Source organism: Isoptericola sp. b408 (assembly GCF_030588085.1).
GTDB classification, from domain to species: domain Bacteria; phylum Actinomycetota; class Actinomycetes; order Actinomycetales; family Cellulomonadaceae; genus Isoptericola; species Isoptericola sediminis.
This window is the reverse complement of sequence record NZ_JAUQYQ010000001.1, coordinates 735,738-900,202: the sequence shown is the minus strand read 5'-3', so window position 1 is coordinate 900,202 and position 164,465 is coordinate 735,738. Positions and strand designations below refer to the sequence as shown.

Sequence of the window (164,465 nt, the reverse complement as noted above, 5' to 3'; positions counted from 1 at the left end):
CCCGCGCGGGGTGTGCGCGGGTGTGGCCGTGGGCCGGGCCGCCCCCCCTGGGGGGCGGCCCCCCCGATTCCATGCCCACAGCGAAAGGGGCGGGGTGCGGGGGTGCGGTCAGACCCCCAGGCCGCCCACCTGCAGCGGGTTCACGCCCTCCGCCGCCATGACGTACCAGGAGGTCGCGCCGGTGTGCTGGATCTGGAAGTAGCCGAACCCGAAGCCGGTGTCGATGAGGCTCGAGGCCGCCACGACGCCACCGCGGTCGGGCAGCGGGTCGCCGCCGACGGTCTGGCCGGCGCCGACCAGGTTCTGCGCGACCCGGATCTCGTCCAGCAGGTCGTCCGCCCGCCCCGAGTCCCGGGTCCCGCGGCCACGGTCGGCCATGGCGCAGGCGAGCTGGCCCGTGCCCTCGAGCCACACACCCTGCTGGTGCACGGGGAGCCCGTTGTACGACGCCGTGGACACCAGGCTCGCGCTGGAGAACGTCACACCGGAGATCGTGACGTCGCCCGGCAGCTGGGAGTTGCCCTCGCCCGCGACGTCGCGGGTGGCGAGGTCGTCGGCGGCCCAGTCCACGGAGCGGGCGTACCGCTCGGCCTGCAGCGCCAGCCATCCCCAGGTCGCCGGGTCGAGCGGCAGCGGGTCGCGGTTGATCTCCACGCCGTCGTTCGTGCCCGTGTAGAAGAAGCCGCCCTGGCGGTCCCACATGATGTCGACGAACGCGCGGGCGTGCTCCTGCGCACGGCGCCAGCGGTCGCCGCCCTCGAGGGCCTCGAGCTGGCGGAAGAACGCGACGCAGTCGATGTTGTGCTCCGTCGACCCGTTGGGGATCGGGTTGTTGCCGCCGTCGACGCCGAAGGAGAAGCCGCCGAGCGGACGCTCGGACCACGTGTTGTCGAGGATCCACTCACCGATGCGGACCGCACCGTCGAGGTACCGGCCGTCACCGGTGGCGCTGTAGGTGTGCAGCAGGGCGATGCCCGGCCAGGCCATGTCGCCCACGGCGGTGCCGAGGAAACCGAACTGCCAGCCGATGTTGGCGGTGCCGTCGGGGAGCTCGAGCCCGTAGGGCTGCGGCGTGCCGTCGTAGAAGGTGTACGGGCCGGTGTTGTAGCCCTGGCGCAGGCGGCCGTCGTCGTAGGTGGGGTCGTTCTGCTGGGCGAAGAGCAGGCCGTCGGCCAGGGTGGTGGCACGGCCCACGTGGCCGCCGGCCAGCGAGGCGCAGATCGTCAGCGCGACGTCGTACACGAACGCCGTGGAGAACAGACCGAGCTGGTCGGCGTAGGACTGGGCCATGCGCGGCCCGCTGTTGACCTCGGGGTAGGCGTCGGTCATCGCGCCGAGGAACGCGTGCGCCCGCTCGAGGGAGTCGGCGCTCGACGTCGAGCCCGCGACCCCGCCGCGAGTCGCGGGGGACGCCCAGGCCTGCATCCCGGCGGCCAGGGTTGCCGCACCGGCCGCACCGGCGATGAGGACGCCGCGGCGGGACACCGCCGCGGTGAGGGGTGACGTGCTGGGACCAGGCATGAGCATCTCCTTCGACGAAAGCCCCCGACGTTGGGAGCGCTACCAAGCGTAGATTACTCGTGTCACTTTCGACTGGGAAGGGTTGTGATCACGCCGTGATCTGCCGACCGGGGTCGGCTCAGGAGAGGCGGACGACGACCTGCGTGCGACCGAGGACCTTGACGCCCTCGTGCGTGACCGTCAGGTCGATCCGGGCGGTGCCGGCGTCCGCGTCGGTCGCGCCGACCGTGGCGACGACCTCCACGGCGGCTGCCCCGCGGGCCGGCACCGGAACGGGTTTGGTGAAGCGGGTGCCGTAGCGCACGATCGCGCCGGGGTCGCCGGCCCAGTCGGTCACCACGTCGACCACGGTGCCCATGGTGCACATGCCGTGCGCGATGACGCCGGGCAGCCCCACCTCGGTGGCGAACTGCTCGTCCCAGTGGATCGGGTTGAAGTCCCCGCTGGCACCGGCGTACCGGACCAGGGTGGCGCGGTCGATCTCGACCGTGCGGGTGGCGACGACGTCGCCGACCGTGAGGTCCGCGAGCTGCGGGCGGGCCATCAGGAGTCCTCCCCGCGCACGACGAGGCTGGAGGTGACGGTCGCGACGTGCTCGCCGGGTGCGCCCTCGTCGGCGGCGGCGAACAGCTCGCACCGCGTGGTCACCATGGAGATGCCGGCGCGCTGCGTGACGGAGTCGACGTGCAGGACGGCCGCGATCTCGTCCCCCGCCACGATCGGGCGGTCGTAGGTGAAGGTCTCGTCCGCGTGCACGACGCGGGAGAAGTCGATGCCGGCCTCGGGGTCGGCGACGTACTGCTGCTCGGCCCGCTGGGCGACCACGACGGCGAACGTCGGGGGCGCGACCAGGTCCGGATAGCCGAGACCCCGCGCCGCCACGAGGTCGTGGTGCGCGGGGTGGGAGGCTCCGACGGCGACGGCGAACTCGCGGATCTTCTCGCGGCCGACCGAGTACGGCTCGGTGGCCGGGTACTCACGGCCTGCGAAGTCCGGGTTCGCCACGTCGGGACGTCTCTCTCGAGACGGGTTCAGCGGGTCTCGCGGTGCGCGGTGTGCTTGCCGCAGCGCGGGCAGAACTTCGCCATCTCGAGGCGGTCCGGGTTGTTCCGGCGGTTCTTCTTCGTGATGTAGTTCCGCTCCTTGCAGTCCACGCAGGCCAGCGTGATCTTCGGGCGGACGTCAGCGCTCTTGGCAGCCATGGGTCTTCACCTCTCGCGCCCCCGGAAGGCGCTACGTGCGTCAAGGATGTGGTCCGACGCCGGCCGTCGGACCGCGTGTTGTGTGTTGGTAGCGAGGGCGGGGCTCGAACCCGCGACCTCACGATTATGAGTCGTGCGCTCTGACCAGCTGAGCTACCCCGCCGCGCGTGACCACGCGGGACCGTCGGACCGATGGTTCGGACGACGATCCCGCGCTCGTCACACAGAGCCCCGAAAGGGAATCGAACCCTTGACCTTCTCCTTACCATGGAGATGCTCTACCGACTGAGCTATCGGGGCGCGAGGAAGACTCTACACGGCTCCGTGGGCCCGGACGAAATCCGGTCCGCGGTACCGCACGGGCGTCTCCCCCGAGCGATGGAAGAACCTCACCAGGGGTGAGGTCGATCCTCGCGGTGGCAGGTGAGGGATTCGAACCCCCGAAGTCGATGACGGCTGATTTACAGTCAGCTCCCTTTGGCCGCTCGGGCAACCTGCCGGGCGAGTTCGCGGACGAACTCGCGGAGACAACCATAGCGGTCCGACGGCCCGGGTGGAAATCCGCTCGACGTGGCCCTGGTCACCCTGCGGGCCAGGCCCGTCACGGCGGTCTACTCTCGGGTGGTGACACCTCCTGCCGCGCAGGATCGCTGGGGGCTCCCGCTCGGGTTCTCCGCCTTCCTGATCTGGGGCGCGATGCCCCTGTTCTTCCCCCTGCTCGAGCCGGCCGGCCCACTCGAGATCATCGCGCACCGGATCGTCTGGTCGCTCGTCTTCTGCATCGTGCTGCTCGCCGCGACCCGGTCCCTGCACTCGTTCGTCGACGTCCTGCACCGGCCTCGCACGATGGCCCTCCTCGCCGTCGCGTCGGTGCTGATCATCGTCAACTGGACCACCTACGTCTACGCGGTCCTGACCCAGCACGTCCTGGACGCGGCGCTCGGCTACTTCATCAACCCCCTGCTCACGGTCGCGCTCGGCGTCGTCGTCCTGCGCGAGCGGCTGCGCGTCGCGCAGTGGGTCGCGCTCGGGCTCGGCGCGGTCGCGGTGGTCGTGCTGTCGACCGGCGTCGGCGGCATCCCCTGGATCTCGCTGGTCCTGGCCGGCGCCTTCGGCCTGTACTCGCTGGTGAAGAACCGTGTGGGCCGCGGGGTCGGAGCCCTGCCGGGACTGGCCGCGGAGACCGCCGTCGCCACGCCGTTCGCCCTCGCGTACCTGTTCTGGCTGGCGGCGATCGGCGCCGGGACCTTCAGCACCCAGGGCGTCGGCCACGCGCTGCTGCTCGCCTCGTGCGGCGTGGTGACGGGCCTGCCCCTGCTGCTCTTCTCCGCGGCCGCCCGGCGGCTGCCCCTGTCCGTGGTCGGGATGCTGCAGTACCTGACGCCGTTCCTGCAGTTCCTGCTGGGCCTGCTGCTCTTCGGCGAGCAGATGCCGCCCACCCGCTGGGCGGGCTTCGTGCTCGTCTGGGTGGCCCTGGTGGTGCTCACCGTGGACGGTCTGCGGCAGTCCCGTGCGACCCGCCTGGCCGCCGCCGCACCGGCTACCGTGGACACCGAACCCTGACCCACGCACGCAAGGAGCACACCCGTGGCCGACTCGTCCTTCGACATCGTCTCCAAGGTGGACCGCCAGGAGGTCGACAACGCCCTCAACCAGGCGGCCAAGGAGATCAACCAGCGCTACGACTTCCGCGGGGTCGGTGCCTCCATCGCCTGGAGCGGTGAGTCGATCGTCATCACGGCCAACAGCGCCGAACGGGTCAACGCGGCACTGGACGTGTTCCAGACCAAGCTCATCAAGCGCGGCGTCTCGCTGAAGGCGATCGACACCGGCGAGGGCGAGCCGCAGGCCTCGGGCAAGGAGTACCGCCTCGTCGCCTCCCTCAAGGAGGGGCTGAGCAGCGAGAACGCGAAGAAGATCACGAAGCTGATCCGGGACGAGGGCCCCAAGGGCGTCAAGACGCAGATCACCGGCGACGAGGTGCGCGTGACCTCCAAGAAGCGCGACGACCTGCAGGACGTCATCGCGATGCTCAAGTCCGCCGACCTCGACGTCGCGCTGCAGTTCACGAACTACCGGTGACCACCACGGCGCCGCTCCCCCGCCTGGTCGCCACCGACCTGGACGGCACCCTCCTGCGCCCGGACGGCACCGTCTCGGAGCGCACGCGGGCGGCCCTGCGGGCCGTCGAGGACGCCGGTGTCGAGGTGCTCTTCGTCACCGCACGTCCGCCGCGCTGGCTGGACGGGCTCGCCGACTGCGTGGGCGGGCACGGCCGGGTCGTGTGCCTGGGCGGGGCCGCCGTGTGGGACCTGGCCACGGGGACGGCGGAGGAGGTCCACGGGTTCGAGGACGACACGCTGCGCACGATCGTCGGCGACCTGCGCGACGCCGTCCAGGACGTCGCGCTCGCCCTCGAACGCCACGACGGACCGACGTTCGACCCCTGGTTCCCCCGCGGCGAGCCCGGGCTGCCCGACGCCGTGCGCGCCGTCCCCGTCGAGCGAACGCTGGACCCCGCCGCGGTGCGGACCGGTCGTCCGGCACCGGTGGGCAAGCTGCTCGCCGTCCGGCCCGGTCCGGGGCGTTCCACCCGACCTGGCGACGTGCAGCGTGGTGACGTGGGCGACGCGGACCAGGAGGAGTTCTTCGCCACGGTCCGGTCCGTCGTCGGGCAGCGCGCGCACCTCGCCTTCTCCGGCGCGGCCGGGCTCGCCGAGCTGCTGGCCCCGGAGGTGACCAAGGACGGCGCGCTGGCGCGCTGGTGCGCCCGGCTCGGCATCGACGCCGAGGACGTGTGGGCCTTCGGCGACATGCCGAACGACCTGGCGATGCTGCGCTGGGCGGGGCGCGGGCACGCCGTCGCCGACGCGCACCCGGACCTGCTGGCGGGCGCGGACGTCGTCGTGGGCAGCGCCGAGGACGACGGCGTCGCCGCCACGCTCGAGGCGGCCCTCCGCTCCGTGTGACGTCAGCCCGATCGCGTCCCCACCCCGGCGCCGTCGGCCCGGAGCCGGGAGACCTCCTCGCGCAGTGCCCGGACCTCGGTGACCAGGCTCTCGACGTCCCCGCGGCGCGCCCAGAGGTCGTCGGTGGCGTCCCGGGGCTCGGTCCGGCTCTCCTCGGTGTCCGCCTCGACGTTCTGCACGAGCCACGAGGAGAGGGTCGCCGTGACCACGCCGAGCACCGCGATCCCGCCGAGCATCATGCCCACCGCCACGAAACGGCCCGTGACCGTGACCGGGTAGGTGTCGCCGTACCCCACGGTGGCCATCGTCACCAGGGCCCACCAGAACCCGTCCCCGACGTTCTGGATCGTGCTGCCCTCGGCGCCGCGCTCGGCCTCCGTCACAGCCAGGGACCCGGCCAGGACCAGCAGCGCGGATCCGGCGGCCGCGTAGAGCACCACGCGACCGCGCATCGCGCTGGCGCCGGCCCGGTTCAGCCGTTTGATCGCCTTGACGAGCAGCAGCAGCCGTAGGGGGCGCAGCACGGGGACGGCGACGATCGCCAGGTCGAGCAGGTTACGCCGGACGAACCGCCACCGCCGACGCGCGAGCAGCAGGCGACCGACGTAGTCGACGACGAACACGAACCAGGCCCCGAAGACCACGACGGAGCAGAGCTCGTGGACCGCGGCCGGCACGCCGGGCCAGACGATCGGGATGGCGTAGGCGACGAGGAACAGGCCGGCAGCCGCGATCAGCGGCCACTCCGTGCGCTGCTCCCAGGCAACGACACGGGGGTCCTCGTCGTGCTCGGGGGCCAGGGGGCGGGGCGGTGGGACGTCGGCGCTCATCGTCCGCCAGCGTAGCGAAGGCACCCAGGAGTCTCCTGGAGGCCAGGACCGCCCGGGTCAGTACCGCGTGATGCCGCCCGGGCCGAAGCCGTCGCCGGCCATCTTCTCCAGCCGGGCGATGCGCTCGTCCATCGGGGGGTGGGTGGCGAAGAGCTTCGCCATGCCGCCGCCGCGGAACGGGTTCGCGAGCATCAGGTGCGAGACGTTCTCCAGGGACTGCGTCTGCGGCAGCGGGGCTGCCTTGGTGCCCTGCTCGAGCTTGCGCAGCGCCGAGGCGAGCGCGAGCGGGTCACCGGTGAGCTTGGCACCGTCCTCGTCGGCGTCGTACTCGCGGGTGCGCGAGATCGCCATCTGGATCAGCATCGCGGCGAACGGGGCGAGGATGGCCAGCGCCAGCGCGGCCAGCGGGTTGCCGCCCTCGCGCCGGTCTCCCCCGCCGAAGATCAGCAGGAACTGCGCCAGGGAGGTGATGACACCGGCCAGCGCCGAGGCGACCGAGGAGGTGAGGATGTCGCGGTTGTAGACGTGCATGAGCTCGTGGCCGAGCACGCCGCGCAGCTCGCGCTCGTCGAGGATGCGCAGGATCCCCTCGGTGCAGCACACGGCGGCGTTCTTCGGGTTGCGCCCGGTGGCGAACGCGTTGGGCGCCTGGGTGGGCGAGATGTACAGCCGGGGCATCGGCTGGCGGGCCACCGTGGACAGCTCGCGCACGATCCGGTACATCTCGGGGGCCTCGAGCTCGGTGACCGGGTAGGCGTGCATCGCCTTGATGGCGATCTTGTCCGAGTTCCAGTACCCGATGAACGTGCCGATGAGGCCGAACGCCATGAACAGGAACAGCATCCCCTGGCTGCCACGGAAGAACACCGCCCACAGGCCGAGCAGCACCGCCCACAGCACACCGAAGAGCAGCACGGTCTTCAGACCGTTGAAGTGGCGATGGCCCACCAGGTGACTCCTTCCTCCGACCGGCCGCACGGGTGCTGCGGCAGGATCCCACCGGGGCCTCGCGCGTCGATCAGGTGCCGCTCAGGAGTGGCGGCCCTTCGCGATGTCGATCATCTCCTCGCGGGGCACGACCTTGACGCGCTCCCGGCCGGCCGTCTCCCCGAGGGACAGCTCGTGGGCGTCCAGCAGGGAGAACTCGTCCCAGGTGATGACGTCCACGCCGCGCTCGGCCAGGAAGTCGACGATCTGCTGCGGCTCGCCGTGCGGTGCGGTGCGACCACCCTCCGGCGATCCCTCGGTCACGTCGCCGCCGTCGCCGACGCCGGTGACGTCCTCGACCAGGTGGCGGATCGTCTCCGAGGCGTCGGACTTGGTGTGGCCGATGAGGCCGACCGGTCCGCGCTTGATCCAACCGGTGGTGTACACGCCGGGCAGGTGCTCGCCGTCGAGGTCGACGACGCGCCCCTCGCGGTTGGAGATGACGCCCTTGAGGTCGTCGAAGGGGATCTCCGGCAGCGGGGACCCGAAGTAGCCGACGGCCCGGTAGACGGCCTGCACGGGCCAGTCGTGGAACTCGCCGGTCCCCTTGACCGTGCCGTCGCCCTGCAGCGCGGTGCGCTCGGTGCGCAGCCCGGTGACCTTGCCGTCCTCGCCGAGGACCTCGGCCGGGGAGTGCAGGAAGTGCAGGTGGATGCGCCGCGAGGCGGTCTGCTGGGACGGCTCGACCAGGGTCCAGTCGGTGAGCGTCTTGACGACCTGCTTGGTCTGGTTCGTCGCCTCGATGGCCTGCATCGAGCCCTCGTCGAAGTCGAAGTCCTCCGGGTAGACGACGATGTCGACGTCCGGCACGTGGCCGAGCTCGCGCAGCTCCAGCGGCGAGAACTTCACCTGGGCGGGTCCACGCCGGGCGAAGACGTGCACGTCCGTGACCGGCGAGGCCTCCAGACCGGCCTGCACGTTCGCCGGGATCTCCGTGGACATCAGGTCCTTCGGGTGCTTGGCCAGGATCCGCGAGACGTCAAGGGCCACGTTGCCGGCGCCGAGGACCGCCACGTGCTGGGCCTCCAGCGGCCAGGTGCGCGGCACGTCGGGGTGGCCGTCGAACCAGGAGACGAAGTCGGCGGCGCCGTAGGAGCCGTCGAGGTCGATCCCGGGGATCGGCAGGGCGGCGTCCTTGATGGCGCCGGTGGAGAACACGACGGCGTCGTAGTACTGACGCAGGTCCTCCAGCTTGAGGTCGACGCCGTAGTTCACGTTGGCGAGCAGGCGCACGTCACCCTTGCTCAGCACCTTGTGCAGGGCGTTGATGATGCCCTTGATCCGCGGGTGGTCGGGGGCGACGCCGTAGCGCACGAGTCCGAACGGGGCGGGCAGCCGCTCGAAGAGGTCGATGCTGACGTCGAGGTCGGTCTTGGACAGGATGTCCGCGGCGTAGATGCCGGCGGGGCCTGCACCGACGATCGCGACGCGCAGAGGTCGGGTGCTGCTCACTGCGAGGTACGCCTTCCGGATCGGGGCTTGCGTGGAGTTCGATTCTAGGAGGTTCTGCCTCGGCAGAGATGAGGTCTACCTCACTGCCAGGGTCTCAACGGGATCCCAGGATGCCACACCCGTCTCGGGGGATGAACAGGCCGTCTTGCCTGGCGGACAAACCGTCTCGCGACGCCGTGGCCTAGCATCCGGCCATGCCGACGATGATGCAGCGCACGCGCAGCGAGGTCGCCCCCGTGCGGCGGACCGTCGTGTCGGGCGCCCTGCCCGTGATCGCCTGGGCCGTGTGGGTCAGCGGGCCGGGCTGGGCGACCCCGGCCGTCGCGGTCGCCGCCGTCGCCGGCCTCGCCCTGTTCGCCGTCGACGTCCGCACCCACCGGCTCCCTGACGCCCTCACCTACCCCACGACGGCCCTCGTGACCGGCCTGCTGGCCGTCGCCGGTGCCGTCACGGGGGCCTGGGCCGTGGTGGCGAGGGGCCTGCTCGGCGCGGCCGTCCTCGGTGGCGGGTACCTGGTGCTGCACCTGCTGCACCGGAGCGGCCTGGGGCTGGGGGACGTGAAGCTCGCCGTGCCGCTCGGGCTCGTCACCGCCTGGTTCGGCTGGCCGGTCCTCGCGGCCACCGCCGTGCTGCCGTTCCTGCTCGGCGGCACGGCCGCCCTGGTGCTGCTCGCGACCCGGCGGGCCACGCGGTCCACCGCCATCGCCTTCGGGCCGTTCATGCTCGGCGGAGCCGCGGTCGCCCTGACGGCGCACCGCCTGCTCGCGGGCTGACGGCGACCGGCGTCGGCTCCGGCGCACGTCCGGAACGGGCAGCGGATCTCAGACGGTGCGGTCCGCCAGCGCGGTGGCGAGGTCGGTCAGGGCCGCCTTGACCGGCCCCTCCGGCAGCGGCTCGAGCTCGGCGGCCGCCTCGCGGGCCCGGCCCACGGCCCGCCGCCGCGTCTCGGCGAGCACGTCGTGCTCCCGCAGGTCCGCGACGACGGCCGCCAGCACGGCGTCGTCCGACAGGTCCCCGTCCAGGCGCGCCAGCAGCTCGGCGTCCGCCGCGGTGCCCTCCCCGCGCGCGACGCGCTGGCGCAGCAGCAGGACCGGCATCGTCGGCACGTGCTCACGCAGGTCCGTCCCGGGGGTCTTGCCGGACTCCGCGCCGGAGGAGGCGACGTCCAGCACGTCGTCGGCGAGCTGGAAGGCCAGGCCGACCTTCTCGCCGTAGGCCGCCACGGCCTCGACGACATCGTCCGGGCAGCCGCCGAACATCGCGCCCAGCCGGGCCGCGGTGGACAGCAGGGAGGCCGTCTTGTCGCTGAGCACCTGCAGGTAGTGCTCGACCGGGTCGTCCCCCTCGCCGGGACCGGTGGTCTCGTGGAGCTGGCCCAGGCACATCCGCTCGAACGTGTTCGCCTGCAGCACCACGGCCTCGGGCCCGAGACCCGCCACGAGGGCGGACGCGCGGGCGAACAGCAGATCGCCGACGAGGATCGCCACCGTGTTGCCCCACACGGTGTGCGCGGCCGGGGCCCCGCGGCGCACGGGCGCGGAGTCCATGACGTCGTCGTGGTAGAGCGAGGCGACCTGCGTCAGCTCGACGACGACCGCGGCCTCGACGAGCTCCGGCGCGGACCCGTCGCCGAGCTCGCCGGCGAGCAGGGTCAGCAGCGGCCGGAACCGCTTGCCGCCGGCCGCCACCAGGTGGCGACCGGCGTCGTCGGCGAGTGCGTCGGTCGAGGCCACCGCGTCGTCGAGCATCGTGTCGACCTGCGCCAGCCGCTGCGCGATCCGGTCGGCCAACGCGGAGTCCGTCAGCGGGATGCCGGTCGGCAGGGTCGAAGCAGCGCCCGCAGGCGCGTCAGAAGCACGGGTCACGATCCGAACCTATCTTCCCGACGCGCCCGGAGCCGAACGGAGCTCACGGGCCGAAGGGTCGGAACGCCGCCGCCTGCGTCGTCCAGTCCAGCACCGCTGCCGGGACGATGCCGAGCAGCACCACGCCGACGGCGCAGACCGTGATCGCCACGGCGGTCGGCCCCTGGGAGGCGACCACGACCACGGCGGCGCGCCCGGCGAGGGCCCGCGCCGCCGTGAGCGTCCCGGTGCGGGCCGGCTCCGGCCCGTCCTCGACGCCCTCGCCGTCCCGGAGCCCGTCGTCCGGGGTCCCGTCGGCCGCGACGGCACCGGCGGGGGTGACGCCGTCGTCGGCGGTCTCCTCCACCGGCGGCGTGAGCACCATCAGGACGATGAGCCGGACGTAGAAGAACACCGCGACGATCGAGGCGAGCACACCGATGACGGCCAGCGGCCAGGCGCCGGCCTCGACCGCGGCCGAGAACGCACCGAACTTCGCGAGGAACCCGGCCGTCAGCGGGATCCCCGCCATCGACAGCAGGAACAGCGAGAACGCCGTCGCCAGCAGCGGCGAACGCCGCCCGAGGCCCGCCCACTGGGACAGGTGCGTCGCCTCGCCGAGCACGACGCCGTCGGCGTCCTGCTCGCGCACGAGCGTCACGACGGCGAAGGCGCCGAGCGTGGCCAGCCCGTAGGCCAGGACGTAGAACAGCACGGCCTGCGCGCCGACCTCGTCGAGTCCCACCATCGCCACCAGCAGGAACCCGGCGTGGGCGATGGAGGAGTAGGCCAGCATCCGCTTGACGTCGGTCTGCACGGCTCCGGCGGCCGTGCCGACGAGCATCGTCAGGATCGCGACGACCCACAGGCCCGTCTCCAGGTCCCGACGCAGGGGCTCGTCCAGACCTGCGGCCAGCGTGAACAGCACCCGCACCATCGCGCCGATGGCGGCCGCCTTGACGCAGGCGGCCATGAACGCGGTGATCGGGGTCGGCGCACCCTGGTACACGTCCGGGGTCCAGGTGTGGAACGGCGCCGCTCCGATCTTGAACAGCAGGCCGACGGAGATCAGCAGCACGGCGGCGATCACGAGGTCCGGCATCATCGTCAGGACCGGGCTGTCCGGGTTCGCCAACCTGGACACGGCCAGCTCGAGGCTGACCGTCGCGGTGGCGCCGTACACCAGGGCGATGCCGAACAGCATCAGCGCGCTGGCGAACGACCCCAGCAGGAAGTACTTGAACGCGGCCTCCTGGCTGAGCAGCCGGCGGCGGCGGGCCGTCGCGCAGAGCACGTACAGCGGCAGGGACAGCACCTCGAGGGCGATGAACAGCACGATGAGGTTGTCCGTGGCCGGGAACAGCAGCATGCCGCCCGTGGCGAACAGCATGAGCGGGTAGATCTCCGTCTGCTGCAGCCCGGCCTGGCGAGCGGCGTCCTCGTAGGCGGTGCCCGGCACCGCCGCGGCCGTCGGGGCGAAGGCGTCCTGCCCGGTGCTGGTGCGGTCGGCGACGACCAGCACCCCGAGCAGGGCCAGCAGCGCCACCACGGCCTGGATGCCCAGCGTGAACGGGGTGAGGAGCACCGTGCCGTCCACGACGAAGGCGAGACCGTCGGTGAGCACCCGGTCCCAGAGCAGCGCCACGGCCACCAGGGACCCCGCCAGGGCGCCGAGCGTCAGCACGAGCTGGACCACGCGGCGGGCCCGCGCGGGGACGAAGGCCTCGACCAGCACGCCCACCACCCCGGCGGCCAGGACCACCAGGACCGGCGACAGGACCGCCCAGTCGATCTCCGGTGCGACGAACTCGTTCACTGCTCGCTCCCCTCTGCAGCACCGAGCACGGGCTGCGGATCGGTGGCGCCGACGAGCTCGACGGAGACCTCCGCCGGCTCACGGACGTAGTCGAGCGCCGGCCCGGGCACCAGGCCCAGCACGACCAGCGCGGCCACCAGCACCCCGGCGACGGTCTTCTCCCGGCCGCCCAGGTCCTTGGCCCCGGCGACCTCCGCGCCGACCGGGCCGGTGAACATGCGCTGGTAGGTCAGCAGCACGTAGGTCGCGGCCAGCACGACGGCGGGGACGGCGACCAGCACCGCTGCGGGCCACCGGCCGTAGGCACCCAGGAAGACCATGATCTCCGAGACGAACGTCGCCAGCCCCGGCAGCGCGAGGGCCGACAGCCCCGCGACGAGGAAGGTGCCGCCCAGGACCGGGGCGACCGTGCGCATCCCGCCGTAGTCCGACACCAGCTGGCTGTGCCGCGGGTGCCGGGCGATCGCGAAGCCCGCGAGGAGGAACAGCGCCCCGGTGGAGATGCCGTGGTTGAGCATCATGAAGCTCGACCCGGAGACCCCCACCGAGGTGAAGGTGAAGATGCCCAGGATGATGAACCCGAAGTGCGACACCGAGGTGTAGCCGATCAGGCGCAGCACGTCCGACTGGCCGATCGCCAGGATCGCGCCGTACAGGATCGAGATCACGGCCAGCACCACCACGAAGGGCGCGGCCCACCGGCTCGCCTCCGGGAACAGCGGCAGGCAGAGGGTCAGCATCCCGAAGGTGCCGACCTTGTCCAGCACGCAGATGAGCAGCGTCGAGGTGCCCGGCGTGGCGTTCTGGGTGACGTCCGGCAGCCAGGTGTGCACCGGGAACATCGGTGCCTTGATCGCGAAGGCCAGGAAGAACGCGGCGAACATCAGCCGCTCGGCCATCGGGTCGAGGGCGAGCCCGGTGAGGTTGTCGGTGAGGAACGCGTCCTGCGGCCGCAGCCCGGTGGCGGCGTCGACCGGCACCTGCAGGTACAGGGCGACGACGGCGGCCAGCATGATGAGCCCGCCGCCGAGGGAGAACATCAGGAACTTCACCGCGGCGTACCGGCGCTGCGCACCCTGCCCGAACCCGCCGATGAGGAAGTACGCGGGGATCAGCATGGCCTCGAAGACCACGTAGAACAGGAACACGTCCCGCGCGGTGAAGACCAGGACCATGAAGCTCAGCAGCACCAGCACCGTGGCCAGGTAGCGGCGCAGCCGGACGGCGTCACCGCCCTGCTCGTGCCACGCGGCGAGGATCACCAGCGGCACCAGACCTGCGGACAGGGCGACCAGCAGCAGCGCCACCCCGTCGACGCCGACCGCGTAGCTGGCGCCGAACGCCGGGATCCACGGGTAGGTCTCGGTGAGCTGGTGGGTACCAGCCGCACCCGTGTCGAAGGCGAGGAACGCCCCCACCACCAGGGCGACCTCCACCAGCGCACCGACGAGGGCCACCGTCCGGGCGGTGCCTGCGCTGAACGCGCCGCCGCCCGAGGCCGCGCCGGCAGCAGGCCGCCCGCGGCCCACACCGGTCAGTGCGGTGGCCAGCGCAGCCACCAGCGGCCAGGCGACGAGCACCGTCAGCCAGGGAAATGTCGACATCGTCATCCCTTCCACGCCTCAGCCCGCCGTCGTCGCCACGAGCCAGATCACGAGCACGATCACACCGAGGCCGCCCAGGGTGATCGCGGCGTACTGCCGCGCGTACCCCGACTGCCAGCCCCGCAACCAGGTCCCGAGCCGGCCGACACCTCCGGCCAGCCCCAGCCAGCCGGCGTCCACCGCGGTCCGGTCGGCGAAGACCATCGACCGCGTCAGGTACTGCCCCGGACGCATCACGAGGGTCTCGTTCACGTCGTCCTGGTGGAGGTCCACCCGGGCCGCCCGGACCAGGGCCGGCGCGGGCGGCGCCGTCGTCGGCACCGCGCGGGTGGCGTACTGCACCCAGGCCAGGGCCGCACCCACCACGACCAGGGTGAGCGTCAGCCCGATGATGACCGGCACCGCGAGCACGGGTTCGTCGTGCTCGGCGTGCCCCGTGACCGGTTCGAGCCAGTGGACGAACCCGTCACCGGCGGCGAGCACCCAGCCGAGCCCCACCGAACCGAGCGCCAGGACGACCATGGGCACCGTCATCAGCAGCGGCGACTCGTGCGGGTGCCGCTCGACCGTGCCGTCCGCACCGTCCGCGCTCCAGCGCCGACGTCCCGCGAACGTCATGAAGAACAGCCGCGACATGTAGTAGGCCGTGATGCCGGCGCCGACGAGCGCCACCGTGCCGAACACCCAGGGACGCCAGCCCTCGCCGACGAACGCGGCCTCGATGATCTTGTCCTTGGACCAGAACCCCGAGAACGGCGGGACGCCGAGGATCGCCAGCCAGCCGAAGCCCATCGTGATCCACGTGACCGGCAGCAGGCGCCAGAGCCCGCCGAAGCGGCGCATGTCGACGTCGTCGTCCATGCCGTGCATCACCGAGCCCGCGCCCAGGAACAGCCCGGCCTTGAAGAAGCCGTGGGTGACCAGGTGGAAGATCGCGAACGCGTACCCGATCGGGCCGAGCCCGGCCGCCAGCATCATGTAGCCGATCTGGGACATCGTCGACGCGGCGAGCGCCTTCTTGATGTCGTCCTTGGCGCAACCGACGACCGCACCGAACAGCAGCGTCAGCGCACCGACGATCGCGATGACGAGCTGGGCGTCGGGCGCCGCCTCGAGCAGCGGGCCGGAGCGCACCAGCAGGTAGACGCCGGCGGTGACCATCGTGGCCGCGTGGATGAGTGCCGAGACCGGGGTCGGACCGGCCATCGCGTCCCCGAGCCAGGCCTGCAGCGGCAGCTGTGCCGACTTGCCGCAGGCCGCCAGCAGCAGCATCAGCCCGATCGCGGTGTTCAGCCCCTGGTCGGCGGCGTCGGCCGAGCCCAGCACCGTGCCGAAGTCGAGGGCACCGAACGTGGCCAGCATGAGCATCATCGCCACGATGAGGCCCATGTCGCCGACCCGGTTCATGAGGAACGCCTTCTTGCCGGCCACCGCGTTGGGCAGGTGGTGGTCCCAGAACCCGATGAGCAGGTACGAGGCCAGGCCCACGCCCTCCCAGCCGACGAACAGCAGCAGGTAGTTGTCCGCGAGCACCAGCAGCAGCATCGCCGCGACGAACAGGTTGAGGTAGGCGAAGAACCGCCGCCGGTCGTGGTCGTGCGACATGTAGGCCACGGAGTAGACGTGGATCAGCGTGCCCACGAACGTCACCAGCATCACGAACGTCATGGACAGCGGGTCGAGCTGGAACCCGAGGTCGACCGTCAGGGGCCCGGCGTCGATCCAGGTACCGACCGAGGAGGTCGCCACCCGCTGCTCGGCGTCGACGCCGAGCATGTCGAGCAGGATGACCAGGCCGATCACGAACGTCGCCGTCGAGGCCAGCACACCGAGCCAGTGACCCCACCGGTCGCCGCGGCGCCCGATCAGGAGCAGCAGCGCCGCGCCGATCAAGGGGGTCGCGACCAGCCACGGGGCGAGGGAGAGCGTCTGCGTCGTCATCGAAGTCGTGGCCTTCCTAGCTCTTGAGCAGGTTGACGTCGTCGACCGAGGCCGACCGGCGGGCACGGAAGATCGTCACGATGATCGCCAGCCCGACCACGACCTCGGCGGCGGCGACGACCATGACGAAGAAGGCCAGGACCTGGCCGGTGACGTCGCCGTGCATCCGCGCGAAGGTGACCAGCGCGAGGTTCGTGGCGTTGAGCATGAGCTCGATCCCCATGAACACCACGATCGTGTTGCGGCGCAGCAGCACCGTCGTCGCGCCGAGCGCGAAGAGCACGACCGACAGGTAGAGGTAGTTCGTCAGCTCCATCAGCGGGTCTCCCCCTCGCTGCTGTCCGGTCCGACGCTCGGCACCGGGTCGTCGGGGACGTCCAGCTCGCGGTGCACCAGCGTCTCCTCGGCGGTGAGGAGCTCGGCGGCCTCGCGCTGCTGACCGCGGATGCGCAGCACCCGCGGCACCGAGTGCTCCAGCGGCCGGCCGGTGTGGTCGAGAGCCGGGGTGTCCATCGCGTTGTTCTGCGCGTACACGCCGGGCGCCGGCAGCGGGCTCAGGTGGCGGCCGGTGGGCAGCGCCGCGATCTTGGCCTCGGCCAGCGCGCGCTGCGTCGGCTTCGCTCCCAGGCGGCGGCGGTGGGTCAGCACCAGTCCGGCGACGGCCGCGGTGACGAGCAGGATGCCGACGACCTCCATGGCCACGACGTAGTGCTCCATCACGACGCGGGCGAGCGCGACCGGGTTGGTCACCCCGCCGGTCTCCGCCAGGCCCCGCGGCGGCGGGAACGTCGACCGGGCGATGACGCCGCCGAGCACGGACGCCAGCCCCAGTCCGAGCAGCAGGCCGACCCAGCGCTGACCCCGGATGGTCTCGGTCAGCGAGTCGGCCGCGTCCACCCCGACGAGCATCAGCACGAAGAGGAACAGCATCATCACCGCGCCGGTGTACACCACGACCTGGACGACGCCGAGGAACGGCGCCTCCTGGGCCACGTAGAGCACGGCCAGGGAGATCATGACGAACACGACGCACACGGCCGCGTGCACGGCCCGCCGCACGACCAGCAGCCCGGAGGCCGCGAGCACCATGAGCGGGGCCAGCACCCAGAACAGGACGGTCTCGCCGCCGGACACGGTCATGGCCGGGCCTCCTCGGTCTGCACGGGGCGGTGGTCCAGGCTGGACTGCGTCGCCGCGGCACGGGTCGCCTCGGCACGGTCCTGGTCGGGCCGCAGGTGGTGGGTGTCCGGGACCGGGGGCGGGGCGTCGCCGGCCACGACGGCGGACGCGGCGTCCAGCGTCGGGTCGTCCGGGCGGTGCTCGCGCACCCAGTCCACCTGCTCCGCGGTCGGTGCGGTGACCTCGCCGCGGTAGTACTCGGTGTCCGTGGTGCCCTCCGCCATCGGGTGCGGGGCGGCGAGCATCCCCTCGGCCAGCGGTGCCAGCAGGTCCTGCTTCTCGTAGATCAGGCCCTCCCGCGTCGGCCCGGCGAGCTCGTAGTCGGGGCCCATCGTCAGCGCCCGCGTCGGGCACGCCTCGATGCACAACCCGCAGAAGATGCAGCGCAGGTAGTTGATCTGGTAGACGCGGCCGTACCGCTCACCCGGGCTCATGTGCGCCTCGGGGGCACCGTCCACCGCGTCGGCGTTGTCCGCGCCCTCGACGTAGATCGCGTCGGCGGGGCACGCCCAGGCGCACAGCTCGCAGCCGATGCACTTCTCGAGCCCGTCCGCGTACCGGTTGAGCTGGTGGCGCCCGTGGTACCGCGTCTGCGGCGGCGTCTTCTTGCGGGGGTACTGCTCGGTGACGGTCGGCTTGAACATCGACGAGAACGTCACGCCGAAGCCGGCCACGGGAGCGAACAGCTCACCGAGGGGTCCCTTCTTCGGGCGCAACGGCTCGTAGGGCTGGTCGCTCATCGCGTCTCCTCGTCGTCGACAGCGGTCGCGGTGCGGGTCTCGGCGTCCTCGGCGGGCGGCACCGTGCGCCGCGCCCGCGGTGAGGGCGGCAGGGTCTGGCCGGGGACGGGCGGGACGGGGTAGCCGCCGGCGAAGGCGTCGAACCCGCCCTCGCCGTCGGTCGTCGCCTCGGCGCCGGTCGGCTTCTTCTCGGGCCACAGCCACAGCACCGCCATCACGACGGCGAGGGCCACGAGGATCCCGACGATCATCTGGGTCTGCGTCACACCGGCCAGGCCCGCCCACTGGAAGACCCCGAGGATCACGACCCAGGCCAGCGCGAACGGGATGAGGACCTTCCAGCCGAAGACCATGAACTGGTCGTAGCGCAGCCGCAGCAGCGTGCCGCGCACCCAGACGAAGAGGAACATCAGCAGCCACACCTTGGCCAGGAACCACAACAGGGGCCACCAGCCGGTGTTGAGCACCCCGTCACCCACCAGCGATAGCGGCCACGGGGCGCGCCACCCGCCGAGGAACAGCGTCGTGGCGACCGCGGAGACGTTGAGCATCGCGATGTACTCCGCGAGGAAGAACCACGCGAACTTCATCGAGGAGTACTCGGTCATGTACCCGCCGACGAGCTCGCCCTCGGCCTCCGGCAGGTCGAACGGCAGCCGGTTGGTCTCGCCCACCATCGAGATGAGGAAGATGACGAACGCGGGGGCCAGCGGGATGAACCACCACAGGCTCGTCTGGGACTCCACGATGGACGACGTCGACATCGAGCCGGCCATGATGAACACGCTGACCAGGCTCAGCCCCATCGCCAGCTCGTAGCTGATCACCTGGGCGGTGGAGCGCACCGACCCCAGCAGCGGGTACGTCGAGCCCGACGACCAGCCGCCCAGCACGATGCCGTACACGCCGATCGAGGCACAGGCCAGGATGTACAGCACGGCCACCGGGAAGTCGGTGAGCTGGGCGGGGGTGGTGAAGTCCGTGAACGGGATGGTCACCGACGGGCCGAACGGGATCACGGCGAAGACGAGCAGCGAGCAGAACACCGAGATCATCGGGGCCAGCAGGTAGACGCGGCGGTCGGCGTTGGTGACCGTCACGTCCTCCTTGAGCAGCAGCTTCATCGCGTCCGCGAGCGACTGCAGCAGACCGAACGGACCGTGCCAGTTCGGGCCCGGCCGCAGCTGCATCCGGGCCACGAGCTTGCGCTCGAACCAGATCGCGAACAGCACGCTGGTCAGCAGGAAGACGACGATGAGCACGGCCTTGACGACCGAGACCCAGATCGTGTCGGCACTGAAGTCGGCGGCGACGCCGGGGATCATGCCTGGACTCCCTTCTCGGCCGGGGCGACCCGGACCTGGCGGCCCGGGGAGACCCCGAGGGTGTCGTGCACACGGCAGCCGCGGGACGCCAGGGGCAGCCACACCACGTGGTCGACCATGTCGGTGATCGCCACCGGCACGGTGATCGCCCCGCGTTCCGTGGAGACCGTGACCTGGTCGCCGTCGAAGACGTCGACCCCGGCCGCGGTCGCGGCGCTCATCCGGGCCACCGGCGTCTTGGCGGTGCCGGCCAGGAACTCCTCGCCGTCCTGCATCGAGCCGTCGTCCAGGAGCAGCCGCCAGCTCGCGAGCACCGCGGACCCCGGCGGGACGCCGGGCGGGTCGTCGGTGGCGTGCTGCGGCGGGTGCGCCCGCGGTCCGTCCCAGGAGCGCAGCGCGGCGATCGAACGGTGGGCCCGCACCGGCTCGGCCGACTGCAGGTCGTGGTCGAGCAGCGTCGCGAGCTCGTGCAGCACCCGGTGGTCCGGCATCGCCGTGGACTCCAGGGCCTGGCCGAAGGACCGGACGCGGCCCTCCCAGTTCCAGTAGGACCCGCCGCGTTCGACCGGCGGGGCCACCGGCAGCACGACGTCGGCCAGCTCGGTGGCCTCGCTGCGGCGCACCTCGAGGGAGACCACGAACCCGGCCGTGGCCAGGGCACGGCGGGCGTGCTCCGGGTCGGGCAGGTCGGCGATCTCGACACCGCCGACCAGGGCCCCGGCGAGCTGCCCCACGCTCAGGGCGTCGAGGATCCCGGCGGTGTCCAGACCGCGGGTGGCGGGCAGGTCGTCCACGGAGACGCCCCAGGTGGCGGCGACCTCGGCGCGGGCCGTGCGGTCCTCCAGCGGCCGTCCGCCGGGCAGCAGGCCCGGCAGCAGACCGGCCTCCACGCCACCGCGCTCCCCGGCGCGGCGCGGGATCCAGGCCAGCCGTGCACCCGTGGTCTCCGCCAGCTCCAGGGCGGCGGCGTAGGCACCGGGCGACCCGGCCAGGCGCTCGCCGACCAGGAGCACCGCGCCCGGTCGGGCCAGCGCCTCGGCGGCCTCCAGGACGCGCGGGTCGTCGGAGTCGGCCCGGCTGGTGCTCCCGGAGGCCTGCCGGGCGACGGCGCCGAGCCACTCGGCCTCCGTGCCCGGGGCGGCCGGCAGCAGCGTGCCGTCGAGCCGGGACAGGCCCCGGCTCGTGAAGGGCGCGACCGAGAACACGCGGGTCCCCTTCCTGACGCCCTTGCGCAGCCGCAGGAACGTGACGCCGGCCTCCTCCTCGGCCTCCAGCCCGGCGAGCAGCACCGCCGGTGCCGCCTCCAGATCACCGAAGGTCACGCCGACGCCGGTGCCGGCCACGGCGTGGGCGAGGAAGTCCGCCTCCTCCACCGAGTGCACGCGGACGCGCTGGTCGACGTCGTCCGTGCGCAGCACCGTGCGCGCGAAACGGGACCAGGCGAAGGCGTCCTCCACGGTGAGACGGCCGCCCGGCAGCACGCCGACCCCGCCGTCGTCGCGGGCCGCGGCCAGTCCCCGGGCGGCGACCTCGAGGGCCTCCACCCACGAGGCGGGGCGCAGCGCGCCGTCCTCGCGGACCAGCGGGGTGGTCAGACGGTCCGGCGCGTCCTGCCAGGTGAACGCGAACCGGTCCTTGTCCGTGATCCACTCCTCGTTGACCGCCGGGTCGTCGCCGGCCAGCCGGCGCATCACCGAGCCGCGGCGGTGGTCGACGCGGATCGCCGAGCCGCAGGCGTCGTGCTCGGCGATGCCGGGGGTGGACACGAGGTCGAAGGGACGCGACCGGAACCGGTACCGCGCCCCCGTGAGGGCACCCACCGGGCAGATCTGCACCGTGTTGCCGGAGAAGTAGGAGGCGAACGGCTGCCCCGAGGCGTCGGGCAGGGCGACACCCTGCGGGACGTCCACGGCGGTCTCGGCCCGGTGCTGGCCGCACGGCGGGGCGAAGTCGAGCACGTCCTCGTCGAAGCGCCCGATCTGCTGATGGGCGCCGCGCTCCTGCAGGTCGATGAAGACGTCGCCGGCGATCTCCTCGCTGAACCGCGTGCACCGCTGGCAGAGCACGCAGCGCTCCCGGTCGAGCAGGATCTGCGTGGACACCTGGATCGGCTTGGGGAAGGTCCGCTTGACGTCGGTGAAGCGCGAGTCCGACCGGCCGTGGCTCATCGCCTGGTTCTGCAGCGGGCACTCACCGCCCTTGTCGCACACGGGGCAGTCCAGCGGGTGGTTCATGAGCAGCAGCTCCATGACCCCCTGCTGGGCCTTGTCCGCGACCGCGGACGTGCGCTGGGTGCGCACCACCATGCCCGGCACGACCGTCATCGTGCACGAGGCCTGCGGCTTGGGCATCGGCCGCAGGTTGCCCTCGCGGTCGGGCATCTCCACCTCGACCAGGCACTGCCGGCAGGCCCCCGCGGGCTCCAGCAGCGGATGGTCGCAGAACCGGGGGATCTCGATGCCGACCTGCTCGGCGGCGCGGATCACCAGCGTGCCCTTGGGCACGGTGACCTCGACCTCGTCGATCGTGCAGGTCACCGTCTCCACCGGCTGGTCGGTGTGCCGGTCCGTGGTCGCGGTCATCAGTGGCCTCCTGCACCCGCGAGCGCCGGCGGCGCCTGGGGCGTGTCGTCGAACAGCGTGGAGCGGGCGGGGTCGAACGGGCACCCGCGCCCGTCGAGGTGCGCCTCGTACTCGTCGCGGAAGTACTCGATGGACGAGGTGATCGGCGAGGTCGCTCCGTCGCCCAGGGCGCAGAACGCCCGGCCGAGGATGTTGTCGCACAGGTCCAGCAGCACCTCGATGTCCCCGGCCTCCCCCGCGCCGGCCTCGATGCGGTGCAGGATCTGCTTGAGCCAGTACGTGCCCTCGCGGCACGGGGTGCACTTGCCGCAGGACTCGTGGGCGTAGAAGTCGGTCCAGCGGCTCACCGCCCGCACCACGCAGGTCGTCTCGTCGAAGATCTGCAGCGCGCGGGTGCCGAGCATCGACCCGGCGGCCCCCACGGACTCGTAGTCCAGCGGGACGTCCAGGTGCTCGGCGGTGAACAGCGGCGTCGAGGACCCGCCCGGCGTCCAGAACTTCAGCTCGTGGCCCTCGCGGACCCCGCCGGCCAGGTCGAGCAGCTCGCGCAGGGTGATGCCCAGCGGTGCCTCGAACTGCCCGGGCCGGGTCACGTGGCCCGACAGGGAGAACAGCCCGTGCCCGGTCGACTTCTCGGTGCCCATCGACGAGAACCAGTCGGCTCCGTGGGCGACGATGCCCGGGACGGAGGCGATGGACTCGACGTTGTTCACCACGGTGGGCCGGGCGTACAGCCCCGCGACGGCGGGGAACGGCGGCTTGAGCCGCGGCTGACCGCGACGGCCCTCGAGCGAGTCCAGCAGCGCCGTCTCCTCGCCGCAGATGTAGGCGCCGGCCCCGGCGTGCACGGTCACCTCGAGGTCGAAGCCGGACCCGTGGATGTTCTTCCCCAGGTGGCCGGCGTCGTAGGCCTCGCGCACGGCAGCGAGCAGCCGGCGGTACACGTGCAGCACCTCGCCACGCACGTAGATGAAGGCGTGGTGGCAGCCGATCGCGTAGCTGGTGATCGCCACCCCCTCGACCAGGTGCTGCGGGCTGGCCAGCATGAGCGGGATGTCCTTGCAGGTGCCCGGCTCCGACTCGTCGGCGTTGACCACCAGGTAGCGGGGGCCGCCGTCGGGCGGGGGCAGGAACCCCCACTTCATCCCGGCGGGGAACCCGGCGCCGCCACGACCGCGCAGCCCGGAGTCCTTGACGAGCTGGACGAGGTCCGCGGGGTCCCGGGTCAGCGCCGTGCGCAGCCCCGTGTAGCCGCCCGCCGCCTCGTAGGTGGCGAGCTTCCACGAGCCCTCCGCGTCCCAGGTGTCGGTCAGGACCGGCGTCAACGTGTCAGTCATCGTCACCCTCCTTCGCGTCGGCCGGCCCGGCGGGACCCGTGTCGTCCGACGGCGTCGTCGGCTTGCGCTCGGCGCTGGACTGTCCGGTGCCGGTCTCCGGCGGCACCTCGGCACGCGGCGTGCCGGAGATCTCGCGCTGGTCGGTGCCCGGTGCGGTCCAGCCGCGCTCGCGGGCGATCCGCAGGCCCTCGAGGGTCGGGCCGCCGGCGCCGACGCCCTCGTCGGCGCGGCCGTCGTCGAAGCCGGCCAGGACCCGGCTCATCTTCTTGAAGGAGCAGACCGAGTCCGCCCCGCGCGTCGGGGTGACCTGCTCGCCGGCGCGCAGCCGGTCGGTCAGCTCGGCGGCCGACTCCGGGGTCTGGTTGTCGAAGAACTCCCAGTTGACCATCACGACGGGGGCGTAGTCGCAGGCGGCGTTGCACTCGACGCGCTCCAGCGTGACGGAGCCGTCCGGCGTCGTCTCGTCGTGCCCGACGTCCAGGTGCTGGCTGAGCCGGTCGAAGATCGCGTCCCCGCCCATCACGGCGCACAGCGTGTTCGTGCACACCCCGACGGTGTACTCGCCGTTGGGGCGGCGCTTGTACTGGGTGTAGAAGGTCGCCACCGCCGAGACCTCGGCCGCGGTCATGCCGAGCTGCTCGGCGCAGAAGACGATGCCGTCGCGGCTGACGTAGCCGTCGACGGACTGCACCAGGTGCAGCAGCGGCAACAGTCCGGACCGCGGGTCCGGGTAGCGGGCCTTGATCGTCTCCGCGTCGGCCTCGAGCGCGGCCAGCGTCTCGGCGTCGTACCCCGTGCGCGAGCGTGCGCCCACCGGTTCGGCCGTCATCGGTCCACCCCTCCCAGCACCGGGTCCAGGGACGCGACGGCGACGACGACGTCGGCCACCTGGCCGCCCTCGCACATCACCGACACGGCCTGGAGATTGTTGAACGACGGGTCGCGGAAGTGCGCCCGGTAGGGGCGCGTGCCGCCGTCGGACACCACGTGGACGCCGAGCTCGCCGCGCGGGTGCTCGACCGTCTGCCACGCCTGCCCGGCCGGCACCCCGAAGCCCTCGGTCACCAGCTTGAAGTGGTGGATGAGGGCCTCCATGGAGGTGCCCATGATCTTGCGGATGTGGTCCAGGGAGTTGCCCTGGCCGTCGGAGCCGACGGCCAGCTGGGCGGGCCAGGCGATCTTCTTGTCCGCCACCATCACCGGTGCCCCGGCGGTGTCGTCGAGCCGTGCCAGGCACTGCTCGACGATCTTCAGCGACTGGTAGCACTCCTCGATCCGCAGCACGACGCGGGCGTAGCAGTCGGCGGCCGTGTCCGTGGGGACGTCGAAGTCGTAGTCCTCGTACCCGCTGTACGGGAACGCCTTGCGCACGTCGTACGGGTGCCCGGCCGACCGCAGGACCGGGCCGGTGACGCCGAGGGCGAAGGCACCGGACAGGTTCAGCACGCCCACGCCCTGCAGCCGGGACTTGAAGATCGGGTTCGCGAGCATCAGGTCGCCCAGCATCCCGATGTACTTGCGCAGGCTCGGCAGCAGGGAGCGGACGTTCTCGGTGAAGTCCTCGGGCACGTCCTGGGCGACGCCGCCGGGCCGGATGTACGCGTGGTTCATCCGCAGGCCGGTGACCGCCTCGAACAGGCGCAGGATCTCCTCCCGGGCGGTGAACCCGAGGGTCATGATCGTCGTGGCGCCCATCTCGTTGCCGCCCGTGCCCAGGCAGACCAGGTGGGAGGCGACCCGGTTGAGCTCCATCATCAGCACGCGGATCACGCTGGCCCGCTCGGGCACGTCGTCGGTGATGCCGAGCAGCCGTTCGGTCCCCAGGCAGTAGGCCGCCTCCTGGAAGAGCGGCGCCAGGTAGTCCATCCGGGTGCAGAACGTGGTGCCCTGCGTCCAGGTGCGGTACTCCATGTTCTTCTCGATGCCGGTGTGCAGGTAGCCGATCCCGCACCGGGCCTCGGTCACCGTCTCGCCGTCGATCTCCAGCATCAGGCGCAGCACGCCGTGCGTGGAGGGGTGCTGGGGACCCATGTTGACGACGATGCGTTCCTCGCCGATCGCCTCGCGGGCGATCTCGTCCCAGTCGCCGCCCGAGGCCTCGAAACCGGCGACACCGGGTCCGTAGTCCTCGGCCGCGGGTCCGGTCGAGTGCACCGAGTGCGGCACGTCGTGCGCCGGGGCCGTCATGAGTACTCCCTCCGGACGTTCGGCGGTGGCACCGTGGCGCCCTTGTACTCCACGGGGATGCCGCCGAGCGGGTAGTCCTTGCGCTGCGGGTGACCCGGCCAGTCGTCGGGCATCTCGATCCGGGCCAGCGCGGGGTGGCCCTCGAAGACGATCCCGAAGAAGTCCCACGTCTCGCGCTCGTGCCAGTCGTTGGCCGGGTAGACCGTCGTCGTCGACGGCAGGTGCGGGTCGTCGTCGGGGCAGGTGACCTCCAGCCGCAGGCGCCGGCCGTGCGTCACGGAGGTGAGGTGGTAGACGGCGTGCAGCTCGCGGCCGACGTCGTCCGGGTAGTGGACGCCCGAGACGCCCAGGGACAGCTCGAAGCGCAGGTCCTGGTCGTCGCGCAGCGCCCGGCAGACCGCCATCAGGTGCTCGCGGGCGACGTACAGCGTCATCTCGGCGTCCCGGCTCGGGCCCTCTCCCTCGGCGGTCCGCCGCGGGTCGGTGATCACCACCCGTTCGACCGCGTCGGCGAAGGGCACGTCCGCCTCGCCGAGCACCTCGGCCAGCACGTCCACGACCTCGTCGAACCACCCGCCGTACGGGCGCGACGCCGCGGCCGGCATCGTCACCGTGCGGGTCAGCCCGCCGTAGCCGGACGTGTCCCCAGTGCCCTGCACCCCGAACATGCCGGTGGTCTCGCGGACGACCTCGGCCGTCGGTCCCTGCTGCCGGCGCTCGACCTCGCCGGAGTGCTCGCTCATCGCAGCAGTCCCGGCATCTGGGAGGTCGGCGTCGCCTCGAGGGCCGCGGCCTCGGCGGCCTTCGCCGCCTCGACGCGGTTGACGCCCATCGGGGAGTCCTGGATCTGCTGGTGCAGCGCGAGGATCGCGTTGATGAGCATCTCCGGGCGGGGCGGGCAGCCGGGCAGGTAGATGTCCACGGGGAGCACGTGGTCGACGCCCTGCACGATCGCGTAGTTGTTGAACATGCCGCCGCTGGAGGCGCACACGCCCATGGAGAGCACCCACTTGGGCTCGCTCATCTGGTCGTAGACCTGCCGCACGACGGGCGCCATCTTCTGGCTGACACGGCCCGCCACGATCATCAGGTCCGCCTGGCGCGGCGAGGCCCGGAAGACCTCCATGCCGAACCGCGACAGGTCGAACCGCGAGGCGCCGGCCGCCATCATCTCGATGGCGCAGCACGCCAGGCCGAACGTCACCGGCCACACCGACGCCTTGCGCAGGTAGCCGGCGAGATCCTCGATCGTCGTCAGCAGGAACCCCGAGGGGGACTCCTCCAGACCCATGACTCCTCCTTCGCGGAGATCTCGGTGCCGGCGACCGCCGGCACCCTTGCCGAACTGCCCGTCAGACCCAGTCGAACCCCCCGCGCCGCCACTCGTAGACGAACGGCACGGTGATCAGGGCCAGGAACACGAGCATCGCCGCCAGCCCGAAGCCGGCCAGCACCGTGAAGTCGACCGCCCACGGGTAGAGGAAGACGACCTCGATGTCGAAGACGATGAACGTCATCGCCACCAGGTAGTACTTGATCGGGAGCCGACCGCCCCCGGTGGCGTGCGGGGTGGGCTCGATCCCGCACTCGTAGGCGTCGAGCTTGGCCCGGTTGTACTTGCGGGGTCCGATCACCGCGCTCGCACCGACCCCGCCGAGGGCCAGCACGGCGGCGATCCCCATGAGGACCAGCACCGGGACGTACGGGTTGCTCATCGGTTCTCCTCACCCATGCCTGTGTCACTTCCTCGTGCCACGACGCGCCTCATGCCAGGTCGCTCCCGCACGAACGGTGCGGTGCCCCGCTCCGGCACGTCTCGTTCCTCGCCGTCCCTGCGCGAGGGCTCCTCGCGCTCATGACGCCGGGACCACCCTGGTCAGTCCGGCGATGACCCGGTCGATCCAGTCGCCGCCGCGGGGCTCGTAGCAGTCCGAGAGCAGCTTGAGCACGAACTGCATGACCACCGGTCGCGGCAGCCCGTACTTCACGCACGCCCGCATCACCGCGGGGTGCTCGATGAGCTGCACGAACCAGCGGCCCAGCGTGTAGTAGCCGCCCAGGTCGTCGCGCATGCGGTCGGTGTAGGTGGCCAGGGTGCGCTCGCGGGCGTCGTCGGTCAGCCGCGTGCGGGCCTGCGCGATCGCGTCGGCGGCGACGCGGCCGGCCTGCAGGGCGTAGGCGATGCCCTCGCCGTTGAACGGGCTGACCATCCCGGCGGCGTCGCCGACCAGGACGGTGCCGTCGCGGTACATCGGGCTGCGGTTGAACCCCATCGGCAGCGCGGCGCCCCGGACGGGCCCGATCTGGTTCTCGGGGGTGAACCCCCACTCCGGCGGGGTGTTGGCGGTCCAGGCCGTCATCATGGCCCGGTAGTCGTGCCCCTGGGCGGACTGGCGCGCCGGGGTGGAGCTCACGGAACCCAGCCCGACGTTCGCGGTGCCGTCGCCGAGGGCGAAGATCCAGCCGTAGCCGGGCAGCAGGTTCGACGCGCCCGGGGTGCCGTCCCACAGCTCGAGGTGCGACTCCATGAAGCGGTCCGCGTGCCGGGGCGTGCCCTCGGTGCGGTAGTAGGTCCGCACCGCCGTCCCCATCGGCCGGTCGTCCCGCCGGGTCAGCCCGAGCGCGGTCGCGAACCGGGAGGAGACGCCGTCGGCCGCCACCACGACCGGCGCCCGGTAGGTGCGGGGGGCGCCGTCGGCGCGTCCGCGGGCGTCCAGCGGCTGGGCCTGCACCCCGACCACGCGGCCCGTGCGCTCGTCGGTCTCCGGGCCGGTGACCTTGGTGCGCTCGAGGAGCTTGGCGCCCGAGGCCTGCGCGTGCTGGACGAGGCCGTGGTCGAGCGTCATGCGGGAGCGGGCGAGCCCGTACCCCGGGTAGGTGGTCAGCTCCGGCCAGGCCAGCTCCCAGGAGCGGCCGCCCGCGACGACGCGCAGCCCCTCGTTGCGGATCCAGCCGTCCTCGGCGCGGGTGTCGACGCCCATGCGGGCGAGCTCGGCCACGGCGCGCGGCGTCAGGCCGTCACCGCAGATCTTGTCGCGCGGGAAGGCGGACTTCTCCAGGAGCAGCACGTCCAGGCCGGCGACGGCGCACCAGTGCGCGGCCGCGGCCCCGGCGGGACCTGCACCGACGACGATCACGTCCGCGTCGTCACGATCTACCGCTCGCACTGCTCACCTCCCGCCGCAGGAGACCTCGGCACCCTCGCCGAGGCCACTTGTGAACCCGCTCACAACGTTCTGCGTGCACTCTAACCACGTTCAGCGACCGATGTGTAGGAAGGCAACCCTTCGTTGACGCCGGGGCGGTCACGGGGTGGCCCGGGAGGGCGCCACGACGAGCAGGAACGGTGGCGGCACGACGGGTCACGGCATACGGTCGTGAGCGCATCGCCCCGATCGTCCAGCCACAGGAGGCACCTGAAGATGAAGGCCGTGACCGCACTCGCCGTCGGCGTCGCCGTGGGGTACTACCTCGGCACCGAGCAGGGCAGGGAGAAGCTCGAGCAGGCCAGGAAGCTGGCCGTCGACACCTGGAACGACCCCCGGGTGCAGGAGAAGGTCGCCGGAGCCCAGACGCGGGCCTCCGGCAACTGAGCGACCCCGGCCCGACCTCCCGGCGATCGTCAGTCGGCGGGTCGGGTCGCCCGGTGCAGGGCCACGATGCCGCCGGTGAGGTTCCGGTAGGCCACGCGGCTCCACCCGGCCCCCAGCATCAGCCGGCCGAGCCCGTCCTGGTCCGGCCAGGCGCGGATCGACTCGGCCAGGTACTCGTACGACCCCTTGTCCCGCGTGACCGCCCCGGCCACCGCCGGCAGCGCACGCATCAGGTACTCCAGGTAGACCTGACGGAACGGCGCCCACACGGGGTGCGAGAACTCGCAGATCACCACCCGCCCGCCCGGGCGCGTCACCCGCAGCATCTCGCGCAGCGCGGCCGAGGTGTCCACGACGTTGCGCAGACCGAAGCTGATCGTCACGGCGTCGAAGGTCGCGTCCGCGAACGGCAGCCGCGTCGCGTCGCCGGCCACGAAGGGCAGGTCCGCCCGACGCTGCTTGCCGACCTGGAGCATCCCCATCGAGAAGTCGGACGGGACGACGACGGCACCGGCGTCCGCGAACGGCTCGCTCGAGGTCCCCGTCCCGGCGGCGAGATCGAGCACCCGCTCCCCCGGGCCGGCCCCGACCGCGGCCACCGTCGCCCGCCGCCAGGAGCGGTCCTGGCCCAGGGAGACGATGTCGTTGGTGAGGTCGTAGCGCTCGGCGATCCCGTCGAACATCGAGGCGACCTCGACGGGCTTCTTCTCCAGGCTGGCGCGCGACATGGCCACATCGTCCCACGGCCGACGGTCGACGGTCCCCACGCGGCGTACCCTGGACCCTGATGTCCGCCACGCCCCACCCGGCGCCGGTCCCGCCGTCGGGCGCGTCCGCCGGCACCCCCGTCCCCGCACCCGAGCCGCCGCGGCTCGTGGTCCGCACCACACGGCTGGACCCCCTGCCGGGCGAGCTCACCGCGCTGGTCGACCTGCTCCCGGACGAACGCCCGCTGACCTGGGTCCGCCGCGGTGACGGCATCGTCGGCTGGGGCGAGGCCCTGCGCCTGGACACCTACGGCCCGGGGCGATTCGCCGACGCCGACGCCGCCTGGCGCGCCGCCCTCGCCCGCGCCGTCGTGCGCGACGAGGTCCGTCTGCCCGGCAGCGGCCCGGTGGCCTTCGGCACGTTCGCGTTCGACGACGGCGGGACCGGCGAGGCCTTCGACGGGTCCTCGCCGCAGGGGTCGCTCGTCGTGCCGCGGGTCGTCGTCGGGCGCCGGGGCGACGTGACGTGGATGACCACGATCGCCGTCGACGGGACGCTCGAGGCCCCCGGGGACGCCGGCCTGGCCGCCACGGCACGCACCCCGGTCCACGACCCCGGCCGGGTGACGCTCACCGACGGGGCGGTCGGCGCCCGCGACTGGCCTGCGGTCGTGGCCGAGGGGGTCGCCCGCATCCAGGCCGGCGAGCTGGAGAAGGTCGTGCTGGCCCGCGACGTCGTCGCCACCACCGAACGTCCCGTGGACCCGCGCTGGCTGCTGCGCCGGCTGGCGGCGCGCTACGAGTCCTGCTGGACGTTCTCCGTGGCCGGGATGATCGGCGCCACCCCCGAGCTGCTGCTGCGCAGCGAGAAGGGTCTGGTCACCTCCCGCGTCCTGGCGGGCACCATCCGCCGTGAACCCGGGATGAGCGACGACGACGCGCTGCTGCACGCCGCGCACCTGGCGCGCTCGTCGAAGGACCTGGAGGAGCACGAGTTCGCCGTGGCCTCGGTCGCGCGCTCCCTGGCGCCGTTCTGCTCGTCGATGAACGTCCCGGACACGCCGTTCGTGCTGCACCTGCCGAACGTCATGCACCTGGCCTCCGACGTCACCGCGGTGCTGGACCCCGCCACCCGGTCGAGCTCCCTGTCGCTCGCCGCGGCGCTGCACCCCTCGGCGGCCGTGTGCGGCACACCGACGGTGGCCGCGCGCGACCTCATCCGCGAGATCGAGGGGATGGACCGGTCGCGGTACGCCGGGCCGGTGGGCTGGGTCGGCGCCGACGGCGACGGCGAGTGGGGCATCGCGCTGCGGTCCGCGGAGCTCGCCGACGACCCGCACCACCTCCGCCTGTTCGCCGGCTGCGGGATCGTCGCGGCCTCCGACCCGGAGGCGGAGCTCGCCGAGTCGGAGGCGAAGCTCGTGCCCATGCGCTGGGCCCTCGGCGTCTGAGCGACGTCCCGTCCGCACGGAGGGAGCGGGTCCGGTCGACAGCTCGACCGGACCCGCTCCGCGCGACCGCACCGGTGTGACCGGGAGGGGACCGGTCAGTCGCCGAACAGCTCGCGCAGCCAGTTCGGGACGTTGTCCGGCGCCGTCGGGTCGGACGACCCGTCCTGACCCTCCTGCTGCTGGTCCTGGTCCCGCTGCTGGTCCTGGTCCTGCTGCTGGTCGCGCTGCTGGTCCTGTCCGCCCTGGCCGGACCCGACGGTCTCCTCGCGGACCGCGAAGGAGACGTCGACCGAGGCCGCCCGGCCGTCACGCACGTAGGTGACGGACGCCGACTCGCCCGCGGTGCGCTCGCGCACGTAGGCGGTCAGCGACTCGGCACCGCTGACCGAGTCGTCGTCGATGGCGACGACGACGTCACCGGCCTGCAGGCCGGCCTCCGCGGCGGGTGAACCGCCGACGACCTCGACGACCTCGGCACCCCGGCGCGTGACGCCGTCGGCGGTCGCCGTCGCGTCCCGCAGGGACACGCCCAGGAACGCGTGCTCGGCGGTGCCGTCCTCGACGAGCTGGTCGGAGACGTTCGTGGCCAGGTTCACCGGGATCGCGAACCCGAGACCGATCGACCCGGAGGCGCCGCCCGCCCCGCCGGACATCGTCGCGATGGACGAGGTGATCCCGACGACCCGGCCCTGCGCGTCGAACAGCGGTCCCCCGGAGTTGCCCGGGTTGACGGCCGCGTCGATCTGGATCGCGTTGGTCACCACGACGTCGCCACCGTCCCTGCCGGACGCCGCCACGGGGCGGTCCAGCGCCGAGACGATGCCGGTGGTCGCCGTGTTGGCCAGGCCGAGCGGGTTGCCGACGGCCAGGACGGAGTCACCGACCTGGACGGCGTCCGAGTCGCCGAACGTCGCGGGCTGCAGGTCGTCCGGGGGGTCGACCAGCTGGACCACGGCGAGGTCGGTCGTGGGGTCGGTGCCCACGATCGTGGCCTCGTACAGGCGCCCGTCCGACAGGGTGACCTGGACGGTGCCGTCCGCGGCGCCGGCGACCACGTGGTTGTTGGTCAGGACGTGCCCGGCCTCGTCGACGACGACACCCGACCCCTCGGACCCGCCGGACTGGCTGCTCACCTGGATCGCCACGACGGACGGCGCGACGGCCGAGGTGACGGCCTGCCAGTCCGGGTTCTCGCTGGTCGAGCTGGCCACGGGGGCCGCCTGCGAGGTCGTGGACGCGCCCACCTCGGCGAGCGAGGACTCGCTCGTGCCGTCGTCGAGCAGGGACACCGCGCCGACCGTCGCCACGCTCGCGAGCACGGCGGCGCCGGCGGCCGCGGCGACGACCGGCACCCACGGGGTGCGACGCCGCTCGGCGCCCGCCGCCGGCGGGTACGTCGGCGCGCCCCCGGACCATCCGGTCTGGTAGGACGGGCCGTAGGCCGGGCCGGGCTGGTACGACGGCGCCGCGCCGACGGGCTGCGGCGCGGCCTGCCGGTCGGGTGCCGGAGCCTGCGTCGCGGCGCCCTCGTGGCGTGCGGCCGGCAGCGGGTGCGTCGGCTGCTCGACGGGGTGCTCCTGGCCCGACGGCTGCTGCGGTGCGGGGGTGTGCTCGGTGCTCATGTGCCCTCCTCGATGTCTGCCCCTACACCACACCATCAGCCTTGGCCGAGCCTTGGGCGGACCTGAGAGTTTCCTGTCAACCGCCGTCCCCTCGTGCCGAGGACACCCGTCGTCCCCTGGTCAGCGCGTGGCGGACCGGACGGCCGTGGCGATCCGGGCGGCGAGGTCCCGGGACTCCGCGAGCCGGTCGGCCCGCGGCACGCGCACCTCCACCACGCTCACCCCGGCCGGTGGCCGCGCGAGCGCGCCGGTCAGGGAGGTCAGGTCGTCGACCCGCCGGTGGGCCACGCCGTACCCGGCGCACAGCGCGGCCAGGTCCGCACCGTGCGACGTGCCGAAGACCCGCTCGAAGGTCGCGGCAGCCTCCGGACCCTCCTGGGCCAGGGTCCCGTGCTCGAGCGTGGCGAAGATCGACCCGCCGTCGTCGTTCACGACGACGACCTGCAGGTCGGCACGGTCCTCCGCGGGGCCGCGCAGCAGGCCGTTGAGGTCGTGCAGGAAGGTCAGGTCGCCCACGAGGGCCCGGGTGCGCACCCCCTGGCGGCCGGCGGCCAGGGCCACTCCCGAGGCCGTCGCGACGGTCCCGTCGATACCGGCCAGCCCGCGGTTCGCCAGGATCCGGGCCGGCGGGGCGTCCGGCGCCGCGTCGAGACCGAGGACGAGGTCGACGTCCCGCACCGGGTTGGAGGCGCCCACGACCAGCACGTCACCGGCCCCGGTCGCGGCGACCACGGCCCGCGCCACGACCAGGGCCGCGTGCGGGGCCGTCACGAGGTCGGCGTCGACGGCGTCGGTCCGGGTGACGGCGTCGACCTCGGCGGCGGCCGCGCGGCTCGCCGCCTGCCACCGCGCGGCGAACGCCCCGCCGTCGGCGGGCTCGCCGGGTGCGAACCAGCGGTCGGCGAGGCGGTCGACGACCCGTGCGGCGTGCCGGGCCGGGTCCGGCCACGGCCCGCCCCCCGGCGCGACCACGGTGACGTGCACGTCGGGGCGGGCGAGCAGGCGCTGCACGGGGCGCGACAGCGTGGGCCGGCCCAGGACGACGACGTGCTCCACGTCGTCGGCGAGCCCGTCGGCGCCGAGCACCGAACGGTACGCGGCCACGGCCCGCGGGCCGCCGCCGGCGCCGGAGGTCGGCTCGGCGAGCAGGGGCCAGCCGCGGGCCTCGGCGAGCCGGCGCGCGTCCGGACCGGCACCGTCCCCCGCCACGACGAGGGTGCGGGTCGGGTCCCCCGGCAGCGCCGGGTCGGCCCCCGGCCCCGCCGCCGGCGGCACGACCTCGACACCCCGGCCGGGCTGCGCGGGCGCGGTGGCCGCGTCGTCGTCCGCGCCACCGACGGGGTGCAGCGGGTCCCGGAAGGCGAGGTTGAGCTGGACCGGGCCGGGATGCCGGTCGCGCAGACCCCGGGCGGCGGCCACCGCCCGCCGGGCGGCGGACAGCAGGTCGCGCACCTCGCCGTCCCGTCCGTCGGGCGCGGGCACGTCGAGGGTGTAGCGGACGGCGGCGCCGAAGAGCCCGACCTGGTCGGTGGTCTGGGAGGCGCCGGTGCCACGCAGCTCGTGCGGCCGGTCGGCCGTCAGGACGACGAGCGGCACACGACTGTGCGAGGCCTCCAGGACGGCGGGGTGCAGGTTCGCCACCGCGGTGCCCGAGGTGGTCACCACGGCGACCGGGGCCGGTACCGCTGCCTCCGCGGCACCGGCCGCCGACCCCCGGGAGAGTCCGAGCGCGAGGAAGCCCGCCGAGCGTTCGTCGATGCGCACGTGCAGCCTGACCAGGCCGACGGCGTCCGCCTCGGCCAGCGCGTAGGCCAGCGGGGCGGACCGCGACCCGGGTGCCAGCACGACGTCGTGCACGCCCTGCGCGGCCAGGTCCGCGACCAGCGCGCGGGCTGCCGTGACCGCGGGGGCGGCCGTGCCGCCGTCGGGCGCGGGGCTCACGCGTCGGCCCCGTCGAGGAGCGCGGCGAGCCGGTCGTGCCGGTCGAGCCAGCGCTGCTCCAGCTCCGGCGGGGCGGCGACGGCGGCGAGCGCCCCCGCGTCCGGGCCGACCCGGCGCACCGGCAGCGTCCCGTCCACCGGGCGCAGCGGTTCGTCGGTGACGTCCCGCGTGAGCAGCTGGGAGGTGGCCAGCCCGCACGCGTGCGGCAGCTCGGGCAGGGCGGCCGCGAGCGCCACCCCGGCCGCCAGCCCGACCGACGACTCCAGGGCCGAGGAGACCACGACCGGCAGGCCGACCTGCTCGGCCAGGTCGAGACAGGCCCGCACCCCGCCGAGCGGCTGGACCTTGAGCACGACGACGTCGGCCGCCTCGGCGCGCACCACCCGCAGGGGGTCCTCGGCACGGCGGATCGACTCGTCGGCCGCGACCGGCACGTCGACGGCACGGCGGACGGCCGCCAGCTCCTCCACCGTCGCGCAGGGCTGCTCGACGTACTCCAGCCCCCCGGCGGCGCGGTCCAGCAACGGGATGCGGCGGCGGGCCGCGTCGACGTCCCAGGTGCCGTTGACGTCGACGCGGATCCGGCCGACGGCCGGTCCGTGCAGCGTGTCGAGCACGGCCCGGACCGCCTCGACCCGGCGGAGCTCGGCCTCGACGGGCTCGACCGAGCCGTCGGGGAGCCGCTGGCCCACCTTGACCTTCGCCGTCCGGCACCCGCCGGAGGCCAGCACGATCTCGCGGGCGCGTTCCGGGTCGACGGCGGGCACCGTCACGTTGACCGGGACGGCGTCACGCACGGGTGGCGGGAAGTCGAGGTCCGCCGCCTCGCGCGCGGCCCGCAGCCAGGTGGCGGACTCGGCGTCGTCGTACTCGCAGAAGGGGCTCAGCTCGCCCCACCCGGCCTCGCCGGCCAGGAGCAGACCGTCCCGGCTGGTCAGTCCCCGGAACGGGGTGCGCAGCGGAGCGGACCAGACGTAGCGGCGCCGGGGCGTCGCGGGCAGGGAGACGGGCACGTCCTCAGGGTAGGAGGTCGTCCGCGGCTCGGCAGCACGCGGGGGGACCGGGCACCGTCAGTCGGTGAACTCCTCCGGCGGCATGTGCCGCAGGATGCCGGGAGTGCCGACCGTGGCGACGGGCACGCTCTGGGTGGTGACGGTGGCGCGCCGGACCTCGGCGGCGTCGTAGGCGATCAGCTCGTCCACGACCTCGTCCGGGTCGGCGACCTCGGCGCTGTGGGATCGCGTCTTGTCCATGCCCCCATGGTGCAACTGCAGTTGTGCAGATTCCACGGATGACGCGCACATCTCGCGTGATCGGCGTGTCGAGCCGCGACTACCCTGAGGCCGTGAGCCACTCCGACAGCACTCCTCCGGTCCCCCCGCAGGTCTCGCAGACGTTCGACCCGACCCGATGGCGCCCCGTCACGGGCTTCGACGGGCTGACCGACCTCACCTACCACCGGGGGGTGGAGCGGTCCACGGCGGCCGACGGCACCGAGCAGGTCCGCGACCTGCCGGTGGTCCGGGTCGCGTTCGACCGCCCCGAGGTCCGCAACGCCTTCCGACCGCACACCGTCGACGAGCTGTACCGGGTGCTGGACCACGCCCGCATGACCTCCGACGTCGGCACCGTGCTGCTCACCGGCAACGGCCCGAGCCCCAAGGACGGCGGCTGGGCGTTCTGCTCGGGCGGGGACCAGCGCATCCGCGGACGGTCCGGCTACCAGTACACGACGGCGCCCGACGGCGGCGGCGAGGTCCACACGGCCGACGCCGTCGACCCCGCCCGCGCCGGGCGCCTGCACATCCTCGAGGTGCAGCGGCTGATCCGCACCATGCCGAAGGTCGTCGTCGCCGTCGTGGACGGCTGGGCCGCCGGCGGCGGGCACTCCCTGCACGTGGTCGCCGACCTGTCGATCGCGTGCCGGCAGCACGGGCGGTTCAAGCAGACCGACGCCGACGTCGGCTCGTTCGACGGCGGCTACGGCTCGGCCTACCTGGCGCGCCAGGTCGGGCAGAAGCGCGCACGGGAGATCTTCTTCCTGGCCCGCGAGTACTCCGCCGACGACGCCGAGCGCTGGGGCGGCGTCAACGAGGTCGCCGAGCACGAGGACCTGGAGGCCCTCGGCCTGGAGTACGCCCTGACGATCGCGGGCAAGTCGCCGCAGGCGATCCGCATGCTGAAGTACGCATTCAACCTGGCCGACGACGGCCTGATGGGCCAGCAGGTGTTCGCCGGGGAGGCGACGCGGCTCGCCTACCTCACCGACGAGGCGGTCGAGGGCCGCGACGCGTTCCTCGGCAAGCGGGAGCCCGACTGGAGCCGGTTCCCCTACGCGTACTGACCGGCCGCGCCGGGCCTGCGGTCAGGAGACCGACCAGGACCCGTCGCGGCGCGGCACCAGCTCGACCCACGTCCGGCCCGGGGCCAGCAGCACCTCGTCGCCGTTCGGCCGGGTCAGCCGCAGCGGCTTGCCGCGCCCCTTCTTGGTCCACTCCACGTCGACCGCCCGGCCGCCGCTGAGCACCGTCCCGGTGCCGGAGCCGACCAGCTCCGTCTTGGGCACCTTGGCGCCCGAGGCGTCGCGGTGGGAGGTGTTGGTGACCTTCATCCGCAGCAGCACCACGTTGCGCGCCGTGACGCGCCGGCCCGAGGAGATCGAGGGGACGCCGTTGTCGCTGCGCCGGTAGGCGCGGTCGCCCGCGTTCCAGGTCCAGGTGCTGCGCTGCGCCCGGGACAGGCGGACGTCGGCGACGCGGCCCCGCCGCCCGTCCGACCGCGCCGTCGACCCCTTCCAGCCGCGGGCGTAGGTGAACTGGGCGGGCGGCGGTTCCGCCCGTCGCCGGTCCGCCTGGCGGGCGAAGGTCCCGACGTCGCCGTACACGTTGTGCGGCATGTACCGGCGCGACGACCGCCAGAACCCCGGGTCGCCGTCGTCGTTGATCACGAGCTGGGTGCCGGACCGTTCCACGGCGCGCAGGAAGGCCGGGATCCCGCCGGAGGCGGCGAGGATCCCGTCCATCGGGGCGACGGTGGCCGGGTCCATGGGCCGCACCGACCGGATCGGGCCGACGGCGTCCGGGTAGCTCGAGTGGTACACGGCCACGAACCGCGTGATGCCGCCCTCGACGACCTGCTCCCACACGATGTCGGCCCGGTGCAGCCCGGAGTGCGGCCTGGCCGCCGGGGAGTTCTCGATCTTCACGGCCACCGCGGGCCGCTCGGGCACCTTGTCCGTGCGCTTGCCCGTCAACGGCCAGCGCGGCGGCTCGGGCGTCGGGGACGGCTCGGGCTCGGCGGGGGCCGGCGGGCCGATCTTCGCGCGCGACACGTCCGGGGCCACCGTGACCGGGGCCGGGGCCTCGGGCGGCTCGGCGGAGCATCCCGCGAGCATGAGCATCGCCAGGACGAGCGCGAGCGCCGTCGGACGTCGTGCCACCACTTCCTCCTCGTGCAGGGTGGCAACAGGCTACGGCCCGCCACGCCCGAGCGGCGCACTATCGTGACCTGCGTGCTGCCCCCCGACGTGTCCGCCCTCGTCGACCGGACGCGCCGCGCGCTCGACGGCGGCCCGCCGGTCGTCCCGCTCCCCCGCCTCGGCGACGCCGCCCCGCCGCCCGGGACCGCCGCCGTCGTGCGCACCTCCGGGTCCACCGGGACACCCCGCGAGGTGGCCCTCAGCGGCGCCGCGCTGCGCGCCTCGGCCGCCGCCACGGCGGACCGGCTGGGTGCGCCCGGCCGCTGGGTGCTGGCCCTGCCCGCGACGCACGTCGCGGGGCTGCAGGTGGTGGCCCGGTCGGTCCTGGCCGGCACGCCGCTGGTCGCGGCCGCACCGGACGAACCGTTCACGCCGTCCCGTCTCGCGGACCTGCTGGCCGAGGCGCTCGCGGGCGACGATCCCGTCCACGTCTCGCTCGTGCCCACCCAGCTGCACCGTGTCGTGCAGGCGGCCGACGACGGGGCGCCCCGGGCGCTGGACGCGCTGGCACGCTGCGGGGCGGTGCTGCTCGGCGGCGCCGCCGCCCCGCCGGTGCTGGTCCGTCGCGCCCGGGAGGCCGGGGTGCGGGTCGTGCGGACCTACGGCATGTCCGAGACGTCGGGCGGGTGCGTGTACGACGGCGTGCCGCTGGCGGGCGTCCGGGTGCGGATCGACGCGGACCCGGGCGCGCCGGGGGTCGTGGAGCTCTCCGGCCCGGTGCTCGCCTCCGGCTACGTCGGGGACGAGACGGCCACCGCGGCCGCCTTCCACGACGGTCCTGACGGCCGCTGGTTCCGCACCAGCGACCTCGGGACCCTCCGGGACGGGGTGCTGCGCGTCCTCGGCCGGGCGGACGACGTCGTCGTCACCGGTGGGGAGAACGTGGCGCCGGTGGCGGTCGAGGCGGTCCTCGGCGAGCTGTTCGACGGGGAGGTGTGCGTGGTCGGCGTGCCGGACCCCGAGTGGGGGCAGGCCGTCGTCGCCGTCGTCACCGGACCGCCCGGGACGCCGGCCGGCTGGCTGCCCGACGCCGCGCTGGCGCCCGTGCGGTCGGCGGTCGCCGCTAGGCTGGGGCGGCCCGCGGCGCCGCGGCGGATCCTCCAGGTCGCCGGGCTCCCGCGGCGTGGTCCGGGCAAGGTCGACCGCGCCGCCGTCGTGGATCTCGTGCGTCACCACGACGCACACCGCTGAGAGGAGAACCCATGGCCACCGCCGCTGAGTGGCTCGCCGGCGCGCGCCCCCGCACGCTGCCGGCCGCCGCGGCCCCTGTCGCGATCGGCACCGGCGCGGCGGCGCAGCTCGACGCCGTCGCCTGGCTGCCCGCCGTGCTCGCGCTCGGCGTGGCCCTGGCGCTGCAGGTCGGCGTCAACTACGCCAACGACTACTCCGACGGCGTGCGCGGCACCGACGTGGACCGGGTCGGGCCGCTGCGGCTCACCGCGTCCGCCGCCGCGCGGCCCGGTCAGGTCAAGGGGGCGGCGTTCACGGCGTTCGGCGTCGCCGCGATCCTGGGGCTCGCCCTGTGCGCCGTCTCCGGGCACTGGTGGCTGATCGCCGTCGGCGCCCTGAGCATGCTGGCCGCCTGGTACTACACCGGTGGCGAGCGCCCCTACGGCTACGCCGGGCTCGGCGAGGTCGGCGTCTTCGTCTTCTTCGGGCTGGTGGCCACGCTCGGCACCACGTACACCCAGGCCGACCGGATCTCGTGGCCCGCGGTGCTGGGCGCCGTCGGCGTCGGGCTGATCGCCTGCGCGCTGCTGATGATCAACAACCTGCGCGACATCCCCACCGACGTGCTGGCGGGCAAGCGCACGCTCGCGGTCCGGGTGGGCGACCACCGTGCTCGCCGGCTGTACGCGCTGTGGCTCGTCGTGCCCGTGCTGCTCGGGCTCGTCTGCGCGATCTGGAACCCGTGGGCCTTCCTGGTGGCGCTGCTCCTGCTGCCCACGGTCCTGCTCGTGCTGCCGGTGCTGGCCGGGGCGCAGGGACGCGCCCTGGTGCCCGTCCTGGCCGGGACCGGCCTCTTCGAGCTCGCCTACGGGATCCTGCTGGGGCTCGGCCTGGCCCTGTGACCGGCCGCCGCGTCGGGTCTCAGGAACGCTGCTGCGGGCCGTCGGCCGCGGTGCCGTCGGCGTGCTCCGACCGGTCGGCGTCGAGGACCGCGTCCTCGGCGGCGGCGTCCTCGTCGATCCGCGTGTCGCCGCGCGTGCGCTCCTTGCGGCGCCGGTCGCGCTCCGCGAGCCAGGCCGCGGCGTCGTCCCGCTGCCGACGCAGCGCGAGGTAGGAGACGGCGAACGCGACGACGAGCGCCACGAGCGGCAGCAGCCACCCGCCGAGACCGACGAGGTATCCGAGCACGAGCGCGGCCACGAAGACGAGGAGGCGCAGCGCGGAGTAGATGAGCAGTGGCACGTCACCAGGGTAAGGCCGTGCCGACAGCCCCGGATGCGGTGCACCCTCGCGGTCGTTCTAGGCTGGAGGCATGTTGCGCGTCGTGGTGATCCTCCTCGTGATCGGCCTGATGGTCTACACCCTCGCCGACCTGGCCGGGTCGGAGGAGGAGGATCGCGGCGGCCTGCCCACCTGGCTCTGGCTGATCATCATCGTGTTCCTGCCGGTCTTCGGGCCGATCTCGTGGCTCGTGACCAAGCGGACCCGGCGCCGTGGGTCCGGCGGCGGGCGTACCGGCCGCCCCGGGCGCGGACCGCGACGCCCCTCCGGACCGGTCGCGCCCGACGACGACCCGGACTTCCTGTGGCGGATCGAGCAGGAGAAGCGGCGTGAGGAACGTCGCAGGAAGCGTGACGAGGAGGGGCCCGACGCGCCGTCGGCCTGATCGCCGCGGCCGGACCCTTCCCGGCCGCACGGGCGGCCCCGCGAGTCAGGGCGATCCCCCGCGAGTCAGGGCGATCCCCCGCGAGTCAGGGCGATCCCCCGCGAGTCAGGGCGATCCCCCGCGAGTCAGGGCAGTGCTCCGCGAGTCAGGGTCATCCACCGCGAGTCAGGGCAGCGCTCCGCGAGTCAGGAGAACGCCCGGGTGCCTGGGTCGGCACAGGTTCGTCCCCGAGCGAGCATCCCGGCACCGCCGGCACGACGCCCTGACTCGGGGGCGAAGAGCCCTGACCCGCGCAGGATCGTCCTGACTCAGGGCAGGATCGTCCTGACCCGCGGCGTCGAGCCCTGACCCGCGCAGGATCGTCCTGACCCGCGGCGTCGAGTCCTGACTCGCACAGGAGTGCCCTGACTCGGGGCGAGGAGCCCTGACCCGCGCAGGATCGTCCTGACCCGCGCGGGTCGAGGTGGCCCGCGCGGGTCAGGGTCAGCTGATGCCCGAGTACGAGTGCTTGCCATTGAAGATCAGGTTCACGCCCGTGAAGTTGAACAGCACGCAGGCGTAGCCGACGACGACGAACCAGGCGGCTCGCCGGCCGGACCAGCCCCGTGTCGTGCGGGCGTGCAGGTAGGCCGCGTAGACGACCCAGATGATGAAGCTCCAGACCTCCTTGGGGTCCCAGCCCCAGTACCGGCCCCAGGCGTCCTCGGCCCAGATGGCTCCGCCGATGATCGTGAACGTCCACATCACGAAGCCGACGGCGTTCAGGCGGAAGGACATCGACTCCAGCGCGGCCGGGGCCGGCATGCGGTCGAGCCAGCGGAATCCCGGGCGCGTGAGGAACGGGGACCCGGTCTCCCGCGCGTCGCGCAGCAGCTGCAGGACGGACAGCACGAACGCGACCGTGAAGATCCCGGTCGCCGTGATCGCGACGCCCACGTGGATGACCAGCCAGTAGTTCTGCAGCGCCGGCTGCACGCCGGTCGCCGCGACGTGGAACGAGTTGAGTCCCACGACGACGAACAGCGTGACCAGCCCGGTGACGAAGGCGCCGAGGAACCGCACGTCGCGGCGCAGGTTCCACACGAGGAACACCACCATCGCCACGAAGGACCCCACGAGCGTGAACTCGTACATGTTGGCCCACGGCGTGCGCCCGGCGGCGAGGCCCCGCAGCAGGATCGCCACGCCGAGCATCGCGGTGCCGAGCCAGGACGTGGACAGGCCGATCCCGGCGGCACGCCGTCGGGCCGGACCGCCGTGGCCGACGTCCGCAGCCGGTCCTGCGCCGTCCGGCGCCGCGACCGCGCCTGGCGCACCGGCACCGACCGTCGCCCGCGCCTCGGTCCGCGCCTCGAGGCGTTCGTCGGTCCGACGTCCCAGGTCGATCGCGAAGGCGATCATCGCCACGGCGAACGTCGTCGCCGCCGCCCACACGAGCAGATCGCTCAGCTCGGCGATCTCCATCTCAGTCCTCCTCGCTCCCGGTCGCTCGACCGTCCGTCGTCCCGGCACCGGACCCACAGGTCCGTCCGGCGCCGTCCGGTCCGTCGCGCTCGACGTCCGGCAGCGCTCCGAAGGCCTTGTCGACCTCGGTCTCCAGCCCGGCGTCGTCCCCACGGGCCAGCCCGGCGACCTCGACTCGCGTGACGCGGCCGGACGTCCATGATCGCACCCACACGCGGCGTCGCGGCAGGAAGAGCGATCCCGTCAGCCCCAGCAGCGCCAGGAGCGCGAACGTCAGCACCCACGCCAACGAGGGGTCGTGCCGCAGGTCCAGGGCGACGAACCGGGGGACGTCCTCGCCGAGCGCGACCGTGCCCAGCCCGTCGGGCAGCTCGACCGAGTCGCCCGGCTCGAGCAGCAGGGTGACCCGTCCGCCGTCGTCGTCGAGGGACGGCGTGAGGTTCGCGGTGTCCAGGCGGTAGACGTTCTGCGGGACGCCGGCGTCGAGCCCGAGATCGCCGCGGTACACCTCCAGGACGAGCAGCGGGTCCTCCGGCAGCGGGAACACCGACTCGGCGGTGCCGTCCTCGTTGATGACGGCCGTCGGCAGGAAGTACCCGATCAGCCCGATCTGGTCGAGCCCCGGCGACACGTCCGGCACCTTGACGACGCCTCGTGAGGTGTACACCTGGTCCTCCGGCAGGAACGGCACCCGCCCGCTGAACGCGGTGGCACCCTCCGCGTCGGTCACCGTGATCTCGGGGGCGTACCCGTTGCCCTGCAGGTAGATCTTGGAACCGTCGACCTCGAGAGGGTGGTTGACCCGGATGGTCTCGGCCCGCGAGGAGCCGTCCGGCTCGGTGACCGTGACGTCGGCGGTGAAGTCGCGGGACTGGGCGAACGCGACGGTGTCCGTGGCGAACTCGGACTCGAAGGAGTCCAGCGTCATCGAGAACGGCACGAGCGACTCCGGGGCGAACCACGCGCCGGACTCGAACGTGTCGTAGTCGACCACCGCGTTCGCGAAACCGCGCCCCTCGGTGATGATCGCCTGCCCGCGGTAGTGCATGAGCTGGCCCACGGCGACGGCGATCACGAGGCCCACCAGGGCCAGGTGGAACAGCAGGTTGCCGCTCTCGCGCAGATACCCTCGCTCGGCGGCGACGGTCCGCGCAGCAGGCCGCCCGGGCAGCGCGCCGCGGGCGGCCCGGGCGTCCTCGGCCCCGGTCTCGACCCGGAAGGTCGGCAGGCGTCGCCACCGGCCGCGCAGGTGGGTCGACGCCGCGTCGGCCACCTCGTCCGGCGTCGCGGACGTCGTCCCCGTCACGTGCACCGGGAAGCGCTCGAACCGGGCGGGGGTCCGCGGCGGGCGGGCCCGCAGCGCCCGGGCGTGCGCGATCGTGCGCGGCACGATGCAGCCGACCAGCGACACCAGCAGCAGCAGGTAGATGGCCGAGAACCAGACGGACGTGTAGACGTCGAAGAACCCGAACCGGTCCAGCCACTCGCCGGCGGTCGGGTGGTCACCCAGGTACTCGACGACCGCCGCGGGGTCCTGGTCGCGCTGCGGCAGGATCGAGCCGGGCAGCGCCGCGACGGCGAGCAGCATGAGGAGCATGAGCGCCACGCGCATGCTGGTCAGCTGCCGCCACGTCCAGCGCAGCATGCCCCGCCAGCCGAGCTGGGGGGCCTGCGGTCCCCGCGGGGACGACGGCGCCCCGGACGGCTCCGGTCGGGCGTCCGCCGCGGACGTCGGCTCACCGGTGGTGAAGTCGTCCGCGATGCCCTCGGGACGGTAGGTCCGCTCGCTCATCACACCACCGTCGTGTATCCGCTGATCCAGCTCTGCAGCAGGCTGGTGGTCACGCCCCACAGACCGGTCACCATCGCCAGGCCGATGACGATGAGCAGCCCACCACCGACCCGCATGATCGTCAGCCGGTGCCGTCGCAGGAAGCTCAGCATCCGCTCGGAGGACTGCAGGCCCAGGGCCACCAGCAGGAAGGGCACGCCGAGGCCGACGCAGTAGGCGATCCCGAGCAGGACGCCCCGGGTGGCCGACGCCTCGTCCAGCGCGAGGGACTGGACGGCGGCCAGGGTCGGGCCCATGCAGGGGGTCCACCCGATGCCGAACACGACGCCGAGCAGCGGTGCGCTCCACAGGCCGGCCCGCGGTGTCACGTGCAGTCGGCGCTCCCGCTGCAGGAAGCCGATCCCGCCGAGGAAGGCGACGCCCATGAGGACGACGACGACGCCGAGCACGCGCGTGAGGACGTCCTCGTAGCGCACCAGATAGGCACCGGCGGCCCCGGCCGCCGCCATGAGGGCGACGAACACGGCGGTGAAGCCGAGGACGAAGAGCCCGACCCCGGCCACGACCCGGCCACGGGCCGGCGCGGCCGCCGGGGCCGCCGTCGTCGTCCCGCCCCGGGACGTCTCGACCGGGCCGGCGTTCGCGGCGGCCATGCCACCCACGTACCCCACGTAGCCGGGGACCAGGGGCAGCACGCACGGCGAGGCGAAGGAGACCAGACCGGCCAGCAGCGCGACGGGGACGGCGAGCAGCATCGATCCGCTCACCGCCGTCGTCGCGAACAGCTCTCCCATCTCAGGCACCCGCCATCGCGTCGTCGATCAGGCTGTTGAGGGTGCTCTCGGACACCTCGCCGACGACGCGGGCGGCCACGCGACCCTCGGCGTCGAGCACGACGGTGGACGGGACCGCCTGCAGCGGCACGACGCCCGACAGCCCGGCCACGACCTGGCCGCTGCGGTCCTCGATCGACGGGTAGGGCACCTCGAAGGTGCGCTGGAAGGCGAGCGCGGCACCGGCCTCGTCCTCGGTGTTGATGCCCAGCAGGTGCACCCCCTCGTCGGCGCGGTCCGTCGCGATCGAGACCAGGGCCGGAGCCTCGGCGCGGCAGGGCGCGCAGCCTGCGTACCAGGTGTTGAGCACGACGACGTCCCCGCGCCAGTCGGCGGTGGAGACCTCGTCCCCCTCGAAGCTGGTGCCCTCGACGACCACCGGCTCGGTCCGGTCGGCCGGCTCCCACTGCTGCACGGTGCCGTCGCCGGAGACGAACCCCTGGCCGACGACGTCGCCCGCGCCGGAGTCGGCGGCGCCGCACCCGGCCAGCGCGAGGGCCGTCCCGAGGGCGAGCGCGACGCCCGCCGCGTGGCGGCGCGCCATCAGGCGCCCGCCTGCGGCTCGGCGCCGACGAGCAGGTCCCCGGCGGGTTCGGCGTAGTGCAGTCCGGCGAAGTGGTCGTCGGTGAACGTCAGCGACGTCAGCGAGGCCAGCGCGCACTGGCGACGCCGCGGGTCGTGGGCCAGGCGCCTGCCCTCGAAGGCCAGCCGGGTCAGCCAGACGGGGAGCTGGTGGCTCACCAGGACGACCTCGCGCCCCGCGTGGGCACGTCGGGCGTCGTCGACGGCGGCCCGCATGCGCACGACCTGGTCGGCGTAGGCCTCGCCCCAGGACGGCCGCAGCGGGTTCCACAGCAGCTTCCAGTACCGGGGGTGGGCGAGCTGGGCGGGGTTCGTGCCGATCGTCGAGCCCTCGAGCAGGTTGCCGGCCTCGATCAGCCGGTCGTCGGTGGCCAGCTCCAGGCCGAACGCGGCGGCGACGGGCGCGGCGGTCTCCTGGGCGCGCTGCAGCGGGCTCGCGACGACGGCGGCGACGTCCCGGCCGGTGTCGGTGAGGTGGTCCGCGACGCGTCGCGCCATCTGCTGACCGCGGTCGGACAACCGGTAGCCCGGGATGCGTCCGTACAGGACGCCGTCCGGGTTGTGGACCTCGCCGTGCCGCATCAGGTGGACGGTGGTGGTGGCCATGCGCCTTAGTGTCCCAGATCCCGGGGGTGGACCGGTCGGCGCGACAGGCGTCGTGAGCCGCGTCACGATCGGGCCGCGGACCGGTCTCCGAACTCGTCCGGACGGCGCGGGAATACTGCGCCGGGGTGCCCTGTTCATGCATTTCGATGGAACGATCCGGACGCGATCGCATCACGTCCTGCAACCGATCTGACAAGGAGCCACCCCATGGCCACCCCCCTGCCCCCGGCCCTGACCACCGGCACCTACGCCGTCGACGCCGGCCACTCCACGGCGTCGTTCTCCGTCCGCCACGCCGGCATCTCCAAGGTCCGCGGGACCGTCGGCATCTCCGCCGGGACGATCACCGTGGGCGAGGACCTCGAGTCCTCCTGCGTCGCGGTGACGCTCGACGCGAGCGCCGTGAGCACCGGTGACGAGAACCGCGACCAGCACCTCAAGAGCGCGGACTTCTGGCACGCCGAGGAGCGCCCCACCTGGACCTTCACCTCGACCTCGGTCACCGCCGACGACGACGCCTACATCGTCACCGGCGACCTGACCATCAACGGCGTGACCCGGTCGGTGGACCTGCCGGTCGCCTTCGAGGGTGCCGCGACCGACCCGTTCGGCAACAAGCGCGCCGGGTTCGAGTCCGAGATCGTCATCAACCGCAAGGACTTCGACCTGACCTGGAACGCCGCGCTCGAGACCGGCGGCATCCTGGTCGGCGAGAAGGTCAAGATCGCTCTCGACGTCTCGGCGATCGAGCAGAACTGATCCCACCACGCCGGTGAACCGGCGCCTGTCGGCGTCGTGCCCGCCGCACCTCGCCGTCGCCGGTCAGCGCACGGGAACCGCGTCCGCGCGGATCCCGTGCGCTGACTCGTGCAGCGGGGGCCTGACTCGTCACGGGCCGTCCTGACTCGTCACGGGCCGTCCTGACTCGTCACGGGCCGTCCTGACCCGCGGCGAGACGGCCCGGCCCGCAGGATGGTGCGCGGGCTCAGGCGGAGGGCTGGACCCCGGCCACCGCGGGGTCACCGTCGACACCCACGGCGTCCCCGGACTGCGCGTGCCGCGCCGCGGCGTGGAACGCGAGGATCTGCAGCTCACCCGCGACGTCGACGCTGCGCACCACGACGTCGTCGGGCAGCTGCAGCGCCACCGGCGAGAACGACAGGATCTCGCGCACCCCGCAGGCCACGATCCGCTCGGCCACCGCCTGCGCCGCCGCACCCGGCGTCGCCAGGATCACCATCGACACCCCCCGGGCGGCGAGGATCTCCTCGAGACGGTCGGAGTGCTCGACCTCGAGGCCGGCGGCGCTGCGACCCACCACGTCCGGGTCGGCGTCGATCAGGGCCACCAGCCGGAACCCGCGGGCCGCGTAGCCCGAGTAGTTCGCCAAGGCGTTGCCGAGGTTGCCCACGCCGACGATGGCGAGCCGGTGCTCCGACCCGAGCCCGAGCGCGGCGCTGATCGAGGACGCCAGCGTCTCCACGTCGTACCCGACCCCGCGGGTCCCGAAGGACCCCAGGTAGGACAGGTCCTTGCGCAGCTGGGCCGAGCCCACGCCGGACCGCTCCGCCAGCCCGGAGGACGACGTCGTGGTGACGCCGTCGCTCAACAGGTCGCGCAGGGCACGCAGGTAGAACGGAAGCCGCGCCACCGTCGCCGCGGGCACCGTCACCTCACCGATCTCGATCACGTCCGCTTCCCTCCCGGGGGGACCGCCAGACGGCGCGCCAACCTCACCGCGTCCACCCGCCAGAACCCCTGCTGCACGCCGTCCACCTCGACGACGGGCACGTAGTCGCCGTACCGCTCGGTCAGCGCGGCATCGGCCTCGATGTCGATCTCCCGCCACGCAGCGCCCGCCTGGTCGCACACCGAGGAGACCACCTGCCTGGCGTCGTCGCACAGATGGCAGCCGGGTCGGGTGTACATCACCACCCGTGCCGTCTCCTCAGGGGTCGTCGGGGTGCCGCTCACGAGGACAGCGTATCCGCGCGGCTACAGTGGACCGCATGCCGTCTCACGCCGACCCCCCGGTCAGCCCGCCGGCGGCAGCGTTCTTCGACGTGGACAACACGATCATCCGCGGCGCCAGCTCGTTCCACCTGGCCCGGGCGCTGTACCGGCGCGAGTTCTTCGGGACCGCCGACCTGCTGCGGTTCGGGCTGATCCAGGCCAAGTACCTGCTCTTCGGCGAGTCGCGCACCCAGATCGAGACCGTGCGCAGCCGGGCGCTGTCCCTCATCGCCGGCCGCTCGGTCGCCGAGATCACCGCCGTGGGCGACGAGGTCTACGACACCGTCCTGGAGCTGCGGATCTTCCCCGGCACGAAGCGACTCCTGGACGAGCACCTGGCGGCCGGGGACCAGGTCTGGCTGGTCACCGCGACGCCGGTCGAGATCGGCGGCCTCATCGCACGCCGGCTCGGCGCGACCGGCTGCCTCGGCACCATCGCGGAGCACGAGCGGGGGTACTACACCGGCGCGCTGGTGGGCGACCTCATGCACGGCGAGGCCAAGGCTGCGGCCGTGCGGGAGCTCGCGGAGCGCGAGGGGCTCGACCTGGACCACTCGTACGCCTACGGGGACTCGCTGAACGACCTGCCGATGATGCGGTCCGTCGGCCACCCCTGCCCGATCAACCCCGACGTGCGTCTGCGTCGGCACGCCAAGGAGGTCGGCTGGCCGATCCGCGAGTTCCGCGGTCGCGGTCAGCGGGTGGCGCACCGCGGCGTGCGGACCGCGTCGTGGGCAGGCGCGGCCTGGGTCGCGGGCCTCGTGCTCCGGGCCGCGCAGCGTGCCATGCGCCGACGCGTCCGGGGCCGCTGACCGGGGACGCCCCTCCCCACGGACGCAGCGAGCCCGGCACCCCTAGGGTTACCGGGCTCGCTCAGCACGACCCGCCGGACGGCGGGCGGTGCCTCACTTCTTGTTGCGACGCTGGTGGCGCGTCCTGCGCAGCAGCTTGCGGTGCTTCTTCTTCGCCATGCGCTTGCGGCGCTTCTTGATGACGGAGCCCATGAGGTCCTCACAATGCTGATCGGTGGTCGGACGGCGTTGGCACCGGCGCCCGTGAGCCCGGGCGCAGCCGACCAACGCGAGAAAAGTCCGTCTATCAGAATACCCGATCACGGCCGGTGCCTCGGGCCACGGCGGCGTGCGCCGGGTCACCCCGGCCGCGGGACCGGCCCGGTCAGTCCAGGAAGGGGTCGAGGCCGAACTCGGGGAAGACGTGGCGGCGCGTGGCGAGCACGGCCCGGTCCGTCGGGTCCGACGGGTCGTAGCCGGCCGACCACGGTTGCCAGGTGACCGGTCCGCGGCCCAGCGTCCTGGCCGCGGGCAGCCCGGACATCTCCTCCGCCGCCTCCCGCCACGCTGCCGGCAGCGGCATCCCCGTCTCCAGCGGGACGTGCGCCGCCTCGGCCACCAGCGCCGCCCACACCAGCGGCACCACGTCGACGACGGCGTACCCTCCGCCGCCGAGGGCCACCCAGCGACCCTCGCAGAGCTCGTGCGCCAGCTCGTGCAGCCAGCGGGCCGCGGTCTTCTGCGCGTGCACACCGACGGAGAGGTCGGCGAGCGGGTCGTTGCCGTGGGCATCGGCTCCGTGCTGGGACACGATGGCGTCGGGGGCGAACTCCCGCAGCACGGTCGGCAGCACCGCGTCGACGGCGCGCAGCCATCCGGCGGAGTCCGTCCGCGGCGGGAGCGCGACGTTGACCGCGGTGCAGTGGTTCAGCCCGGCACCGGTGTCCGCCGGGTCGCCCGTGCCGGGGAACAGCGTCCGGCCGTCCTGGTGGACGGAGAAGGTCAGCACCCGCGGCTCGTCCCAGAAGATCGCCTCGACGCCGTCGCCGTGGTGGGCGTCGAGGTCGACGTACGCGACCCGCTCCGCCCCGCTGTCCAGCAGCCGCTGCACGGCGGCGGCGGCGTCGTTGTAGACGCAGAAGCCCGACGCCGCGTCCCGGCGGGCGTGGTGCATGCCGCCGGCGATGTTGATCCCGTGCTGCGCCCGTCCCGACCAGACGGCGTCCGCGGCGGCGACCGAGGCCCCCACGAGCCGGGCCGCGGCCTCGTGCATGGCGGGGAACACGGGGTCGTCCTCCGTCCCGAGCCCCCGGGCGACGTCGGGCTCCCCCGTGGTCGCCGCGCGGCGCACCGCGGCGACGTAGTCGGCGTCGTGCACGGTCTCGAGGAGCTCGTCCGGTGCGCAGACCGGGTCGACCACCTCCAGCCCGGGTTCGCCGAGCAGTCCGAGCTCGGTGATCAGGCGCATCGTCAGGGCGAGCCGCGCCGGCGCCATGGGATGCCCGAGCCCGAAGTCGTAGCGCAGCAGCTCGGGACTCCACAGCAGCTGGGCGACCGACATCCCGCCACGGTAGCCCAAGCCGTGGCAGGCTGGGCGGCGACCAGTGCGGACGACGAGGGAGGGCGCGGCCGGTGGCCCGATCGGTGCAGGACCGCGCCTCGATGCTGCGCGAGTGGGTGGACCGCACGGCCCGGGAGTACCCGGCCCGGCTGGCGATGACGGTGTTCGCCGCCGTCATCACGCTGTTCACGCTCCTGCTGCTGCCGCCCTGGGCGACGGCCACGGACACGGGCGCCCGGTTCGTCGACGCCCTGTTCACCGCGACGTCCGCCGTGTGCATCACCGGCCTGGTCGTCGTCGACACGGCCGAGTACTGGTCGGAGTACGGCCGCGCGGTCATCCTGCTCGGCATCAAGGTCGGCGGGCTGGGCGTCATGACGATCGCGTCCCTCCTGGGGATCGCCGTCTCCCGGCGCATCGGACTGACCCAGAAGCTGCTCACCGCCTCGGAGACGAAGACCGGGACGACGCGGCTGGGCGAGGTCGGCTCCCTGATCCGGCTGATCATCGTGGTCTCCACCTCGATCGAGCTGACGATCGCCCTCATCCTCCTCCCCCGGTTCCTCGCGCTCGACGAGAGTCTCGGGCTGGCGCTGTGGCACTCGACCTTCTACGGCATCTCGGCGTTCAACAACGCCGGGTTCGTGCCCACCGTGGACGGGCTGCTGCCGTACGCCTCGGACTGGCTGGTCATCATCCCCGTCGTCCTGGGCGTGTTCATCGGCGCCCTGGGCTTCCCCGTGATGCTGAACCTGCTGCAGGCGCGCCGGCACGGGCGCCGGTTCCTGCGGCACCTCTCGCTGCACACCAAGCTGACGATCACGACCAGCGTCGCGCTGCTCGTGGCGGGTCTGGTGATCATCGGCGCGATGGAGTGGGCGAACCCGGAGACGCTCGGCGGCCAGGACCTGAGCACGAAGTTCCTCTCGGCCCTCATGGCCTCCGTCATGCCACGGTCCGGCGGGTTCAACACGTTCGACGTCGGCGCCATGCGGGCGGAGTCCTGGCTCGTCACCGACGCCCTGATGTTCGTCGGCGGCGGGTCGGCCTCCACCGCCGGCGGCATCAAGGTCACCACGTTGGCCGTCATGCTGCTCGCGATCGTCGCGGAGGCACGCGGTGACCGGGACGTCGACGTGTTCGGCCGGCGCATCCCCCGGGACACGCTGCGGCTGTCGATCGCCGTGGTCTTCATCGGCGCCACGATGGTGCTGGTCTCCTGCATCGCCCTGGTCCGGATCACCGACTTCTCCCTGTCGCAGATCCTGTTCGAGGTCATCTCCGCGTTCGCGACGGTGGGGCTCTCGACGGGGATCACCGGCGACCTGCCCGACGGCGGGAAGTACTGGTTGAGCGCCCTGATGTACCTGGGGCGCGTCGGCACCATCTCCGTGCTCGGCGCCCTGGCCCTGCGGGACCGGCGCCGCGTCATACGCTTCCCCGAGGAGCGCCCCATCATCGGCTGACGACCCGCGCGCCAGACGGCAGCGGCGCGTCGCCGACACCACCGACCGACCGGAGGAGAACCGTGGCAGAGAAGAAGGACGACCGGGACGCCGGCGTGCTCGTCATCGGCCTGGGCCGGTTCGGGTCGTCCCTGGCGGAGACGCTGGACCGGCTCGGCCAGGACGTGCTCGCGGTCGAGACCGACGACCGCCTCGTCAACCAGTGGTCCGGCCGCCTGCCGCTGGTCCAGGCGGACGCGTCCAACCCGGAGGCCCTGGAGCAGCTCGGCGCCCAGGAGTTCGGCGTGGCGGTGGTGGGGGTGGGGACCGAGCTCGAGGCCTCGGTGCTCATCACGGGCAACCTCGTCGACCTCGGCACCCCCCAGATCTGGGCCAAGGCGATCTCGGCCGAGCACGGGCGCATCCTGACGCGGATCGGCGCCCACCACGTCGTGTACCCCGAGTCCGACGCCGGCTCGCGGGTCGCCCACCTCGTCAGCGGCAAGATGCTGGACTACATCGAGGTCGAGGACGGCTTCACGATCGTCAAGATGCGCCCCCCGCGCGAGATGCAGGGGTTCACGCTCGCCCAGTCGGACATCCGCAAGAAGTACGGCATCACCGTGATCGGCGTGAAGTCGCCCGGCATCGAGTTCACCTACGCCACTCCCGAGACCCGCGTCAGCGCGAACGACCTGCTGGTCTGCTCCGGACACGCGGACCTGCTGGAGCGCTTCTCGGCGAGGCCGTGAGCACGGACCGGGGGCGCACCGCGGCACCGTCGTCGCCGTCGGTGGTCCTCGTCTGCGGTCCGGCCGGTGCAGGCAAGTCGACGCATGCCCGGCGCCTGGCGGACGACGGCTACGCGGTGCTCTCGTTCGACGCCGAGGCCTGGCGGCGCGGGCTGCGCGATCACCCGGTGGACGCCGAGGACGCGGCCGCCGTCCACGCCCACCTGCAGCGCGAGCTGCTGCGGCACGTCGCCGCCGGGGACCGCGTCGTCGTGGACACGTCGTTCTGGTCCCGGTCGTCCCGGGACGCGTACCGCGACCTGCTGCGCCCGCACGGCGTCGAGCCGGTGGTGCACCTGCTGGACACCCCGCGGGACGTCGTGCTGGAGCGGCTGGCCGCACGCCGGCACCGCGGACCCGACGACGTCGCCGTCCCCCGGGCGCGCGCGGAGGCCTACCTCGACGGTTTCCAGGTCCCCACCCCGGACGAGGGCCCCCTCGTCGTGCTCGACGGACGTGACCGCGGAGGCGTCGTGGAGTAGGCTCCCGGATAATTCCTCATCCGAGGAATTATGATCACGGACCGAGGGAGCCGCCGTGCGCGCCATGATCGTCAAGGAGTTCCGCGAGCTGCGGCGCGACCACCGCACCGTCGCGATGCTCGTCGCCCTGCCCCTGCTGATGCTGGTCATCTTCGGGTACGCCGCGAACTTCACCGTCGACGAGCTGAAGGTCGCCGTCGTCGGCGACCAGGCGGACCAGGTGCAGCAGCTCGTCGCGCAGGCGCCGCAGGACGCACCGACCACCCTCGACCTCACCGACGTCAACGCGGAGGCGGGGTCCGGCCAGGCACGCGACATGCTCCGCGACGACGAGGTCGACGTCGCGATCCTCAGCGGGGACGCCTCGGACGCCGACGGCGGCCGCCCGACCGTCATCGTCGACGGCTCCAACCTCTTCGCCGCCCAGAGCGCCTCGGTCCTCGTGGCCCAGCTCGGCGACCGCGTCGACTCGGAGATCCTCTACAACCCGGACCTCGAGACCTCCTGGGTGATGGTCCCGGCGATCATCGGCCTGATCCTGACCTTCATCGGCACGATCATCACCAGCATCGGGCTGGTCCGTGAACGCGAGGCCGGCACGCTCGAGCAGCTCGCCGTCATGCCGCTGTCCCCCACGTCGGTCGTGCTGGGGAAGATCTCCCCGTACTTCCTCCTCGCGTGCTTCGACATGGTGCTCGTGACCCTGCTCGGTGTGTGGCTGTTCGGCGTCCCGTTCCGGGGGTCCGCGCTGCTCTTCGGCATCGGCGCGGCGATCTTCCTGTTCGCCGTCCTCGGGATCGGGGTGCTCATCTCGACCGTCTCCCAGACCACCGGGCAGGCCGTGCAGGTCGCGCTGATGACGATGCTGCCGCAGATCCTGCTGTCCGGGATGATATTCCCGCTGGACGCCATGGCCGCCGGCGTCCGCTGGATCGGCTACCTGCTGCCGCTGACGTGGTTCGTCAAGCTCTCCCAGGGCGTCATGCTGCGCGGGGCCGGATGGGAGTCGATGTGGCTGCCGGTCGTCGTCCTGACCGGGATGGCGGTCCTCGTCTTCGGCGTCGCCGTGGTCCGGCTGCGCCGGGACATCGCACCGGCCCGCGGGGCCCGCTGATGTACGGCGCACGCGACCTCACCGTGGAGCTCGGCGGCGCGACCGCGCTGTCCGAGGTGAGCGTCGCCGTCCCGTCCGGCGAGGTGACCGCCGTCGTCGGCGGGGACGGGGCCGGCAAGACGACCCTGCTGCGGGCCCTGCTCGGACGCGTCGCCGCCGTGCGCGGCACCGTGGACGTCCCGCCCGCCCCGCGCATCGGCCACGAACCCTCCACGTCCGGGGTGTGGCCGACCCTGACCGTCCGCGAGAACGTCGAGTTCGTCGGCTCGGCGTACGGGATGTCCGCCGCCGGGATCCGGACCCGCGCCGCCGACCTGCTGGCGACCGCGGGCCTCGACGACGTCCGGGACCGGCTCGGACGCGACCTGTCCGGGGGCATGCGGCAGAAGCTCGGGTTCTGCCTGGCGATGCTGCACACCCCCGACCTGCTGCTGCTCGACGAGCCCTCGACCGGTGTCGACCCCGTCAGCCGGGTCGAGCTGTGGCGGCTCATCACCCAGGCGGCCCGGAGCGGCGCTGCCGTGCTGATGACGACGACCTACCTCGACGAGGCCGAGCGGGCCGCGACGGTCGTCGCCCTGCAGGACGGGCAGGTGCTCGCCACCGGCAGCCCGGCGGACGTGGTCGGCACCGTGCCGGGGACGGTGTCCGTCGGCGACGACCCACCCGGCGGCCACGACCGGACGTGGCGCCGCGGTCGGTCGTTCCACACCTGGACGCCCGACGGCGCGACGGCCCCGGGCCGCCCGGTCCCGCCCGACCTCGAGGACACCCTGATCGCCCTCACGCTCGCCCGCCAGGAGGAGACCCGATGACCACCCTGGTCCACGCCGACGGCGTCACCAAGCGGTTCGGCGCATTCGCCGCCGTCGAGGACATGTCCCTCGACGTGCACGCCGGGGAGATCGTGGGCCTGCTCGGCTCCAACGGGGCCGGCAAGACGACGCTGCTGCGCGTGCTGCTCGGGCTCGAGGCGGCGGACGCCGGCCACGTCGAGGTGTTCGGCGACCCGCCCGCCGACGCCGACCGCCAGGCGCTCGGGTACGTGCCCCAGGGGCTTGGCCTGTCCCAGGCGCTCAGCGTCCGGCAGAACGTCGACTTCGTCGCCGCGGCCTTCTCCGTGCGTCACGCCCCGGCGCTGCCGACCACGCTGGCCGCCGTCGCCGACCAGCCCGTGGGGCGCATCGGGCTGGGCCGCCAGCGCCAGCTCGCCTTCTACTGCGCCCTGCTGCACTCCCCCCGCCTGCTCGTCCTCGACGAACCGACGTCCGGCGTCGACCCTCTCGCCCGGGCACGGCTGTGGGACACGATCCACGCGCAGGCCGAGGCCGGTGCCGGTGTGCTCGTCACGACGCACTACATGCAGGAGGCCGAGCAGTGCGACCGCCTGGTGATCATGTCGCGGGGCCGCGGCGTGGCCCGTGGGGCGGTCGGGGACATCACCGCGACCTCGCGCACCGCCGTCGTGCGCACCGAGGAGTGGTCCGCGGCCTTCGCCGCCCTGGACGAGGCGGGTCTGCCGGTGGCCCTCGCCGGCCGCACCAGCCGCGTCGCCGGGACGGCGCCCGAGCGCGTGCGCGCGGCCCTCGACGCCGCCGGCGTGCCGGCCGACGTCGCGGAAGAGGCCGCCACGCTGGAGGAGACGATGGTGCTCATCGAGCAGTCGTCACGTCACCCAGGTCCCCGGTGAGGTAGCGCTGCAGGGTCGGGCCCACCAGCGTGGCGAGATCGTCCGCCGAGGCCGAGGCCAGCGGTTCGACCCCGACCACGTAGCGGATCATCATCAGGCCGGCCACCTGGGAACCGGCCAGGGACGCGCGCAGCTCCGCGTCGGCGACACCCAGCCGCTGCACGAGGGGGCCGAGGACCTCCACCCCCAGGAAGCGCTGCAGGAGGTTCCGCAGACCCGGGTCGGCCATGATGGCCGGGACGACGACACGGACCGTCGCGCCGCCGTCCGCGTCCCACGTCCGCACGACCGCCCGCACGAGCCGCTCCCCCATGTCCTCGACCGGGCCGTCGGCGGCGGACCGGGTGACGGCCGACGGGTCGATGTCGGTCAGGCCCAGCGTGGCGGCGAGCAGCTCGGTCTTGCCGGCGAACCAGTGCCGCACGGTGCCCGGGTCGACACCGGCCCGTCGGGCCACGCCCCGCAGGGACACGGCCTCGTAGCCCCGCTCGTCGAACTCCGCCCGGGCGGCCTCCAGCACCGCCCCGCGCGTGCTCTGGCCCGCTGGGCGGCGTCCTCGACGCGACGGGTCGGACATCTGCGATCAGCCGAGCTCGCGGCCGAGCTCCGCCGACCGGTCGCGCGCCGCCTCCATCGCGGCGACGAAGGACGCCCGCACACCGGCGTCGTCGAGCCGCCGCAGGGCCTGGATCGTGGTGCCACCGGGTGAGGAGACCTTCTCGCGCAGGACCACGGGGTGCTCCCCCGTCCGCGCGAGCAGCGTCCCCGCGCCGAGCACCGTCTGCACGGCCAGCCGGCGGGCGACGGCCCGCGTCAGGCCCATCAGCACCCCGGCCTCGGCCATGGCGTCGACGACGTAGAACACGTAGGCGGGGCCGGAGCCGGCGAGCGCCCCGAACGCGTCGATCTCCTTCTCGGTGATGCGCAGGGTCTCCCCGGTGCCGGCCAGCAGCGCCTCGACGAGGGCGACGTCGTCCTCGTCCGTCGTCGGTCCGGGGACGACGGCGGTCACCCCGGCGCCGACCTGGGCGGGGGTGTTCGGCATGGCCCGCACGACGGGCTGGTCCGCGGGCAGGTGGCGGGCGTAGAACGACAGCGGCAGGCCGACGGCGACGCTGACGACGACGGCGTCGGCGGGCAGCGCGGGACCGATCTCGTCGAGCACGGCGGCGACGTCCTTCGGCTTGACGCCGACGACGACGAGGCGGGCGTCGGACACAGCGGCGGCGTTGTCCGTCGTCGTGGCGACCCCGTAGGTCTCGGCCAGCTCGGCGCCCCGGTCCTCGCGACGCACGGTGGCGACGACGTCGGCCGGGTCGAGCCCGGACGACAGGGCACCGGCCAGGACGGCCTCGGCCATCGTGCCGGTCCCGACGAAGGCCACCCGGGTCCCGGCGATCTGCGTGCTCACGTGGTCTCTCCTCACATCGGGAACGTCTCGTAGAAGTCCTGGACGAGCTGCTCCGGCCCGGTGGCCTGGAAGACGGCCGTGTCGTTGCGCCAGGTGACCACCGACTCCCCGGCGGTCGCACCGGGGGTGACGGCGTAGTCGCCGACGGTCTCGCCGCCGACGGTGACGTCCCCCTCGGCCTCGGGGTCGCCGGCGGCCTGCAGCAGCGTCGCGTACACCTCGGCCGCGGCGTCACCGTCCGACCACTGACCGGCGACGAGGTCGACCCGCGCTCCGTCCGCCGACCCGTCGGCGTAGACGACGTCCCACGCCTCGACGGCGTCGGCCTCGTCGATCCACGCGCCCTCCGTGACGTCGAGGCGGACGAGCTGCAGGGCGGAGTCCGGCATCGCCGACTGGAAGTCGGTGGCGTCCTCGGGCAGCGGACTCGGCTCGGCGGTCGGCGTCGGCGGCGCCGCGGTGACCGTGACCTCGGGCAGCGGGTCGGGCTCCTCCTGGGCGAACCCGGGCCAGAAGAACGCGGTGACGACCGCGATCCCTGCCACGACGACGAGCACCACCGCCAGGACGATGCGGCGGCGACGGACCTGTGCCGCCCGCGAGCTCTTCTGGTGCACCTTCTCCCCCGGGGTCCGGAATCCCGGGGTCAGGTACCCCGGCTTGCGGTCGGCCATCGACGTCCTCCTGGTCTGGTGCCGGTGCGCCGACGACGGCGTCGCCGTGCAGCCTACGACGTCCGGCGGCCCTGGTGTCGGTGCCGACGCCTACCGTGTCGAGCGTGAGCACCACGACCACCTCGCGCGCAGGCCGCGCCAAGAGCTCCCGCCCCGGTTTCCGCTGCACCGAGTGCGGCTGGACGACGGTGAAGTGGGTGGGCCGCTGCGGCGAGTGCCAGGCGTGGGGCACGGTCGCCGAGGACGGCCCGGCGGCGGGACCGCGCACCACGGCGGTGCAGCCGGTGCGCTCGGCCGCCCGTCCCATCGCCGAGATCGACGTCGACTCCGCGCGCGCCACCCCGACGGGCGTCGACGAGCTGGACCGCGTGCTGGGCGGCGGCCTCGTCCCCGGAGCCGTCGTGCTCCTGGCGGGCGAACCGGGGGTCGGCAAGTCAACGCTGCTGCTGTCCGTGGCGTCCAACGCGGCCCGCGGCACCGACGGCCAGGACGCGCGCACGGTGCTGTACGTGACCGGCGAGGAGTCCGCGGGACAGGTCCGGCTGCGGGCCGAGCGGATCGGCGCCCTCGCACCGACCCTGCTGCTCGCGGCGGAGACGGACCTGGCCACGGTGCTCGGCCATCTCGACGCGGCGGACCCGGCGCTGCTGGTGGTGGACTCGGTCCAGACGATCGCCTCCGCGGAGGTCGACGGCGTCCCCGGCGGGGTGAGCCAGGTCCGTGAGGTCGCGGGCGCCCTCATCGCCGCGGCGAAGGAGCGTCAGGTCCCGGTGCTGCTGGTCGGCCACGTGACCAAGGACGGCGCGGTCGCCGGACCACGGACCCTCGAGCACCTGGTGGACGTCGTCTGCCAGTTCGAGGGCGACCGGCACTCGAGGCTCCGCATGGTGCGCGCGGTGAAGAACCGGTTCGGCCCCACGGACGAGGTGGGGTGCTTCGACCTGTCCGAGTCCGGCATCGAGGGCCTGAGCGACCCCAGCGGGCTGTTCCTGTCCCACCTCGGAGCGGGGGTGCCGGGCACCTGCGTGACCGTCACGCTCGAGGGACGCCGGCCGCTCGCCCTGGAGATCCAGTCCCTCGTGGCCCCGTCACCCCTGGCCAACCCTCGCCGGGCCACCAGCGGGGTCGAGTCGCAACGGCTGGCGATGATCCTCGCGGTGCTGCACCGGCACGCCGGCCTGCGGCTCGCCGACGCGGACGTGTACGCCTCGACGATCGGTGGTGCGCGGGTCACCGAGCCGGCCGCGGACCTCGCCACCGCGCTGGCGATCGTCTCGGCCCGGAGCGGCGAGGCCCTGCCGTCGGGCACGATCGCCGTCGGGGAGGTCGGCCTCGCCGGGGACATCCGGCCCGTGACGGGTCTGGAGCGGCGTCTGAGCGAGGCCGCCCGTCTCGGGTTCACCCGCGCCGTCGTGCCGGCGGGGGCCGCGGTCCGGGCGCCGGCCGGGTTGCAGGTGGCCGAGGCGCACCATCTCGCGGAGGCCGTGGAGCTGGCCTCGGCCCCGACCGGCGACGCGTCCCGCAGCCGCTGAACGAAACGCCTCCAGGACGTAGAATGCCCAGGTGGCCCCCAACATCGCGCAACCCGACGCCCTGCTGCGGGACACCCTTGCCGCCGTCGCCCCCGGCACCGAGCTCCGCGACGGCCTGGAGCGCATCCTGCGAGGGCGGACCGGTGCCCTGATCGTCCTCGGTCTCGACAAGACGGTCGAGGAGATCTGCTCGGGCGGCTTCGAGCTCGACGTCGAGTTCTCGGCCACGCGGCTGCGCGAGCTGTCCAAGATGGACGGCGCCGTCGTCCTCGACCGGGACGCCACCCGGATCCGCCGCGCCGCCGTCCAGCTCCTGCCGGACCCCTCGATCGAGACGAGCGAGTCGGGCACCCGGCACCGGACGGCCGAGCGCGTCGCGAAGCAGACCGGCTTCCCGATCGTCTCCGTGAGCCAGTCGATGCGGATCGTCGCGATCTACACGGGCTCGGTGCGGCACGTGCTGGAGGACTCCGACACGATCCTGGGCCGCGCCAACCAGGCGCTGGCGACCCTGGAGCGCTACCGCTCGCGACTGGACGAGGTCTCCGGCACCCTGTCGGCCCTCGAGATCGAGGACCTGGTCACCGTGCGGGACGTCTGCGCGGTGGTCCAGCGCCTGGAGATGGTGCGGCGCATCTCCGACGAGATCGACGGGTACGTGGTCGAGCTCGGCACCGACGGCCGGCTGCTCGCCCTCCAGCTCGACGAGCTCCTCGGCGGGATCGGCTCGGACCGCGACCTCGTCGTGCGCGACTACGTCGACGTCGAGCGCTCGGGCCGCAGCCTCGCGGCCGTCCACGCCGACCTGGCCCGGCTCGACTCGTCCCAGCTGCTCGACCTGTCGGAGATCGGGCGCGTCCTGCGACTGCCGGGTGCCGGGGTGGCACTCGACGCGGCCGTGGCGCCGCACGGCTACCGGCTGCTGTCGAAGGTCCCCCGCCTGCCGAGCACGATCGTCGAGCGACTGGTCCAGCAGTTCGGGGGCCTGCAGAAGCTGCTCGCCGCGAGCGTCGACGACCTCATGAGCGTCGAGGGCGTGGGCGACCACCGGGCACGCGCCGTGCGCGAGGGGCTGTCCCGCCTGGCGGAGTCCAGCATCCTCGAGCGGTACGTGTAGGGGGTTCAGCCCTCGGTCCCGGCGTCACCGCCGGGCTTCTTGCCGTTCCCGGAGTCCGACCGGCCGCCCGACCTCTCGGAGGCCTTGTCGCCGGACCGGCCCTCCTCGGAGGGGTCGGCATCCTCCTCGGCGGTGGTGCCGTCGTCCGTGGACGCGTCCTGCGCGGAACCCTCGGCGTCCTCGGCGTCCGCCGAGGGTTCCGGCGCGGGCGCCGCCTCGACGGTGACGTCCCAGGGCTCACCCTCGGCACCGGGGACGTCGTCCAGCAGGACCGTCGCGGTGTACTCGCCGGGAGGCACGTCACCCTGGGCGTCGCAGCCGGGCGTCGACCCGCTCCCGGACCAGCGGGCGGTGAGCTCCCAGCGCTCGTCGGTCCCGAGCAGGACGAGCTCCTCGCCCGCGCCGATGCAGTCCGCGGACGACCAGACGCGTTCGCCGCCGTCGGCCCCGGAGACGACCACCTGCATGCTCGACCGGTGCGCGTCGAGCAGGCACGGCATCCGCCCCTCGTTGGTCACGCGCACCGTCATCGACACCGCCTCGCCGAGCACCAGGGTGTCGCGGTCGCCGGAGAGCTCGGCGCGGACCGCCGAGGGGGTGCACGTCTCCGCCACCCCGGCGGGGTCGATCGCCTCCGGCGGGGCCTGCTTCTCGGCGACGAGCTCGAGCCGCGGCTCGGGCCAGGCGTCCCGCGCCCAGTCGACGGCGCGACCGATCCCGTACCCGGTCGCCGTGCCGGCGCCGACGAGCAGGCCGAGCACCAGGAGCACGATCGCGGGACCGCGGTGGGCGGTGCGGCTCCTCGCCGGGGCCGGTCGGCGCGACCGGGGCCGCGGCGTGCTGCCAGGAGCCACCAGGCCGTTCGTCGCCACCGACCGGCGACCTCCGCGGGCGGACCCCCGACCCCCGGTGGACCGGGACGCGGAACCCGCCGACCGGCTCCTCGACGAGGTCGCCCGGCCGGCGGTGGCCCCCGTCCTGCGACGCGTCGACCCCGCGGCACCCGTGGCGGCGCCTCGAGAGGTCGTGCGTCGGGTGCTCTGGGCCCGAGAGCTCGTCGCGCTGGACTTCTTCGGGGCGGACGTCCTGGTGGTGGACTTCTGCGGGGCCGCCTTCTTCGGCGCGGCCTTCTGCGGGGCCGCCTTCTTCGCCGCACCGCCCGACGTGGTCGACCGGCCCCCCGACGATCCCCTCGCTGCGGAGCCGGAACGGGAGGAGCCCCGGGACGACGTGGCGCGCGAGGACGGCGTGCGTCCCCCGGACGCCTGGCGCCCCCGCGCGGCACCTCCTCGCCCACGGTCCTTCGCTGCCGCCACCGTTCCCCCGCATCTCGACGAACACCTCTGCGCAGACCACGCTACGTGGTGCGGACCGACCGACGGAGGCGCCGCGCCGCCGTCCCGGGAAGCCGCTCCGGCCAGGCACAATGGGCGACCGTGGATGCACTGGTCGAACGGGTCACGGCGTGGTTCGCCCACGCCGCACGCGATCTCCCCTGGCGCGCCGCGGACCGGACCCCGTGGGGCGTCCTGGTCAGCGAGGTCATGCTCCAGCAGACCCCGGTCGTCCGGGTCGAGCCCGTGTGGCGCGAGTGGATGGAGCGGTGGCCCACCCCGGCGGCGCTGGCCGACGCCCCGACGTCCGAGGTGCTCCGCGCCTGGGGCCGGCTCGGCTATCCGCGCCGGGCGCTGCGGCTCGCGGACTGCGCGCGGGTGATCGTGGCCCGGCACGACGGGGAGGTCCCGTCCGGGGAGGAGGCCCTGCGTGCGCTGCCCGGCATCGGGGAGTACACCGCGGGGGCCGTCCGCGCCTTCGCCTTCGGCCGCCGCGCCGTCGTCGTGGACACGAACGTGAGGCGGGTCCAGGCCCGCGCCGTCACCGGCGTCGCGCTGCCGGCGCCGTCGTACACGGCGGCGGAGCGGCGGCTGGCCGTCTCCCTGGTGCCCGACGGCGACGAGGACGCCGCGACGTGGGCGGCCGCGTCCATGGAGCTGGGGGCGCTGGTCTGCACCGCTCGGACCCCGCGGTGCGACCGGTGCCCGGTCCAGGACCTGTGCGCCTGGCGCCTGGCCGGGTTCCCGCCGGACGAGCACGCGCACCGGCGGCGGACCCAGTCCTGGGACGGCACCGACCGGCAGGTGCGGGGCCGGGTCATGGCCGCGCTGCGCACCGCCGAAGGCCCCGTGCACCGTGCTCTGCTGGCCCACGCCGGTCCGGAGTCCCAGCTCGACCGGTGCCTGGCCGGGCTGGTGGAGGACGGGCTGGCCGAGACCGACGAGGCCGGCCGGTTCATGCTCCCGGCGTGACTCTCCGGCCGCCGTCGCTGCTCAGAGGTCCAGCAGCATGCGCGAGTTGCCGAGGGTGTTCGGCTTGACCCGCGCGAGGTCGAGGAACTCGGCCACCCCGTCGTCGTGCGACCGCAGCAGCTCGGCGTAGACCTCGCCGGTCACCGGGGTCCCGTCGATCTCGCGGAAACCGTGGGCGGCGAAGAAGTCGACCTCGAACGTGAGGCAGAACAGGCGCTTGAGTCCCATCTCCCGCGCCCGCAGGATCAGCTCCTCGACGAGAGCGTGCCCCAGCCCGCGCCCCCTCCAGGCCGGGTCGACGGCGAGCGTGCGGATCTCGGCGAGGTCGGCCCACATCACGTGCAGCGCGCCGCACCCGACCAGGCCCGCCTCCGGCCCGGCGTCGGCCACGAGGAACTCCTGCACCGACTCGTAGTAGCCGACGAGCTCCTTGGCCAGCAGGATGCGGTCCGTCGCGTACGGGGCGACGAGGTCGCGCACGCCGCGGACGTCCGCGGGCAGGGCGGGCCGGATGCGGAACGGTGCGTTCGACAGGTCGGGCACGTCAGCACCCTACGCGCGACGCCGGCACGCGGCCCGCACAGCGGCCGCGGACGGATCAGTCGGCCTCGACGAGCCCCGCGGCCGTGATCTCGTCGACGACGAGGTCCGTGACCACCCCGGCGGCCAGCGCGGCGCGCAACGGGGCGATCTTGTTGTCGCCCGCGGCGGCGCACAGCCGTCGCGGGAACCGCCGGAGCTGGTCCGGGGTGGGCCCCGTGGCCCGAGCGTTGATGGCGATGTCGCGGAACGACCCGTCAGGACGCAGGAAGACCGTGCAGACGTCGCCGACCACACCCGCGCCCTCGAGCGCCGCCACGTCCTCGGGTTCCAGGTACCCGGCCGAGTAGACGTGCGACGGGACACCGCCGGTGAGCGCACCCACGGAGAACACCGCGAGATCCGTCCTGGCCTGCACGTCGAGGACGCGGCGCACCGACCGCTCCCGCCACATGGCGTCCCGGGTCTCGGCGAAGTCGAAGAAGGCCGGCACGGGAAACGGGTGGGCGTGGGCCTCGAAGGTGGCCGCGATACGGTCCAGGAGGTCCCCGGCGTAGGCGACGCCGGAGGTCCGGTTGTTCGCCGCGCCGTTGAGCTGCACGACGGCGGAGCCCCGGGTGGGCTTGTCCATGAGGTGGCCCGCCACGGCGGCCAGCGTGGTCCCCCAGGCGATGCCGAGCACCATGTCGGAGTCGAACCAGCGCGTCACCAGACGGGCGGTGGTGCGGGCCACCTGACCGAGCCGTTGCGCGTCGTCGGCGGCGTCCGGCACCGGCACGACGTAGGTGTCGATGTCGTACTGCGCCGCGAGCCGCTGGCCGAGACCGGGTGCACGAGTGTGCGTGGGCCGCAGCGTGATCTCCACGACACCGGTCTCCCGCGCCCTCTTGAGCAGGCGCGACACGGTCGACCGCGACGTGCGCAGGTGCCGCGCGATCGTCTCCATCTTCATGTCCTGCAGGTAGTACATGGTCGCGGCCATGACCACGTCGCGTTCCCGGGGAGTCGTCACGGAACCAGGGTGCCGCAGCATGCCGCCAGATGCACGTTCGTGCATCTGGCTTGCGAGAATGTTCGACCGATGGTGCTCTGAGTTCCAGTCCGACCGAGAGGAGCACCCCCGATGGCCTCCCGACTCACTGCCGAGTCACGAACCCGCGCCCTGGCTGCGCTCGAGAGCTCGCAGGACTCCGCCTCCGAGCTCGACGTCCTCGTCATCGGCGGCGGGGTCACCGGCGCCGGCATCGCTCTCGACTCCGTCACGCGCGGGCTGTCCACCGCGATCGTCGAGTCCCAGGACTGGTCCGCAGGCACCTCCAGCTGGTCCAGCAAGCTGGTCCACGGCGGCCTGCGCTACCTGCAGATGCTCGACTTCTCCCTCGTGCACGAGGCGCTCACCGAACGCGACCTGCTCCTCAAGGAGCTCGCCCCGCACCTCGTCAAGCCCGTCCCCTTCCTGTACCCCCTCGAGCACCGGGTGTGGGAACGGGCCTACGTCGGGGCCGGCATCGCGCTGTACGACACCCTGGCCTCGGTCGCCCCGGGGAAGCGCGCGATGCCGCTGCACCGGCACCTGACCCGTCGGCAGATCAGCCGGAAGTTCCCGGACCTCGCGCACGAGGCCGCGATCGGCGCCGTGCAGTACTGGGACGCCTCCGTCGACGACTCACGCCTCGTCGCCACGCTGGTCCGCACCGCGGTCGACTACGGCGCGCACGCCGCCACCCGCACCCAGGTCGTCGAGCTCACCAAGAGCAGCACCGGCACGGTCAACGGGGCCGTCGTCGTCGACCTGGAGACCGGTCGCGAGATCACGGTCCGCGCCCGGCACGTCATCAACGCCACCGGCGTGTGGACCGAGGACACCGAGGCCCTGGCCGGGGACGAGGGCGGCCTGCACGTGCTGGCCTCCAAGGGCATCCACGTCGTCGTCCCCCGGGAGCGCATCAAGGGGCAGGTCGGCCTGATCCTGCAGACCGAGAAGTCGGTGCTGTTCATCATCCCCTGGTCCCGGTACTGGATCATCGGCACCACGGACACCCCGTGGGAGCTGGACCCGGTCCACCCGGTGGCCACCGCGGCCGACATCGACTACGTGCTCGACCACGCCAACGCGGTGCTGGCCCACCCGCTCACGCGCGAGGACGTCATCGGCACCTACGCCGGCCTGCGTCCGCTGCTGCAGCCGGGCACCAAGGAGGGCACGAGCTCGGCGAAGGTCTCGCGCGAGCACACCGTCGCCTCCCCCGCCCCGGGCCTGACCGTCATCGCCGGCGGGAAGCTGACCACCTATCGCGTGATGGCCAAGGACGCCGTCGACTTCGCGATCGGCCAGCGGGCGCACGCGCTGCCGTCGGTGACCCACCAGATCCCGCTCATCGGCGCGGTCGGCCTGTCCGCCGCCCGTCGCCAGGCCCGCACCTGGGCGCAGCGGTACGGCTGGAGCCCGGCGATGGTCGACCACCTCCTGCACCGCTACGGCTCGGCGCTGCGCGAGCTCGTGACCCTGTGCGAGGAGGACCCGGGGCTCGCCGAACCGCTGGAGCACGCCCCCGCCTACCTGCGGGCCGAGATCCACTACGCGGTCAGCCACGAGGGCGCGCTGCACCTGGAGGACCTGCTGGTGCGACGTACCCGGCTCGTCTACGAGGTGGCCGACAAGGGGCGTGCCGCCCTCGAGGAGATCGCCGGGATCGCCGCACCCCTGCTCGGCTGGGACGACGAGACCAGGAAGCGGGAGATCGAGAGCTACCGGGCCCGGGCGGACGCCGAGGACGCGGCGGCCCAGGCCCCCGACGACGAGGCGGCCGCCGAGGCCCGGGGCAACGCCGGCGACCTGACGACGCTGCGGCCTCTGCGCACCTGACAGGACCCCCGGTCGCGCCGTCGCAGCATCGGCGGCGCGGCCGGTTCGCCGCGGCGACGAGGTCGTGGCACGACGCTCCGGGCACGGGCCCGGACCGAGAAGAGAAAGCGAGACGACGATGTCAACAGGCGAACTCTTCGTCAGCGAGATGCTGGGAACCGGGATGCTGCTGCTCCTCGGTGCCGGTGTCGTGGCGAACGTCATCCTGCCGAAGAACAAGGGGTTCAACGGCGGATGGCTTCTCATCAACTTCGGATGGGGCCTGGGTGTGTTCTCCGGTGTGTACGTCGCGTTCGCCAGCGGCGCCCACATCAACCCGGCCGTGACGTTCGGCATCTGGGCCAGCGGCGCCGAGGAGTTCGGTCCGGGCATCCCCGTCACCCTGGCGAACGGTGCGATCTACATCTCCGCCCAGATCGTCGGTGCCGCGCTCGGTTCCGCGATCGCCTTCCTCGCCTACAAGAAGCACTTCGACGAGGAGGCGCCGGCGCCGATCAAGCTCGCGGTGTTCTCCACCGGACCCGAGATCCGCTCCTACGGGTGGAACTTCGTCACCGAGGTCATCGGCACCTTCGTGCTGGTGTTCGTGGTGCTGAACTTCGGCAACTGGCCGGGTGACATCGGCCCGCTCGCCGTCGCCCTCCTGGTGGTCGGGATCGGTGCGAGCCTCGGTGGCCCCACCGGCTACGCCATCAACCCGGCCCGTGACCTCGGCCCCCGCATCGCGCACGCGCTGCTGCCGATCAAGGGCAAGGGTTCCAGCGACTGGGGCTACTCCTGGGTGCCGGTCCTCGGCCCCATCGTCGGCGGCGTCCTCGCCGGCCTGTTCGCTCCTCTGGTCGCCTTCGGCTGAGCCCGGCCCGGCGACCACCCATCCGTACCGCAATGACGCAACGACACGAAGGACATACCCATGGCTGACTACGTCCTCGCCATCGACCAGGGCACCACGAGCTCGCGTGCCATCGTCTTCGACCACTCCGGCCGCATCGTCTCGACCGGCCAGCTCGAGCACGACCAGATCTTCCCGAAGGCGGGCTGGGTCGAGCACAACCCCGAGCAGATCTGGAACAACACCCGCGAGGTCGTCGGCCTCGCCCTCACCCGCGGCAACCTCTCGCACGAGGACGTCGCCGCCGTCGGCATCACGAACCAGCGTGAGACCACGGTCGTGTGGGACAAGAACACCGGCAAGCCCGTCTACAACGCCATCGTCTGGCAGGACACCCGCACCCAGGCGATCGTGGACGAGCTGGGCGGCTCCGAGGGCCCCGAGAAGTACAAGTCGATCGTCGGGCTGCCGCTCGCGACCTACTTCTCCGGCCCGAAGATCAAGTGGATCCTCGACAACGTCGAGGGCGCCCGGGAGGCCGCGGACCGCGGCGACCTGCTGTTCGGCAACACCGACAGCTGGGTCCTGTGGAACATGACCGGCGGGACGGACGGCGGCGTGCACGTCACCGACGTCACCAACGCCTCGCGCACCATGCTCATGGACCTCGACACCCTCTCCTGGCGGGAGGACATCGCCGCGGACATGGGCATCCCGCTGTCGATGCTCCCCGAGATCCGGTCCTCGTCCGAGATCTACGGTCACGGACGCCCCCGCGGCATGGTCCCCGGTGTCCCGATCGCGGGAATCCTCGGCGACCAGCAGGCCGCCACCTTCGGCCAGGCGTGCTTCGAGGTCGGGACCGCGAAGAACACCTACGGCACCGGTAACTTCATGCTGCTCAACACCGGTACCGAGAAGGTGGCCAGCGAGAACGGTCTGCTCACCACGGTCTGCTACAAGATCGGGGACGCCGACGCCGTCTACGCCCTCGAGGGTGCCATCGCCGTCACCGGCTCGCTGGTCCAGTGGCTGCGGGACAACCTGGGGCTGTTCGACGACGCCCCGGACATCGAGTACCTGGCCGGCAAGGTCGACGACAACGGCGGCGCCTACTTCGTGCCGGCGTTCTCCGGCCTGTTCGCCCCGTACTGGCGGTCGGACGCCCGCGGTGCGCTCGTGGGCCTGACGCGGTACGTCAACCGCAACCACATCGCCCGCGCGGCCCTGGAGGCGGTCGCCTTCCAGACGCGCGAGGTCATGGACGCCATGCGGGCCGACTCCGGTGTGGACCTGACCGAGCTGAAGGTCGACGGCGGCATGGTCGCCAACAACCTGCTCATGCAGTTCCAGGCGGACCAGCTCGGCGTCGACGTCGTGCGGCCCGAGGTCGCCGAGACCACGGCCCTCGGTGCGGCGTACGCCGCCGGCATCGCCGTCGGCTTCTGGTCGGGCGAGCAGGACGTCCGCGACAACTGGATCGAGGGCCAGCGGTGGACGCCGTCGCTGCCCGAGGACGAGCGCGAGCGGCTGTACCGCCAGTGGAAGAAGGCGGTGACCAAGACCTTCGACTGGGTCGACGAAGACACCAAGTAGTTGTGCCGCCGAGGGGACGGCACGACCCGCACGACCGCGTTCACGCGCCCTGGGGGGCGCTCCACTTCGGGAACATCGACGGTCGCACGGGTCGTGCCGTCCCCTCGGCTCGTCCGCGCCCGTGCGGTGCGGGGCGAGGCTCGTAGGCTGGCGTCGTGAAGAGCACCGTCACGAGCGAGTCCGCGTACACGATCCCCGGCGTCCACGTCACCGACCGCACCCTGACGGTGCCGCTGGACTGGTCCGCCCCCGCCGACGACCGCACGCTCAGCGTGTTCGTGCGTGAGCTGGTGGATCCGACGAAACGGTCCGAGGACCTGCCGCTGCTGGTGTTCCTGCAGGGTGGCCCCGGGGGCAAGGGTCCCCGCCCCACGGGTCCCGACGGCTGGGTCGGCGAGGCGCTGAAGCGGTTCCGGGTCGTGCTGCTCGACCAGCGGGGCACCGGGCGTTCGACGGCGGTGCGGGCCCGTGCGCTCGCCGCCCTCGGCTCCCCCGAGGTCCAGGCCGAGTACCTGTCGCACCTGCGTGCCGACTCCATCGTCCGCGACGCCGAGCACGTGCGGAAGTCCATCTACGGCGGCCGTCGCTGGTCGACGCTCGGACAGTCCTACGGCGGGTTCGTCACCCTGACCTACCTGTCGCTCGCCCCCGAGGGCCTGGCGGCGTCCTACGTGACCGGGGGCCTGGCCGGCCTCGACGCCGGGCCCGAGGAGGTCTACCGGCGCACGCAGGCGCGGGTCGCGACGAAGAACGCGCAGTACCGCGGCCGGTACCCCGACGACGTGCCCCGGATCGCCCGGATCGCGGACCGGATCGCCGACGGCGACGTGCGGCTGCCCGGTGGAGACCTGCTGAGCATCGAGCGCTTCCAGTCGCTGGGGATGGCCTTCGGCATGGGCCCCGGGTTCGAGCGTGTGCACTGGATCGTCGACGAGGCCTTCGACGCCGGGGCACCGGACGAGCTCACCGACACCTTCCTCGCGGACGTCGAGGCCGCCACGGGGTTCGCCACCAACCCGATGTACGCCGTGCTGCACGAGTCGATCTACGCCCAGGCGGGCACCGGGCCGACGGCGTGGGCCGCGCAGCAGGTGCGCGAGAGCGACCCGAAGTTCGCCGCGGGCGCGCGCCCGCTGCTGTTCACCGGCGAGATGATCTACCCCTGGATGTTCGACCAGGTCGCCGCGCTGCGCCCGTTCCGCGACGCGGCGCAGGCCCTGGCCGCCCGCCGTGACTGGGGCGACCTGTACGACACCGCGGTGCTGGCCGCCAACGAGGTGCCGATGGAGGCGGCGGTCTACTTCGACGACATGTTCGTCGACGCCGCGCTCTCCCTGGACACCGCCTCCCGGGTCGGGAACGCCCGGGCATGGGTCACCAACCAGTTCGAGCACGACGGGCTGCGCGCCGGCGACGTGTTCACGACGCTGCTCGACCGCCTCGACGGGCGGGGCGGTCCGGTGCGCGACTGAACCGTCCGGCGCGCCCCAGGGCGCTGACGCGCGAACAGCGCCGACCTGCGGAAGTCTCGTGACCAGCGGTAGCGCCGCCCCGGCGGCCCGAACCCGGAGGGAGCCGTGGACGCGGAGACCTGGCGGAACATCGCCCTGGTGCTGGGGTTCGTGCTGCTCGGCGGGGTGTTCGCCGGGACCGAGTTCGCCCTCGTCTCGCTGCGCGAGGGGCAGATCGCCGAGCTGGAGCGCCACGGGTCGCGCGGGCGCCGGGTCGCCGCCGTCGCCCGCGACCCCAACAGGTTCCTCGCCGCCGTGCAGATCGGCGTCACGGTGGCCGGGTTCTTCTCCGCCGCCTACGGCGCGTCGACGCTCGCCCCCGACCTCGCGCCGGTGCTGGAGTCGCTCGGCCTCTCGCCGGGTGCGGCGTCGACCGCCGCCCTGGTCACGCTGACGCTGCTCGTCGCCTACGCCTCCCTGGTGCTGGGCGAGCTCGTCCCGAAGCGGCTGGCCCTGCAACGCTCGGTCCAGGTGTCCCTCGTCGTCGGACCGCCCCTGGACCGGTTCTCGCGGATCATCCGACCCGTCATCTGGCTGCTGTCCCGCTCCACCGACGCGGTGGTCCGGCTGCTGGGCGGCAACCCGGACGTCCGGGCACCGCAGATGACCGGGGAGGAGCTGCGCCGGGCGGTCAGCGAGCACCCCGGTTTCTCCCCCGAGGAGCGCGAGATCGTGACCGACGTCTTCACGGCCTCCGAGCGGACGCTGGCCGAGGTCATGCGCCCGCGCCCCGACGTCACCTTCCTGCCGGCGGACCTCGCCGTCGACGAGGCGGTCGACGCCGTGGGGGACGAGCCCTCCACTCGGTTCCCCGTCGTGGACGACGGCGTGGACGACGTCGTCGGGTTCGTGCACCTGCGCGACCTGGTCCGCGAGCTGCGCACCCCGGCCCGACGACGGCGGACCCTGCGGGAGATCGTCCGCCCGGCCCTGGAGATGCCCGGCACCAACCGGCTGCTGCCCGCCCTGACCACGATGCGCCAGGAGGGCATCCACCTGGCCGTCGTGCGCGACGAGTACGGCGGCACCGACGGCATCGCCACCCTCGAGGACCTCGTCGAGGAGCTCGTGCGGGACATCCGCGCCGAACCGGACCCGCGCAGCCCGGAGCTCGGCACCGACGAGGTCGACGCCGGTCTCACGCTCGAGGACTTCGCCCGGGAGACCGGGATCGAGCTGCCCGAGGGGCCGTACGAGACCGCGGCGGGATTCGTGCTGGCCGCCCTGGGGCGGATCGCCGTCCCCGGCGACGTCGTCCGCGTCGCCGGGACGACGCTGACGGTGACCGCCGTGGACCGGCAGCGGATCCGGGCGCTGCACGTGGGTCCGGGACGCGGCCCGCACGACCCGGGAGGACCGGGCCCGCACTGAGGTGCGGGCCCGGTGCCGACCCGGCTCAGGGGGACGGGTCGGCGTCCTGGTCGGGGTCGGGGGCGTGCCGTTCGAGGAACCGGTACACGTCGGTGTCGTCCACGCCCGGGAACACCCCACGGGGCAGTGCGGCGAGGACCTGCTGGTGCATGCGCGCGCTCGGCCACGACGCGCGCTCCCACCGCTGCGCCAGGTCCTCGGGGGGCCGCCGGCAGCACGCCGGGTCCGGGCAGGTCGACGTGCGCCGCACCCGCGTGTCCCGGCCGCGGAACCACTTGGCGTGGGCGTACGGCACCCCGACGGTGATGGAGAACTGGCTTCCGTCGGCCGCCGTCCCGGTCTGCACCGAGTCCCAGAAGGTCCCCGCCGGGGTGTCCGTGTACTGGTAGGACTCGGTCGCCCGGTCGCGCCGCGTGAACGCCTCCCGCGCGGGCCAGCGCCGGCAGACGAGCTGCCCCTCGATCGCGCCGGTCACGTCCTGCGGCAGCGGCAGCCCGTCGTTCTGGTAGCCACGGAACAGGGCGCCGTCGTCCCCGACGCGCAGGAAGTGCAGGGGGATGCCGAGATGCACCGTGGCGAGGTTGGTCAGCCGCATCGCGGCAGCCTCGTGGGTGACGCCGAACGAGTCCCGGAAGTCCTCCACCGCCAGGTCCTTGGCCCGCTTGTGCTGCTCCAGGAAACTGACGGCCGTCGTCTCCGGCATGAGGCACGCCGCGGCGAAGTAGGTGATCTCGACGCGCTGGCGCAGGAAGTCCGCGTACGAGCGCGGCCGTTCGTGGCCCAGCACACGGTGAGCGATGGCCTGCAGGGCCAGGGAGCGCAGCCCGTGCCCACCGGGGATCGACGCCGGCGGCAGGTAGATGCGTCCGTTCTTCCAGTCGGTCACCGACCGGGCCGAGCGGGGCAGGTCGTCCACGTGCAGGATGGTCAGCCCCAGCTCGCCCGCCATCTGGGCGACGGTGCGGTGCGTCAGCGCACCGCCGCCGTAGCCGGCCCGGCGGGTCATGTCCTCGGCCAGGGCCTCGATCTCGGGCAGGTGGTTGTCGCGGTCCTGACGCTCCCGACGCAGGACGGTGTTGGCCCGCCGCGCCTCCTCCGGCGTCGCGATCGCCTCCTCCTCGCGGCGCGCCAGCTCGTCGTGCAGCCCCACGAGGTGCTCGAGCACCGGCACGGGCAGCCGCTGGCTCGGTTTCACGGCCGGGAGCCCGAGCGCGCCGAACAGCGGCCCGCGCTGCGCACGCTCGAGCGCGATCTCCAGCGCGGCGCGACGCGACGGCGGCTCGTCGGCGAGCAGGTCCGTCAACGGCACCTCGAGGGTCTCGGCGATCGCCCGCAGCAGGGACAGCCGGGGTTCGCGTCGCCCGTTCTCGACGAGCGAGAGCAGGCTCGGGGCGGACTCCACCTGACGCCCCAGGGCCTCGAGCGTGAGCCCGCGGGACGTCCGGGCGTGGCGGATGCGGCGCCCCAGGGTGATCAGGTCCGGGGCCTCCGACGTCGGTTCGACGGTCATCTCTTCACGCTACGTGAAGATCAGCCGATCTTCATAGCGTCCACGGCACCAAAGACCGCCTGACCAGGAGGAGACTGTGAAGCAGGAGCTCGTCGTCCCGGCGGGCACACCCGACGGACGGAGCAGCCATGACCTTCACCGCGAACCCCCGCCGGACACGGCTGGCCCTCGCCGAGCTCACCCCGGACGTCCTCGACCGCACCGACGGCTTCGGCCTCACCGCGACCGACACGGGATCGGCAGGCCGGACGTCGCCGCGGGACGTGCGCGCGTGGGTCGACGAGATCGCCGCGCTCACGCAGCCCGACGAGATCGTGTGGTGCGACGGCTCCGCCGCGGAGAAGCAGCGTCTGATCGACGAGATGGTCGAGACGGGCACCCTCGTGAAGCTCGCCGAGGACAAGCGCCCGAACTCCTACCTCGCCCGGTCGAACCCGTCCGACGTGGCCCGGGTCGAGTCCCGGACCTTCATCTGCTCCGAGCGCGAGGAGGACGCCGGCCCCACCAACAACTGGTGCGACCCGGCCACGATGCGCGACGAGCTCGACGGGGTCTTCGAGGGCTCGATGCGGGGCCGCACGATGTACGTCGTGCCGTTCTCCATGGGCCCCGTGGGCGGCCCGATCTCCCAGGTCGGCGTCGAGATCACCGACTCGCCCTACGTCGTCGTCTCCATGCACGTGATGACGCGCGTCTCCCCCCGGGTCGTCGACCTGATCGACGCCGGTCAGCAGTGGGTGCCGGCCGTGCACTCGGTGGGCGCACCCCTGGCCGAGGGCGAGGAGGACGTCGCCTGGCCGTGCAACGACACCAAGTACATCGTCCACTACCCCGAGAGCCGGGAGATCTGGTCCTACGGCTCCGGCTACGGCGGCAACGCGCTGCTCGGCAAGAAGTGCTTCGCGCTGCGCATCGCCTCCGCGATGGCGCGCGACGAGGGCTGGCTGGCCGAGCACATGCTGCTCATCCGGGTCACCTCCCCCGAGCAGCGGCAGTACCACCTCGCCGCCGCGTTCCCCAGCGCCTGCGGCAAGACCAACCTCGCGATGCTGCAGCCGACGATCCCCGGCTGGACGGTCGAGACCCTCGGCGACGACATCGTGTGGATGCGTCCCGGGCCGGACGGCACGCTGCGCGCGATCAACCCCGAGGCGGGCTTCTTCGGGGTCGCGCCCGGCACCGGTGTGGACACGAACCCGACCGCGATCGAGACGCTGACGCACGACGTCATCTTCACGAACGTGGCCCTGACCGACGACGGCGACGTCTGGTGGGAAGGCCTGACCGCCGAACCCCCGGCGCACCTGATCGACTGGCAGGGCAACGACTGGACGCCGGACTCCGACCACCCGGCGGCCCACCCGAACTCCCGGTTCACCGTCGCGGCCGCGCAGTGCCCGACGATCGCCGACGGCTGGGAGGACCCGGCCGGGGTCCCCGTCGACGCCATCATCTTCGGCGGCCGTCGTGCGTCGAACGTGCCGCTGGTCACCCAGGCCACGAGCTGGGACCACGGCGTGTTCATGGGTGCCACCATCAGCTCGGAGCGGACCGCCGCGGCCGAGGGGGCCGTCGGCGAGCTGCGCCGCGACCCGTTCGCCATGCTGCCGTTCTGCGGCTACAACATGGCCGACCACTGGGGGCACTGGCTCGAGGTCGGCGCCGGACTGGCTGCGGAGCACCGTCCGAAGATCTTCCAGGTCAACTGGTTCCGCAAGGACGCCGACGGCCGGTTCATCTGGCCCGGGTTCGGCGAGAACTCCCGCGTCATCAAGTGGATCGCCGGCCAGATCGACCGGTCCCGCCGCGTGCGGACCGACAGCGGGGCGGTCACGTCGCCGCTGGGGCTGCTCCCGGCGCCCGGTGCGCTCGACACGAACGGCCTGGACCTGAGCGACGAGGAGATGGCGGCCCTGTTCGACGTCCCCACCGAGGCGTGGCTCGCCGAGACCGACCTCACCGAGGAGTTCTTCGCCCGCTTCGGGGACCACCTGCCGGAGGAGATGACGACGCAGCTCGAGCGCCTGCGCGGCCGCCTGCGCTGACCCCGGAGAGACCAACGAGCGTGCTCACTTCGTACGCCATCCGTCACGATGGCGTAGGAGGTGAGCACGATCGTTGCCGTACGTCGGACGGCGGACCGGCGGCGCTCCTGCCACGATCGATCCCATGGGAATCGAGGTACTCGCCCCCTTCGCCGTCCTGGTGCTCGCCTGGGCGCTCGTCTCGGGCGCCCTGCAGCGCCGGGAGGTGACCGGGCCGCTCGTCTTCGTCGCCGCCGGGGCCCTGCTGGCCAACGACGCCTGGGGGCCGTTCCCGGTGAACATCGAGACGGCGTCGGTCCACACCCTCGCCGAGATCACGCTGGCCCTCGTGCTGTTCGCCGACGCCGCCCGCATCAACCTGCGCAACCTGCGGCGCAACGCGACGTTGCCGCTGCGGCTGCTCCTCGTCGGGTTCCCGCTCACGCTGCTGCTCGGGTTCGGGGCCGCGGTACTGATCCTGGCCGACCTGCCGTGGGAGCTGGCGCTGCTCGTCGCGGCGGCGCTGGCTCCGACCGACGCCGCGCTCAGCGCCCAGGTGATCGGCGACCGGCGGGTGCCCGGTCGCCTGCGCGTCGCCGTCAACGTCGAGTCCGGACTCAACGACGGCGTGGTCACCCCCGTGGTGACGCTCGCGATCGCCCTGGCAGGCATCACGCTGGGCGTGGGATCGCTGGAACGCACGGGAGTGGCCGGTGCACTGCTGGAGCTCGGCCTGGGAGTCTCCGTCGGCGGGGGCATCGGTCTGCTCGGCGCCTGGGGCGTCACCCTGTCCGCCCGGCGCGGGTGGGCCGAACCCGGTGCGCTGCCGATCGGGACCCTGGCCACCGGGGTCGGGGCCTTCGCCGTGTCGCTCTCCGTCTCCGGCAACGGGTTCGTGGCCGCGTTCGTCGGGGGCCTGGTCTTCGGTCTGGTCGTCGACCGCGAGCAGGGCGACGAGCACGAGCTCACCGAGCTGACCGAGCTGGGCGGGGAGCTCATGACCTTCGTGGTGTGGTTCCTGTTCGGCGCAGCGCTGGTGCCGATCGCGATCGAGCAGCTGAGCGTCGCCACGGTCGGCTACGCGCTGCTGAGCCTCACCGTCGTGCGGATGCTCCCGGTGGTGCTGGCGATGACGGGCACCGGCCTGGCCTCCCGGGACGTGCTGTTCCTCGGCTGGTTCGGCCCACGGGGGCTCGCCTCGGTGGTGTTCGCCCTCCTGGCGGTCGAGAGTCTCGGCGAGTCCGAACCCGTGCTGTCGGCCGTCGCGACCATCACCACGACCGTGATGCTCTCCGTCCTGCTCCACGGCGCCTCGGCCGGCCCCGTCGCCGCCCGGTACGGGATGCTGGACGAGATGCACGTGCGCGGGCGGTCGAGCAAGCTCGGACCCCCGCGCGGTCGGGTCGGCCATGGACGCTGACGTTGCAGCGGCGTCCCGTCAGTAGGCCTCCGGCGGCACGGGTGCCTGGGCGACCAGCACGTGCTCCAGGTCGGACGCGTCCACCAGCGGGTCGTCGAGGTCGACGGTGATCTGCGAGTGCGCCAGCAGCTTGGCCCCGCCGGTGATCGTCGAGTGCAGAGCCCCGAACTCACCGACCTGGGTGTCCTCCAGCACGGTACCGACGAACCGGTTCCCGCGCGGCGAGATCGTCTCGAGCGACTCGCCCTCCGCGATCTGCCCGCGACGGGCCATCAGTGCCAGGCGCGCCGAGGTGCCGGTCCCCGTCGGGCTGCGGCACAGCACGCCGGGGTGCACGTAGGTGGCCGACGGCGACTCGTACCGCCCCTCGCCGATCTGCCGGACGGGCCCCATGAAGTGGGCGAAGGGCAGCGGCCCGACGTGGCCCAGCTCCGGGTGCTCCTCACGCAGGCCCGGGCGTGCCGCGCGCACGAAGGCGTCCCCGAACGCCGTCAGCGCGATCTGGCTCTCGCGGTCGATGGTGAACCCGTACCGAGCGGCGTCGATGAGGGCGTAGTACGCCCCGGACCACACGAGGTCGAACTCGACGCGGCCGTAGCGCGGGACGTCGACCGACAGGCCCTCGTCGGCCACGTACGCGGGTTCGCCCTGCGTGGTGATCGACCGGACCCGCCCGCCCTCGTTGTGTGCCGTCACCCGGGCCAGCCCCGCCGGCGACTCCAGCACGACGCTCTGGGTGCCCTCGACCATCGGGATCATGCCGCTGCTGAGCAGCGCCGTCGCCGTGCAGATCGTGTTGGACCCCGAGTAGAGGGGGTACCCCATCGCCTCCATGATGATGTAGCCGGCCTGCGCCTCGGGGTGGCTCGGCTCGACGATGAGGTCCACCGACATCGCCGGGTCCCCGTACGGCTCGGACAGCAGCAGCCGCCGCAGCCCGTCCCCCTCACGCTGCAGGTAGCGGGCCTTCTCCAGCACGGTCGTGCCCTGCAGGGGTTCGACGCCGGCGGTCACGATCCGGCTGACGTCGCCGCCGGACTGGGTGTCGATCAGGTGCAGCGTGCGTTCACGGTGCATGGGGAGCTCCCACGTCCTCCCAGTGCCGGTCCGGGACCACGACCAGCTTGCCGATGTAGGTCTTGTTCATGAAAGTGCGCTGCGCCTCGTGGAAGTCGGACAGCCGGAACGTCCGGTCCAGCAGCGGCCTGATGTCGCCGTCCTCGATGTAGCGCCGCAGGCGGCGGAAGGCCGTGCGCGTGCCCTGCGAGGAGCCGTGCAGCTCGAGCTGCTTGAGGTACATGGTGCGCAGGTCCAGGTTCACCACCGGCCCGCCGATCGCCCCGGCCGTCGTGTACCGGCCCTCCGGCCGCAGGATGCGCAGCAGGTCGTTGAACATCGCCCCGCCCACCAGGTCCGCGACGACGTCGACCGGCCCGTCCACGACGCGGGCGACCTCGCTGACCAGGTCGTCGCCGTCCCGCAGGACGACGTCCTCGGCACCGATCCCGCGCAGGGCCTCCTCCTTGCCGCTGCTCGTCACCGCGTAGGGGACGGCGCCGCGGACCCGGGCGAGCTGCACGATCGCGGACCCGACCCCGCCGGAGGCCCCGGTGACCAGGATGCGCTCGCCCTCGGCGAGCCGGGCCCGGTCCAGCATCTGCTCGGCGGTGAGGTAGGCGCAGCAGAAGGTGGCGAGCCCGGCGTCGCTGATGTCGCGGGCGATCTCGTACGCGTTCTCGGCCGGCACCGTCTGGTACTCGGCGTACCCGCCGTCGCGGCCGTGCCCGATGTAGTCGATGTCGGCCAGGGAGTCGTCGCCCTCGGGGCGGTTGTAGATCGAGAAGTCGACCATGACGCGTTCGCCCACACGGTCCGCGGGGACCCCGTCGCCGACCGCGACGATCCTGCCCACGGTGTCCGTGCCCTGGATGCGGGGGAACCGGAGCGTGGAGCGTCCTCGCCGCCAGGTGGAGACCTCGGCGGGGTCGGTCTCGCTGCCGTAGGCGCCCTCGCGCACCCACACGTCGGTGTTGTTCATCCCGCAGGCGTGGACGTCGAGGAGGACCTCGCCGGGCCCCGGGCTCGGCGTGGGCACGTCGTCCCGGTAGACGAGCTGGTCGAGCCCGCCGTGCCCCACGAGCTGAACGGCCTTCATCCGGTCCGGGATCGGCTCCATCCATCGACACTAGGTCATCCGGTCCCGACCGTCCTGGTGGGCCGGGGTCAGGCCGCGAACGGCTCCACGCCGGTCGCCTCGACCGACAACGCCCAGAGCCGGTCGGCGGCTGCGGGGTCGACCGCCCAGTGCTTGACGCCACCGGCCCGGACGTCCGTGGTGTCGTCGGCGACGAGGGCGGCCACGTCGCAGTCCTCGCAGTACACGCCGCCCCGTGACTCCAGCTCGGGGGCGGTCGCCGCCCACAACGCGGTCGCCGCGCCCTGCGCCGGTGTCTTGAACAGCGGGTTCGGGTTGCCGTCGGCGTCGATCCAGCCGCGTGCCGTCTTCTCCTCCGTGGACATGTGCCGCTGCAGCTCGGTCATGATGCCGCCCGGGTGGACCGAGTACGCGTGCACCCCCGCGTCGGCCCGCGCGTCGAGCCCGACGGCGAAGAGGGCGTTGGCCGACTTGGACTGCCCGTAGGCGACCCACGGGTCGTACTCCTCCTCGTCGAAACCGAGGTCGTCGAACCGCACCGGCGACCGGAAGTGACCGATCGAGGAGTACGACACGACGCGGGCGCCCGGCGTCAGCAGCGGGGCGACGCCCCCGACGAGGGCGAAGTGGCCGAGATGGTTCGTGCCGAACTGCGTCTCCCAGCCCTGGGCGGTGCGGCCCTCGGGCGTGGCCATGACGGCGGCCGCGTTGATCAGGAGGTCGACCGGTCTGCCGTCCTCGCGCAGCGCTCGGGCGAATGCTGCCACGGAGTCGAGGTCGGACAGGTCCAGGGGGTGCACCTCGACGCCGTCGACGTCCGCGAGCGCCTCGGCCGCGGCCGCGGGACGGCGGGCGGGGACGACGGCGGTGGCACCACGGGCGGTGAGCGCACGGACGGTCTCGAGGCCGAGTCCGGAGTACCCGCCGGTGACGACGGCTCGCCGCCCGGTGAGGTCGTGCTCCGCCAGCACGTCGTCGGCGGAGGATCGGTAGCCGAAGGGCGTGCCCAGCGGCTCCTGGCGTGCGGTGTGCGGGGTGGAGTCGGTCATACGAACGAACATAGACTTTAGAGTTCGCTCGAAGTCAAGGAGGTCTGGTGAAGATGTCGACGGCCCCGTCGCCCGAGGGCTACAGCATCGGCGAGCTCGCGCGCGCCGTGGGCATGTCCACGCACACGCTGCGCTGGTACGAGTCCCGCGGGCTGTTCCCTCGGGAGATCCCCCGGACCGAGTCGGGACGACGCCGCTACGAACCCGAGACGGTGGAGTGGCTGCGGCTGCTCGCCCGCCTGCGCGCGTCGGGGATGCCCGTGGCCCGGATGGCCGAGTACGCACGGCTGGTCCGGGGTGGGGAGGGCAACGAGGACGAGCGCATCGCGCTCATGGAGGCGCACTCCCGCGCCCTGACCGAGCAGATCGACACCCTCGTCGAGTGCCGCGAGGTGATCGACGGCAAGGTCGCCGGCTACCGCCGCCGTCTGGCCGCGCGTCCGCCCGGGACGCCGTAGCGCTCCCCGCGGGGGTGGGAGGACCGGCGGCGGGCGGTGGGAGAATCGTCGTCGTGCCCGCACCGGACCAGCCCCCGTTCGCCCACGTCGTCTACTTCGAGCCACGCATCCCCGGGAACACCGGGTCCGCGATCCGGCTCGCCGCGGTGACCGGCGCCCGTCTGCACCTCGTCGAGCCGCTCGGGTTCGACCTGTCCGAGGCGAAGCTGAAGCGGGCCGGTCTCGACTACCACGACCTGGCCGTGATGGACGTGCACCCGAGCCTGGACGCCGTCCTGGACGCCCTGCCGGACGCGCGCGTCTTCGCGTTCTCCACGCGCGGGACGACGTCGTACACGGACGTGGCGTACGAGACCGGCGACGTGCTGCTCTTCGGCCCCGAGCCGACGGGCCTGCCCGAGGAGGTGCTGGCGCACCCGCGGATCACCGACCAGCTCAAGATCCCGATGCTGCCGGGCCGACGCTCGCTCAACCTGACGAACTCGGCCTCGATCGCCGTCTACGAGGCGTGGCGCCAGCGGGGGTTCGACGGAGCCTGACCGGCACGTCTGGCGCGCACCGCGCGCCCACCCCGCGAACGGCGGCACGAGCCGCCACGATGGGGCCATGCGCTCCCACCTGTTCCAGCACACCGAACCCGAGGGCGAGCCCGGCTCGTTCCAGCTCGCCAACCCGCGGATGCTCAAGGTCGACCTCGCCGGCTCCGGCGGGTTCTTCTACGCCAAGCAGGGATCGATGGTCGCCTACCAGGGCGACGTCGACTTCGCCTACGAGGGCAGCGGATCCGTGAGCAAGCTGTTCAAGAAGGCCTTCACCGGTGAGGGCATGTCCCTCATGAAGGTCTCCGGCCGCGGCGACGTCTTCCTCGCCCAGGACGCGGACGAGGTCTTCGTCCTGTTCCTGGAGAACGAGTCCGTCACCGTCTCCGGGGACAACATCCTGGCGTTCGAGTCCTCGCTGGCCTGGGACATCAACCGTGTCCAGGGGGCCTCGATGCTCACCGGCGGGCTGTTCAACACGACGTTCACGGGCTCCGGCGCGCTGGCCGTGACCGCGTACGGCACACCGATCGTGCTGGACGTGGACGAGCCGACCTTCGTGGACATGCAGTCCGCCGTGCTCTGGTCGACCTCCCTGACCAGCTCGGTGCGCAAGACCGCGAAGATGGGTGCCGTCATCGGCCGCGGCTCCGGGGAGGCCTACCAGCTCGGGCTGTCCGGCCAGGGTTTCGTCGTCGTGCAGGCGTCCGAAGGACACCCGCTGCCGAACCAGAACGGCTGAGCACCGACGGCGGCGGGCCGTGCACACTGCCGAACCGCCGGGGCGGGTGAGATGCCGTCCGCCCACGGGCGAACGCCTCGCGCGCTTCCTACGATGGGTGTGACGACCTCCCGAGGAGCTCCCATGACGGACGTCCGCGCGTTGATCGACGACCACGCCCGCGCCGTCGAGCAGGACGTGATCTCCTGGCGCCACACGTTGCACGAGCACCCGGAGCTGCCGAACCGCGAGGAGAAGACGGCGGCGATGGTCGCGCGCCACCTCACCGGACTGGGGTTCGACACCGTCCGGACCGGGGTGGCGGGACACGGTGTGATCGGGGTGCTCCACGGCGGCGACGGCGACAGGGTCATGGGTCTGCGCGCCGACATGGACGCGCTCCCGGTCAAGGAGCTCCAGGACGTGCCGTTCAGGTCGACCGTGGTCGACGAGGACTATCCGGACGGTCCGTTCCCCGTCGCGCACATGTGCGGGCACGATGTCCACACGGCCGTCCTCATGGGCGCGGCCAGCGTGCTCGCCGGCCTGCGCGAGCACCTTCCCGGCACGGTGAAGATGATCTTCCAGCCCGCCGAGGAAGGACCGCCGATCACCGAGGACGGGGGTGCCGATCTGATGGTGCGGGACGGCGCGCTGGAGAACCCGCGTCCCGACATGATGTTCGTGCTGCACACCAGCCCGTTCCCCGCCGGGATGCTCAACTACAGTGCCGGCCACGCCCTGGCGTCGTCCGACTACCTCTCGATCCGGGTCGAGGGCCAGGGCGTGCACGGGTCGACACCCTGGATGGGCAAGGACCCCATGCCGGTGGCGGCGGAGATCATCACCGCCCTGGGACAGGTGTACCGGCAGGTCCCTGCCAACGACGCCATGACGATCTCGATCGGCAAGGTCGTCGACAGCGGCCGGTTCAACGTCATCGGGGACGGCGTGGAGCTGATCGGCACGATCCGGGTCCTGCAGGACGAGATCCTCGACGACGTGCACGCCCGTGTCGACCGGATCGCGTCGCACGTGGCGGCGGCTCACGGCCTGACGGCGACGACGACGTTCCGGCAGCACGTGCCCAGCGTGCACAACGACCCGGCGTGGCTGGACCGGATCCTGCCGACGGCCCGCCGCGTCATGGGTGACAAGCACGTGCAGCCGAGCCCGCCGACGCTCGGCTACGACGACGCGTCCTTGTTCGTGAACCCCGTCGGCGGGGCGTACATGCTGCTCGGGGGCCAGGACACCGAGGTCGCGGACGGCCGGTTGCAGCCCGTCGACGGCGGACGCGGCCTCTGGCCGAACCACAACCCGCACTTCTACTTCGACGACGGGGTGCTCGTCGACGGAGTGCGTCTGCACAGCCACGTGACGTACGACTTCCTGACCGGCGCGATCTGACCTGCGGGAGGCAGGACGGGTCGGCCCCTCAGGTCAGCAACCAGGTGGCCGCGCGCTGCAGCAGGCGCAGGTACGACGGCGAGTCGTAGGCCCGCACGTCGTGCCCCAGCCCGCTGTACACCGTGCGTCCCCCGTGCTCCTCGGTCGCCCAGACCACCGGCTGCATCTCGCCGTCGTCGTCGGGGACCCAGCCCAGCACCTGCGTCGACGGGGCGACCCGCAGCCCGAAGTACCGCTCGTCCTGCAGCTCGACGGTCTCCGCGGCACCGGCCACGATCGGGTGCCCGCCGGTGGCCAGCCGGACCGCGGCCGGGCCGAACGGCGGGTGGTAGGACTCCCCCGGGATCCACCGGCCGCCCAGCAGGTCGCGCCAGTCCTCGGAGTCGGCGAAGGTGTTCGCCGCCTGGTGCACGGCCAGGATGCGCCCGCCGTCGCGCGCCCACTCCGCGAGCCGCCGGTGGAAGGGCCGCCACGCCTCGTCGTCGGGCCCGATGCCCGCCTCGAGGAACCCCGGCCAGGACGTTCCCGAGTTGACGACCAGCAGGTCGACCTCGTCCAGGTCGTCGAGCGCGTCCGGGAAGGTCGACCGCACGACCACGGAGGTCGAGCGGTCGTGCACGGTGAGGTCCTCCAGCACCTCGGCCAGGCGATGGCTCGTGGCGGCGTGGTCGTGCCACGGGTCCTCGTAGCGGCCGCGGCCGGCGAGGATCAGGACCTGGTGGGTGCTGGTGTCACGCGTGCTCACGGTCCCGATCGTGTCATGAACGCGTCGGGCGCGGCACGGTGGAACCGGTGATGATCGCCGTCTCGGGCAGCACGAAGCAGCGCCGGCACAGCGCCTCGTAGGTGAAGGTGCCGTCGTCCGGCAGGGGCTCGGAGGCCCCCAGCGGCTCGAGGAACGGCACGCCGTTGCGCAGCACCTGGGTGAACGCGGCGTGCAGGTCCTGGCAGCGGTCGCACACCGCCCGCCGGTAGCGCACGTCGGTGGGCCCGAGCTCCAGCAGGGCCCGGATCGTGGCGAACAGCTCGCCCCGGTGGTCCAGGTCGATGCCGCACGCCAGCACGCGGGTGCCGCGCAGCACGAGCTCCTCGACGACGCGGACGTCCGCCGGGGTGAACATGTGGACCTCGTCGATCGCGACGACGTCCTCGGTGCTGTGCAGCAGCGGCTCGAGGGTGTCGAGCTTGATCGTCGGCACCGACGCCCCCGTGCGCGACACGATCTTGTCGTCGCGCACGTGCCGCGACGACTGCACCACCGCACAGCTGAGCCGCGAGTACGCCAGCGGTGCCATCTGCGCGATGAGGTCGAGCGACTTGCCGGACTTCATCGGCCCGAGCACCAGCGACAGCTCCACCGAGGCACCTCCCGTCCTGGACGGCGGGCCGGGTCCCCGCCGCACAGCACCCTAACGGTCGTCGAGGACGGGCTCGGCCGCACGGGCCAGCACCGCCTCGGCGTGCCGCAGCAGCGGGGAGTCGATCATCTGCCCGTCGAACCGCGCCGCGCCGCTGCCGGTCGACCCCGGTCCGGCGGCGGCCGCGAGGACGGCCCGTGCGTGCTCCACCTGCTCCGGGGTGGGCGCGTACGCCTTCCGGACCACGGCGGCGTGGGACGGGTGGATGCACAGCGTCGCGGAGAAGCCGACGGCGACGGCGTCGACGGCCTCGTCCCGCACGCCGTCCAGGTCCTCCAGGTCGAGGTGGACGGCGTCGATCGCGGCCTTGCCGGCGGCCCCGGCGGCCAGCAGCACCGCGGACCGGGCGTACCGGGCCACGTCCCGGTAGGTGCCGTCGTCGCGACGGCTGGCGGTGCCGCCGAGGGACGCGACGAGGTCCTCGGCACCCCACGCCAGCGCGACGACGTCGGGACGGGCGGCGAGGGCCGGTGCGGCGAGCACCCCGGCCGCCGTCTCGCACAGCGCCACGATGGCGTACGGAGACCCGTCGTGCCGCAGCAGCGGACCGACGTACCGGCCGTCGGCCTTGGGGAGCATCAGCACGGTGTAGTCGGTGTCGGCCAGCGCGTCGAGGTCACGCTGGTGGTCCTCCGTCCCGACCGGGTTGACCCGCACGATGGTGCGGGCCGGGTCGAGCGGCGTGCCGCGCACGGCCCGGCGCGCCTCGGCGCGGGCCGCCGGGTCGACGCCGTCCTCCAGGTCGAGGATGACGGCGTCGGCCCGGTCGGCGGCCTTGGCGAACCGGTCGGGGCGGTCGGCCGGGCAGAACAGCAGCGCCGGCCCGAGGGTGAACGGCCGGGGAGTCACGATCCCTCCCGGGCGAGGTCGGCGTGGCCGTCCTTGGTCCACATGAGCACCGACCGGGTGGCGACCGCGACGACGACGTCGTCCTGGTTCCGCCCGGTGTGCTCCAGCGTGACGATGCCCTGGCCCGGGCGCGACGACGAGAGGCGCCGTCCCGTCATCACGGTCTCGCCGTACAGCGTGTCCCCGTGGAACATCGGCGCCGGGAACCGGATGTCGCTGAACCCGAGGTTCGCGACGATCGTGCCCCGGGTCAGGTGCGCCACGGACAGCCCGACGAGCGTGGCCAGGGTCAGCATCGAGTTGACCAACGGCTTCCCGAACGGCTGCGTGGCGGCCCACGCGGCGTCGAGGTGGAGAGCCTGCGGATTCATCGTCGCCGAGGTGAACAGCACGTCGTCGGCCTCGGTCATGGTGCGTCCGGGCCGGTGGACGTAGCGGACGTCCTCCTCGAGCTCGTCGTAGTAGAACCCGCGCTGGGTCTCCTCACGCATCGTTCCTCCTCGACTCCCGTGCCGCGGTCAGGCCGTGAAGCCGAGGTCGCGGGCGATGATCATCAGCTGCACCTCGGTGGTGCCCTCGCCGACCTCCAGCACCTTGGCGTCGCGGTAGTGCCGCGCGACCGGGTTCTCGTTGAGGAACCCGTAGCCGCCGAAGATCTGGGAGGCGTCGCGGGCGTTCGCCATCGCCGCCTCGCCGGAGGTCAGCTTGGCCACGGAGGCCTCGGCCTTGAACGGCTTGCCGTGGATCATCTTCTGCGCGGCGTCGAGCCAGCACAGCCGGGCGGCCTGCACGCGGGCCTGCATCCGGGCGATGGTGAACGCGACGTGCTGGTGCCGGCCGATGGAGTGGCCGAACACCTGGCGCTCCTTCGCATAGCGGACGGCCTCCTCGAGGCAGCCCTGAGCGGCACCGGTGGCGAGCGCGGCGAACGCGATGCGGCCCTCGTCGAGCGCCCGCAGGAAGTTCGCGTACCCGCGCCCGCGCTCGCCGAGCAGGTTGGTCCTCGGCACCCGCACGCCCTCGAGCGTCAGGGGGTGGGTGTCGGAGGTGTGCCAGCCGACCTTGTCGTAGCTCTCCCCGACCGTCAGCCCGGGCGTGCCGGAGGGGACGAGGATCGTGGACAGCTCGGGGCTGCCGTCCTCGTACCGGTCGGTGACCGCCGTGATGGTGATCAGGCTCGTGATCGGCGTGCCGGAGTTCGTGATGAACTGCTTGGACCCGTCGATGACCCACTCGTCGCCGTCGAGCCGGGCCGTGGTGCGGGTCGCCCCCGCGTCGGACCCGGCGCCGGCCTCGGTCAGGCCGAAGGCGCCCAGGGTCCTGCCGGAGACGAGGTCGGGCAGCCACTCCTCGCGCTGGGCGTCGGTGCCGTGCCGGAAGATCGGCATGATGCCGAGCCCGACGCCGGCCTCGAGGGTCACCGCGATGGACTGGTCGACCCGGGCGAGCGCCTCGACGGCGAGGCACAGGGAGACGTAGTCCTCGCCCTGCCCGCCGACCTCGGTGGGGAACGGCAGCCCGAACAGACCCATCTCACCCATCTGGTGGATGATCTCGATCGGCAGACGGCGCTCGGTGTCGTACTGGTACGCCGCCGGAGCGACGACCTCGTCGGCGAACTCGCGGACGGTCTGGCTGAGCTTGCGCTGACGGTCGGTCAGTGCGGTGGACGAGGTCTCGTGGATCATGACGCTCCTTCGCGTTCGACGACGGCGACCACCTGGTCGAGGCGGACCTGGTCGCCCGTGTTCACCAGGACGCGCAGGGTCCCTGCGGCCGGTGCGGTGAGGGGGTGTTCCATCTTCATGGCCTCGACGACGACGACGGGTGCGCCGGCGTCGACGGGGCCTGCGGGGTGGGTGGCCGTGACGGTGCCGGGCATCTGCGCCCGGAGCTCGACCGGCCCCACCGCGGCGGGGGCGCCGGCCGCGGCTGCCGCCGCGGCCCGCTCCTGGCGGCGCGACGACGCCCGCGAGGAGCGGTCGACCACCGTGTAGAGGGCGGTGTCGCCGTCGACGGACACCCAGACGACGGTGTCGTCGCCGGCGGGGGTCACCACGGCCGACACCGGCCGGGTCCGTCCGTCCGTGGTCAGCAGCCAGCGGTGCGACGAGCCACCGGCGGGTCGCAGCGCGGCCGCGACGGGCTCGCCGCCGACGGGCACGACCGTCGCGGCGTGCCGGCCGCCGGTGACGTCGAGGTCCGCCTCCGTGCCGCCGGGTCCGCGCAGGCCGACCCGGCGGGGTGCCGGCGCGGCGTTGAGGCGCCAGCCGTCGGCCGCCCACGGGTCCGTGGGACTGCCGGCGGGCTGCGGCGACGTGCCGGTGAGCAGCGCCGTGACCACGGCCCCGGCGTCCGGCGGGCCGTCCGCCGCGGCGGCGGACCGCTCGGCGAGACCGGCGGTGAACCGGTCCACGAGCCCCGTGTCCATCCGACCGGCCCGGACGTCGGGGTCGGCCAGCAGGTCGCGCAGGAACCCGGTGTTGGTCTCGACGCCGAGAACGGTCAGCCGGGACAGCAGCCCGTCCAGGCGGGACAGCGCCTCGTCCCGGTCGGTCCCGTGGGCGACGGCCTTGGCGATCATCGGGTCGAAGTACCCGGTGACGGCGTCCCCGGTCTCGACGCCGGCGTCCAGGCGCAGCGGGAACGCGGTGGGCCCGGGTGCCGCCCCGGCGTCGTCGAGCAGGAGCACGTCCCCGACCGAGGGCAGGAAGTCGCGTGCCGGGGACTCGGCGTAGATCCGCGCCTCGATCGCGTGCCCGGTCAGGTGCACGTCGTCCTGGGCGAACCACAGCTTCTCCCCCGCGGCGACGCGGAGCTGGGCCTCGACGAGGTCGTGGCCGGTGACCATCTCCGTCACCGGGTGCTCCACCTGCAGACGCGTGTTCATCTCGATGAACGAGAAGTCGTCCGGCGCCTCGGCCGGCACCAGGAACTCCACGGTGCCGACGCCCACGTACCCGACCGAGCGGGCCACCTCGCAGGCGGCCTGCCCCATCCGGTCGCGGGCGGCGTCGTCCAGCGCCGGTGACGGCGCTTCCTCGACGATCTTCTGGTGGCGGCGCTGCAGGGTGCACTCGCGCTCGCCGAGGTGCACGACGGTGCCCGCGGTGTCCGCGAGCACCTGCACCTCGACGTGTCGCGGGGTGTCCACGAGCCGTTCGAGCAGCAGGCCGTCGTCGCCGAACGCGGACCTCGCCACGCGCCGGGCCGAGGCGAGCGCGTCGGGCAGCGCGGCGGCGTCGCGCACCACGACCATGCCCTTGCCCCCACCACCGGCGACGGGCTTCACGAGCAGCGGGAACCCGACGTCCTCGGCCGCGGCGACGAGGGCGTCGTCGGGCAGCGAGGAGTCGAGGGTGCCGGGGAGCACCGGTACCTCGTGCTGGGCGACGAGACGCTTGGCGGCGACCTTGTCCGCCATGGTCTCGATCGCGCGCACGGGCGGTCCGACGAAGACGATCCCGGCGGCGTCGCAGGCGCGCGCCAGCGCCGGGTTCTCCGACAGGAAGCCGTACCCGGGATGGATCGCCTCGGCACCGGCCGCGACGGCGGCCGCGACCACGGCGTCGGCGTCGAGGTAGCCGCCGGGCCCGTCCCCGGCCAGCAGCACCGCCTCGTCGGCCTCGCGCACGTGCCGTGCGTCGGCGTCGACGGGGGTGTGCACGGCCACGGAGCGGATGCCGAGGCGGCGCAGGGTGGCGATGACGCGGCAGGCGATCTCGCCGCGGTTGGCCACGAGCACTCTGGTGAACACGGGCCTCACATCCGGAAGAGCCCGAAGGAGGGCTCGGGCAGCGGGGTGCGCGCGCAGGTCGCGAGCGCCATGCCGAGCACCCGGCGGGTGTCGGTCGGGTCGATGATGCCGTCGTCCCACAGCCGGGACGTGGCGTGGTACGGGTCGCCGGCGGCCTCGTAGGTGTCGCGGATGCCGCGCCGGAACGCGGCCTCCTCCTCGGCGTCCCAGTCCTGGCCGCGGCCGGCGAGCTGGTCGCGCTTGACGGTGGCCAGCACCGCCGAGGCCTGCTCGCCGCCCATGACGGACACGCGGGCGTTGGGCCAGGTCCACAGGAACCGCGGGGAGTAGGCACGGCCGCACATCGCGTAGTTGCCGGCCCCGAAGGAGCCGCCGACGACGACGGTGAGCTTCGGCACGCGCGTGGTGGCCACGGCGGTGACCATCTTGGCGCCGTCCTTGGCGATGCCGCCGGCCTCGGCGTCGGGGCCGACCATGAACCCGGAGATGTTCTGCAGGAACACCAGGGGGATGCCGCGCTGGTCGCACAGCTCGACGAAGTGCGCGCCCTTGAGCGCGGACTCGCTGAGCAGCACGCCGTGGTTGGCGACGACGCCGACGGGGTGCCCGTGGATGCGGGCGAACCCGCACACCAGCGTCGTGCCGTACTCCGGCTTGAACTCGGTGAGCTCGCTGCCGTCCACGATCCGGGAGATCACCTCGCGCGGGTCGTACGGCTGCTGGACGTCCACCGGCACGGCGGCGTACAGGTCGGCCGGGTCCCCGACGGGTTCCACGGTCGGCACGACCTCCCAGACGGGCTCCGGGTCGGGCGGCAGCGTGGCCACGATGTCCCGCAGCATGTCCAGGGCGTGCTCGTCGTCGTCGGCCAGGTGGTCGACCACGCCGGAGCGGCGGGCGTGCAGCTCGCCGCCGCCGAGCTCCTCGGCGGTCACCTCGGCGCCGATGGCCGCCTTCACCAGCGGCGGGCCGCCGAGGAAGATCGTGCCCTGGTCGCGCACGATGACCGTCTCGTCGCTCATCGCCGGCACGTAGGCGCCACCGGCGGTGCAGGAGCCGAGCACGGCGGACAGCTGCGGGATCCCCGCGGCCGACAGCCGGGCCTGGTGGTAGAAGATCCGCCCGAAGTGGTCCCGGTCGGGGAACACCTCGTCCTGGCGGGGCAGGAACGCCCCGCCGGAGTCCACGAGGTAGACGCAGGGCAGGCGGTTCTCCAGCGCGATCTCCTGGGCGCGCAGGTGCTTCTTCACCGTCAGCGGGTGGTAGGTGCCGCCCTTGACGGTGGGGTCGTTGGCCACGACCATCACCTGCCGCCCGGCGACCCGGCCGATGCCGCCGATCACCCCGGCGCCCGGCCAGGCACCGTCGTCCTGGTCGTACGCCGCCAGCGGGGAGATCTCCAGGAACGCGCTGCCCGGGTCGAGCAGCCGCTCGACCCGTTCGCGCGGCAGCAGCTTGCCCCGCCCGACGTGCTTCTCCCGGGCGTGCTCGGGACCGCCGCGCGCGGCCGCGGCCGTGCGCTCCCGCAGGGTGTCGGCCAGGGCGCGCTGCGCGTCGGCGTTGGCCCGGGCGGCCTCGGCCGCCGGGTCCACGGCGGACGTCAGCACGGTCATACGGTCACCGCCTGGCGGGACGAGGCCGCGCCGTTGCGTCCCGCGGCGCCGTCGTCCTGCTCCGCCTCGTCCTGCTCCGGCTCGTCACGTCCGCCGAGCAGCACCGCCAGCGCCGGGTCGGTGAGCAGCCCGCCCAGGTCCGCGAGGAACCGGGCGCCCTGCTCGCCGTCGACGACGCGGTGGTCGAAGGTGAGGCTGAAGGTCACGACGTCGCGCAGCGCGACCTCGCCCTCGTGCTCCCACGGCCGGCGGGCGACCTGCCCGATGCCGAGGATCGCCGACTCGCCCGGGTTGAGCAGCGGGCTGCCCGCGTCGACGCCGAAGACCCCGACGTTGGTCAGCGTCATCGTGCCGCCGGTCAGTCGGTCCGGACGGGTGCGGCCCGAGCGGGCGGTGGTGGCGAGCTCGCGCAGGGCGCGGGCCATCCCCAGCATCGACAGCTCGTCGGCGTGCGGGATGTGCGGGACCACGAGTCCGCGGTCGGTCGCGACCGCGATGCCGAGGTTCACGTGCGGCGACCGCACGAGCTCGGCCTGGCCGCCGTCCTTCTCTTCCCAGCGGGTGACGATCGCCGGGTGCTGCGGGACGAGCCCGCAGACCGCACGGGCGATGACCGTGAGCAGCCCGACCTTGGTGTGCCGGGTGCGAGGGTGCTCGCGCAGCCGGGCGACCAGGGCGAGCGTCTCCGTCACGTCGCAGGTGAGGTGGACCGTCGCCTGCGGCACCCGGGCGCTGGCGACCATCGCGGCCGCGGTGTGCTTGCGCACGCTGCGCACCTTCACGCGGTGCTCGGCCGTCCGGGCGGCCACCGGGGCGGCCGCCGGCCCGGCGTTGCGCACCGGCGCGGGCGGGGCGTCGACGGGCTTGCGGGGCCGGCGCGTCGGCTTGCCCTTGCGGGCGGCACGGGTGCCGTAGCCGACGAGGTTCGCCCCGGAGGACTCCTCGACGGAGCCGTTCGTCGACGCCGACGACGCCGACCGCTCCGCCGCGGTGCTCGTGGTGGCGCTCGCCGCGGGAGCGGGCTCCACCGTCGTCGCGGGAACCGTGGGCTCGGGTGCCGTCGACTCGGGCGCCGGCTCCGGCGCGGACGCGACGCCCTCGGCCGACGCCTCGGCGGGAGCGTCGTCGCCCGCGCCGTCCCCGCCGGTGCCGTCGCCGAAGGTGACCAGCGGCTCGCCGACCTCGACGATGTCGCCCTCCTCGGCGTGCAGCGCGGCCACCGTCCCGGCGAACGGCGACGGGATCTCCACCATCGCCTTGGCCGTCTCGACCTCGGCGAGCGCCTGGTTGAGCGTCACCGTGTCGCCCACGGACACCTTCCACTCGACGATCTCGGACTCGGTGAGTCCCTCGCCGAGGTCCGGCAGTCGGAAGATCTCCTGGGTGCTCATGCGGCCACCTCCGTGGACGTCGCGGGGGTGAAGGTCTCGAACGGGACGCGTCCGAGTGCCTGGTCGATGCCGTAGCACACGCGGTCCATGTCGGGCACGTAGTGGCCCTCGACCTTCGCCGGCGGGTACGGCACGTCGTGGCCGGTCACGCGCACGGGCGGCATCGCCAGGTCGGCGAAGCACCGCTCGGTGACGACGGAGCAGATATCCGCCCCGACCCCGCCCTGGCGGGGGCCCTCGTGCACGACGACGACCCGCCCGGTGCGGCGCACCGACTCGACGACGGTCTCGGAGTCCCAGGGAGACAGGGAGCGCAGGTCGACGACCTCGACGGAGACGCCGTCGTCCTTCATCGCCTCGGCGGCGTCCAGCGCGCCCGCCACGTGCGAGCCCCAGGTCACGACGGTGACGTCGTTGCCGGGACGGACGACCCGGGCGCGGGACATGGGCAGAGCGCTCTCCAGCGGCTCCACCTCGACCGGGCCCTTGACGTGGTAGAGCCGCTTGGGCTCGAAGAAGATGACCGGGTCGTCGCTCGCGATCGACTGGCGCAGCACGGTGCAGGCGTCCTGCGGGTTCGACACCGACACGACGCGCAGCCCGGCGGTGTGCACGAAGTACGCCTCCGGCGACTCCGAGTGGTGCTCGGCGGCGCCGATGCCGCCCGCCACCGGGATGCGCACGGTGATCGGCATCGTGACGCGCCCGACCGTGCGGGCGTGCATCTTGGCGACCTGGTTGACGATCTGGTCCCAGGCCGGCTGGACGAAGCCGTCGAACTGGATCTCCACCACGGGTCGGAACCCGCGCCACGCCATCCCGATGGCCGTGCCGAGGATCCCGGACTCGGCCAGCGGGGTGTCGATCACGCGGTGGGGGCCGAACTCGCGCTGGAGCTTGTCGGTCACGCGGAACACGCCGCCGAGGGAGCCGATGTCCTCACCGAGGAGCACGACCTTGTCGTCGTCGGCCAGGGACTGCCGCAACCCGGTGTTGAGGCCCTGGCCCAGGGTCATGTCGCTCATCGGGCGGCCTCCTGGGTGTCGTTGTCGGCGAAGCCGGCGAGGTAGCGCCCGTAGGCGTCCCGCTCGGCGTCGAGCACGGCGTGCGGCTCGGCGTAGACGTGGTCGAACACGGTCGACCAGTCGGGGTCGGCGACCGCGTAGACGCCGGCGCGCATCGTGGCGGCGACCTCGTCGGCGGTCTGCTGGACGGCCGCCTCGGCGTCGTCGTCGAGGACGCCGCGGTCGCGCAGGTGCGCGGCCAGCCGGGCGATCGGGTCCCGGCCGGACCATTCCTCGAGGTCGCTCCGGTCGCGGTAGCGCGTCGGGTCGTCGGCCGTCGTGTGCGGGCCCATCCGGTAGGTGACCGCCTCGATGAAGGTCGGTCCGAGGCCGGCGCGGGCGCGGTGCAGCGCCTCGCGGGTCACGGCCAGGACGGCCAGGACGTCGTTGCCGTCGACCCGGACGCCGGGCATGCCGTAGCCGCGGGCCCGTTCGACCAGCGGCACCTTGGACTGCAGGTCCACGGGCTCGGAGATCGCCCACTGGTTGTTCTGGCAGAAGAAGACCGTCGGGGCGGACCACGTGGAGGCGAAGGTCATCGCCTCGTGCACGTCACCCTGGCTGGTCGCGCCGTCACCGAAGTACGAGATGGTGGCGGAGGTCCGTTCGGGGGCGTCCGGTCCGTCGTTCTCCGGGCGGGAGATGCCGATCCCGCCGTGGGCACCGGTGCCGGCCGTGGCGGTCTCGAGGAGCAGGCCGACGGCGTAGCCGACGGCGTGCAGCGTCTGGGCGCCGATGATGACCTGCATCGGGGCCATCCGGTACTCGTAGGGGTCCCAGCCGGACGGGGCCGCACCGCGCCACACGCGCAGCAGGTCGGTCGGGGCGATGCCGCGCACGTACGCCACACCCTGCTCGCGGTAGCTGGAGAACACGAAGTCGTCCTCGCGCAGCGCGCGGCTGGACCCGATCTGCGCGGCCTCCTGGCCGAGCATCGGGGGCCACAGGCCGAGCTGGCCCTGGCGCTGCAGGGCGGTGGCCTCGGTGTCGATCCGGCGGGCGGCGACCATGTCGGTGTAGAGCCGCAACATCGCGGCGTCGTCGACGTCGTCGAGCCAACGGTCCAGCTCGGGGACCTCGTGCCGGGTGCCGTCCGGGTCGATCAGACGGACGGGGGTGTGGTCGACGCCGCCGTCGTCCGGGGCTCCGTCCAGGTGCCGCGCGCCGTTCTCCGTGTCGCGCTGCACCCAACCGGCCGGCACGTGGTCACGTGCGCCGCCGTGGGCAGTGTCCGCCGAGGATGCCGACTCACCCGCTTGTGACAGGTCGTCCTTCGTCCTCGGATCCGTGGTGCTGGGCATGGGTGAGCCTCACCTCGCATCGGGTCGTCGCTCGTCGTCGAGCGCCGTTGTGGCGAAGGTAACGCTGCTCCGTCACACCGCACCACCAGCCCTCGGCCGACTGAGCAGAGTGCTTCATCGACCACCACGTCGCCGGACGTTCTGCGCAACAGGGAGATGACCGTGCGCCATCTCGCGTCGCGAGGTCCATTCCGGGCAGATCCGACGAGCACGACCTGCCGGGCCGTCACCTCCGGCCCCGAGCGACGTTAGGCTGGCGCGCGTGCACAGCATCGATGCCGTGGACCTGGATCTGCTGCGGGCGCTCGCCGACGACCCCCGCGCGACGACGGTCGCACTCGCCCAGCGCCTGAGGATCTCCCGCAACACCGTGGCCGCCCGGCTGGCGCGCCTGGAGGGTGCCGGCGCGTTCCTCCACTTCGACCGGCGCATCGACCCGGCCGTGCTGGGCCACCCGCTGCTGGCCTTCATCGAGATCACCGTGCACCAGCGCGACCTGGTGCGGATCGTCGAGCACCTGGCCCGCATCCCGGAGATCGTGCAGGCGTACGGTCACAGCGGCACCGCCGACCTGCGGGTGCACGTGGTCTGCCGGGACACCGACCACCTGTTCCGCATCGACGCCGCGATCCTGCAGATCGAGGGGGTCGAGCGCACCGAGACCTCGCTGGCGATGGGCGAGCTCATCCCCTACCGGGTGCAGCCGCTGGTGGAGAAGCTCCGCCGCGAGCTCTGAGTCCCGCTCGTCACGGCGGAGGAGTACAGTCGCCAATACTCAGCATGCTGTGTATTGGAGGACCCGTGGCAGACCGCCGCCGTTGGCTCGCGCTGGTGACCGTCTCGGTCGCCGTCTCGCTCATCATCGTCGACTCGACGATCGTCAACGTGGCGATCCCGTCGATCGTGGCAGACCTGGGGATCGACTCGACCCAGGTGCAGTGGGTCCAGGAGTCCTACACGCTCGTGTTCGCCTCCCTCCTGCTGGTGCTCGGCGTCCTCGCCGACCGGTGGGGCCGCCGCCGCATGATGATGGCGGGTGTCGCGGTCTTCGCCGCGTCGTCGTTGCTGGCGGCCACCGCACCCACCGGCGGCGTGCTCATCGGCGCCCGGCTGGTCCAGGGCCTCGGCGGCGCGATGATCCTGCCCACGACCCTGTCGATCATCAACGCGACCTTCCGCGGCCGCGAGCGCGGCATCGCCTTCGCCGTCTGGGGCTCGACCATCGGCGGCATGGCCGCCGTCGGGCCCCTGCTGGGTGGCTGGCTCACCACCGACTACTCGTGGCGCTGGGCGTTCGGCATCAACATCCCCCTGGGCGTCCTCATCCTGGTCGCCGCGGCCCTCGTGGTCACGGAGTCCCGGGCCGACGAGCAGCGCGGCACCGACCTCGTGGCTGCCCTGCTGTCCGTGCTGACCTTCGGCGGGATCGTCTTCGGGCTCATCGAGGGACGATCGCTGGGCTGGTGGACGACGCTCGACGCCGCCGCCGAGTGGTGGCCGCTCGGACTGTCCCCGGTGCCGGTCGCGCTCACCGTGGGCGTCGCCGCCGGCGTCCTGTTCGTCCGGCGCGGTCTGCGTCGGGCCCGCCACGGCCTGCCGACCCTGATCCCGCTGGACCTGTTCGGCATCGCCTCGTTCCGCAACGGCAACGTCGCCGCCCTCGTCGTCTCGCTCGGGGAGTTCGGGATCCTGCTGTCGCTGCCGATCTGGCTGCAGAACGTCCTCGGCTACGACGCCCTGGCGACCGGCTGGATCCTGGTGGGCCTCGCGGGCGGATCGTTCCTGGCCAGCGGGGCGGCGCAGGCCCTCACCGTCCGGTTCGGTGCCGTGCCGGTGGTGCGCCTCGGCATCGCCGCCGAGATCGTCGGCGTCGTGGGTCTGGGGGCCGTCGCCCGTCCCGACTCCACCTGGGTCACCGTCGTCCCGTTCCTCGTCGTCTACGGCTTCGGGGTCGGGCTGGCGACCGCGCAGCTCACGGGCGTCGTCCTCGCCGACGTTCCCGTGCGGGTCTCCGGTGCCGCCTCCGGGACCCAGAGCACCGCACGTCAGGTGGGGTCAGCGCTCGGCATCGCCATCCTCGGCACGATCCTGTTCACGACCACCGCGGCCGACCTGGACGCCCGGCTCGCGGACCGTGGCGTCCCGGACGCCGCCCGGGAAGCCACCGTGACGGCCGTGGTGGACAGCGCGGGTGGCGCCATCGCCGGCCTGGAGCAGGACCCGGCCACGGCGTCCGCCGCCGACGACGCGCGGGCTGCCCTCACGCAGGGGACCCGCTGGTCCGCCTGGGTGGCGGGCGGCTTCCTCCTGCTGGGACTGGGCGCCACGCTGACGCTGGAGCGCCGGCCCCGCGAGACGGTCGCGGTCGCCGAGGACCGCACCTGACGGGGGATCACCCGAGCTCGACCACCAGGTCCGCCGCACCCCGTGTCCGGGCGATCAGCTCCGCGTTGACCTGGTCCGACCCGCGGGCCCAGACGGCGGCGTCGGCCGGGCTCTTGCCGAACACGCGGTGCCGCTCCTCGAGCCGGGCCAGCCGCAGGTCCTCGGCCACCTCGACGTACCAGACCTCGCTCATGCGGGCCCGGGCGGCCGGCCAGGCCCCGGTGCCGGCCAGCAGGTAGTTGCCCTCGGTGACCACGAGCGGGATCTCGGCGGGCACCTCGACGCCCGCGGCGACCGGCTCCTCGATCTCGCGCCGGAACACCGGCGCGTAGATCGGCCGGTCGCCGGGACGGGCGTCCGCGAGCCGCGCGACCAGGGCGGCGTACCCGGCGTCGTCGAAGGTGTCGATCGCACCCTTCCGCTCCCGGCTGCCGTGCGCGGCCAGGACCGCGTCCGACAGGTGGAACCCGTCCATCCCGACGCCCACGGCCGCGTGCGGACCGAGCGCCTCGACGAGCCGCTGAGCGAGGGTCGACTTGCCGGACCCGGGTGCCCCGACGATCCCCAGGATCGCCCGCTCCCCCGGCACGACGAGTGCCCGGGCCCGTTCCACGAGCTCCGCCGTCGTGCACCTCATCGCCGGACCTCGGCCAGCCAGGACCGCGGGCCGACGTGCCGCACCCGCGTCCCGGCGACCTCGACCGCCGTCACGCAGGCCTCGGGCAGCGCGGCACCGCCGGCGAGCGCCACGGCGAGGGCTCCGTGGAACGCGTCACCGGCCCCGAGGGTGTCCCGGGCCTCGACCGCCGGGACGGGGACGGTGCCGGTCTCGTCGCCCGAGGACCACTCGACCGGGCCGTCGCCGTGGGTGACCACCACCCCGCGCGCCCCGAGATCGTGCGCCCCGGCGGTCACGTCGTCGTGCCCGGGGACCGCGAACCGCGCGGACACCGCCGCCACGTCGGCCACGGGCAGCAGCTCGGCGAACAGGGGCCGCCAGCGCCCGGCGTCGAGGACGACGAGGGGCCGCGGGGCGCGGTTCTCCAGGTGCCCGACGGCGGCACCCGCGATCACGGGGTGGTGACCGTCGAACAGGACGACGTCCGCGTGCGGGAGGTCGCCGAGGAATCTCGGCGGCGGGGCCTCCGCGAGCGCCGCGTCCGCCGAGACGACCGACCGCTCCCCCGTGGCCTCGTCGACCAGCACCGCGGACACGGCGAGCGGGAAGTCCTGGCCCGGCGCGACGACGTCGTGCACCTCGACCCCGTGGGTCTCCAGGTCGGCGCGGGCGGCACGGGCCACCGGGCTGTCGCCGAGCGCGGTGACCAGCACGGCGCGCGCCCCGAGCGCGGCCGCCGTCACGGCGGCGTTGGCGGCCGGACCGCCCGCCGCGACGTCCTGCCGCGAGGCCGTGACCTTCTCGTCCCGGTCCGGGCGGCCGGCGGCCCGGTGCACGACGTCGAGCGTCGTCAGCCCGACGAACCAGCAGGTGCCCGTGTGGTCGGCGAGAGGCATGGCCTCATCCTGGCACGCACCGGCCCCGTGGGCGGGAGCACCCGGCGCGTAGGATCGACGCACGAGCAGGATCGAGATCACCGCGCCGGACCGGCCGGGTTCCTGCGGGCAGCAGGCAGTCGGGGAGGCGCGATGCACGACGACGGACCCGCCCGCGCGCACGCACCCCGCGCCGTGGAGTGGTCGCTCGCGCTGGGGATCGCCGGCCTGCCCTGCGCCCTGGTCCCGGTCGTCGGGGACTGGCTGGCGGCACCCCTAGGACTGGCGGCCCTCACGCTCGGATCGATCGGCAGCCACGTCGCCGACCGGGACGGGCACCCGGGCGTGGGACGCGGGCTGGCGGGCGCGCTGCTCGGTCTCGGCGTCCTCGCAGCCGTGCTGTTCTCCGCCGTCGTGGGTGCCGTCGGCCCGGCCTGACCCGCCGTCGCGGACGGTCCCGCCGGTCCGGAGCCGTCAGGCGGTGCCGGTCGTCCGTTCCCGGGCCACCAGCTCGCGGAGCGCGGGCGCGATCTCCTCGCCGAGCACCTCGAGCATGCGCGGGTCGTCGGTCGCCACGACGAACGTGCCGACGCCGTGGGTCAGGGCCAGACCGGCCAGCTCCTCGACCCACTGGTCGACCGGACCCTTCAGGAACCCACGCCGGTCGGCGGTGACCTCGCCGCCGACGTTGAGCAGCCGCCGGATCTCGGCCGGGTGCCGACCGACCTCCTCGGCGGTCTCGTCGATGATCGTGTTGCCGCGGGCCAGGCCGTCGTCCTGCAGGTAGCCGTACGAGGGCAGCCAGCCGTCGGCCTGCCGGGCGACCAGACGCAGCATGCGCGGCTTGGTGGCACCGACCCAGATGGGCACGTCGTGCGCGGGCGTCGGGCCCCGCTTGGCCCCGGTGACCCGGTGGTGCTCCCCCTCGACGCGCAGGGGCGTCCGCTCACCGGCGTCCCAGATGCCCCGGACGATCTCGATCGCCTCGCTCAGCGCGGTCACGGACTCCCCGGGGGTGAGCCGCGCCCCGCCCATCGCCGCGATCGCGTCCCAGAACCCGCCGGCGCCGAGGGCCAGGTCGACGCGCCCGCCGCTGAGCAGGTCCAGGCTCGCCACGGACCGGGCGAGCACAGCGGGCTGGCGCAGCGGCAGGTTGAGGACGTTGCCGGCCAGGTGGATCCGTTCCGTGACGGCCGCGGCGTAGGAGATCAGCGTCCAGGTGTCGAGGAACCGCGGCTGATAGGGGTGGTCCTGGAAGGTGACGAGGTCCAGCCCGGCGGACTCGGCGGTCCGGGCGAGGCGGACCGGGCCCTGCGGATCGGCGTTCGACGGCGTGATGAACGCCCCCACGACGATCTCGTGTCCGTAGTCCGTCATGCCGAGCCCCCGGGGTGCCGCGTCTCACCTGGTCCGTCGACCATAGGCGGGCCCCCGCCCGCGGACCACCGGTGCCGCGGACGGCGGGTTCACCGCTGCGGGGTGGTCACCACCTGGCCGGCCCAGGTGAACCCGCCGCCGAAGCCGAACAGCAGCGCGGGCACGCCCGCCGGGATCCGGCCGTCGTGCCACCACTTGGACAGCCCCAGCGGGATCGACGCCGCCGAGGTGTTGCCGGACTCGGTGATGTCGCTGACCACGACCCGGTCCTCGAGTCCGAGGGACTTGGCCAGCGGCTCGATGATGCGCAGGTTGGCCTGGTGGGCGACCAGGACCTCGACGTCGTCCAGCGTCAGCCCCGACGCCTCCACGACGCGGCGGGCCCGCTCGGCGGCCCGGGTGATGGCCCACTTGAACACCGCACGGCCGTCCTGGGCGAACCGCTCCGCCGGTGCCTCGATGCGCACCGCCGGCGTGATCTCCGGCTCGGACCCCCACACGACCTGCCCGACACCCGGGGAGTCCGCGGCCTGGAGCACGGCGGCCCCGGCCCCGTCGGCGGTGAGGATGCAGGTCGACCGGTCCGACCAGTCGGTGACCGCGGTCAGCTTCTCCGACCCGACCACGACGGCGGTCCGGGCGCTGCCCGTGCGGATGGCCTGGTCGGCCAGACCCACGGCGTAGGCGAAACCCGAGCAGGCGGTGTTGACGTCGATGACGCCCGGCCCGACGACGCCCCGCAGGTCCGGCTCCTCCTCGCCCTCGGGCGTGCTCGCCCCGGGCTGGACACCGGTGCGCAAGGCGTAGGCCACGCGGCCGGCAGTGTTCGGCGACCGGTCCATCGCGGTCGTCGTGGCCACGATCACCAGGTCGACGTCGTCGTTCGCGACCCCCGCGTCGGCGAGTGCGTGCTCCGCCGCGGCGGTGGCCATGTCCGCGACCGTGACGTCGTCGGCGGCGACGTGGCGGGTGATGATGCCGGTGCGCGAGCGGATCCACTCGTCGTTCGTCTCGACGAGCTCGGCGACGTCGTCGTTGGTCATCACCCGGGCGGGCTGGTGGTGACCGAGGCCGACGATCCGGGAGCCGGCTGCGCCGGCAGGCAGCGAGAGCATGACACCGATCATGGCATGCCGGACCCGGCCCTCCGCCCGGGGGCCGGAGTGCGAGACGTCGGGCTCAGCCGCCGAGAACGTGGACGAGGCCACGTCCGACGAGGAACAGCCCGAGCCCCGCCACCAGGACGACCGTCAGCTGTGCGCCCCGCTTCGCGACGAAGTCCGCCAAGGCCTTCAGCCCCCGGCCGGCGGGCCCGGGCGCCACCAGCGTCAGGACGAGGGGCAACCAGGCCGGCAGGGACGCCACCACGACCACGACGAGGATCGCCACGACACGACCGACGACCTCGAGATCGCCGGCGGCGATCTCCTTGGCGGCCGGGACGAGGACAGCCATGGTCGTGAAGTTCGTCGCCATGGAGAACACGCCGAAACCGAAGGCGGCGCCGGGACCCAGTGCGCGGCTCCGGGGCTCCGTCGGTCGGTGCCGGCGACGGCGGACCTCGAGAGCGGCGGCGAGGAGCACCAGCAGCGAGCCGAGGACGATGTCGAGCGAGGCGCTCAGGGTCGGCTCCTTCGGCAGTGCGAGCGAACGGCCGAAGAGCACCAGTGCGGACAGGATGACCAGCAGCGTCAGGACGACGCCCAGGGCGTAGCGCGCAGCGACCCGCCGTCCGTCCCGGCCGGAGAGGAGGAAGGTCTGCTCGCTCAGCATCATCGGGCTGACGGCGCCGACCAGCGCGAGCGGGACGACCACCGCGAGCACCTTGAGCAGCACGGCCCCATCCTGCCAGCAGCCGGCCACCTGCCGCTCGGCGCCCGGCGGTTCGGTCCGGCCGGTCGGCAGGGCGCCGCAGGCGCTGGGCGTGGGCGGCCCGGTGGCCGGTGTCCTAGGTTGGGGACAGCGAGCCGCCGCCGCGGCGGCACGGACCGACCGAGAGGACCGACCCGTGACCGACGACGCCGCACCCGCCGATCACGTCGACGCCCCGGACGGACGCCCGTGGCGGGCCGCCGAGGTGCGGCGCCTGCTCGCCTTCGGCGCCGCCTCCCTCCCCGACGGTTCCGGTGCCCGCTGGCTCGACGCCCGCGGACGTCCCGACCCCTCACGACCGGCACAGACGTGGATCACCGCGCGGATGGCCCACACCTACGCGCTGGGCGAGCTGCTCGGCGTCCCCGGCTGCGGGACCCTCGCCGACCGCGCGCTCGGCGGGCTGTCCGGCCCGCTCCACGACGCCGAGCACGGGGGCTGGTTCGCCTCCGTCGGGCCCGGGGACGCCCTGGACGGCACCAAGGCCGCCTATGCCCACGCGTTCGTCGTCCTCGCCGCCTCCTCCGCGGTCCAGGCCGGCCGCCCGGGAGCCGGCGCGCTGCTCGACGACGCGCTCGACGTGCTGGACCGCCGCTTCTGGGACGACGGCGCCGGGCTGCTCGTGGACGAGTGGGACCGGAGCTGGACGGTGCTGTCGACCTACCGGGGCATCAACGCGAACATGCACGGCGTCGAGGCGATGCTCGCCGCCGCCGACGCGACCGAGGACCCCCGGTGGCTGGAGCGGGCGGTGCGTGTCACCGACCGGGTTGCCGCGTGGGCCGAGGCGACCCGGTGGCGCATCCCCGAGCACTTCACCGCCGACTGGACCCCCGACCTCGAGCTCAACGCCGACCGCCCGCGCGACCCCTTCAAGCCCTACGGCTCCACCCCCGGCCACGGTTTCGAGTGGGCCCGCCTGATGCTGCAGCTCGACATCGCCGCCGGGCACCCCGGACGACGCACGGAGGTCGCCCTCCAGCTCTTCGACCGAGCCCTGGCGGACGGCTTCGACGGACGCGGGTTCGTCTACACGGTCGACTGGTCCGGGACGCCCGTCGAGCGCCGGCGGTTCCACTGGGTGGCGGCGGAGGCCGTCGCCGCCGCGGAGGTGCTGGCCATGGTGACCGGTGAGTCCCGCTACGGCGAGCTCGCCGCGAGCTGGTGGGGCCTGCTGCGCCGGCGGTTCGTCGACACCGACCGCGGGTCGTGGCACCACGAGCTGGACGCCCACGACCAGCCGGCGGCGACCGTCTGGGACGGCAAGCCGGACATCTACCACGCCGTCCAGGCGCTGCTGGTGCCGGACCTCCCGCTGAGCGGGTCGTTCGCGGAGTCCGCCCGCCTCGACTCCTAGGACGCGGGGGAATCGCCGGCGAGCCCCGTCTCCCGGTAGAAGCCCCAGATGTGCTCACGCGTCTCGCGCTCGGCACGGTCGACGTCCCCGGCGACCACGGCGTCGAGGATCTCCCGGTGCTCGCCGCAGAGGCGGTCGGCCGTGGCGGGCCAGGCCGGAAGCTGCTGCACGCCGCGGGCCACGTACGACGCGACGGCGCTGCGCAGCCCCGCCAGGATCGCCTCGACGAGCTGGTTGCCGGCGAGCCGCACCAGGACGAGGTGGAAGTCCTGGTCGAGCCGGACGAACTCGTCCACGGCCAGGCCCGGCACCTCCATGGCCTCGAGGAGCCGTGTCGCCTCCGCCGCCCAGCCGTCGTCGGTGTCACCGCTGCGGGCGGCCGCCTCCCGCACCGCCCAGGTCTCCAACGTCGCGCGGGTGGCGACCACGTCGTGCACCGGCAGGGTCCCGGAGGCCACGTGCAGGCGGACCGCCGCACCGAGCCCGGCGGCGGGCCGGTCGATGACGGTCGCCCCGGCGTCCGGCCCGGAGCCGACGGCGGTGCGGATCATGCCCATGGCCTCGAGGATCCGGATCGCCTCGCGCACCGAGGGGCGGGAGACCTGCAGCTCCTCGGCGAGCGCCCGCTCGGCCGGGAGCCGCTCACCGAGCGCCCAGCGCCCGGCGGCCAGGTCGGACTCGATGCGGGCCAGGACCTTCTCGTGGGTGCGCACGTCCCGATCCTAGTCGCTGGTCTGACCACACCTGGCATCATGGTGTGCACCTGCCAGCCCGCCGAAGGAGCCGGACCGTGCGCATCGCCCTGGCCGCGACCTGCCTCGCGGAGACCCTGTTCCCCGGCGCCCCTCGCGCCACCGTGCGCCTGCTCGAACGGCTCGGCCACGACGTCGTCTTCCCCCGCGGCCAGGCGTGCTGCGGGCAGATGCACATCAACACCGGCTACGTCGAGGAGGCCGTCCCCGTCGTGCGCAACCACGTCGAGACCTTCGCGCCGGTGGCCGACGGCGCGTGGGACGCCGTCGTCATCCCCTCCGGCTCCTGCACCGGGTCGGTGCGCCACCAGCAGGCGATGGTCTGCCGCCGGGCCGGGCTCGACGACCTCGCCGCCACCGCCGAGGCGGTGGCGGCGCGGACCTACGAGCTGTCCGAGCTGCTGGTCGACGTGCTCGGGGTCACCGACGTCGGCGCCTGGTTCCCGCACCGCGTCACCTACCACCCGACCTGCCACTCGCTGCGCATGCTCCGCGTCGGCGACCGGCCGCTGCGCCTGCTGCGCGCCGTCGGGGGCATCGACCTCGTCGAGCTGCCCGAGGCCGAGTCGTGCTGCGGGTTCGGCGGCACGTTCGCCCTGAAGAACGCCGACACCTCGGCCGCGATGCTGGCGGACAAGACGGCGAACGTCCGCGGCACGGGGGCCGCCGTCGTCACCGCCGGGGACACGTCCTGCCTGATGCACATCGGCGGCGGGCTGTCCCGGCAGCGTGCCGGCATCGGGACGCTGCACCTCGCGGAGATCCTCGCCTCCACCCGGGAGGAACCGACCCCGCTGCCCCGCGTCCGCACGGGCGCCGACACCGTGGAGGTGACCCGATGAGCACGTTCCTCGGCATCCCGGGCGTCCGGCGCCGGTCCGACGACGCGGCGCCCGAGGGCTCCGAGCCGTTCGGCCCGGTCCCCCACCCCGACGAGCCGCTGCGCTGGGGCGAGGCGTTCCCCGCGGCGGCGCGGCAGACGCTGCAGGACGACCAGCTCCGCCGCAACCTCGGCCACGCCACCCGGACCATCCGCGCCAAGCGGGCCGCGGTCGTCGGCGAGGTCCCGGACTGGGAGGCGCTGCGCGACACGGGCTCGGCGGTCAAGCAGCAGGTCCTGGCGAACCTGCCCGACCTGCTGGCCCGGCTCGAGGAGAACGTCACCGCGCGCGGCGGCGTCGTGCACTGGGCACGGGACGCCGCCGAGGCCAACCGCATCGTCACCGAGATCGCGCGGGCCCAGGAGGCCGACGAGGTCGTCAAGGTCAAGTCGATGGCCACCCAGGAGATCGGCCTCAACGAGCACCTGGCGGCCGAGGGCATCGCCGCGATCGAGACCGACCTGGCCGAGCTCATCGTGCAGCTCGCCGACGACATGCCCTCCCACATCCTCGTGCCGGCGATCCACCGCAACCGAGCCGAGATCCGCGACATCTTCCGCCGGCGCATGGGCGACGCCCCCGAGGACCTGTCCGACGTGCCGCGCGAGCTCGCGATGGCGGCCCGGGCGCACCTGCGGCGCAAGTTCCTCTCGGCCAAGGTCGCCGTGAGCGGCGCCAACTTCGGCGTCGCGGAGACCGGCACCCTCGCCGTCGTCGAGTCCGAGGGCAACGGGCGCATGTGCCTCACGCTGCCCGAGACCCTCGTGACGGTGATGGGCATCGAGAAGCTCATCCCCACGTACTCCGACCTCGAGGTGTTCCTGCAGCTCCTGCCGCGGTCCTCCACCGGCGAGCGCATGAACCCGTACACCTCCCTGTGGACGGGCGTCACCCCGGGCGACGGGCCGCAGGAGTTCCACCTGGTGCTCCTCGACAACGGCCGCACCGACGTGCTGGCCGACGAGGTGGGCCGCTCCGCCCTGCACTGCATCCGCTGCTCGGCGTGCCTCAACGTGTGCCCGGTGTACGAACGGGTCGGCGGGCACGCCTACGGCTCGGTCTACCCCGGCCCGATCGGCGCGATCCTCACCCCGCAGCTCACGGCGTCGTCCGGCGGCATGTCCGGCACCGACGACGTCAACGCCGCACTCCCCTACGCCTCGACCTTGTGCGGCGCCTGCTCCGACGTGTGCCCGGTGAAGATCGACATCCCCTCGATCCTCGTGGACCTACGGGCCCGCGAGGTCGATGCCGACCGCGGCCGCGCCGTCGACCCGTGGCGCGCCGCGATGAAGGCGGCCTCCTGGGTGATGTCCGACGGCGACCGGTTCGGCCTCGCGGGTCGCGCCGCCACGCTCGGGCACGTGGTGGGCGGACGGGACGGCGTCCTCTCGACGGCGCCGCCACCGGCGTCCGCGTGGACCCGGTCACGGGACCTGCCCGCGCCGCCGCGGCAGACGTTCCGGCAGTGGATGGCCGAGCACGAGAAGGACGGGGGCGAGCGATGAGCGCGCGCGAGGGCGTGCTGCGCCGGATCCGGGCCGCGCTCGGCGAGGCCGGAACAGGCACGACGCCGGCCGGGCGCGTCGGCACGGCGCCCGCCGCCGTGGACGTGCCGCGGGAGTACCGGACCGCCGGGGCCGACGCACCCGGGTCGCGGGCCGCCGTCGAGCAGCTCGTCGACCGGCTGGAGGACTACCGGGCCCACGTCCACCGCGTCACGGCGGACGAGCTGCCCGCGGAGGTGGCGCGCCTGGTCGGCGACCTCGGTGGCGCGCCGTCCGTCGTCGTGCCGCCCGGACTCGACGACCGGTGGCTCGAGGCCCTTCCGCGCGACATCAGCGTGCACCGGGACTCCCCCGACGCACCGACGACCGCGCTCGACCTGGACGAGGTCGCCGCTGTGCTCACCGCCGCCCGGGTCGCCTGCTCCGAGACCGGCACCGTCGTGCTCGACGCCGAGGCCGACCAGGGCCGTCGGGCGATCTCCCTCGTGCCCGACGTGCACCTGTGCGTCGTACGGACCGACCAGGTCGTCCAGACCGTGCCCGAGATGGTCCGCCGGCTCGCCAAGCATCCCGAACGGCCGCAGACCTGGATCTCGGGCCCCAGCGCCACCAGCGACATCGAGCTCGACCGCGTCGAAGGGGTGCACGGACCGCGCACGCTGCACGTGCTTCTCGTGTCGCCGTCCCCCTGAACGCACGGGCACCGGGGGGCGCGGCAACCGTGCTGCGCCCCCGGTGCCCCTCGGCGGTCCGTCCTTACTTGTTCAGACCCGGCGGGGTCCGCGGGGACTTCCCGGGGGTGGCCTCGGTGAGGCTGTCGAGCAGCACGTCGTACGCGGGCTTCTTCTCGTAGTCCTCGGTCATGATGGTCGCGTACCCCTCGGGGAAGACGCCCGGGACCCAGGACCGGCCGTCGTCGAAGCCCCAGACCGTGAAGCTGGTGCAGGAGGCGACGTTCAGGCAGGCCTGCAGCATCTTGTCGTAGCGCTCGGCCTGGAGGGCGATCTGCTCGGCGGTCGGTTCGCCGTCCTCGCCGAGCGGCATGCGGACGTCGGCCTCGGTGATCGCCACCTTGAGACCGAGGTCGGCGAACCGCTCGAAGTTCGCCTGGATGGACTCGTCGAAGCCGTACTGCAGGCTCAGGTGGCCCTGGGCGCCGAAGCCCTGCAGCGGCACGCCGTCGGCGAGCAGCTCCTGGGCCAGCGCGTAGTAGGCGTCGGTCTTGGCGTTGATGCCTTCCGCGTTGTAGTCGTTGAGGAACAGCACGGACTCCGGGTCCTCCTCGTGCGTCCACCGGAAGACGTCACCGATGAGGCCGACCGGGTCCTCGGAGCAGGCCTTGAGGAACGGGTTGGCCTCGGTGCGCAGCTGCACACCGCCCGCGTCCCACTCGTCCTGGATGAGCTCGTTGGCCACGTCCCACTCGTAGATGTCACCGGCGTAGCGGCCCACCACGGTGCGGACGTGGTCCTCGAGGACGTCACGCGCCTCGTCGCAGGTCCAGGTCTCGCTCGCCTCGGTCACCCAGTCCGGGTTCTGGCTGTGCCACAGCAGGGTGTGCCCCCGGACCTCCTGGCCGTTGGCCCGCGCGAAGGCCATGAGGGCGTCCGCACCGGAGAAGTCGTAGACGTCCGGCTCGGGGTGGATCTCGGCCCACTTCATGTCGTTCTCGGCGGTGAGCGAGTCGAACTCCGAGGCGAGGATCTGCTGGAACTCGGTCGGGTTCTGGGGGTCGGCATCGAGGAGGTCGCGCTGGGCCCAGACGGCGCTGCCGATCTTGAGGTCCTGGGGCGCCTCGGCGCGCAGGGTCGCCTCCGGCGGGGAGGCCTGGACCGCGGTGCCGGTGAGGGCGAGAGCGGTGAGCGTCGAGGCCGCGACGGCGACCGCACGCTTCGTGCTCGAGGGATGGGACATCGTTGTTCCTTCCTTGGAGGGAGCCCGGCGACTCACCTGTCCACCGGACAACGCGAAGATATCGTTATCGATAACGGTTTCGCAATGGTCCGCGCGACGGCGCGCCGATCGACCGTCCGGGCCCGACCGGCACAATGGGGTTCCGTGACCGACAGCGATCTGCCTGCTTCCGCACGCGCGTCCGACGCCCTCTTCGACGTCCCCGCCGAGGCCCGCCGCCCGATCACCCGGATCGTGCTGCTCACCGGGGCCTCGGGCAGCGGCAAGTCCGCCCTGACGCGCCGGCTCGGGCTGCCCGTCGTCATGCTGGACGACTTCTACCGCGACCACGATCACCCCGGGATGCCACGGGCCTTCGGCATCGTCGACTGGGACGACCCGGCGAGCTGGGACCACGACGCCGCCCTGGAGGCGCTGCGCACGCTCGCCGCCACGGGCCGGACCGAGGTGCCGGTCTACGACATCCCGACGTCGCGACGCACCGGCGACGCGGTGGTCGACGCGCACGGCGAGAAGGTCGTGCTCGCCGAGGGCGTCTTCGCCGCCGAGCTCGTGGCCGACCTGCGCGCCGAGGGCATCCTCGCCGACGCGATCTGCCTGGCGCGGCCCCGCCTCGTGACGTTCTGGTTCCGGCTGCTGCGCGACCTGGCGGAGTCGCGCAAACCCCCGTTCACGCTGCTGCGACGCGGCTGGGGTCTGATGCGCGCCGAGCCCGAGCTCGTGCGCCGGTGGACGGAGCTCGGCTGCCGACCTCTCACCCCGAGCGTCGCCGAGCAGGAGATCCGTTCCGTGGCCTAATCTGTGCCTGATCGTCGTGCTCCCCGCGCCGAACCTCCTCCGTGCTGCCGCCCTCCTGACCTGTCGAAGCCAGACGCACCGCGCGCCGTCGCGCGACCCCGCACCGGGGTTGCCTCAGGCAGCGCCCTCTGAAGTGTCATGAAGACTTAACACGACGGTCATCCCTGCCACATCACGTGGCTTCACCGTGGTCCCAGGAGGTGGTCGAGGTGTTCGAACACAGTTCACTGCGTGTCCTGTCCCTCTACGAGGGTTTCTTCTCCGGTGGCGCCCGCGTGCTGCACTCGACAGTGGTGTCGGGTCTCCACGCGCACGGCCACCAGCAGCACTCGGCGCTCAGCCTGTACAGCGCCGTGCGCCGCGAGACCATGCTGCAGCGGATGGAGGACGACCCCCGGTTCCTCGCGCTGCGCGCCGCGGGCGTCCGCATCTCGACGCTGGGCCGGTCGACGGACGACGACGACGACCCGCGCGTCTTCACCGACACCGAGATGGAGATCGCCCGCCGCGAGGCGACGGGGGCCGACGTCGTCCTGTCGCTCAAGGAGCAGCCGCTGCGCCTGGCGAACGCGGCCGGGTTCCCGGACCGTCCGGTGGTGGCGTGCCTGCACCGCTCCGACCCGGAGAACTCCGGCGCGGCCCTGGACGACCTGCGCACCGCCGCCGAGAGCGGCCTGCTCGCGGCAGCGGTGTGCTGCGCCGAGTCGACCCGGGACGCCTACGCCGCGGCCGGCGTCCCGGAGCACCTGCTCAAGGTGGTCCCCAACGGCATCGACCTCACGCGGTTCCACCCGCTGCGCCGCGTGCGCCGGCTGGCGCTGCGGGGGTCGGCCGGTATCCCGGCCGACGCGACCCTCGTCGCCTACGCGGCCCGCTACGACGCGATGAAGAACCCGACACTCTTCGTTGCCGCCGCACGCCAGTTCCTGGAGCGCGACGACTCCGGCCACGTCATGATGTGCGGCGCCGGCATGACGCGGGACAACACCGGACTGGCGGAGCTGCTCGACCGGTCGTTCGGGGACCGCCCCGACCTGCTCGCCCGGGTCCACACCCTCGGCGTGCGCCGCGACATGGAGAACGTCTACGCGATGGCCGACGTCGTCGCCCTCACCTCGGCCTACGGCGAGGCCGCGCCGCTGTGCCTCATCGAGGGCGCCATGAGCGGCGCGGTCCCCGTGACCACGCCCGTCGGGGACAGCGCGCGGCTGGTCGAGCGCATCGGGTTCGTGACGGGTTTCGACGCCGCCGAGATCGCCGAGACGTGGATCGAGGCCGCGGCACGACGCGGCGAGCTGCGCGGGGCGCTCACCGCGGCACGCCAGCGGTTCAGCCACGTCCGGATGCTCTCCGGCTACGCCCAGGTGCTCGAGCAGGCCGTGCGGGGCACCGGCCTGCAGGTCGCCGCCTGACGACCGGGCGACGCGACGCCCGCTCCGGCGTCCCGTTGCCGGGCCCGGCGGGACCCGCTAGGACTGGAGGCGTCCGGAGCGCTCCGGGCGACACGTCCGGGAGGTGAGTGGATGCCGGTCCCCGACCCCGCCGCACCGACGCCGGCGGACGTCGACGTGCGCCCCGCGACCGTCTTCGAGGACGTCGCCACGCTCGTCGGACCGCGGCGTCCCGACGCGACCGTCTGCTTCTGCCTGAGCTACCGGATCGGCTCGACGGAGAGCCGGCGCCTGCGTGGGCCGGCCCGCGGCGAGCGCGTCCGCGAGCTCTGCGCGCAGGATCCCCCTCCCGGCGTCGTCGCCTACCTGGACGGCGAGCCCGTCGCCTGGGCCGCGATCCACCCCCGCGCCGACACGTCGTTCGCGACGAACCGCCGCATCCCGCACGTCGACGACGTCGACGCGTGGTCCCTGTGGTGCCTGCGGGTGCGGCCCGGGTACCGCCGGACCGGGCTGACCGCCCCGTTGATCGAAGGGGCGGTCCGGTTCGCCCGCGACCGCGGCGCACCGGCGGTCGAGGCCTACCCGCTGGACAACCAGGGCGAGCGCATCGACACCACCATGGCCTACGTCGGCACCCGGGAGATGTTCGAGCAGGCGGGTTTCACGGTCGTCGCCGCGACGTCGTCGACGCTCGACGGGTTCCCGCGCGTGCTGATGCGCCGGGCGCTCGACGGGTCCTGACGGCTGCTCCGTCGAGCGGGAACCGCCCACGGCCTCCGTTCGTCGTACCGTGTGGCCCGCCGGAACCCTGTCCTCCGGCGGTCCACCACTCCCCTGCACCCCGAAGGTCCCGATGAGCTCGAACACCACCCCGATCCTGCGCGCCACCGGCCTCTCGGCCGGCTACGGCGGCCCCGACGTCGTGCGCGACATCGACCTCGAGCTCACGACCGGTTCCGCTCCCGTCGGTATCGTCGGGCCGTCCGGGGCCGGCAAGTCCACGATCGTGCGCGCGCTGGTCGGCCGTGTCCGGCCCACCAGCGGTCACGCCACCTGGCACGGCCGCACCGTGAGCCGCATCGGGCTGCGCGACAAGAAGGCCTTCCGCACCCAGGTCCGCCGCGTCACCCAGGAGGGCATCGCCGACGCCGACGCCCGCTGGACCGTCGACCGCGTGCTCGGCAAGGCCCTGACCGACGCCCGCAAGGCCGGCCGCCCCTCGGGCCGCACCGTCGAAGAGCTGCTGGCCGACGTCGCCCTCGAGCCGCGTTTCGCGCCCCGGCAGATCGGCACGCTCTCCGGGGGCGAGAAGCAGCGCGTCGCGCTCGCCTCCGCGCTGGCGACCCGCCCGGACGCCCTGTTGCTGGACGAGCCCCTGACCGCCGTCGACCCGGCGATGCGCGGTGAGGTCGTGCGCCGGCTGGGCGAGGCAACCTCGGCCCAGGGCACCGCCGTGCTGCTGGTGACCCACGACCTGGAGCTGGTGGAGCGACTCTGCCCGACGGTGCACGTGCTCGCCGACGGCACTTTCGTGACCTCCGGGAGCCTCTCGCAGGTGCTGGCGACCGCGACGCACCCGGTGGTGCAGGAGCTCGCCGAGGCGGCACCGCAGGCGGTCCAGCGGTTCCGCTGAGTCCGCCGACTCGGCGAAAGGCCGTCAGGCGGTCCCGTCCGGCGCATTGTAGGCTCGACGGCGGGTCAGTCTCGAAGTCCGCCAATCGTGAGGGGTAGCAATGCTCGTCCGGGGCGGTGTCACGGGATGACGAGCGGACCCCCGAACACGGTCATGGCCCGATGGGCGATCGACTCCCCGGAAGACCTCGCGCGTATCCGCACGGACCTCGACCGCGCCCTGCAACGGATGGAAGCGGTGGACTGCGACTGCTTCGCCCCCTCGGGTGCGAGCCCGGACCACGTGGTCCTCATCGCCAACGAGCTGGCGTCCAACGCGCTGGAGCACGCGGACGGGCCGGCACGGGTCGAGCTGCGCTGCGACGGCGCGACCGTCGTCGTCTCCGTGACGGACCAGCGCCCCGACCTCCCGCCCGTGCTCAGCCCGCACCGCGATCTGGGTGAGGGCGGATTCGGCCTCCAGCTGGCGCTGCGTGTCGCCGACGAGGTCGGCTGGTACCGCGACTCCGCCTGGGAGAAGCGCGTGTGGGCGCGGTTCACGCTGGCCGCGCGAGACCGGTCGCGGGGCGGTTCCGGGTCCGCACGCCACGCCGCACCGGATACGCGGACGCCCGTCGGCCGGTGACGAGCGACGGCTCGTCGCGGCGTTCTGCGTGCCGTCGGCCGTAGCACCCCCAGGTCACGTCTGGAACGCCGCGTCGCCCCGCTCCGAGGACAGACGGCGAGGGCCCGACCGGGAAGCTCCCGGTCGGGCCCTCGAAGAACGTCAGGCGATCAGGCCCGGCGGCGCATCCAGAGGAAGGTGCCACCGGCGGCGATCAGCGCGAGCGCCCCGATCGCGATGGCCGTGACCTCGGAACCGGTCTGCGGGAGCTCGTCCGTGGTGGGCTCCATGCTGTCGCCCGGGGACGGCTCGTCGGAGACGTCGGTCGAGGGCTCGGTGGACGGCTGCTCCGACGGCTCGGTCGAGGGCTCCTCCGACGGCTCCATCGAGGGCTCCTCCGACGGCTCCATCGAGGGCTCCTCCGACGGCTCCATCGAGGGCTCCTCCGACGGCTCCATCGACGGGGAGGGCGACATCGAGGGCGAGGGGGACACCGACGGCGACGTCGACGGGGCCGGCGAGTGCGACGGCGACGGCTCGATCTTGACCTCCAGGACGGAGACGTGGCTGATCTCCTGCACCTGGCCGTTGGTGTTGGTTGCCGGGGACTCGACCAGGTACTCCGCGACCGGCTGGTCGAACGTGATGTAGGTGACCCCGTCGTTCGCCGCCTTCACGCAGATCTTCTTGATCAGGGAGCCGTCGGACGCCGTGACCTTGTACGTCGTCTTGTCGATGTCCTCGGTCTTGATCCATCCGGTCTTCTCGTCCGGGCAGACCTGCTCGTCGCTGGTCGTGATGGTGGCGCCCGGCGTGGCCGTGGCCACGGGAAGCCCCACGAGGGCACCGAGGAGGAACAAAGCGGCGGCGGCGATCAACGCGATCGGCAAGCGGAATCGAGCAGCGGTCATCGCTGGTGTCTCACTCTCAGGCTGGTCGTGACGAGGCGGCGCTTGGCAGCCTAGGGGAGTCCGTGGCATGTCGGAAGGCCCGTCCGCGGACCGTTACCCCCTGGTGATATCGCGGACTCAGGACTTCTGTCCGTTCTGCCCGATCTTCCCGGCCCATCATGATCCGGGCCTCGGGGTCGCCGATCCGGGGGCCGCCGAGCGGATGCCGGACGAAGCCAGGTGCCGGACGGCAGAAGGCCCGCCCGGGGGGTCCCGGGCGGGCCTCCGTGCGAACCCCGCGGATCAGGCCCGGCGTCGCAGCCAGACGATGGCCCCGCCCGCGCCGATCAGCACGAGCGCGCCGATCGCGATCAGCGTGACCTGCGCGCCGGTCTGCGGGAGCTCGTCGGCGCCGGACTCGACCTCGTCGCCGGACACCGGCGTCGGGTCGACGGTCGGCTCCTCCTCGGGAGTCTCCGAGGCGTCCTCCGAGGGCTCGACGGACGGCTCCGGCGTCGGCTCGGTCTGCGGCGGCGCGGCGGCGCAGTTCGGCGTGGCCGGCGGGTAGACCAGGTCGACGGAGATCTCCGGGTTCACGACGAGCGTCGCCTCGATGTCCCCGCGCGTCCAGGCGTCGTTGCCGTTGGTCGGCACCCAGGTACCGTCCTCGAGCTGCGCCCAGCCCGGCCAGGCCGTCGGGGTCTCCCCGTCGTCCGCCACCGCGGCTCCGGGCCACAGCGTGCGACCGGACAGCGTGCCGTCCTCACCGAGGGTGCCGAGCTGAAGCGTCTCCGTGTGCGTCCCGTCGGTGAGCACGAGGGTCACGGCGCGCTCGGGAGACAGGCCGTCCGGGTCGGTCAGGACCACGTCGAAGGAGATCCACGGCGCGTTCGCGACGCACTCGCCGACGGCGACCGAGCCGGCCAGCGAGGGCTCGATCGGAGCGGACGTCGGCTCCTCCGACGGCTCCACGCTCGGCTCGACGGACGGCTCCTCGCTGGGCTCCTGGGAGGGCTCGACGGACGGCTCCTCGCTGGGCTCCTGGGAGGGCTCGACGGACGGCTCCTGCGAGGGCTCAGCGCTCGGCTCGACGGAGGGCTCCTCCGACGGCTCCGTGCTCGGCTCGACGGACGGCTCCTCGCTGGGCTCGGCCGAGGGCTCGACCGAGGGCTCGACGGAGGGCTCCTCCGACGGCTCCGTGCTCGGCTCGACGCTCGGCTCCGGCGTCGGCGTCGGCTCCTCGCACTCCACGAGGCCTTCCCAGTGGTAGTTCGTGCCGTCGACCTGCACCCACTCGTAGGCGTAGCGGGCCCAGCCGGGCCACTGGTCGAGCGTCGTGGGGTCGAAGCTCTCCACGCCCGTCCACCGGCCGGTGTCGTGGTGGAAGTTGAACGTCTCCACCGCGTCGGTGTCGAGGTTGCGGACGCGGACGTTGACGTCGTTGCCGGACACGCCGTCCGGGTAGGTCACCGTCAAGCCGGCCTCGCAGGTCGGCGCGGGGTACGGCCAGCCGCCGTCGTCCGCGACCTCGCGGATCGAGACGTGGCTGATCTCCTGCACGCTGCCCTTGCCGTTGTCCGACGGCGAGACGATCAGGAAGGTCTTCGCCGGGGGGTCCACCAGGAGTCGCTCGACGGTGCGCGCGGACTTCACGCACACCTCGGCGATGAGGTGGCCCTCGCTCGCCTCGGCGAGGTACTCGGTCCCGGTGAGGTCGTCGATCTTGGACCACTCACCGTCGGCGGGGCAGGTCGCCTGGCCGTTGCCGTTCCCGGCAACAGCGGCACCTCCCGCGGGCAGGGCGGCGCCGGGCAGGGCCACGAGGGCGCCGAGCAACATCAGCACGGCGGTGGCGATCATGGCGATCGGTAGGCGTAGACGGGCAGCGGTCATCGCTGGGAGCTCACTCTCGGGGGATCGGCGTGCAGACGGCCTGGGAAGCCTAGAGCACCCGTGACCTGCGACGGGACACCGACCGCACCCGGGCCGGACCGTGCGGCCCCGTCCGACACGTCCCCTGTGCACCGCTGGCCCGCTTTTCCGCCTGTTCAGGGCTTCCGTGCCGGTTCCGCCTCCTGTTCACCGGCAGAACGAATTCACCCGGTGTGTCCTCGCCGGGGCGACCCGCGGTGCACGCCGGGACGCGAACGGTTCAGGAGTCGTCCGCGACGAACCGCTGCCGGGTCTCGGCGAGCAGGGGCCGGTCCGCGCGCAGCACGGCCGCGACCCACAGGATTCCGAGCAGGGCGAGCAGCGCCGGGGACATCAGCCACCCGACGGCACCGGCCAGCACGACGGCGACGAGCACCACGAGGGTCGACCGCGGCAGCCGTCCGAGGAAGTACAGGGCGAGCTTGGCGGTGTCCCGGGCACGGAAGGAGAAGAACGACGCGATCACGGTGGCCTGCACCAGCCAGAGCAGCAGGAGCACCGCGGCACCGATCCCGACACCGGTCGCCCAGGCGGGAGCCGTGCCGATCCCGGAGGCCACGGCGAGCGTCAGTCCCGCGAGCGCCAGCACGCTGGGCACCCACAGCACGAGGGCGTCCATCGCGTTGATCCGGTAGCCGCGCCCGAACGCCGCCACGGGTCCGAGACCCTCCTCGATCGCCCTGTCCCCCAGCGCGAACGCCGCCGCGGAGAACGCCGGACCCACGAACACCAGCGCGAGCGCCACGAGCGCCGTCCCGGCCGCTCCGGCGCCGCGCAGTCCGAACAGCAGCACGGCCGGCGACACGGCGAGCGCGAAGAGGACACCGACGACCAGGAGCCGCACCGCGGTCGGGGTGTCGTCCGGGGACGAGGCGGAGGGTTCGGTCGAGGCCACGGCCCCACCGTACCCAGCCCGGCCACGGCCGTCGGTCAACCGTCGCCACCCGGCGCGGTGTGACGCCGTCGGGCAGCATGACCCCTATGACCCGCAACCCCCTCGACATCCTGTTCCTCGGCGGATCCGGCGTGATCAGCGCCGCGTCCGTCCACCGTGCCGTCGCCCAGGGGCACCGTGTCGCCGTGCTCAACCGGGGCCGGTCGACGCACCGCGAGCTGCCGGCCGAGGTCGAGCAGCTGACCGCCGACGTCTCGGACGACGCCGCCGTGGACGCGGTGCTGGAGGGCCGCGACTTCGACGTGGTCGCCCAGTTCCGCGCCTTCACCCCCGACCACGTCGCCCGGGACATCGCCCGCTTCACCGGCCGTACCGGCCAGTACGTGTTCGTCTCGAGCGCGTCCGCCTACCAGACGCCCCCCGCGCGGCTGCCGGTCACCGAGTCCACGCCGCTGCGCAACCCGTTCTGGCAGTACTCCCGCGACAAGATCGCCGGGGAGGACCTGCTCGTCCGCGCCCACCGCGAGAACGCCTTCCCCGCCACCGTGGTGCGCCCGAGCCACACCTACGACCGCACGCTGCTGCCCACGCTCGGCGGCTGGACCGACGTCGCCCGGATGCGCGCGGGACGGCCCGTCGTGGTGCCCGGGGACGGCACCAGCCTGTGGACCCTGACCCACACCGACGACTTCGCGGTCGGGTTCGTCGGTCTGCTCGGCCACCCGCTGGCGATCGGCGACACCTTCCAGATCATGGGCACCCACGCGCCCACCTGGAACCAGGTCTACACCTGGCTCGGGCAGGCGGCCGGGGTCCCCGACCCGGAGATCGTGCACGTCGCCTCCGAGACGATCGCCCACGTGCTGCCCGACGTCGGGCCAGGTCTGCTCGGCGACAAGGCGCACTCGATGCTGTTCGACTGCGCCAAGCTGCAGGCGCTGGTGCCCGACTTCGCGACGACGGTCACGTACGACCAGGCGGCGCACGAGCAGATCGCCTGGTTCGACGCCCACCGTGCCGCCCAGGAGGTCGACCCGGTGCTCGACGCCGGTTTCGACCGGCTCGTCGAGCATGCCGGGGCGATCTGACCGTAGGCTCACCGGCGTGACCCAGCCCCTCGTCCTCCTCGACCTCGACGGTACCCTGATGGACTCCGCTCCCGGGATCACCGCCTCGGTCGCCCACGCCTACCGCACGATCGGGCTGCCGGTGCCCGACGACGCCACGCTGCGCACGTTCGTCGGCCCGCCGGTCAGCGAGTCCTTCGCGGGCCACGGCGTCCCGGCGGACCGCGCCGACGCCGCGGTGGAGGCCTACACCGAGGCGTTCACCGCCGGCGGGATGTTCGACTGCTCCGTGTTCGACGGGGTGGCGGACGCGCTGGGCGAGCTGCGGGCCGCCGGGTACGAGCTCGTCGTGGCGACCAGCAAGCCCGAGATGTACGCCCGCCCGATCTGCGACCGCTTCGGGCTGAGCGACCTGGTCGACCGCGTGCACGGCTCCGCCGGCGACGGGAGCACCTCGACGAAGGCCGACGTCGTCGCCGCCGCCCTGGCCGGCTCCGGTCGCCTCTCCCCCGTCGACCCCGCCCACGGTCCGGTGCTCATGGTCGGCGACCGGGAGCACGACGTGCACGGGGCCGCCGCGCACGGCATCGACTGCCTCGGGGTCGCCTGGGGCTACGCACCGGACGGCGAGCTGCAGGAGGCCGGTGCCGTCGACATGGTCGAGGAGGTCACCGCGCTCGCGTTTGCCGTCACCGCTGCGATCACCGTGGACGCCGGCGCAGGTGTCGGCGTCGGCGTCCACGCGATCGGGGCCTGAGCCGGACGTCGGGCACGACGAAGGCCCCGGAACCCTCCACAGGTTCCGGGGCCTTCGCGGTGTCAGGCGGTGTCGCTCACGCGGTCACCGGGTCACTCGGCGCCGGCCTGCATCTGCCCGGTGGGCGGCAGGTCCTTGACCGAGACGCCGGACGGGGCGTCCAGCGCCGCCGACGCACCGACCGAGACGGGACCGCGGTCGTGCTCGGACTTGGGGACCCCGCGGAAGGTGAACTCCCCGAGGATGCCCTCGCCCTCGCCGTCGACGACGACCATCTCGCCCTGCTTGAGCTCGCCGAACAGGATCTTCTCGGACAGCGAGTCCTCGATCTCCCGCTGGATCGCCCGCTTGAGCGGCCGCGCACCGAGGACCGGGTCGTAGCCCTTCTCGGCGAGCAGCTTCTTGGCGGCCGTGGTCAGCTCGATCGCCATGTCCTTGTCGCGCAGACGGCGGTCCAGCTTGGCGATCTCGAGGTCGACGATCTCGATGATCTCCTGCTCGGAGAGCTGCGGGAACACGATCATGTCGTCGACACGGTTGAGGAACTCCGGCCGGAAGTGCTGCTTGAGCTCCTCGTTGACCTTGGCCTTCATCCGCTCGTACGAGGTGCCCAGGTCGCCGCCGGCGTTGAAGCCGGTCTGGACGCCCTTGGCGATGTCCCGCGTGCCGAGGTTGGTCGTCATGATGATGACGGTGTTCTTGAAGTCGACCACGCGACCCTGGGAGTCGGTGAGGCGACCGTCCTCGAGCACCTGCAGCAGCGAGTTGAAGATGTCGGCGTGCGCCTTCTCCACCTCGTCGAACAGCACGACGGAGAACGGACGGCGACGGACCTTCTCGGTGAGCTGGCCGCCCTCGTCGTAGCCGACGTAGCCGGGGGGCGAGCCGAACAGCCGCGAGACCGTGTGCTTCTCCGAGAACTCGGACATGTCGAGCTGGATGAGCGCGTCCTCGTCCCCGAAGAGGAACTCGGCGAGCGCCTTGGCCAGCTCGGTCTTCCCGACGCCGGTGGGGCCGGCGAAGATGAACGAGCCACCGGGACGCTTCGGGTCCTTCAGCCCGGCACGCGTGCGGCGGATGGCCTGCGAGAGCGCCTTGATCGCCGCGTCCTGACCGACGACGCGCTTGTGCAGCTCGTCCTCCATGTGCAGGAGCTTGGAGGACTCCTCCTCGGTCAGCTTGACCACCGGGATACCGGTGGACATCGCCAGCACCTCGGCGATCAGCTCGTCGTCGACCTCCGCGACCGTGTCGAGGTCGCCGGACTTCCAGGCCTTCTCCTTCTCGGCGCGCTTCTGCGTGAGCTGCTTCTCGGTGTCACGCAGACCCGCGGCCTTCTCGAAGTCCTGCTCGTCGATCGCCGACTCCTTCTCGCGACGCGCCTCGGAGATCTCCTCGTCGAGCTCCTTGAGCTCCGGCGGGGCGGTCATGCGGCGGATGCGCAGGCGCGCGCCCGCCTCGTCGATGAGGTCGATCGCCTTGTCCGGCAGGTACCGGTCGTTGACGTACCGGTCGGCGAGCTGGGCGGCCGAGACCAGCGCGGAGTCGGTGATGGACACCCGGTGGTGCGCCTCGTACCGGTCACGCAGGCCCTTGAGGATCTCGATGGTGTGCTCGAGGGAGGGCTCGTTGACCTGGATCGGCTGGAAGCGGCGCTCCAGGGCCGGGTCCTTCTCGACGTGCTTGCGGTACTCGTCGAGCGTCGTGGCACCGATGGTCTGCAGCTCGCCGCGGGCCAGCATCGGCTTGAGGATGCTGGCGGCGTCGATCGCGCCCTCGGCGGCGCCGGCCCCGACGAGGGTGTGGATCTCGTCGATGAACAGGATGATGTCGCCGCGGGTGCGGATCTCCTTGAGGACTTTCTTGAGGCGCTCCTCGAAGTCACCGCGGTAGCGCGACCCGGCCACCAGCGCACCGAGGTCGAGGGTGTAGAGCTGCTTGTCCTTCAGCGTCTCGGGGACGTCACCGCGCACGATGTCCGCGGCCAGCCCCTCGACGACGGCCGTCTTGCCGACGCCGGGCTCGCCGATGAGGACCGGGTTGTTCTTGGTGCGGCGGCTCAGCACCTGCATGACCCGCTCGATCTCCGTCGTCCGGCCGATCACCGGGTCGAGCTTGCCCTCGCGGGCCGCCTGGGTGAGATTGCGGCCGAACTGGTCCAGCACGGCCGAGCCGGACGGCTGGCCCTCCTGGGGGCTCCCGGCGGCGACCGGCTCCTTGCCCTGGTAGCCGGACAGCAGCTGGATGACCTGCTGGCGCACCTTGTTCAGGTCGGCGCCCATCTTCGTCAGCACCTGGGCGGCCACGCCCTCGCCCTCGCGGATGAGGCCGAGGAGGATGTGCTCGGTGCCGATGTAGTTGTGGCCGAGCTGCAGCGCCTCGCGCAGCGACAGCTCCAGCACCTTCTTGGCGCGCGGCGTGAACGGGATGTGCCCGCTGGGGGCCTGCTGGCCCTCGCCGATGATCTCGGTGACCTGTGCGCGGACGCCGTCGAGCGAGATGCCCAGGGACTCGAGCGCCTTGGCCGCCACGCCCTCACCCTCGTGGATGAGGCCGAGGAGGATGTGCTCGGTCCCGATGTAGTTGTGGTTGAGCATCCGCGCCTCTTCCTGGGCGAGGACGACGACCCGACGGGCTCGGTCCGTGAATCTCTCGAACATGTGCTGCTCCTCATGCGGGCGGCATTCCTGCACCCCGTCGGTGTGACGGCGACAGCCTGACCGCTACGACTCTATTCGCTCCCAACTCACCGAACGGCCTCGGAATGCCCGTGTTCGCCAGGGGCGTGACGGCGTGGCCCGTTGCCGGTTCGCGCCGGGCGGGGAAAAGTGAGGGCAAGTGGCCACACGCACCGGGAGGTCCCCATGGACGACGGCGGGCACGACGCCGGGCACGAGAGCGCCGGCCAGGACACCACCCCGAACCCGCAGCACGCCGGTGACGTCGACCCGCGGATGGCGCGTTTCGCCGGGCGGGTCGGCGAGGTCGAGGACCCCCTGACCTGGGGTCTCGACCTGGAGGACGAGGCGCTGACGGGCTGCGAGGACGACACCGACCCGACGTCGGACCGGTTCGTGCGCTCCTACCGCACGTTCGCCGGCGAGTCCCTCGAGGTCGAGACCCTCCGGACGGCGGTGGCCGAGGACGCGGTCGAGGACGTGGTCCGCGCCGCCGCCAGCGGAGCCCTGGCGGCACCCCTGCACGCCGACATCGCGGCGCCCGTCGAGCCGGACGCCGAGCCGGCGCCGCGGCCCGGCCGGGACTTCGCCGACGACTTCGCGGACTACCGCAGCGCGATGCGGGCGATCGTGGCCGAGGTCGACGCGGTCGAGCTGGAGCACGACACGTTCGACGTCGACGGGCACCCGGTCGCCGCCACCGAGGTGCAGGTGCGCGACGTCGTCGCCGTGCACGTCGCGACCCCGGGACGCGGTCTGGTGATCACCGGTCCGGCCGACCTCGTGGACCGCGTGACCGTCGTGACGCGACCGATCCGGTCGCTGCTGCATCCGCCCGAGCGCCGCTGAGCCTCCCCGGCCCGCCGTCGTCGTGCCTGGTCACGACCACCGTCCTACCGTGGGTCCATGGACGGCATCGTGGTCGGGGTCAACGGGTCGGTCGAGGCCGACGAGGCGCTGGACTGGGCGGCGGCGGAGGCGATGTCGGCACGCCTGCCGCTGGTCGTCGTGATGGTCGCCCGCGAGCGGGACGAGGAGTCGCTCGGCGCCGTGCTGGCCGAGCGCGAGGCGGAGGCCGCGGAGATCCTCGGACGCGCCCGCGAGCGCCACGGCGGTGAGCTCGAGGCGGAGGTCCGGGTGGTGCACGGCCCGGAGCCCGAGGCGCTGATGGCGGCGGCCGACGACGCGGAGATGCTGGTGCTCGGCCGACGACGGCGCAACCGCCTGGGTCGCCGGCTGCTGGGCTCGGTCTCGACCACGGTGGTGGAGCACAGCCGGATCCCGGTGACCGTCGTGCGCCGCCCCGAGGACGGCGACCAGAGCGGCCCGGACCAACCCTCGGACAGGCCGCGGGTCGTCGCGGGCGTGGACACCTCCGGCCACTCGGTGGCCGCGCTCGTGCACGCCGCCCGGGTGGCCGCACGCCTGGGGGCGGTGCTGGAACCGGTGTTCGCCTGGCAGATCACGACGCTCGCGCCGCTGCCGGGCTCGTGGGGATGGGCACCCCCGATCGACGACTACGAGCGCTTCGCACGGGAACGCCTGGAGGACGTCATCCGTGCGGTCGAGCTGCCGCTGTCGCCCGACCGGGTCCGGCCACGGGTGGTGCACGGCCAGGCGGCGAAGGTCCTCATCGAGGCCTCGGCCGGTGCCGACCGGATCGTGGTCGGCACGCGCGGCCTCGGCGGGTTCGACCGCCTGGTGCTGGGCTCGACGGCGCGGCAGGTGCTCGACTACGCGAGCAGTCCCGTGACCGTGCTCCACGGCTGAGCCGGCACGCGCCGGGGACACGACGGGGTCACACTGGCCCCATGCCCACCGCGACCACCCCCGCAGGCCTGCTGCTCACCCCCGGTGCCGGTGCGGACCGCGAGCACCCGACTCTGCGCGCCGTCGAGGACCGCCTGGCCGCCCACGACCCACCGCTGCCCGTCGAGCGCGTCGACTTCCCCTACCGCACCGCCGGGAAGCGCGCCCCGGACCGACCTCCCGTCGCGATCGCCCACGTCCGGGCCGAGACCGAGGCACTGGCCGCACGGCTCGGCGTCCCGACGGACCGCCTCCTGCTCGGCGGACGCTCCTACGGCGGCCGGATGTGCTCGATGGCCGTCGCCGAGGGCCTGCCCGCCGCCGGGCTCGTGCTGCTCAGCTACCCGCTGCACCCGCCCGGGAAGCCCGACAAGCTGCGCACGGAGCACTTCGGGGAGCTCGACCTGCCCGTGCTCTTCGTCTCCGGCGACCGCGACCCCTTCGGCAGCCCCGAGGAGCTCGCCGAGCGCACCGCGGCGATCCCCGGCCCCGTCACCCGGACGACGCTGCGCGGCGCCCACGACGTCAAGGCCGTCGACGACGTGGCGGACGCCGTGGCGGAGTGGGTCGACTCCCTCTGAGGTCGAGCCACGCCGATCGCCGGCACGAGTGCCGGGAACGACGATTGTTCCCCTAGCATGTGGGTCGCCGTCCGGCGCGAGCCGGTCCCAGCGTCGGAAGGTCCACGTGCGTAGCGCCCACCTCGTCTCCCGTGTCGTCGTGAGCATCGTGCTGGCCGGTGCCGCGAGCGGGATCGGCTCCTCCGCCGTCGCCGCCGACGACGACCTGGACGTCACCACCGACGGCGTCACCTACCGCGACCGCGACCAGCGCGCGCACGAGGACCAGGTCACCTACGCCATCCGCAGCCTGGACGAGTGGCGGTTCGAGTGGCTCACCGAACCGATGTCGATGGGCCGTGCCGGCGAGGTCCCGTTCACCAAGGCGCCCGGCGCCATGCCCGACGGCTACTGCGTCACCTACGTCCGGGTCCCCGGCGTCGGCGAGTTCCGCGAGGGCTCCGGAGGCCAGCGGTGCACCGGCACGTCCACCGCGCGGCCGCCGTCGAGCTCCGACCAGACCACGACGGCGCCCCAGGAGCCGAAGGACGAGCCGGCCCCCGAGCCCGAGCCGACCTCCGCCGAGCCCACGCCGGAGGAGGAGACCCCCTCCCCGACGCCGACCCCGTCGCCCAGCCGGAGCGCGTCGGCGTCGCCGTCGGCCACACCCTCGCCGACCTTCACCAAGACCGGCCCCACGCCGTCGCCGTCGGCCGCCCCGCTCGCCGACGGTCCGGCCGGCGGTGAACCCGGCGACAGCGACCTGTGGAGCGCCCAGGACCGCATCCTGGACGGTGAGACCTGGGCCGCCATCGGGTTGGGTCTGGCCGCGGTCGGCGTCGCGGTCGGTGGCGCCGTGGCCCTGCGGGCGCGGTTCCGCGCCGACTGAGGTCCCTCAGCGACCTCCGGCCGGCTGCTCGGGATAGTCCGCCGGGCGCTTGCCCAGCTCCAGGGCGATCTCCCGCCGGTCCGCCAGCACGCCCTCGCGCTCCTCGTCGCGCTGACGCAGCGCGTCCCGCTGCAGGTCCCGGGACAGGTGGTCCCAGTACAGGACGCCGTCGAGGTGCTGGCACTCGTGGATGAACGCCCGCGCCAGGTAGCCGGTGGCGTCGAGCTGCACGGGGCCTCCGTGCTGGTCGACACCCCGGACGCTCGCCCCCGCGCGCCGCGCGAGCGGCTCGTAGGCACCGGGCACCGACAGGCAGCCCTCGTCCTCGGTGACCAGCTCCGCGGTGTCGTCGATCTCGAGCACCGGGTTGACCACGTGACCCACGTGGCGGTCACCCCGGTCGTCCGTGAGGTCGTAGACGAAGACGCGCAGGTCGACCCCCACCTGCGGCGCGGCCAGACCCACACCCTGCGCCACCTCCATCGTCGCGAACAGGTCGTCGACCAGCCGCGCGAGCTCCGGCGTCGAGAACTGCTCGACGCGCCGCGCCGGGCCGTGCAGCACCGGCTCCCCGATCTCGGTGATGCGCAGCGCGCGACCGCGCCGCGCCTCCGGCACCTGGGCCGGGTACGGGTCGACGGGCTCACCGAGCAGGTAGGTGGTGGGGCGCCGACGCCCGAAGGTCCAAGGCATGCCCCCGAGGGTACCCGTGGCCCCCGTGGGCGTCCGGGTGTGCGACGTCGCCCGCGCGGCGTGATCATGGACGCAACGGACGCGGTCGGACGACGCTCGAGCGCGGCGACGGACGGGAGGTTGCGCAGATGGCCGACGACACGTACCAGAGGATCTCGACGTGAGCGACGCGGCGGCGGCACCCGGATCGGACGAGGTGCTGATGGGGCCCGTCGACTACCTCGTCATCGAGTTCCGTGGCGACCGCATGACCGGTGAGGGCTGGCCGATCCTCGTCGACCTCGTCGACCGCGGCGTGATCCGCATCCTGGACCTGGCCTTCCTGCGCAAGGCCGAGGACGGCTCGGTCAGCGGGCTCGCGCTGGAGGACCTCGGGGCGGACGGTGTCGAGCTCGAGGTCTTCGAGGGCGCCCGCTCCGGGCTGCTGGGGGACGACGACCTGGCGGAGGCTGCTGCCGCCCTCGAGCCCGGCAGCGCCGCCGGGGTGCTGCTGTACGAGAACACCTGGGCGGCGCCCTTCGCCGCGGCGATGCGACGCAGCGGCGGCGAGCTGGTCGCCTTCGGCCGCATCCCCCTGGACGTGCTGCTCGACGCCGTGGACGGCGAGGACGAATCGTGACGACCCGACCCCGATCCCAGGAGATCTGACATGCCCGGACTGCTCCGCGGCGTGGCGCGGACGGCGGCCATCGCCGGCACCGCCACCGCCGTCTCGAACCGCGTCTCCCGACGGCAGGCCAACCGGTGGGCGAACCAGGCGTACGCCCAGGAACCACCGCCGCAGTACAGCGCCCCACCGACGCCGCCCCCGGCACCCGCACCGGCTCCGGCCGCCGCCCCGGCGGGCGCGGACGACATGCTCGCCCAGCTCGAACGGCTCGGGAAGCTCCGTGACGCCGGGGTCCTCACCGACGCGGAGTTCGCCCAGCAGAAGGCGAAGATCCTCGGGGGCTGACGGACCGCGGCTGAGCGCCCTCCCCGATGGATCGCGAGTCGCTCGCACTGCTGGAACGCTGGTGGTCGGACGAGCGCGGGGATGCGGCTCGGAGAGGACGTGGGGTCATGTCGTTCAGCCCGGTGGTCAGCGCACTCATCCTGCTCGCCCTCGGTCTCCTCGCCGCTGGAATCTCCCTGCTGGTGCGGCGGACGGCGCCCCGGCTCGAATCGGTCGAGCCGGCGCCCTGGTCCGCGACCCTGGGGTACGTGGCGACGGCCTTCGGGGTGATCATCGGCTTCTCGATCCTCTATCTGTTCGGTGCGTTCGCCAACGCCCGCAACGCCGTCGGGGACGAGGCGACGTCGATCGGGACCGCCTTCGAGGAGGTGAAGCTGTTCGAGGACGCCGCCCCGGACGTGCAGCACGCGTTGATCTGCTACGCCCGCTCCGTGTCCGCCGACGACTGGCCCGCGATGCAGGACGGCACGGCGGCGCCCGAGTCGGACGCCGCGTACGCGGGTCTCGTGGCGTCGCTCGGCCAGGCGGGTCCGCCTCCCGAGGGGGCCTTCTCGTCAGCCGTGGCGACGAACATCCTCGTCCAGGTCGGTTCCATCTCGACCGCCCGGGAGACCCGCCTCGTGGCCGCCTCGACCGGTCTTCCGAACACCATGTGGATGCTGGTGGTCGGCGGCGGGCTGCTCGTGCTCGTGCTGCTCTTCGTCGTGACCCTGCCTGCCACGCCGCGGACGCAGGCCCTGCTGATGGGTCTGTCCACCGCGTTCACCGGGGTCCTGGTCATCCTGGTCGTGGCGCTGAACAACCCGTTCGCACCGGGTTCCGGTCGGATCTCGCCGAACCTCATCGACCAGACCACCGTCGCGATGGAGCAGTCCGCCCCCGACGTCGCCGCCCGCCCCTGCCCTGCCTCGGGCGGGTAGCCCTGGTCCCCGGCTCAGTCCTGCGGCGTCCCCCGGCCGCGCTGCCACGGCCACCGCCCGTGCAGCTCGACCATGAGGGACCAGGACAGGAAGGTCCGCACGACCACGAGCAGCCCCAGCGCGGCGACGTTCTGCAGGGTCGGCTCGAGCGTGACCGTCCGGATCACGTCCGCGGCGATCAGCAGGTCCAGTCCGAGCAGCAGGCCCCGGCCCACCGACTGCTTGACGCGCTCGACGGCGTCGCGCACCCCGGCGGTCCGCCACGTCCTGGCCCCGGCGACGAACGCCGCCACGACGGCGACCGTGATGACCGCGATCGCGACGACCTCGATCCAGATGGAGATGTTCTCGGCGAGGCTCCAGTCGCCGATGGCCGGTACCGCCTCCACGTCGTCCATCCGGGCCTCCTCCCGTGGGGTCACCTCGCCGATCAGGTCAGGATCTGGAGCGCGTCCCCGAGCAGGCTGACGCCGAAGACGACCAGGAGCACCGCCATCACCGTGGCGTTGTTCGCGATCAACCACGTCTTGGTGCGGTCGAGCGCGGGGGCGAGCCGTCGTCCCGCGACCAGGTAGCCGAGCACGGGCAGCGTCACCGTCAGCGTGGCCAGGGCGGTGAACACCGCCACCGACGCCACCGTCCCGCCGGTCGACAGCGACAGCGCGCCCAACGAGGCGCCGGCGGCCGCTGCGAGCAGGAGGTTCTTGGGGTTCACCGCCGACAGCGCGACCCCCAGGCCCGCGGCGGCGACGGGGCGGAGCTCGTCGATGCGCGACATCCAGCCCGGGACGGGCGGTTCGTCGTCGGGGCCCGGCCGCCCGGCCCACTGACGGCCGGCCGTCAGCAGCAGGAGCGCACCCAGCACGAGCTTGACCCACCCCGCGGTGGTGCCCGGCTCACCGCTGTCGGTCCCGAGCCCCGGGATCAGCAGGACGAGCGTGACCACGCCCGCGACGCCGACGATCCAGGCGAGCATGAACACGAGGCTGTTCACGCGGGCACGCCTGCTGAAGAGCATGAGGATCACCGCCGCGACCGGCAGCGGGCTGATCGCGATACCGACCGCGTAGCCGATCGTGACGCCGACCGCCTCACCCATGCCGCCCACCTCCGCGTGTCACCGGCGGTCTCACGGTATCCGCACGCCCGGTCCCCCGCAGAGCGGCCCCGGCACCATCCTCTCGACGCCTGGCGACGAGGTCGTTGCTAGCGTGACGTGGATGGACCGGGCAGGGATCGTGCGCGCCGTCTTCGACCAGGGATGGAACGAGCAGCGCTTCGACGCGCTCACCCCGGCGCTCGGGACGTTCGAGCTCCACGTGGGCGGTCAGCACCGGACGACGGACCTTGCCGAGCTCGAGGCGATCGTCGGCGCCTGGCACGAGGCCTTCGCCGACCTCCGGTTCGACGTGCACGCCGTGACCGCCTCCGACGACGTCGCGGCGGTCCACGCGACGCTCCACGGCACGCATCGCGGCGCGTGGCAGGGCCTCGCGCCGACCGGACGCACGATCGACGTCGAGCACATGTTCTTCTTCCGGTTCGACGGTCCGCGCATCACCGACGTGTGGGAGCTGCTCGACCGCCCGGCGCTCGACGCGCAGCTCGGGCGCTGACCGAGCGATGCGCGACCGGGTGCTGGACCTCGTCTTCCTGGTCGGCGTGCTGCTCAAGGGGGTCGACGGCGTCGTCGAGCTGATCGTCGGCGTCGTGCTGCTGATCGTGACGCCGGCCCAGCTCCGCGACGCCGCCGACGCCCTGACCGCGCCCGAGCTCGCCGAGGACCCGCACGACCTGCTCGCACACGTCCTGCTGCGGGGCGTCGAGAACCTCGACGCCGGGACCGCGTCGTTCCTGGCCGCGTACCTGCTGATCCACGGGGTCGTGAAGATCGGCATCGTCGGGGCGCTGGTGCTGGGGACGCGACGGGTCTACCCCTGGGCCGTCGCGGTGCTGCTGGCATTCCTCGGCTACCAGGTCTACGAGCTCGTGGTGCACCCGACCGTCGTCGTCGCCCTGCTGACGGTCTTCGACGCGCTGATCGTCCTGCTGACGTGGCGGGAGTGGCGCGAGGGCCGCACGCTGCGCGAGACCCTGCGCAGCACCACGGACTGGCTCACCGCCCGCGGGTGACCGCGGGTGATGACGCCCCGGCGACGTCTACCGCGCCCTTTGGACGAAGAACAGAAAGCCGAAGAACGGCGGTGTTGAACAGACCCGAGGTGTTCGTCTCCTGGTACTCCCGCGCGAACCCGTCGTCGTGGTCTGCCTGCATGGGTGCCTCCGTCAGCGACCCGACAACCAGGGAAGACGCCACCGTAGCGCGCGGACGACGAGGCTCACCCGCGCGTCCTCACCCCTCCACGACCTCTCCACCGGACACAGGTCGCGTGGCCCGAGAAGGTGCGGGCCGGGCGGATCGCGGTGACGCTGGCCGTGGCCGTCGGAGGAGGACGACATGATCGAGAGGATCGCCCGCAGCGACGACGCGGTGCTCGGCTACCGGGTCGTCGGGGACGTCACCCGCGAGGACTACGAGGAGCTCGTGCCGGCGGTGCAGGCCGTCGTCGACGAGCACGGCAGAGCGCGGCTGCTGCTGGACCTGACCGACTTCCGGTGGGAGAAGGCCGAGGCCTGGGGTGCCGACCTCCGGTTCGGTGAGCACTTCCGGCACGTCATCGAGCGGATGGCCGTCGTCGGGGATCACGGCTGGGAGAAGTGGCTCGCGCGTCTCGCCGAACCGTTCTACGCGCAGGACGCACAGTTCTTCACGGACCAGGACGCCGCCTGGGACTGGGTCGCCGAGTAGGACGCCGACGAGCGCTGCCTGGCCGGAGCGGGTCGCCGGCTCAGTCCGGCGGTGCGGCGGACACGTCGACGCACACGGTCGCGGTGTTGCCGTCCTGGTCGGCGACCACGGTGATCCCCGGGGCGTCGCTGTCGTCGACGACGGTCCCGCCCACGGCGACGGCGGCGGCGACCCGCTGCTCGGCCACCTCGGGTGCCACGTAGACCTCGACGTGCAACCGCTGCCCCGCGGTCTCCTGCTCGCCAGAGCTCCCGAACCACAGGTTCGGCACCCGTCCCGTGGCGTCCCGGACCTCGTCGCTGGGAGATCCGTGGCCCTGCGCCTCCGAGTCCCCGGTCAGCAGGGCGGCCCACACCGGGGCGATGGTCCCGGAACGGGCGGTGTCGAGGCCGAGCTCGATGACACCGACCGCGGTGGGGTGGGCATCGACCCCGTGCTCGGCGGCGATCTCGGAGATCCGTCGGGCGAGGTCGACGTCGCGCTGGGTCACCCACTGGACGACGTGCTCGGTGCCCTCGTCGTCGCGGAAAACGGCGTCGTCGCTCATCAACCGGAGGTCGACGTGCCCCGCGCCGATCGACACGCTCAGGTGGTCACCGATCGGGTCGCCCACCGCGCCCAGCGCGGCGACGAAGCGCACGCCGGTGTCGAAGTCGGCGGTCAGGTAGCGGGCGTGCAGCCCCTGAGCCAGCTTGCGCCAGTCGGTCAAACCGGCCCGGGCGATCTCGTCACCCGTGAGCATGTCCATGCCCAGCGACGATATCGACGGTGTCGCCCGGTCGCCCGCCGTCACCAGGAACCGGCAACCCCGGGACGGCACCACGACCGGGAGTCGCGGGGGGTCGAGGAGCTCCTACGCCGTCATCAGGTCGACGGTGAGATCGCCGACGGACGGACGACCATCGTCGTGCAGGTGGAGGGTCACGGCGGTATACAAGCCGAAGGACCGGCCCTGGGCCGGCACGACGTCGACCGCCGCGCCCTCGCGTCCGGCCGTCACGCGACGGGAGCACCTCGAAGGAGAGGGTGGCCGTGAAGAAGCTCGCCAAGGCAGTCCGCGCCGACGACATCGAGCTGGTCCGGCGACTGCTCGACCAGGGTGAGGACGTCAACCAGCAGGACCGCATGACCCATGCGACGCCGCTGCATTTGGCCACGGTCACCCGCGACCCCGACATGGTCCGGCTGCTCCTCGACCGGGGCGCCGACGTCACGGCCGAGGCGAAGCTGATCGGCACCCCGCTCCACTGCGCCGAGGATGCCCGGACCGTCCGAGCCCTCGTTCGGGCCGGCGCGGATGTGGACGTCCGCACGAGCAAGGGCCGCACGCCGCTGCACGACGCCGCCGAGGGTGGCCGTGCGGAGGTGGTCTCCACACTCGTCGAGCTCGGAGCGGACGTCAACGCGTTGTCGGAGAAGCGCATGAGCCCCCACGACGTGGCGCGGCAGGCGGCGGAGATCAGGCCGGAGAGCGCGCGGGAACCGTTCCACGAGGTCGTCCGTCTCCTCGAAGCCGCCGGTGGCGAGCCTCGCCGGGACACCATCCGTGAGAGCGGCGCTCACACCAAGGAGGAGATCGAGCGGCGCAAGGCCCTCACGAGTCTGCGCGACGAGCTGGGGGTGGCCGTCCAGCAGGGCAGGGTCGACGAGGTGTCCCAGCTCGTCATGGACGACCGCTTCGCCGAGGTCGCCCGGGACGACGACCACGGCATCGACTGGCTCCTCGGCCTGGCGCTCGCGGGTGACACCGGACGGGCGCGTGCCACCGACGTCATCCCGTTCGTCTACGCCATGGCCGGACGCCGTATGACAGCCGACCAGGCGCGGATCGCCCTGCGCCTGGTCGAGCTGGGCGCCGACGTGAACCGCCGCTACGAACTGGCGCTGAACTCTCAGGGCAGCGCGGACATCTGGAGCCCCGTCCAGTACCCGCCGATCACCGTCGAGACCTGGGGCCACGGCACGTTGATCGGCCAAGCTCTTGCCGTGCACCCCTTCAGCAAGTCCCGCACCGGGCCGACGCCGCTGTTCCTGGCAGTGGTCAACGACTCGCCCGAGCTCGTCGACGCCATGATCGCGGCGGGGGCCGACCCGGACGTGCGCACGAGCTTCGACGAGACGCCGTTGCACTGGGCCGTGCTGTTCGTCGCCCCCCGGGCTGCCGAACGCCTGCTCGAAGCCGGCGCCGACGTCAATGCCCGCACGACGGGCAAGCAGACGCCGTGGACGTGGGCCCAGCGCCGGCGGCACAAGAAGGCCCGTGAGGGTACGGCCGAGATCACGAGGCTGCTCGAGGCCCACGGTGGTCATGCCTGAGCTGCGGGGCGATGCACGCACGGAGAACGACGAAGCCCCAGGCGGGGCGCTTGGCCTGACCTGGGGCTTCGGAGGGAGCCGCCTGTCGGAATCGAACCGACGACCTATTCATTACGAGTGAATCGCTCTACCGACTGAGCTAAGGCGGCGTGCCGTGCACGACCGGGACAGGTCCCGATCAGCGGGCGAGGCAACACTACCCGACGGTCAGGCCGGACTCCAAAGCGATCCGTGGAGCGACGTCGTCGGGTCGGTCACACTCTATGAACGGCCCGGCGCACGCCGTCCTGACTCGCGGCAGACCGCCCTGACTCGCGGCAGGCCACGCTGACTCGGCGCGGAGTGTGCTGACTCGCGGGGAACGATCCTGACCCGCGGAAGATCGTCCTGACTCGCGGGGAACGGTCCTGACTCGCGAGGAGTCGGGTCAGCAGGTGAGGCCGTCCTCGGGCACCGTGCCCTCGATGAGGTAGTTCTCCACGGCGTCGGCGATGCAGTCGTTCGACCGGCCGTAGGCGGTGTGCCCCTCGCCCTCGTAGGTCACCAGCACCCCCGAGTCGAGCGCGTCGGCCATCCCCTCGGACCACACGTACGGCGTCGCCGGGTCGTTGGTGGTGCCGATGACGACGATCGGGTCGGCCCCGGGCGCCGCGACGTCGTACTCCTGCTCGGCCGGCGGGTAGGGCCAGTCGGCGCAGGAGAGGCCGCCGTACCCGAAGAAGGAGCCCATCGTCGGGGCGGCCTCCTCGATCTCCTTCGCCTCGGCACGCATCGTCTCGACGTCCGTCGCACCCGCGCTGTCCAGGCAGTTGATCGCCGTGAACGCCTCGGTGGAGTTGGTCGCGAACGACCCGTCGGCGTTCCGGTCGTTGTAGAAGTCGGCCAGGTAGAGCAGCGTGTCCCCGGTACCGGCGTTGATCGCCTCGTCGAGGGCCTGGGTGAGCACCGGCCAGCTCTGCTCGGCGTACAGCGTGACCGCGACCCCGTAGAACGCGAGCGTCTGGGTGACGTCGCGGTCCCCGCTGGTCAGGTACGGGTTGTCGTAGGCGCGGTCGAGGACGTCGCGCACCTGCTGCATGCCCTCGTCGACCGACCCGGTCAGCGGGCAGTCCGCGCCCGCCTGGCAGTCGGTGACGTAGGCGCGCAGCGCGTTCTCGAAACCGACCGCCTGCCCGGCGGAGATCTCGTCGGCGTCGAGGGTCGGGTCGATCGCGCCGTCCAGGACCAGTCGGCCGACACGGTCGGGGAACAGCCCCGCGTAGGTCGCACCCAGGCTCGTGCCGTAGGAGAACCCGAGGTAGTGCAGCTGGTCGTCACCGAGCACCGCGCGCAGCAGGTCCATGTCCTTCGCGGCGCTCTGGGTGTCGACCTCACCGAGCAGCTCGCCGGTGTTCTGCTCGCACGCCTCGGCCCAGGCGGCGGCCGACTCCCGCGCGTCCTCGAGACCGGCGTCGGTGGTCAGGTCGTAGTCCTCGCTGAGGTACTCGTCCTTCTTGGCGTCGTCGAAGCAGGTGACCGCCGTCGAGTCCTGGACCCCGCGCGGGTCGAAGCCGACGATGTCGAACGACTCGCGCAGCGGCTCCCCGAACGAGCCGTTCTCCACGAAGTCGGTCCCCGACCCGCCGGGTCCACCGGGGTTGACCAGCAGGGAGCCGACCTTCTCCCCCGTGGCCCGCGTGCGCACGAGCTCCAGCTCGATGCTGCCGGCCTCGGGGTCGTCCCAGGACAGCGGCGCCGTCGCCGTCGCGCACTCGAACCCGCCACGGCAGCCGGACCACTCCAGGTCCTGGGCGTAGAAGTCCTCGAAACCCTCCGGGCCGCCGGCCACGGGGTCGGAGCCCGCCTCGACGGTCGCCTCGCCCACCGGGGTCGCGGTCTTGGCCGGCGCGTCGGCCGTGCAGCCGGCGAGCGCCAGCGCGGCGGCGGCCACCCCTGCCAGCACGCCGGTCCGTCGGCCGGCGGGGACGTCGGGGTACGGGCGGGGGCGGCGGGCGGGGAACTTCACCCGGACAACCTACCGGCCGCGTCGAGCCCGGCCCGGCACCTTCACCGAACCTCCTCCGGCGCGTCGTCGCTGATGGCAGGAAGGGGCTGTCAGCCCTGGGGACGCAGCGCGATCGCCATCGCCTCGACGGCGAGCAACGGCGCCACGTTGCCCTCCAGCCGCTCCCGCGCCTGACCGATCGCGTCCATGCGACGCACCGTCTGCTCGGGTGTCGAGTCGCGGGCCAGGCCGCGCACCGTGTCGGCCTGCTCGCCGTTGACCGGCTCGACGTCCGCGCCGAGCTGGACGACCAGCACGTCGCGGTAGAGCGAGAGCAGGTCGACCATCGCCCGGTCGAGGACGTCGCGCTGGCTACGGGTCGCCCGGCGCTTCTGGTCGTCCTCGAGCTGCTTGACCTGCGACCGGAGCTTGGGCGGGACGGTCTCTCCCTCGGCCACGCCCAGCGCACGTAGGAGCTCGGACTTCTCGGCGGCGTCGCGTTCGGTGGTCGCGGCGGCCGCCTCGGCCTTGGCGACCTCCACGAGGTCGGCGGCGGCCAGCACGGCGTCGGGCACCCCGCGGATGCGGCGCGCGATCCGGAGCACGTCCGCCCGGCGCTGCCGAGCCTCCGGGTCCCGCGCCAGCCGGCGTGCCATCCCGACGTGGGACTGCGCGGCCTGCGCCGCCTGCAGCGCCACCGCGGGGTCGACCCCGTCGCGGCGCACCAGCAGGTCGGCGACGTCCCGGGCCGGGGGCACGCGCAGCGCGACGCTGCGGCACCGCGAACGGATCGTCGGGAGGACGTCCTGGCTGCTGGGTGCGCACAGCACCCACACGGTGTGCGCCGGCGGTTCCTCGATCGACTTGAGCAGCACGTTGGTCGTGCGCTCGACCATCCGGTCGGCGTCCTCGACGACGATGACGCGGTAGCGGCCGGCCGACGGCGTGCGCGACGCCGTGGTGATGAGGTCGCGCACCTCGTCGATCGCGATGACGACCTTGTCCGTGGCCACGACCGTCAGGTCCGGGTGGGTCCCGGCCAGGGTGGTCGTGCACGCGCGGCAGCGCCCGCACCCGCCCTCGGGGCACTGCAGCGCGGCGGCGAAGGCGCGCGCCGCGACGGACCGGCCCGACCCGGGCGGTCCCGTCAGCAGCCATGCGTGGGTCATCGCGCTCGGGTCGGTCGCGGCGCGCCGCAGCACGCCCACCGCCTCGGGCTGGCCGACGACGTCGTCCCAGACGGTCACGACGTCCCCTCCTGGTCCGTGCGGGCGTGCTCGGGCCCGACGTCGGAGGGATCGGCCGACGCCCACCTGCGCACGGCGGCGACCTCGGGGTCGGCCAACCGCACGGCCTCGCCGACGACGGGGGTCAGGTCCAGGCGCGAGGCGACGTCCACGCGGATCTGCGCCTGGATGTCGTCGACCGTGCCGGTGGCGTCGACCACGAGCCACCGGCCCGGGTCCGCGCTCGCCCGACGCAGGAACGCGTCGCGGGTGCGGCGGTGGAAGTCGAGTCCGGCCCGCTCGAGCCGGTCGGGCTGTCCCTCGCGGCGCGCGGCGGCGGTGGCGGGATCGACGTCGAGCAGCACCGTGACGGCCGGCAGCAGTCCGTCGGTGGCCCATAGTGAGAGGTTCTCGACCTCGTCCTGGGACAGCTCGCGCCCTCCCGACTGGTAGGCGACCGAGGAGTCGAGGTACCGGTCGGTGACGACGACGGCGCCGCGTTCCAGCGCCGGCCGGATCACGGTGGCCACGTGGTGGGCCCGGTCGGTGGCGTACAGCAGGGCCTCGGTGCGGGGGTCCACGTCGCCGCCGTGCAGCACGGCCCGGCGCAGCTCCGCCCCCAGGGCCGTGCCCCCGGGCTCGCGGGTCAGCACGACCTCGCGCCCGGTGACCGTGCCGAGCCACTCCGCGAGCAGGCGGGCCTGCGTCGACTTGCCGGCGCCGTCACCGCCCTCGAAGGACACGAAGTACCCGGGTGCGCTGCTCACGCCCACACCCTAACCGGGCCGTCCCACACGGCTCGTGCTGTGGTATTGGTCGCATCAGGGGGTCCTCGGCACGCAGGACCCTCCCGGTAGCGGGACGATAGGGACACCACGACCGAAGGGGACGACGATGACCGACGACGGAACAACCACCACGCTCACCCCGGACGAGTGCTGGGCCGTGCTGGCCGCGCAGCCGATCGGCCGCCTCGCGACCGCCGTCGCCGGCGAGCCGGAGATCTTCCCGGTCTCGCACGCCGTCGCCGACGGACACGTCTACTTCCTCACCCGTCCGGGCAGCAAGCTGGTCGAGGTGACGGTCAACAACCGTGTCGCCTTCGAGGCGGACGAGTGGCGCTTCGACACCGCCTCGAGCGTCGTGCTCAAGGGCACCGCCGAGGTCCTGGAGAAGGACGAGGACATCGCCGCCGCCGAGGCGACCGAGCTCGTGCCCTACCTCGACGACGGCAAGAACGTCTGGGTCCGGATCACGCCGACCGAGATGAGCGGCCGCCGGCTCACCCGGTGACCGGCGGGCGCCGCCAGGCCCGCCGCGGCGGCCCCGGCGGTCGCTGGCTCCCCGGCGGTCGCGCTCACTCGCCGGGGTAGACGACCCCGAGCTGGGCGCGCGCGTCGTCCAGGATGCTCATCACCTCGAGGGTGTGCTCCCACGGCATCCGCGGGCTCTCGGTCCGCCCGGCCGCGAGGCACCGGGCGACCTCGGCGGCCTCGTACGCCTTGCCCTCCCCCGCCGGGGAGGTGAACGACCAGGTGGTGCCGTCGTCCCGCACCACCCGGAAGCCGGTCGGGGTGAAGAACCACTCGGGGATCTCGATGTGGCCGCGCGTGCCGATGATGCGGGCGCCGGCCGCGCCCTTGGCGGTGGAGGACGTGTGCAGCACCGCCTGGGCGCCGGACTCGTACCGCAGGATCATGCTGACGTGGTCGTCGACGCCCGTCTCCGCCAGCGTCCCGCGGGCGACGGTCTCGGCCGGCACGCCCAGCAGGTCGTGCACGAGGGTGATCGGGTAGATGCCGAGGTCCAGCAGCGCACCCCCCGCCAGCTCCGGGGCGAACAGCCGGTGCGTCGGGTCGTAGTCCCGGTAGATGTCGAAGTCGGCCAGCACCGTGCGCACCTCGCCGATCTCGCCGCGGGCGATCGCCGCGCGGATCGCCGCGACGTGCGGCAGGTAGCGGGTCCACACCGCCTCCAGCAGGAACACCCCGGCCTCGCGCGCGGCGTCGAGCAGCGCACGCGACTCGGCCACCGAGCGGGTGAGCGGCTTCTCCACGAGGACGTGCTTGCCGGCGGCGATCGCGAGGCGGGCGTGCTCGAGGTGGTGCGAGTGCGGGGTGGCGACGTAGACCACGTCGACGTCGTCGTCCGCCACCAGGTCCTCGTACGACCCGTGGGCCCGCGCACCCGGTGCATGGGCGTCGGCGAAGGCCTGGGCCTTGTCCACCGAGCGGGAGCCGACGGCGGTCACCCGCGACGCCGTGCGGTCCCGGACGCCGTCGGAGAAGGACCCGGCGATGTTCCCCGCACCGAGCACCCCCCACCGGATCGCCGGGGCGGCCATCAGGTCGGGCACGGTGCCGGCGAGGTCGTCGGCGGTGAGACGGGCGGCGTAGGTGGACGGCGTGGCGGCGGTGCGATCGGTCATGGGTCCACCGTAGGCGCGGCGTCGCGGTGGGCGGCGGCGATCACCGCCGCGGAGGCGGCGCGCACCCGATCGAGGTCGTCGAGGCCGAGCCCCGAGGCCGCCACGACACGACCCGGCACCTCGACCGCCTCGGACCGCAGGGCCCGGCCGGCCTCGGTGAGGTGCACCTCGACCACGCGCCCGTCCGCGGCGGACCGTCGCCGCTCGAGGAGTCCCTGCTGCTCCAGGCGCTTGAGCAGGGGCGAGAGCGTGCCCGGGTCGAGGTACAGCCGGCCGGCGAGCCCGGTCGCCGTCGTGGTGCGCCCTGCACCGGCGGCCTCCCACAGGCCCAGCAGGACGAGGTACTGCGGGTGGGTGAGACCGAGCGGCTCGAGCACCGGGCGGTACAGCGACACCATCGCCCGGGACGCCGCCGACAGCGCGAAGCAGACCTGCGTCTCGAGCGCGAGGGGATCCACCGGTCGGTCCATGCGCTCAGGGTAGGCCGAGCCCTCCGGTCCGACATATAGTTGGTGCACCAATCTTTGGTGGGCCACACATCAGGAGACGCCGTGGGACTGTTCCGCCGCCGCCCGGACGACGACCGCACCTGGGGCATGCGGTTCACCGAGTCGTTCCTGCCGGTCTTCGGGCCGGCGTCGATCCGCAGGACACCGCCCGTGCCCCCGAGCGCCGAGGACCTGGCTCGCGAGGCCCGCCTGCACAGCACCTACGAACAGGTCACCGGGGCCGACGGCCACCGTTACGTCGTCGAGCGCCACCCCGACTGACCGCGCGGGGGCCGCCATGACGACGCCGCACGCTGCCGTGCCGATCTCGTTGCGCCTGGGACAGGTCCCCGCCATGCTCAACGCCGAGCTCGCCGACGACCCCGTCTACGACGGCTTCGAGCTCCAGCGGTTCGACGACCCCGAGCACGGCACCGGAATGCTCGCGTTCCTCACCCGTCGGGCGGACGGCACCGTCGACTACGCCGTCCAGCGTGGCCTGCGGCTGGACCGCGCCCGCTACGGCATCGGCGGCGGCATCCGGTCGTGGCGCGAGATCGACTTCGACCGGGACCGGCTCGAGGTGAGCGACGCCGGCACGGTGGCGCAGGTGCGGTTCGCCGACGCCGACGGCCACGTGGTCGAGATCGACGTCGACGACCGCGCTGCCGGCCCCCGGCGGCCGGCAGCGCTGCTCGCGCCCCTGGGTGCCGCGATCCGGCAGCCGGCCTCGCTGATGCTCGTGTGGATGCCGAGCTTCGACCTGCTGCGCGCGATCCCGGGTCACGACCCCGTGGTCCGCATCGGGGGCCGGGACGTGGCGACCGGCCGGCTGCCCGCAGGGCGCCTCCACGGCAGGCTCCTGGTCAAGACCTCCGGCCGGCTGTGGGTGCTGGAGCTGAACCGCGACGGCGATCCCCCGGCCGTCGCGGGCGGGCCCGGGGAGGCCGCTGCCACCACCGACGGTGACGCGCTGCGGGGCGTCCGCGCCACCGCGGACGGACATGCCGCGCGGGTGCTCTTCCGCCCGCCCCTGCCGGACCCGGGCGAGCTCGCCGACGGCGACGCCCGGCACGGTGCGTGGCGCGTGCTGCTCGACGACGCGCTGCTCACGGGCGGCACCTGGAGCGTCGAGGTCGTCGACGGTCGCGCCGAGGTCGAGCTCGCGGTGACCCGGCAGTGGCGTCCGCGCCGACTGCCGTGGCTGATGCGCCTCGTCACCACGGCGCTGCCGGTGTTCCGCACCTGGCCCACGACGTACGCCTGGCACGCCTCGGTCCCCCTCGACGGCGGCCCCGCGGCGACCGCCTGGCGCCGGACGGGGACCGCGGGAGCGGCGGCCTACCGGCGGGCGACCGGCAGCTGACCGCTACTTCTTGGTCGTCGACGACTTCTTCGCGGTCGTCTTCTTCGCGGCCGGCTTCTTCGCGGTCGACTTCTTGGCCGACGTGCTGCGCTTCTTCGGCCCCTGGGCCCGCTTCTCGGCGAGCAGCTCGATGGCCCGCTCGGCCGTGATCGACTCCGGGGTGGCGTCCCGCGGGAGCGTCCGGTTGGTCTCGCCGTCGGTCACGTACGGACCGAACCGCCCGTCCTTGACCACGATCGGCTTGCCGCTGGTCGGGTCGTCGCCGAGCTCGCGCAGCGGCGGGGTCGCCGTCCGGCCCCGGCCACGCTTCGGCTGGGCGAAGACCTTCAGCGCCTCGTCGAGGGTGATCGTGAAGAGCTGCTCCTCGGACTCGATGGACCGCGAGTCCGTGCCCCGCTTGAGGTACGGCCCGTACCGGCCGTTCTGCGCGGTGATCTCCTCCTCGGTCTCCGGGTCGGTGCCCACCACGCGCGGCAGCGACAGGATCCGCAGCGCGTCCTCCAGCGTCACCGTGTCCAACGACATGGTCTTCAGCAGCGACCCGGTGCGGGGCTTGGGCTGGGCGGCCTTCGCCTTCTTCTGGGCTGCCTGGGAGAGGTTCGGGTCGATCTCGGGCAGGTCGAGCTTCTCGGTGACGAACGGTCCGAAGCGGCCGTTCTTCGCCACGATCTCGTGGCCCGACTCCGGGTCGACACCGAGCACGCGCCCGTCGTCGGCACCGGCCTTGAGCAGCTCACGCGCCTTCTCGACCGTCAGCTCGTCCGGGGCCACGTCGTCGGGCACCGAGGCCCGCGGCGCCTTGCCGTCCTTCCCCGGCTCCGCCCGCAGGTCCTCCAGGTACGGCCCGTACCGACCGACCCGGACCCGGATGCCCTCGCCGATCTCGACCGAGTTGATGACCACGGGGTCGATCTCCCCGAGGTTCTCCACCAGGTCGCGCAGGCCCCACTGCTCGTCGCCGCCGGAGCCGTCCCCGAAGTAGAACCGCGTCAGCCAGGCCAGGCGCTCCCGGTCACCGGACGCGATCTGGTCGAGGTCGGCCTCCATCTCGGCGGTGAAGTCGTAGTCGATGAGCCGGGCGAAATGCTCCTCCAGCAACCGCACGACGGCGAAGGCCAGCCACGTGGGCACCATGGCCTGGCCCTTGGTGCGCACGTAGCCGCGGTCCTGGATCGTCGAGATCGTCGCCGCGTAGGTGGACGGGCGCCCGATCCCGAGCTCCTCGAGCGCCTTGACCAGGGACGCCTCCGTGTAGCGCGCGGGCGGGCTCGTCGAGTGCCCCTCGGCCGCGATCTCCGTCCCTGCCAGGGCGTCGCCCTCGGCCATGCGCGGCAGCCGGCTCTCCTTGGGGCCGGCGGGCGCGGAGCCGCCGCCCTCAGGGGTCTCGACGTCCGTCGACTCCTCGTAGGCGGCGAGGAAACCGCGGAAGGTGATGACCGTGCCCGACGCCGAGAAGACGGCGTCGCGACCGGCCCGGTCACCGGCGCCGTCCCCGAGACGGGCGCCCAGCCTGACGGACGCCGTCGACCCCTTGGCGTCGGCCATCTGCGAGGCGACGGTCCGCTTCCAGATGAGCTCGTAGAGCTTGAACTGGTCCCCCGAGATCTCACCGGCCACCTGCGCCGGGGTGCGGAAGGAGTCGCCCGCGGGACGGATCGCCTCGTGCGCCTCCTGCGCGCCCTTGTTCTTCGAGGCGTACAGCCGCGGCGCACCGGGCACGTACTCGGAGCCGTACAGCTCGGCGGCCTGGCGCCGGGCGGCGTCGGTCGCCTCGGCGGACAGCGCCGGCGAGTCGGTGCGCATGTAGGTGATGTAGCCGTTCTCGTACAGCGCCTGCGCGGTGCGCATCGTCTGCCGCGAGGCCATGCGCAGCTTGCGCGACGCCTCCTGCTGCAGGGTCGAGGTGGTGAACGGCGCGGCGGGCTTGCGCGAGTACGGTTTGGTCTCCAGGGACCGGACCGTGAAGGCCGCCTCGTCGAGCCCGGCGACGACCGCCCCCGCGGCGGCCTCGTCGAGGTGTACGACGCCGGTGCGCACCTTGAGGCGGCCCAGGTCGTCGAAGTCGCGACCCGTCGCGACCCGGTCGCCGTCCAGACCGGTCAGGCGGGCGCGGAAGAGCTGGCCGGCGTCGTCCCCGGACTCGGGGGCGAAGGAGCCGGTGACGTCCCAGTAGTCGGCGGTGACGAACGCCATGCGGTCCCGCTCGCGCTCGACGACCAGCCGCGTGGCCACGGACTGCACCCGGCCCGCGGACAGGCCCTGGCGGACCTTGCGCCACAGGACGGGCGAGACCTCGTAGCCGTAGAGGCGGTCGAGGATCCGGCGGGTCTCCTGGGCGTCGACGAGGTCGTCGTCCAGGTCACGGGTGTTCTCGAGCGCCCGGGTGATGGCCTCGCGGGTGATCTCGTGGAACACCATCCGCTTGACGGGCACCTTGGGCTTGAGCTCCTCGATGAGGTGCCAGGCGATGGCCTCGCCCTCGCGGTCCTCGTCCGTGGCGAGGTACAGCTCGTCGGCGTCCTTCAGCGCGGCCTTCAGCTCCCGCACCTTGGACTTCTTGTCGGCGTGCACGACGTAGTAGGGCTCGAAGCCGTTGTCGACGTCGACGGCGAACTTCTTGTACGGCCCCTTCTTCATCTCCGCCGGCAGCTCGGACGGCTGCGGGAGGTCACGGATGTGGCCGACGCTGGCCTCCACGACGTAGTCGTCGCCGAGGTAGCCCTGGATCTTGCGAGCCTTCGTCGGGGACTCGACGATCACGAGCTTGCGGGCCTGAGGCATCCGTTCCTGCTTTCCGACGGTGATGGCGGGACGCGGCGCCGGGAGCGTCGCGTCCTGTCACGGTACGACACGCTCGACGACGGCGGAACTCTACCGAGGCACGCCCGGCCCGGCGCACGGCGGTCCACAGGGCCACCACCGGGCGGCGGCGCTCAGTCCCGCGGTCGTGCCGTCGCCTGACGCATCAGGAGGAGCAGCGCGAACGTCACCGCGGTGGCGGCGAGGACGCCGAGGACCCCGACCGCGTAGGCGGTGACGTCCTCGCCGATGGGCACGCTGGCGGCGTCGACGAGCCGCACGCCGCCCGCGAGGGCCACCGTGCCGGCGACCAGGGCGCTGAGGAGCAGGAGTCCCGCGACCACGGAGGAACCGGGCGACGACAAGGCGTTCGGCCGGGCCTCGCCCGTGGGCAGTCGGTGCCGGCGCGGGGCGACGTCGAGCGACGAGGACGGCGTCAGGGCGCACACGAGGGCGCCCCAGGCGAGCACGACGAACAGGGCCGCGACGACGTCGGACGGCCGGTGCCACTGCCCGACGAGCGTGGCCACACCCGTCGCGGCCGTGTACGAGGCACCCAGCAGCGCGACGACGGCCCGCCAGGCCCGCGGGGTGGCGAAGAGCAGCGCGACCGAGACGGAGGCCGCCACCGTGGTGTGCCCGCTGGGCAGCGTGTTGCCGCTGTACCAGCCCGGCAGCAGGTCGGGGCGCGTCAGCAGGTAGTGCTTCAGCACCTGGGTGGTGAGGTTGGCCCCGCCGACCAGGGCCGCGACCTGCAGCGCCACGACCCACCGTCGACGGACCACCGCGACCAGCATCGCGGCGCCGATCCCGGCCACCACGAACGCCACCGACACGACGTCGAGCACGGGCTCGGCCACCCGCCACAGGCTGTCCTGCCCGTAGAGCGCGCCGTCGCGGGCGAGGTCGTCGAGCTGCTGACCGGGCAGGGTCGTGACCAGCACCCGGTACGTGAGCCAGACCCCGAGCGCGGCCACGAGCGCGATCACCGCCGCCGCGGCCTGGGCCAGCGGACGGGTCTCGGGCTGCGGAGGTGCGGCGACCTGCGCCACCGGCCGCGATCCCTGTGCGGTCGTCGCGCCCGTCGGCCGGGGCGGCGCGACCGGGACCTCGTGGAAGTCGCCGTTCATGCAGGTCAGGATAACCAGTCCGTGTGGTGTTCCGGTGGACGGCCGGTGCACTCTCCGGACGGCGGCGCGTCCGGTCAGCGGGACAGGTCCGGGGGCAGGCCGTGGGCCCCGGCCGACGCCGGGTCGTGCAGGTGGCAGGCCACGCGGCGCGCCGCTTCCTGCGCGCCCCGGTCCCCGAGCGCCGTGGCGGTCAGACCGGGCCGCACCTCCCGGCACACGTCCATCGCGTGCGCGCACCGGGGCGCGAACGGGCAGCCCGGCGGCAGCCGGTGCATGTCGGGCGGGGCGCCGGGGATCCCCGTCAGCTCCCGGCGCTCGCCCCGCAGGGGCGGGAAGGAGTGCAGCAGGGCTGACGAGTACGGGTGCCGGGGCCGGCGGTAGATCTCCTCGGCACCGGCGTCCTCGACGATGTCGCCCGCGTACATGATCGCGATGCGGTCGGCGATCTCGATGAGCAACGACACGTCGTGGGTGATGAAGACGACGGAGAAGCCGAGACGCTGCCGCAGGTCGGCGATCTCCTCGACGATCTGCCGCTGCATGACGACGTCCAGCGCCGTCGTGGGCTCGTCCATGACGAGGACCTGCGGGTCCAGCGCGAGCGCCATGGCGATCATGACCCGCTGACGCATCCCGCCGGAGAGCTGGTGCGGGAAGTCGCGCAGCCGGTCGGCGTTGATCCCGACCATCTCCAGCAGCGACGCGGCCTGGTCCCAGGCCTCCCGCCGGCGCATGCCCGGACGGTGCGCCAGGATGCCGTCGGCGATCTGCCGGCCGACGCGGTAGACGGGGTTCAGCGAGTTCATCGCCCCCTGGAACACGATCGCGGTGTCCCGCCAGCGCGAGGCGCGCAGCTCGGCGTCGCTCTGGCGCAGCACGTCGGTGCGTCGTCCGTCCCGGTCGGTGAAGTGCACGCTGCCGGAGGTGATGAGCCCGGGGGGCGGCAGCAACCGGGTCGCGGCGTAGGCGAGGGTCGACTTGCCGCAGCCGGACTCGCCGGCCAGGCCCAGGACCTCGCCGCGGTGCAGCGTGAGCGAGACGTCCCGCAGCACGTGGGTGGCGTCGTCGACGTAGCCGTAGTCGACCGAGAGGTTCTCGATCTCGAGCACCGGCTCGCCGACCGCCCCCGTCGGGGCGGGCACGTCGAGGGTCGAGGCGGTCATGAGCGCTCCTTGCGGGTCGGGCCGGCGGCGGCGCCGGCACGGGGTCGTGCCCCCGGTGGCGTGCGCAGGACCGGCGTGAAGCCGATCCGCGGACGGATGCGCCGGCGCCGCAGGACGCGGGCGTTCATCCCGGTGCTGCGCAGGCGCGGGTTGACGAACTCGTCGATGCCGAAGTTGACCAGCGTCAGCGCCATGCCGAGCAGGGCGATGCAGAGGCCCGCCGGGACGAACCACCACCAGGCGCCGCGCTGCAGCGCGAGGTTGTTCTGCGCCCAGAACAGGATGGTTCCCCAGTTCCAGTCGGAGACGGGCGTGATGCCGATGAACGCCAACGTCACCTGGGACATGACGGCGAACGTCACGGTGCCCACGAACCCGGCGGCGATGATCGCGGTGAGGTTGGGCAGCACCTCGGCGAGCACGAGGCGCCAGGTGCGCTCGCCGTTGGCCCGCGCCGCCTCGACGAAGTCGCGCTTGCGCAGCGACAGCGTCTGGGCGCGCATCACCCGGGCGCCCCACGCCCAGCCGGTGGCCCCGATGACGAGCGCGACGGTGACGCCGCCGGCGGTGGGGAGCTGGCCGGCGATGATGATGATCAGCGGCAGCTGCGGGATGACGAGGAACACGTTCGACAGCGCCGAGAGCGTCTCGTCCCCGGCGCCGCCGACGAACCCTGCCGTCACGCCGACGACGACGCCGAGCACGGTGGCCGACACCCCGGCGATGAGCCCGACCACGAGGACCCCGCGGGTACCGACGACGATCTGGGACAGGATGTCCCGCCCCGTGTGGTCGGTGCCGAGCCAGTGCGTCCACGACGGCGGCTGCAGCAGGTCCACCGAGACCTGGTTGGGGTCGTAGGGGGCGATCCACGGCCCGACCACGGCCAGGACGCCGAAGAAGAGCAGGATGCCGATCCCGGTGAGGGCCTTGCCGTTGCGCAGGAACAGGAACCGTTTCGGTCGGCGCGGGTCGCGCGTCCGGTGTTCGACGGCGGGTTCGACGACGGTCTCGGACTCGACCAGCGACGTGTCCTGGGCCATGGGTCACCCCTCCTGACGGGCGCGCGGGTCGAGCGCGGCGTAGACGAAGTCGGCGATGATGTTCGCGCCGAGCACGGCGAGCGTGATGACGAGGAAGCAGCCCTGCATCAGCGGGTAGTCCTGGGTGTTGACCGCCTGGAACAGCGTGTAGCCGATGCCCTGGTAGGAGAAGACCATCTCCATGATCAGGGTGCCGCCGACGACGAACCCGAGGGACAGGGCGAAGTTGGAGACCTGCGGCAGGATCGCGTTGCGCGCGGCGTAGCCGACCATCACGGTGCGTTCCGGCAGGCCCTTGGCGTGCGCGACGGTGACGTAGTCCTCCGAGGAGACCGTGACGACCATGTTGCGCATCCCGAGGATCCAGCCGGCGATCGAGGACAGCACCACCGTCAGCGCGGGCAGGAAGCCGTAGTAGATCACCGAGCCCACGAACTCCCACGACCACGCGGGCACCATGCCGCGGTCGTAGCTGCCCGAGGAGGGGAACCAGCCGAGCGTCACCGAGAACACGGTGATCGCGATGAGGCCGAGCCAGAAGTACGGCACCGCGGAGAAGAAGGTCGTGATCGGCAGCAGGGCGTCCGCCCAGGTGCCCCGGCGCCACCCGATCGCGACGCCGATCGACGTCCCGAGGACGAAGGCGATGATCGTGGCGATCCCCACCAGCCCGATCGTCCACGGCAGCGCCTGCTGGACGATCTCGGCGACCGGCGTCGGGAAGAACGTGAACGACAGCCCGAGGTCGCCGCGCAGCAGCAGACCCCAGTAGTCGACGTACTGCTGCCAGATCGAGGAGCTGGTGTCGAGGCCGAACAGGACCCGGATGGACTCCTCCGCGTTGGAGTCGATCCGTCCCTGCATGCGCCCCATGAGGGCCGTCACCGGGTCGCCCGGCATCAGACGCGGGATGAGGAAGTTGATGGTCACCGCGGCCCACGCGGTGATCAGGTAGAAGATCGTGCGGCGGACGGCGAACCTCACGGGGTCCCTCCTTCGTCGGTGCGCCGCCCGTAGGCGTCGAGGACGTCGCCGAGGCGCGGGCGGTCGGCACGGTCCGCGTACCCCCAGCAGGCGACCGCGCGTCCCGCGGCGACCTCGATCAGCGCCGGCGTCTCGGTGCGGCACACGTCGGTGGCGAAGGGGCAGCGGGGGTGGAACCGGCACCCGGCGGGCGGGTCGACGAGGCTGGGGGCCTCGCCGCGAGCCCCGTGGGCCCGGGTCGCGAGGTCGTCCGGGTCCGGCGCCGAGCCGATGAGCAGCTGGGTGTACGGGTGCCGCGGGTCCTGGGTGACCGACTCGCTGTCACCGGTCTCCACGACCCGCCCGGCGTACATCACGGCCGTCCGGTCGGCGAAGTAGCGGGCCGAGGCGATGTCGTGCGTGATGTAGAGGATCGCGATGTCGAGACGGTCGCGCAGGTCCTGCAGGAGGTTGAGGATGCCGAGCCGGATCGAGACGTCGAGCATCGAGATCGGCTCGTCGGCCAGCAGCACCTCGGGGTCGGCGGCCAGGGCCCGGGCGATCGCGACGCGCTGCCGCTGACCCCCGGAGAGCTCGTGCGGGAACTTGTCGATGTACCGCTCGGTGGGGCTGAGCCGGACCCGCTCGAGCAACCGCTCGATCGCGGTCTCCAGCTCGGCGCCGCGCAGCCTGCCCTGGTGGATGCGCACGCTGCGCGAGAGCGTGTACCGCACCGTGTGGACCGGGTTCAGCGAGCCGAACGGGTCCTGGAAGATCATCTGGACGCGCCCGACGTAGGCCCGGAATCCTCGGCGACGACGCACGGTCGCGTCCCGGCCGTGCAGCTCGAGGCTCCCGGCGGTGCGCGGCATCAGCTGGGCGAGCAGGCGGGCGATGGTCGACTTGCCGGACCCGGACTCGCCGACCAGGGCGACGACCTCGCCGCGGTGCAGCGTGAGGTCGACGTCGTCCACGGCGTGGACGACGGCGCCGCGGCGGCCGCGGACCGGGAAGTGCTTGGTCAGGCCGACGGCGCGCAGGACCGGGACGTCGCGCTCCGTGGCGGCCGGGGACGGGTCGGTTGCTGAGGTACTCATGCGGTCACCTGGGTGGGAAGGGACGGCGGGACGGGACCGCGACGTCCTGGTCAGTCCGTCGCGGGCTCGAGCTCGAGCAGGATCTGCAGCGCCTGCGAACCGGTCGGCTGCGGCTGGTTGTACGGGTCCTCCTCCGAGGGCCAGCCGACGTAGTTGACGGTCGAGTACTGCGCCGTGGCCGGACGTGCCCACAGGGCGATGGCGGGGACGTCCTCGACGAAGTGCTGCTGGATCGTCGCCAGCGCCTCGGAGCGCTCGGCGTCGTCGGTCGTCGCGGCGTAGGTCGCGAGCGCCTCGGTGACGTCCTCGTTCCGGTAGCGGCCGAAGTTCCACGACGCCGGCTCACCGAGCGGCTCGTACTGGGCACCGTCCATCATGTTGGAGTACAGGTCCCAGGGGGTGGCGCCGCCGTCGGTCCAGTGCAGCGTGGCGTCGAAGTTGCCGGGCGGGACGATGTCGGCGAACCAGCCGTCCGCGTTCGCGGGCTGGACGGTGGCCTCGGCGCCGAGCTCGGCCGCGGCGTTCTTGATGAGGTCGAGCGCGGTGAGGTAGTCGTTCCAGCCGGCCGGGTTGGTCAGCTCGAAGGTGACGGGCTCGCCGTCGGGGTCCACGAGCTGCTCGCCCACCCCGGTGTACCCGGCGTCGGTGAGGACCTGCTTGGCGCCCTCGACGTCCGCGGACAGCTCCTCGCCGGCGAGCTCGTCGCTGATGAACTCCTCACCGGCGGGCAGCGGCAGCCCGGTGACGCTGGTGATGGGCGGGTTGACGCCGGAGGTGGCGACGTCGGTGATCGACTGCCGGTCCAGGGCCATGTTGAGCGCCCGGCGGAAGGCGACGTCGTCGAACGGCTTCTCCTCGTTGTTGACGAAGAGCGCGTCGATGCCCAGCCCGGCCGCCGCGTACTGGTGGTAGTGCTCCGGGTCGGCGGCGATGTAGACGTTCTCGTAGTCCGCGATGAACGTCCAGCCCCACTGCGCCTCACCGGTGGTGAGCGCCGTGGTCAGCGCGTTGTTGTCGTTGTACGAGGAGTAGCGGATCTCCGGCACGGACAGCTCGCCGCCCCAGTAGTCGTCGCGGGCCACGACGGTCGCCGCCTGCGGGGTCCAGGACTCCAGGGTGTACGGGCCGGTGCCCACCGGTTCGGTGTTGGTGTACGTCGTCGGGTCCTCGACGTCCGCCCACAGGTGCTCGGGCACGATGAGCATGTCGGCGAGCTTGGCCGTGTTGACGTACTGCGGGGACCCGAAGGTCACGGTGACGGTGGTCCCGTCGGACTCGACGGACTCGATCGGCAGGGCCGAGGTGTTCAGCCCCTCGTGATCCTGGCGGAGCTGGATCGAGAAGGCCACGTCCTCGGCGTCGAACGCCTCGCCGTCGGACCAGGTGACGCCCTCGCGCGGCGTGACGACGGCCTGGGTGTAGTCGTCGTTCCACTCGATGGACTCCGCGAGCCAGGGCTGCGGCTCCTCGGCGGGCTTGGCGTCGTTGGCCATCATCAGCGGTTCGTAGATGACGAAGGCGTAGCCGAGGGACAGGGCGGCCGAGCCGGTCGCGAAGGGCGACTGGTTCTCGGTCTGGGTCCCGTTCGGCATGCCGACGGTCAGGACCTCGCCGGTGGCCGCGGCGGTCTGGTCGTCGGCCGTGTCGGCGCTGGTGTCGGTGTCGCCACCGCCGCCGCACGCCGTCGCCAGCAGAGCGACGGCGGCGACTCCGGCGAGCGACGCGGAGAGCTTGCGGATTCTCACGGTGTGCCTCCTTGCACGTGTTCTTCGGTGGAGCGTTCCTGGGGGGACGGTCGGTCGGTGGCCCCGTGGACGGGGACGTCCAGGGGCCACCGCAGGTCACGGACGGAGCGGCCGGCCACGAGCCGGTAGGTGCCCGACGGCGTGGTCCAGCCCGCGTGGGCGTCCCACGTCTGCAGTGCGCGGCGCGGGACCGTGACGTCGACCTCGGCGGTCCCGCCCGGCGCGACGTCGACGACGGCGAACCCGCCGAGCCAGCGCACGGGCCGGGCCGGGTCACGGACGGCGGTCCCGGCGGGCGGCTCGACGTACACCTGGACGACCTCCCGGCCCGACCGCGGCCCGGTGTTGCGCACGCGGACCCGCACCACGGCACCGGCCGTGGGGTCCACGGGCGGGTCGAGGAGCTCGGCCGCCTCGTACGACCACGTGGTCCAGCCGAGGCCGTGCCCGAAGGGGGCGGCCGGCTCCGGGCGCGAGGCCGCGCCGTCGGTGTCGCGCCGGCGCTCCCAGGCCCGGTAGCCGACGTCGAGCCGCTCGGTGTAGTCGACGACGCCGTCGGCCGGCACGGCGTGCGGCACCGGGACGTCCTCGGCGCGCGCCGGCAGGGTCCAGGGCAGCCGGCCGGACGGCTCGGTGACCCCCGTGAGCACGTCGGCGAGCGCGGCCCCGGCCTCCTGCCCCGGCAGCCAGCCCCACAGCACCGTGGGCACCTCGGCGAGCCAGGGCAGGAGCACGGGGGCGCCCGCGTTGACGACGACGACGGTGCGCGGGTTCACGGCCGCCACGCGGCGGACGAGCTCGTCCTGGTTGCCGGGCAGCCCGAGGTCCGTGCGGTCGAACCCCTCGGACTCGACCTCGTGGGTCGTGCCCACCACGACCACGGCGACGTCGGCGGCGCGGGCGGCCTGCTCGGCGGCGTCGAGCTCCTGCTCGGCGGAGGGTCCGGGGCGCCGGTGCACGAGCTGGGCGCGGACGAACCGGTCGTAGCCGACGGGGTGGACGACCTGCAGCTCGGCGACGAGCTCGGCGGACGACCCCGTGACCCGCGCCGTGGCGGCGACCGGGTGGTTGTGGGCCGAGGCGAGGATGACGTCCTCGGTGGCGACGACGTCACCGGCGGCGATCTCGTGGCCGTCCAGCACGACGCGGTGCACGCCGACCGTGCCGACCCCGATCTCGTGGACACCCTGCTCGGCCACGTCGACCCGTGCGCTCAGGCGCACGGTGACGTCCTCGGCGTGCAGGTCGGTCATCCAGCCGTCCCACCGCGTCCGCGTCTCGGCACGGCGCACCGCACCGGTCCGGTCGAGCACCTCGAGACGCATCCCCGGTGCTCCGGTGACGGGGTCCGTGCACCGGTCCAGGTCCAGGGGAGGCGGGTTGCGCAGCGCCCGCGACCCCGCCACGACGTCGAGGTGCGACCCCTCCGGCAGCGCCTCGGCGAGCGCGGGGGCCGGGTAGGACAGCCGGTCGGGGACGACGAACGAGGAGCCCCCGCCCTGGAAGAACGGTTCGACGGCGGCGGCCCCGAGCAGCGCCACGCGCAGCGGCGCGCGGTCCTCGACGCCCGGCAGCGGCAGGAGCCCGGCGCGGTCCTGCAGGACGACGGTGGAGCGCCCGGCGAGCTCGCGCAGGAACGTCTCGCGCGCCTCGGGCACGGCGAACGCCGGGGCCGGTCGCGAGGCTCGACCTTCCGGGACCGCGGCGTCGTCGCCGGGCGGCGTGAGGCGGCCGACCCGGTGCGCGAGCCGCAGCAGACGTCGCACCTTGTCGTCGAGGTCGGCCTCGGTGACCGCCCCGGTCTCGAGGGCCGCGCCCAGGCCGTCGCCCCAGGCGCCGTCGGGACCGGGCATCTGCAGGTCGAGCCCGCCGCGGACTGCCGGCGCGACGGAGCGGGTGGCGACCCAGTCGGAGACGACGAGCCCGTCGAACCCCCACTCGTCCTTGAGCACCCCGGTCAGCAGCGGCCGGTGCTCGAGCACCTGTGCGGCGGTGGTGCCGTCGTCGACGCCGCTGTAGGCGCCCATGACGCTCCACGCGCCCGCCACGACGAGCCGTTCGAACGGCGCCAGGTAGACCTCGCGCAGCGTGCGGGGGTCGACCCGGGCGAGGTAGCGGGTGCGGTCCGTCTCGGAGTCGTTCGCGACGTAGTGCTTGACGCACATGCCGACGCCGTCCTCCTGGGCGGCCGTGACGACCGCGACGGCGACCTCGGCCGTCAGGTGCGGGTCCTCGCTGTAGCACTCGAAGTGCCGGCCGGCGACGGGGGTGCGCTGGAGGTTCACCTGGGGTGCCAGGACCAGGTGCACCCCGTGGCGGCGGGCCTCGGCGGCGAACAGGCGGCCCACCCCGCGGGCCGCCGCGACGTCCCAGGTGGCGGCGAGCGCGGAGGGGGCCGGCAGCATCGCGGAGCTGGACGAGCCGTCGGGCCGGCGCACACCGACCGGGCCGTCCGACATGACGACGGGCGCGAGCCCGATGCGCTCGATCCCGCGGGTCGACCACATGCCCGCACCGACGACGAGGGAGACCTTCTCCTCGGCGGTCAGGCGGGTGAGGAGCCCGTCCAGGACGGTCTCCTCGGTGGGTGTCCCGACGGTCGTCGGGAGGGCGGTCGGCGATGACACGCGATGTCTCCTGTTCCGGCGCGGCTGTGCGTCGCGTCACAGTGAACCATACTTACTTACTTGTTAGTAAGTGGATTGGATCACAGTATGGTGACGTCATGAGCCAGGCCACACCTCCCCGGTCCCGCCGCGTCCCCCGTGCCGAGCGGCGCGAGGAGATCCTGGCGGCCGCCGCCCGCGTGTTCGGCTCCAAGGGGTACCGCGCCGGCTCGCTCGCCGAGGTCGCGGAGCAGGTCGGCATCACGCACGCCGGGGTGCTGCACCACTTCGGGAGCAAGGACCGGCTGCTGTGGGAGGTGCTCGAGTACCGCGACCGCGTCGACGTCGAGCACCTGGAGGGCCAGCACATCCCCGGCGGGCTCGAGCTGTTCCGGCACCTGGTCACCACGGCCCGCCGCAACGCCGACCGCCGCGGCATCGTGCAGGCCTACACGGTCCTGACCGGCGAGGCCGTCACCGACGGGCACCCGGCCGCGGACCGGGCACGGACCCGCTTCGGGGTGCTGCGCGAGGACATCGCGTCGGCGCTGCGCACCGTCGCGGACGAGCGCGGCATCGACCTCGCGGAGCAGGACGCCGTCCGGGCGGCCAGCGCCGTCATCGGGGTGATGGACGGACTGCAGACCCAGTGGCTGCTCGACCCGGAGGTCGTCGACCTGGCTGAGTCGACCGCGTTCGCGATCGAGGCGATCCTCCGGGCCGTGCTGCCCGGGGTCGAACCGCTGCCGGACTCCCCCGGGACGCCCGGGGCACCGTGACGGACGCGCGCGTCAGGCCGGGCGTGGCGCGTACATGATCACCGCGACGCCGACCAGGCAGACGAGGGCGCCGATCACGTCCCAGCGGTCCGGGCGGAACCCGTCGACCGCCATCCCCCAGACCAACGACCCGGCGACGAACACCCCGCCGTAGGCGGCCAGGATGCGGCCGAAGTGGGCGTCCGGCTGCAGCGTCGCGAAGAACCCGTACAGGCCGAGCGCGATCACCCCCGCACCGATCCAGAGCCAGCCCCGATGCTCGCGGACGCCCTGCCACACCAACCAGGCGCCGCCGATCTCGAACAGGGCGGCGGCCACGAACAGGACGACGGATCTCAGCACGGTCATGATCCAGTCTCCCGCCGTCGGCGGCCGAGGGCGCGAGCTCTCAGCGGCCGAAGACCTGGGTCCACCACGGGCCGCCCTGGCCGGGTTCCTTCCCGAGGCCGTGACGCGTGTGCGAGCACTCGAGGATGTTCGCCCGGTGGCCGGGGCTGTCCATCCAGGCCTGCACGACCGCCGCCGCGTCCGGCTGACCGACGGCGATGTTCTCGGCCGCCAGCCCGCTCACGCCCGCGGCGTCCGCCCGGTCCCAGGGGGTCAGACCGTCGGGGTCGGTGTGGTCGAAGTAGTCGCGCACGCGCATGTCCTGCGAGTGCGCCGTCGCGAGCGCGTCGAGCTCGGGGTCCTGCCGGAGCGGTCCGCACCCGGCGTCCGCCCGCTCCGCGTTGACGAGCTCGAGCACCGCGGCGGCCGCGGCGCCTGCCGGGCCCTCACCGTCCGCGTGACCGGAGCCCTCGCCCCCCGGCTTCTCCGAGGCCGCCCGGGGGTCGGGTGTCGGCGACGGGGCGGGCTGCACCCGCACCGCGGGGGCGACCTCTTCCGTCGAGCGTTCGCCGTCCACGACGATCGCCGGCCCGAGGTTCGCGGCGACGTCCGGGGACGGCCCCGGATCCCCCGGCCCTGCGGCGTCCGTCACGCCGGGGGGACCCACGGGGCGGACGAACGACGGCCCGGCCGGCGCCGCCGCGGTCGATCCCGCGGGATCCGCTCGTTCCGGACCCGACCGGAGCGCGTCAGGGGCGACCCCGGCCAGGACGGCCAGCAGGCCCAGGCCGATGACGAACGGGACACCGAGCCGAACGGGCGAACGCCACGAGGGCACGGCATGTCGAGGGCTCATCACCGCCGCACGCTACCGGTCGCCAGGGCCGATGCCCAGGGTCGATGCAGCTCAGCGCTGCGCGAGATGCCGCTCGTAGGCCGGGGTGCGCCGGACGGCCTGGCGGTGGGCCTCGTGCGCGGCCGCACGCACGGCCTCGACGTCGAACCGCTTCTCGGCGTCGCGACGCCAGCCGACGTACTGGGTCCAGGCGAGAGGCTCGCCCTCGAGGGCCACGGGCGTCACCCCCGGCTGGTCGAGCAGCAGCGGCTGCACCAGCGCGACGGCGTGGTTGTCCCGCACCTGCTCGATGGCCGAGGCGCGCTCGGTCTCGCTGACCTCACGCGGGGTGAAGCCGGACCGGACGCACGCCGCCACGAAGCACCGCTCGAAGCACCCCTCCCCCGGTGCCGAGAGCCAGTACTCCTCCGCCAGCTCGCCGAGCGGGACGACCTCGTCGTCGGCCAGCCGGTGCGCGTCGGAGAGCAGCACGAACACCGGGTCGGTGAACAGCCGGGTCCACACCACGTCGCCGTCGGTGGGCAGCACCTCGTTCTCGCAGGCGCCGACGAGCGCCAGGTCGAGGTCACCGGCCGCGAGCCGCCGGGTCGCCTCCTGCGCCGACCACGCCGTGAACGATGTCAGCGCGATGCCGGTCAGGTCGGCGCGCAACCGGTTGAGGAAGATCCCGCCCAGCACCGTGGCGACGGTCCCCACCCGGAGCGCGGTCACGACGTCGGTCCGGCCGCTGACGTGGCGGCGCACGTCCTCGCCGAACGCGTCCATGGCCGGCAGGAGCACGCGGGCGTGCCGGAGGACGAGATCGCCCAGCGGGGTGGGCCGGGCACCGCGGCGGTCCCGGACGAACACGGAGCCGCCGAGGGCGTCGTCGATCCGGTTGAGCTGCGCGGTCAGGGCAGGTTGCGCCATCCCCAGCGCGGCGGCCGCGCGGGTCACGCTGCCGTGCTCCGCGACGACGGTCACGAGCCGGAGGTGGCGGAGGTCGATCTCCATACCGGGATGGTATCCCGGGCATCCTGTCGGGGGGATGGATCTGCGGAGTGTGCCTGGTCACCAGGCGGACGCAGCCGCGGGCGACATAGGCTCCTGGGGCAATGGTGCCGCACGACGGCGGGAGGAGTCATCATGGCGGAGCGCGTGACGTTCGCGAGCAGCACCGGACCGATGCTGGCCGGCATCATCGACGAGCCGGAGGGGGAGGTGCGCGGCTGGGGCGTGTTCGTCCACGGCTTCACGCTCGGCAAGGACTCCCCGGCGGCAGCGCGCATCTCCAAGCAGCTCGCGGCCGAGGGCATCGGCATGCTGCGGTTCGACAACCTCGGTCTCGGCGACTCCGAGGGTGACTGGGGCGACGGCTCCTTCACGATCAAGGTCGCCGACGTCGTGCGCGCCGCCGAGTTCATGGCCGACCGGGGCACCCCGGTCGAGCTGCTCGTGGGCCACTCCTGGGGTGGCGCCGCCGCGATCGCCGCCGCGCCCGAGATCCCCGGCGTCCGGGCGGTGGCCTCCGTGTGCGCACCCTTCGACCCCAGCCACGCCGAGAACCACTACGACGACCTGGTCGACCAGGTGCTGGAGGAGGGCAACGCCGTCTGGCAGGTCGGCGGCAAGCGGCTCAACCTCAAGCGCGGCATGGTCGAGGACGTCCGGGACGCCGACCTGGAGCACCGCATCTCCGAGCTCGACACCCCGCTGATGATCATGCACTCGCCCACCGACCAGGTCGTGGGCATCGAGAACGCGAGCAAGATCTTCGCCGCGGCCCGCCACCCGCGCAGCTTCGTCTCCCTCGAGGGGTCCGACCACCTGCTCACGCGACCCGGTCAGGCGCAGCGCGCCGCCCGGATCATCAGCGCCTGGGCGAACCAGTACCTCCGCGAGGACTGACCACCGGACCGGTGCGGGGCGGGCCGGACGGTGCCACAGTTGTCCTTCGTGCAGTCACGCATCCTGCGGCTCCTGGCCGACCGCCGCCGTTCCCCCGAGGTCTCCCCGGCGAGCCTGCGCCGACGGCCCGCGCGAGTGGTCGCCGCCGGCTTCCTCGGCGCCATCGCCGCCGGCACCCTCCTGCTGAGCCTGCCCGTCGCCGCGACGGGGCGGACCGCCTCGGTCGTCGAGGCGTTCTTCACCGCGACCTCGGCCGCCTGCGTGACGGGGCTCGTCGTCGTCGACACCGAGACCTTCTGGTCGCCGTTCGGGCAGGCCGTCATCCTCGTCCTCATCCAGATCGGCGGCTTCGGCGTGATGACGGTGGCCAGCCTGCTCGGGCTGCTGCTGTCCCGGCGCATGGGGCTGCGCACCCGGCTCGTGGCCGCGGAGTCGACCCACACCATCGGGCTCGGCGAGGTCCGCCGCGTGATGATCGGCGCGCTGCAGTTCACCGTGATCGCCGAGGTGCTCGTGGCGACGGTCATCACGCTCCGGCTGCGCATCGGCTACGGCGAGTCCGTCGCCCACGCCACCTGGTCCGGCCTGTTCCACTCCGTGTCGGCCTTCAACAACGCCGGGTTCTCGCTGTACGGCGACTCGCTGATGCGGTTCGTCACGGACCCCTGGGTCTGCCTGCCGATCAGCGCGGCGGTGATCATCGGCGGCATCGGGTTCCCGGTGCTCGTCGAGCTCACCCGGCGCACCACCTCCGGCGACCGCCCCGTGCTGCTGCTGCGCCGCCCCGGGCGCTGGAGCGTGCACACCCGCCTGACGCTCCTCATGACCGCCGTGCTGCTGGCCGTCGCCACCCTGTTCTTCCTGGCCGTCGAGTGGGCCAACCCGCGCACGTTCGGCCCGCTGGACGTCCCCGGCAAGATGCTGGCCGCCTTCACCCAGGCCGTCATGCCGCGCACGGCGGGGTTCAACAGCATCGACACCGAAGGCCTGAACCACGGGTCGTGGTTCTTCACCGACATCCTGATGTTCATCGGGGGCGGCAGCGGCGGCACCGCCGGCGGGGTGAAGGTCGGCACGCTGGCGGTGCTGGCCGTCGTCCTGTGGGCCGAGCTGCGCGGCGACCCCGACGTGACCGCCTTCGACCGGCGGCTCGCCCCCTTCACCCAGCGCCAGGCCGGGACCGTCGCGCTCGTCGCGATGGCCGCCGTCGTCGTCACGACCCTCGCCATCACCGTCACGGTGCCGCCGGAGGTGGTCCCGCTGGACCGCGTGCTGTTCGAGGTCGTCTCGGCGCTGAGCACCACCGGTCTGTCCACCGGCATCACCGGCGACCTGGAGCCGTGGCACCAGTGCCTGCTGGCCCTGCTGATGTTCCTGGGACGCCTCGGCCCCATCACGCTGGGCACCGGGCTCGCGCTGCGCGAGCGCCGACGGCTCTACCGGCGGCCCGAGTCCGCCGTCGTCATCGGCTGACCGGCCGTCGCGGCGGATCAGCCGGCGGGGGCCGGGGCCAGGAACCCGTCGCGCACGAGGTCGCGCACGACGGGCAGCAGCTCGGCGGCGAGGTCGTCCGCCGGCACCTCGAGCAGGGCGCCGAGCGCGCCCAGGATCTGGCCGACGGTCAGCTCGCCGTCGCAGACACCGACGAAGGCCGCCAGGCCGGTGGACGCCTGGACACCGCGGCCCAGCCCGTCGCCCTGGCGCACGATCACCACGTTCGGGTCGCTCGCGCCCGGGGTGAGGTACCGCTCCTCGGTGACGTCGCCGGCCACGACGAGCCGCTCGGCGGCCAGCTCGGCGTCCGAGCGCACCGCCAGCCAGTCGTGCGCGGCCAACGACGCCGCGACGTGCCCGCCCAGCGGCTGCCGCAGCGCACCGTGGTGCTCCTCCAGGCGCCGCAACGTCGGGCGGTCGTCGGCGGCGGGCCGTCGGAGCGTGACGAGGCCGAAGCCGACGCCCTCGACGTCCCGGGAGGCGAAGTCGTCCAGCCAGGCACCGTAGGCCGCGGCCCAGGCCTCGGGCTCCCGGTCCGGCGTCGTGCCGCCGTCGCGGATCCAGGTCTCGGCGTACTCGGCGGGGTCGAGCAGCTCCCGCTCGATCACCCAGCCGTCCAGACCGGACGCGTCGAGCCAGGCCCCGACCCGGTCGGTCCAGGGCTCGCCGCGACGGCGCTCCCAGTTGACGAGCATCTGGGCCACACCGCCCGGGGACAGCACCTCGCCGACGCCGGTGATCAGGTCGCGCACGAGGTCGTCGCCGGCCCGACCGCCGTCGCGGTACTCGAAGGCGCCCAACGTCTCGGAGACGACGGCACCTGCCGCGCCCGCGTGCGGGGTGATGACGAACGGCGGGTTGGACACCACCAGGTCGAAGCGGTCGTCCCGCACCGGGTCCAGCATCGAGCCGGCCCGCAGGTCGAGGTCGGCCCCGGGGGCGTTCAGCGCCGCGTTGAAACGCGTGAAACCCAGAGCGCGCTGCGAGACGTCGGTGGCCACCACCGCCTCGGCGTGCCGGGCCGCGTGCAGCGCCTGGATGCCGCACCCCGTCCCGAGGTCGAGCACGCGCGAGACCGGGGTACGGACCGTCACCTGGGCGAGCGTCGTCGACGCCCCGCCCGCACCGAGCACGTGGTCGGCGGCCAGCCGACGTCCGGTCGCGAGCTCGCCGAGGTCGCTGGCCAGCCACCACTGCACAGGACCGCCCGCGTCCGTGGCGGCGTAGGGACGCAGATCGCAGAGGGCCCGCACCGCGTCCGCGGCACCCGACCCCGCGGCCTCGACCAGACCCAGGGCCTGGGCGCCGGAGGTGCCGACGCCGGGCAGGGCCGCGTCGATCGCACCCCGCGTGACCTCCCGGCCGAGCAGGAACAGCCGGGCCAGCGCCGCCCGCGGGTCTGCCGCGTGCCGGGCGAGCACACGGTCCGCGGGGACGGTCTGCTCGCGGTGCAGCGCCGCGGCGGCCAGCGGGCCGAGCAGGTCCTCGACCCCGTCGACGGTGTAGTCCACCCGCTCCAGCGCCGACCGCAGCGCGGCCGGGTCGCCGGACGCCGACGGAACCGTCACCCGCGGCACCCGCCGTCGAGGTACTGGGTCACCTGGTCGTGGGCGACGGCCGCTCGGGCGGTGTCGGCCTCCGAGAAGGTCAGCGTCATCACGGAGGCGACCTCGTCGGCGTCGTCGGTGTCGACGTCGGCGAGCGCGTCGACGGCGCTGTCCAGGTAGCTGGTCATCCCCGGCCAGCCCTCGACGTCGGGCGCCTCGACCGACGAGATCGCCCGGTAGGCCTCCCGGAAGCCGGACACCAGCGCCCGGGGGTGCTGCTCGTCGATGCCGGCCAGGGCGCGGTTGGTGTCCGCCCAGACCTGCTGCAGCTCCAGGCACTCCTCGTCCACCGACGGGGAGGGCGCGGGGGACTCGTCGTCGCCGTCGTCGTCGCCGTTGCTCATCACGAGGTCGGAACCGATCGAGATGGCGGGCATGGGCTCGGCCGACGCCGACCCGTCCGACTCCTCGCCGCCGCTGCAGGCACCGGCGGCCAGCACGGTCGCGAGCGTCGCCGCGGCGGTGGCGGCGGCTCGGCGGGAACGTCGACGGATGGTCAGCATCGACCCATGGTGACCCACGCCCGGGGCCGTGCGGAAATCGGGCGCGCCGCGCGTGGGCGCCGCGCGCGCGACCTTCCGGGCGTTCCCGGCAATCCGGGCCGGACCCGGCGGACGACGATCAGACGGTGGCTTTGCCCGTCCGGGACCTCACCCGTCCGTCGCCCCGCAGTCGGAGGCGAGATGCTTCGTGACCCGCTCCGACGCCGCCGCCATGGCGGCCGTGTCCAGCTCGGCCATCGCGCCCGCGACGGCCGCCTCGACCTCGGAGGCCTCCGCCTCCTCCGCGGCGTCCGCCACGACGGTCACGTAGGTGGCGACGGTGGACCAGTCGGCGGCCACCTCGGCGGGAGGCGTCAGGCCCGTGAGAGCGTTGCGTGCCGCGACGAAGCCGGTGCGCAGCGACTTCGGCGACTCGAGGTCCATCTGCACCTGGGCGGCGGCGGCACGCGACCACGCGACCTGGGCCGCCGCGCAGGTCTCGGGCGCGGTGGTCAGCAAGGTGGCGTTCGCCTCGGATCCTCCGCCCGGCCCGCTGACGGCGTCGAACCCGGCACCCGCGCCCACGCCGGCGATCAGCGCGGCGGCGGTGACGACGAGCAGGGAGCTGCGTCGGGCGAACCGGCCGCCGGGACGGCTCCTGGCCAGCACGACCCCGCGTCGGCTCATCCCGGCGGCACGATGGGCCACCTTGTCCGCGGCGTCCCGACCGGCGTCGGCGGCCCGCTGCCGGCGGCCCCCGGACCCCTGAGCGGCCGCGTCGTCGCGCTTGCCGCGACCCCCGGCCCCGCCACGCTTCCCGCGCCGCGTGCCCTTCTCCCCTCCCGGGGAGGACGACTGCGGCCCCGCTGCGGAACGGCCACCCAGCACGTCGTCGAGGGCCGGCACGTCGGTGCCGACGGTCGCAGAGGCCCAGGGCGGGGCCACCGGGACCTCCGGGCCGCCGTGCTGCCCCGCGTCGTCCCCGTCCGGATCGGGGACGTCGTGGTGCACGTCGGTCGGCCTCATGTCGGCGAACAGTACCGGGTGACCCCCGGGCACCGAGATCGAGTTGCCCGATCCTTGCCTTGGTGACCTTGACCTGGGACCTGGTTGACCGCCAGATTGTGCGAGTGACATCGACGACGACGGGCATGTGGGTAGCACCCGAGAAGGATCCGCGCGCCACCGGTATCGATCCGGTCGGCGAGAAGGAGACGCTCTGGGAGTACCTCTGCCGCTACCGGATGACCCTCGTGATGAAGTGCGAGGGTCTCGACGCCGACCAGCTGGCGCGGCGCAGCGTCTACCCCTCGTCGCTCTCCCTGCTCGGGCTCGTACGCCACCTGGCCAACGGGGAGCACCACTGGTTCTCCCGCGTGCTCGGCGGCTCGACGGCGGACGCCCCGTTCGAGCGGCCCGGCGTCGAGGACGTCGAGTTCGACGAGGCGGTCGGCACGCCGGAAGCCGTGGCGGAGGCCTGGGAGGCGTGGCACGCCGCGGTCGACGCGGCCGACGAGCTGATGATCCAGGAGGACCTCGACCGGGAGGTGCCGTTCGACGACGGCACCGTGGAGGTGCGCGACGTCGTGATCCACATGGTCGAGGAGTACGCGCGGCACATGGGTCACGCCGACCTGCTGCGCGAGTGCATCGACGGGCGCGTCGGGCTCTGACCTGCGAACACCGTCGTCACAGGCATGCAGCGCATGCCTGTCGTCCTCCCTCCGGGGAGATGCGGCTGCTGCGAGCGTCGTGTCAGGTCGCCGGCGGGTCGGCGGCGAGGATGCGGAGCGCGGCCTGACCGTCGTTCCGGCGTGTCTCGGGAAGGAGACGCCACTCACGGGCGCCGTCGGGGAGGGCTCGTGCCAGTGTCCGGATCCTCGAGCGGTCGGACCCCGCGAACCGTTCGCGCTCGACGAAGGGGTCCTCGATGCAGGCGAGGAGGAGCGCCGCGTCCTGGAGATGTCGTCCCGTGTCCCGGGAGTCGGTGCGGTAGGCGGCGGCCTTGAGGATCGTGGCGCCGATCGCCGACGGGACGCTGATCGTCGTCGACCCCTCGGTGCCGATGGTGAGGCGGGCGTCGACCGTCCGCCTCAGTGCCTGCGTCCCGCCCTCGATCGCCACCATGTCTCGGCCCCGCAACGGCTCCACGACACGAGGTGGAGCATGGTCGGCGATCAGGACGTCGACGACGTCGTCGCCTGCCGTGACGACGTCGACCGTGTCCTCGCTCCGCCGGAATCGGTGAGCCGTCGTGTTGCGCTCGTCGATGGATGTCACCAACCCGTAGCCGATCGACTCGAGGGCACGCGCTGTCTCCGCGACGACGCCAGGGGTGGTCTCGACATGCACGATGATGTCGACGTCGTTCGTCGGGCGCACGATGCCGATCCCCTGATGCACACCGTGGAACTGGGCCATCAGACCGCCGACGAGTGTCCACCGGTCACCCGGCAGGACCGCGGCGAGCTCGGCGACGTTGCACCACGGTGGACCCCACCCACCGGGCGGGCTGGGGATGTCGAGCAGCGGACGATCAGGCACGGTACTCCCCCAACGCTCGCTCCAACGCGTCGCGCCCGGCACTGCGCTCCCGCACGTCGAGGGACTCCGCCAGGTCGACGGCGGCCAGCAGAGGACCCCGGTCGGCGAGCCGGCGGACCACGTCGAGCCTCATGGCCGTGGCCCGCAGCGTGACAAGTCCGTCGTCGTCCCGGGCAAGTCCGTACCGACCGACGAGGCCACCGAGAGCCGACTCCGCGACATAGCCGTCGACGGCATCGGAGGACGCCAGCCCGAGGCGCGACTCGGCCTCTCGCTTGTGCACCACCTCGTGCCGGAGGTGACGCAGGGCGCTGGAGTGCGCGGCGTACCGGAAGACCTGAGCTCTCCCCCGCGATCTCTCGATCAGCTCGTCCACGGAGATCTCGCGAAGACGCTTCGCCAACCGTGACCGCTGGCTCACGCCCAGCCAGTCCGGCTGGTCGCCCTCCAGCAGCGAGATCGCCGCCCATGCCGTGGAGCTCGACCACGCGCGCGTGTGCGAGTCGATGCGCACGGCCAGATGCCTCTCGACGGAGGTCGCATCGACGAGGCCGCGCGCGACCTTCCGCAGCTCGCCGCGCGTCGCCAGGTTCTGGACCTGCCGCACCGAGACGCCGAGCCTCTCAGCGGCCTCCGAGACCGCCATGAACCCGCCCATGACAGAAAGTTTCGCCTTCGCGAATATTTCTGTCAACGCTCGGGCGTCGGCGGCACCGGCGATTCCCGTCGGCCGGCCACGGGGTTCTGCTCGATGGTCGTCGCCGCCTTCGCGGGCGTCGACGCACCGAACGATGCGGTCGGGACGCCGGCACGTGTCACCGTCGGGCAGATGACCTCTGGGCTCCTCCGCCTCTGCGAGGTACCCGAGACGCCGACGCTGCCGGCCGCAGGACCGAAGCCTTGCGACCGGCAGCGTCGGCGCACGAATCGTCAGCGGGACGAGACCGGTGCCGGCTTCTCCTCGACGTCCGAGGTCTCCCCGTCGACGCGGGCTGCCCGCAGCCGCGACAGCACGACCGCACCCATGGCGATGGCGGCCGCCACGCAGGCGATGGCGATGCGCAGCGTGTGGTTCGCGTCCTCACCGGCCGACAGCATGACCACCGCCGGGGCGATGAGCAGCGACACGAGGTTCATCACCTTGATCAGCGGGTTGATCGCCGGTCCGGCGGTGTCCTTGAACGGGTCCCCGACGGTGTCACCGATGACGGTCGCGGCGTGCGCCTCGGACCCCTTGCCGCCGTAGGCACCGTCCTCGACGATCTTCTTCGCGTTGTCCCAGGCACCACCCGAGTTCGCCAGGAAGATCGCCATGAGCACACCGGCGCCGATGGTGCCCGCCAGGAACCCGGCCAGCGGACCGACGCCGAGCCCGAACCCGACCGCGATCGGGGCGAACGCGGCCAGCAGGCCGGGGGTGGCCAGCTCACGCAGGGAGTCCTTCGTGCAGATGTCCACGACGCGGCCGTACTCGGGGCGCTCCTCGTAGGTCATGATGCCCGGGTGCTCGCGGAACTGGCGGCGCACCTCGTACACGATCGCACCGGCCGCCCGCGTCACCGCGTCGATGGCCAGCCCGGAGAACAGGAACACGGTGGCCGCGCCGAGGATGACGCCCACGAGGGTCACTGGGGAGATGATCTCGTAGCTGAGCATCGAGGCCACGAGTCCGTCGGTGGCCACGACCACGCCGCCGAGCGCCGTCTCCACCGCGTCGGCGTACGAGCCGAACAGCGCCGTCGCGGCGAGCACGGCGGTCGCGATGGCGATGCCCTTGGTGATGGCCTTGGTGGTGTTGCCAACGGCGTCCAGGTCGGTCAGCGTCTGCGCACCCTGCTCGTCGACGTCGCCGGACATCTCGGCGATGCCCTGGGCGTTGTCGCTGACGGGCCCGAACGTGTCCATCGCGACGATGACCCCGACCGTGGTGAGCAGACCGCAGCCCGCGAGCGCCACGAGGAACAGCGACAGCCAGATCGACCCGCCCGCCAGCAGGAACACGCCGCAGATCGCGGCGGCGATGATGCCGGCGGTGTACACCGCGGACTCGAAGCCGACGCCGATGCCGGACAGGATCACCGTGGCCGCCCCGGTGCGGGAGGTCGCGGCCACGTGCGCGGTCGGCTTGGAGTCCGTGCCGGTGAAGTACCCGGTGATCCACAGGATGACGCCGGCCAGGACGATGCCCACGAGCACGGCCAGCGAGGCGACCACGCGCGGGTCGGAGGTGACGCCGGCGAGGTCGGCCGTGCCGCCCATGCCCTCGAAGCTGTCCGGCAGGTAGACGAAGGCTGCGACGGCGGCCAGCGCCGCCCCGACCACCGCGGAGATGTAGAAGCCCCGGTTGATGGCGGTGAGCCCGGACTCGTCACCGCGGACGCGGGTGATGAGGACGCCCAGCAGGGCGACGAAGGCACCGATCGCCGTGACCACCAGCGGGAAGACGAGCCCCTGCTCCCCCATCACGGCCTTGCCGAGGATGAGCGCGGCCACCAGGGTCACGGCGTAGGACTCGAAGAGGTCGGCGGCCATGCCGGCGCAGTCGCCGACGTTGTCCCCCACGTTGTCGG

The 164,465-nt window shown here is 73.2% G+C and carries 161 protein-coding genes and 4 tRNA genes (1 of these 165 only partly in view); 64 read left to right on the top strand and 101 right to left on the bottom strand.

Annotated elements, in window-relative coordinates; translation table 11 throughout:
- Positions 1–108 precede the first annotated feature (108 nt).
- The 7 genes from Q6347_RS04200 to Q6347_RS04170 form a co-directional block, all read right to left on the bottom strand.
- A complete protein-coding gene (locus Q6347_RS04200) occupies positions 109–1,521 on the bottom strand; it encodes a Tat pathway signal sequence domain protein (protein ID WP_304606762.1) in 1,413 nt (470 codons plus the stop codon).
- A gap of 118 nt (positions 1,522–1,639) precedes the next feature.
- Entirely contained in the window at positions 1,640–2,065 is a 426-nt protein-coding gene (locus Q6347_RS04195) for a MaoC family dehydratase (RefSeq protein WP_304602534.1), read from the bottom strand.
- A complete protein-coding gene (locus tag Q6347_RS04190) occupies positions 2,065–2,526 on the bottom strand; it encodes a MaoC family dehydratase N-terminal domain-containing protein (protein ID WP_304606761.1) in 462 nt (153 codons plus the stop codon). Before Q6347_RS04190 ends, Q6347_RS04195 begins: the two co-directional genes overlap by 1 nt.
- 26 nt (positions 2,527–2,552) lie before the next feature.
- Complete coding sequence (rpmG, locus tag Q6347_RS04185) at positions 2,553–2,723, bottom strand: 50S ribosomal protein L33 (protein WP_171247884.1); 171 nt, start codon at positions 2,721–2,723, stop codon at positions 2,553–2,555.
- An 86-nt stretch (positions 2,724–2,809) separates the two neighbouring features.
- Positions 2,810–2,886 (bottom strand) — tRNA-Met (locus Q6347_RS04180).
- A 64-nt stretch (positions 2,887–2,950) separates the two neighbouring features.
- A tRNA-Thr gene (locus tag Q6347_RS04175) sits at positions 2,951–3,023 on the bottom strand.
- A gap of 117 nt (positions 3,024–3,140) precedes the next feature.
- A tRNA-Tyr gene (locus Q6347_RS04170) sits at positions 3,141–3,222 on the bottom strand.
- A gap of 125 nt (positions 3,223–3,347) precedes the next feature.
- Between Q6347_RS04170 and rarD the strand changes: the two genes are divergently transcribed.
- The 3 genes from rarD to Q6347_RS04155 are packed head-to-tail and all read left to right on the top strand — an operon-like array spanning position 3,348 to position 5,692.
- On the top strand, positions 3,348–4,286 hold the full coding sequence (gene rarD, locus Q6347_RS04165) for an EamA family transporter RarD (RefSeq protein ID WP_369810801.1): 939 nt from the start codon (positions 3,348–3,350) through the stop codon (positions 4,284–4,286).
- 24 nt (positions 4,287–4,310) lie between these two features.
- The gene (locus tag Q6347_RS04160; protein WP_171247882.1) at positions 4,311–4,805 is read left to right on the top strand and encodes a YajQ family cyclic di-GMP-binding protein; all 495 of its coding nucleotides are present in this window, start codon (positions 4,311–4,313) and stop codon (positions 4,803–4,805) included.
- Positions 4,802–5,692, top strand: coding sequence for an HAD family hydrolase (locus Q6347_RS04155; RefSeq protein WP_304606760.1), 891 nt, complete (start codon positions 4,802–4,804; stop codon positions 5,690–5,692). The genes Q6347_RS04160 and Q6347_RS04155 overlap by 4 nt, the downstream gene beginning before the upstream one ends.
- A 2-nt stretch (positions 5,693–5,694) precedes the next feature.
- On the opposite strand, the gene Q6347_RS04150 is transcribed toward Q6347_RS04155, so the two are convergent.
- From Q6347_RS04150 to Q6347_RS04140, 3 genes are all read right to left on the bottom strand, one after another.
- Positions 5,695–6,522 (bottom strand): potassium channel family protein, encoded by an 828-nt coding sequence (locus tag Q6347_RS04150; protein WP_304602537.1) that lies wholly within the window; start codon positions 6,520–6,522, stop codon positions 5,695–5,697.
- Between the two features lie 57 nt (positions 6,523–6,579).
- Positions 6,580–7,470, bottom strand: coding sequence for a zinc metalloprotease HtpX (gene htpX / locus Q6347_RS04145; RefSeq protein WP_304602538.1), 891 nt, complete (start codon positions 7,468–7,470; stop codon positions 6,580–6,582).
- A gap of 81 nt (positions 7,471–7,551) precedes the next feature.
- Complete coding sequence (locus tag Q6347_RS04140) at positions 7,552–8,961, bottom strand: FAD-dependent oxidoreductase (protein ID WP_304602539.1); 1,410 nt, start codon at positions 8,959–8,961, stop codon at positions 7,552–7,554.
- Between the two features lie 194 nt (positions 8,962–9,155).
- Between Q6347_RS04140 and Q6347_RS04135 the strand changes: the two genes are divergently transcribed.
- A complete protein-coding gene (locus Q6347_RS04135) occupies positions 9,156–9,734 on the top strand; it encodes an A24 family peptidase (protein ID WP_304606759.1) in 579 nt (192 codons plus the stop codon).
- 48 nt (positions 9,735–9,782) lie between these two features.
- Here Q6347_RS04135 and Q6347_RS04130 read toward each other — a convergent pair whose 3' ends face one another.
- The 16 genes from Q6347_RS04130 to Q6347_RS04055 all read right to left on the bottom strand — a co-directional run bounded on the left by Q6347_RS04130 (position 9,783) and on the right by Q6347_RS04055 (position 28,683).
- Positions 9,783–10,826, bottom strand: a complete 1,044-nt coding sequence (locus Q6347_RS04130; RefSeq protein ID WP_304606758.1) for a polyprenyl synthetase family protein — start codon at positions 10,824–10,826, stop codon at positions 9,783–9,785.
- Positions 10,827–10,869: 43 nt separating this feature from the next.
- Positions 10,870–12,621, bottom strand: a complete 1,752-nt coding sequence (nuoN, locus tag Q6347_RS04125; RefSeq protein WP_304602542.1) for an NADH-quinone oxidoreductase subunit NuoN — start codon at positions 12,619–12,621, stop codon at positions 10,870–10,872.
- Positions 12,618–14,225: an NADH-quinone oxidoreductase subunit M gene (locus Q6347_RS04120; protein ID WP_304602543.1), complete on the bottom strand. Its 1,608-nt coding sequence runs from the start codon at positions 14,223–14,225 to the stop codon at positions 12,618–12,620. Before Q6347_RS04120 ends, nuoN begins: the two co-directional genes overlap by 4 nt.
- A gap of 18 nt (positions 14,226–14,243) precedes the next feature.
- A complete protein-coding gene (gene nuoL / locus Q6347_RS04115; RefSeq protein WP_304606757.1) occupies positions 14,244–16,166 on the bottom strand; it encodes an NADH-quinone oxidoreductase subunit L in 1,923 nt (640 codons plus the stop codon).
- A 16-nt stretch (positions 16,167–16,182) separates the two neighbouring features.
- Positions 16,183–16,482: an NADH-quinone oxidoreductase subunit NuoK gene (gene nuoK, locus Q6347_RS04110; RefSeq protein WP_171245992.1), complete on the bottom strand. Its 300-nt coding sequence runs from the start codon at positions 16,480–16,482 to the stop codon at positions 16,183–16,185.
- Positions 16,482–17,306 (bottom strand): NADH-quinone oxidoreductase subunit J, encoded by an 825-nt coding sequence (locus Q6347_RS04105; RefSeq protein WP_171245993.1) that lies wholly within the window; start codon positions 17,304–17,306, stop codon positions 16,482–16,484. Before Q6347_RS04105 ends, nuoK begins: the two co-directional genes overlap by 1 nt.
- Positions 17,303–18,085, bottom strand: a complete 783-nt coding sequence (gene nuoI / locus Q6347_RS04100) for an NADH-quinone oxidoreductase subunit NuoI (protein ID WP_304602544.1) — start codon at positions 18,083–18,085, stop codon at positions 17,303–17,305. Before nuoI ends, Q6347_RS04105 begins: the two co-directional genes overlap by 4 nt.
- Complete coding sequence (nuoH, locus tag Q6347_RS04095; protein ID WP_171245995.1) at positions 18,082–19,410, bottom strand: NADH-quinone oxidoreductase subunit NuoH; 1,329 nt, start codon at positions 19,408–19,410, stop codon at positions 18,082–18,084. Before nuoH ends, nuoI begins: the two co-directional genes overlap by 4 nt.
- Positions 19,407–21,992 carry an NADH-quinone oxidoreductase subunit G gene (locus Q6347_RS04090; protein WP_304606756.1) on the bottom strand — a complete coding sequence of 862 codons (2,586 nt, stop codon included), beginning with the start codon at positions 21,990–21,992 and terminating at the stop codon, positions 19,407–19,409. The genes nuoH and Q6347_RS04090 overlap by 4 nt, the downstream gene beginning before the upstream one ends.
- Entirely contained in the window at positions 21,992–23,329 is a 1,338-nt protein-coding gene (gene nuoF / locus Q6347_RS04085; RefSeq protein ID WP_304602547.1) for an NADH-quinone oxidoreductase subunit NuoF, read from the bottom strand. The genes Q6347_RS04090 and nuoF overlap by 1 nt, the downstream gene beginning before the upstream one ends.
- Positions 23,322–24,158, bottom strand: a complete 837-nt coding sequence (nuoE, locus tag Q6347_RS04080; RefSeq protein ID WP_304602548.1) for an NADH-quinone oxidoreductase subunit NuoE — start codon at positions 24,156–24,158, stop codon at positions 23,322–23,324. The genes nuoF and nuoE overlap by 8 nt, the downstream gene beginning before the upstream one ends.
- Positions 24,155–25,516: an NADH-quinone oxidoreductase subunit D gene (locus Q6347_RS04075; protein WP_304602549.1), complete on the bottom strand. Its 1,362-nt coding sequence runs from the start codon at positions 25,514–25,516 to the stop codon at positions 24,155–24,157. The genes nuoE and Q6347_RS04075 overlap by 4 nt, the downstream gene beginning before the upstream one ends.
- Positions 25,513–26,259: an NADH-quinone oxidoreductase subunit C gene (locus tag Q6347_RS04070; RefSeq protein WP_304606755.1), complete on the bottom strand. Its 747-nt coding sequence runs from the start codon at positions 26,257–26,259 to the stop codon at positions 25,513–25,515. The genes Q6347_RS04075 and Q6347_RS04070 overlap by 4 nt, the downstream gene beginning before the upstream one ends.
- Complete coding sequence (locus Q6347_RS04065) at positions 26,256–26,807, bottom strand: NADH-quinone oxidoreductase subunit B family protein (protein WP_171246001.1); 552 nt, start codon at positions 26,805–26,807, stop codon at positions 26,256–26,258. The genes Q6347_RS04070 and Q6347_RS04065 overlap by 4 nt, the downstream gene beginning before the upstream one ends.
- A 61-nt stretch (positions 26,808–26,868) precedes the next feature.
- Complete coding sequence (locus Q6347_RS04060) at positions 26,869–27,231, bottom strand: NADH-quinone oxidoreductase subunit A (protein WP_171246002.1); 363 nt, start codon at positions 27,229–27,231, stop codon at positions 26,869–26,871.
- A 138-nt stretch (positions 27,232–27,369) separates the two neighbouring features.
- Complete coding sequence (locus Q6347_RS04055; RefSeq protein WP_304602551.1) at positions 27,370–28,683, bottom strand: geranylgeranyl reductase family protein; 1,314 nt, start codon at positions 28,681–28,683, stop codon at positions 27,370–27,372.
- Positions 28,684–28,947: 264 nt separating this feature from the next.
- On the opposite strand from Q6347_RS04055, the gene Q6347_RS04050 reads away from it, so the two are divergent.
- Positions 28,948–29,109, top strand: a complete 162-nt coding sequence (locus tag Q6347_RS04050) for a hypothetical protein (RefSeq protein ID WP_171246004.1) — start codon at positions 28,948–28,950, stop codon at positions 29,107–29,109.
- Positions 29,110–29,138: 29 nt separating this feature from the next.
- On the opposite strand, the gene Q6347_RS04045 is transcribed toward Q6347_RS04050, so the two are convergent.
- On the bottom strand, positions 29,139–29,837 hold the full coding sequence (locus Q6347_RS04045; RefSeq protein WP_171246005.1) for a demethylmenaquinone methyltransferase: 699 nt from the start codon (positions 29,835–29,837) through the stop codon (positions 29,139–29,141).
- A gap of 59 nt (positions 29,838–29,896) precedes the next feature.
- Here Q6347_RS04045 and Q6347_RS04040 point away from each other — a divergent pair, with 59 nt between their 5' ends.
- A complete protein-coding gene (locus Q6347_RS04040) occupies positions 29,897–31,267 on the top strand; it encodes an isochorismate synthase MenF (RefSeq protein WP_171246006.1) in 1,371 nt (456 codons plus the stop codon).
- Positions 31,268–31,362: 95 nt separating this feature from the next.
- Here Q6347_RS04040 and Q6347_RS04035 read toward each other — a convergent pair whose 3' ends face one another.
- From Q6347_RS04035 to Q6347_RS04020, 4 genes are all read right to left on the bottom strand, one after another.
- Entirely contained in the window at positions 31,363–32,889 is a 1,527-nt protein-coding gene (locus tag Q6347_RS04035) for a S1C family serine protease (protein WP_304606753.1), read from the bottom strand.
- 120 nt (positions 32,890–33,009) lie between these two features.
- Positions 33,010–34,830, bottom strand: coding sequence for a 2-succinyl-5-enolpyruvyl-6-hydroxy-3-cyclohexene-1-carboxylic-acid synthase (menD, locus tag Q6347_RS04030; protein ID WP_304606752.1), 1,821 nt, complete (start codon positions 34,828–34,830; stop codon positions 33,010–33,012).
- Positions 34,827–35,843: an o-succinylbenzoate synthase gene (locus tag Q6347_RS04025; protein WP_304606751.1), complete on the bottom strand. Its 1,017-nt coding sequence runs from the start codon at positions 35,841–35,843 to the stop codon at positions 34,827–34,829. Before Q6347_RS04025 ends, menD begins: the two co-directional genes overlap by 4 nt.
- Positions 35,844–35,900: 57 nt before the next feature.
- Entirely contained in the window at positions 35,901–36,083 is a 183-nt protein-coding gene (locus Q6347_RS04020) for a hypothetical protein (RefSeq protein WP_171246009.1), read from the bottom strand.
- Positions 36,084–36,175: 92 nt separating this feature from the next.
- Here Q6347_RS04020 and Q6347_RS04015 point away from each other — a divergent pair, with 92 nt between their 5' ends.
- The gene (locus tag Q6347_RS04015) at positions 36,176–37,174 is read left to right on the top strand and encodes a 1,4-dihydroxy-2-naphthoyl-CoA synthase (RefSeq protein WP_304602556.1); all 999 of its coding nucleotides are present in this window, start codon (positions 36,176–36,178) and stop codon (positions 37,172–37,174) included.
- Between the two features lie 21 nt (positions 37,175–37,195).
- Here Q6347_RS04015 and Q6347_RS04010 read toward each other — a convergent pair whose 3' ends face one another.
- A complete protein-coding gene (locus tag Q6347_RS04010; RefSeq protein WP_304602557.1) occupies positions 37,196–38,269 on the bottom strand; it encodes a DUF3048 domain-containing protein in 1,074 nt (357 codons plus the stop codon).
- Between the two features lie 72 nt (positions 38,270–38,341).
- Between Q6347_RS04010 and Q6347_RS04005 the strand changes: the two genes are divergently transcribed.
- Complete coding sequence (locus Q6347_RS04005) at positions 38,342–39,499, top strand: AMP-binding protein (protein WP_304606750.1); 1,158 nt, start codon at positions 38,342–38,344, stop codon at positions 39,497–39,499.
- Between the two features lie 11 nt (positions 39,500–39,510).
- Positions 39,511–40,380 carry a 1,4-dihydroxy-2-naphthoate polyprenyltransferase gene (locus Q6347_RS04000; RefSeq protein WP_304606749.1) on the top strand — a complete coding sequence of 290 codons (870 nt, stop codon included), beginning with the start codon at positions 39,511–39,513 and terminating at the stop codon, positions 40,378–40,380.
- 19 nt (positions 40,381–40,399) lie between these two features.
- Here Q6347_RS04000 and Q6347_RS03995 read toward each other — a convergent pair whose 3' ends face one another.
- The gene (locus Q6347_RS03995; protein WP_171246012.1) at positions 40,400–40,720 is read right to left on the bottom strand and encodes a DUF4229 domain-containing protein; all 321 of its coding nucleotides are present in this window, start codon (positions 40,718–40,720) and stop codon (positions 40,400–40,402) included.
- A gap of 70 nt (positions 40,721–40,790) precedes the next feature.
- Here Q6347_RS03995 and Q6347_RS03990 point away from each other — a divergent pair, with 70 nt between their 5' ends.
- A complete protein-coding gene (locus tag Q6347_RS03990) occupies positions 40,791–41,144 on the top strand; it encodes a PLDc N-terminal domain-containing protein (protein WP_304602560.1) in 354 nt (117 codons plus the stop codon).
- Positions 41,145–41,627: 483 nt separating this feature from the next.
- Here Q6347_RS03990 and ccsB read toward each other — a convergent pair whose 3' ends face one another.
- From ccsB to Q6347_RS03965, 5 genes are read right to left on the bottom strand one after another with little or no spacing between them, the layout of a single operon-like run.
- Positions 41,628–42,608 carry a c-type cytochrome biogenesis protein CcsB gene (gene ccsB / locus Q6347_RS03985; RefSeq protein ID WP_304606748.1) on the bottom strand — a complete coding sequence of 327 codons (981 nt, stop codon included), beginning with the start codon at positions 42,606–42,608 and terminating at the stop codon, positions 41,628–41,630.
- A 1-nt stretch (position 42,609) separates the two neighbouring features.
- Entirely contained in the window at positions 42,610–44,400 is a 1,791-nt protein-coding gene (locus Q6347_RS03980; protein ID WP_304606747.1) for a cytochrome c biogenesis protein ResB, read from the bottom strand.
- Entirely contained in the window at positions 44,400–45,194 is a 795-nt protein-coding gene (locus Q6347_RS03975) for a cytochrome c biogenesis CcdA family protein (protein WP_304606746.1), read from the bottom strand. Before Q6347_RS03975 ends, Q6347_RS03980 begins: the two co-directional genes overlap by 1 nt.
- A gap of 1 nt (position 45,195) precedes the next feature.
- Complete coding sequence (locus Q6347_RS03970; RefSeq protein ID WP_171246015.1) at positions 45,196–45,777, bottom strand: TlpA disulfide reductase family protein; 582 nt, start codon at positions 45,775–45,777, stop codon at positions 45,196–45,198.
- The gene (locus tag Q6347_RS03965; protein ID WP_171246016.1) at positions 45,777–46,421 is read right to left on the bottom strand and encodes a histidine phosphatase family protein; all 645 of its coding nucleotides are present in this window, start codon (positions 46,419–46,421) and stop codon (positions 45,777–45,779) included. The genes Q6347_RS03970 and Q6347_RS03965 overlap by 1 nt, the downstream gene beginning before the upstream one ends.
- 207 nt (positions 46,422–46,628) lie before the next feature.
- Between Q6347_RS03965 and Q6347_RS03960 the strand changes: the two genes are divergently transcribed.
- Positions 46,629–47,180 carry a YceI family protein gene (locus Q6347_RS03960; protein WP_304606745.1) on the top strand — a complete coding sequence of 184 codons (552 nt, stop codon included), beginning with the start codon at positions 46,629–46,631 and terminating at the stop codon, positions 47,178–47,180.
- Positions 47,181–47,406: 226 nt separating this feature from the next.
- Here the strand turns inward: Q6347_RS03960 and Q6347_RS03955 are convergent, their stop codons facing one another.
- Positions 47,407–48,111, bottom strand: a complete 705-nt coding sequence (locus Q6347_RS03955; RefSeq protein WP_171246018.1) for a redox-sensing transcriptional repressor Rex — start codon at positions 48,109–48,111, stop codon at positions 47,407–47,409.
- Entirely contained in the window at positions 48,108–48,350 is a 243-nt protein-coding gene (locus tag Q6347_RS03950; RefSeq protein WP_171246070.1) for a glutaredoxin family protein, read from the bottom strand. Before Q6347_RS03950 ends, Q6347_RS03955 begins: the two co-directional genes overlap by 4 nt.
- Before the next feature lie 80 nt (positions 48,351–48,430).
- Here Q6347_RS03950 and Q6347_RS03945 point away from each other — a divergent pair, with 80 nt between their 5' ends.
- On the top strand, positions 48,431–49,246 hold the full coding sequence (locus Q6347_RS03945) for an HAD family phosphatase (protein WP_304602566.1): 816 nt from the start codon (positions 48,431–48,433) through the stop codon (positions 49,244–49,246).
- Between the two features lie 93 nt (positions 49,247–49,339).
- Here the strand turns inward: Q6347_RS03945 and Q6347_RS03940 are convergent, their stop codons facing one another.
- On the bottom strand, positions 49,340–49,438 hold the full coding sequence (locus Q6347_RS03940) for a 30S ribosomal protein bS22 (protein WP_012085056.1): 99 nt from the start codon (positions 49,436–49,438) through the stop codon (positions 49,340–49,342).
- A gap of 172 nt (positions 49,439–49,610) precedes the next feature.
- Positions 49,611–50,786, bottom strand: coding sequence for an acetoin utilization protein AcuC (locus Q6347_RS03935; protein WP_304602567.1), 1,176 nt, complete (start codon positions 50,784–50,786; stop codon positions 49,611–49,613).
- 101 nt (positions 50,787–50,887) lie between these two features.
- On the opposite strand from Q6347_RS03935, the gene Q6347_RS03930 reads away from it, so the two are divergent.
- The 6 genes from Q6347_RS03930 (at position 50,888) to Q6347_RS03905 (ending at position 56,308) form a co-directional block, all read left to right on the top strand.
- The gene (locus Q6347_RS03930; protein WP_171246071.1) at positions 50,888–52,252 is read left to right on the top strand and encodes a TrkH family potassium uptake protein; all 1,365 of its coding nucleotides are present in this window, start codon (positions 50,888–50,890) and stop codon (positions 52,250–52,252) included.
- 62 nt (positions 52,253–52,314) lie between these two features.
- Positions 52,315–52,983, top strand: a complete 669-nt coding sequence (locus Q6347_RS03925; RefSeq protein WP_304602568.1) for a TrkA family potassium uptake protein — start codon at positions 52,315–52,317, stop codon at positions 52,981–52,983.
- Positions 52,980–53,504, top strand: a complete 525-nt coding sequence (locus Q6347_RS03920; RefSeq protein ID WP_304606744.1) for an ATP-binding protein — start codon at positions 52,980–52,982, stop codon at positions 53,502–53,504. The genes Q6347_RS03925 and Q6347_RS03920 overlap by 4 nt, the downstream gene beginning before the upstream one ends.
- 64 nt (positions 53,505–53,568) lie before the next feature.
- Entirely contained in the window at positions 53,569–54,618 is a 1,050-nt protein-coding gene (locus Q6347_RS03915) for an ABC transporter permease (protein ID WP_304606876.1), read from the top strand.
- Positions 54,618–55,433 (top strand): ABC transporter ATP-binding protein, encoded by an 816-nt coding sequence (locus Q6347_RS03910; RefSeq protein WP_304606743.1) that lies wholly within the window; start codon positions 54,618–54,620, stop codon positions 55,431–55,433. The genes Q6347_RS03915 and Q6347_RS03910 overlap by 1 nt, the downstream gene beginning before the upstream one ends.
- Complete coding sequence (locus Q6347_RS03905) at positions 55,430–56,308, top strand: ABC transporter ATP-binding protein (RefSeq protein ID WP_304606742.1); 879 nt, start codon at positions 55,430–55,432, stop codon at positions 56,306–56,308. Before Q6347_RS03910 ends, Q6347_RS03905 begins: the two co-directional genes overlap by 4 nt.
- Here the strand turns inward: Q6347_RS03905 and Q6347_RS03900 are convergent.
- Genes Q6347_RS03900 through Q6347_RS03890 form a run of 3 tightly spaced genes read right to left on the bottom strand, consistent with a single transcriptional unit; the run spans position 56,271 to position 58,393 of the window.
- Positions 56,271–56,885 (bottom strand): TetR family transcriptional regulator, encoded by a 615-nt coding sequence (locus Q6347_RS03900; RefSeq protein ID WP_304602572.1) that lies wholly within the window; start codon positions 56,883–56,885, stop codon positions 56,271–56,273. The genes Q6347_RS03905 and Q6347_RS03900 overlap by 38 nt on opposite strands.
- Before the next feature lie 6 nt (positions 56,886–56,891).
- Positions 56,892–57,719 carry a pyrroline-5-carboxylate reductase gene (gene proC / locus Q6347_RS03895; protein WP_304606741.1) on the bottom strand — a complete coding sequence of 276 codons (828 nt, stop codon included), beginning with the start codon at positions 57,717–57,719 and terminating at the stop codon, positions 56,892–56,894.
- An 11-nt stretch (positions 57,720–57,730) separates the two neighbouring features.
- The gene (locus tag Q6347_RS03890) at positions 57,731–58,393 is read right to left on the bottom strand and encodes a hypothetical protein (protein ID WP_304606740.1); all 663 of its coding nucleotides are present in this window, start codon (positions 58,391–58,393) and stop codon (positions 57,731–57,733) included.
- A 104-nt stretch (positions 58,394–58,497) separates the two neighbouring features.
- Here Q6347_RS03890 and radA point away from each other — a divergent pair, with 104 nt between their 5' ends.
- Both radA and disA read left to right on the top strand, forming a co-directional pair.
- Positions 58,498–59,925: a DNA repair protein RadA gene (gene radA / locus Q6347_RS03885; RefSeq protein ID WP_304602574.1), complete on the top strand. Its 1,428-nt coding sequence runs from the start codon at positions 58,498–58,500 to the stop codon at positions 59,923–59,925.
- A gap of 31 nt (positions 59,926–59,956) precedes the next feature.
- Positions 59,957–61,042, top strand: a complete 1,086-nt coding sequence (disA, locus tag Q6347_RS03880; RefSeq protein WP_171246027.1) for a DNA integrity scanning diadenylate cyclase DisA — start codon at positions 59,957–59,959, stop codon at positions 61,040–61,042.
- 5 nt (positions 61,043–61,047) lie between these two features.
- On the opposite strand, the gene Q6347_RS03875 is transcribed toward disA, so the two are convergent.
- Entirely contained in the window at positions 61,048–61,896 is an 849-nt protein-coding gene (locus tag Q6347_RS03875; RefSeq protein WP_304602576.1) for a hypothetical protein, read from the bottom strand.
- Positions 61,897–62,478: 582 nt separating this feature from the next.
- Here Q6347_RS03875 and Q6347_RS03870 point away from each other — a divergent pair.
- Positions 62,479–63,348, top strand: a complete 870-nt coding sequence (locus Q6347_RS03870; protein ID WP_304606739.1) for an A/G-specific adenine glycosylase — start codon at positions 62,479–62,481, stop codon at positions 63,346–63,348.
- A gap of 21 nt (positions 63,349–63,369) precedes the next feature.
- Here the strand turns inward: Q6347_RS03870 and Q6347_RS03865 are convergent, their stop codons facing one another.
- Together Q6347_RS03865 and Q6347_RS03860 are read right to left on the bottom strand one after the other, a co-directional pair.
- On the bottom strand, positions 63,370–63,882 hold the full coding sequence (locus Q6347_RS03865; protein ID WP_171246076.1) for an amino-acid N-acetyltransferase: 513 nt from the start codon (positions 63,880–63,882) through the stop codon (positions 63,370–63,372).
- Positions 63,883–63,946: 64 nt separating this feature from the next.
- Entirely contained in the window at positions 63,947–64,900 is a 954-nt protein-coding gene (locus Q6347_RS03860; RefSeq protein ID WP_171246029.1) for a sugar-binding transcriptional regulator, read from the bottom strand.
- 111 nt (positions 64,901–65,011) lie between these two features.
- Here Q6347_RS03860 and Q6347_RS03855 point away from each other — a divergent pair, with 111 nt between their 5' ends.
- The 5 genes from Q6347_RS03855 (at position 65,012) to Q6347_RS03835 (ending at position 72,064) form a co-directional block, all read left to right on the top strand.
- Positions 65,012–66,754 (top strand): glycerol-3-phosphate dehydrogenase/oxidase, encoded by a 1,743-nt coding sequence (locus Q6347_RS03855; RefSeq protein ID WP_304602578.1) that lies wholly within the window; start codon positions 65,012–65,014, stop codon positions 66,752–66,754.
- A 118-nt stretch (positions 66,755–66,872) separates the two neighbouring features.
- Entirely contained in the window at positions 66,873–67,607 is a 735-nt protein-coding gene (locus Q6347_RS03850) for an MIP/aquaporin family protein (protein WP_304602579.1), read from the top strand.
- A gap of 60 nt (positions 67,608–67,667) precedes the next feature.
- Entirely contained in the window at positions 67,668–69,182 is a 1,515-nt protein-coding gene (gene glpK / locus Q6347_RS03845; protein WP_304602580.1) for a glycerol kinase GlpK, read from the top strand.
- A gap of 155 nt (positions 69,183–69,337) precedes the next feature.
- Positions 69,338–70,654, top strand: coding sequence for an alpha/beta fold hydrolase (locus tag Q6347_RS03840; RefSeq protein ID WP_304606738.1), 1,317 nt, complete (start codon positions 69,338–69,340; stop codon positions 70,652–70,654).
- A 105-nt stretch (positions 70,655–70,759) separates the two neighbouring features.
- Complete coding sequence (locus Q6347_RS03835; protein ID WP_171246033.1) at positions 70,760–72,064, top strand: hemolysin family protein; 1,305 nt, start codon at positions 70,760–70,762, stop codon at positions 72,062–72,064.
- A 25-nt stretch (positions 72,065–72,089) separates the two neighbouring features.
- On the opposite strand, the gene Q6347_RS03830 is transcribed toward Q6347_RS03835, so the two are convergent.
- A complete protein-coding gene (locus Q6347_RS03830; RefSeq protein WP_304606737.1) occupies positions 72,090–73,574 on the bottom strand; it encodes an XRE family transcriptional regulator in 1,485 nt (494 codons plus the stop codon).
- Positions 73,575–73,702: 128 nt separating this feature from the next.
- On the opposite strand from Q6347_RS03830, the gene Q6347_RS03825 reads away from it, so the two are divergent.
- Both Q6347_RS03825 and Q6347_RS03820 read left to right on the top strand, forming a co-directional pair.
- Entirely contained in the window at positions 73,703–75,619 is a 1,917-nt protein-coding gene (locus tag Q6347_RS03825; RefSeq protein ID WP_304606736.1) for a phosphoenolpyruvate carboxykinase (GTP), read from the top strand.
- A 124-nt stretch (positions 75,620–75,743) separates the two neighbouring features.
- Positions 75,744–77,018: a cation:proton antiporter gene (locus Q6347_RS03820; RefSeq protein WP_304606735.1), complete on the top strand. Its 1,275-nt coding sequence runs from the start codon at positions 75,744–75,746 to the stop codon at positions 77,016–77,018.
- Between the two features lie 18 nt (positions 77,019–77,036).
- On the opposite strand, the gene Q6347_RS03815 is transcribed toward Q6347_RS03820, so the two are convergent.
- Genes Q6347_RS03815 through Q6347_RS03805 form a run of 3 tightly spaced genes read right to left on the bottom strand, consistent with a single transcriptional unit; the run spans position 77,037 to position 80,222 of the window.
- The gene (locus tag Q6347_RS03815) at positions 77,037–78,095 is read right to left on the bottom strand and encodes a proline racemase family protein (protein ID WP_304602586.1); all 1,059 of its coding nucleotides are present in this window, start codon (positions 78,093–78,095) and stop codon (positions 77,037–77,039) included.
- On the bottom strand, positions 78,085–79,194 hold the full coding sequence (locus Q6347_RS03810; RefSeq protein WP_304606734.1) for an alcohol dehydrogenase family protein: 1,110 nt from the start codon (positions 79,192–79,194) through the stop codon (positions 78,085–78,087). The genes Q6347_RS03815 and Q6347_RS03810 overlap by 11 nt, the downstream gene beginning before the upstream one ends.
- Before the next feature lie 47 nt (positions 79,195–79,241).
- Positions 79,242–80,222 (bottom strand): oxidoreductase, encoded by a 981-nt coding sequence (locus tag Q6347_RS03805; protein WP_304606733.1) that lies wholly within the window; start codon positions 80,220–80,222, stop codon positions 79,242–79,244.
- Positions 80,223–80,275: 53 nt separating this feature from the next.
- Here Q6347_RS03805 and Q6347_RS03800 point away from each other — a divergent pair, with 53 nt between their 5' ends.
- The 4 genes from Q6347_RS03800 (at position 80,276) to Q6347_RS03785 (ending at position 83,350) form a co-directional block, all read left to right on the top strand.
- Positions 80,276–80,680: a MerR family transcriptional regulator gene (locus Q6347_RS03800; RefSeq protein ID WP_304606875.1), complete on the top strand. Its 405-nt coding sequence runs from the start codon at positions 80,276–80,278 to the stop codon at positions 80,678–80,680.
- A gap of 53 nt (positions 80,681–80,733) precedes the next feature.
- A complete protein-coding gene (locus Q6347_RS03795) occupies positions 80,734–81,219 on the top strand; it encodes a tRNA (cytidine(34)-2'-O)-methyltransferase (RefSeq protein WP_304602589.1) in 486 nt (161 codons plus the stop codon).
- A 67-nt stretch (positions 81,220–81,286) separates the two neighbouring features.
- Positions 81,287–81,961 (top strand): AIM24 family protein, encoded by a 675-nt coding sequence (locus Q6347_RS03790; protein ID WP_304606732.1) that lies wholly within the window; start codon positions 81,287–81,289, stop codon positions 81,959–81,961.
- A gap of 123 nt (positions 81,962–82,084) precedes the next feature.
- Positions 82,085–83,350: a M20 family metallopeptidase gene (locus Q6347_RS03785; RefSeq protein WP_304606731.1), complete on the top strand. Its 1,266-nt coding sequence runs from the start codon at positions 82,085–82,087 to the stop codon at positions 83,348–83,350.
- A 28-nt stretch (positions 83,351–83,378) separates the two neighbouring features.
- On the opposite strand, the gene Q6347_RS03780 is transcribed toward Q6347_RS03785, so the two are convergent.
- Genes Q6347_RS03780 through pdhA form a run of 10 tightly spaced genes read right to left on the bottom strand, consistent with a single transcriptional unit; the run spans position 83,379 to position 94,644 of the window.
- Positions 83,379–84,095, bottom strand: a complete 717-nt coding sequence (locus Q6347_RS03780) for a ThuA domain-containing protein (protein WP_304606730.1) — start codon at positions 84,093–84,095, stop codon at positions 83,379–83,381.
- A gap of 13 nt (positions 84,096–84,108) precedes the next feature.
- On the bottom strand, positions 84,109–84,708 hold the full coding sequence (locus Q6347_RS03775) for a thymidine kinase (RefSeq protein WP_304602592.1): 600 nt from the start codon (positions 84,706–84,708) through the stop codon (positions 84,109–84,111).
- A 51-nt stretch (positions 84,709–84,759) separates the two neighbouring features.
- On the bottom strand, positions 84,760–85,617 hold the full coding sequence (locus tag Q6347_RS03770) for a CoA ester lyase (RefSeq protein ID WP_304606729.1): 858 nt from the start codon (positions 85,615–85,617) through the stop codon (positions 84,760–84,762).
- Positions 85,614–86,108 (bottom strand): MaoC family dehydratase, encoded by a 495-nt coding sequence (locus Q6347_RS03765; protein WP_304606728.1) that lies wholly within the window; start codon positions 86,106–86,108, stop codon positions 85,614–85,616. Before Q6347_RS03765 ends, Q6347_RS03770 begins: the two co-directional genes overlap by 4 nt.
- Before the next feature lie 27 nt (positions 86,109–86,135).
- Positions 86,136–87,305 (bottom strand): acyl-CoA dehydrogenase family protein, encoded by a 1,170-nt coding sequence (locus Q6347_RS03760; RefSeq protein ID WP_304606727.1) that lies wholly within the window; start codon positions 87,303–87,305, stop codon positions 86,136–86,138.
- A complete protein-coding gene (locus Q6347_RS03755; RefSeq protein WP_304602596.1) occupies positions 87,302–89,374 on the bottom strand; it encodes a biotin carboxylase N-terminal domain-containing protein in 2,073 nt (690 codons plus the stop codon). Before Q6347_RS03755 ends, Q6347_RS03760 begins: the two co-directional genes overlap by 4 nt.
- A gap of 5 nt (positions 89,375–89,379) precedes the next feature.
- Positions 89,380–90,987 (bottom strand): carboxyl transferase domain-containing protein, encoded by a 1,608-nt coding sequence (locus tag Q6347_RS03750; RefSeq protein ID WP_304602597.1) that lies wholly within the window; start codon positions 90,985–90,987, stop codon positions 89,380–89,382.
- Positions 90,984–92,378, bottom strand: a complete 1,395-nt coding sequence (locus tag Q6347_RS03745; protein ID WP_304602598.1) for a dihydrolipoamide acetyltransferase family protein — start codon at positions 92,376–92,378, stop codon at positions 90,984–90,986. The genes Q6347_RS03750 and Q6347_RS03745 overlap by 4 nt, the downstream gene beginning before the upstream one ends.
- Positions 92,375–93,403 (bottom strand): alpha-ketoacid dehydrogenase subunit beta, encoded by a 1,029-nt coding sequence (locus Q6347_RS03740; protein ID WP_304602599.1) that lies wholly within the window; start codon positions 93,401–93,403, stop codon positions 92,375–92,377. The genes Q6347_RS03745 and Q6347_RS03740 overlap by 4 nt, the downstream gene beginning before the upstream one ends.
- On the bottom strand, positions 93,400–94,644 hold the full coding sequence (gene pdhA, locus Q6347_RS03735; protein WP_304606726.1) for a pyruvate dehydrogenase (acetyl-transferring) E1 component subunit alpha: 1,245 nt from the start codon (positions 94,642–94,644) through the stop codon (positions 93,400–93,402). Before pdhA ends, Q6347_RS03740 begins: the two co-directional genes overlap by 4 nt.
- A gap of 361 nt (positions 94,645–95,005) precedes the next feature.
- Here pdhA and Q6347_RS03730 point away from each other — a divergent pair, with 361 nt between their 5' ends.
- Together Q6347_RS03730 and Q6347_RS03725 are read left to right on the top strand one after the other, a co-directional pair.
- The gene (locus tag Q6347_RS03730) at positions 95,006–95,479 is read left to right on the top strand and encodes an Lrp/AsnC family transcriptional regulator (RefSeq protein WP_171246050.1); all 474 of its coding nucleotides are present in this window, start codon (positions 95,006–95,008) and stop codon (positions 95,477–95,479) included.
- 44 nt (positions 95,480–95,523) lie between these two features.
- Positions 95,524–97,128: an MFS transporter gene (locus Q6347_RS03725; protein WP_369810800.1), complete on the top strand. Its 1,605-nt coding sequence runs from the start codon at positions 95,524–95,526 to the stop codon at positions 97,126–97,128.
- 7 nt (positions 97,129–97,135) lie between these two features.
- Here the strand turns inward: Q6347_RS03725 and Q6347_RS03720 are convergent, their stop codons facing one another.
- Both Q6347_RS03720 and Q6347_RS03715 read right to left on the bottom strand, forming a co-directional pair.
- Positions 97,136–97,765, bottom strand: a complete 630-nt coding sequence (locus Q6347_RS03720) for a nucleoside/nucleotide kinase family protein (RefSeq protein WP_304606724.1) — start codon at positions 97,763–97,765, stop codon at positions 97,136–97,138.
- The gene (locus tag Q6347_RS03715) at positions 97,762–98,643 is read right to left on the bottom strand and encodes a PfkB family carbohydrate kinase (RefSeq protein WP_304606723.1); all 882 of its coding nucleotides are present in this window, start codon (positions 98,641–98,643) and stop codon (positions 97,762–97,764) included. Before Q6347_RS03715 ends, Q6347_RS03720 begins: the two co-directional genes overlap by 4 nt.
- 132 nt (positions 98,644–98,775) lie before the next feature.
- Here Q6347_RS03715 and Q6347_RS03710 point away from each other — a divergent pair, with 132 nt between their 5' ends.
- Positions 98,776–99,060 (top strand): hypothetical protein, encoded by a 285-nt coding sequence (locus Q6347_RS03710; RefSeq protein WP_304602604.1) that lies wholly within the window; start codon positions 98,776–98,778, stop codon positions 99,058–99,060.
- Between the two features lie 36 nt (positions 99,061–99,096).
- Here the strand turns inward: Q6347_RS03710 and Q6347_RS03705 are convergent, their stop codons facing one another.
- The 3 genes from Q6347_RS03705 to Q6347_RS03695 all read right to left on the bottom strand — a co-directional run bounded on the left by Q6347_RS03705 (position 99,097) and on the right by Q6347_RS03695 (position 101,835).
- Positions 99,097–99,999 carry an LLM class flavin-dependent oxidoreductase gene (locus Q6347_RS03705; RefSeq protein WP_369810799.1) on the bottom strand — a complete coding sequence of 301 codons (903 nt, stop codon included), beginning with the start codon at positions 99,997–99,999 and terminating at the stop codon, positions 99,097–99,099.
- An 89-nt stretch (positions 100,000–100,088) separates the two neighbouring features.
- On the bottom strand, positions 100,089–101,114 hold the full coding sequence (locus Q6347_RS03700) for a beta-ketoacyl-ACP synthase III (RefSeq protein ID WP_304602605.1): 1,026 nt from the start codon (positions 101,112–101,114) through the stop codon (positions 100,089–100,091).
- Between the two features lie 64 nt (positions 101,115–101,178).
- Positions 101,179–101,835, bottom strand: a complete 657-nt coding sequence (locus Q6347_RS03695; protein WP_304606722.1) for a GAP family protein — start codon at positions 101,833–101,835, stop codon at positions 101,179–101,181.
- Between the two features lie 172 nt (positions 101,836–102,007).
- Between Q6347_RS03695 and Q6347_RS03690 the strand changes: the two genes are divergently transcribed.
- Entirely contained in the window at positions 102,008–103,228 is a 1,221-nt protein-coding gene (locus tag Q6347_RS03690; RefSeq protein ID WP_304606721.1) for an AGE family epimerase/isomerase, read from the top strand.
- On the opposite strand, the gene Q6347_RS03685 is transcribed toward Q6347_RS03690, so the two are convergent.
- Complete coding sequence (locus tag Q6347_RS03685; RefSeq protein ID WP_304606720.1) at positions 103,225–103,941, bottom strand: FadR/GntR family transcriptional regulator; 717 nt, start codon at positions 103,939–103,941, stop codon at positions 103,225–103,227. The two genes, Q6347_RS03690 and Q6347_RS03685, sit on opposite strands and share 4 nt — an antisense overlap.
- Positions 103,942–104,018: 77 nt before the next feature.
- On the opposite strand from Q6347_RS03685, the gene Q6347_RS03680 reads away from it, so the two are divergent.
- From Q6347_RS03680 to Q6347_RS03670, 3 genes are read left to right on the top strand one after another with little or no spacing between them, the layout of a single operon-like run.
- On the top strand, positions 104,019–104,822 hold the full coding sequence (locus Q6347_RS03680) for a (Fe-S)-binding protein (RefSeq protein ID WP_304606719.1): 804 nt from the start codon (positions 104,019–104,021) through the stop codon (positions 104,820–104,822).
- Complete coding sequence (locus Q6347_RS03675) at positions 104,819–106,369, top strand: LutB/LldF family L-lactate oxidation iron-sulfur protein (protein ID WP_304606718.1); 1,551 nt, start codon at positions 104,819–104,821, stop codon at positions 106,367–106,369. The genes Q6347_RS03680 and Q6347_RS03675 overlap by 4 nt, the downstream gene beginning before the upstream one ends.
- Positions 106,366–107,061 carry a lactate utilization protein C gene (locus Q6347_RS03670; RefSeq protein ID WP_304606717.1) on the top strand — a complete coding sequence of 232 codons (696 nt, stop codon included), beginning with the start codon at positions 106,366–106,368 and terminating at the stop codon, positions 107,059–107,061. Before Q6347_RS03675 ends, Q6347_RS03670 begins: the two co-directional genes overlap by 4 nt.
- 64 nt (positions 107,062–107,125) lie before the next feature.
- Here Q6347_RS03670 and Q6347_RS03665 read toward each other — a convergent pair whose 3' ends face one another.
- Complete coding sequence (locus Q6347_RS03665; RefSeq protein ID WP_304602612.1) at positions 107,126–108,283, bottom strand: endo-1,4-beta-xylanase; 1,158 nt, start codon at positions 108,281–108,283, stop codon at positions 107,126–107,128.
- A 144-nt stretch (positions 108,284–108,427) separates the two neighbouring features.
- Between Q6347_RS03665 and Q6347_RS03660 the strand changes: the two genes are divergently transcribed.
- The 5 genes from Q6347_RS03660 to Q6347_RS03640 all read left to right on the top strand — a co-directional run bounded on the left by Q6347_RS03660 (position 108,428) and on the right by Q6347_RS03640 (position 112,732).
- The gene (locus tag Q6347_RS03660) at positions 108,428–109,081 is read left to right on the top strand and encodes a uridine kinase (protein WP_304602613.1); all 654 of its coding nucleotides are present in this window, start codon (positions 108,428–108,430) and stop codon (positions 109,079–109,081) included.
- A 176-nt stretch (positions 109,082–109,257) separates the two neighbouring features.
- The gene (locus Q6347_RS03655) at positions 109,258–110,493 is read left to right on the top strand and encodes a glycosyltransferase (RefSeq protein ID WP_304606716.1); all 1,236 of its coding nucleotides are present in this window, start codon (positions 109,258–109,260) and stop codon (positions 110,491–110,493) included.
- A gap of 111 nt (positions 110,494–110,604) precedes the next feature.
- Positions 110,605–111,216, top strand: a complete 612-nt coding sequence (locus tag Q6347_RS03650; protein WP_304606715.1) for a GNAT family N-acetyltransferase — start codon at positions 110,605–110,607, stop codon at positions 111,214–111,216.
- Positions 111,217–111,328: 112 nt separating this feature from the next.
- Positions 111,329–112,108, top strand: coding sequence for an ABC transporter ATP-binding protein (locus Q6347_RS03645; protein ID WP_304606714.1), 780 nt, complete (start codon positions 111,329–111,331; stop codon positions 112,106–112,108).
- A gap of 126 nt (positions 112,109–112,234) precedes the next feature.
- Entirely contained in the window at positions 112,235–112,732 is a 498-nt protein-coding gene (locus Q6347_RS03640) for an ATP-binding protein (RefSeq protein WP_304606713.1), read from the top strand.
- A 149-nt stretch (positions 112,733–112,881) separates the two neighbouring features.
- On the opposite strand, the gene Q6347_RS03635 is transcribed toward Q6347_RS03640, so the two are convergent.
- From Q6347_RS03635 to Q6347_RS03625, 3 genes are all read right to left on the bottom strand, one after another.
- Positions 112,882–113,622 (bottom strand): LPXTG cell wall anchor domain-containing protein, encoded by a 741-nt coding sequence (locus Q6347_RS03635; protein WP_304606712.1) that lies wholly within the window; start codon positions 113,620–113,622, stop codon positions 112,882–112,884.
- A gap of 282 nt (positions 113,623–113,904) precedes the next feature.
- Positions 113,905–115,461 (bottom strand): LPXTG cell wall anchor domain-containing protein, encoded by a 1,557-nt coding sequence (locus Q6347_RS03630; protein WP_304606711.1) that lies wholly within the window; start codon positions 115,459–115,461, stop codon positions 113,905–113,907.
- Between the two features lie 292 nt (positions 115,462–115,753).
- On the bottom strand, positions 115,754–116,428 hold the full coding sequence (locus Q6347_RS03625; protein WP_304602620.1) for a glycosyltransferase: 675 nt from the start codon (positions 116,426–116,428) through the stop codon (positions 115,754–115,756).
- A gap of 86 nt (positions 116,429–116,514) precedes the next feature.
- Here Q6347_RS03625 and Q6347_RS03620 point away from each other — a divergent pair, with 86 nt between their 5' ends.
- The gene (locus tag Q6347_RS03620) at positions 116,515–117,516 is read left to right on the top strand and encodes an NAD-dependent epimerase/dehydratase family protein (RefSeq protein ID WP_369810798.1); all 1,002 of its coding nucleotides are present in this window, start codon (positions 116,515–116,517) and stop codon (positions 117,514–117,516) included.
- Positions 117,517–117,532: 16 nt separating this feature from the next.
- Complete coding sequence (locus Q6347_RS03615) at positions 117,533–118,252, top strand: HAD hydrolase-like protein (RefSeq protein WP_304602622.1); 720 nt, start codon at positions 117,533–117,535, stop codon at positions 118,250–118,252.
- A gap of 92 nt (positions 118,253–118,344) precedes the next feature.
- Here Q6347_RS03615 and Q6347_RS03610 read toward each other — a convergent pair whose 3' ends face one another.
- The gene (locus tag Q6347_RS03610) at positions 118,345–120,912 is read right to left on the bottom strand and encodes an ATP-dependent Clp protease ATP-binding subunit (protein ID WP_171246465.1); all 2,568 of its coding nucleotides are present in this window, start codon (positions 120,910–120,912) and stop codon (positions 118,345–118,347) included.
- 204 nt (positions 120,913–121,116) lie between these two features.
- On the opposite strand from Q6347_RS03610, the gene Q6347_RS03605 reads away from it, so the two are divergent.
- From Q6347_RS03605 to Q6347_RS03590, 4 genes are all read left to right on the top strand, one after another.
- The gene (locus Q6347_RS03605) at positions 121,117–121,779 is read left to right on the top strand and encodes a hypothetical protein (protein ID WP_304606709.1); all 663 of its coding nucleotides are present in this window, start codon (positions 121,117–121,119) and stop codon (positions 121,777–121,779) included.
- Between the two features lie 57 nt (positions 121,780–121,836).
- Positions 121,837–122,700 carry a universal stress protein gene (locus tag Q6347_RS03600; protein ID WP_304606708.1) on the top strand — a complete coding sequence of 288 codons (864 nt, stop codon included), beginning with the start codon at positions 121,837–121,839 and terminating at the stop codon, positions 122,698–122,700.
- A gap of 41 nt (positions 122,701–122,741) precedes the next feature.
- Entirely contained in the window at positions 122,742–123,320 is a 579-nt protein-coding gene (locus Q6347_RS03595; protein ID WP_304606707.1) for an alpha/beta family hydrolase, read from the top strand.
- 139 nt (positions 123,321–123,459) lie between these two features.
- A complete protein-coding gene (locus tag Q6347_RS03590; protein ID WP_304606706.1) occupies positions 123,460–124,188 on the top strand; it encodes a hypothetical protein in 729 nt (242 codons plus the stop codon).
- Between the two features lie 6 nt (positions 124,189–124,194).
- Here Q6347_RS03590 and def read toward each other — a convergent pair whose 3' ends face one another.
- On the bottom strand, positions 124,195–124,881 hold the full coding sequence (gene def, locus Q6347_RS03585; protein ID WP_304602627.1) for a peptide deformylase: 687 nt from the start codon (positions 124,879–124,881) through the stop codon (positions 124,195–124,197).
- Between the two features lie 160 nt (positions 124,882–125,041).
- On the opposite strand from def, the gene Q6347_RS03580 reads away from it, so the two are divergent.
- The 3 genes from Q6347_RS03580 to Q6347_RS03570 all read left to right on the top strand — a co-directional run bounded on the left by Q6347_RS03580 (position 125,042) and on the right by Q6347_RS03570 (position 126,756).
- Entirely contained in the window at positions 125,042–125,500 is a 459-nt protein-coding gene (locus tag Q6347_RS03580; RefSeq protein WP_304606705.1) for a DUF6325 family protein, read from the top strand.
- 30 nt (positions 125,501–125,530) lie between these two features.
- The gene (locus Q6347_RS03575; RefSeq protein ID WP_304606704.1) at positions 125,531–125,836 is read left to right on the top strand and encodes an SHOCT domain-containing protein; all 306 of its coding nucleotides are present in this window, start codon (positions 125,531–125,533) and stop codon (positions 125,834–125,836) included.
- A gap of 107 nt (positions 125,837–125,943) precedes the next feature.
- Positions 125,944–126,756 (top strand): DUF4239 domain-containing protein, encoded by an 813-nt coding sequence (locus tag Q6347_RS03570; RefSeq protein WP_304606703.1) that lies wholly within the window; start codon positions 125,944–125,946, stop codon positions 126,754–126,756.
- A gap of 14 nt (positions 126,757–126,770) precedes the next feature.
- On the opposite strand, the gene Q6347_RS03565 is transcribed toward Q6347_RS03570, so the two are convergent.
- Both Q6347_RS03565 and Q6347_RS03560 read right to left on the bottom strand, forming a co-directional pair.
- On the bottom strand, positions 126,771–127,154 hold the full coding sequence (locus Q6347_RS03565) for a DUF1622 domain-containing protein (protein WP_304606702.1): 384 nt from the start codon (positions 127,152–127,154) through the stop codon (positions 126,771–126,773).
- Between the two features lie 32 nt (positions 127,155–127,186).
- Positions 127,187–127,855: a GAP family protein gene (locus Q6347_RS03560; protein WP_304602633.1), complete on the bottom strand. Its 669-nt coding sequence runs from the start codon at positions 127,853–127,855 to the stop codon at positions 127,187–127,189.
- A gap of 121 nt (positions 127,856–127,976) precedes the next feature.
- Here Q6347_RS03560 and Q6347_RS03555 point away from each other — a divergent pair, with 121 nt between their 5' ends.
- From Q6347_RS03555 to Q6347_RS03545, 3 genes are all read left to right on the top strand, one after another.
- Positions 127,977–128,372 (top strand): ester cyclase, encoded by a 396-nt coding sequence (locus tag Q6347_RS03555; protein WP_304606701.1) that lies wholly within the window; start codon positions 127,977–127,979, stop codon positions 128,370–128,372.
- 7 nt (positions 128,373–128,379) lie between these two features.
- Positions 128,380–128,889, top strand: coding sequence for a DUF2127 domain-containing protein (locus Q6347_RS03550; protein WP_304606700.1), 510 nt, complete (start codon positions 128,380–128,382; stop codon positions 128,887–128,889).
- 325 nt (positions 128,890–129,214) lie between these two features.
- The gene (locus Q6347_RS03545) at positions 129,215–129,565 is read left to right on the top strand and encodes an STAS/SEC14 domain-containing protein (RefSeq protein ID WP_304602636.1); all 351 of its coding nucleotides are present in this window, start codon (positions 129,215–129,217) and stop codon (positions 129,563–129,565) included.
- 40 nt (positions 129,566–129,605) lie between these two features.
- Here Q6347_RS03545 and Q6347_RS03540 read toward each other — a convergent pair whose 3' ends face one another.
- Both Q6347_RS03540 and Q6347_RS03535 read right to left on the bottom strand, forming a co-directional pair.
- Positions 129,606–130,313 (bottom strand): VOC family protein, encoded by a 708-nt coding sequence (locus Q6347_RS03540; protein WP_304606699.1) that lies wholly within the window; start codon positions 130,311–130,313, stop codon positions 129,606–129,608.
- A 105-nt stretch (positions 130,314–130,418) separates the two neighbouring features.
- Positions 130,419–130,565 (bottom strand): hypothetical protein, encoded by a 147-nt coding sequence (locus Q6347_RS03535; RefSeq protein ID WP_304606698.1) that lies wholly within the window; start codon positions 130,563–130,565, stop codon positions 130,419–130,421.
- Between the two features lie 32 nt (positions 130,566–130,597).
- Here Q6347_RS03535 and Q6347_RS03530 point away from each other — a divergent pair, with 32 nt between their 5' ends.
- Positions 130,598–131,881, top strand: coding sequence for an ankyrin repeat domain-containing protein (locus Q6347_RS03530; protein WP_304602638.1), 1,284 nt, complete (start codon positions 130,598–130,600; stop codon positions 131,879–131,881).
- Between the two features lie 76 nt (positions 131,882–131,957).
- Here Q6347_RS03530 and Q6347_RS03525 read toward each other — a convergent pair.
- The 4 genes from Q6347_RS03525 to tmk all read right to left on the bottom strand — a co-directional run bounded on the left by Q6347_RS03525 (position 131,958) and on the right by tmk (position 135,858).
- Positions 131,958–132,030, bottom strand: a tRNA-Thr gene (locus Q6347_RS03525).
- Between the two features lie 278 nt (positions 132,031–132,308).
- Positions 132,309–133,886 (bottom strand): alpha/beta hydrolase, encoded by a 1,578-nt coding sequence (locus Q6347_RS03520; RefSeq protein WP_304606697.1) that lies wholly within the window; start codon positions 133,884–133,886, stop codon positions 132,309–132,311.
- Between the two features lie 89 nt (positions 133,887–133,975).
- A complete protein-coding gene (locus Q6347_RS03515) occupies positions 133,976–135,112 on the bottom strand; it encodes a DNA polymerase III subunit delta' (protein ID WP_304602640.1) in 1,137 nt (378 codons plus the stop codon).
- Positions 135,109–135,858: a dTMP kinase gene (tmk, locus tag Q6347_RS03510; RefSeq protein ID WP_304606696.1), complete on the bottom strand. Its 750-nt coding sequence runs from the start codon at positions 135,856–135,858 to the stop codon at positions 135,109–135,111. The genes Q6347_RS03515 and tmk overlap by 4 nt, the downstream gene beginning before the upstream one ends.
- A gap of 127 nt (positions 135,859–135,985) precedes the next feature.
- Between tmk and Q6347_RS03505 the strand changes: the two genes are divergently transcribed.
- Positions 135,986–136,384, top strand: coding sequence for a pyridoxamine 5'-phosphate oxidase family protein (locus Q6347_RS03505; protein ID WP_171246481.1), 399 nt, complete (start codon positions 135,986–135,988; stop codon positions 136,382–136,384).
- A gap of 64 nt (positions 136,385–136,448) precedes the next feature.
- Here Q6347_RS03505 and Q6347_RS03500 read toward each other — a convergent pair whose 3' ends face one another.
- Both Q6347_RS03500 and Q6347_RS03495 read right to left on the bottom strand, forming a co-directional pair.
- Positions 136,449–137,519, bottom strand: a complete 1,071-nt coding sequence (locus Q6347_RS03500) for a Gfo/Idh/MocA family protein (RefSeq protein ID WP_304602642.1) — start codon at positions 137,517–137,519, stop codon at positions 136,449–136,451.
- Positions 137,516–137,989: a MarR family winged helix-turn-helix transcriptional regulator gene (locus Q6347_RS03495; RefSeq protein ID WP_304606695.1), complete on the bottom strand. Its 474-nt coding sequence runs from the start codon at positions 137,987–137,989 to the stop codon at positions 137,516–137,518. The genes Q6347_RS03500 and Q6347_RS03495 overlap by 4 nt, the downstream gene beginning before the upstream one ends.
- Before the next feature lie 81 nt (positions 137,990–138,070).
- Between Q6347_RS03495 and Q6347_RS03490 the strand changes: the two genes are divergently transcribed.
- The gene (locus Q6347_RS03490) at positions 138,071–138,289 is read left to right on the top strand and encodes a hypothetical protein (RefSeq protein WP_304602644.1); all 219 of its coding nucleotides are present in this window, start codon (positions 138,071–138,073) and stop codon (positions 138,287–138,289) included.
- A 16-nt stretch (positions 138,290–138,305) separates the two neighbouring features.
- Positions 138,306–139,373, top strand: a complete 1,068-nt coding sequence (locus tag Q6347_RS03485; RefSeq protein ID WP_304606694.1) for a hypothetical protein — start codon at positions 138,306–138,308, stop codon at positions 139,371–139,373.
- Positions 139,374–139,376: 3 nt separating this feature from the next.
- On the opposite strand, the gene topA is transcribed toward Q6347_RS03485, so the two are convergent.
- From topA to Q6347_RS03445, 8 genes are all read right to left on the bottom strand, one after another.
- Entirely contained in the window at positions 139,377–142,154 is a 2,778-nt protein-coding gene (gene topA / locus Q6347_RS03480) for a type I DNA topoisomerase (protein ID WP_304602646.1), read from the bottom strand.
- A gap of 152 nt (positions 142,155–142,306) precedes the next feature.
- Entirely contained in the window at positions 142,307–143,302 is a 996-nt protein-coding gene (locus tag Q6347_RS03475; protein WP_304602647.1) for a phosphatase PAP2 family protein, read from the bottom strand.
- A 74-nt stretch (positions 143,303–143,376) separates the two neighbouring features.
- Entirely contained in the window at positions 143,377–144,465 is a 1,089-nt protein-coding gene (locus tag Q6347_RS03470) for an ABC transporter ATP-binding protein (RefSeq protein WP_304602648.1), read from the bottom strand.
- Positions 144,462–145,508 (bottom strand): ABC transporter permease, encoded by a 1,047-nt coding sequence (locus tag Q6347_RS03465; protein WP_304606693.1) that lies wholly within the window; start codon positions 145,506–145,508, stop codon positions 144,462–144,464. The genes Q6347_RS03470 and Q6347_RS03465 overlap by 4 nt, the downstream gene beginning before the upstream one ends.
- Positions 145,509–145,511: 3 nt before the next feature.
- Positions 145,512–146,492 (bottom strand): ABC transporter permease, encoded by a 981-nt coding sequence (locus tag Q6347_RS03460; protein ID WP_171246490.1) that lies wholly within the window; start codon positions 146,490–146,492, stop codon positions 145,512–145,514.
- Positions 146,489–147,568: an ABC transporter ATP-binding protein gene (locus tag Q6347_RS03455; RefSeq protein ID WP_304602651.1), complete on the bottom strand. Its 1,080-nt coding sequence runs from the start codon at positions 147,566–147,568 to the stop codon at positions 146,489–146,491. The genes Q6347_RS03460 and Q6347_RS03455 overlap by 4 nt, the downstream gene beginning before the upstream one ends.
- Before the next feature lie 50 nt (positions 147,569–147,618).
- Positions 147,619–149,313 carry an ABC transporter substrate-binding protein gene (locus Q6347_RS03450; protein WP_304602652.1) on the bottom strand — a complete coding sequence of 565 codons (1,695 nt, stop codon included), beginning with the start codon at positions 149,311–149,313 and terminating at the stop codon, positions 147,619–147,621.
- Positions 149,310–151,940, bottom strand: a complete 2,631-nt coding sequence (locus Q6347_RS03445) for a glycoside hydrolase family 3 protein (RefSeq protein ID WP_304606692.1) — start codon at positions 151,938–151,940, stop codon at positions 149,310–149,312. Before Q6347_RS03445 ends, Q6347_RS03450 begins: the two co-directional genes overlap by 4 nt.
- Positions 151,941–152,038: 98 nt before the next feature.
- On the opposite strand from Q6347_RS03445, the gene Q6347_RS03440 reads away from it, so the two are divergent.
- Complete coding sequence (locus tag Q6347_RS03440; protein WP_304606691.1) at positions 152,039–152,698, top strand: TetR/AcrR family transcriptional regulator; 660 nt, start codon at positions 152,039–152,041, stop codon at positions 152,696–152,698.
- 12 nt (positions 152,699–152,710) lie between these two features.
- Here Q6347_RS03440 and Q6347_RS03435 read toward each other — a convergent pair whose 3' ends face one another.
- Genes Q6347_RS03435 through Q6347_RS03425 form a run of 3 tightly spaced genes read right to left on the bottom strand, consistent with a single transcriptional unit; the run spans position 152,711 to position 154,874 of the window.
- Positions 152,711–153,046, bottom strand: coding sequence for a YnfA family protein (locus Q6347_RS03435; RefSeq protein WP_171246494.1), 336 nt, complete (start codon positions 153,044–153,046; stop codon positions 152,711–152,713).
- Positions 153,047–153,086: 40 nt separating this feature from the next.
- Positions 153,087–153,881 carry a CAP domain-containing protein gene (locus Q6347_RS03430; RefSeq protein ID WP_304602655.1) on the bottom strand — a complete coding sequence of 265 codons (795 nt, stop codon included), beginning with the start codon at positions 153,879–153,881 and terminating at the stop codon, positions 153,087–153,089.
- Between the two features lie 51 nt (positions 153,882–153,932).
- The gene (locus Q6347_RS03425; protein ID WP_304606690.1) at positions 153,933–154,874 is read right to left on the bottom strand and encodes a LysR family transcriptional regulator; all 942 of its coding nucleotides are present in this window, start codon (positions 154,872–154,874) and stop codon (positions 153,933–153,935) included.
- 132 nt (positions 154,875–155,006) lie between these two features.
- Between Q6347_RS03425 and Q6347_RS03420 the strand changes: the two genes are divergently transcribed.
- Positions 155,007–155,768 carry a S9 family peptidase gene (locus tag Q6347_RS03420; RefSeq protein ID WP_304602657.1) on the top strand — a complete coding sequence of 254 codons (762 nt, stop codon included), beginning with the start codon at positions 155,007–155,009 and terminating at the stop codon, positions 155,766–155,768.
- 48 nt (positions 155,769–155,816) lie between these two features.
- Positions 155,817–157,241 (top strand): TrkH family potassium uptake protein, encoded by a 1,425-nt coding sequence (locus Q6347_RS03415; protein WP_304606689.1) that lies wholly within the window; start codon positions 155,817–155,819, stop codon positions 157,239–157,241.
- A gap of 17 nt (positions 157,242–157,258) precedes the next feature.
- Here the strand turns inward: Q6347_RS03415 and Q6347_RS03410 are convergent, their stop codons facing one another.
- The 3 genes from Q6347_RS03410 to Q6347_RS03400 form a co-directional block, all read right to left on the bottom strand.
- The gene (locus tag Q6347_RS03410) at positions 157,259–158,830 is read right to left on the bottom strand and encodes a methyltransferase (protein WP_304606688.1); all 1,572 of its coding nucleotides are present in this window, start codon (positions 158,828–158,830) and stop codon (positions 157,259–157,261) included.
- Entirely contained in the window at positions 158,827–159,372 is a 546-nt protein-coding gene (locus Q6347_RS03405) for a hypothetical protein (RefSeq protein ID WP_304606687.1), read from the bottom strand. Before Q6347_RS03405 ends, Q6347_RS03410 begins: the two co-directional genes overlap by 4 nt.
- Before the next feature lie 147 nt (positions 159,373–159,519).
- Positions 159,520–160,377, bottom strand: coding sequence for a hypothetical protein (locus tag Q6347_RS03400; RefSeq protein WP_304606686.1), 858 nt, complete (start codon positions 160,375–160,377; stop codon positions 159,520–159,522).
- A 125-nt stretch (positions 160,378–160,502) separates the two neighbouring features.
- Here Q6347_RS03400 and Q6347_RS03395 point away from each other — a divergent pair, with 125 nt between their 5' ends.
- On the top strand, positions 160,503–161,024 hold the full coding sequence (locus Q6347_RS03395; protein WP_304606685.1) for a DinB family protein: 522 nt from the start codon (positions 160,503–160,505) through the stop codon (positions 161,022–161,024).
- 82 nt (positions 161,025–161,106) lie between these two features.
- On the opposite strand, the gene Q6347_RS03390 is transcribed toward Q6347_RS03395, so the two are convergent.
- From Q6347_RS03390 to Q6347_RS03380, 3 genes are all read right to left on the bottom strand, one after another.
- Positions 161,107–161,895 (bottom strand): nucleotidyl transferase AbiEii/AbiGii toxin family protein, encoded by a 789-nt coding sequence (locus Q6347_RS03390; protein ID WP_304606684.1) that lies wholly within the window; start codon positions 161,893–161,895, stop codon positions 161,107–161,109.
- Complete coding sequence (locus Q6347_RS03385) at positions 161,888–162,553, bottom strand: hypothetical protein (RefSeq protein ID WP_304602663.1); 666 nt, start codon at positions 162,551–162,553, stop codon at positions 161,888–161,890. Before Q6347_RS03385 ends, Q6347_RS03390 begins: the two co-directional genes overlap by 8 nt.
- 272 nt (positions 162,554–162,825) lie before the next feature.
- Positions 162,826–164,465, bottom strand: the 3' portion of a protein-coding gene (locus Q6347_RS03380) for a sodium-translocating pyrophosphatase (RefSeq protein WP_171246504.1). The gene runs 658 nt beyond the window's last position; the window shows 1,640 of its 2,298 coding nt (coding positions 659–2,298); its start codon lies beyond the right edge, outside the window; the stop codon is at positions 162,826–162,828.

Coding starts and splice junctions, on each gene's coding strand:
- Q6347_RS04200 (WP_304606762.1), bottom strand. CDS start 1,521: ATGCCTGGTCCCAGCACGTCACCCCTCACCGCGGCGGTGTCCCGCCGC.
- Q6347_RS04195 (WP_304602534.1), bottom strand. CDS start 2,065: ATGGCCCGCCCGCAGCTCGCGGACCTCACGGTCGGCGACGTCGTCGCC.
- rpmG (WP_171247884.1), bottom strand. CDS start 2,723: ATGGCTGCCAAGAGCGCTGACGTCCGCCCGAAGATCACGCTGGCCTGC.
- Q6347_RS04150 (WP_304602537.1), bottom strand. CDS start 6,522: ATGAGCGCCGACGTCCCACCGCCCCGCCCCCTGGCCCCCGAGCACGAC.
- Q6347_RS04135 (WP_304606759.1), top strand. CDS start 9,156: ATGCCGACGATGATGCAGCGCACGCGCAGCGAGGTCGCCCCCGTGCGG.
- Q6347_RS04120 (WP_304602543.1), bottom strand. CDS start 14,225: ATGTCGACATTTCCCTGGCTGACGGTGCTCGTCGCCTGGCCGCTGGTG.
- nuoL (WP_304606757.1), bottom strand. CDS start 16,166: ATGACGACGCAGACGCTCTCCCTCGCCCCGTGGCTGGTCGCGACCCCC.
- nuoK (WP_171245992.1), bottom strand. CDS start 16,482: ATGGAGCTGACGAACTACCTCTACCTGTCGGTCGTGCTCTTCGCGCTC.
- Q6347_RS04105 (WP_171245993.1), bottom strand. CDS start 17,306: ATGACCGTGTCCGGCGGCGAGACCGTCCTGTTCTGGGTGCTGGCCCCG.
- nuoI (WP_304602544.1), bottom strand. CDS start 18,085: ATGAGCGACCAGCCCTACGAGCCGTTGCGCCCGAAGAAGGGACCCCTC.
- nuoH (WP_171245995.1), bottom strand. CDS start 19,410: ATGATCCCCGGCGTCGCCGCCGACTTCAGTGCCGACACGATCTGGGTC.
- Q6347_RS04090 (WP_304606756.1), bottom strand. CDS start 21,992: ATGACCGCGACCACGGACCGGCACACCGACCAGCCGGTGGAGACGGTG.
- nuoF (WP_304602547.1), bottom strand. CDS start 23,329: ATGACTGACACGTTGACGCCGGTCCTGACCGACACCTGGGACGCGGAG.
- nuoE (WP_304602548.1), bottom strand. CDS start 24,158: ATGACGGCCGAACCGGTGGGCGCACGCTCGCGCACGGGGTACGACGCC.
- Q6347_RS04075 (WP_304602549.1), bottom strand. CDS start 25,516: ATGACGGCCCCGGCGCACGACGTGCCGCACTCGGTGCACTCGACCGGA.
- Q6347_RS04070 (WP_304606755.1), bottom strand. CDS start 26,259: ATGAGCGAGCACTCCGGCGAGGTCGAGCGCCGGCAGCAGGGACCGACG.
- Q6347_RS04065 (WP_171246001.1), bottom strand. CDS start 26,807: ATGGGTCTGGAGGAGTCCCCCTCGGGGTTCCTGCTGACGACGATCGAG.
- Q6347_RS04060 (WP_171246002.1), bottom strand. CDS start 27,231: ATGAGCAACCCGTACGTCCCGGTGCTGGTCCTCATGGGGATCGCCGCC.
- Q6347_RS04045 (WP_171246005.1), bottom strand. CDS start 29,837: ATGTCGCGCGCCAGCCTGGAGAAGAAGCCCGTCGAGGTCGCCTCGATG.
- Q6347_RS04040 (WP_171246006.1), top strand. CDS start 29,897: ATGTCCGCCACGCCCCACCCGGCGCCGGTCCCGCCGTCGGGCGCGTCC.
- Q6347_RS04035 (WP_304606753.1), bottom strand. CDS start 32,889: ATGAGCACCGAGCACACCCCCGCACCGCAGCAGCCGTCGGGCCAGGAG.
- Q6347_RS04020 (WP_171246009.1), bottom strand. CDS start 36,083: ATGGACAAGACGCGATCCCACAGCGCCGAGGTCGCCGACCCGGACGAG.
- Q6347_RS04000 (WP_304606749.1), top strand. CDS start 39,511: ATGGCCACCGCCGCTGAGTGGCTCGCCGGCGCGCGCCCCCGCACGCTG.
- Q6347_RS03990 (WP_304602560.1), top strand. CDS start 40,791: ATGTTGCGCGTCGTGGTGATCCTCCTCGTGATCGGCCTGATGGTCTAC.
- ccsB (WP_304606748.1), bottom strand. CDS start 42,608: ATGGAGATCGCCGAGCTGAGCGATCTGCTCGTGTGGGCGGCGGCGACG.
- Q6347_RS03980 (WP_304606747.1), bottom strand. CDS start 44,400: ATGAGCGAGCGGACCTACCGTCCCGAGGGCATCGCGGACGACTTCACC.
- Q6347_RS03975 (WP_304606746.1), bottom strand. CDS start 45,194: ATGGGAGAGCTGTTCGCGACGACGGCGGTGAGCGGATCGATGCTGCTC.
- Q6347_RS03970 (WP_171246015.1), bottom strand. CDS start 45,777: ATGGCGCGCCGCCACGCGGCGGGCGTCGCGCTCGCCCTCGGGACGGCC.
- Q6347_RS03965 (WP_171246016.1), bottom strand. CDS start 46,421: ATGGCCACCACCACCGTCCACCTGATGCGGCACGGCGAGGTCCACAAC.
- Q6347_RS03960 (WP_304606745.1), top strand. CDS start 46,629: ATGGCCACCCCCCTGCCCCCGGCCCTGACCACCGGCACCTACGCCGTC.
- Q6347_RS03950 (WP_171246070.1), bottom strand. CDS start 48,350: ATGTACACCCGACCCGGCTGCCATCTGTGCGACGACGCCAGGCAGGTG.
- Q6347_RS03945 (WP_304602566.1), top strand. CDS start 48,431: ATGCCGTCTCACGCCGACCCCCCGGTCAGCCCGCCGGCGGCAGCGTTC.
- Q6347_RS03940 (WP_012085056.1), bottom strand. CDS start 49,438: ATGGGCTCCGTCATCAAGAAGCGCCGCAAGCGCATGGCGAAGAAGAAG.
- Q6347_RS03935 (WP_304602567.1), bottom strand. CDS start 50,786: ATGTCGGTCGCCCAGCTGCTGTGGAGTCCCGAGCTGCTGCGCTACGAC.
- Q6347_RS03930 (WP_171246071.1), top strand. CDS start 50,888: ATGCTGCGCGAGTGGGTGGACCGCACGGCCCGGGAGTACCCGGCCCGG.
- Q6347_RS03915 (WP_304606876.1), top strand. CDS start 53,569: ATGATCGTCAAGGAGTTCCGCGAGCTGCGGCGCGACCACCGCACCGTC.
- Q6347_RS03910 (WP_304606743.1), top strand. CDS start 54,618: ATGTACGGCGCACGCGACCTCACCGTGGAGCTCGGCGGCGCGACCGCG.
- Q6347_RS03905 (WP_304606742.1), top strand. CDS start 55,430: ATGACCACCCTGGTCCACGCCGACGGCGTCACCAAGCGGTTCGGCGCA.
- Q6347_RS03900 (WP_304602572.1), bottom strand. CDS start 56,885: ATGTCCGACCCGTCGCGTCGAGGACGCCGCCCAGCGGGCCAGAGCACG.
- Q6347_RS03890 (WP_304606740.1), bottom strand. CDS start 58,393: ATGGCCGACCGCAAGCCGGGGTACCTGACCCCGGGATTCCGGACCCCG.
- Q6347_RS03855 (WP_304602578.1), top strand. CDS start 65,012: ATGGCCTCCCGACTCACTGCCGAGTCACGAACCCGCGCCCTGGCTGCG.
- Q6347_RS03850 (WP_304602579.1), top strand. CDS start 66,873: ATGTCAACAGGCGAACTCTTCGTCAGCGAGATGCTGGGAACCGGGATG.
- glpK (WP_304602580.1), top strand. CDS start 67,668: ATGGCTGACTACGTCCTCGCCATCGACCAGGGCACCACGAGCTCGCGT.
- Q6347_RS03830 (WP_304606737.1), bottom strand. CDS start 73,574: ATGACCGTCGAACCGACGTCGGAGGCCCCGGACCTGATCACCCTGGGG.
- Q6347_RS03825 (WP_304606736.1), top strand. CDS start 73,703: ATGACCTTCACCGCGAACCCCCGCCGGACACGGCTGGCCCTCGCCGAG.
- Q6347_RS03820 (WP_304606735.1), top strand. CDS start 75,744: ATGGGAATCGAGGTACTCGCCCCCTTCGCCGTCCTGGTGCTCGCCTGG.
- Q6347_RS03815 (WP_304602586.1), bottom strand. CDS start 78,095: ATGCACCGTGAACGCACGCTGCACCTGATCGACACCCAGTCCGGCGGC.
- Q6347_RS03810 (WP_304606734.1), bottom strand. CDS start 79,194: ATGGAGCCGATCCCGGACCGGATGAAGGCCGTTCAGCTCGTGGGGCAC.
- Q6347_RS03805 (WP_304606733.1), bottom strand. CDS start 80,222: ATGACCGACTCCACCCCGCACACCGCACGCCAGGAGCCGCTGGGCACG.
- Q6347_RS03800 (WP_304606875.1), top strand. CDS start 80,276: ATGTCGACGGCCCCGTCGCCCGAGGGCTACAGCATCGGCGAGCTCGCG.
- Q6347_RS03790 (WP_304606732.1), top strand. CDS start 81,287: ATGCGCTCCCACCTGTTCCAGCACACCGAACCCGAGGGCGAGCCCGGC.
- Q6347_RS03785 (WP_304606731.1), top strand. CDS start 82,085: ATGACGGACGTCCGCGCGTTGATCGACGACCACGCCCGCGCCGTCGAG.
- Q6347_RS03765 (WP_304606728.1), bottom strand. CDS start 86,108: ATGCGTGAGGAGACCCAGCGCGGGTTCTACTACGACGAGCTCGAGGAG.
- Q6347_RS03760 (WP_304606727.1), bottom strand. CDS start 87,305: ATGATCCACGAGACCTCGTCCACCGCACTGACCGACCGTCAGCGCAAG.
- Q6347_RS03750 (WP_304602597.1), bottom strand. CDS start 90,987: ATGACCGTGCTGACGTCCGCCGTGGACCCGGCGGCCGAGGCCGCCCGG.
- Q6347_RS03745 (WP_304602598.1), bottom strand. CDS start 92,378: ATGAGCACCCAGGAGATCTTCCGACTGCCGGACCTCGGCGAGGGACTC.
- Q6347_RS03740 (WP_304602599.1), bottom strand. CDS start 93,403: ATGAGCGACATGACCCTGGGCCAGGGCCTCAACACCGGGTTGCGGCAG.
- Q6347_RS03725 (WP_369810800.1), top strand. CDS start 95,524: ATGCTGTGTATTGGAGGACCCGTGGCAGACCGCCGCCGTTGGCTCGCG.
- Q6347_RS03720 (WP_304606724.1), bottom strand. CDS start 97,765: ATGAGGTGCACGACGGCGGAGCTCGTGGAACGGGCCCGGGCACTCGTC.
- Q6347_RS03715 (WP_304606723.1), bottom strand. CDS start 98,643: ATGCCTCTCGCCGACCACACGGGCACCTGCTGGTTCGTCGGGCTGACG.
- Q6347_RS03710 (WP_304602604.1), top strand. CDS start 98,776: ATGCACGACGACGGACCCGCCCGCGCGCACGCACCCCGCGCCGTGGAG.
- Q6347_RS03705 (WP_369810799.1), bottom strand. CDS start 99,999: ATGACGGACTACGGACACGAGATCGTCGTGGGGGCGTTCATCACGCCG.
- Q6347_RS03700 (WP_304602605.1), bottom strand. CDS start 101,114: ATGCTCTCGCTGCCTGCCGGCGCAGCCGGCTCCCGGATCGTCGGCCTC.
- Q6347_RS03675 (WP_304606718.1), top strand. CDS start 104,819: ATGAGCACGTTCCTCGGCATCCCGGGCGTCCGGCGCCGGTCCGACGAC.
- Q6347_RS03670 (WP_304606717.1), top strand. CDS start 106,366: ATGAGCGCGCGCGAGGGCGTGCTGCGCCGGATCCGGGCCGCGCTCGGC.
- Q6347_RS03665 (WP_304602612.1), bottom strand. CDS start 108,283: ATGTCCCATCCCTCGAGCACGAAGCGTGCGGTCGCCGTCGCGGCCTCG.
- Q6347_RS03650 (WP_304606715.1), top strand. CDS start 110,605: ATGCCGGTCCCCGACCCCGCCGCACCGACGCCGGCGGACGTCGACGTG.
- Q6347_RS03645 (WP_304606714.1), top strand. CDS start 111,329: ATGAGCTCGAACACCACCCCGATCCTGCGCGCCACCGGCCTCTCGGCC.
- Q6347_RS03640 (WP_304606713.1), top strand. CDS start 112,235: ATGACGAGCGGACCCCCGAACACGGTCATGGCCCGATGGGCGATCGAC.
- Q6347_RS03635 (WP_304606712.1), bottom strand. CDS start 113,622: ATGACCGCTGCTCGATTCCGCTTGCCGATCGCGTTGATCGCCGCCGCC.
- Q6347_RS03630 (WP_304606711.1), bottom strand. CDS start 115,461: ATGATCGCCACCGCCGTGCTGATGTTGCTCGGCGCCCTCGTGGCCCTG.
- Q6347_RS03620 (WP_369810798.1), top strand. CDS start 116,515: ATGACCCGCAACCCCCTCGACATCCTGTTCCTCGGCGGATCCGGCGTG.
- Q6347_RS03610 (WP_171246465.1), bottom strand. CDS start 120,912: ATGTTCGAGAGATTCACGGACCGAGCCCGTCGGGTCGTCGTCCTCGCC.
- Q6347_RS03605 (WP_304606709.1), top strand. CDS start 121,117: ATGGACGACGGCGGGCACGACGCCGGGCACGAGAGCGCCGGCCAGGAC.
- Q6347_RS03600 (WP_304606708.1), top strand. CDS start 121,837: ATGGACGGCATCGTGGTCGGGGTCAACGGGTCGGTCGAGGCCGACGAG.
- Q6347_RS03595 (WP_304606707.1), top strand. CDS start 122,742: ATGCCCACCGCGACCACCCCCGCAGGCCTGCTGCTCACCCCCGGTGCC.
- def (WP_304602627.1), bottom strand. CDS start 124,881: ATGCCTTGGACCTTCGGGCGTCGGCGCCCCACCACCTACCTGCTCGGT.
- Q6347_RS03575 (WP_304606704.1), top strand. CDS start 125,531: ATGCCCGGACTGCTCCGCGGCGTGGCGCGGACGGCGGCCATCGCCGGC.
- Q6347_RS03570 (WP_304606703.1), top strand. CDS start 125,944: ATGTCGTTCAGCCCGGTGGTCAGCGCACTCATCCTGCTCGCCCTCGGT.
- Q6347_RS03565 (WP_304606702.1), bottom strand. CDS start 127,154: ATGGACGACGTGGAGGCGGTACCGGCCATCGGCGACTGGAGCCTCGCC.
- Q6347_RS03560 (WP_304602633.1), bottom strand. CDS start 127,855: ATGGGTGAGGCGGTCGGCGTCACGATCGGCTACGCGGTCGGTATCGCG.
- Q6347_RS03555 (WP_304606701.1), top strand. CDS start 127,977: ATGGACCGGGCAGGGATCGTGCGCGCCGTCTTCGACCAGGGATGGAAC.
- Q6347_RS03550 (WP_304606700.1), top strand. CDS start 128,380: ATGCGCGACCGGGTGCTGGACCTCGTCTTCCTGGTCGGCGTGCTGCTC.
- Q6347_RS03545 (WP_304602636.1), top strand. CDS start 129,215: ATGATCGAGAGGATCGCCCGCAGCGACGACGCGGTGCTCGGCTACCGG.
- Q6347_RS03540 (WP_304606699.1), bottom strand. CDS start 130,313: ATGGACATGCTCACGGGTGACGAGATCGCCCGGGCCGGTTTGACCGAC.
- Q6347_RS03505 (WP_171246481.1), top strand. CDS start 135,986: ATGACCGACGACGGAACAACCACCACGCTCACCCCGGACGAGTGCTGG.
- Q6347_RS03500 (WP_304602642.1), bottom strand. CDS start 137,519: ATGACCGATCGCACCGCCGCCACGCCGTCCACCTACGCCGCCCGTCTC.
- Q6347_RS03495 (WP_304606695.1), bottom strand. CDS start 137,989: ATGGACCGACCGGTGGATCCCCTCGCGCTCGAGACGCAGGTCTGCTTC.
- Q6347_RS03485 (WP_304606694.1), top strand. CDS start 138,306: ATGACGACGCCGCACGCTGCCGTGCCGATCTCGTTGCGCCTGGGACAG.
- topA (WP_304602646.1), bottom strand. CDS start 142,154: ATGCCTCAGGCCCGCAAGCTCGTGATCGTCGAGTCCCCGACGAAGGCT.
- Q6347_RS03475 (WP_304602647.1), bottom strand. CDS start 143,302: ATGAACGGCGACTTCCACGAGGTCCCGGTCGCGCCGCCCCGGCCGACG.
- Q6347_RS03470 (WP_304602648.1), bottom strand. CDS start 144,465: ATGACCGCCTCGACCCTCGACGTGCCCGCCCCGACGGGGGCGGTCGGC.
- Q6347_RS03465 (WP_304606693.1), bottom strand. CDS start 145,508: ATGGCCCAGGACACGTCGCTGGTCGAGTCCGAGACCGTCGTCGAACCC.
- Q6347_RS03455 (WP_304602651.1), bottom strand. CDS start 147,568: ATGAGTACCTCAGCAACCGACCCGTCCCCGGCCGCCACGGAGCGCGAC.
- Q6347_RS03440 (WP_304606691.1), top strand. CDS start 152,039: ATGAGCCAGGCCACACCTCCCCGGTCCCGCCGCGTCCCCCGTGCCGAG.
- Q6347_RS03435 (WP_171246494.1), bottom strand. CDS start 153,046: ATGACCGTGCTGAGATCCGTCGTCCTGTTCGTGGCCGCCGCCCTGTTC.
- Q6347_RS03430 (WP_304602655.1), bottom strand. CDS start 153,881: ATGAGCCCTCGACATGCCGTGCCCTCGTGGCGTTCGCCCGTTCGGCTC.
- Q6347_RS03425 (WP_304606690.1), bottom strand. CDS start 154,874: ATGGAGATCGACCTCCGCCACCTCCGGCTCGTGACCGTCGTCGCGGAG.
- Q6347_RS03420 (WP_304602657.1), top strand. CDS start 155,007: ATGGCGGAGCGCGTGACGTTCGCGAGCAGCACCGGACCGATGCTGGCC.
- Q6347_RS03405 (WP_304606687.1), bottom strand. CDS start 159,372: ATGCTGACCATCCGTCGACGTTCCCGCCGAGCCGCCGCCACCGCCGCG.
- Q6347_RS03400 (WP_304606686.1), bottom strand. CDS start 160,377: ATGAGGCCGACCGACGTGCACCACGACGTCCCCGATCCGGACGGGGAC.
- Q6347_RS03395 (WP_304606685.1), top strand. CDS start 160,503: ATGTGGGTAGCACCCGAGAAGGATCCGCGCGCCACCGGTATCGATCCG.
- Q6347_RS03385 (WP_304602663.1), bottom strand. CDS start 162,553: ATGGGCGGGTTCATGGCGGTCTCGGAGGCCGCTGAGAGGCTCGGCGTC.